This window comes from Microbacterium sp. NPDC058062, assembly GCF_042885375.1.
In the GTDB taxonomy this organism is placed as follows: Bacteria; Actinomycetota; Actinomycetes; order Actinomycetales; family Microbacteriaceae; genus Microbacterium; species Microbacterium trichothecenolyticum_C.
In genome coordinates this window covers 454990-685675 of sequence record NZ_JBHVSC010000001.1, presented here as the reverse complement: position 1 = coordinate 685675, position 230686 = coordinate 454990, and the positions used below count along the sequence as shown (strand labels likewise).

178 protein-coding genes, 7 tRNA genes and 1 other RNA gene (2 of these 186 running past the window's edge) are annotated in these 230686 nt (G+C 70.2%); 68 read left to right on the top strand and 118 right to left on the bottom strand.

What is annotated here, in order from left to right:
* From metK to ACFVSU_RS02910, 17 genes are all read right to left on the bottom strand, one after another.
* Positions 1-503, bottom strand: partial view of a methionine adenosyltransferase gene (gene metK, locus ACFVSU_RS02990; protein ID WP_387137797.1) — the 5' portion only. Its footprint begins 691 nt before the window's first position; the window shows 503 of its 1194 coding nt (coding positions 1-503); the start codon lies at positions 501-503; its stop codon lies beyond the left edge, outside the window.
* Positions 504-621: 118 nt separating this feature from the next.
* Positions 622-876, bottom strand: a complete 255-nt coding sequence (gene rpoZ, locus ACFVSU_RS02985; RefSeq protein WP_018170775.1) for a DNA-directed RNA polymerase subunit omega — start codon at positions 874-876, stop codon at positions 622-624.
* 91 nt (positions 877-967) lie between these two features.
* Positions 968-1966: a guanylate kinase gene (gene gmk, locus ACFVSU_RS02980; protein ID WP_387137793.1), complete on the bottom strand. Its 999-nt coding sequence runs from the start codon at positions 1964-1966 to the stop codon at positions 968-970.
* Position 1967: 1 nt separating this feature from the next.
* Positions 1968-2801: an orotidine-5'-phosphate decarboxylase gene (gene pyrF, locus ACFVSU_RS02975; RefSeq protein WP_387137790.1), complete on the bottom strand. Its 834-nt coding sequence runs from the start codon at positions 2799-2801 to the stop codon at positions 1968-1970.
* Positions 2798-6082, bottom strand: a complete 3285-nt coding sequence (gene carB / locus ACFVSU_RS02970) for a carbamoyl-phosphate synthase large subunit (protein ID WP_387137787.1) — start codon at positions 6080-6082, stop codon at positions 2798-2800. The genes pyrF and carB overlap by 4 nt, the downstream gene beginning before the upstream one ends.
* Positions 6082-7263 carry a glutamine-hydrolyzing carbamoyl-phosphate synthase small subunit gene (gene carA / locus ACFVSU_RS02965; protein ID WP_387137784.1) on the bottom strand — a complete coding sequence of 394 codons (1182 nt, stop codon included), beginning with the start codon at positions 7261-7263 and terminating at the stop codon, positions 6082-6084. Before carA ends, carB begins: the two co-directional genes overlap by 1 nt.
* The gene (locus tag ACFVSU_RS02960) at positions 7260-7769 is read right to left on the bottom strand and encodes a hypothetical protein (RefSeq protein WP_387137782.1); all 510 of its coding nucleotides are present in this window, start codon (positions 7767-7769) and stop codon (positions 7260-7262) included. The genes carA and ACFVSU_RS02960 overlap by 4 nt, the downstream gene beginning before the upstream one ends.
* Positions 7766-9076 (bottom strand): dihydroorotase, encoded by a 1311-nt coding sequence (locus ACFVSU_RS02955; protein ID WP_387137779.1) that lies wholly within the window; start codon positions 9074-9076, stop codon positions 7766-7768. The genes ACFVSU_RS02960 and ACFVSU_RS02955 overlap by 4 nt, the downstream gene beginning before the upstream one ends.
* Positions 9073-10086, bottom strand: coding sequence for an aspartate carbamoyltransferase catalytic subunit (locus tag ACFVSU_RS02950; RefSeq protein ID WP_387137776.1), 1014 nt, complete (start codon positions 10084-10086; stop codon positions 9073-9075). Before ACFVSU_RS02950 ends, ACFVSU_RS02955 begins: the two co-directional genes overlap by 4 nt.
* Positions 10083-10613, bottom strand: a complete 531-nt coding sequence (gene pyrR / locus ACFVSU_RS02945) for a bifunctional pyr operon transcriptional regulator/uracil phosphoribosyltransferase PyrR (protein ID WP_056367273.1) — start codon at positions 10611-10613, stop codon at positions 10083-10085. Before pyrR ends, ACFVSU_RS02950 begins: the two co-directional genes overlap by 4 nt.
* Before the next feature lie 123 nt (positions 10614-10736).
* Entirely contained in the window at positions 10737-11270 is a 534-nt protein-coding gene (locus ACFVSU_RS02940; RefSeq protein WP_387137773.1) for a DoxX family protein, read from the bottom strand.
* Positions 11271-11444: 174 nt separating this feature from the next.
* Positions 11445-13022, bottom strand: coding sequence for a Rieske 2Fe-2S domain-containing protein (locus ACFVSU_RS02935; RefSeq protein ID WP_387137771.1), 1578 nt, complete (start codon positions 13020-13022; stop codon positions 11445-11447).
* A 104-nt stretch (positions 13023-13126) separates the two neighbouring features.
* Positions 13127-16399, bottom strand: a complete 3273-nt coding sequence (locus ACFVSU_RS02930) for an SNF2-related protein (RefSeq protein ID WP_387137768.1) — start codon at positions 16397-16399, stop codon at positions 13127-13129.
* A 52-nt stretch (positions 16400-16451) separates the two neighbouring features.
* A complete protein-coding gene (nusB, locus tag ACFVSU_RS02925; RefSeq protein WP_378901536.1) occupies positions 16452-16862 on the bottom strand; it encodes a transcription antitermination factor NusB in 411 nt (136 codons plus the stop codon).
* A 19-nt stretch (positions 16863-16881) separates the two neighbouring features.
* Positions 16882-17442 (bottom strand): elongation factor P, encoded by a 561-nt coding sequence (gene efp / locus ACFVSU_RS02920; protein ID WP_045302503.1) that lies wholly within the window; start codon positions 17440-17442, stop codon positions 16882-16884.
* Positions 17443-17560: 118 nt separating this feature from the next.
* Positions 17561-18019 (bottom strand): type II 3-dehydroquinate dehydratase, encoded by a 459-nt coding sequence (gene aroQ / locus ACFVSU_RS02915; RefSeq protein WP_387137763.1) that lies wholly within the window; start codon positions 18017-18019, stop codon positions 17561-17563.
* Positions 18016-19851, bottom strand: coding sequence for a bifunctional sugar phosphate isomerase/epimerase/4-hydroxyphenylpyruvate dioxygenase family protein (locus ACFVSU_RS02910; RefSeq protein ID WP_387137759.1), 1836 nt, complete (start codon positions 19849-19851; stop codon positions 18016-18018). Before ACFVSU_RS02910 ends, aroQ begins: the two co-directional genes overlap by 4 nt.
* Before the next feature lie 84 nt (positions 19852-19935).
* On the opposite strand from ACFVSU_RS02910, the gene ACFVSU_RS02905 reads away from it, so the two are divergent.
* From ACFVSU_RS02905 to ACFVSU_RS02895, 3 genes are all read left to right on the top strand, one after another.
* A complete protein-coding gene (locus tag ACFVSU_RS02905; RefSeq protein WP_387137755.1) occupies positions 19936-20568 on the top strand; it encodes a TetR/AcrR family transcriptional regulator in 633 nt (210 codons plus the stop codon).
* A gap of 157 nt (positions 20569-20725) precedes the next feature.
* Entirely contained in the window at positions 20726-21601 is an 876-nt protein-coding gene (locus ACFVSU_RS02900; protein ID WP_387137752.1) for a shikimate dehydrogenase, read from the top strand.
* Positions 21602-21624: 23 nt separating this feature from the next.
* Positions 21625-22950: an MFS transporter gene (locus tag ACFVSU_RS02895; RefSeq protein WP_387137749.1), complete on the top strand. Its 1326-nt coding sequence runs from the start codon at positions 21625-21627 to the stop codon at positions 22948-22950.
* A gap of 53 nt (positions 22951-23003) precedes the next feature.
* On the opposite strand, the gene ACFVSU_RS02890 is transcribed toward ACFVSU_RS02895, so the two are convergent.
* From ACFVSU_RS02890 to ACFVSU_RS02830, 13 genes are all read right to left on the bottom strand, one after another.
* The gene (locus ACFVSU_RS02890) at positions 23004-23537 is read right to left on the bottom strand and encodes a GNAT family N-acetyltransferase (RefSeq protein ID WP_387137746.1); all 534 of its coding nucleotides are present in this window, start codon (positions 23535-23537) and stop codon (positions 23004-23006) included.
* Positions 23534-24610, bottom strand: a complete 1077-nt coding sequence (aroB, locus tag ACFVSU_RS02885) for a 3-dehydroquinate synthase (protein WP_387137742.1) — start codon at positions 24608-24610, stop codon at positions 23534-23536. Before aroB ends, ACFVSU_RS02890 begins: the two co-directional genes overlap by 4 nt.
* Positions 24607-25167, bottom strand: a complete 561-nt coding sequence (locus ACFVSU_RS02880) for a shikimate kinase (protein WP_387137739.1) — start codon at positions 25165-25167, stop codon at positions 24607-24609. The genes aroB and ACFVSU_RS02880 overlap by 4 nt, the downstream gene beginning before the upstream one ends.
* The gene (gene aroC, locus ACFVSU_RS02875) at positions 25151-26380 is read right to left on the bottom strand and encodes a chorismate synthase (RefSeq protein ID WP_387137736.1); all 1230 of its coding nucleotides are present in this window, start codon (positions 26378-26380) and stop codon (positions 25151-25153) included. Before aroC ends, ACFVSU_RS02880 begins: the two co-directional genes overlap by 17 nt.
* 30 nt (positions 26381-26410) lie before the next feature.
* On the bottom strand, positions 26411-27289 hold the full coding sequence (locus ACFVSU_RS02870) for a shikimate dehydrogenase (RefSeq protein ID WP_387137733.1): 879 nt from the start codon (positions 27287-27289) through the stop codon (positions 26411-26413).
* Positions 27256-28953, bottom strand: a complete 1698-nt coding sequence (mltG, locus tag ACFVSU_RS02865) for an endolytic transglycosylase MltG (RefSeq protein ID WP_387137730.1) — start codon at positions 28951-28953, stop codon at positions 27256-27258. The genes ACFVSU_RS02870 and mltG overlap by 34 nt, the downstream gene beginning before the upstream one ends.
* Positions 28953-29420: a Holliday junction resolvase RuvX gene (gene ruvX / locus ACFVSU_RS02860; RefSeq protein ID WP_310290797.1), complete on the bottom strand. Its 468-nt coding sequence runs from the start codon at positions 29418-29420 to the stop codon at positions 28953-28955. The genes mltG and ruvX overlap by 1 nt, the downstream gene beginning before the upstream one ends.
* On the bottom strand, positions 29417-32074 hold the full coding sequence (gene alaS / locus ACFVSU_RS02855; protein WP_387137727.1) for an alanine--tRNA ligase: 2658 nt from the start codon (positions 32072-32074) through the stop codon (positions 29417-29419). The genes ruvX and alaS overlap by 4 nt, the downstream gene beginning before the upstream one ends.
* A gap of 88 nt (positions 32075-32162) precedes the next feature.
* On the bottom strand, positions 32163-32459 hold the full coding sequence (locus tag ACFVSU_RS02850; protein WP_310290802.1) for an ATPase: 297 nt from the start codon (positions 32457-32459) through the stop codon (positions 32163-32165).
* A gap of 161 nt (positions 32460-32620) precedes the next feature.
* Positions 32621-33250, bottom strand: a complete 630-nt coding sequence (gene rpsD / locus ACFVSU_RS02845) for a 30S ribosomal protein S4 (RefSeq protein ID WP_018170803.1) — start codon at positions 33248-33250, stop codon at positions 32621-32623.
* A gap of 176 nt (positions 33251-33426) precedes the next feature.
* On the bottom strand, positions 33427-33810 hold the full coding sequence (locus ACFVSU_RS02840; protein WP_387137722.1) for a hypothetical protein: 384 nt from the start codon (positions 33808-33810) through the stop codon (positions 33427-33429).
* A 13-nt stretch (positions 33811-33823) separates the two neighbouring features.
* Positions 33824-34360: a PadR family transcriptional regulator gene (locus ACFVSU_RS02835; protein ID WP_387137719.1), complete on the bottom strand. Its 537-nt coding sequence runs from the start codon at positions 34358-34360 to the stop codon at positions 33824-33826.
* Positions 34361-34447: 87 nt separating this feature from the next.
* Complete coding sequence (locus ACFVSU_RS02830; RefSeq protein WP_387138699.1) at positions 34448-35740, bottom strand: replication-associated recombination protein A; 1293 nt, start codon at positions 35738-35740, stop codon at positions 34448-34450.
* Positions 35741-35930: 190 nt separating this feature from the next.
* Between ACFVSU_RS02830 and ACFVSU_RS02825 the strand changes: the two genes are divergently transcribed.
* The 3 genes from ACFVSU_RS02825 to ACFVSU_RS02815 all read left to right on the top strand — a co-directional run bounded on the left by ACFVSU_RS02825 (position 35931) and on the right by ACFVSU_RS02815 (position 38646).
* Entirely contained in the window at positions 35931-36239 is a 309-nt protein-coding gene (locus tag ACFVSU_RS02825) for a dioxygenase (protein ID WP_387137716.1), read from the top strand.
* Positions 36240-36693: 454 nt separating this feature from the next.
* Complete coding sequence (locus ACFVSU_RS02820; RefSeq protein WP_387138696.1) at positions 36694-37965, top strand: DUF349 domain-containing protein; 1272 nt, start codon at positions 36694-36696, stop codon at positions 37963-37965.
* 114 nt (positions 37966-38079) lie between these two features.
* A complete protein-coding gene (locus ACFVSU_RS02815) occupies positions 38080-38646 on the top strand; it encodes a hypothetical protein (protein WP_387137713.1) in 567 nt (188 codons plus the stop codon).
* On the opposite strand, the gene ACFVSU_RS02810 is transcribed toward ACFVSU_RS02815, so the two are convergent.
* From ACFVSU_RS02810 to pdxS, 11 genes are all read right to left on the bottom strand, one after another.
* Positions 38616-40865 (bottom strand): RelA/SpoT family protein, encoded by a 2250-nt coding sequence (locus ACFVSU_RS02810; protein ID WP_387137711.1) that lies wholly within the window; start codon positions 40863-40865, stop codon positions 38616-38618. The two genes, ACFVSU_RS02815 and ACFVSU_RS02810, sit on opposite strands and share 31 nt — an antisense overlap.
* Positions 40866-40919: 54 nt before the next feature.
* Complete coding sequence (gene secF, locus ACFVSU_RS02805; RefSeq protein WP_387137708.1) at positions 40920-41912, bottom strand: protein translocase subunit SecF; 993 nt, start codon at positions 41910-41912, stop codon at positions 40920-40922.
* Positions 41912-43636, bottom strand: a complete 1725-nt coding sequence (gene secD, locus ACFVSU_RS02800) for a protein translocase subunit SecD (protein ID WP_387137705.1) — start codon at positions 43634-43636, stop codon at positions 41912-41914. The genes secF and secD overlap by 1 nt, the downstream gene beginning before the upstream one ends.
* A 43-nt stretch (positions 43637-43679) precedes the next feature.
* Positions 43680-44141, bottom strand: coding sequence for a preprotein translocase subunit YajC (gene yajC / locus ACFVSU_RS02795; RefSeq protein ID WP_387137702.1), 462 nt, complete (start codon positions 44139-44141; stop codon positions 43680-43682).
* An 83-nt stretch (positions 44142-44224) separates the two neighbouring features.
* Complete coding sequence (gene ruvB, locus ACFVSU_RS02790; protein ID WP_310290829.1) at positions 44225-45250, bottom strand: Holliday junction branch migration DNA helicase RuvB; 1026 nt, start codon at positions 45248-45250, stop codon at positions 44225-44227.
* Positions 45243-45869, bottom strand: coding sequence for a Holliday junction branch migration protein RuvA (gene ruvA / locus ACFVSU_RS02785; protein WP_387137699.1), 627 nt, complete (start codon positions 45867-45869; stop codon positions 45243-45245). Before ruvA ends, ruvB begins: the two co-directional genes overlap by 8 nt.
* 62 nt (positions 45870-45931) lie before the next feature.
* Positions 45932-46504: a crossover junction endodeoxyribonuclease RuvC gene (gene ruvC, locus ACFVSU_RS02780; protein WP_387137695.1), complete on the bottom strand. Its 573-nt coding sequence runs from the start codon at positions 46502-46504 to the stop codon at positions 45932-45934.
* Positions 46505-46579: 75 nt separating this feature from the next.
* A complete protein-coding gene (locus ACFVSU_RS02775; protein WP_045302545.1) occupies positions 46580-47341 on the bottom strand; it encodes a YebC/PmpR family DNA-binding transcriptional regulator in 762 nt (253 codons plus the stop codon).
* A gap of 73 nt (positions 47342-47414) precedes the next feature.
* Complete coding sequence (locus ACFVSU_RS02770; protein ID WP_375872140.1) at positions 47415-47936, bottom strand: hypothetical protein; 522 nt, start codon at positions 47934-47936, stop codon at positions 47415-47417.
* A gap of 37 nt (positions 47937-47973) precedes the next feature.
* A complete protein-coding gene (pdxT, locus tag ACFVSU_RS02765) occupies positions 47974-48573 on the bottom strand; it encodes a pyridoxal 5'-phosphate synthase glutaminase subunit PdxT (RefSeq protein WP_387138693.1) in 600 nt (199 codons plus the stop codon).
* A complete protein-coding gene (pdxS, locus tag ACFVSU_RS02760) occupies positions 48567-49457 on the bottom strand; it encodes a pyridoxal 5'-phosphate synthase lyase subunit PdxS (protein ID WP_387137690.1) in 891 nt (296 codons plus the stop codon). Before pdxS ends, pdxT begins: the two co-directional genes overlap by 7 nt.
* A gap of 129 nt (positions 49458-49586) precedes the next feature.
* Between pdxS and ACFVSU_RS02755 the strand changes: the two genes are divergently transcribed.
* Together ACFVSU_RS02755 and pdxY are read left to right on the top strand one after the other, a co-directional pair.
* Positions 49587-50930, top strand: a complete 1344-nt coding sequence (locus ACFVSU_RS02755; protein WP_387137687.1) for an aminotransferase class I/II-fold pyridoxal phosphate-dependent enzyme — start codon at positions 49587-49589, stop codon at positions 50928-50930.
* A 7-nt stretch (positions 50931-50937) separates the two neighbouring features.
* Positions 50938-51789, top strand: coding sequence for a pyridoxal kinase PdxY (gene pdxY, locus ACFVSU_RS02750; protein ID WP_387137684.1), 852 nt, complete (start codon positions 50938-50940; stop codon positions 51787-51789).
* 15 nt (positions 51790-51804) lie between these two features.
* Here pdxY and ACFVSU_RS02745 read toward each other — a convergent pair whose 3' ends face one another.
* Both ACFVSU_RS02745 and thrS read right to left on the bottom strand, forming a co-directional pair.
* On the bottom strand, positions 51805-52386 hold the full coding sequence (locus ACFVSU_RS02745) for an HIT family protein (protein WP_387137681.1): 582 nt from the start codon (positions 52384-52386) through the stop codon (positions 51805-51807).
* Positions 52383-54377: a threonine--tRNA ligase gene (thrS, locus tag ACFVSU_RS02740; RefSeq protein WP_387137678.1), complete on the bottom strand. Its 1995-nt coding sequence runs from the start codon at positions 54375-54377 to the stop codon at positions 52383-52385. Before thrS ends, ACFVSU_RS02745 begins: the two co-directional genes overlap by 4 nt.
* 307 nt (positions 54378-54684) lie before the next feature.
* Between thrS and ACFVSU_RS02735 the strand changes: the two genes are divergently transcribed.
* Positions 54685-55767, top strand: coding sequence for an alpha/beta fold hydrolase (locus ACFVSU_RS02735; RefSeq protein WP_387137675.1), 1083 nt, complete (start codon positions 54685-54687; stop codon positions 55765-55767).
* Positions 55768-55788: 21 nt separating this feature from the next.
* Entirely contained in the window at positions 55789-57246 is a 1458-nt protein-coding gene (locus ACFVSU_RS02730; protein WP_387137672.1) for a hypothetical protein, read from the top strand.
* Between the two features lie 48 nt (positions 57247-57294).
* Here ACFVSU_RS02730 and ACFVSU_RS02725 read toward each other — a convergent pair whose 3' ends face one another.
* Genes ACFVSU_RS02725 through ACFVSU_RS02710 form a run of 4 tightly spaced genes read right to left on the bottom strand, consistent with a single transcriptional unit; the run spans position 57295 to position 61843 of the window.
* The gene (locus ACFVSU_RS02725) at positions 57295-58188 is read right to left on the bottom strand and encodes an alpha/beta hydrolase (RefSeq protein WP_387137669.1); all 894 of its coding nucleotides are present in this window, start codon (positions 58186-58188) and stop codon (positions 57295-57297) included.
* A 1-nt stretch (position 58189) separates the two neighbouring features.
* On the bottom strand, positions 58190-59533 hold the full coding sequence (locus ACFVSU_RS02720) for a cytochrome P450 (protein WP_387137666.1): 1344 nt from the start codon (positions 59531-59533) through the stop codon (positions 58190-58192).
* A 2-nt stretch (positions 59534-59535) separates the two neighbouring features.
* Positions 59536-60003 carry a nuclear transport factor 2 family protein gene (locus ACFVSU_RS02715; RefSeq protein ID WP_310290855.1) on the bottom strand — a complete coding sequence of 156 codons (468 nt, stop codon included), beginning with the start codon at positions 60001-60003 and terminating at the stop codon, positions 59536-59538.
* A gap of 10 nt (positions 60004-60013) precedes the next feature.
* Positions 60014-61843, bottom strand: coding sequence for a peroxidase family protein (locus ACFVSU_RS02710; protein WP_387137663.1), 1830 nt, complete (start codon positions 61841-61843; stop codon positions 60014-60016).
* Between the two features lie 367 nt (positions 61844-62210).
* Between ACFVSU_RS02710 and ACFVSU_RS02705 the strand changes: the two genes are divergently transcribed.
* A complete protein-coding gene (locus tag ACFVSU_RS02705) occupies positions 62211-64631 on the top strand; it encodes a GMC oxidoreductase (RefSeq protein WP_387137660.1) in 2421 nt (806 codons plus the stop codon).
* The gene (locus tag ACFVSU_RS02700) at positions 64628-65668 is read left to right on the top strand and encodes an alpha/beta fold hydrolase (protein WP_387137657.1); all 1041 of its coding nucleotides are present in this window, start codon (positions 64628-64630) and stop codon (positions 65666-65668) included. Before ACFVSU_RS02705 ends, ACFVSU_RS02700 begins: the two co-directional genes overlap by 4 nt.
* Positions 65669-65677: 9 nt before the next feature.
* On the opposite strand, the gene ACFVSU_RS02695 is transcribed toward ACFVSU_RS02700, so the two are convergent.
* Together ACFVSU_RS02695 and ACFVSU_RS02690 are read right to left on the bottom strand one after the other, a co-directional pair.
* Positions 65678-65932, bottom strand: coding sequence for a DNA alkylation repair protein (locus ACFVSU_RS02695; RefSeq protein ID WP_387137654.1), 255 nt, complete (start codon positions 65930-65932; stop codon positions 65678-65680).
* A complete protein-coding gene (locus tag ACFVSU_RS02690; RefSeq protein ID WP_387137651.1) occupies positions 65868-66095 on the bottom strand; it encodes a DNA alkylation repair protein in 228 nt (75 codons plus the stop codon). Before ACFVSU_RS02690 ends, ACFVSU_RS02695 begins: the two co-directional genes overlap by 65 nt.
* A 41-nt stretch (positions 66096-66136) precedes the next feature.
* Here ACFVSU_RS02690 and ACFVSU_RS02685 point away from each other — a divergent pair, with 41 nt between their 5' ends.
* The 18 genes from ACFVSU_RS02685 (at position 66137) to ACFVSU_RS02600 (ending at position 78104) form a co-directional block, all read left to right on the top strand.
* Positions 66137-66349, top strand: coding sequence for a KTSC domain-containing protein (locus ACFVSU_RS02685; RefSeq protein ID WP_387137648.1), 213 nt, complete (start codon positions 66137-66139; stop codon positions 66347-66349).
* A gap of 238 nt (positions 66350-66587) precedes the next feature.
* Positions 66588-67745: a tyrosine-type recombinase/integrase gene (locus ACFVSU_RS02680; RefSeq protein WP_387137645.1), complete on the top strand. Its 1158-nt coding sequence runs from the start codon at positions 66588-66590 to the stop codon at positions 67743-67745.
* Between the two features lie 406 nt (positions 67746-68151).
* Complete coding sequence (locus ACFVSU_RS02675) at positions 68152-68358, top strand: helix-turn-helix domain-containing protein (RefSeq protein WP_387137642.1); 207 nt, start codon at positions 68152-68154, stop codon at positions 68356-68358.
* A gap of 678 nt (positions 68359-69036) precedes the next feature.
* Positions 69037-70419 (top strand): hypothetical protein, encoded by a 1383-nt coding sequence (locus tag ACFVSU_RS02670; protein ID WP_387137639.1) that lies wholly within the window; start codon positions 69037-69039, stop codon positions 70417-70419.
* Complete coding sequence (locus ACFVSU_RS02665; protein WP_387137636.1) at positions 70416-70658, top strand: hypothetical protein; 243 nt, start codon at positions 70416-70418, stop codon at positions 70656-70658. Before ACFVSU_RS02670 ends, ACFVSU_RS02665 begins: the two co-directional genes overlap by 4 nt.
* Entirely contained in the window at positions 70652-70828 is a 177-nt protein-coding gene (locus ACFVSU_RS02660; protein WP_387137633.1) for a hypothetical protein, read from the top strand. Before ACFVSU_RS02665 ends, ACFVSU_RS02660 begins: the two co-directional genes overlap by 7 nt.
* Positions 70825-71097, top strand: a complete 273-nt coding sequence (locus ACFVSU_RS02655; RefSeq protein ID WP_387137631.1) for a hypothetical protein — start codon at positions 70825-70827, stop codon at positions 71095-71097. The genes ACFVSU_RS02660 and ACFVSU_RS02655 overlap by 4 nt, the downstream gene beginning before the upstream one ends.
* Positions 71094-71279 (top strand): hypothetical protein, encoded by a 186-nt coding sequence (locus ACFVSU_RS02650; RefSeq protein ID WP_387137628.1) that lies wholly within the window; start codon positions 71094-71096, stop codon positions 71277-71279. The genes ACFVSU_RS02655 and ACFVSU_RS02650 overlap by 4 nt, the downstream gene beginning before the upstream one ends.
* A 3-nt stretch (positions 71280-71282) precedes the next feature.
* Complete coding sequence (locus ACFVSU_RS02645; protein ID WP_387137625.1) at positions 71283-72323, top strand: hypothetical protein; 1041 nt, start codon at positions 71283-71285, stop codon at positions 72321-72323.
* A gap of 180 nt (positions 72324-72503) precedes the next feature.
* Positions 72504-72887, top strand: a complete 384-nt coding sequence (locus tag ACFVSU_RS02640; protein ID WP_387137622.1) for a P27 family phage terminase small subunit — start codon at positions 72504-72506, stop codon at positions 72885-72887.
* A gap of 313 nt (positions 72888-73200) precedes the next feature.
* Entirely contained in the window at positions 73201-73803 is a 603-nt protein-coding gene (locus ACFVSU_RS02635; RefSeq protein ID WP_387137619.1) for a hypothetical protein, read from the top strand.
* 308 nt (positions 73804-74111) lie between these two features.
* Positions 74112-74354, top strand: a complete 243-nt coding sequence (locus tag ACFVSU_RS02630) for a hypothetical protein (protein ID WP_387137616.1) — start codon at positions 74112-74114, stop codon at positions 74352-74354.
* Positions 74355-74506: 152 nt separating this feature from the next.
* Positions 74507-76072 carry a sialate O-acetylesterase gene (locus ACFVSU_RS02625; protein ID WP_387137613.1) on the top strand — a complete coding sequence of 522 codons (1566 nt, stop codon included), beginning with the start codon at positions 74507-74509 and terminating at the stop codon, positions 76070-76072.
* Complete coding sequence (locus ACFVSU_RS02620) at positions 76072-76752, top strand: hypothetical protein (protein WP_387137610.1); 681 nt, start codon at positions 76072-76074, stop codon at positions 76750-76752. The genes ACFVSU_RS02625 and ACFVSU_RS02620 overlap by 1 nt, the downstream gene beginning before the upstream one ends.
* Before the next feature lie 102 nt (positions 76753-76854).
* The gene (locus ACFVSU_RS02615) at positions 76855-77190 is read left to right on the top strand and encodes a DUF6953 family protein (RefSeq protein ID WP_387137607.1); all 336 of its coding nucleotides are present in this window, start codon (positions 76855-76857) and stop codon (positions 77188-77190) included.
* A 53-nt stretch (positions 77191-77243) separates the two neighbouring features.
* Positions 77244-77507 (top strand): hypothetical protein, encoded by a 264-nt coding sequence (locus tag ACFVSU_RS02610; RefSeq protein ID WP_387137604.1) that lies wholly within the window; start codon positions 77244-77246, stop codon positions 77505-77507.
* 12 nt (positions 77508-77519) lie between these two features.
* Positions 77520-77696, top strand: coding sequence for a hypothetical protein (locus tag ACFVSU_RS02605; protein ID WP_387137601.1), 177 nt, complete (start codon positions 77520-77522; stop codon positions 77694-77696).
* Positions 77697-77825: 129 nt separating this feature from the next.
* A complete protein-coding gene (locus ACFVSU_RS02600; RefSeq protein WP_387137598.1) occupies positions 77826-78104 on the top strand; it encodes a helix-turn-helix domain-containing protein in 279 nt (92 codons plus the stop codon).
* Positions 78105-78456: 352 nt separating this feature from the next.
* Here the strand turns inward: ACFVSU_RS02600 and ACFVSU_RS02595 are convergent, their stop codons facing one another.
* From ACFVSU_RS02595 to ACFVSU_RS02575, 5 genes are all read right to left on the bottom strand, one after another.
* Entirely contained in the window at positions 78457-78741 is a 285-nt protein-coding gene (locus ACFVSU_RS02595) for a helix-turn-helix domain-containing protein (RefSeq protein ID WP_387137595.1), read from the bottom strand.
* Between the two features lie 86 nt (positions 78742-78827).
* On the bottom strand, positions 78828-79109 hold the full coding sequence (locus ACFVSU_RS02590; RefSeq protein WP_387137592.1) for a hypothetical protein: 282 nt from the start codon (positions 79107-79109) through the stop codon (positions 78828-78830).
* Positions 79110-79193: 84 nt separating this feature from the next.
* Positions 79194-79268: transfer RNA gene (locus ACFVSU_RS02585), tRNA-Val, on the bottom strand.
* 24 nt (positions 79269-79292) lie between these two features.
* Positions 79293-79366 (bottom strand) — tRNA-Cys (locus tag ACFVSU_RS02580).
* A gap of 56 nt (positions 79367-79422) precedes the next feature.
* Positions 79423-79495, bottom strand: a tRNA-Gly gene (locus ACFVSU_RS02575).
* A 155-nt stretch (positions 79496-79650) separates the two neighbouring features.
* Here ACFVSU_RS02575 and ACFVSU_RS02570 point away from each other — a divergent pair.
* A tRNA-Val gene (locus tag ACFVSU_RS02570) sits at positions 79651-79726 on the top strand.
* Positions 79727-79768: 42 nt separating this feature from the next.
* Here ACFVSU_RS02570 and ACFVSU_RS02565 read toward each other — a convergent pair.
* The 3 genes from ACFVSU_RS02565 to zapE all read right to left on the bottom strand — a co-directional run bounded on the left by ACFVSU_RS02565 (position 79769) and on the right by zapE (position 82849).
* Positions 79769-80290, bottom strand: coding sequence for a type II toxin-antitoxin system PemK/MazF family toxin (locus ACFVSU_RS02565; protein ID WP_387137589.1), 522 nt, complete (start codon positions 80288-80290; stop codon positions 79769-79771).
* An 84-nt stretch (positions 80291-80374) separates the two neighbouring features.
* Positions 80375-81616, bottom strand: coding sequence for an ammonium transporter (locus ACFVSU_RS02560; RefSeq protein ID WP_387137586.1), 1242 nt, complete (start codon positions 81614-81616; stop codon positions 80375-80377).
* A gap of 204 nt (positions 81617-81820) precedes the next feature.
* Complete coding sequence (gene zapE / locus ACFVSU_RS02555; protein ID WP_387137583.1) at positions 81821-82849, bottom strand: cell division protein ZapE; 1029 nt, start codon at positions 82847-82849, stop codon at positions 81821-81823.
* A gap of 186 nt (positions 82850-83035) precedes the next feature.
* Here zapE and ACFVSU_RS02550 point away from each other — a divergent pair, with 186 nt between their 5' ends.
* Both ACFVSU_RS02550 and ACFVSU_RS02545 read left to right on the top strand, forming a co-directional pair.
* On the top strand, positions 83036-83941 hold the full coding sequence (locus ACFVSU_RS02550) for a sulfurtransferase (RefSeq protein ID WP_387137581.1): 906 nt from the start codon (positions 83036-83038) through the stop codon (positions 83939-83941).
* A gap of 33 nt (positions 83942-83974) precedes the next feature.
* Positions 83975-84415 carry a SufE family protein gene (locus ACFVSU_RS02545; protein ID WP_387137578.1) on the top strand — a complete coding sequence of 147 codons (441 nt, stop codon included), beginning with the start codon at positions 83975-83977 and terminating at the stop codon, positions 84413-84415.
* Between the two features lie 16 nt (positions 84416-84431).
* Here ACFVSU_RS02545 and ACFVSU_RS02540 read toward each other — a convergent pair whose 3' ends face one another.
* A complete protein-coding gene (locus tag ACFVSU_RS02540) occupies positions 84432-85685 on the bottom strand; it encodes an alpha/beta hydrolase family protein (protein ID WP_387137575.1) in 1254 nt (417 codons plus the stop codon).
* Between the two features lie 25 nt (positions 85686-85710).
* Here ACFVSU_RS02540 and ACFVSU_RS02535 point away from each other — a divergent pair, with 25 nt between their 5' ends.
* The 4 genes from ACFVSU_RS02535 (at position 85711) to ACFVSU_RS02520 (ending at position 90922) form a co-directional block, all read left to right on the top strand.
* On the top strand, positions 85711-86301 hold the full coding sequence (locus ACFVSU_RS02535; RefSeq protein WP_387137572.1) for a DUF3000 domain-containing protein: 591 nt from the start codon (positions 85711-85713) through the stop codon (positions 86299-86301).
* Positions 86294-87493, top strand: a complete 1200-nt coding sequence (locus tag ACFVSU_RS02530) for a ribonuclease D (protein WP_387137569.1) — start codon at positions 86294-86296, stop codon at positions 87491-87493. The genes ACFVSU_RS02535 and ACFVSU_RS02530 overlap by 8 nt, the downstream gene beginning before the upstream one ends.
* Before the next feature lie 72 nt (positions 87494-87565).
* On the top strand, positions 87566-88771 hold the full coding sequence (locus tag ACFVSU_RS02525; RefSeq protein WP_387137567.1) for a thiolase family protein: 1206 nt from the start codon (positions 87566-87568) through the stop codon (positions 88769-88771).
* Between the two features lie 6 nt (positions 88772-88777).
* Positions 88778-90922: a 3-hydroxyacyl-CoA dehydrogenase NAD-binding domain-containing protein gene (locus ACFVSU_RS02520; RefSeq protein ID WP_387137564.1), complete on the top strand. Its 2145-nt coding sequence runs from the start codon at positions 88778-88780 to the stop codon at positions 90920-90922.
* Positions 90923-90989: 67 nt separating this feature from the next.
* On the opposite strand, the gene pepN is transcribed toward ACFVSU_RS02520, so the two are convergent.
* From pepN to dut, 6 genes are all read right to left on the bottom strand, one after another.
* Positions 90990-93497 (bottom strand): aminopeptidase N, encoded by a 2508-nt coding sequence (pepN, locus tag ACFVSU_RS02515; RefSeq protein ID WP_387137561.1) that lies wholly within the window; start codon positions 93495-93497, stop codon positions 90990-90992.
* Between the two features lie 79 nt (positions 93498-93576).
* Positions 93577-95535, bottom strand: coding sequence for a 1-deoxy-D-xylulose-5-phosphate synthase (dxs, locus tag ACFVSU_RS02510; protein ID WP_387137558.1), 1959 nt, complete (start codon positions 95533-95535; stop codon positions 93577-93579).
* Positions 95536-95633: 98 nt separating this feature from the next.
* Entirely contained in the window at positions 95634-98468 is a 2835-nt protein-coding gene (acnA, locus tag ACFVSU_RS02505) for an aconitate hydratase AcnA (RefSeq protein WP_387137555.1), read from the bottom strand.
* A gap of 133 nt (positions 98469-98601) precedes the next feature.
* Complete coding sequence (locus tag ACFVSU_RS02500) at positions 98602-99387, bottom strand: DUF3159 domain-containing protein (protein WP_387137552.1); 786 nt, start codon at positions 99385-99387, stop codon at positions 98602-98604.
* Positions 99384-99983, bottom strand: coding sequence for a DUF3710 domain-containing protein (locus tag ACFVSU_RS02495; RefSeq protein WP_387137549.1), 600 nt, complete (start codon positions 99981-99983; stop codon positions 99384-99386). The genes ACFVSU_RS02500 and ACFVSU_RS02495 overlap by 4 nt, the downstream gene beginning before the upstream one ends.
* Complete coding sequence (dut, locus tag ACFVSU_RS02490; RefSeq protein ID WP_211255976.1) at positions 99980-100432, bottom strand: dUTP diphosphatase; 453 nt, start codon at positions 100430-100432, stop codon at positions 99980-99982. Before dut ends, ACFVSU_RS02495 begins: the two co-directional genes overlap by 4 nt.
* Before the next feature lie 24 nt (positions 100433-100456).
* On the opposite strand from dut, the gene ACFVSU_RS02485 reads away from it, so the two are divergent.
* Positions 100457-100948, top strand: coding sequence for a DUF3093 domain-containing protein (locus ACFVSU_RS02485; protein ID WP_387137544.1), 492 nt, complete (start codon positions 100457-100459; stop codon positions 100946-100948).
* Here the strand turns inward: ACFVSU_RS02485 and ACFVSU_RS02480 are convergent.
* Positions 100923-101216 carry a DUF4193 domain-containing protein gene (locus tag ACFVSU_RS02480; RefSeq protein WP_045302586.1) on the bottom strand — a complete coding sequence of 98 codons (294 nt, stop codon included), beginning with the start codon at positions 101214-101216 and terminating at the stop codon, positions 100923-100925. The genes ACFVSU_RS02485 and ACFVSU_RS02480 overlap by 26 nt on opposite strands.
* A 262-nt stretch (positions 101217-101478) precedes the next feature.
* Here ACFVSU_RS02480 and sepH point away from each other — a divergent pair, with 262 nt between their 5' ends.
* Positions 101479-102522: a septation protein SepH gene (gene sepH, locus ACFVSU_RS02475; protein ID WP_387137540.1), complete on the top strand. Its 1044-nt coding sequence runs from the start codon at positions 101479-101481 to the stop codon at positions 102520-102522.
* Between the two features lie 9 nt (positions 102523-102531).
* Here the strand turns inward: sepH and ACFVSU_RS02470 are convergent, their stop codons facing one another.
* Complete coding sequence (locus tag ACFVSU_RS02470; protein WP_387137537.1) at positions 102532-103653, bottom strand: alkaline phosphatase family protein; 1122 nt, start codon at positions 103651-103653, stop codon at positions 102532-102534.
* A 68-nt stretch (positions 103654-103721) separates the two neighbouring features.
* On the opposite strand from ACFVSU_RS02470, the gene ACFVSU_RS02465 reads away from it, so the two are divergent.
* A complete protein-coding gene (locus tag ACFVSU_RS02465) occupies positions 103722-106181 on the top strand; it encodes a DNA topoisomerase (ATP-hydrolyzing) subunit A (RefSeq protein ID WP_387137534.1) in 2460 nt (819 codons plus the stop codon).
* Positions 106182-106253: 72 nt separating this feature from the next.
* On the opposite strand, the gene ACFVSU_RS02460 is transcribed toward ACFVSU_RS02465, so the two are convergent.
* Positions 106254-108335: a type IIA DNA topoisomerase subunit B gene (locus tag ACFVSU_RS02460; protein WP_387137531.1), complete on the bottom strand. Its 2082-nt coding sequence runs from the start codon at positions 108333-108335 to the stop codon at positions 106254-106256.
* A 168-nt stretch (positions 108336-108503) separates the two neighbouring features.
* Between ACFVSU_RS02460 and ACFVSU_RS02455 the strand changes: the two genes are divergently transcribed.
* Positions 108504-108722, top strand: a complete 219-nt coding sequence (locus ACFVSU_RS02455) for a hypothetical protein (protein ID WP_387137527.1) — start codon at positions 108504-108506, stop codon at positions 108720-108722.
* A gap of 31 nt (positions 108723-108753) precedes the next feature.
* Here ACFVSU_RS02455 and ACFVSU_RS02450 read toward each other — a convergent pair whose 3' ends face one another.
* A complete protein-coding gene (locus ACFVSU_RS02450) occupies positions 108754-109803 on the bottom strand; it encodes an alanine racemase (RefSeq protein WP_387137524.1) in 1050 nt (349 codons plus the stop codon).
* Entirely contained in the window at positions 109800-110525 is a 726-nt protein-coding gene (locus ACFVSU_RS02445; protein ID WP_387137521.1) for an alanine racemase C-terminal domain-containing protein, read from the bottom strand. The genes ACFVSU_RS02450 and ACFVSU_RS02445 overlap by 4 nt, the downstream gene beginning before the upstream one ends.
* A 43-nt stretch (positions 110526-110568) precedes the next feature.
* Between ACFVSU_RS02445 and ACFVSU_RS02440 the strand changes: the two genes are divergently transcribed.
* Positions 110569-111591, top strand: coding sequence for a sugar-transfer associated ATP-grasp domain-containing protein (locus ACFVSU_RS02440; protein WP_387137518.1), 1023 nt, complete (start codon positions 110569-110571; stop codon positions 111589-111591).
* A 67-nt stretch (positions 111592-111658) separates the two neighbouring features.
* Here the strand turns inward: ACFVSU_RS02440 and ACFVSU_RS02435 are convergent, their stop codons facing one another.
* The 3 genes from ACFVSU_RS02435 to ACFVSU_RS02425 all read right to left on the bottom strand — a co-directional run bounded on the left by ACFVSU_RS02435 (position 111659) and on the right by ACFVSU_RS02425 (position 114861).
* Positions 111659-112354: a coenzyme F420-0:L-glutamate ligase gene (locus tag ACFVSU_RS02435; RefSeq protein WP_387137514.1), complete on the bottom strand. Its 696-nt coding sequence runs from the start codon at positions 112352-112354 to the stop codon at positions 111659-111661.
* The gene (locus tag ACFVSU_RS02430) at positions 112351-113691 is read right to left on the bottom strand and encodes an RNA polymerase sigma factor (RefSeq protein WP_310290920.1); all 1341 of its coding nucleotides are present in this window, start codon (positions 113689-113691) and stop codon (positions 112351-112353) included. The genes ACFVSU_RS02435 and ACFVSU_RS02430 overlap by 4 nt, the downstream gene beginning before the upstream one ends.
* A gap of 249 nt (positions 113692-113940) precedes the next feature.
* On the bottom strand, positions 113941-114861 hold the full coding sequence (locus tag ACFVSU_RS02425) for a PAC2 family protein (protein WP_310290922.1): 921 nt from the start codon (positions 114859-114861) through the stop codon (positions 113941-113943).
* An 85-nt stretch (positions 114862-114946) separates the two neighbouring features.
* Between ACFVSU_RS02425 and ACFVSU_RS02420 the strand changes: the two genes are divergently transcribed.
* The 3 genes from ACFVSU_RS02420 (at position 114947) to sucB (ending at position 119612) form a co-directional block, all read left to right on the top strand.
* On the top strand, positions 114947-116434 hold the full coding sequence (locus tag ACFVSU_RS02420; protein WP_387137510.1) for a leucyl aminopeptidase: 1488 nt from the start codon (positions 114947-114949) through the stop codon (positions 116432-116434).
* The gene (gene lpdA / locus ACFVSU_RS02415) at positions 116431-117804 is read left to right on the top strand and encodes a dihydrolipoyl dehydrogenase (RefSeq protein WP_387137507.1); all 1374 of its coding nucleotides are present in this window, start codon (positions 116431-116433) and stop codon (positions 117802-117804) included. The genes ACFVSU_RS02420 and lpdA overlap by 4 nt, the downstream gene beginning before the upstream one ends.
* A gap of 62 nt (positions 117805-117866) precedes the next feature.
* Positions 117867-119612, top strand: a complete 1746-nt coding sequence (gene sucB, locus ACFVSU_RS02410; RefSeq protein ID WP_387137504.1) for a 2-oxoglutarate dehydrogenase, E2 component, dihydrolipoamide succinyltransferase — start codon at positions 117867-117869, stop codon at positions 119610-119612.
* A gap of 19 nt (positions 119613-119631) precedes the next feature.
* Here sucB and ACFVSU_RS02405 read toward each other — a convergent pair whose 3' ends face one another.
* A complete protein-coding gene (locus ACFVSU_RS02405; RefSeq protein ID WP_387137501.1) occupies positions 119632-120948 on the bottom strand; it encodes a hypothetical protein in 1317 nt (438 codons plus the stop codon).
* A 124-nt stretch (positions 120949-121072) separates the two neighbouring features.
* On the opposite strand from ACFVSU_RS02405, the gene ACFVSU_RS02400 reads away from it, so the two are divergent.
* A complete protein-coding gene (locus tag ACFVSU_RS02400; protein WP_056367342.1) occupies positions 121073-121783 on the top strand; it encodes a DUF4191 family protein in 711 nt (236 codons plus the stop codon).
* A 54-nt stretch (positions 121784-121837) separates the two neighbouring features.
* On the opposite strand, the gene ACFVSU_RS02395 is transcribed toward ACFVSU_RS02400, so the two are convergent.
* Entirely contained in the window at positions 121838-122230 is a 393-nt protein-coding gene (locus ACFVSU_RS02395; protein WP_387137496.1) for an RDD family protein, read from the bottom strand.
* A gap of 132 nt (positions 122231-122362) precedes the next feature.
* Between ACFVSU_RS02395 and glnA (ACFVSU_RS02390) the strand changes: the two genes are divergently transcribed.
* Together glnA (ACFVSU_RS02390) and ACFVSU_RS02385 are read left to right on the top strand one after the other, a co-directional pair.
* Positions 122363-123787: a type I glutamate--ammonia ligase gene (gene glnA, locus ACFVSU_RS02390; protein WP_310290931.1), complete on the top strand. Its 1425-nt coding sequence runs from the start codon at positions 122363-122365 to the stop codon at positions 123785-123787.
* A 147-nt stretch (positions 123788-123934) separates the two neighbouring features.
* A complete protein-coding gene (locus ACFVSU_RS02385) occupies positions 123935-124672 on the top strand; it encodes a peptidase M23 (RefSeq protein ID WP_387137492.1) in 738 nt (245 codons plus the stop codon).
* Positions 124673-124697: 25 nt separating this feature from the next.
* Here ACFVSU_RS02385 and ACFVSU_RS02380 read toward each other — a convergent pair whose 3' ends face one another.
* The 3 genes from ACFVSU_RS02380 to ACFVSU_RS02370 are packed head-to-tail and all read right to left on the bottom strand — an operon-like array spanning position 124698 to position 129338.
* The gene (locus tag ACFVSU_RS02380) at positions 124698-127700 is read right to left on the bottom strand and encodes a bifunctional [glutamine synthetase] adenylyltransferase/[glutamine synthetase]-adenylyl-L-tyrosine phosphorylase (RefSeq protein ID WP_387137489.1); all 3003 of its coding nucleotides are present in this window, start codon (positions 127698-127700) and stop codon (positions 124698-124700) included.
* Between the two features lie 13 nt (positions 127701-127713).
* On the bottom strand, positions 127714-129051 hold the full coding sequence (gene glnA / locus ACFVSU_RS02375; protein ID WP_387137486.1) for a type I glutamate--ammonia ligase: 1338 nt from the start codon (positions 129049-129051) through the stop codon (positions 127714-127716).
* A 59-nt stretch (positions 129052-129110) separates the two neighbouring features.
* A complete protein-coding gene (locus tag ACFVSU_RS02370) occupies positions 129111-129338 on the bottom strand; it encodes an SPOR domain-containing protein (protein WP_387137483.1) in 228 nt (75 codons plus the stop codon).
* Positions 129339-129435: 97 nt separating this feature from the next.
* Between ACFVSU_RS02370 and ppgK the strand changes: the two genes are divergently transcribed.
* On the top strand, positions 129436-130200 hold the full coding sequence (gene ppgK / locus ACFVSU_RS02365; RefSeq protein WP_387137480.1) for a polyphosphate--glucose phosphotransferase: 765 nt from the start codon (positions 129436-129438) through the stop codon (positions 130198-130200).
* Positions 130201-130232: 32 nt separating this feature from the next.
* Here ppgK and rnpB read toward each other — a convergent pair.
* The 3 genes from rnpB to ACFVSU_RS02350 all read right to left on the bottom strand — a co-directional run bounded on the left by rnpB (position 130233) and on the right by ACFVSU_RS02350 (position 133128).
* An RNA gene (gene rnpB, locus ACFVSU_RS02360) (RNase P RNA component class A) lies at positions 130233-130598 on the bottom strand.
* Between the two features lie 46 nt (positions 130599-130644).
* Positions 130645-132369, bottom strand: a complete 1725-nt coding sequence (locus ACFVSU_RS02355; protein ID WP_387137477.1) for a bifunctional 3'-5' exonuclease/DNA polymerase — start codon at positions 132367-132369, stop codon at positions 130645-130647.
* Between the two features lie 27 nt (positions 132370-132396).
* Complete coding sequence (locus ACFVSU_RS02350; protein WP_387137474.1) at positions 132397-133128, bottom strand: zinc ribbon domain-containing protein; 732 nt, start codon at positions 133126-133128, stop codon at positions 132397-132399.
* Positions 133129-133217: 89 nt separating this feature from the next.
* Here ACFVSU_RS02350 and ACFVSU_RS02345 point away from each other — a divergent pair, with 89 nt between their 5' ends.
* Positions 133218-134762, top strand: a complete 1545-nt coding sequence (locus ACFVSU_RS02345; RefSeq protein ID WP_387137471.1) for an amino acid permease — start codon at positions 133218-133220, stop codon at positions 134760-134762.
* Positions 134763-134772: 10 nt separating this feature from the next.
* Here the strand turns inward: ACFVSU_RS02345 and ACFVSU_RS02340 are convergent.
* Positions 134773-134845, bottom strand: a tRNA-Val gene (locus tag ACFVSU_RS02340).
* Positions 134846-134987: 142 nt separating this feature from the next.
* Here ACFVSU_RS02340 and aceE point away from each other — a divergent pair.
* From aceE to ACFVSU_RS02310, 6 genes are all read left to right on the top strand, one after another.
* Positions 134988-137717, top strand: coding sequence for a pyruvate dehydrogenase (acetyl-transferring), homodimeric type (gene aceE, locus ACFVSU_RS02335; RefSeq protein ID WP_387137468.1), 2730 nt, complete (start codon positions 134988-134990; stop codon positions 137715-137717).
* 7 nt (positions 137718-137724) lie between these two features.
* Positions 137725-138942: a PucR family transcriptional regulator gene (locus tag ACFVSU_RS02330; RefSeq protein WP_387137465.1), complete on the top strand. Its 1218-nt coding sequence runs from the start codon at positions 137725-137727 to the stop codon at positions 138940-138942.
* Between the two features lie 94 nt (positions 138943-139036).
* Positions 139037-139948, top strand: a complete 912-nt coding sequence (locus ACFVSU_RS02325; RefSeq protein ID WP_387137462.1) for an ACP S-malonyltransferase — start codon at positions 139037-139039, stop codon at positions 139946-139948.
* Positions 139949-139963: 15 nt separating this feature from the next.
* Complete coding sequence (locus ACFVSU_RS02320; RefSeq protein WP_387137459.1) at positions 139964-140965, top strand: beta-ketoacyl-ACP synthase III; 1002 nt, start codon at positions 139964-139966, stop codon at positions 140963-140965.
* A 74-nt stretch (positions 140966-141039) separates the two neighbouring features.
* Entirely contained in the window at positions 141040-141288 is a 249-nt protein-coding gene (locus ACFVSU_RS02315; RefSeq protein WP_013586517.1) for an acyl carrier protein, read from the top strand.
* Positions 141289-141347: 59 nt separating this feature from the next.
* Positions 141348-142586 (top strand): beta-ketoacyl-[acyl-carrier-protein] synthase family protein, encoded by a 1239-nt coding sequence (locus tag ACFVSU_RS02310; protein WP_387137456.1) that lies wholly within the window; start codon positions 141348-141350, stop codon positions 142584-142586.
* A 146-nt stretch (positions 142587-142732) separates the two neighbouring features.
* Here ACFVSU_RS02310 and ACFVSU_RS02305 read toward each other — a convergent pair whose 3' ends face one another.
* Positions 142733-143236 (bottom strand): DUF3145 domain-containing protein, encoded by a 504-nt coding sequence (locus tag ACFVSU_RS02305; protein ID WP_387137453.1) that lies wholly within the window; start codon positions 143234-143236, stop codon positions 142733-142735.
* A 150-nt stretch (positions 143237-143386) separates the two neighbouring features.
* Positions 143387-144160, bottom strand: a complete 774-nt coding sequence (locus ACFVSU_RS02300) for a hypothetical protein (protein ID WP_310290948.1) — start codon at positions 144158-144160, stop codon at positions 143387-143389.
* A gap of 164 nt (positions 144161-144324) precedes the next feature.
* Here ACFVSU_RS02300 and ACFVSU_RS02295 point away from each other — a divergent pair, with 164 nt between their 5' ends.
* Positions 144325-146331, top strand: a complete 2007-nt coding sequence (locus ACFVSU_RS02295; protein WP_387137450.1) for a DUF262 domain-containing protein — start codon at positions 144325-144327, stop codon at positions 146329-146331.
* Positions 146332-146387: 56 nt separating this feature from the next.
* On the opposite strand, the gene nagE is transcribed toward ACFVSU_RS02295, so the two are convergent.
* The 3 genes from nagE to ACFVSU_RS02280 all read right to left on the bottom strand — a co-directional run bounded on the left by nagE (position 146388) and on the right by ACFVSU_RS02280 (position 149709).
* The gene (gene nagE, locus ACFVSU_RS02290; RefSeq protein ID WP_387137447.1) at positions 146388-148322 is read right to left on the bottom strand and encodes an N-acetylglucosamine-specific PTS transporter subunit IIBC; all 1935 of its coding nucleotides are present in this window, start codon (positions 148320-148322) and stop codon (positions 146388-146390) included.
* A 188-nt stretch (positions 148323-148510) separates the two neighbouring features.
* Positions 148511-148584 (bottom strand) — tRNA-Ile (locus tag ACFVSU_RS02285).
* Between the two features lie 27 nt (positions 148585-148611).
* Positions 148612-149709 (bottom strand): DMT family transporter, encoded by a 1098-nt coding sequence (locus ACFVSU_RS02280; RefSeq protein ID WP_387137444.1) that lies wholly within the window; start codon positions 149707-149709, stop codon positions 148612-148614.
* Positions 149710-149751: 42 nt separating this feature from the next.
* Between ACFVSU_RS02280 and def the strand changes: the two genes are divergently transcribed.
* On the top strand, positions 149752-150318 hold the full coding sequence (def, locus tag ACFVSU_RS02275) for a peptide deformylase (RefSeq protein WP_387137441.1): 567 nt from the start codon (positions 149752-149754) through the stop codon (positions 150316-150318).
* A 21-nt stretch (positions 150319-150339) separates the two neighbouring features.
* Here def and ACFVSU_RS02270 read toward each other — a convergent pair whose 3' ends face one another.
* From ACFVSU_RS02270 to dusB, 7 genes are all read right to left on the bottom strand, one after another.
* Complete coding sequence (locus ACFVSU_RS02270; protein ID WP_387137438.1) at positions 150340-150978, bottom strand: DUF1345 domain-containing protein; 639 nt, start codon at positions 150976-150978, stop codon at positions 150340-150342.
* A 34-nt stretch (positions 150979-151012) separates the two neighbouring features.
* Complete coding sequence (locus tag ACFVSU_RS02265; protein WP_387137435.1) at positions 151013-151681, bottom strand: hypothetical protein; 669 nt, start codon at positions 151679-151681, stop codon at positions 151013-151015.
* 65 nt (positions 151682-151746) lie between these two features.
* A tRNA-Asn gene (locus ACFVSU_RS02260) sits at positions 151747-151819 on the bottom strand.
* Between the two features lie 76 nt (positions 151820-151895).
* Positions 151896-152684 (bottom strand): ATP-binding cassette domain-containing protein, encoded by a 789-nt coding sequence (locus tag ACFVSU_RS02255; RefSeq protein WP_387137432.1) that lies wholly within the window; start codon positions 152682-152684, stop codon positions 151896-151898.
* A gap of 50 nt (positions 152685-152734) precedes the next feature.
* Positions 152735-154600 (bottom strand): DNA primase, encoded by a 1866-nt coding sequence (gene dnaG / locus ACFVSU_RS02250; RefSeq protein ID WP_387137429.1) that lies wholly within the window; start codon positions 154598-154600, stop codon positions 152735-152737.
* Complete coding sequence (locus ACFVSU_RS02245) at positions 154600-155958, bottom strand: deoxyguanosinetriphosphate triphosphohydrolase (protein WP_387137426.1); 1359 nt, start codon at positions 155956-155958, stop codon at positions 154600-154602. The genes dnaG and ACFVSU_RS02245 overlap by 1 nt, the downstream gene beginning before the upstream one ends.
* Positions 155948-157123 (bottom strand): tRNA dihydrouridine synthase DusB, encoded by a 1176-nt coding sequence (gene dusB / locus ACFVSU_RS02240; protein ID WP_387137423.1) that lies wholly within the window; start codon positions 157121-157123, stop codon positions 155948-155950. The genes ACFVSU_RS02245 and dusB overlap by 11 nt, the downstream gene beginning before the upstream one ends.
* A 67-nt stretch (positions 157124-157190) precedes the next feature.
* Between dusB and ACFVSU_RS02235 the strand changes: the two genes are divergently transcribed.
* Entirely contained in the window at positions 157191-157694 is a 504-nt protein-coding gene (locus ACFVSU_RS02235; RefSeq protein ID WP_056367368.1) for a glutathione peroxidase, read from the top strand.
* Between the two features lie 63 nt (positions 157695-157757).
* On the opposite strand, the gene ACFVSU_RS02230 is transcribed toward ACFVSU_RS02235, so the two are convergent.
* The 5 genes from ACFVSU_RS02230 to recO form a co-directional block, all read right to left on the bottom strand.
* On the bottom strand, positions 157758-158438 hold the full coding sequence (locus tag ACFVSU_RS02230) for a DsbA family protein (RefSeq protein ID WP_387137421.1): 681 nt from the start codon (positions 158436-158438) through the stop codon (positions 157758-157760).
* A 64-nt stretch (positions 158439-158502) separates the two neighbouring features.
* Positions 158503-159519, bottom strand: coding sequence for a hypothetical protein (locus tag ACFVSU_RS02225; protein ID WP_387137418.1), 1017 nt, complete (start codon positions 159517-159519; stop codon positions 158503-158505).
* Entirely contained in the window at positions 159519-160271 is a 753-nt protein-coding gene (locus tag ACFVSU_RS02220) for a hypothetical protein (protein WP_387137415.1), read from the bottom strand. The genes ACFVSU_RS02225 and ACFVSU_RS02220 overlap by 1 nt, the downstream gene beginning before the upstream one ends.
* Before the next feature lie 91 nt (positions 160272-160362).
* Positions 160363-161175 carry an isoprenyl transferase gene (locus tag ACFVSU_RS02215; protein WP_387137412.1) on the bottom strand — a complete coding sequence of 271 codons (813 nt, stop codon included), beginning with the start codon at positions 161173-161175 and terminating at the stop codon, positions 160363-160365.
* The gene (gene recO, locus ACFVSU_RS02210; protein ID WP_045302667.1) at positions 161172-161915 is read right to left on the bottom strand and encodes a DNA repair protein RecO; all 744 of its coding nucleotides are present in this window, start codon (positions 161913-161915) and stop codon (positions 161172-161174) included. The genes ACFVSU_RS02215 and recO overlap by 4 nt, the downstream gene beginning before the upstream one ends.
* A gap of 96 nt (positions 161916-162011) precedes the next feature.
* Between recO and ACFVSU_RS02205 the strand changes: the two genes are divergently transcribed.
* The 5 genes from ACFVSU_RS02205 (at position 162012) to ACFVSU_RS02185 (ending at position 202826) form a co-directional block, all read left to right on the top strand.
* Positions 162012-163298, top strand: coding sequence for a right-handed parallel beta-helix repeat-containing protein (locus ACFVSU_RS02205; RefSeq protein WP_387138690.1), 1287 nt, complete (start codon positions 162012-162014; stop codon positions 163296-163298).
* Between the two features lie 177 nt (positions 163299-163475).
* A complete protein-coding gene (locus ACFVSU_RS02200) occupies positions 163476-200921 on the top strand; it encodes a hypothetical protein (protein WP_387137409.1) in 37446 nt (12481 codons plus the stop codon).
* Positions 200922-200977: 56 nt separating this feature from the next.
* The gene (locus ACFVSU_RS02195) at positions 200978-201442 is read left to right on the top strand and encodes a MarR family winged helix-turn-helix transcriptional regulator (RefSeq protein WP_387137406.1); all 465 of its coding nucleotides are present in this window, start codon (positions 200978-200980) and stop codon (positions 201440-201442) included.
* Positions 201439-202119: a hypothetical protein gene (locus ACFVSU_RS02190; protein ID WP_387137404.1), complete on the top strand. Its 681-nt coding sequence runs from the start codon at positions 201439-201441 to the stop codon at positions 202117-202119. The genes ACFVSU_RS02195 and ACFVSU_RS02190 overlap by 4 nt, the downstream gene beginning before the upstream one ends.
* Before the next feature lie 20 nt (positions 202120-202139).
* On the top strand, positions 202140-202826 hold the full coding sequence (locus tag ACFVSU_RS02185; RefSeq protein ID WP_387137401.1) for a trimeric intracellular cation channel family protein: 687 nt from the start codon (positions 202140-202142) through the stop codon (positions 202824-202826).
* A gap of 103 nt (positions 202827-202929) precedes the next feature.
* Here ACFVSU_RS02185 and leuA read toward each other — a convergent pair whose 3' ends face one another.
* Entirely contained in the window at positions 202930-204690 is a 1761-nt protein-coding gene (gene leuA, locus ACFVSU_RS02180; protein ID WP_310290982.1) for a 2-isopropylmalate synthase, read from the bottom strand.
* Between the two features lie 261 nt (positions 204691-204951).
* On the opposite strand from leuA, the gene ACFVSU_RS02175 reads away from it, so the two are divergent.
* Positions 204952-205578: a hypothetical protein gene (locus tag ACFVSU_RS02175; protein WP_387137397.1), complete on the top strand. Its 627-nt coding sequence runs from the start codon at positions 204952-204954 to the stop codon at positions 205576-205578.
* Positions 205579-205590: 12 nt separating this feature from the next.
* Here the strand turns inward: ACFVSU_RS02175 and era are convergent, their stop codons facing one another.
* From era to ACFVSU_RS02115, 12 genes are all read right to left on the bottom strand, one after another.
* Positions 205591-206523, bottom strand: coding sequence for a GTPase Era (gene era, locus ACFVSU_RS02170; RefSeq protein ID WP_387137394.1), 933 nt, complete (start codon positions 206521-206523; stop codon positions 205591-205593).
* Positions 206520-207872 carry a hemolysin family protein gene (locus tag ACFVSU_RS02165; RefSeq protein ID WP_387137391.1) on the bottom strand — a complete coding sequence of 451 codons (1353 nt, stop codon included), beginning with the start codon at positions 207870-207872 and terminating at the stop codon, positions 206520-206522. The genes era and ACFVSU_RS02165 overlap by 4 nt, the downstream gene beginning before the upstream one ends.
* Positions 207869-208339 carry an rRNA maturation RNase YbeY gene (ybeY, locus tag ACFVSU_RS02160; RefSeq protein ID WP_387137388.1) on the bottom strand — a complete coding sequence of 157 codons (471 nt, stop codon included), beginning with the start codon at positions 208337-208339 and terminating at the stop codon, positions 207869-207871. The genes ACFVSU_RS02165 and ybeY overlap by 4 nt, the downstream gene beginning before the upstream one ends.
* On the bottom strand, positions 208336-209367 hold the full coding sequence (locus ACFVSU_RS02155) for a PhoH family protein (protein WP_387138687.1): 1032 nt from the start codon (positions 209365-209367) through the stop codon (positions 208336-208338). The genes ybeY and ACFVSU_RS02155 overlap by 4 nt, the downstream gene beginning before the upstream one ends.
* A 52-nt stretch (positions 209368-209419) precedes the next feature.
* The gene (locus tag ACFVSU_RS02150; protein WP_387137385.1) at positions 209420-209767 is read right to left on the bottom strand and encodes an HIT domain-containing protein; all 348 of its coding nucleotides are present in this window, start codon (positions 209765-209767) and stop codon (positions 209420-209422) included.
* Between the two features lie 99 nt (positions 209768-209866).
* Complete coding sequence (locus tag ACFVSU_RS02145) at positions 209867-210604, bottom strand: 16S rRNA (uracil(1498)-N(3))-methyltransferase (protein WP_387137382.1); 738 nt, start codon at positions 210602-210604, stop codon at positions 209867-209869.
* Positions 210605-210607: 3 nt separating this feature from the next.
* Positions 210608-211723 carry a molecular chaperone DnaJ gene (dnaJ, locus tag ACFVSU_RS02140; protein ID WP_056367385.1) on the bottom strand — a complete coding sequence of 372 codons (1116 nt, stop codon included), beginning with the start codon at positions 211721-211723 and terminating at the stop codon, positions 210608-210610.
* A 51-nt stretch (positions 211724-211774) separates the two neighbouring features.
* Positions 211775-212815 (bottom strand): heat-inducible transcriptional repressor HrcA, encoded by a 1041-nt coding sequence (hrcA, locus tag ACFVSU_RS02135; protein ID WP_387137379.1) that lies wholly within the window; start codon positions 212813-212815, stop codon positions 211775-211777.
* A gap of 129 nt (positions 212816-212944) precedes the next feature.
* The gene (gene hemW, locus ACFVSU_RS02130) at positions 212945-214162 is read right to left on the bottom strand and encodes a radical SAM family heme chaperone HemW (RefSeq protein ID WP_387137376.1); all 1218 of its coding nucleotides are present in this window, start codon (positions 214160-214162) and stop codon (positions 212945-212947) included.
* Between the two features lie 7 nt (positions 214163-214169).
* Positions 214170-214820 carry a DUF1990 family protein gene (locus tag ACFVSU_RS02125; RefSeq protein WP_310291004.1) on the bottom strand — a complete coding sequence of 217 codons (651 nt, stop codon included), beginning with the start codon at positions 214818-214820 and terminating at the stop codon, positions 214170-214172.
* A 27-nt stretch (positions 214821-214847) separates the two neighbouring features.
* On the bottom strand, positions 214848-216713 hold the full coding sequence (lepA, locus tag ACFVSU_RS02120) for a translation elongation factor 4 (protein ID WP_387137373.1): 1866 nt from the start codon (positions 216711-216713) through the stop codon (positions 214848-214850).
* Between the two features lie 57 nt (positions 216714-216770).
* Complete coding sequence (locus ACFVSU_RS02115; protein WP_387137371.1) at positions 216771-217913, bottom strand: pyridoxal phosphate-dependent aminotransferase; 1143 nt, start codon at positions 217911-217913, stop codon at positions 216771-216773.
* 40 nt (positions 217914-217953) lie between these two features.
* On the opposite strand from ACFVSU_RS02115, the gene ACFVSU_RS02110 reads away from it, so the two are divergent.
* Entirely contained in the window at positions 217954-218679 is a 726-nt protein-coding gene (locus ACFVSU_RS02110; RefSeq protein WP_387137368.1) for an alpha/beta fold hydrolase, read from the top strand.
* Here ACFVSU_RS02110 and ACFVSU_RS02105 read toward each other — a convergent pair.
* Together ACFVSU_RS02105 and ACFVSU_RS02100 are read right to left on the bottom strand one after the other, a co-directional pair.
* Positions 218668-219918 (bottom strand): MFS transporter, encoded by a 1251-nt coding sequence (locus tag ACFVSU_RS02105; RefSeq protein ID WP_387137365.1) that lies wholly within the window; start codon positions 219916-219918, stop codon positions 218668-218670. The two genes, ACFVSU_RS02110 and ACFVSU_RS02105, sit on opposite strands and share 12 nt — an antisense overlap.
* Positions 219915-221291 (bottom strand): GH1 family beta-glucosidase, encoded by a 1377-nt coding sequence (locus tag ACFVSU_RS02100; RefSeq protein ID WP_387137362.1) that lies wholly within the window; start codon positions 221289-221291, stop codon positions 219915-219917. The genes ACFVSU_RS02105 and ACFVSU_RS02100 overlap by 4 nt, the downstream gene beginning before the upstream one ends.
* Positions 221292-221511: 220 nt before the next feature.
* Here ACFVSU_RS02100 and rpsT point away from each other — a divergent pair, with 220 nt between their 5' ends.
* A complete protein-coding gene (rpsT, locus tag ACFVSU_RS02095) occupies positions 221512-221772 on the top strand; it encodes a 30S ribosomal protein S20 (RefSeq protein WP_310291020.1) in 261 nt (86 codons plus the stop codon).
* Between the two features lie 87 nt (positions 221773-221859).
* On the opposite strand, the gene holA is transcribed toward rpsT, so the two are convergent.
* The 5 genes from holA to ACFVSU_RS02070 all read right to left on the bottom strand — a co-directional run bounded on the left by holA (position 221860) and on the right by ACFVSU_RS02070 (position 230026).
* Positions 221860-222897: a DNA polymerase III subunit delta gene (gene holA, locus ACFVSU_RS02090; protein ID WP_387137358.1), complete on the bottom strand. Its 1038-nt coding sequence runs from the start codon at positions 222895-222897 to the stop codon at positions 221860-221862.
* A gap of 43 nt (positions 222898-222940) precedes the next feature.
* On the bottom strand, positions 222941-225331 hold the full coding sequence (locus ACFVSU_RS02085) for a ComEC/Rec2 family competence protein (protein WP_387137355.1): 2391 nt from the start codon (positions 225329-225331) through the stop codon (positions 222941-222943).
* A gap of 1 nt (position 225332) precedes the next feature.
* The gene (locus ACFVSU_RS02080; protein WP_387138684.1) at positions 225333-225890 is read right to left on the bottom strand and encodes a helix-hairpin-helix domain-containing protein; all 558 of its coding nucleotides are present in this window, start codon (positions 225888-225890) and stop codon (positions 225333-225335) included.
* 157 nt (positions 225891-226047) lie between these two features.
* Positions 226048-228648, bottom strand: coding sequence for a leucine--tRNA ligase (gene leuS, locus ACFVSU_RS02075; protein ID WP_387137352.1), 2601 nt, complete (start codon positions 228646-228648; stop codon positions 226048-226050).
* Between the two features lie 61 nt (positions 228649-228709).
* Complete coding sequence (locus ACFVSU_RS02070; RefSeq protein WP_387137349.1) at positions 228710-230026, bottom strand: anthranilate synthase component I family protein; 1317 nt, start codon at positions 230024-230026, stop codon at positions 228710-228712.
* A gap of 42 nt (positions 230027-230068) precedes the next feature.
* Between ACFVSU_RS02070 and ACFVSU_RS02065 the strand changes: the two genes are divergently transcribed.
* Positions 230069-230686, top strand: partial view of a DedA family protein gene (locus tag ACFVSU_RS02065; RefSeq protein WP_387137346.1) — the 5' portion only. 60 nt of this gene lie beyond the right edge of the window; 618 of the gene's 678 nt are visible here — the first part of the coding sequence; it begins with the start codon at positions 230069-230071; the stop codon falls past the right edge of the window.

Here is a 230686-nt window from a genome sequence, read left to right as displayed (position 1 = left end):
TCGCCCGACCGGCGCACCTCGGCGAGGCGCTCGGCCATGCGGTGCGCCGTCCATGCGGCCATCGGCATGAGCTGCGGCGTCTCGGTCGTCGCGTAGCCGAACATGATCCCCTGGTCGCCTGCACCCTGCAGGTCGTGCGGGTCCTCCGAGCCGTCCTCGCGGCGCTCGAACGCCTTGTCGACGCCGGCGGCGATATCGGAGGACTGGGCCCCGATCGACACGCTCACGCCGCACGAGTCGCCGTCGAAGCCGGTGTCGCTCGAGGTGTAGCCGATGCGGTTGACGACGCCGCGCACGATGGCCGGGATCTCGACGTACGCGGAGGTCGACACCTCACCGGCGACGTGGACGAGGCCGGTGGTGACGAGCGTCTCGACGGCGACGCGCCCGTTCGGGTCGGCGTCCAGGATCGCGTCGAGGATCGAGTCCGAGATCTGGTCGCAGATCTTGTCGGGGTGGCCCTCGGTGACGGATTCGGACGTGAACAGACGCAGGTCGGTCATCGGTACTCCAGTTGTCGTGGCTCCGGTCGTCGTGGCATCCGGGCGCCGAGGGGGCGGACACCAGTATGCCCCCGACGACGGACAGGGCCGTCGTCGGGGGCATCGAGGATGTGACGGATTACTCCGCGCGGCGCAGGCGCAGCTTGTCCTCGTGGATCTCGTGCATCGCGATGGTGAGCGGCTTGTCCTCGACGGTCGAGTCGACGAGCGGGCCCACGTTGTCGAACAGGTTGCCCTCGTGGAGGTCGGAGTAGTAGTCGTTGATCTGGCGCGCGCGCTTAGACGCGAAGATCACGAGCTGGTACTTCGAGTCGACCTTCTCGAGCAGGCTGTCGATGGGGGGCTCGATGATGCCCTGGTTCGTTCCGGCCATGGCGAAACCTCCTGGATCGGATGAAAGGAATGGGAGTCTGCGGAGCCTCGGGGTGCCGAGGCATCCCACCATTCTACGTGACGGGATGCGCTCAGCGCGCGAGGCGGGCAACCTCGTCGGCCGCGTGGGCGACGTCGTCGTTCACGACGCGGTAGTCGAACTCGCCCTGCGAGGCCAGTTCGGTCTTCGCGGTGCGCAGGCGCCGGGCACGTTCCGCGGCATCCTCGGTGCCGCGACCGACGAGGCGCTGCACGAGCTCGTCCCAGCTCGGCGGCAGCAGGAACACCAGCGTGGCCGACGGATCGGCCTCGCGCACCTGACGTGCGCCCTGCAGGTCGATCTCGAGGAGCACGGTGCGTCCCTCGGCGAGGGCCTTCTCGATGGGACCGCGCGGCGTGCCGTAACGGTACGCGTTGTGCACGGTCGCGTGCTCGAGCAGCTCGCCGTCGGCGACCATGCGGTCGAACTCGGCGTCGTCGACGAAGAAGTAGTGCTCGCCGTCGACCTCGCCCGGGCGCGGCGCTCGCGTCGTCGCTGACACCGACAGGAGGATCTCGGGGTGGTGGTCCTTGATGTGGGCGGCCACGGTGCCCTTGCCCACCGCGGTCGGTCCGGCCAGGACGACCAGGCGGCTGCGGCCGGCACGGGGCTCGGACTCGGGCCACCGGCTGTCGAGGAACTGGCGCAGGTCCGCGCGCTGGCGCGAGCCGAGGCCGCCCAGACGCTTGACCGGCGAGATCTCGAGGTCCTGCAGGATGCGGTCCCGCTTGCCCTCGCCGATCGCCGGGATCGCGGTCAGGAACTCGGGCACGCGCATCGCGCCCGCGGGTGACGTCGGCTCGGCGAGAGCACGCCGCAGGAGCTCCTGCGGCGTGATCACGCGCATCGCGACGTCCTTCTTGAGGGCGGCGCGTTCGCGGCGGGCGGCGACGGCGCGGCGCGAGGCGGCGACGCGGTCGACCTCGGGGGGCCTCCCCTGTGCGCCGGGGACGTGGGGCGGGGCCTCATCAGGGGTTTCCTGATCGGGTCGCGCTTGCGCGCCGGGGGTCTGGGGCGTAGCCCCAGTGGGTAGGGTGCGCGAATCGGACATTTCAATCACCACGGTAGAGAAGGGCGCGCTCGGATATGCGCGCGGCGAGCCGGTCGGGTCCGGCAGCCAGGATGCTGCGGCTCTCAGACGCTACCACCGCTTCCTGCAGGACGCCGAAGCGCTCACCGAGATGACGCGGTTCCGCGCCCTGGTGACCGAAGCCCGGGCCCAGGATCGGCGCCACCGGCGTGAAAGTCCGGAGTCCGGCATCCGTCCAGTCCACGGTGCCGCCGATGACGAATCCGAGGCTCCCCCACTCGCCGTCGGGCGTGGTGCGGGCGTTGCGCGCGGAGACCTCGCGGACGATCCCCGCCGAGACGGTGTCGCCGTCCGCGTGGCGTGCGCGCTGCAGGCCGAGCGCCTCGGGGTTGCTCGTCGCGGCGAGGACGAACACGCCCTTGCCGTGGCGCAGGGCGAGGTCGAACGTTCCGTCCAGTGCGCCCACGCCGAGGTACGGGCTCACGGTGAGCGCGTCGGCCTCGAGCGGCGAGCCGGGCGTGAGCCAGGCCTGCGCGTACGCGTCCATCGTGGTGCCGATGTCGCCGCGCTTGGCGTCCGCGATCACGAGGAGTCCGGCGCCACGCGCCGCCGCGAGCACGTCCTCCAGGGCGGCGAAGCCCGCCGAGCCGTGCACCTCGAAGAACGAGACCTGCGGCTTGACGACGGCGACCCGGCCCGCAGCGGCCTCGACCACGCGCAGGCCGAACTCGCGCACACCTGCGGCGGAGGCATCCAATCCCCACTCCGCAAGGAGGTGGGCATGCGGATCGATGCCGACGCACAGCTGGCCGTGCGTCGCCATCCCCGCGCGGATGCGCTCGCCGAATGAGGTCATGCGCCCGCCCGATCCGCCGCGTACTCCTGCAGGCTCTTGACCTTGAAACCTTCGCGCAGCACCGGCAGGGCGCTGACGGCGGCGCCGAGCACGGCCATCGTGGTGAACAGCGCCTTGTCGCCCGCGACGGCGGCCGCGCGGATCTCGTAGCCGTCGGCGCGAGTCGCGCCGCCGGACGGGGTGTTCACGACGATGTCGATCTCGCCCGCGTTGATCAGGTCGACGATGTTGGTCTCGCCCGAGTCCTGCGTCTCGGAGTACTTGCCCACCACGCGCACGTCGATGCCGTTGCGCGAGAGGATCTCGGCCGTGCCCTCGGTCGCGACGAGATCGAAGCCGAGCTCCTGCAGGCGGTGCGCCGGCAGGATGACGGCGCGCTTGTCGGCGTCTGCGACCGAGATGAACACGGTGCCCGACTGCGGCATGCCGCCGTACGCGGCCTCCTGCGACTTCGCGAACGCGGTCGGGAAGTCGCGGTCGATGCCCATGACCTCGCCTGTCGAGCGCATCTCGGGGCCGAGCACCGAGTCGACGGTCTGGCCGTCGCGCGTGCGGAACCGCTTGAAGGGCAGCACGGCCTCCTTGACCGCGACGGGAGCGTCCAGCGGCACGCGCGAGCCGTCCTGCTCGGGCAGCAGCCCCTCCGCCTTCAGCTCAGCGATGGTGGCACCGGCCATGATGCGCGACGCCGCCTTCGCGAGCGGGATGCCGAGGGCCTTCGAGACGAACGGCACCGTGCGGCTCGCGCGGGGGTTGGCCTCGATCACGTAGAGCACGCCGGCCGAGATCGCGAATTGCACGTTCAGGAGCCCTCGCACGCCCACGCCCTCGGCGATGGCGCGCGTCGCCTCGCGGACGCGGTCGATGTCGGTGCGGCCGAGGCTCACCGGCGGCAGCGTGCACGACGAGTCGCCGGAGTGGATGCCGGCCTCCTCGAGGTGCTCCATGACGCCGCCGATGTAGAGCTCGTCGCCGTCGTACAGCGCATCGACGTCGAGCTCGATCGCGTCGTCGAGGAAGCGGTCCACGAGCAGCGGCAGGCCGGGGCCGATGATCGCCTCGCCGGCGACGCGCACGAAGTAGTCGCGCAGCGCCTCGGTCGAGTAGACGATCTCCATGCCGCGGCCGCCGAGCACGAAGCTCGGGCGCACCAGGACCGGGTACCCGATCTCCTCGGCGACCACGACGGCGCCCTCGACGTCGATCGCGGTGCCGTTGCGCGGCGCGACGAGTCCGGCGTCGTCGAGCAGGCGCGAGAAGAGCTCGCGCTCCTCGGCCAGGTCGATCGCGGCGGGCTTGGTGCCGAGGATCGTGTAGCCGGCTTCCTCGATGCCCTTCGCGAGCCCGAGCGGCGTCTGGCCGCCGAGCTGGCAGATGACGCCGAGGATCTTCCCCGACTGCGCTTCGGCGTGCAGCACCTCAAGGACGTCCTCGAGGGTCAGCGGCTCGAAGTACAGGCGGTCGGAGGTGTCGTAGTCGGTCGACACCGTCTCGGGATTGCAGTTGACCATGACGGTCTCGTAGCCGGCGTCCGACAGGGCGAACGACGCGTGCACGCACGAGTAGTCGAACTCGACGCCCTGGCCGATGCGGTTCGGGCCCGAGCCGATGATGACGACCTTCGTGCGCTCCGACGGCGTGACCTCGGTCTCGAAGTCGTAGCTCGAGTAGTGGTACGGCGTCAGGGCCGGGAACTCCCCTGCGCACGTGTCGACGGTCTTGTAGACGGGACGGATGCCGAGACCGTGACGGATGCCGCGCACCTGGGTCTCGCTGTCACCGCGCAGCTGCGCGACCTGGGCGTCGCTGAAGCCGTGCTCCTTCGCGATGCGGAGGGTGGCGGCATCCAGCTCGCCCGCCTTCGCGACGAAGTCGGCGACCTCGTTGATGAGGACGATCTGGTCGAGGAACCACGGGTCGATCTTGGTGGCCTCGAAGGCCTGCTCCACCGTGGCGCCCTTGCGGAGCGCCTGCTGCAGCACCACGATGCGGCCATCGGTGGGGGTCTTCGCGATCTCGAGGAGCTCGTCCACCGAACGGGGCTCGTCGCCCCAATGGAAGCTCGAGCCGCGCTTCTCGAGGGAGCGCAGCGCCTTCTGCAGCGCGGTCGCGTAGTTGCGGCCGATCGCCATCGCCTCGCCGACCGACTTCATGGTGGTGGTGAGGGTCGTGTCGGCGGCCGGGAACTTCTCGAAGTTGAAGCGCGGCACCTTGACGACGATGTAGTCGAGCGTGGGCTCGAAGCTCGCCGGCGTCACCTTGGTGATGTCGTTCGGGATCTCGTCGAGGCGGTAGCCGATCGCGAGCTTCGCGGCGATCTTCGCGATCGGGAAGCCGGTGGCCTTCGACGCCAGGGCCGACGAGCGCGAGACGCGCGGGTTCATCTCGATGACGATGATGCGGCCGGTCTTCGGGTCCACGGCGAACTGGATGTTGCAGCCGCCGGTGTCGACGCCGACCGCGCGGATGATGTCGATGCCGATGTCGCGGAGCTTCTGGTACTCGCGGTCGGTCAGCGTGAGCGCGGGGGCGACGGTGATCGAGTCGCCGGTGTGGACGCCGACGGGGTCGACGTTCTCGATCGAGCAGACGACGACCGTGTTGTCGGCGGTGTCGCGCATGAGCTCGAGCTCGTACTCCTTCCAGCCGAGGATCGACTCCTCGAGCAGCACCTCGTTCGTCGGCGAGTCGTGCAGGCCCGCGCCGCCGATGCGGCGGAGGTCCTCCTCGTCGTACGCGAAGCCGGAGCCGAGGCCGCCCATGGTGAACGACGGGCGCACGACGAGCGGGTATCCGAGCTTCTCGGCGCCGGCCAGCAGCTCGTCCATCGTGTGGCAGATCACCGAGTCGGCGACGTCGGCGCCGGCGTCGAGCACCAGCTGCTTGAAGATCTGGCGGTCCTCGCCCTTGTTGATCGCCTCGAAGTCGGCACCGATGAGCTCGACGTCATACTTCTCGAGGATGCCGTGCTTGTGCAGGTCGATCGCCGCGTTGAGCGCCGTCTGACCGCCGAGCGTCGGCAGGATCGCGTCGGGCTTCTCCTTCGCGATGATCGTCTCGATCACGCGCCAGTTGATCGGCTCGATGTAGGTCGCGTCGGCGAAGTCCGGGTCGGTCATGATCGTCGCCGGGTTGGAGTTGACGAGGATGACGCGGACGCCCTCGTCACGGAGCACGCGGCAGGCCTGCGTGCCGGAGTAGTCGAACTCGCACGCCTGGCCGATGACGATCGGGCCGGAGCCGATGACGAGGACGGAGTTGATGTCGTCGCGCTTGGGCATTACTTGCCGGCCTCCTGAGTCGGGTCCTGAGCGTGTCGAAGGGCGAGGTTGGCGACGACGAGGTCGCGGAAGCGGTCGAACAGGTAGTTGGCGTCGTGGGGTCCGGCGGCGGCCTCGGGGTGGTACTGCACCGAGAAGGCCGGGATGTCGAGCGCCCGCAGGCCCTCGACCACCTGGTCGTTGAGGCCGACGTGGCTGACCTCGACCTTGCCGTAGCCGTTCGGGCTGTCGAACGAGCCCTCGACGGGTGCGTCGACGGCGAAGCCGTGGTTGTGCGCGGTGATCTCGACGCGGCCGGTGGCCTTGTCGAGGACCGGCTGGTTGATGCCGCGGTGGCCGAACGGCAGCTTGTACGTGCCGAGGCCGAGGGCGCGGCCGAGCAGCTGGTTGCCGAAGCAGATGCCGAAGAACGGCAGGCCGTCGTCGAGCACGCCGCGCAGCAGGTCGACATGGTCGCCCGATGCCGCCGGGTCGCCGGGGCCGTTCGAGTAGAACACCGCGACCGGGTCGATCGCGCGGATGCCGTCGATCGTGACGTCCTGCGGGAGCACGTGCACCTCGAAGCCGCGGGCGGCGAGGTTGTCGACCGTCGCCTGCTTGACGCCCAGATCGAGCACGGCGAGGTTGCCGATGCGCTCGCCCTTCGCGGGTGTGACCTCGGCGGCGGCCACCGAGACCTGTGCCGAGAGGTTCTGGCCGGCCATCTCGGGCGCCTCGCGCACCAGGCGCAGCTGCTCGTCCGGGTCGATCGCCGCGGCCTCGCCGGAGAAGATCGCGCCGCGCATGCTGCCCGCCGAGCGGATGTGACGAGTGATCGCGCGCGTGTCGATGCCGCTGATGCCGATCACGCCGTCGTTCACGAGCGCGTCGTCGAGCGACTCGTCGGCACGCCAGTTCGACACCACGCGGGAGGGGTCGCGGACGATGTAGCCCGACACCCAGATGCGGCGCGACTCGGGGTCTTCGTCGTTCATGCCGGTGTTGCCGATGTGGGGTGCGGTCTGGAGCACGATCTGGCCCGCGTACGAGGGATCGGTCAGCGTCTCCTGGTAGCCGGTCATGCCGGTGGCGAAGACCACTTCGCCGATGGTCGTGCCGAGGGCGCCGTAGGCGCGTCCGACGTGGCGGGTCCCGTCCTCGAGCACGAGGACGGCCGGGTCGGTCTGGAACAGGGAGGTCATGCGTCGGTTCCCGTCTGGGTCGGGGGAAGGATGCCGGCCACGGCGTCCGCGAGGGCGCGGGCCGAGGCATCCTGAGGTCGGAGATAGGAGTCGACGACGGTGCCGTCGTCGAGGCGCCACGCGAGGCGCACGAGGCCGTCGGGCTCGACCACGCGGTCGATCGCCACCGTCGCCTGTGCGACGTCCTCGATGCGGTCGGCCGCGAGGAACACGCGGGGTTTGCCGGTGAGATCGAGGGCGACGCCGGCGTCGGTGACCGTCACGTCGGAGCGCGAGCGGAAGGCGAGGCCGCCGATGGCGAGGCGCTCGAGCGGCTCGCCGTGACGCGTGGTCGCGACGTAGAGCGTCGGGAACGCCGAGAGGGTCGCGGCGCCCGCGGGGATCTCGCCGACGGGCGCGACCAGCGCGGCGTCGCGCCGCGTTCGTCGCCACCACGCCCACACCAGCACGCCCAGCAGCGCGATGGTGACCGCGACCATGACGCCGAGGGCGGCCTCACGGGTCATGCGCGCACCCCCGGGGCGTCGAGCAGAGCGCCGTCGGCGACCGTGACGGTGCCCTGGTGCAGGGTCCAGCGGACGTCGCCCGGGAGCTCACGGCCGATGTACGGCGAGTTCACGCTCCGGCCGCGCAGGTCGTCGGTCGTGAAGGTGCGGCGCGGCGACGGGTCGTAGAAGGCGAGCGACGCCGGCTGCCCCTCGGTGAGCGGAGTGCCGTGACCGGTGAGGCGGCCGATGCGGGCGGGCTCGCGCGACATGACACGCGCGACGTCGCCCCACGTGATGAGGCCGGTGTCGACCATCGACTGCTGCACGACGCGCAGCGCGCTCTCGAGGCCGACCATGCCGTTCGCGGCCGCGTGCCACTCGCACGCCTTGGCCTCGGCGGGGTGCGGCGCGTGGTCGGTCGCCACGATGTCGATCGTGCCGTCGGCGAGGCCCTCGCGCACGGCGAGCACGTCCTCCTCACGGCGCAGCGGCGGATTGACCTTGAAGCGGGCGTCGTAGTCGCGCACCAGCTCGTCGGTGAGGAGCAGGTGATGGGGGGTGACCTCTGCCGTGACATTCACGCCGCGGCGCTTGGCCCAGCGGATGATCTCGACCGACCCGGCGGTCGAGAGGTGGCACACGTGCAGGCGCGAGCCGACGTGCTCGGCCAGGAGCACGTCGCGCGCGATGATCGACTCCTCCGCGACCGCGGGCCAGCCCGCGAGGCCGAGCTCGGCCGACACGGCGCCCTCGTTCATCTGAGCGCCCTCGGTGAGGCGAGGGTCCTGGGCGTGCTGCGCGATGACGCCGTCGAACGCCTTCACGTACTCCAGCGCTCGCCGCATGATCAGCGGGTCCCAGACGCAGAAGCCGTCATCGCTGAAGACGCGGACCCTCGCGCGCGAGTCGGCCATGGCGCCGAGCTCGGCGAGCCGCTCGCCCTTCTGACCCACCGTGACCGCGCCGATCGGCTGCACCGTCACGAATCCGGCGGCCTCGCCCAGGGCGAGCTCCTGCTCGACGACACCCGCGGTGTCGGCCACCGGCGAGGTGTTGGGCATCGCGAACACGGCGGTGTACCCGCCGGCCGCGGCGGCGCGCGAGCCGGTGAGGATCGTCTCGGATGCCTCGTACCCGGGCTCGCGCAGGTGCGTGTGGAGGTCGACCAGACCCGGCAGCAGCACCAGGCCGTCGACGTCGATCTCGGTCGCGCCGGCGCGGCTGATGTCGCCGCCGATGGCGGCGATGACGCCGTCCTCGACGAGGACGTCGGCGGCGGTCGATCCTTCGACCAGCGCTCCGCGGAAGAGAAGGGTCTCGCTCATCGGGTGTTCTCCTTCTCTGTGCCGTCCACGGCGGGGGCATCCGCCGTGGACGTGGTCTCGGCCGGGGTGCGCTCCGCGCCCGCCAGCAGCAGGTAGAGCGCGGCCATGCGCACCGAGACGCCGTTGGCGACCTGCTCGAGCACGGTCGAGCGCGGCGAGTCAGCGGCTTCTGCGGAGATCTCCAGGCCCCGGTTCATGGGTCCGGGGTGCATGACAATGCTATCCGCTCCCAGTTCCTGAAGTCGGCGCGCGTCGAGGCCCCAGCGGCGTGAATACTCCCGTTCAGTGGGGAAATACGCCGCGTTCATGCGCTCCAGCTGGATGCGCAGCATCATGAGCGCGTCGGGGCCGGCGGCGATCGCCTCGTCGAGGTCGTAGAGCACCTCGACCGGCCAGCGCGACATGTCCTGGGGCACGAGCGTGGGCGGTGACACCAGGGTGACGCTCGCGCCGAGCGTGTTGAGCAGCCACACGTTCGAGCGCGCGACCCGCGAGTGCAGCACGTCGCCGACGATCGTGACCTTGACCCCGGCGAGGTCGCGCCCGCGGCTGTCATCGCGGAAACGGCGCTTGCGGATGGTGAACGCGTCGAGCAGGGCCTGCGTCGGGTGCTCGTGCGTCCCGTCGCCGGCGTTGACGACGCCCGCGCTGATCCAGCCGCTGGTGGCGAGGGTGCGCGGCGCGCCGGACGCGCCGTGGCGGATGACGACGGCATCCGCGCCCATCGCCTGCAGCGTCTGGGCGGTGTCCTGGAGGGACTCGCCCTTCGAGACGCTCGAGCCCTTCGCGGAGAAGTTGATGACGTCGGCCGACAGCCGCTTCGCGGCCGCCTCGAACGAGATGCGCGTGCGCGTGGAGTCCTCGAAGAACAGGTTGACGACAGTCTTGCCGCGCAGCGTCGGGAGCTTCTTGACCTCGCGCTGCTGCGTGTCGGCCATGTCCTCCGCGACGTCGAGGATGCGCAGCGCGTCCTCGCGGGAGAGGGTCTGGGTGTCGAGCAGGTGCCTCATGACTCGATCGTCACCTCCTCGACGCCGTCGGTCTCCGCCAGGCGCACGTTCACGCGCTCGTCGCGCGAGCTGGGCAGGTTCTTGCCGACGAAGTCGGGTCGGATGGGCAGCTCGCGGTGCCCGCGGTCGACCAGCGTCGCCAACCGGACCGCGGCGGGGCGGCCGATGTCCTGCAGGGCATCGAGGGCGGCACGGATGCTGCGACCCGAGAAGAGCACGTCGTCCACGAGCACGACGACCTTGCCGTCGATGCCGCCGGCAGGGATCTGCGTCGGCTGCGGCGCGCGGGTCGGATTGCGATGCAGGTCGTCGCGGTACATCGTGACGTCGAGCGATCCGACCGGGATGGGGGCGCCGCCGAACTCGGCGACGAGCGCGCCGACGCGGTGGGCGAGGGTGACGCCGCGAGTGGGGATGCCGAGGAGGACCAGTCCCTCCGGGCCTTTGTTGGACTCGAGGATCTCATGGGAGATCCGAGTCAGGGCCCGGGCGATGTCGGCCTCGTGCAGCACGGTGCGCGTGCTCATCCGCCGCTCCCTTCTCCGCCTCACGGGACGGTGTTAAAGGTTGCTGTGATCGTCGTCCAGTCTACGACACGGCGAAGGCCGGACCCGAACCGGGTCCGGCCTTCGCCGAGTCGTGCGCGCGGGTCAGCGGCGCGCGGGTCCGCGCAGCACGCGGGAGGCCACGACGAGCGCTGCCGCGATCAGCACGACGTTCTTGAAGATGTACTGGCCCGTGAGCGTCGGGCCGACCGGACCGAAGACCTCCGCGGGCAGCAGCACGATCGGCGACAGGATGCCCACGAATGCGAGGGCGAGCACCACGAGGCCGACGCGGGCGAAAGCGCCGCCGGCGATGAGGAGCGCACCTGCGGCGACCTCGATGACCGCGGTGGCGATGAGCGCGGCCTGCCCGCTCACCAGGCCGAACGTGAGCTTCTCCCACGTGCGGCTGACGAGGGCCTCGACCGGGCTCAGGCCCGGGAAGAACTTGAGAGCGCCGAAGACGAGGAACACCGCGCCGAGGGCGACGCGCAGTGCCGGGATGCTCCAGCGCTGCAGCGAGGCCTTCACCGCGGCCTCGGCGCGGGCCTCCCACGCGAGGACGGCGCTGAGCCGGTTCGGGCGAACGGTGGACGCGGGGACGACGCCGCCGGCGCCGTGGATGGGAACGGTGGTCATGGCGTGATTCCTTCGGGTTCTGATCGCCCGCGATCGCGGGCACGGTGATCAGGACCCGCCGGGGACACGGGGTGATACGAACGGGCGCAGATCAGCGCCCACCCCACACAAGAACCGACGGGAGAACCCTGGCGTGTTGTGGAGGATCTACAACACGCCGGCGTTCCGGGTTCGTCAGGCCGCGGGGCTCGTCGCCGCTCGGTACAGGTCGTCCTCGACCTGGGACGCCCGGATCGGGTGCCCCTGGCTCGTCAGGCACTTCCCGCTCGCGAGGTCCCACTTCCAGTCGTGGAGGGAGCACGTGAGCACGCCGTCCTCGATCTTCCCCGTCTTCGTGAGATCGGCCCGCAGGTGCGGGCAGCGGCGCTGCACGATCCAGTCGCCGAGCTGAGCGTCCTCGGTCTGGTCCGTCTGCTCGGCGTACCAGTTCTCGACGTACTCGATGCGGTCCCGCGAGAGGCACTTGAGGAAGGTGGTGAGGAACTCGTTGAACTTGCCGCTGCGGCCGACCGAGAACTGCATCGACAGGAAGATCGAGTTGGACCAGTCGATCTCGTGGTCGGCGATGTTGGTCGAGACCAGATCCGCGGGGATCGTGTACCAGTAGATGCACTCGTCGCCGTCGGCGTACTCGCGCACCTTCGCCTTCGGGAAGTCCACGACCATGTCGAGCTCGCCGATGCGGAAGCGCACCACACCGCCGACGCCGTTGCGGATCGTGCGGGCGCGCCGCAGCAGCGGCTCCCACCACTCCTTGATCGCCGCGAGCATCTCGTCCGGCGGAAGCACGGCGGCGCGCGTGGCCTCCTCCGCGCGCACCTCGTCCTGGCGCGCGTCGCGCTGCTCGGCGAGATAGGCCCACTTGTCGTCGAAGATGCGGTCGATCTCGGACTGCGTGTAGAGCGTCTGCGTGACCGAGATCTCGCCGCCGTTCAGCTCCACGACCGTGCCGGGCACGAACTCGTACCCCTTCTGCTCGGGACGCAGCTCCGCCATGTGCGCGAGGAACTGCCGCTGGTCGGTGAAGATCGAGTCGTCGTCGATGCCGTAGCCGTTGTACGTGAACAGCTCCTCGCGGAGGAACATCGGCGGCCCCGCCATCGGGAAGACGTGCTCGGCGTCGACCTTCTCGATGTAGTACATGGCGCGCTTGTTCTGCGCGTCGCGCTTGAGCTTCGCGAAGTTCTGCTTGGCGTCCTGGGGAAGGTCGTAGACCATCGGCCACCAGATCGCACCCGACACCTGCGTGAAGTACGCCTCGGGCTTGGAGAACGACATCAGCTTCTCGAGGTCGAGCGGGTGCGAGTCGTTCTGGTTCAGGATGCTGGCGGTGCCGTCGTCGACCGAGAGCGACGAGTCGCCGATCGGGCCGTCGCTCGGCGCCCGCAGCGGAGTGACCATGACCTTCAGGTCGCCGAACTCCAGCGGCACGCCGGCCTGCGTGTAGACGATGTTGTCGTAGCCGAGCTTGCGGAGATCCTGCTCGAGGTCGTCCGTCGGGTAGTCCGGCAGCAGCACCTTGATGGTCTTCGGCACGTGCTTCTGCATGAGCGCGGGGTCGAAGTGGTCGCGGTGGCGGTGGGAGATGTAGAGGAAGTCGGCCTTGCCGTAGGTCGACCAGTCGAGCGCCCGGTTGTCGGGGAACGGGAACCATGACCCGAAGAAGGTCGGCCCGATCACCGGGTCGCAGAGGATGCTTCCTCCCGCCGTCTCGATGAACATTCCGGCGTGGCCGAGGCCCGTGATGCGCATGGGGTTGCCCTCCTGTCGAACCAGACGAGTCTAGGTGAGGCTCGCGGGCCGCACCGGACCGCCCGCCGTGCAAAACCGGATCCGGTCGCCGGTGACGTCGGGGATCAGTCGTCGAAGAGCCCGCGGATGTCGTCGGCGGTGAGCGCCTGCCCGAACAGCGCGTCGTCGTCCATCACCGAGCGGAACAGCCGCGCCTTGCGCTGCTGCAGCGCCATGACCTTCTCCTCGATCGTGCCGTTCGCGATGAGCCGGTACACCATCACGCTGCGGTGCTGGCCGATGCGGTGCGCACGGTCGACAGCCTGCGCCTCGGCGGCGGGGTTCCACCACGGGTCGAGCAGGAACACGTAGTCCGCCTCGGTCAGCGTCAGACCGAACCCGCCGGCCTTGAGGCTGATGAGGAACACCGGCGCCTCTCCCCCGCGGAACGCGGCGACGGCGGCGTCGCGGTCGCGCGTCGATCCGTCGAGGTACGCGTATGGGATGCCGCGTGCCTCGAGCTCCTTCGCGACCAGGCCCAGGAACGAGGTGAACTGGCTGAAGACGAGGGCGCGGTGCCCCTCGGCCAGCGCCTCGTCGAGCTGTTCGAAGAGCGCGGCGAGCTTGCTCGGGGCGATGCTCGCGTGCGCCGGGTCGACGAGCTCGGGGGCCAGGCTCAGCATGCGCAGGAGCGTCAGCGATCGGAAGACGATGAACCGGTTGCGGTCGAGGTCGTCGAGGAGGCCCAGCACCTTCTGGCGTTCGCGCTGCAGCACGGTGTCGTACAGGGCGCGATGGGCGGCGCCCAGCTCGATGCGCACCTCCTGCTCCTGCTTGGCGGGGAGGTCGGCGGCGACGAGCTCCTTCGTGCGACGCAGCACAAGCGGACGGATGCGGCGTCGCAGCCGCGCGAGGCGGCCGGCGCGGTACGCGCCGCCCTCCTGGTTCTCGGGGACCTTGCCCTTCTCGATCGGCCCCACGTACTCCTCGCGGAAGCGCCGGCTCGAGGCGAACAGCCCCGGTGCCGTCAGCGAGAGCAGCGCCCACAGCTCGGTGAGGCTGTTCTCGAGGGGTGTGCCCGTGACGGCGAAGACGACGTCGGCCGGCAGATCGCGCGCAGCGCGATACGCCTTGGTCTGGCTGTTCTTCACGAACTGCGCCTCGTCGAGGATGAGGCCCGCCCACGGCACCGCGCCGAACTCGCGCTCGTCGAGCCGGAGCAGGGTGTACGACGTGACGACGATGTCGGCCGAGGCCGCGGCATCCGTCACCGTCGTTCCGCGCTTCGCGCGCGTCGCGTCGACGACGGCGACCCGCAGATCGGGCGTGAAGCGCGCAGCCTCGCTGCGCCAGGTCGAGAGCACGGACGTCGGCGCCACGACGAGGAACGGCCGCGCCTCGCCGGACTCCCGGGCATGGGCGACGAGGGCGAGCAGCTGGAGCGTCTTGCCGAGGCCCATGTCGTCGGCGAGGATGCCGCCGAGGCGGTGCTCCCACAGGAAGGCGAGCCAGTCGTATCCCACGCGCTGGTAGGGGCGCAGATCGGCGCGGAGGCCCGCGGGCATCGGGGCGGCGGGCACGCCGTCGGCATCGCGCAGCGCCGCCACGGTCGTGCGCCACGACACGGCGGGCTGCGCCTCGTCGGCCAGGTCCTCGAAATCGGCCCACAGCGCCGTCTGGTACCGGCTGATGCGGGGTCCGGTCTCCCACTCCTCGAGCTCTCCGGCCTCGTCGATGAGGTCGCGCAGGCGCTGCAGCGACGGATGCGAGAGCGAGAAGTACGCGCCGTCGCTCAGCAGGATCTTCTTGCGCCCGCGCGACAGCGCCGTGAACAGCGTGCCGAACGGGATGCGGCGGCCGTCGATCGTCACCACGACACCCAGGTCGAACCAGTCGGGATCGTTCGTCTCGACCGTCGTGACGTCGATGCGCGGATCGCCGGCGAGCTCCCGGTACTGCGGCCTCTCCCCCGAGATCTCGACGCTGACGTCGGCGTCGGCTTCGAGAAGCGGCAGCAGACGCGACGCGAACTCCGCCGCGTCGAGGCCCGTGAGCGTGTCGGCGGAGACGAAGTCGACGGGCGCGTGGTCGCGCCACAGCGCCTCGACGCGGCCGCGGATCGCCGTCTCGGCCGCGGCGTCACGATCCTCTCCGGTCGAGTCGAGCCCCAGGAGGTCGCCGTCGCCGTACCGCCACGAGAGCGTGTACACGAGCCGGTGGTTCGGCTCGAAATGCACACGCGCGACGAGCCGCGGCCGCGGCGGCGGGGCGATGTCGAGGCCCGGCGCCTCGATCTCGACCCGACGCGCGATCCGCGGCAGGTGGTCGCGGACGAACTCCTCGGCCTCCGGACCCGGCACGACGACGGCATCACGCGCGGCGAGGAGCGCGGGAACCGGGTCCGGCAGGTCCACTGCGGCGAGGACGAGGGCGATGCGCTCGCGCTCGACGGCGAACCGGTACACGCCGGTGCGTCCGACCGGGCGCAGGGCGGCGGCATCCGCGCGCTCGCCGTCGATCGTGACGACGGGCGCGATCTCGAGCCCGCGGCCGGTGCGGTGCGCCTGGACGGTCACCGTCGCCGAGGTCGCGAGGGCGACCGCCGTGGTGCGCTTGGTGGCGACGAGCGGGATGCCGCGGTCCGCCGCGGTCGACAGATGCGGCCAGAGCAGGCTCGACTCGATGTCGTCGAGGGTGAGCCACTCCGACACGTCGGAGAACGCCCCGAACGAGCGGACGTCGCGGCCGATGCTGTGCAGCTCCGCGAACCACCGCGCCTGCGCGGGGTCGTACGCCGTGGTCGGCCGGCGCAGCGCGTCCCACGAGACCCCGCCCTTGATCCACGTGTCGGAGCGGGCCGAGCGCTCGAGCGGGCGCAGGCCGACGAGCACGTCCGCCCCGTGCTGGTGCAGGCTGCGCGGGGTCGCCGACTCGACGCGCGCAGGTGCCCAGGTCGACGCGCCGCGCCGGATGCGCTGCCGGAGCTCGACGCCGAGGGCGAGCGCGGTGCGGGCCCGCTCCGCCGCCGCGGCAGGGGTGAACACGTCGCGCCACGACGAGCCGCGGTCGGCTGCGGGCGCGGCGGAGGCGAGCCGGTTGCTCGCGAGAAGCGTCGCGACCGTGTGCTTGCAGTCGAACTGCACCGGGCACGTGCAGGACGTCGCCGCGATGGGATGATCGACGCGCTGCGGATCGAGCCGCACGCGGCACCGGTACGTCCGGCCGCCGCTGCCGGCCACCACCGCTTCGATGACCGAGGTGAGCGGGTCCCACTCGAGGCGCTCGACGGCGCCGTCGGCGAAGTAGCCGACGCCGCGCTCGTACGTGCCGCTGTCGACGAACCGGCGGATGTGCCCGGGGTCGACGAACGGAGGGGGTCCGGCCGACGACGGGGTCACGGCATCCATCCTGCCCGCTCCCGCCGACACCCGGACGGGCGCCTGCTCGTCGTCAGCTCGCGCGCGCGATGCGGGCGAGGACGCCGTGCACGAAGGGGCCTGACTCGTCGGACGAGAACTCCTTGACCAGCTCGACCGCCTCGTCGATCGCGACCGCGGTGGGCACCTCGTCGTTGTAGAGGATCTCCCACGCGCCGATGCGCAGCACGGCACGGTCGACCGCGGGCATGCGGGCGAGCGTCCAGTCCTTCGCGAACGTCGTGATCTGCTCGTCGATGGCGTCCTGGTTGTCGATCACGCCGTCGACGATCTCTCGCGCGTAGAGCCACGAAGCCTGACGCGCCGGCTCGTTGGCCGCGCGCTTCGCCTCGGCCGCGAGCACCGTCGCAGGCTCGTCGCCGCGCACGTCTGCCTGGAACAGGATGTCGAGAGCGCGCTTGCGCGCCTTCGTACGGGCACTCATCTGTCAGCGACCGCCGACGTCAGTTGACGCGGCCGAGGTAGTCGCCCGTGCGGGTGTCGACCTTGACCTTGGTGCCGGTCTCGACGAACAGCGGAACCTGGATCTCGTAGCCGGTCTCGACGGTGGCGGCCTTGGTGCCGGCCGACGAGCGGTCGCCCTGCAGGCCCGGCTCGGTGTACGTGATCTCGAGGACGACGGATGCCGGGAGCTCGACGTACAGCGGGTTGCCGTTGTTGAGGGCGATCTGCACCTGCTGGTTCTCGAGCAGGAAATGGGCCGCGTCGCCGACGGTCGCCGCGCCGACGTTGATCTGGTCGTAGTCCTCGACGTCCATGAACACGAAGTTGTCGCCGTCGTTGTAGAGGTAGGTGAAGTCGCGGCGGTCGACGTTCTCGATGTCGATCTTCGCGCCCGCGTTGTAGGTGCGGTCGACGACCTTGCCCGAGACGACGTTCTTGAGCTTCGTGCGGACGAAGGCGCCGCCCTTGCCCGGCTTGACGTGCTGGAACTCGATGACGTTCCAGAGCTGTCCGTCGATCGACAGGACGACGCCGTTCTTGATGTCTGCGGTGGAAGCCATGAGGGTACGAATCCGTTTCGTTGAAGTGCGTGGAGGCGATCGCTGCCCCGTGAACGAGCTCAGGGGTCGGATATGCCGACGTTCGATTCTACGGGATGCCTGGTCCCCGGCCGATTCGTCAGCCCTCGGCCTGCCCGGTGAGGATGTCGATGAGGCGCGCGACCGCCGTCGCGTAGCCGGGCACACCCTCCCCGATCACGTGGACCACGGCGATATCGGCGACGTACGAGTGGTGGCGGAACTCCTCGCGCGCCATCACGTCCGAGATGTGCACCTCGGCCACCGGCAGGGCGACGCCCGAGAGGGCGTCGCGCAGCACGACGGAGGTGTGGGTCAGACCGCCGGGGTTGATGACGATGCCGGCGCAGTCCTGTCGCGCGTCGTGGATCGCGTCGAGGAGGACCCCCTCGTGGTTGCTCTGGACGGCCCGCACCTCGAAGCCGCGCCGGGCGGCAGCATCCGTCGCCACCTGCACGACGTCGGCCAGCGTCTCGGTGCCGTAGATCCCGGGCTCCCTGGTGCCCAGCAGGTTCAGGTTGGGGCCGTTGACGAGCAGGAGGCGACGAGGGGCGGTCATGCTCGCACGATATCAGCGCGCGCGGCACCGGCTCGCTGTGCGGAGAGCCGGACGGGAGCGTTGCCGGCGCCGTACCCGTCGTACCTGCCGCGGCGCTCGACGAACTCGCAGAACAGGTCGCCGACGGTCGCGGTGTAGAAGTGCAGGTACTCGCCCTGTGCGTCGCGGTCGAAGACGAGGTCGAGCCCGCGGAGCGTCTCGAGGAACCCGTCGTCGAGATCGAACCGTGCCGCGAGATCCTCGTAGTAGTTGCGCGGGATCGGCAGCGGGTGCAGTCCTCTCGCCTTGGCGGCACGCGCGAGCGCCACGATGTCGTCGCACGCGAAGGCGACGTGCTGCGGCATGGCGGCCGGCCGCCCCGACAGGATCGGCGGCGACACGTTGAGCGGGATGCGGATGGCGCCGTCCGGGGACTGGATGACGCGGCTCTGCACGAGGCCCTGGGGGCTCGCCACCTCGGTCGAGCTCGCCGTCGGGAGTTCCAACACTGAGGAGAAGAACAGGATCGCCTCATCGACGACCTGCCAGGGCTGACCGAGACTCACGTGGTCGACGGCGATGATGGGACTGGAACGCAGGGGTTCGCCGTGCTCGAACTCGGCGGCCCACGTCGGTTCGGTCTCGGTGCCGCGCGACGACCAGAAGATCTCGGTGCCGTCCGGCGCCGTGCCGCCGTCGAGCAGCTGCTCCCCCGCGTACGTGCGGCGGTAGGCGAAGGGCGTGCCGAGCTCGGCGGCCCGCTCGGTGAGCGCGGCGGCGTCCGGGACGTCGAACCCGACCGCCGCGATGTGCGGGTCGAGGTCGCGGGCGTGCTGCTCGTTGAGCACGACGCGGGCGTCTCCGGCCGTCCACAGCGTGACGGGCTTCGTGCGGTGCTTGCCGCGCGGCGTGAACCCGACCGTCTCCAGGAGCGCCTCGATGCTCGAGGTGTCCTCGGCCTTGATCTCGACGAAGTCGAAGCCCACGGGCGTACCGCCGTCGGCGAGCGTCTCGAAGTCGGCGGGCGCGGCGCTTCCGAGCTCCCGCGCGACGGCGTCTTCGAGCCAGCGCAGGGACCGGCGCGCGTGGACGGCGGTCCCGCTCACGTCGACCTGCCGGAAGGTGTCGTTGAAGACCTCGAGGGACACCGGGCCCTCGTAGCCGGCGCGCAGGACGTGGGTGAGGAAGCGTGTCAGATCGAAGCTCCCCTCGCCGGGGAAGAGGCGATGGTGGCGGCTCCAGGAGAGGACGTCCATCGAGAGCGCGGGCGCATCGGCGAGCTGCAGGAAGAAGATGCGGTCGCCGGGGATGTCTTCGATCGCCGCGGGGTCGTGGCCGCGCGACAGGATGTGGAAGGAGTCGAGGCAGACGCCGACCGCCGGGTGGTCGGCGAGCTGCACGATCCGCCATGCGCGGCGGTAGTCGTCGACGTACTTGCCCCACGCCAGCGCCTCGAAGGCGATCCGGATGCCGTGCTCCTGGGCGAGATCCCCCAGCCGGCGAAGCTGGGAGGCCGACACCGCATCGTCGTCGACCGTCGCGGTCGCCACGTTGCTGCAGCAGAGCACGACCTCGATCCCCATCCGCCGCATGAGGGAGAACTTCGCCGCCGCGCGCCGCAGGACGTCCTCGAACGCATCGTCGTCGACGCCCTCGACGTCGCGCATCGGCTGGTACAGGTCCAGCGTCAGCCCGAGGCGCTCCGCGAGAGCACGCACCTCCTCGGGGCTCTCCGGCGCCGACACCAGGTCGGGCTCGAAGATCTCGACGCCGTCGAAGCCCGCTGCGGCCGCCGCATGCAGCTTCTCGACCAGCGTCCCGCTCATGCACACCGTCGCGATGGAGGTCCTCATGGCGTCATAATGTACCAGTCGGTACATTGTGACGCACCCCCTTCCTCACAAGCGCCGCGTGCGCCGCCCACTATCCTGGCGATCGTGCCCCCCGTTACACGCGATGCCGAGAGGACGCGAGCCGAGCTTCTCGCGATCGCGACCGAGGTCTTCGCCGAGGAGGGCTACTCCGGAGCCCGCGTCGACGACATCGCTGAGCGCACACGCACGACGAAGCGGATGATCTACTACTACTTCGGCGGCAAGGAGCAGCTCTACCTCGCGGTGCTCGAGAACGCCTATCAGGGCATCCGAGAGGCCGAGCAGGCGATCGACGTGGACCACACGGATCCCGTCGCGGCGATCCGTCAGCTCGCCGAGCTCACGTTCGACCACCACGTCACGCACGACGCCTTCATCCGGCTCGTGGCCATCGAGAACATCCATCGCGGCGAGTTCATCCGGCGGATCGAGTCGCTCCGCACGCTCGCGCAGCCCGCGAAGACCCTTCTCGACGAGATCCTCGAACTCGGCCGCGCGGCGGGTGTCTTCCGCGAGGATGTCGATGCGATCGACGTCCACCTCGTCATCAGCGCCTACTGCGTGTTCCAGATCGCGAACCAGTACACGTTCGGCTACCTCTTCGACGTGTCGTTCACCGATCCCGAACGCCGCAGCCACCTGCGATCCCTCATCGGCGACGTCGTCGTCGGCTGGCTCACGAACGCTCCGCGCTAGCCGGCGCCCCCGCCGCCGCCCCACTCGAGCCCGCTCTCGCGCCGCGGTATCCGCCGAGCTCCAGAAACCCGCTCGCTCTTGACATCGACGATCTGCCGTGGTTTTCTCTGAACGTACCAGTTAGTACATAGACGTACCGGTCGGACGAAGGAGTGCCATGAGCCAGTCACCGCCGTATCTCGTCGGGCTCGTCGGAACGGGCGTGACCCCTTCCCTGACGCCGGCGATGCACATGGCCGAAGCCCGTGCCCTCGGCCTCGACTACGTGTACCGGACCATCGACCTCACGACCCTCGGTCTTGCGCCCGACCAGCTGCCCGACATCCTCGTGTGGGCGCGGCGCCTCGGCTTCGACGCCCTCAACGTCACCCACCCGTGCAAGCGCCTCGTGCTCGAGTACCTCGACCGTGTCGACCCGCTCGCCCTGGCGCTCGGCTCGGTCAACACCGTGCTCTTCACCGACCAGGGGCTCGTCGGTCACAACACCGACACCACCGGGTTCGAGACGGCGTTCCGCACGGGGCTTCCGCGCGCGGCGGTCGATGACGTGACGCTGCTGGGGGCGGGCGGTGCCGGCTCCGCCGTCGCAGACGCCCTGCTCCGCGTCGGGACCCGCCGGCTGACGGTCGTCGACATCGACGCCGAACGGGCGGAGGAGCTCGCGACCGACCTGGCGCGTCGTCATGCGGTCGAGGTGGGCCACGCCACGACGGACGCGCTCCCCAGCCTCCTCGCGTCGGCATCGGGGCTGGTGCACTGCACGCCGACCGGCATGAAGGAGCACCCGGGAATGCCGTTCTCCCCCGACCTGCTGCGGCCCGAGCTGTGGGTCGCCGACATCGTCTACCGGCCCCTCGACACCGCGCTTCTGCGCGCTGCCTGCGACGCCGGCTGCGCCACGCTCGACGGCGGAAGGATGGCGGTCCACCAGGCCGTCGACGCCTTCCGCCTGATCACGGGCCACCAGCCCGACCCCGACCGCATGATCCGCCACTTCCACGACCTCGTTGCGCCGCACCCCGTGCCGGCGTGACACTCACTAGAGAAGGACGACCGATGACCACCACCGCAACGACGCGGAAGACTCCCGTGAAGGCGGCTGTCGCCAGCTTCATGGGCAGCGCCGTGGAGTACTACGACTTCTTCCTGTTCGGCTCCGCCGCAGCGCTCATCTTCCCCACCGTCTTCTTCCCGTCCGACAACCAGGCAGCCCTCGTCATGTCGTTCGCGACGTTCGGCTTCGCCTACATCGCGCGGCCGGTCGGCGCCGTCATCCTCGGCCACTTCGGCGACCGCATCGGCCGGCAGAAGGTCCTCATGTTCACCCTGCTGCTCATGGGCATCTCGACCTTCACGATCGGCTGCCTACCGGGCTACGAGCAGATCGGCTGGGCCGCCCCGGCGCTGCTGGTGCTGTGCCGGCTCATGCAGGGCCTCTCGGCCGCCGGCGAGCAGGCGGGCGCGTCGTCGCTCACGCTGGAGCACGCGCCCGACGACCGCCGGTCGTTCTTCACGTCGTGGACCCTCACGGGCACCCAGGGCGGCCAGATCCTCGCCGCCCTGATCTTCATCCCGGTCGTCGCGCTCCCCGACGAGATCAAGTACACGTGGGGCTGGCGCGTGCCGTTCTGGCTGAGCGCGGTCGTGGTGCTCGTCGCCTTCTTCATCCGGCGGACCCTGCACGAGACGCCGGAGTTCGAGCAGGCGAAGGCGGAAGGACGGATCGCACGGATGCCGCTCATCCCGCTCCTGCGCGACCACTGGCGCGACGTGCTCCGCGTCATCTGCTGCGCGTTCATCGCCGCCGTCTCGACGGTGTTCGGCAACCTCGCCATCGCGTACGGCGTGGAGGTCGGACTGAACGCCGCCATCACGCTCTGGCTCGTCGTCGTCGCCAACCTCGTCGCGATCGGCACGCAGCCGCTGTTCGGTGCTCTGGCCGACCGCATCGGCCGCAAGCCGGTGTTCATCTACGGCGCGCTCTCGTCGGCGGTGTTCATGCCCTTCTACATGCTGTCGATGGGGGCGGGGAACGAGTTCGTGACGTTCCTGCTGGCGGTGCTCACCTTCTCGTTCGGGTACGCCGCCGCGAACGCCGTGTGGCCGTCGTTCTACGGCGAGATGTTCAGCACGCGCGTGCGGTTCTCGGGCATGGCGATCGGCACGCAGCTCGGCTTCCTCATGGCGGGCTTCGCCCCGTCCATCGTCACGGCGCTGGGCGGCGTGCAGCAGGGCGGCTGGGTCGTCATCAGCGTCTTCACCGCGGTGATCTCGCTCATCGCGACCGTCAGCGCCCTCACGGCACGCGAGTCGAAGAGCATCCCCACGGCCGAGCTCGGTCTGCGCTCCGAGAGGCACGAGGAGCTCGTGCCGGCCGTCTGAGCACAGCGGCCGTCACAGGCCCCGTCCCGCTGAGCGGGGCGGGGCCTTCGTGGTCACGGCAGGGGGCGCGCCATCACGATTTCGGGACCGATGACGCTGGTGAACGTCTCGCCCGTCGGCACGAATCCGGCTCGGCGATACGCGCCCTGGGCGCGGGGGTTGTCGCGGTGCACGTCGAGGCTGAGCCGGGTGAGCCCGAGCGAGGTCACCCATTCCGCGGCGGCGGCGAGCAGGAGGTCGATCGCTCCCGTGCCGCGATGAGCCGGGTTGACGTAGACGCCGACGACATCCGCCCGACGGTCGTCGACGAAGCGGCCCAGGTGATCGGTCTGCCCGGTCGCGCGGATGAGCACCGAGAGGCTGCCCACCCATACGTCGTCCACCACCGCCACGAACTGCGCGGCGGTCTCGCTCCCGGCGGCCAGTTCGGCGCGCTCGCGCCAGAACTGCTCCGAGCGGGCCGCGACCTGCGCCGGGGTCTCGAGGAAGGCGATGTTCGCGTCGGGATCGCTCGTGGATTCGAGCCGCAGCTCGCGCACCGCGTGCCACTCGTCGGAGCGGATGCGGCGCACGACCACGGTGCTCACCCCGCGACCTCCTGGTACGCGGCGAAGAGCAGCGACTCGTCCGGCGCCTGCAAGACGGTGGGCTTGGCGATGTCGTCGAGCACGATGAAGCGCAGCATTCCGCCGCGGCTCTTCTTGTCGCGCTGCATCGTCGACAGCAGCTGGGGCCACGCGCCGGGGCGGTAGCTCGTCGGCAGTCCGAGCGACTCGAGGATGTCGCGGTGGCGCTGGGCGGCGGCATCCGGAAGCCGGCCTGCGAGGCGCGACAGCTCGGCGGCGAACACCATGCCCACGGAGATCGCGGCGCCGTGACGCCAGCGATAGCGCTCGGCGTGCTCGATGGCGTGGCCCAGGGTGTGGCCGTAGTTGAGGATCTCGCGCAGACCCGCCTCGCGGAGGTCCTCCCCCACGACGCGCGCCTTCATCTCGATGGCGAGCTCGATGGTGCGACGGAACGCGTCGCTCTGCGGGTCCACGGCGTTCTCGGGATCGGCCTCGATCAGCTCGAGGATCTCGGGCGCCCAGATGAAGCCGGCCTTGACGACCTCGGCGTAGCCGGCGACGCGCTCGTTGCGCGACAGGCCGTCGAGCAGGTCGAGGTCGCAGATCACGGTGCGTGGCGCCCAGAACGCACCCACGAGGTTCTTGCCCTCGGCGGTGTTGACTCCGGTCTTGCCGCCGACGGCGGCGTCGACCATGCCCAGGACGGTGGTCGGCACCTGCACGACCTCGACGCCCCGCAGCCAGGTCGCAGCCACGAACCCGGCGAGGTCGGTCACCGATCCCCCGCCGAACCCGACGACGGCGTCCGTGCGGGTGAAGTCCGCCTTGCCCATGACCTGCCAGCAGAAAGCGGCGACTTCGATGCGCTTGCCCGCCTCGGCGTCGGGGATCTCGGCGAGCAGCACCTCGCGGTCGGCCATGAGCTGTGCGCGCAGGCGCTCCGCCTCGGCGGCGAGGGTCGGCGGGTGGATCACGAGCACCTTGCGCGCGGCGGGCGGCAGCGCCTCGCCGACGGACGACAGGATGCCGTGTCCCACGGTGATGTCGTAGCTCGCGTCTCCGCTCACGGTGATGGTCGTGGCATCCGTCATGCGGTCTGCTCCTTGTGCTCGTCGCCGGTGGGGGCCGACGGGTCGGCGGCGCCGCGCACCCACGCGACGAGGGCGTCGACGACGTCCTGCAGCGGACCGGTGGACGTGTCGAAGGTGATGTCGGCGAGTTCCTCGTAGACGGGCCGGCGCTCTTCGAAGATCGTGGTCCAGCGCTCGATCGCATCGTCGCCGCCCTGCAGGAGCGGCCGGTTCGAGTCGCGGACGCGGCCCGCGACGACCCGCGGCGAGACGGTGAGCAGCACGACGCGGTGTCCGGCGAGGTCGGCGCGCGTCTCGGGGTTCAGCACGGCTCCGCCGCCCAGCGAGACGACGCCGCCCGTTGCGAGCCCCTCGACCACGGCGGCGCGCTCGGCGGCGCGGAACTGCGCCTCGCCGTGCTCGACGAAGAGCTGGTCGATCGGCCCGTGGTCGCGCACGACCGCGGCGTCGGTGTCGAAGAACGGAAGGCTCAGCGCGCGCGCGACCTTCTTGCCGATGCTCGTCTTGCCGGCCCCCATGGGACCGATGAGCACGACGGCGTCAGAGGGCGAGGTCATGGTCGGCGAGGCCGGCGTCGCTGGCCGCCGCACTGCGCAGCGCGTCGGGGATCGCCGCGAGGTAGCCCTCGATGTTGCGGCGCGTCTCGGCGACGCTGTCGCCCCCGAACTTCTCGAGCACGACGTCGGCCAGCACGACCGCGACCATCGCCTCCGCGACGACGCCCGCGGCGGGCACGGCGCACACGTCCGAGCGCTGGTGGTGAGCCGAGGCGGCGTCGCCGGTGGCGACGTCGACCGTGCGGAGCGCCTTCGGCACCGTGGCGATCGGCTTCATGCCGGCGCGCACGCGCAGCACGGTACCGGTCGACATGCCGCCCTCGGTGCCGCCCGCCTTGTCGCTCGAGCGGGTGATGCCGTCGCCGGCGACGAACAGCTCGTCGTGCGCGGCGGAGCCGCGACGGCGCGTGGTCTCGAACCCGTCGCCGACCTCCACTCCCTTGATCGCCTGGATGCTCATGAGCGCCTGCGCGAGCTTCGCGTCGAGGCGGCGGTCCCAGTGCACGTGCGAGCCGAGCCCCGGGGGCAGCCCGTAGGCGAGCACCTCGACGATGCCGCCCAGCGTGTCGCCGTCCTTGCGGGCGTCGTCGACCTCGGCGACCATGGCCGCGCTCGTCGCGGCGTCGAAGCAGCGCAGCGGGTCGGCGTCAAGCGTGTCGACGTCCTCGGGAGTCGGCAGCGCCGAGCCCTCGGGGACCTGCACCGGCCCGATCGAGAGGGTGTGGCTGACGAGACGGATGCCGAGCTCGGACAGGAACGCTCGTGCGAGGGCACCGAGGGCGACGCGGGCGGCCGTCTCGCGGGCGCTCGCGCGCTCGAGGATCGGGCGGGCCTCGTCGAAGCCGTACTTCTGCATGCCGACGAGGTCGGCGTGGCCGGGGCGGGGGCGCGTGAGCGCGGCACCGCGTCCGCGCGACTTCTCCGTGAGGTCCACGGGCTCGGCGCTCATGACCTCGACCCACTTCGGCCATTCGGTGTTGCCGATGCGCAGGGCGATGGGGCTGCCCAGGGTCGTGCCGTGCACGACGCCGGACGAGATCGTGAGCTCGTCCTCCTCGAACTTCATGCGCGAACCGCGGCCGTAGCCGAGCTTGCGGCGCGCGAGATCCGCCTGGATCGCGGCGCGGGAGATGGGGACGCCCGCAGGCAGGCCCTCCATGACGGCGACGAGTTCGGGGCCGTGCGATTCGCCGGCCGTGAGCACGCGGAGCATTGGTCCAGTCTCCCACGCCCCGGGAGGCCGTTACGCCGCGGCCGGCTCCCCGAGCGCCTGGCGCATCGCCTCCAGCGCGTCGCCCTCGTGATCGAGGGGCGTGTCGGCGTCGCCGTCCCGGAAGATCCGGATCTGCAGCAGGGCCTGGTGCAGCAGCATCCCGAGTCCCGATCGTGCCGTGCCGCCCGCGCGCTCCCACGCGGCCGAGAGCGCGGTCGGCCAGTGCCCGTACACGACATCGAGCAGGTGGCCGCCGGAGCGGGCGAGGGCGTCGGCCGTGGCATCCGGAACGGGTGCGTCGCCCGGCAGCGTCGCGATGGTGAGCGGCACGTCGGCATGAACGGATGCGGCGAACGGCGTCGTCGTCACCGCGATGCCGATGCGGCGGCCGAGCTCGGCGAGCGGCGCGACGGCTTCGGAGCGGCGTGCGATCACGTCGACCTCGCGCGCGCCGAGCTCACCGAGAGCGACCAGGGCGGAGGTCGCGGTCGCGCCGGCGCCGACGATGCGCGCCTGCGGCACTGTCATGATGCCGTCGTCGGCGAGGGTGCGGACGATGCCGCCCACGTCGGTGTTGAAGCCGCGGGCGCCGTCGGCGTCGAGCAGCAGCGTGTTGACCGCCCCGGTAAGTTCGGCGCGGCGGTCGAGCACCGCCGCAGCCGCGAACGCGACCCCCTTGAGCGGCATCGTGAGCGAGAGGCCCCGCCACGCGTCGTCGAGCCCGGCGAGCTCGCTGGCGAAGGACGCTTCGTTCACCCGACGGCGTCCGTAGGTCCAGTCGAGCCCGAGGACGTCGTACGCCGCGGCGTGCAGCTGCGGCGAGCGGCTGTGCGCGATCGGGTCGCCCCAGACCTCCAGACGCGACGCGTGGGCGCTCAGCACCCCGAGTCCGGGTGCTCGGAACACCACTGCTGCATCTGCTGGACGTACTTCAGGTGCTCGTTGTAGGTCGCCGAGAAGATCGTCTCGCCCGTCTCCATGTTGACCGTCACGAAGTACATCCACGGGCCGTCGGCCGGGTGCATGGCCGCGTCGATCGCGACGTCGCCGGGATTGGCGATCGGTCCGATCGGCAGGCCCGCGTGCACGTAGGTGTTCCAGGGGTTCGGGTCGTACTGCGCCTCTTCCGAGGTGCTCGCGGAACCCTCATGGAGCTCGCCGTAGCCGAACTGCGCCGTCGAGTCCATCTGCAGCAGCCCGAACGTCTCCTGATTGTTCGGGTCCATGCGGTTCAGGATCACGCGCGACACCTTCTGCATGTCGACCTCGGAGCGGGCCTCGCGCTGGATGATCGACGCGGTGGTCAGGATCTCCTGACGCCTCTCCGCCGGCACGCCGGCGGCGTCGAGCGACTGGATCGTGCGGTTCACCAGGGTCTGGATGGCCGACTGCGCGGTGACGCCGGGGTCGAAGGTGTAGGTCGCCGGGAACAGCCAGCCTTCGAGCGGTTGCCCGCCCGCCGCGACGATGGCCGGATCCACGGGAACCCCGTACACGGACGGATCGGCGATGGCCGCGGTGAGCTCTTCCATCGGGATGCCGGTGCCCTCCGAGATGCGCTCGAGCGTACCCTCGACCGTGTAGCCCTCGGGGATCTGCGCGGTGAACTCCTGTCTGTTCGCGGGGTCCAGGAGGGCCGCGAGGGCCGCCTCGCTCGTCATCTTCTTCTGCAGCTTGTAGACGCCCGGCTGGAAGGTCGGGTTCTGGCCGCTCGTGATGAGGTAGTCGTAGAAGGCGTCGGGCGTCTTGATCACGCCGGCGTCGTACAGCGACTGCGAGATCGGTGATCCGGTGTCACCCTGGGAGATCGTGACGAACGTCTCGCCGGTGGCGAGTCCGGCTTCGTAGTCCTTGGGCTCTTCCCAGCCCATGACCTCGCGGATCTTGTCCTCGTAGGTGTTCCACACGTACAGGCCGCCGGCGGCGATGCCCCCGAGGATCAGCAGCACGACGCCCAGGGCGATCCAGCCGCCGATGCGCCGGCGCTTCTTGTTCGGCGGCGGTGGGGCGTGCCCGATGTCGTGGGTCGACGCCGACCCGCTGAACAGGTCCTCGAGGGAGCCGGACGGGGCGGACGGCTCGTCGTTCTCGTCGCGCGCGGGCGGGGTGGCGCGCGCGGCCGACGGCGCAGCCGCCGCGGTCGCGGGAGCCGCAGCGGGGGCAGTGCCTCCGCGGCTGTACGGCATCGCGGGGCTCACACCGGCCGACGCGAAGATCCAGGGGTCGTCCTCGACGGGCGCCTCGACGTCGATCGGCTGCGTCGTGGGGCGGGGGGTGCGCAGCGGAACCGGCTGGAAGCCGCTGCCGGGCACCGGCTCGTCGACAGGGCGGGCGGGCGCAGACGCCGCCGTGGGAGCGGGCGCTCCGGGAGCGGTCCCGACGACAGGTGTGGAGCCGGTGATGAGCGATTCCCACAAGGCCGCGTGGGCGGCGGGGGCTTCCTCCGGCGCCGAGGGCGCGGGAGCAGCCGGCGTCGTCGGCGTCTCCCCCGTCGCCGCCTGTCGCGCGGCGGCCTCGCGGGCGGCGCGGCGCGACTGGGGGACGGCTTCGCCGTCGGGCGATGAGTCGGACATCAGGCGGGCTCCTGGGGGACGGGGGTTCCGGGAGGTCGTCCGGTGCTCTTCTCGACGTCGAGCGCTTGCTGGAGCAGGACGACCGCGGCGACCTGGTCCACGATGTTACGCGACGAACGCTGGGTTCTGCCCGAACTGCGCAGTGCCGCGTGTGCAGAGACGGTGGAGAGCCGTTCGTCGACGAGGCGCACGGGGAGCCCGGATGCTGCCGCCAGCGCCGCAGCGAAGTCCCGGGCATCCTGCGTCGACGCCGTGTCCTCGCCCCGCATGTTCAGCGGCAGGCCGACGTAGAGCTCGACCGCCGAATACTCGTCGGACAGCGCCACGATGCGGGTCACCGATGCCTCGTCACGCGGCACCGTCTCGACCGGAGTCGCGAGCAGACCGTCGGGGTCGCACTTCGCGACCCCGACCCGGGCCTTGCCCACATCGATGCCGAGCCGGGTGCCGCGCCGGAAGCCGCTCACGCGCCGAGCGCGTCCTTCACCGAGGTCAGCGCCGCCGGCAGGGCCGCCGCATCCGTTCCACCGCCCTGGGCGACGTCGTCGCGGCCACCGCCACCGCCGCCGAGCACGCCGGCGGCGCCCTTGGCGAGGACGCCCGCCTTGGCGCCCGCTGCGCGGGCCGCGTCGTTGGTGGCGACAATGACGACGGGGCGCTCGTTCACCACCGCGCCGAGGGCGACGACCGCGGCCTCGGAGCCGAGGCGCTCGCGCACCTGCAGTGCCAGCGAGCGGACGTCGTCGGCGGATGCGGCGTTGCCGAGCGACTCGGCGACCACGACGGTGTCGCCGACCCGCGTCGCCGTGGCGGCGAGGGCCGGGAGCCGGTCGCCGAGGGCCTTGGCCTCGAACGCCGCGATCTTCTTCTCGGCGGCCTTGAGACTCGCCTGCAGTTCGGCGATGCGCGCGGGCAGCTGCTCGCGCGGTGCCTTGAGCGAGGTCGTGAGCTGCGACACGAGGGCGCGCTCGGCCGCGAGCGACCGGAACGCGTCAAGACCGACCAGTGCCTCGACGCGGCGGTTCGACGCGCCCACCGACGACTCGCCGACGAGGTTGATCAGCCCGATCTCGGCGCTCGTCGACACGTGCGTGCCTGCGCAGAGCTCGCGCGACCACGGGCCGCCGATGTCGACCATGCGCACGGTGTCGCCGTACTTCTCACCGAACAGCGCCATCGCGCCGAGCGAGCGCGCCTCGTCCAGCGGCAGGACGCGCGTGGTCACCTCGAGGTTGTCGCGCACCGCGTTGTTCGCGATCTCCTCGATCTCGGTCTTGGTCTCGTCCGACAGCGACTGGCCCCACGAGAAGTCGAAGCGCATGTAGCCGGCGCGATTGAGCGATCCGGCCTGCGTCGCGGTCTTTCCGAGCGTGTCGCGCAGCGCGGCGTGCACCAGGTGCGTCGCGGAGTGCGCCTGACGAGCGGCGCGGCGGTTCGCAGCATCCACCACCGTCGTCGCGGCCTGACCGACGCCGACCTCTCCCGTCGACACTTCGACGGTGTGGCTGATGAGACCCGGCACCGGCTTCTGCACGTCGAGCACCTCGAGCTCGTAGCCCGGTCCGACGATGACGCCCTTGTCGGCGACCTGGCCGCCCGACTCGGCGTACAGCGCGGTCTCGGCGAGGATCACCTCGGCGATCTGGCCGACGCTCGCGCGGTCGACCGACACGCCGTCGACGAGGATGCCGAGCACCTGCGACTCCGCCTCGAGGTCGGTGTAGCCGGTGAAGACGGTCTCGCCCTGTGCGCGCAGGTCGCGGTAGACACTCGTGTCGGCGAGCTGGCGCTTGCGTGCCCGCGCGTCGGCCTTGGCACGTGCGCGCTGCTCCTGCATGAGGCCGTCGAACGCCGCGCGGTCGACACTGAGGCCGGCCTCTTCGGCGATCTCGAGCGTCAGGTCGATCGGGAAGCCGTACGTGTCGTGCAGCAGGAACGCCTCGGCGCCGGTGAGGGTCGTGCCGCCGGAGGCCTTCGTCTCGGAGAGCGACTCGTCGAGGATCGACTCCCCCGCCGCGAGGGTGCGCAGGAACGTCGCCTCTTCCGCCAGGGCGTACTGCGAGATGCGGGCCCAGTCGGTCTCGACGACCGGGTAGGCGGCCTTCATGGCGTCGCGCGATGCCGTGAACAGCACCTCGAACGTCGGCCCGTCGACGCCGAGCAGGCGCATCGAGCGGATCACACGGCGCATGAGACGGCGCAGGATGTAGCCGCGGCCGTCATTCGAGGGCGTGACGCCGTCCGACATGAGCATGAGCGACGAACGCACGTGGTCGGCGACCACGCGGAAGCGCACGTCGTCGTCGTGGTTCGCGCCGTACGTGCGGCCCGACAGTTCGACCGCCTTGTCGAGCACCGGACGAACCTGGTCGGTCTCGTACATGTTGTCGACGCCCTGCTTGATGAACGCGATGCGCTCCAGGCCCATGCCGGTGTCGATGTTCTTGTTCGGCAGCTCGCCGACGATGTCGAAGTCGTACTTCGAGCGCACGTTCGTGATCTCGTACTGCATGAACACGAGGTTCCAGATCTCGACGTAGCGGTCGTCGTCGGTCGCGGGGCCCCCGTCGATGCCGTACTCGGGGCCGCGGTCGAAGAAGATCTCCGAGCAGGGGCCGGCGGGACCCGGCAGACCGGTGCTCCAGTAGTTCGTGTCCTTGCCGAGGCGCTGGATGCGCTCCTCGGGCAGGTCGGTGAGCTTCAGCCAGAGGTCGTGGGCCTCGTCGTCCTCTTCGTAGACGGTGACCCACAGGTCCTTCTGGTCGAAGCCGAGCCCGCCGTCGGCCTCGGGCGAGGTCAGCAGATCCCACGCGTAGCGGATCGCGCCTTCTTTGAAGTAGTCGCCGAACGACCAGTTGCCCAGCATCTGGAAGAACGTGCCGTGACGCGGGGTCTTGCCGACCTCTTCGATGTCGTTGGTGCGGATGCACTTCTGGTTGTCGGCCGCGCGCGGATACGGCGCGGGCACGTCGCCCGACAGATACGGGATGAAGGGCACCATGCCGGCCACCGTGAACAGCAGCGCCGGTTCGTCGGTCACCAGCGATGCCGAGGGGACGATGGTGTGGCCGTTCTTCTCGAAGTAATCGAGGAAGCGCTGTGCGATCTCGGCGGTCTTCATGCGGGTCCTTGCGTGTACGTGCGGATGCGTGCGTGTTCGGGGAGTCTGGCGGGGTTCGAGCGTGCCGGCGGCGCGCCGCCGGGGCGTCTCAGTCGGCGATCTTGCGGGCCGCGTCGTCGACGGCGTCGGCGACGTTCCCGACGGCGTCGGATGCTGCGGCCCGCGCGCTCGAGGCGGCGTCGGCGGCGGCATCCCTCACGTCGTCGACGAGGCCGGCGAAGCGGGCCTCCTGTTCGCGGTACGCGTCGCCCATGCGGTCGGTGAACTCCGTGATGCGGGCGTCGACGTCGGCGAGGATCTCGTGGCCGCGCGGGTCCTTGTTGACCAGGTGGGCGAGAACGAAACCGCCGGCGATGCCGAGCAGGAACCACAGGAGGTTCTTCATGTCACCACTTCCTCGCGGGCCGCCGGGGCGCGGCATCCCCCCATCGTATGCGGAAACGACGAAGGGCGTCGGGTCTCCCCGACGCCCTCCATGCGTTGCCGCTGCTTAGCGCGCTGTACCCATTGCGGACGCGGTGCTTCGCACCGCTTCCGCCCGCGGCGCTAGCGCGCCGCGTAGTACTCGACGACGAGCTGCACGTCGCAGACCACGGGAACCTCGGCGCGCTTGGGGCGACGCACGAGACGGGCCTGGAGCTTGTCGAGCTCGACCTCGAGGTAGCCCGGAACGGGCGGCAGGACCTCGGCGTGACCGCCGAGCGCTGCGACCTGGAAGGGCTCGATGCCCTCGCTCTTGGCCTTGACGTGGATGAGCTGACCCGGCTTCACGCGGAACGACGGGCGGTCGACGAGCTGGCCGTCCACGAGGATGTGGCGGTGCACGACGAGCTGGCGCGCCTGCGCGGTGGTGCGGGCGAAGCCGGCACGCAGCACGAGGGCGTCGAGACGCATCTCGAGCTGCTCGACGAGGTTCTCACCCGTCAGGCCCTGGGTGCGGCGGGCCTCGTTGAACTGGATGCGCAGCTGCTTCTCGCGGATGCCGTACTGCTCGCGCAGACGCTGCTTCTCGCGGAGGCGGACGGCGTAGTCGCTGTCCTGCTTGCGCTTGGTGCGGCCGTGCTCACCCGGCGCGTAGGGGCGCTTCTCGAGGTACTTGGCTGCCTTGGGGGTCAGCGCGACGCCGAGGGCGCGGGAGAGACGGACCTTGCGGCGGTCCTGGGACTTCGTTGCCACGAAGTGTTCCTTTCGATGACGCGGCCGTGTCTTTCACGGCCCGCGGACGTATCGCCCTGTCTTCGCCCTGTCCGGACTGCACGCCGGGGCATGCCGGAAGGTAGGTCAGGAAGAGAGGGGATGCCCGAAAACTGCGTTTCGAGCCGCTCAAGCCTACCAGACGCGCGGTCGGGCCTTCATGAGAGGGCGATGACCAGCGTCGAGGCGGCGAGCATCAGGCAGACAGGCGTCATCGTGAGGCGCTCGGCGCGACTCCGGGAGACGGCGTTCATGACCACCCCGACGGCGAAGTAGGCGAAGAGCACCCACGTCAGGATGCGTACGGCGACGCTGTCGCCGCCCGGCAGTATTCCGGCCCGACTGAGGAGCACCGCGGCGAAGCCGGCGTAGAGGAGGACGGATGCCGCGCTGGCGATGCGCAGACCGCGCGGCAGGACGCGGTGCGCCCCGCCCCAGACCAGCCGTCCCCACGGCGCCCCCGCGGCGACGCAGATCTGCAGGACGGCGAGACCGCCCAGCACGAGGCATGCGATGACGGCGGCGACGATCGGCGGGGTCATGGGCGTCGTCCGTTCATGCCTGCTCCCCCACGTCGTCGATCCACTCGCGCGTCAGGGCGTGCGAACGCAGCCCGTACTCGAGCGTCGCTCGCTGGAACGCGAAGATCCTGCGCGACGCGTCATCGAGCCCGGCAGCCTTCGCGTCCGCCTCGGTCGCCAGGGCTTCCAGCGCCGCGCGGGATGCGTCGACATGCTCACGGATGCCGCGCACGACGTCCGCCCGATCCCCCGGCGCCTCGAGCAGGCCGAGCAGGTAGACCTTCGCCAGGACCGTGGTCTCGGCATCGGTTCCTCCCGGGAGAGGCGCCCGCATCCACGCGCGCCACCGCTCGCGCCCCTCGTCGGTGATCCGGTGGACCTTGCGGCCGCGCCGGCTGCCGTCGGCCTCGGCGACGGTGACGGACCCGTCGTCCACGAGGTGCTGCAGAGCGCGCTGGATGCTGCCGGAGCTCGCGCTGTAGAACAGCGAGATGCCCGCGGCGAACCGCTTCTGCACGTCGTAGAGCGAGAGCGGTCCGCTGAGCAGCAGGCCCAGGATCACGAACTGCATTCGGCGCCTCCCGGCATGACACGGACAATATCCCTCTGAGGGATATCAATCTACCTCTGAGGGATATCGTGCGTCAACGCGGGGCGGTCAGCCGCCGTCGAGGATGCGACGGATCTTCTCGAGACGCGCCTGGACGTCGCGCTCGGCGCCGAGCGCCTTCGGCTCGTAGTAGCGCCGGCCGCGCAGTTCATCGGGCAGGTACTGCTGCGGCGCGATGCCGATCTCGGCGTCGTGCGGATACACGTAGCCCTTGCCGTGGCCGAGGCGCTTCGCGCCCGGGTAATGCGCGTCGCGCAGGTGGATCGGCACCCGGCCGAAGCCACCCGAGCGCACGTCGGCGATCGCCGCGTCGATGGCGAGGTAGGCGGCGTTCGACTTCGCTGTCGTCGCGAGGTACGCCGTCGCCTCGGCGAGCGGGATGCGGCCTTCGGGCATGCCGATGAACTGCACCGCGTCGGCGGCGGCCACGGCGATCGGCAGCGCCTGGGGGTCGGCGAGTCCGATGTCCTCTGCGGCCGAGATGACGAGGCGCCGGGCGATGAACCGCGGGTCCTCCCCCGCCTCGATCATGCGGGCGAGGTAGTGGATCGCGGCATCCACATCCGATCCGCGGATGGACTTGATGAACGCGCTGATGACGTCGTAGTGCTCGTCGCCCTGACGGTCGTAGCGCAGGAGCGCGCGGTCGACCGCCTGCGCGACGTTGTCGGCCGAGATCTCGGGCGTGGTGGCCTCGGCCTCGTCGTCGTCCTCATCGGGAAGGGCGAGGGATGCTGCGGCCTCGAGGGCCGTGAGCGCCCGCCGCGCGTCGCCGGAGGCGAGGCGGACGAGCGCGGCGCGCGCCTCGTCGCCCAGCACGACCGCGCCGGACAGTCCGCGGGCATCGGCCACCGCGCGGTCGAGGAGCATGCCGAGGTCTTCGTCGGTGAGCGGCTTGAGCGTCAGCAGCAGCGACCGTGACAGGAGGGGCGAGATCACGGAGAACGACGGGTTCTCGGTGGTCGCCGCGATGAGCACCACCCAGCCGTTCTCGACGCCGGGCAGGAGCGCGTCCTGCTGCGCCTTGGTGAAGCGGTGGATCTCGTCGAGGAACAGGATCGTGGACTGGCCGTACAGATCGCGCTGCGTCAAGGCCTCCTGCATGACCTCGCGCACGTCGCGCACGCCGGCGGTCACCGCCGAGAGCTCGACGAACCGGCGCCCGGAGGAACGGGCGATCGCCTGAGCGAGCGTGGTCTTCCCCGTGCCCGGCGGGCCCCACAGGATGACCGACGTCGCTGCGCGGGCCGCGGCATCCGGATTCGCGAGGATCACCAGCGGAGACCCCGCCCGCAGCAGATGCGACTGCCCCGCGACCTCTTCCAGCGAGGTCGGGCGCATGCGCACCGCGAGAGGCGTCAGCCCCTGGAAGAGCGCAGTCGGACCTGTCACCTCACCAGGCTATCCCGCGCTCACGACACGGGATCCGCCGCGGTTTGGCCGCCGCGGTGCGGGCCCGTAGGATCAACCCGCCCGGGCGCTGCCTGGCACGAGGCGCATGCGCCCGACACGAACGCAACGAGGAGGTCACGTGGCGACCGGTGGCAAGGACCGTGACGCACGGGCTGCGCGGGAGCGCACGCGGCTGTACGAGGCGCGACGTCAGTTCCACGACGACCAGGCGCGCCGTCGCACGCGCGACAACCTGATCGCGGGCATCGTCGGCGGCGTTCTCGTCCTGGGCCTGATCGGCGCGCAGACGCTGTACTTCGTAGCCGGACCCGGCGCCCCCGAACCATCGCCCTCGTCGACGCCCACGCCGACCGCGACGACCCCGGAGCCGACCCCGTCGGCGACGACGACGCCGGAACCGAGCGCGACGCCGACGCCCACGCCCTGACATCTCGGGTCTCGCGCCGCAACCGCACCTCGGGCGGGGCATCCGCCGTACTAGGCTGTGAGCCGTCCTACTCCCTACAGACGGCGCGAGCCGCGATGAGGTGCAACCCGTGACTGCCGCAGCAGACTTCCAGCCCGAGACCGACGCCCCCGAGACCACTGGGGCCGACGAGAATCAGACCCCGGCCGTCGATGACGACGCCGCCACCGCGACGGATGTCACGGCGGACGCGGATGTCGCGACCTCTGAGGACGCCGAACCCGGCGCCGACGCTCCTGCCGACGACGCCGCCGAGACCGAGCAGCCGTCGGACGAGACCCCGGCTGAAGAGTCCGCTCCGGCGGACGTCGACGTCGAGGTCGTCGAGGTCGACGTGGTGGAGGTCGTCGAAGACTCCGAGGTCGTCGCCGTCGAGGTGATCGAGGTCGCCGAAGTCGTCGAAGACGGCGAAGTCGTGGCCGTCGAGGTCGTGGACGTCGTCGTCGAGGCCGCGCCCTCCGCCGACGAGCCGTGGGGCCGCGTCGACGAGGACGGCACCGTCTCGGTCCGCGAGGCCGACGGCTGGCGCGTCGTCGGGCAGTATCCCGACGGGTCGGCCGAAGAGGCCCTCGCCTACTTCGAGCGCAAGTACACCGACCTCGCAAGCGAGGTGACGCTCCTGGAGGTGCGCCACCGCCGCGGCGGCGCCTCGGCCTCAGACCTGCGTTCGACCGCGCGCACGATCAACGGCAAGCTCGACGGAGCCGCCGCCGTCGGCGACCTCGCGAGCCTCGTCGCCCGCGTCGCCGCACTCACCGAGACCCTCGCGGCCGAATCCGCGACCGAGGCCGTCGCTGCGCGCGAAGCCGTCGACGACGCGGTCAAGGCGCGCACCGAGCTGGTCGAGAAGGCCGAGGCCCTGGCCGCCCGCGACCCCCGCACCGTGCAGTGGAAGCAGGCGACGGCCGACCTCAACTCCCTGTTCGACCAGTGGCAGTCGCAGCAGCAGAACGGTCCCCGCCTGCCGAAGTCGACCGCGCAGCAGCTCTGGAAGCGATTCCGCGACGCACGCGCTACGGTCGACAAGCACCGCCGCGCGTTCTATGCCGAGCTGGACGAGGCGCACAAGGGCGTCCGCGACCGCAAGACGCGCCTCGTCGAGAAGGCGGAGGCCCTCGCCCCCAAGGGCGAGGACGGCATCGCCGCCTACCGTGAGCTGCTCGACCAGTGGAAGACCGCCGGTCGCGCCGGCAAGAAGGTCGACGACGCGCTGTGGGCCCGCTTCAAGGCCGCCGGCGACGCGCTGTACGGCGCGCGGATCGAGCGCGAGGCGGCCGACGCCGAAGCCTCTCGCGAGAAGATCGACCTCAAGCGCGCCCTCCTCGAAGAGGCGAAGGCGGTCGGCGACGAGCGCGACATCGCGAAGGCCCGCTCGATCCTCACCGGGATCCAGCGCCGCTGGGACGAGATCGGCCGGATCTTCCCGCGCGACACCGAGCGTTCGCTCGATGACGAGCTGCGTCGCGTCGAGAACGCGCTGCGCACCCGCGAGGACGCCGACTGGAAGCGCAACGACCCGGAGCAGAAGGCCCGCGCCAACGACATGACGCGCCAGCTCACCGACGCGATCCAGAAGCTCGAGGACGAGCTCGAGGCCGCGAAGAAGTCGGGCGACAAGAAGGCGATCGCGAACGCGACCGATGCGCTCGAGGCCCGCCGCACGTGGCTGAAGGCGCTCGGCGGCTGATCAGCCCCGTCTGAGCCGAGGAGAACCCGGTCGTCGCGTGCGCGGCGGCCGGGTTCTCCACAATCGGCCGGCTGCGGCATCCACGGATCATGCGCGGTGCGGCAGACTGCCTCCGTGCGATCGCCCTTCCTGTACTTCGCCGATGAGCGGCTCTCGCGCGCCGAGCTGACGGCGGCGTGCGTCGACGGCGACCTCGTGGCGCTCGGCGACGCGTACATCCCCGCCGACGCCGTCGAGACGGCGGCGCTCCGCGCGGGCTCGCTCGCCGAGACCCTCGGCGACACGCTCGCGGCCACCCACCTGTCGGCGGCGTGGGTGCACGGCGGACTGCCGCTGCCTCCGTCGCGCCACACCGTGCAGCGCGGGGTGCCGCGCCGCCTCCACGTGCGGCCGGACCGCCGGGTGGTCTACCGCGATCTCCAGGTCCCGGGTGAGGATCTCCAGCTGGTCGGCGGCGTCCTCGTCACGACGCCGGAGCGCACCCTCGCCGACCTCGCCCGCGTGGGCGACGACGTGCACACCGAGGCGGCGCGTCTTCTCGCGGAGATCGACACGGATGCCGCGTACCGGGCGATCGCGCGGCTGGAGGCGGGTGCGCTCCCCCATAAGCGTGCGGCGCTCGCGCGCCTCCGGGCGCTCGTCGACGAGCGTCAGGACGACGTGACGCGGTACACGTCGTAGACGGCGTCGATGCGCCGCACGGCGTTGAGCACGCGGTCGAGGTGGACGATGTCGCCCATCTCGAACACGAAGCGGCTGAGCGCCAGCCGGTCGTTCGAGGTCGAGACCGTCGCCGAGAGGATGTTGACGTGGTGCTCGCTGAGCACGCGCGTGACGTCGCTCAGAAGTCCCGAGCGGTCGAGCGCCTCGACCTGGATCTGCACCAGGAAGACGCTCTTGGTCGTGGGTGCCCACTCGACTTCGATGAGGCGCTCGGGGTCCTCCATCAGCGACTTGACGTTGGTGCAGTCGGCGCGGTGCACCGAGACGCCGCTGCCGCGCGTGACGAAGCCGACGATCTGATCGCCGGGCACCGGCGTGCAGCACTTCGCGAGCTTGACGAGGATGTCGGGCGCGCCGCGCACCAGGATGCCGGAATCTCCGTTGCGGGGGGCGCGGGCTCTGCCGACGACCGGCAGGTCGATCGGACCGGTGGTGGTGTCGTTCGCCGCGACGAGCGCGGTGACCTTCTCGAGGACCGACTGGGTCGAGACGTGCCCCTCGCCGACCGCGGCGTACAGCGCCGAGACGTCCTCGTAGCGCAGCTGATGCGCGACCTCGGTGAACGAGTCCTGGCTCATCAGCCGCTGCAGGGGCAGGTTCTGCCGGCGCATCGCGCGCGCGATCGACTCCTTGCCCTGCTCGATCGCCTCCTCGCGGCGCTCCTTCGTGAACCAGCCGCGGATCTTGTTGCGGGCGCGGGTGCTGCGCACGAATCCGAGCCAGTCCTGGCTGGGCCCGGCGTCGGGGTTCTTCGACGTGAACACCTCGACGACGTCGCCGCTCTTGAGCTCGGACTCGAGCGGCACCAGGCGCCCGTTGACCTTCGCGCCCATCGTGCGGTGGCCGACCTCGGTGTGCACCGCGTACGCGAAGTCCACGGGCGTCGCGCCGGACGGCAGGCCGATGACCCGCCCCTTCGGCGTGAAGACGTAGACCTCCTTGGCGCCGATCTCGAACCGCAGCGAGTCGAGGAACTCGCCGGGATCCGCGGTCTCGGCCTGCCAGTCGGAGATGTGGGCGAGCCAGGCCATGTCGGTGTCGACGGACTTGGAATCCGCCTTGCCGCCGTTCATCTGCTCTTTGTACTTCCAGTGCGCGGCGACGCCGTACTCCGCCTGCTGGTGCATCTCGTGCGTGCGGATCTGGATCTCGACGGTGCGGCCTCCGGGGCCGATCACGGTCGTGTGCAGCGACTGGTAGAGGTTGAACTTCGGGGTCGCGATGTAGTCCTTGAATCGCCCGGGAAGCGGGGTCCATCGTGCGTGGATGGCGCCGAGGACGGCGTAGCAGTCGCGGACGCTCCCGACCAGCACACGGATGCCGATGAGGTCGTAGATGTCATCGAACTCGCGGCCGCGCACGACCATCTTCTGGTACACGGAGTACAGTTGCTTGGGACGCCCCATGACGCGGCCGCGGATGCGCAGCTCCCGCAGGTCGCTGTCGACCGCGTCGATGACGTTCTGCACGTACTGCTCGCGCTGGGGGGTGCGCTGCTTCACGAGGCTGTCGATTTCGGCGTACAGCTTCGGGTGCAGCACGGCGAACGACAGGTCCTCGAGTTCGGACTTGATCGCCTGGATGCCGAGCCGGTGCGCGAGCGGCGCGTAGATCTCGAGCGTCTCGGTCGCCTTCTTGCGCGACTTCTCGGGCGGCACGAATCCCCACGTGCGCGCGTTGTGCAGGCGGTCGGCGAGCTTGATCAGCAGAACCCGGATGTCGCGCGACATCGCGACGATCATCTTGCGGACCGTCTCGGCCTGCGCGCTCTCGCCGTACTTGACCTTGTCGAGCTTGGTCACGCCGTCGACGAGCATGGCGACCTCGTCGCCGAACTCGCTCGTGAGCATCTCGAGCGAGTACTCGGTGTCCTCCACGGTGTCGTGGAGGAGCGCCGCCGCGATCGCGCGGGGTCCGAGACCCAGATCCGCGAGGATCTGCGCCACCGCGAGCGGGTGCGTGATGTAGGGCTCGCCGCTCTGGCGCAGCTGACCGGTGTGAGCGGTCTCGGCCACAGAGTAGGCGCGCTCGACGATCGAGAGGTCGCCCTTGGGGTGGTGCGTGCGCACCGTTCGCAGGAGCTGCTCGACGTCGTCGCGGCGAGCCGACCTCGAGAAGATCCGAGGGACGAGACGCCGCAGGGACGAGGATTGGGCGGGGGGGACGGTCTCGGTCATTCGATCCCCTCCCCTCCGCCGGACCTCACAATCCTACGCCCGCGTTGCGGACCCTCAGGCCGGGACGCCCGCCAGCTCGCGGGCCGCGACGACGCGTGCGTCGCGCGTCTTGATGGCCGGCTCGTTCTCGCGGAAGAGCGAGTACAGCGGCGCCGCGACGAAGATCGTCGAGTAGGCGGCCACGATCGTTCCCACGAAGATCGACAGCGACAGGTCGGTGAGCGTCTGCGCGCCGGCCCAGATGACGCCGATGAACAGGATCGCGCCGGTCGGGAGGATCGCCACGACGGTCGTGTTGATCGAGCGCACGAGGGTCTGGTTCACCGCGAGGTTGACCGACTCGCCGAACGTGCGCCCGGACACCTCGCCGTCCTCGCTCGTGTTCTCCCTGATCTTGTCGAAGACGACCGTGGTGTCGTACAGCGCGTACGAGAGGATCGTCAGGAAGCCGATCACGGCGGCGGGCGAGATCTCGAAGCCGAACAGTGCGTAGACGCCGATCGTGATGATGAGCACGTCCACGAGGCCGATGATCGCCGAGAGCGACATCTTCCACGTCCGGAAGTACAGCGCCAGGATGATCGCTGTCAGTGCCAGGAAGATCGCGAGACCCCAGAGTGACTGGCGCGTCACGTCGGCTCCCCAGCTGGGCCCGATGAAGGCGTAGCTGACTTCGCTCTCGGGGACGTTGTACGTCTCGGCGAGGGCCGCAGAGATCTCGCGGCTCTCGGCATCCGTCACCTGGTCGGTCTGGACGCGCACCGCGTCGTCGCCGATCGTGACGACCTTGGTGGTCGCGTCCGGGACGACCGAGTGGACGGCGTCGGTGGCGAGCGACTGGTCGATCGGCGCGGCGACGCCGCTCACCGTGAACTGCGACCCGCCCGTGAACTCGATCGAGAACTGGATGGGGCGCAGCAGCGGCACGAGGGCCGAGCCGAGGACGAGGATCGCCGCGATGAGGAACCACAGGCGGCGGCGGCCGACGAAGGGGAACGACGTCTTGCCGGTGTAGAGGTCGTTGCCGAACTGGCTCATGGAGCGCATCAGTCGTCTCCCTCCTTGACGTTCGTGCCGGGTTTCGCGCTGTCGGCGGCGGCCAGCTCGGCCTGCTTCCGCTCGGCGATGGTCTGGCGACGTGCGGCTTCACCGCGGGACTTGGCGTTGCGGCGGCCGGCGGCGCCGGTGGCCAGCACCGGCTCGCGGAACTGCGCGCGACCGCGATAGACGGCGCCGAGCGCGGTCGGGTCGAGCCCTGACAGCGGATGCCCCGACCCGAAGAACCGCGTGCGCGCCAGCAGCTGCAGCACGGGGTGCGTGAACAGGATGAAGATCAGGACGTCGATCGCGGTCGTGAGGCCGAGCGTGAAGGCGAAGCCCTTCACCGTGGAGTCCGCGAGGATGTACAGCACCACGGCGGCCAGGATGTTGATCGACTTCGAGATGTAGATCGTGCGCTTGGCGCGGCCCCAGCCGTCCTCGACGGCACCCGTGATCGACTTGCCGTCGCGCAGCTCGTCTCGGATGCGTTCGAAGTAGACGATGAACGAGTCGGCCGTGAAGCCGATCGTCACGATCAGACCCGCGACACCGGCGAGCGAGAGGCGGAAGCCCATGCGCCACGCGAGGATGCACAGCGTGACATACGTCAGCACCGCCATCACCGCGAGCGAGGCGATGATGATGAAGCCCAGCGCGCGATAGACGATGAGCGAGTAGATCGCCACGAGCAGCAGACCGATCAGACCTGCGATGAGGCCGATCTGCAGCTGCTGCGAGCCGAGCGTCGCGGAGATCGAGTTCGAGCTCTCGACCGTGAAGCTGAGCGGGAGCGCGCCGTACTTCAGCTGGTCGGCGAGGACCTTCGCGGTCTCCTGCGTGAAGCTGCCCGTGATGCTCGGCTTGCCGTCGAGGATCACGCCGTTCATCGACGGAGCCGACAGGACGTAGCCGTCGAGCACGAAGGCGAACTGGTTCAGCGGGGCCTGTGCACCGTAGAGGCGCTGGCTGATCTCGCCGAACGTCTGAGTGCCCTCGGCGTCGAACGAGAGGTTGACCGCCCACAGGCCGTTGTTCTGCTGCAGGCCGAAGGTCGCGTCGTCGATCGACGAGCCGTCGAGCTCGACCGGGCCGAGGATGTACTTGACCGTGCCGTCGGCGTCACACGTGATGAGCGGCTCGTCGGTCGGCGCATTCGCGGGATCGTTCGCGGGATCGGCGCAGTCGTACGCCTGGAACTCCGCCTGGAGGGCGGGCGTGATCCATGCCAGGTCGCTGCCGTTCGTCGGCGACGTGGTCGGCGTCGCCTGCAGCGACGGGTCGGGCGTCGGGTACGGCGTCGCCTGCCCGTCGTCCCCGACGAAGGTGTTCGCCGGCGCCCCCGCGTACAGCACGGCTCGCAGCTGCAGCTGCGCAGATGCCTCGATGCGGTTGCGGGTCTCCTCGTCGGCCTGACCGGGGATCTGCACCACGATCTGGTTGCCGCCCTGGGTGGTCACGTCGGCCTCGCCGACGCCGGAGGCGTCGACGCGCTGGCGGATGATCGTGACCGCCTGCTGCATCTGCTCCTCGGACGGAGCGGCGCCGTCCTCGGTCTGCGCCTCGAGGACGATCTGTGTGCCGCCCTGGAGGTCGAGCGCGAGCGCGGGGGTCCACGAGCTCTGTCCGAACACGTACACGCCGAGCGCGTTGATGCCGAACAGGAGCGCCGTGATCGCGAGGAGTCCGGTCAGCGCGCGCCATGCATGCCGGACGGGGGTGGATGTCGCCACGTCTTTGCTTTCTTGAGAGCCCGAACGGGCGAACGGAGGGGCGTCAGCCCTGCGACTTGGTGCCGGTCTCGGCGTCGGGGTCGGTCTTCTCCTTGCCCGCGGCCGAGCTCTGGTCGTCGCTGATCGAGGTGATGTCGCCGTTGGCGACGCCCTCGGCGTACTCGGCGTGGCTCTCCTCGGCGGCGAGGTACTCGTCCTCGGTGACCGCGTGCTCGCCGGGGTTCACGACGCGGAGGATCGCCTGGCTGTGCACCTTGATCTCGACGCCGGGCGCGAGCTCGACGATCGCGGGCTGGTCGAGGTTCTCGGCGTCGTACGACACGATCGTGCCGTAGAGGCCGCCCTGCAGCAGGACTTCGGAGCCGGGCACCGTCTGGCGGGCCTTCTGCTCCTGCTCCGCCTTCTGCTTCTGCATACGACGGCGGGAGCTCCAGAACATGAAGACGAGGAGCACGACCAGCAGGATGATGAGGCCGTAATTGCTCAGGAAGGAAGCGAAGTCCATGGAGCTGGAAGCACCTTTCGAGTCAGGCAGGCGCCAGGGCGGCGCTGCCTTGCAGGGAGGGGTTGGGTGTGAACCTCCAGCGATTATAGGACATCGAATCCGAGCACCGAGTCGGCCATGGGCACCCCCAGGTGGGCGTAGGCCTCTGGCATCGCGATGCGTCCGCGCGGAGTGCGCCCCATGAAGCCGATCCGCACGAGGTACGGCTCGACCACCGACTCGATGGTGTCGGGCTCCTCACCGACCGCGACCGCGAGCGTGCTGAGGCCGACCGGTCCGCCCCGGAATCGCCTCACGAGCATGTCGAGAACCGCGCGGTCGAGCCGGTCGAGCCCGATCCGGTCGACGTCGTAGAGGTCGAGTGCGGCGTCGACGGCCGCGATGTCGGCGCCGGTGCGACCGTGGACGACGAGGTAGTCGCGCACGCGCCGCAGCAGGCGGTTCGCGATGCGCGGTGTGCCGCGCGAGCGTCGTGCGATCTCGGCGCGGGCGGCGGGAGGCAGCGAGACCCCGAGCATGACCGCGGAGCGCTCGATGACCCGCTCGAGCTCTTCGGGCTCGTAGTACTCGAGGTGGGCCGTGAACCCGAAGCGGTCGCGCAGTGGGTTGGGCAGCAGGCCCGACCTCGTCGTCGCGCCGACGAGGGTGAACGGCGACAGGTCGAGCGGGATGCTCGTCGCGCCGGCGCCCTTGCCGACCATGATGTCGATGCGGAAGTCCTCCATCGCGAGGTACAGCATCTCTTCGGCCGAGCGCGCCATGCGGTGCACCTCGTCGATGAAGAGGACCTCGCCGGGCGTGAGGCTCGACAGCAGCGCGGCGAGGTCGCCCGCGTGCTGGATCGCCGGCCCGCTGGACAGCCGCAACGGGCGCCCGCTCTCGTACGCGACGATCATCGCGAGCGTGGTCTTGCCGAGCCCGGGGGGCCCGGACAGCAGGATGTGATCGGCGGGCCGCTGCTGGATGCGGGCCGCATCGAGCAGCAGCTGCATCTGACCGCGCACCTTCTGCTGCCCGACGAACTCGGCCAGCGACGTCGGGCGCAGCGCGCCCTCGATCGCGAGCTCGGACTCGTCGACGGGCTCTTCGGCTTCGCGCACGTCAGCCACTCACCGTCTCCTTCCGGGCGGGGCCGAGCGCCGCGAGCGTGCGCCGCAGCAGTGCCGGCACGGACGACCGGTCGGACTCGGGTGCGTCGGCGGCGACGTTCTCGACGGCTTCGACGGCCACGCGCTCGGACCAGCCGAGGCTGACCAGGGCCTGCACGACCTGTGCCGGGATCGCGGCGGAGCCCGCGGCATCCGTCCCCCCGGAACCGGCGGGACGCGTCACCGCGATCTTGCCGGCCAGCTGCACCACGATGAGCTTCGCCGTCTTCGGGCCGATGCCCGAGACGCGGCGGAACGGGGCGTCGTCGTCGGCGGAGACCGCGTCGGCGATCTGCGGGACCGTGAGCGTCGCGAGCACCCCCAGTGCAGACTTGGGGCCCACCCCGGTGACGCCGAGCAGCTGACCGAACACGACGAGCTCCTCGCGGGTCTCGAAGCCGAACAGCGACAGCGCGTCTTCGCGGACGATGAGCGACGTGTGGAGGGTGACGGTGTCGCCCAGGTGCGTGGTGCGCGCGACCTGGGGTGTCACGGCGACGTGGAGGCCGACTCCTCCGACCTCGACGACGACCGCATCCGCATCGACGTGCACGGCGGTGCCGCGGACTGAGGAGATCATGCGTCGAGCCTACGGGGCGGTTCGGACGTTTGTTCGAGCGACACGCACGGCGACGTGCGGGATCACCGTCGGGCGAGTCGCTCCGCGTCCGCCCAGGCGCGCTGCGCGGGGGTGAGCGGACCGGACGCCGCCGCCTGCGCGGGAGCGCCGCGCCAGGCGTGGCAGAGGGCGAGTGCGAGGGCGTCCGCGGCGTCGGCGGGCTTCGGCAGCTCCTCCAGCCGCAGGACGCGCGCCACCATGGTCTGCACCTGGCGCTTGTCGGCGTTGCCGTACCCCGTGATCGCGGCCTTCACCTCGGACGGGGTGTGCGTGGCCGCGGCGAGGCCCCGCTCTCCCGCGATCAGCAGCGCGATGCCGCTGGCCTGGGCCGTCCCCATCACCGTCGCGCGGTTGTGCTGGGCGAAGACCCGCTCCACGGCGACGACATCGGGCTCGTGCGCGTCCACGACGGCGCGCAGGCCTCGCGCGATGACCGCGAGCCGCTCCTCGATCGGGGCGCCCGGATCGGACCGCACGACGCCCACGTGGACCAGCACGGCGGATCGGTCGGGGGCGACGTCGACGACGCCGACACCGCAGCGCGTCAGGCCCGGATCGATTCCGAGCACGCGCAGTCGACCGCGGGAGGTTGCCACTCCTCCACGCTAGGCGAGGAAGACGGATGCTGCGGCCAGGCGCGCCTGGCCGCAGCATCCCTTCGTCGTACGAGGTCAGTCCTCGTCGTTCTCGAGCTCCGCCTGCACCTCGGCGGTGAGGTCGAAGTTGCTGTAGACGTTCTGGACGTCGTCGCTGTCTTCGAGGGCGTCGATGAGGCGGAAGACCTTGCGCGCGGTGTCGGCGTCGACCTCGACCTTGAGGTTCGGCACGAACTCGACGTCGGCCGACTCGTACTCGATGCCGGCGTCCTGCAGGGCGGAGCGGACGGTCACGAGGTCGGTCGCCTCGGTGATGACCTCGAAGCCCTGCGCGTGCGGCTCGACCTCTTCAGCACCGGCCTCGAGCACGGCGAGCATGACGTCGTCCTCGCTGGTGCCCTCGCCGCCCACGACGATGACGCCCTTGCGGGTGAAGTTGTACGCGACGCTGCCGGGGTCGGCCAGCGTGCCGCCGTTGCGGGTGAGCGCGGTGCGCACCTCGGCCGCGGCGCGGTTCTTGTTGTCGGTCAGACACTCGATCATCAGGGCGACGCCGTTGGGGCCGTAGCCCTCGTACATGATCGACGAGTACTCGACGGACTCGCCGCCGATGCCGGCGCCGCGCTTGATCGCGCGGTCGATGTTGTCCTTCGGGACCGACGTCTTCTTCGCCTTGAGCACGGCGTCGAACAGGGTCGGGTTGCCCTGCAGGTCGGGTCCGCCGAGCTTGGCGGCGACCTCGATGTTCTTGATGAGCTTCGCCCACGACTTGGCACGGCGGCTGTCGATGACCGCCTTCTTGTGCTTGGTCGTGGCCCACTTGGAATGCCCGGACATGGTCCTCCTGAATTCACGCTCGTCGGGTTCGGGCGTGTAAACGCCTCGCCCGACGGACTAGTTTATCCCCGCTCTACAGCGCGAACTCGAAGCCGAACCGCGACGACAGCAGCGCGACGAGGTCGCGCGGGACCTTCGTGAGGTACGCGGGGGCGGGGGCGAGCGTCTCGGCCGAGCCGATGAAGGGGAAGTAGACGGGGCCTTCGGTGAGCCCCTCCACCCGGTCGCGCACCGTGACGATCTCGCTGCCGACGCGGCGGAGGCTCGGGAGGGTGATCGGCGAGGCGAGACGCAGGGTGTCGCTGATGGGCATGCGCCAGTGGGGCAGGTCGTCGCCGCGACGGTCGCGGGTCTCCTCCCCCAGCGGGCCGAGCACGCGGCCCCATGCGGCGATGCCGGGCACCGGCAGGGTGCGGTCCCAGACGAAGAGGGTGTCGCCGGGCTCCGTGAAGCCGACGAGCTCGTGCGACCACTCGAACCGGCGTTCGTCCTGTGCCTTCGGTGCCGAAAGGGCGTCGCCGACGATGCCGCGCGACGGGGCGATCATCCAGTAGCGCTCCTCTGGGTGCTCGCGCCACCAGTCGTTGATCGTCATGATTCCGAATCTACCCCGACGTGCCGTTTCTGCCCCGTCACCGGTCGCGCTCGCGGACCATGTCGAGGAACAGCGCGTGGAAGCGGTGCTCCCCCGTTACCTCGGGGTGGAACGAGGTCCCGAGGAGCGAGCCCTGGCGCACCGCGACGACGCGGCCGTCGTCGAGGGTGGCGAGACGCTCCACGCCCGCGCCCGCCTGCTCGACGAGGGGCGCGCGGATGAACACCGCGTGGACCGCCGGCTCGCCCAGCGCCGGGATGTCCAAGTCCACCTCGAAGGAGTCGACCTGGCTGCCGAAGGCGTTGCGGCGCACCGTCACGTCGAGGCCGCCGAACGTCTGCTGGCCCTCGATGCCGTCGGTGATGCGGTCGGCGAGGAGGATGAGTCCGGCACACGTCCCGTACACCGGCATCCCCGCGGCGATCGCCTCGCGTAGGGGCTCGCGCATGCCGAAGGCGCGGGAGAGCTTGTCGATGACACTCGACTCGCCGCCCGGGAGCACGAGCCCGTCCACCTCGGCGAGCTCCTCGGGGCGGCGGACCTTCGTCACATCGGCGCCGAGGTCCGTGAGCACGCGCACGTGCTCACGGACGTCGCCTTGGAGTGCGAGGACGCCGACGCGGGGCGTCGTCACCAGCCGCGCTCGGCGAGCCGGTGCGGCGCGGGAAGGTCGGCGACGTTGATGCCGACCATGGCCTCGCCGAGCCCGCGCGACACGTCCGCGATCACCTTGGGGTCGTCGTAGAACGTGGTGGCCTTCACGATGGCCGCGGCACGCTGCGCGGGGTTGCCCGACTTGAAGATGCCCGAGCCGACGAACACGCCGTCGGCGCCCATCTGCATCATCATCGCGGCGTCGGCGGGAGTGGCGACGCCCCCCGCGACGAAGAGCACGACCGGGAGCTGTCCGGTCTCGGCGATCTCGGCGACGAGGTCGTACGGCGCCTGCAGCTCCTTCGCCGCGACGTACAGCTCGTCCTTGGTCATCGAGCGCAGCATGTTGATCTCGCTCGTGATCTTGCGGATGTGCTTGGTGGCCTCCGACACGTCGCCGGTGCCCGCCTCGCCCTTCGAGCGGATCATGGCGGCGCCCTCGTTGATGCGGCGGAGCGCCTCACCGAGGTTGGTGGCGCCGCAGACGAACGGCACGGTGAAGTTCCACTTGTCGATGTGGTTCACGTAGTCGGCGGGCGAGAGCACCTCGGACTCGTCGATGTAGTCGACGCCGAGCTCCTGCAGCACCTGGGCCTCGACGAAGTGGCCGATGCGCGCCTTCGCCATGACCGGGATCGAGACGGCCTCGATGATGCCGTCGATCATGTCGGGGTCGCTCATGCGCGAGACGCCGCCCTGCGCGCGGATGTCGGCGGGCACGCGCTCGAGGGCCATGACGGCGACGGCGCCGGCGTCCTCGGCGATCTTCGCCTGGTCGGCGGTGACGACGTCCATGATGACGCCGCCCTTGAGCATCTCGGCGAGGCCGCGCTTGACGCGGTCGGTTCCCGTGTCGGCAGTGGTCACGAGGTTTCCCTTCGATCGGAGCGCGGGGCGCGCAACGGGTGAGGACAATGCGGGTATTGGCCTAGGCCAAAAGATAGCATGGGCTGGGCCGTACACTCGGCGGGGCAGGACGTCATCGGAAGGGCGGGCATGGATCTCGACATCAGCGGGCGATCCGCCTCCGAGATCGCCGACAGCCTGCGGGCGCGCATCGAGCGCGGCGATCTGCATCCGGGCGACATCCTGCCGCCCGTGCGCTCCCTCGCCGACGAACTCGGGGTGAACCGCAACACGGTGGTCGCCGCGTATCGCCAGCTCACCCAGGCGGGCGTGATCGTCACGCGAGGCCGCGGCGGCACGCGGGTGGCCGACCTCTCCCCCGTCGCCCAGGAGGGCTTCGCTGCGGGGAGCGTGCTGCGCGACGTCGGCACCGGCAACCCCGACCCCGAGCTGATCCCCGACCTCTCCGGCGCACTCGCGGCGATGGCGGGGCGGCCGGTCCTCTACGGCGAGCCGGTCATCGATCCCGGTCTGGAGCGCTGGGCGCTCGACTGGATGCGCGACGGTCTCGCACCCGCCGCCGACCTGCGCCTGACAATCACGAGCGGCGCCGCGGATGCCGTCGAGCGGCTGCTCGCACAGGCGCTCACGCGGGACGACGCCGTCGCGCTCGAGGATCCGTGCTTCCTCACCAGCATCCACACCGTGCGGATCGGCGGCTACCGCCCCGTCCCCGTGCCCGTCGACGACGAGGGGATGACGGTCGCGGGGCTGCGTGCGGCGCTCGAGCAGGGTGTGCGTGCGGTGGTCCACACGCCGCGCGCCCAGAATCCGACGGGCGCCAGTCTGTCCGAGCGGCGCGCCGAAGAGCTGCGCACCGTGCTCCGCGACCACCCGTACGTGCTCGTGATCGAGGACGACCACTTCTCTCTCCTCTCGCGGCAGCCTTTCCACTCGCTCATCGCGCCCGGTCATCGCCGGTGGGCGCTCGTGCGATCGGTGTCGAAGTTCCTCGGACCCGACATGTGCCTGGCGGTGACGGCATCCGATCCCGAGACCGCGGAACGGCTCGCGATGCGCCTCACCCCCGGCACGACGTGGGTGAGCCACCTGCTGCAGCGGCTCACGCTCGCATTGGTGACGGATGCCGCGGCCATGGCCGCGATCGAGCGCGCGGGTGCGCACTACGCCGCGCGCAACGCCGCCTTCGTCGAGCGGCTCACGGCCGAGGGCGTGCCGGCGGACGCGGGCGACGGGCTGAACCTGTGGATCCCCCTGCCGGTGCCCGCGCGGGCGGTGTCGGAACAGCTCATGCGGCGCGGCTGGCTGGCGCGTGCCGGCGACGACTTCGTCCTCGGGGAGAGCGGGCCGTCCCGCCGTCTCCGGCTCACCGTGCACGACCTCGACGACGCCGACGCCGAACGGCTCGCCTCCGATGTGGCCGCGGCTGTACGGGCAGCCGGTGGACGGCTCGTCACGCGCGAAGTGGCATGATCGAGCGGTGAAGATCCTCTCGATCCAGTCCGCGGTCGCCTACGGCCACGTCGGCAACTCCGCCGCCGTCTTCCCGCTGCAGCGCATCGGCGTCGAGGTCATGCCGGTGTACACGGTCAACTTCTCGAACCACACCGGGTACGGCGCGTGGCGCGGGCCGATGATCAGCCCCGACGACGTGCGCGATCTCGTCCTCGGCATCGAGGACCGGGGCGTCTTCCCGCAGATCGACGTGGTGCTGTCCGGCTACCAGGGCGGCGAGGGCATCGCCGACGTCATCCTGGACACCGTCGCGCGGGTCAAGCAGGCCAATCCCGCGGCGATCTACGCATGCGACCCGGTGATGGGCAACGCGAAGTCGGGCTGCTTCGTGGCCCCCGCGATCCCGGTGCTGCTGCGGGACCGCGTCGTGCCCGCCGCCGACATCATCACCCCCAATCAGTTCGAACTCGGCTTCCTCACCGAGACCGACCCGTCCGACCTCGATTCCACGCTCGCCTCGGCCGATGCCGTGCGTGCGATGGGGCCGAGCACGGTGCTGGTCACGAGCGTCGAGCGTCCGGACCGCCCCGAGGGCACGATCGAGATGCTCGCCGTGACCGACGACGGCGCATGGATCGTGCAGACACCGCACATCCCGATGAAGGCCAACGGCTCGGGAGACGTCACGGCGGCTCTGTTCACCGCGCACTACCGCCGCACCGGCGACGCGGCCGACGCGCTCGCCCGCACGACGTCGAGCGTCTACGACCTGCTCGAGCGCACCCACGCCTCGGGTGAGCGCGAGCTGCAGCTCGTGGAATCGCAGGACGCCTACGCGAACCCGCGCCTCCAGTTCGAGGTCACGCAGGTCCGCTAGGGCGTCGCCCGCGCCTCACGCGTTCCACGCGTCGGAGACCGCGCGGCGCACGTCGCCGAGCAGCTGCGGCAGCGCCTTCGTCTTCGCGATGATCGGGAAGAAGTTCGCGTCCGAGCCCCACCGCGGCACGATGTGCTGGTGGAGGTGCTCGTCGACCCCCGCACCCGCGACGTGGCCCTGGTTCATGCCGATGTTGAAGCCGTCGCAGCGCGAGACCTGACGGAGCACCCGCATGCCCTGCTGCGTCAGCAGGCCGATCTCGGCGACCTCTTCCTCGGTCGCCTCGTCGTACGTCGCGATGTGACGGTAGGGGCACACGAGGAGGTGTCCGGAGTTGTACGGGAAGAGGTTCAGCAGCGCGTACGCCGTGCGCCCGCGGAACACGATGAGACCGTCCTCGTCGGACTTGCGCGGCGCCGCGCAGAACGGGCACTCCTTGCGCAGCACCTCGGGTCCGGCCTGGATGTAGGCCATCCGGTGCGGTGTCCAGAGGCGCTGGAACTCATCAGGGACCCCGGGAAGCGTCGCGGCGTCGACGAGCGCCGGGTCCGCGGCATCCGTTCCCGGCACCGCCGACCCGACCTCGTCGTCACTCACGCGAAGTCCTCGGCCGTGTTGACCAGCGCGTGCGAGCCGATCGCGTCGCGGACACGGCGGACGGCGTCGGCGATCGGCACGCCGTTCTCCTGCGAACCGTCGCGGAAGCGGAACGACACGGTGCCGCCGGCCTGGTCCTGCGCTCCGGCGATGAGCTGGAGCGGCACCTTCTGCGTGGTGTGCGTGCGGATCTTCTTCTGCATGCGGTCGTCGGAGTGGTCGAGCTCGGCGCGGACGCCCTCCGCCTTCAGCTGGTCGATGACCTCGCCGAGGTAGTCCGCGAAGTCCTCCGCCACGGGGATGCCGACGACCTGGACGGGCGACAGCCACACCGGGAACGCACCGGCGTAGTGCTCGAGCAGGATCGCGAAGAACCGCTCGATCGAGCCGAAGAGCGCACGGTGGATCATGATCGGCCGCTTCTTCTGGCCGTCGCGGTCCGTGTACTCGAGCTCGAAGCGCTCGGGCAGGTTCGGGTCGACCTGCACGGTCGACAGCTGCCAGACGCGTCCGATGGCGTCGCGGGTCTTCAGGTCGATCTTGGGCCCGTAGAAGGCGGCCTCGCCGGGCACCTCGGTGAGCTTCAGACCGCTCGCCATCGCGACGTTGCGCAGTGCGTTGGTGGAGTAATCCCAGAACTCGTCCGAGCCGATCCACTTGTCCTTCTCGTCGTCGCGCATCGACAGCTCGAGCTCGAAGTCGTCCAGGCCGAAGTCGCGCAGCATCGAGATGACGAACTCGAGGACGCGGGTCGCCTCCTCCTCCAGCTGCTCGGGGGTGACGAACAGGTGCGAGTCGTCCTGCGTGAAGCCGCGCACGCGGGTGAGGCCGTGCAGGGCGCCCGACAGCTCGTTGCGGTACACCGTGCCGTTCTCGGCGAGGCGCATCGGCAGGTCGCGGTAGCTGCGCGCACGCTCCTTGTAGATCAGGATGTGCATCGGGCAGTTCATCGGCTTCAGGTAGTAGTCCTGGCCGTGCTTCGTGATCTCGCCGTGCTCGTCGCGCTCCTCGTCCATCACGATGGGCGGGAACATGCCCTCCTTGTACGTGACGAGGTGGTTCGAGGTGAGGAACAGGTCCTCCTTCGAGATGTGCGGGGTGTACACGTAGGTGTAGCCGCCCGCGATGTGGCGACGGCGCGCGTGCTGCTCCATCTCGCCGCGCACGACGCCGCCGCGCGGGTGCCACACCGACAGGCCGGAGCCGATCTCGTCGGGGAACGAGAACAGGTCGAGGTCCTTGCCGAGCTTGCGGTGGTCGCGCTTGGCGGCCTCCTCGAGGCGGCTCTGGTAGGCGCGCAGCTCGTCCTTGGTCGGCCACGCGGTGCCGTAGATGCGCTGGAGCTGGGGGTTCTTCTCGCTCCCGCGCCAGTACGCGCCGGCGATGCGCTGCAGCGCCCAGCCGTTGCCGATCATGCGGGTGTTCGGCAGGTGCGGCCCGCGGCACAGGTCCTTCCAGACCGTCTGGCCGTCGCGGTCGACGTTGTCGTAGATCGTGAGCTCGCCGGCGCCGACCTCGACGGAGGCGCCCTCGGTCTTCTCGGCTCCCCCGCCCTTCAGGCCGATCAGCTCGAGCTTGAACGGCTCGTCCACGAGCTCGACACGCGCCTCCTCGTCGCTGACGACGCGACGGACGAAGCGCTGGCCCTCGCGGATGATGCGCGCCATCTCCTTGTCGATGGCCTTCAGGTCTTCGGGGGTGAAGGGGTGCTCCACGCCGAAGTCGTAGTAGAAGCCGTCGGTGATGGGCGGGCCGATGCCGAGGTTGGCCTGCGGGTTGATGCGCTGGACCGCCTGAGCGAGGACGTGCGCCGTGGAGTGGCGCAGGATCGCGAGGCCGTCGGGGCTGTCGATGGTGACGGGCTCGACAGCATCCGTCTCCTCCACCACCGTTGCGAGGTCTTTCAGCTCGCCGTTCACGCGAAGCGCGACCACGGAGCGGTCGGGGAACAGGGCGAAGCCGTCGGCGGGATAGGGCACAGCGTCAGTCACGGAAACTCTCCTGGGAATGGCTCGGATTCAAGGCTACTCAGCTTCGGGCGCACGACGCGCCCTGCCCGCTCAGGCGCCGAGCGTTCGCGTGTCGGTCGTGCATGCCCTTGCGGCGGTCGACCAGACGAGTTCCACGCGACGAGTCTAGCCAGTGGTTCTCACGGGCCGGGTATCAGGGGTGCCCGACGCCGCTCCTGAACTTCGTGACGAGAGCGCGTGCCGGGCAATATGCTGACTCCGTCGTCGCCCGTGGGCCGGTCCCGCCTCGCCGCGACGATCTCCGTACGGCTGATGCTGGGGGGTCGAGATGAGCGAGCACGAAGCCGCATCGACGGCGACGGATGCCTCGGAGGAACGCGTTCGACGGCAGCTGCGCTGCGGCGAGCCGACGATCTACGAGTTCGACACCGAAGACGCTGTGATGCTGAGGCTCACGCGCTTCGAGGGCGGTCGCAAGGGGCCGGTCATCCTGTCCCCCGGGTTCGGCACGTCGGCGTTCGCGTACACGATCGACACGACCGACACGAACTTCCCGGAGTACCTGTACGAGCGCGGCTACGACGTGTGGGTGCTCGACTACCGCGCGAGCCCCGCGCTGTCGTCCGGGGGCACCCAGTTCACACTCGACGACATCGCCGCCTACGACTACCCCGCCGCGGTCGCGAAGGTGCGTGACGTGTCGGGGGCGGACTCGGTGCAGATCGTGGCGCACTGCGTCGGATCGCTCACGATGCTGATGGCACTCGGGCTGGGGCTCGAGGGGGTGCGCTCCGCGGTGGCGTCGCAGGTCACCCTGCACCCGCGGGGAGGCACGCTCAACGAGCTGCGCGCGGGGATCTACGCCGGGAACATCCTGCAGGCGCTGGGCTTCGACACGCTCACCACCGAGTTCGACGACGACCCGTCGTGGGGCGAGACGCTGTACGACAAGGCGCTCGCCGTCTACCCCTCCGGCGACGAGCCGTGCGAGCGCCCGTTCTGCCGGCGCGTGATGTTCATGTACGGCGAGGTGTACGACCACGCGCAGCTGAACGACGCGACGCACGACCACCTCGAGGAGGCGTTCGGCGTGGCGAACATGACCACGCTGCGCCACATCACCAAGATCCTTCGCGAGGACCACGCCGTGAGCGCCGACGGCGACCACGACTACCTCGACGACGTGTCGGGCCTCCGCGTGCCGATCGCGTTCCTGCATGGCGCCGACAACCGCCTTTTCCTTCCCGAGGGCAGCGAGATCACCTACGACGTGCTGCGCGAGCGCAACGGCGACGAGCTCTACACGCGGGACGTGATCCCCGGGTACGCCCACATGGACTGCTTCATCGGGAAGGATGCCGCGCGCGACGTCTATCCCGTGATCACCGGCCGGCTCGACCGGCACAACTGATACGAGAACGAGGAGAGCGCCATGACATCGATCGACCCGTCCCCGGCCGAGGCCACGGCTGCCGCGACCCACCCGGCGCTCGCCGACCTCGCCGCGTATCCGTTCCTGTCCGCGCTCACCGAACGGCGCACGAGGCGCATCCCGCGGGGCTTCTCGGTGAACGCCGGCCCGCTCAGCCACGAGAGCCACAACTCTCCGGCACCGCTGAGCAAGCTCGAGGAGGCGATCCTCATCACGTGCGTGACGGGGATCACCGGCATCACGACCCACGACGGACCGCTCGTCGAGAACAACGGGCTGGACGAGCTGGGTACGCCCTTCCTCAACATCATGGCCCGCACGGGCAGCAGCGCCGACAACGCGCAGGCCACCCACTTCTTCATGATCAACGACGACGGCATCTTCCTGCTCCGCGCGCCCCGCGGCGAGCGCGCACTCGAGCTCCTCAAGGATCTGCCGCCGAAGTGGGGCGACTGGAGAGAAGCCGACTGGATCGGCACGGCCGATGAGTGCCTGGTGCGCGTGTCGGACCGCCGGCTCGACTTCCCTCGGGAGTGGCCCTACTACCTCGGCTGGAACAACCAGGCGTCCAACGCCCCGGGGACGACGATCTTCTTCCCGGTCGTCGACTGCACGTGGCAGTACATCAACGCGATCATCATCCTGCTCACCGAGCCCGGAGGCATGCGGCCGCTGTTCCTCGACGACTGGCGCAGCTTCCACCCGAAGAACGCGGTCGAGTGGATCGCCAAGATCGGCAGCGGGCTCGGGATCGGTCCGAAGATCCCCTACCACCCGATCGGCGGGCTCGACCGCGTGCGCAGTGGCTACCTCAACAAGGAGAGCCAGGCACCGCTCGGCTTCGGCGGCGCGCTGCGCACCGACTACGAGTCGTTCTTCTACTTCCAGAACCTCATGCTCCTCGGCCAGTCGATGGGGCTCGGCGGCTGGATCCACGGCTCTGTGTTCCCGCCGTACATCTGGCAGCAGGACGAGGCCAAGGGCTGGCACGGCCTGGGGTTCCGCCTCGAGGAGCCGAAGAAGCACCGCAAGTGGCCGCCGGTGCCGGCGTCGCAGGCGAACCCGGTCGGGATCGACGGCATCCTCGAGGGCCTCACTCCCCCCTACGTGTCGTCGATGGACGAGGCCGTCGACCGGGTGGTCGAGTCGAAGTACAGCGCCACCGGGCCCGCGTACGGCAACGAGAAGGTGTTCTCGAGCCCGTACCGCAACTCCGACGACGCGCGCGCCTTCCTCGAGAAGGGCACCCGGTTCGGTCCGGAGGAGATCGCGTACACGAAGGAGATCTGCAACTACATCTGGGACACCTACGGCCGGTTCCCCGCGCACGTGGATGCGTTCTACACGCCCGGCATGTGGCTGCAGTTCTCGCATCTCGAGATGGAGTACTACGACCGCTTCTTCGACCCGCGACAGTACACGCGTCAGGCGGCCCACGACTCGCTCTGGCACCCCTGATCGGGTGGGGTGGCCGCGAACGGATGCTGCGGCCGCCCGATCCCGAGCTCAGAGGTGCGCCGTGAAGAAGGCGGCGACGTCGTCGGCCTCCTTGCTCACGTACTGATAGCCCTCGTAGCGACCCGTCGACGGATACCGCAGGACGCCGAGCGAGTGCGGCGTGACCGAGGAGAACCCCTCCACGATGCCCATCTCGCCCCACGGGTCACCCGTGCCCTGGACGTACTGCACGACGGTGTCGCCCAGCTCCCGTGCCGGAATCGCCGGGTCGTGGCGGCTGGGCAGCGGCGCGCGCAGGAACACGTAGACGAGGTCGGTGCTCGCCGCCGCGGCCGGTCCGAGCGGACCCAGCACGTCGCGCGCGAAGTTGCGGTTGAAGACCGGCAGCCGGGTGGGCTGCACCGCGAGCAGCGCCTTGACCGGCGGGCCGCCGGGGATCGCATACATCACGGTGTTCGCGCCGGCGGAGGTGCCGAGCGCGCCGATGCGGGCGGCGTCGACGTCGTGGCGGCCGCGCAGATAGTGGACGGCTCCGTTGAAGTCGCGCGCCTCCCAGCGCCCCATGGTGAGTGGCGGGCGCTTGCCGCTCTCACCGTGGTTCGACAGGTCGAAGAGCAGCACATGGATGCCCGCGTCGTGCAGCGCCTTCGTCGCGGGGAGGAAGTCGACGTCCCGGTCGACGAAGGGCACACGGCCCGCCGCGTTCCCGGTGCGATTCCAGAGCCAGCCGTGGACGAAGACGACGGCAGGCCCCGCCGGAGCGCCGGAGGGGACGAACCAGCCCTTCAGGTCGATGCCGTCGGTCGCGGTGAACGAGACGTCTTCGGCGTCGAGGCCGACGTCGGCGGGCGTGCGCGTGATCGGCTGGCGGTCCCCCCACACCATGAGCTGTGTGAGGTGCATGAGCTTGCGCAGCCCGCGCTCGCGCGTCACGTCCGCCATGTCAGCCCGCGACGGGGACGTGCTGGCGGAAGTTCACCCGCAGTCCGCTTGCGGGCAGCGGGAACAGCTCGTTGGTGAGCGTGAGGTCCTGCTCCGGGATCGACCATTCCGCTGTGCGGAGCAGGAGCGTCAGGTACATCTTGACCGCGACCGTCACGATGTTCTCGCCCGGGCAGCGGTGGTGCGTGCTCTGGCCGTCGCCGTGCGGGACGTAGCTTCCCGGGGGCAGCGCGGCCTCGGCCTTCGCCTCGAAGCGGTCGGGGTCGAAGCGGCCGGGGTCGGGGAAGACGTCGGGGTTGCGCATGTTGATGTGGATGCCGCCCATCGCGCCCCACCCCTTCGGGATGCGGAAGCCTCCGACCACCATGTCGGCCTGCACCCGGCCGAAGAAGGTCGCCGAGTTCATGGCGAAGTACCGGCGCACCTCCTTGGAGATCTGCTCGAGGTACTCCATGCGCTCGATCTGCTCCATGGTGATCGGTCCGTCCGGAGAGACCGCGAGAACCTCCGCGCGGGCGCGCTCCATGACGTCGGGGTGCTGCCCGACGATCATCGTGGTGAGCGTGAGCGGCACGAAATAGCCGCCCTGGCCCGCGAAGATCAGGTGACGGATGTCGCCGCGGAGCGCCTCGACCGGCACGTCGGCGTCGTTCGCGGCGACGATCATGCGAGAGACGATGTCGTCGTAGCCGCCCTGCTGGTGCTTCGCGAGGGCGTCGCCGATGATCTCGTCCATGCGCCGCCGACCTGCGATCGCCTTGCCGTACTTCGTGCCGGGGATCGGCACCGGCAGCGTCATGAACGCATCGCGCATGTTGGCGAGGTGGTGGTCGAGTTCTGCCGCGTGCTCCTCGCTGCGGTCGCCGGTGTACAGCGCTCCGGTGAGCCGTGCCGCGAACCGCTGCAGGTCCGCCCGCAGGTCGTGGCCGGTGCCGCTCTTCAGCCACGGATCGATGCTGCGCTCGAGGAGTTCCTGCATCGTGGGCAGGTACGACGCGATCGCGGACCGATAGCCGACCGCGCGCAGCATGACGGCCTTGCGCGTGTGGTGCTCGACGCCGTCGATCAGCGCGAGCGAGTTCATGAAGATCTGCTCGGCCGAGATCGGGTCCGCGTCACCGCGCACGATCCGCTCGTCCATCGCGAAGGTGTGGAACGCCTCGTGCCCCGAGAAGATCACGAAGCTGTTGCCGAACAGCCGCGTTCTGAAGATCGGTCCGTACTTCTCGATGCGGTCCTGGTAGAACCGGTGGTTGTTGCGCAGGATCGACAGGGTCTCGCCCAGCCAGGGCAGCCCGAACCGTCCGGGGGGCAGGGGCTTCTGCGCAGCCTTCGGCTTCGCCATCGTCACGTCGCCTTCTTCTTCGGCAGGAGCTTCATCGTCCATCCGAACCAGCGCGAGGAGCGGAACACCCAGTTGATCATCTGCTGGTTCCACTCGTGGAGCCAGTACTCCTTGATCAGGTGGTTCTCATCGAGGATGAAGATGCCGGTGGCGCGCCCGTGGAGGGTCTTGACCGGCATCCGGATCTCGTACTTCAGGATGACGGTGGTGAACGTCTCGCCCGCGGTGATGTCGAGCACCTCGCCGACGAACATGCCGTCCTTGATGAACTGCGTGAGCCGCGTGTACAGCCCCACGATGTCGTCGGTCGTCCGGTAGTCGCCCGACATGTGGTTCTGACCCGGATAGTGGATGACGGCGTCGGGTGCGAGCAGCCGCCGGAACGCCGGCATGTCGGCGGCCATCAGCACGTCCCAGTAGGTGCGGATCAGGGTGAACCGCGCCTCGCGGTCCGCCTCGGTGACGGTCATGACACTCCCCTCATCCCGCGGCGCTCGCCGCGGCTGGTGCCGTGCTGGTGGCGCGTGCGGCTGTGGAGCCGACGACGTTCCACGGGGCGAATGCGTTCTTGACGCCGTCGAGCGACGGCGCGAGCTGCGGGTAGTGGCGGAGCAGCACCGAGGCCATCGTGTTGTCGGCGATCCACTGCATCCCCGTCTTCGTGTAGTACTCCTCGGTGTAGCAGTCGGTGATGAACCGGTCGCTCTTGAGCCGGCGGCTGGCCATGAGGATGAACACGCGGAACGCGGTGTCGCTGAACCCGAATCCCGGCGGAGGCGTCTCGGCGTGCATGCCCACCTGCAGATCGACCTTCTCGACGTCGCCGTACATGGCCTCGAGCTCCCGAGCCCACGTCGGGTTGTCGGTGAGCTCATCGAACGTCGCCGCGGGCTTCAGGTGCAGCTGACGGCGGAACTCGTTGTACCTCGGGACGCCGCGTTCGCGATCACGCATGACGTCGAGGGCGGCGAGGTCGAGGCGCAGCCCGTCGGGCAGCGTGATGTCCTGCATCCAGCGCGGGAAGTTGTGGAGCTGGACCGCCCCCGGATGCTGCACCCCGAACGAGTACCAGAGGTCCTGGACCTTCGCGCCCGAGGTGAGCACGCGGTGGGCGTTGAGCAGGATGATCTCCTGAAACTCCATGCTGTCGACCAGCGAGCCGTCGTCGAGCGAGTGGACCTCGAGGGTGTCGGGCAGAAGCGGGTGGAGGCGGTACACCGCCGCGAACTCCTCGGTCAGCTGATACGGCGAGCCGTGGTGGTCGAACGCGGATCCCGGAATGCCGCTGATGACGTCGCTCTTGCTCAGGCGGCCGAACATGCGGTGGAGCTTCTCCTCCGCGAGCCCCCACCAGTTCGCCCGCATGGCGACCTTGAGCACGGGGTGCGCGATGATCGCGGGCGTCCACTCCACCGTGTGGATCTTGGCGAGGAGCGCCGAGACCACCAGCTGCGCGGTGCCGAAGAGCTCGTCCTCGGTCATGCCCGGGTAGTCCTTCTTCAGCCGATCGCAGATCGCGTTGTGCTCGAGGGTGAACAGCGTGTGCAGGAGGCCGAGGCCCACCCACCAGTTCTCGCTGAACCCGGTCAGCGCAACCCCGGTGGCGGGGTCGAGCGGCAGGTTCCCGTCCTTGAGGACGAGCTTTCCGTCCACGTGGCTGCGCACCTGCTCGCGCCGCTCGGGAGTGCTGCCGTAGATCGACGACGCGTCCCACCAGTGGGAGTTGTTGTTGATGAATGTCGGAGGCAGGTCCCGGTCGGCGTCCGTGCGGGTGTCGTCCGCCTTCGTGCGCGGGATCCGCATCGGCTGCTCGAACCAGTCGTCGCCGTCGGCGACGTCGATCTCGATGACGTCGGCGGGCTCCCTGCCGTGCGCGAACCAGTCGTGCGTCTGGAACTGGATCCAGGCAGCGGCGAGGAGGTTGATCGAGGTCGCCGGGGTGAACGTCTCGCGGCGCATCAGCTTCCGGCTCACCTCCCGTGGGTTCGGTGTCATGAGGTCGTCGCCCTCGGCGGGCCAGGCGTGCGCCAGCGGCACGTTGCGCGCGAACCGCGTGCCCGCCTTGCCCATGTCGGGATCGGCCAGATCGTTGAACGAGCCGTCGGCGGTGCGGAACCGCCGACGCTCCTCGCCGGCCGTGGCCGGGGTGACGCCGGGTGCACGGCCGGCTCCGCCCGGCGTGCGGGTGTCGACGAGGTTGTCCTCCCGCAGCTCGTCGCGCAGCGCGATCAGGTTGAGCAGGCCCAGAAGGAAGGGAAGCCGATACCACGGCCTCGTGCGATTGATCCGTGCGTAGAAGCGTCTGAGCACCTTGGGTCTCCTCGTAGCCGGCGGTTAACGCGGGAGGGCAGGTCCGTGGATCTGCCCGAATCATAGTGAAGAGAGCACGCACGGGCCATCCTTCGTACATGCGCTGCGCAGATCTTTCGGAAGTCCTGCTCCGCAGCATGACTCGGGGCGTGAGGCATCCGTTGCGGCGCCGTCGTCGGGATCACTAGTTTGAGTGCCGAGGGGGTGGTTCCGGGGCGACGTATCTTCTGCGGCGCGCGGGACTCCTCCGGTGTACGACCGTCTCCACCGAGTGTGTCGCCGAGCCCCGCAGAGAGGGAGTCGATGATCCGTACGCAACACGAGAACGACCAGAGGCACGCCGAGCTCCGTACGGAGGTGGCTTGACATGCCCGCGGCCGAACACGTCGACGCGGTGGTGGTGGGCTCCGGATTCGGGGCATCGGTCAGCGCCTACCGACTGGCCGAAGCGGGCCGCTCCGTCGTGCTGCTCGAGCGGGGACGCGCCTATCCGCCGGGGAGCTTCGCGCGCAATCCGTACGAGATGAGCCGGGCGTTCTGGGAGCCGAAGGACGAACTGCTGGGCCTCTTCGATGTGCGCTCGTTCCGCAAGCTCGAGGGCATCGTGTCGGCCGGCCTCGGCGGCGGATCGCTCATCTACGCCAACGTGCTCCTGCGCAAGGACGAGCGCTGGTTCGTCCACGATTCGCCGCTTCCCGGCGGCGGGTACGAGCACTGGCCGATCGGCCGCACCGACCTCGACCGGCACTATGACGCCGTCGAGGCGATGATGACGCCGGTGCCCAACCCGTATCCCGATCTCCCCAAGGCGCGGGCGCTGCGCGACGCCGCCGAGACCTTGGGACTGCACGCCTTCTCTCCCCCGCTCGCGGTGTCGTTCTCGTCGAGGCCCGGAGCCGAGGCGATCCCGAAGCAGGTGATCGATGTCCCCTCGTACGGCAACCTGCACAACGCGACGCGATTGACGTGCCGGCTGTGCGGCGAGTGCGACATCGGCTGCAACGAGGGGTCGAAGAACACTCTCGACCACAACTACCTCTCCGCCGCGGCCGCGCACGGCGCCGAGCTGCGCACCCTGTGCGAGGTGTACGGCGTCACGCCGCTGGACGGCGGCGGGTACGAAGTGCGCTACGTGCGGTACGGCGAGCCTGACGCGAGCGGCCGTCACGAGCGCACGCATCTGCGCATCACCTGCGACCAGCTGTTCCTCGGCGCGGGCACGTTCGGCACCACCGCGCTGCTGCTGCGCAACAGGGTGGCGCTGCCTGCCCTCGGGCGCGCGCTCGGAACGCGCTTCAGCGGCAACGGCGACCTGCTCACCTTCTGCTTCGGCGCGCAGTCCAGGACCGAGGCCGGGCATACGAGGATGATCGACCCGGCGTACGGGCCGGTGATCACGACCGCGATCCGCAAGCCGGATGGGCTGGACGAGGAGGGGCAAGGTCGCGGGTACTACGTCCAGGAGGCCGGCTTCCCCGAGTTCACCAGCTGGCTGGTCGAGACGGCCCAGGTCACGGCGTCGATGCGCCGCGCTGCCGGCGTCGTCTCGCAGATGGTCGCGCATCGGCTGACGAACAAGAACGAGTCCACCATCTCGGCCGAGGTCGCCAAGCTCGTCGGCCAGGGGCGGCTGACCTCCAGCTCTCTGCCCTTGCTCGGCATGGGCCGCGACACGCCCGACGGACGCATCACGCTCGTCGACGGCGAGATCGACGTGGAGTGGACCACCGCGACCAGCAAGGCGTACTTCGATGCCATGCGGGAGACCATGCAGGGCATCACCGAGTCGCTCGGCGGCAAGTTCCGCGACAACCCGCTCTGGTGGACGAAACGCGTCGTGACCGTCCACCCGCTGGGCGGCACGCCGATGGGCCGCGCTCCCCAGGAGGGCGTCGTCGACAGCTGGGGCGAGTCGTTCGGCCACGCCGGGCTGTTCGTCGTGGACGGCTCCGCCGTGCCCGGCCCCGTCGGGCCCAACCCCTCGCTCACGATCGCCGCGATGGCCGACCGCGCCCTCGAGCACGCCCTCGAGAAGCCGAAGCCCCGACGTCGGCGCGCTGCGGCGGACTCGGCTCCCGCGCCGGTCGTCGAGGCGCCCGCGGACCCGGTCGCCGGCCGTGGCATGGAGTTCACCGAGAAGATGAAGGGCCACCTGGCTTTGGGCGAGACCGATCCGCTCGCCGGCTGGGAGCTCGGACGCCAGCTCGCGCAGCGATTCATGTTCCAGCTCACGATCACCGCGCCGGATGTCGAGCGCTTCGCGGCCGGTGAGGATCACACCGCGATCGCCGAAGGGTACGTCGACTGCGACCTGCTCGGCGGACGGCTGCCCGTGCAGCGCGGATGGGCCAACCTGTTCGTGACGGCGGAGGCCGCCCTCACCCGCGAGATGCGCTACCGGCTCTGGTTCAGCGACCTGTCCGGCCAGCCGCTCACGATGTACGGCTTCAAGACCGTCCGCAACGACCGCGGGTTCGACATGTGGACCGACACCTCCACGCTGTACATCACCCTCATGCGCGGGCACGTCCCGCCGGGCGAGAACGGCGCGCAGGATGCTCCGGCCGACGTGATCGGCGCCGGCATCCTGCGCATCCTGCCGCTCGATTTCGCGCGTCAGCTGACGACCTTCCGCGGGTCGGGATCGGGTCCGCTCGGCTCGATCGCACGCTTCGGGGCGTTCTTCGCCGGTTCGATGAAGGACGTGTACCTGCGTCCAGGACCGCCCGCACCCGGGACTGTTCCGGCCGCGGTCTCGTCGGCGTCGTCGCCGGAGGACGGATCGTGAGGGCGACAGCGCGTTTCCGGCATCACGACGAGGTGCACTTCATCGACGCGGGCGACGGCGTGGCGATCACCCTCATCAGGGTGCGCACCGACACCGGGCCCACGAAGGGGCCGGTGCTGCTGCTGCACGGCGTCGCGATGCGCGCCGAGTCGTTCCGCCCTCCGGTCGCCCGCACGCTCGTCGACGCGCTTCTCGATGACGGCTGGGACGTGTGGATGCTCAACTGGCGCGGCTCGACCGATCTCGACCCGCGGCCGTGGACGCTCGACGACGTCGCGCTGCACGACGTCCCCTCCGCGGTCCGCCACGTGCTCGCGGAGACGGGCGCCTCGTCGCTGCGGGCGGTGGCCCACTGCCAGGGATCGACCGCGCTCAGCATGGCGGCGGTCAGCGGACTCGTGCCCGAGGTCGACGTGATCGTGTCGAACGGCGTCTCGCTGCATCCGGTGATGCCGACCTTCGCGCGGGTGAAGCTGCATGCGCTCCGCCCCCTGGTCCAGCGCACGCAGTCGTACGTGGACGTCCCCTGGCGCGACGGACCCGAGGGTGCGCTTCCTCGAGTGACCCGCAACGCCGTGCGCATGTGGCACGCCGAGTGCGGCAACGCGAGCTGCAACATGGCGAGCTTCGCGCTCGGATCAGGACACCCCGCGCTGTGGCGGCATGCGAATCTGGATGCCGCGACCCACGACTGGGTGGCGACCGAGTTCGGCCGCATTCCCATGAGCTTCTACGCGCAGCTCGCGGCGTCCGACCGCGCCGGGCAGGTCGTGCCGATCCGCGCCAAGGGCGGACTCCCCGTCAGGTTCACTGCCACGGCTCCCCGGACAGAGGCCCGTTTCGCGCTGTTCACGGGAGCGGAGAATCGCGCGTTCCTTCCCGAGAGCCAGCGGAAGACCCACGCCTACCTCGAGCGGCACCAGCCGGGCCGGCACTCGCTCACCGTGCTCCGCGGATACGGCCACGCCGACGTCTTCCTGGGCGCGCGTGCTCACATCGACGTGTACCCGCGGGTCCTCGCCGAGCTGAACGCGTGAGCGGCGCGGTCAGAGGTGCTTGAGCGCCTCACGGCGTGACAGCGGGCTCAGCGCGTGCCCGTCGACGTACTGCCGGACCCATTCCGGCGCGACGCGGGCGTATTCGCGCAGCGCCCATCCGATCGCCTTGCGGAGGAAGAACTCGGGGTCGGCGAGGTTCGGCTCGATCGTGTCGGCCAGCAGATCCGGATCGACGCGGTCACCTCGGCCCGTAGCCGGCGGCGTCCCACAGCTCGAGTGCCGTCGCGCGCAGGGTCGCAGCATCCATCCCCTTCGCCGCCCGCTTCGCGACGAGCCGCGCGTCGGGGACGCGGACGCCGAGGAACGGCATGGCCGACTTCATGTACGCCTGCTGTCCCGGCGCGCGCTCCGGGTCGGCGACGGTCCGCAGCTCGGCGCGGATGCGGGCGGCGAGATCGTCGGTCACGCCGACCACGGTAGCGCGGCCCGTCCGCGTAGCCTCAAGCCGTGCGACGACACCGTCTGGATTCCGCGGCGATCGCGTCGGTCGGTTACGACGCCGACACGGCCGTGCTCGAGCTCGAATTCACGTCGGGCGACGTGTACCGCTACTTCGCGGTGCCGCCGTCGGTGCACCGGGCGCTGCGCGACGCCGACAGCGCCGGCAGGTTCTTCCGGGAGCGGATCAGGGACGTCTACCCGTCGGAGCTCATCCGCTGAACCGCCGTGAACGGCAAAACCCCCGCCGAAGCGGGGGTTTCAGGTGGTGCGCGATACTGGGATCGAAACTGTATCAGCGTCACTGTCCAAGACCCGCCGAGACTGGCGTATCTGAGCGGTTTTGCCGCGATTTTACGCGATGCAATGACCGTATGTGCTAGCGTCACTGTTTGTCAAGACTGGGCAGGAGTCAGCACGAGATATTGCCCGGTATTGCCCAAATGGGGAGGTTTCTGGGATGGCAACACGAAAGCGTCGGGAATCGTTCGGAGCGATCCGCAAGCGCTCCTCGGGCCGGTATCAGGCCTCATACGTCGGGCACGATGGCAAGCGGTACAACGCCCCGCACACGTTCGACACGATGACGGACGCCCGCGCCTGGCTCGCCGTCCAGAAGGTCGCCCTCGACTCGGGGGAATGGCAGCCTCACGTGGCATCTGCGGAAGCTGCGGCGAAGAAGGGAAGAGCCGGCACGTTCGCTGAGTACGCGGAACAGTGGATCTCGACGCGCACGAATCGTCACGGCGATCATCTGCGCCCGCGGACCGCCGCAGAGTACCGCCGACTCGTCGCCGGCCCCCTCGCTGAGTTCGGCGACGGCCGTATGACCGCGGTTTCGCCCGACGCAGTCCGCAGCTGGTACTCCGGACTCGTCAAATCTGGCACGAAGACTCAGGCAGCCCGTGCCTACGAGTTGCTCAAAGCGATCATGACCACGGCTGTGCAGGACGGTCGCATCAAGACGAATCCGTGCCAGATCAAGGGCGCGGCTTCCGCAGCGACCGGCAAGACCGTGATTCCACCGACTGCCGCAGAACTGCAGAAGATCGTGGAGGCGATTACGCCTCGATACCGGGCCGCCGTGATCCTCGCTGCATGGGCGGGCGTCCGATACGGGGAGCTCACAGAACTCCGGCGCAAGGACATCGAGCTAGTCCGGGAGCGTGACCGACTCGAGGTGATCGTCGTCAACGTAGCCCGCGCGGTTACCCACGTTTCGGGGGAAGGGTTCATCGTCGGCGCGACGAAGTCTGAAGCAGGTGTGCGGGCGATCGTACTTCCTCCACACGTCAACTCGATCATCGAGGCGCACCTACGGGAGCATGTCGACCGCTTCCCTAACTCGCTTCTCTTCCCGGCAGCGGATGGCTCAACGCACCTGGCCGAGTCATCCTTCTATAAGCACTGGAACCCTGCGAGGATCGCCGCGAATCGCCCCGACATGCCGTGGCATGCGCTTCGTCACTACGGTGCTACGCGCGCCGCGCTGGCAGGCGCGACACTGAAAGAACTACAGGCGAGGCTGGGGCATTCGACGGTTGCGGCTGCGATGAGGTATCAGCACACGGCAGGGCGTGACGAGGAGCTGGCGCGTCGAATGTCCGATCTCGCGTAGTTCGACGTCGTCATCAACGACGTCGCGAGCCACATCGGTCGCGTGCTCGGCAAGATCGACATCAAGATGCGCGAGGTCATCGACTACATGGAGTACATCGCCGACTACATCAAGATCCTTCCCCGCATCAACAAGCGCGCAGGGGTTCAAGATCGGCGACATTACGGGGGGATCAGGCCCCTCACTCCCCCTCGATCTCGCTACGGAGCGTTGCTTGCGAGTGGTGGCAGGCCTCGGTTAATCTTGACGAGCAGGGGTGGTCAGAGCCCCTCAGGGCCGAGAAATCTCGGACCCCGCTGGAATCATCAACTTCGGAGGCAATCGAGCAGACCTAGAAGCTTGGGACACCCGTCCCAGCTCTCGCGTAAGCGAGTAGGTCCGCTCTTGACTACGGAGGATCCCAGTTATGCCCGACGGCTCTATCACCGAGCACAACCCCACCGAGTGGGGATCAATCGCCGATTACGGCGCAAAGTACGGCCTGTCTGATTCAACCGTGCGCCGCATGATCTCGGCGGGTGAACTCGCGGCCCGTCGCTTCGGCCGTCAGATTCGCATTGACCTGAACCAGAACGGCCGTCCCGTTACGTTCCTGGGCGGTGGTGCCCATTGAGTGGCACGGTCGCATTGACTGGTAGTACTTCAGTCGAGCAACTGATCCGCTACGCGGCCTACCGATTCGAGTCTGCCGGCGTCGAGTTCCGTCCGCCACGCATGACAAGGCTCATCCGCCGCGTAGGCGTTTCGGTCGCCCGAGATGCGATCGACGCATATCTAGTCCGTTCCATCGACGCAGAACACGAACGCCGCGAGCGGGACCGCACGTGGGACGGATTCGAGACCTACGCTGCACGCGCATGGGGGCAGTACAAAGACCCGACACCAGCGATCGCCCACCGGAACCTGCACGTTGAGGGTTGGTACGCCCGAAGCGCTGGTAGGAGCAGAGCCTGACCGGGCCCGCTGAGCCGCGCGATCAAAGCCGTCCGAATGGGCGGCTTTCGTCGTATCCAGGGCCGGACCGAGAACAGCTACTCGAGGCGTTCGACCGGGGGTGGCAAGCCGGCATCGAGTACGCGACCAACCCGATGTTCGGGCCCGTTGCGATGGCCGCTATCGACCGCCACATCGTCGAAGTCCGCCAGGCCCGTTTGGAGGCCAACGAACGGCTCCGGCGACTCGACGCGGCCCAGGCGCACGGCATCGAGGCCTACGACGCCGAACGTGCGAGACAGGGACTCATCCCCTATCAGCGCAATCTTCCAACTTCACAATCAGGACGGAGCGTCGCTTGACGAACCCCGATACCTTCTGGTCGGAACGACCGATCCTCACACACATCTATCAGTACGCCCAAGCTCGACGCGTCTCGCCGTGGGCCACCTTCGGTGGCGTTCTCACGCGCGTCATCGCAGCCACCGAGCCACGCATTCAACTCCCTGCGATCGTCGGGGGGCCGGGAAGTCTAAACCTGTTTGTCGGCATCGTGGGACGCAGCGGACAGGGCAAGGGAGCATCGCAGGCGGCAGCGGCTTCGTGCATCACGATCTCGGGCGGCGCGATCTTCGACACCATTACGGTCGGCTCAGGTGAGGGACTCGCAGCGTCCTACGTCCAGCGGGTCAAGGACGATGACGGGAACCTGACGGTCGAGCAGCATTCGGAATCGGCGCTGTTCGACGTCGCAGAGGTCGACACGCTGTCAGCTCTAGCCGGACGCCAGGGATCAACACTGCTGTCAGAGCTTCGCAAGGTTTGGTCGGGTGAGCGGCTCGGCTTTCAGAACCGGGACCAGGCCCGCAGTCTCCCCGTGGAGAGCCACACATACCGTGCAGCTCTCGTCGTCGGGGTTCAGCCGACCCGATCCGGTGCACTCCTGGACGACGCGGACGGCGGCACCCCGCAGCGCTTCATCTGGCTGCCGGCCACAGATGACCATGCCCCCGATCGGGCACCGCTCGCACCGCCCCCGCTCATGTGGCACGCGCCTGGCGAGAGCATCATCCCGACCATCGACGGCCGGCGCACCATCACCGTGTGCGACTCGGCGTGGAACATCATCGACCGGGCACGCGTCGCGCGACTGCGTGGCGACGGGGACGCGCTGGATGGACACGCACTGTTCTCGCGACTGAAGCTCGCCGCGGCCCTTGCGATCCTCGACGGCCGCGGTGACGTCACGGATGATGACTGGCGGATGGGCGGCGCTGTCATGGATGTTTCAGACAGGACACGTGCATGGTGTCGGGAAGCGATCAGACAGCAATCGATCGACACCAACCGTGCTCGCGCTGAGGCACGCGCGGAGTCGAACGTGACCGCAGCCGACCATGCCGAGATCGTCGCCATCAACCGCGCCAAGGATCGGATCGTTAGCAAGCTCGGCACTGACTGGGTAGGCGGCGCATCGCTCCGGAAGAGCCTCACGCAGTCCCTTCGCGCGCACTTTGAAGCGGCCCTCGACGAGCTAGCCGAGGAACAGGTCATCGAGATCTCTCGCGATCAATCTGGCACACGAGCACGCCTCACCGGCTCGCGAGTGGCAAATTCGTCACCCCCACTCATCACCCCCGATAATCCGCGTGATTCCGCGGCTCGGAAGGGTGACACCCAAGGGGTGGCGTCTCCGTCACCCCGCCACACGCTTGTCACCCCCGAGGAGGTGCCCGCATGATCCGCCACGTGGAGAAGCAGCGCCACGGCGCATACGTCCGCATCGTGATCGACCGTATCGACGGTATCGAAGCCACACCGAAGCAACTCGAGGCGTTCGAGCAACTAGTCAACACCGCTGGCGGGCTGGGCAACGGATTCATGAACTCTGCCACCGCACAGGTCGCATGGTTCCCGCGCCAGAACCTCAGCGCGGTCCTCGCAGAACTAGACCGGATCGACGAGGAGATTGCATGGTGACCCGCTCCCCCGCACCGAAGCCAACCGAGTACGCGGCCATGGTCTCCGCGTGGGACCAGCCCGAGGAGTTCGCACGGCTCTGCGCCGAGTACTACCGCGAGGTCGCCGCTGAACGCGCGGCCGAAGCTCGCGACATCACCGAACCCATCCACACGAAGGAGAACGAATGACCACCACCACTCTTGACCGGACTGACCCGAACGGCCCCATCGGCGCACTCGACAGCGCCCACCTGAGGCGACCGATGTGGGCACAGAGCGAAAGCCCGCGCGTACGTGACGGCGAACGCACCTGGGTATACGTCACCAAGTTCGTGGGCCCCGCCGAGAACCTCGCGATCGCAACCCTGATCGCCGATGGTTGGCAGGTCTCCATCCACCCCAAGGGAGACGGCGTTCGTCTCGGCTTCCGCCGCGCAGGAGAGGGGGCGCGCCGATGACCACGGACGACACCACACCCGGCGCGGCCGGAATCGCAGAAGCCGAGAAACGCTTCGGTGCTGGACGAAACCAGCCCGGCATCGTCCCGACCAACCTCGAGCCCGGCGACCCCGGATACGACGGCGTAGCAGCCGCACAACGCATCCTCGCCAGCCGCACCCTCCCCACCTGGAGCAACTGACCCATGACAGCGACCACCACCATCCCCGAAGCCGCAGACATCCACAAGCTGGCACTCGCCGCGATTCCCGGACACGCCACCCGGAAGGAACGGCTCGCCCGGATCGACCGCTTCAACACTGACCGCATGAGGGAACTCAACCAGCAGATCCCTCTACGCATGGCAGCACTGCAAGACGCGATCCTCGCGGTCGCTGACGGAGACGACGTCGACGTCCACGCAATCGCCGCCGACATCAGCGACATGGAGGCAGAGAAGACCATCGAAGCCATGGTGATCGCCGCCGCGGACACCGCACGCTCCCGCCTCCGACAGGAGACCCGAGACATCGACGAGAGAGGGAAGGACGCCGCTCTCGCATGGCTTGACGCAGTGATCCGGGCAGTAGCGGCCGAGGTCCGCGAGCTCGATGCCAAGCTCGGTTCCATCGGGTCCTGGGCATCCGCCTCACGCGGCACCCCGACGCAGCTCCTCGCATGGCAGCGGCTCGACCGACTTGTCGAGACTATCGACGCCATCCGTCACGCACAGATCGCGGTCGTCACCGGTACGGACGCCGGCGGCCCCGCGACGGTCGGCAAGATCCATCAGGTGGGATTCCTCGCCGACCAGGTCGACCACGATCGGTTCTGGATTCGCCGACGCATCACCGTCGCCAACACCGCCCCGGTCGGTAAGCACGGCGCCTATGTCGCATGGCTGAACCCGTGGCAGTCCCCTGATGAGGTGAACGCACAGGCACCCCTCGAGCCGCTCACCGAGAGCTGGTGGCCCGATGACGACAAGCACGCCTACCTGCGATGGGCGGCAACCAACGCCACACTCTGGGTCCCGTCGATCAGCCAGGCGAACGATGCGCTCGATGCGGCGATGAAAGCCATGCAGCCGACCGGCCTCGCAGCAGCGCACGAGTACTTCCGGGTCACGGGAACCAAGCCAGTCAGGCCGCTCCCCGACCTTCCGCCTCAGTCGCAGAGCGTGACGGGTATGTCGTGGAAGACCCTGCAGCGATCTGACCGACTCCCCGAGCGACAGTTCGGCTAGGTAACCGACACACGGGTGAGGGAGCAGCGTGCACTGACCACGCCTCCCTCACCCCTCGTCACCACCCCAGGGGGATCACCCCTAGACCCCCTCTCCGCTCGGCCCGCTGGTGAGGTCTCTCCGGGGTGCGTGCTTCTCCGAACTCGCTGGTTGCAGCGGCTTCAACCCGAAAGGAAACCCATGACGAACGATGCCAACGACAAAGATGACGAGATCCCCGACCCACCCGAAGGGCTCCGCGATCGCGGTCGCGCGTTCTGGAACGAGATGCAGGAACTGGGCACTTGGGACGAGGCCGAGACTCTCGCGATCGAGGAAGCCTGCCGATGCTTGGATGCGATTGCCGAGCTGTCGGTTGCCGTAGACCGTGACGGACACACCGTTTCCGGTAGTCGCGGCCAGATCGTTGTCCATCCAGGCGTGCAGGAAATTCGACTCCAGCAGACGACGATGGCGCGACTTCTGGGATTGGTGCGCATGCCGCTCAGCGATGAAGAGCAAGCCGAGTTTGAGGCGTGGAAGACCAAACGCGCGAAGGCTGGCGCTGCAGCGAGGCACCGCTAATGGGTGTTCGACGCAAGCGCTCCCGAGACGGCTCTCCAATCCCCGCAGCCGCTCAGCCCCGACCTCGACGGCGCTCCGAGGTGTTCAACGAACAGAACCTTCTGCGGGCAGTGCCACCTGAACAACACGGAGAGCGCCTTCGCGAGTTCTACCGCGACAACCCCGACTACCCATCCCCGCCAGACCGGTGCGGATGCGACCGGTGCATGGGTGCCGCTCAACCGGCCGCTGACCGATGACGAGTGGGCTTCATCGAGAGCGCAGAGCGGCGCGCGCTGGCGTGGGCCCGAACAACCCTAGAGAGGAATTGCACGTGAGCATTGAACAGTTTCGTCCGGGTAAGGCGGAAACGGATGCGCTTCTCGAATGGACCGAGGCGTCGGGGCTGAGCGAGATTATGGGATCTCTGCTGACCACCGTGGGATCGTCGATGACGCCCAAGGAACGTATGGCGTGGTCAATTGTGGAGGCGATCGCCAATCACAGTCTGCAGGCCCCGCAGGATCGGGAACTGGATATCCCTGAGTTGCTGCGCGGGGTCGGATTCTTCCGAGCCAACGACGAGCTCGGGATTCTGAACGGCGTGGATACGGTGCTTCGGGTGATCAGCTTTGCTGACACGCGACCGCGGGAACCTGTCACGCTGTTCCGTGCAGCAGCCCCGGGCCGCGAGCGGCGTATGCATTGGTCGTCGCAGTTGACCGTCGTGATTGATTACGCACAGAACAAGCTTCCGCTGAGCGCAGGGACCCCGAATCTGTACAGTTGCCAGGTTCCGGGTGACAGTGTCCTCGCGATCCTCCCCCACGATGAGTGGATCGTGGACACCGATGGCCTCGAGATCGTCGACCACGGCCCCGTGCAGGGGACGTGGCGATCCGTGCAACCGGAGCACGTCACCGTGTTCGGGAGATGACCCGGGTGGCCGAAGAGCGCGCTGAAGAGCGTGCGGGCGAGTTGATCCAGGAGTGGCTTGCCCCGAACGATGGCCTATCCCCGGCCGAACGGCTCGGAGAAGGATGGTGGCGAACGGAGTTCCAGACAGTCGGATACATCGAAGCCATCGTCCGACAACTCCCCAATCCTGCCGCACCTCCCGAGATCACCGTCACGCTCGGATCCACGACCCCCGACTACTCGGGAACCATCTATCGGGTGCAGGATCCGCGTATCGAACCTCGCTGGTCGTGGTGGGACAGTCTCGACTGGGCTGAGCAGCATCTGATGCTGCGCCCGGACCTCGAGTGCAGCATCGTGCAGGCGCTCAGCCTCGAACGCGTCCATGCCACGATCCGCCACGAGAAGATCTCCCTCCGAGGAATCGTGGAGGCCGGGCCGGTCGAGGTCGTGGCTGAGGCGAACGACTGGGAGGAGGCGTTCGCGGGCACGCTAGCGCGGCAGCAGCGATACGCGATCTGGAGTCAGCTCGAGGGCGGCGGATACGTCCTTCCCGGATACACGCCCTAAAGCCCCCGCGCGGTGGGTCGGATCCTCCCCGGCCCGCGAGCACCCCGGCTACCCCACGTGAACAGCGCGCACCCGCTCGGCCAGTCGCCGCCCGCGGGTGCGCGCTGGCGTCATACGCACGACTCACAAGAACGAACAAGAAAAGGAACTACATGGCAATCAACGAGAACGTCAACCCGGGGCAGGGTGGTCACTCCCAGCACCACCGAGACCTCGCCTCCAAGAGCAACGAGCACGATGAGATCATTACCAACGGGCGTCTGTCTGAACCCGAGCTAAACGCCACGATAGATGGAGCAGTCGAGGTCGCGGTTCCCCCGCTGGTGGAGGATGCGCTGGCGTCGTCCAGTACGGTGCAGGACGCGGTCGATGCCGCAGCTGCTGGGCTGGATTTCGTGGTCAAGACGGACCCGGCGATCCCGGAGGTTCGCGCGGAGTTCAACACGAGCGACTGGGTCGGGATGGACCGCGACGCGACGGGCCGGGTGTTCCAGGCGCTCGGCGCGGATGGTCGGCGCATCATTCCTGGTGGCATCGAGCTTGGAACCAGCGGCATCCGTGTGCAGGAGATCACCTCCGACGAGTTCGGTTGGGCGGCGACCTTCGACCCGGCCACCCGTCGCGCCGGCCAGCTCGTGCAGGATCGCAACGGGCTGGTCCCGCAGGCCGTGCTCAATGAGTGGGCCGGACGGATGGCCGCCACCCCGGCCGCCTACCCCATCGACATCGTGGTGGTCGCCGGTCAGTCCAACGCCACCGAGCGATCAAGCCTCCCCGAGACCGTCTCGGACGTCGACTCTCGCGTGTTGCAGTGGGACGCAACCCTTGGCGCCTACAGCACCGTCGCCGCAGCCGCGGTCCCGTGGATCGGCAACGAGTTCGCGCGTGAGTATGTCCAGCGTGTACCCGGTCGGCGGGTGCTGATCGTTCCGACCGCGATGGGCTCCACTGGCTTCACCGAGACCAGCAATGAGGGTCAGACGTGGTCCTGGTCGCGCACCAACACGACCGCGAACGTGAACCTCTACAACCGGATGATCTCGCGCACCCAGGCCGCTCTCGCGGCGGCGGGTGTCGGCGCACGGATCGTGGCGGTGCTGTGGTCCCAGGGCGAATCGGACCGCGGCGCGATGACGCAGTCGCAGTACGCGACTGCGCTTGACGACCTGATCGCTCAGGCGCGTATCGATCTGGGCGACTCCAAGCTGCCGTTCATCATCGGCTCGATGACCCCGGAGACCATCTGGGACGGCGGCGCGGGCACCATCGCGATCAACGCCGCGCTACTGGATACCCCGCGCCGTGTGCAGCGCACGTCCTACGTGTGGGGGCCACCCAACATGCAGGAGTACCTCAACTCTCGCATCCACTGGTCACCACAGGGGCAGGCCCAGCGAGCCCGCGTCATGGCCGCCAGCGGCCTCCTGCGCGCCCGCCTCAACGTCGCCACCTCTACGCCCGTGCCGCCCCAGAACGTGCGCGTGAGCCGCTCGGGCACCGCCGTCAGCATCGAGTGGGACGCGCCGCCCTGCCGGGTGACCGCGTACGCGGTCGAGGTGTCCACCAACTCGGGATCGTCGTGGACATCGCTGACGCTCGACGGCCCGATCATCACTCTGGCCGCGACCACCGCGACCGCCACCGACCCGGTGTGGGTCCGTGCCCGTACTACCAACGAAGTCGGCACGTCCGACTGGACTCGAGAGGTTCGCGTCTGATGCTCATCACCACTTCACCCTTCACGCTCAACAACGCAGCGCTGCCGATCGTTCACCACTCGGCAGGCGTCGTCGGCTACACGCACCGCTGGACGCCGTACGAGATCCTGCCCGCGGTCGACGCGGCCTGCCTCAGTTGGACCGACTACGTCGGCGGTCTCGCTCTCTCTGCCACCAACGGACCCACGGTCAAAGCCCTCGCAGACGGGCGGAAGTACCTCCAGCACGACGGCGGCAACGACACGATCCGGTCGACGTCGGTGCCGTCAGGTGACGTGGCGACCGTCATCATGGTCGCGCGCGGACGGGCGACCGACACGGGAACGACGATCTACGCATCCGGCACCGGAGTGTCGATCAACCGAAACGGGACCACCGGCACGGTCATCAACCCGGGAGCGGCCGTCAACAACCCGACGAAGCTCGACAACACGTGGCGACTGGTCGCGGCGGTCGCGACTGCCAGCGACGCCCGCCTCATCATCGACGGCGTCAAGGCCACGGCGACCGCGGCCGGCATCTGGGGCACTGCCCTCCGCTTGGGCGCGAACGGAACCCCGGCGAACTTCTCCATGCTCGACGTGGCTGAGGTCATCACCTACCCGACCGCCCTCAGCGACGCCGACATCGCCCTGGTGCGAACGGCCATGATCGCGGCATATCCCGCACTGCTGACCTAACTATCGAACGCAGCTTGCATCGAACGCCCCGCGTCTCACCTTCGGGTGGGACGCGGGGCGTCTCTGCGTTTCGCCCTCCGACCTGCCGATATGCTCACGCCCATGGGGAATGAGCAACTGATCACACCACTGGACATCGCGCAGTCGATCATCGCTGAGATCCAGACCAATGGTCAGCGGCGGACGTATCAGAGTCGAGTCGTCCGGCGCATCCGCGAAGAGTTCGGCGAGGAATGGTCGTACAAGAATCACAACGGCAACTGGGCGATCGACCGCAAAGTCCTGACCGCGCTCGGGCCACTGAAGAGCGAGCACGTGATCTGGGACAGGTCTGATCAAAGCTGGAGGATCGTCACAGACGAACAGCTCACGATGCTCCGTGAGCGAGAAGAGCGCCGGCGGAAGCTCCGCGAAGAGCGCGCAGCCCGCAAGGCGTAACGATGTCGGTGGCGTCGGCGTAGCCTGTAATCCTCGGCCGGAGGAAGGATCCGATGGCCGACTGGAACCCGATCCAAGCTGCCGTTGAAGGTCCGACTGGTACCTGGCGGATGATCGACCCGATGGGGCACGAGTACGGGCGCATCGAACTGCGACGGGTACGAAACGGAGCCGAGGTTCGCTACAAGGCGCTGTGCGGCGATGAACTGCTCGGATGGTCCACGACGCTCCGCCACGCTTGCTATCGCGTCCACATGGCGTTCCTGAGCGCGCACGGCCCGTCAGGCGGTCCCCTAGCGAGCTGGGGTGAGGAGTAGCGTCGAGCCATCATGAAGACGTACGACGTGGTGGTCACTCGCGATCAAGACTGGTGGGCGGTGGCGGTCCCCGAACTTGACGGAATCACTCAGGCGAGGTCGCTCGAGGGAACAACTGCCGCCGCGCGCGAGTACATCGCAGTCACTCTCGACGTCGCCCCTGACTCATTCGACGTCCGGGTGACCTAAACACCCGTAACAATCGGCGTCTGGCGGTGTCTCAACGGACACCGGACACGCCGCGCGCGGGTGTCCAGAGCGACACCACCACACGACTCATCACCATTCCATTGAGCAATACTGGACTACGTTCCGACCATGCCCACACCATCGGAGCACGTCGAGCGACCAGCATCCAACCGCCCAGCTAAGCGCGGCTACTCAGTAAAGGAAGCCGCCCAATACCTTGGCCTCTCCGAGTGGGTGCTGCGCGACGAGATGCGCAACAACCGCATCGCCGCGAAGAAGCGCGGCACCACCGTCCTGTTCGACATCGCCGAGCTCGATCGTTATTTCGACGACCTCCCCGAGCGCATCGGGGAAGGATCCAGTTGGATCGAACAGCAGGAGCGGTGGAGGCAACAGCGGGGTCGCTGAGCCGGGTGCAATCCAGCACTTCAGGCTCGCCTGGTAGAACCGGGCACATGGTTGACGGAACCCCGCTTCGTATTGAGTTCGCGCCGGCCCTCATGACACGCGGTTACGCAACATGTCAAGCTCTCGCGTGGACACTGACAAGTAGAACGCAGCGACTTCCCTTCGGTTCGCGCTTCCCGAGGTGATGGCGGCACTTCGACCGGATCCGGTGGATATCTGGGAACAGCCAGCTCGCGCGCACGTCAAGCGCAGCAGGGCATCCGACTGGGACGGGCGAAGCTGAGCCGCCCCCGCGACCCTTGGCAGCAGTCCAACCGGTCGCGGGGGCGAAAGCGGGTTCCCTGAGCGTAGGTCAGGCCTTGACGACGCGCGGAAGGTCGACAAACAAGCGCGGCCGGTCCTGCTCGTCGAACGCGCGGTACACAGCATGGAAGTCTGCCGCAGACCACGACTCGATAACCCCTCGCAACTTCTTGCTGAGGGTGCTCAAAGGCATCCCTGTGCTGTTCGCGAGGCTGCGCTGGGTGATCCCCCGGTCGACCATGACCGCGCGGATGTTCCGACGAACTGCCGCATAAAACGGGTCCGGCGTGTATCCAGCGGCCGGGTTCGTGCTCGTAACATCTTGATTGGACATTGCTACCTCCATAGCGGTGTTCAAAGCCCCTCATCCGAGTTGCCTCTCGGGTGGGGGGCGCTTTCCTGTTGTGGTCAGGTCCGATGCTAGATGACGGTGACGACGTCGACCGGCTTCATGTACTCCCGCGGCGAGATAGGGAAGTCTCGACGCTTGTCGCACGTCGGGCACCGGAACAGGTCGCCCGTCGACCCGTCCGGGTGTGCGTAGCCGTCGGCGTAGGGTGCCATGCTCCACCCGTCCGGCAGATCAGCCAGGCAGGCGCTCGCCAGAGACCGGCTCAGCTTCCCGCAGACCTGGCAGACGAGCCTCACCCGGCCCGTGCTCGTGGTGATGAAGTTGACGGCTTCCGTCGCGGTGGCGGCCATGGATGGGCACCCTCTCCGGTATTGCCCAGATGTTGCCCGCGGGTTCCTGAAACCAAGAAGACCCGCGGAATTCCGCGGGTCTTGTGGTGCGCGATACTGGGATCGAACCAGTGACCTCTTCCGTGTCAGGGAAGCGCGCTACCGCTGCGCCAATCGCGCCCGTGAAGGGCTATTCAATTCGAGTGGAGGTGGCGACGGGATTCGAACCCGTGTAAACGGCTTTGCAGGCCGGTGCCTAGCCGCTCGGCCACGCCACCGCGTGTGGTTTGACCCCACGTGCCGTGACCTCTTCGTAAAGAGGTCCCTGCACTCGAGCGGATGACGAGACTCGAACTCGCGACCCTCACCTTGGCAAGGTGATGCGCTACCAACTGCGCTACATCCGCATTTTGTTTCCGGCTTGTTCACCCGGGCACTTGAAAGACTCTAACCGATCCTGAGCGTCCTGCAAAACCGCGTGCACCCCGCGCGTGTCTCGCCGATGTGGTTCGAGGCACGCTCCGGCATCCGGTAAGGTTGTTACTCGTCCCCCTCGGGGAACGGGCGATTGGCGCAGTTGGTAGCGCGCTTCCTTCACACGGAAGAGGTCATCAGTTCGAGTCTGGTATCGCCCACCACCACAGAAGACCCGGTCACGAAAGTGATCGGGTCTTCTTGCGTCAGTTGCCGACGTCCCAGCCGTAGCGGCGGTGGAGCGCGTCGGCCACGCGCACGAACCGGTTCAGGTCGAGAGCGGATGCCTCGCGCCGCATGCCCTCGCGATGCACGCTGTAGAGCTGCTCGATGTCGATCCACGACGGCCGGCCCTGCGCGTCCCACTCCCCGGTGCCCAGTGCGAGGAAGTCCCGGTCGCCGTCGTGCGGCTTGCTGGTGAGCCGGACCGCGTAGACGCGGTCGGCGCTCTGGCGCGCGATCACGAGGAGCGGGCGGTCCTTTCCGCGGCCGTCGTTCTCGGCGTACGGCACCCAGGTCCAGATGATCTCGCCGGCATCCGGGTCGCCGTCGTGATCGGGTGCGTAGGTGATCCGCAGCGCTCCCCTGCCGGGGGGTGCGACCTCCACGGTCGCCGTCGGCCCGCTCCGGCCCTCCTCGGGTCCTGGTGCGATCCTGGAGGGCACCGCCGTCCGGCGGGGCCGGAAGATGCCGCTCAGGATGCCTCGCAGCCCGGTTCGCTGTGTCACATCGTCACCCTAGCCAACGCCCGGACACGGCGAAGGCGCCGTGGCATTGCCACGGCGCCTTCGGATCCGGGGGATCCGTCAGGATCAGACGCGCTCGTCCAGGAGGTAGCCCTCCTCGCCGTGCACGACGGTGTCGACGCCGGCCAGCTCGTCCTCGTTCTTGACGCGGAAGCCGATCGTCTTCTCGATCACGAAGCCGATGACGAAGGCGACGATGAACGAGTAGAGCAGGACGCCGACGGCGGCGATCACCTGGACGATCAGCTGGTCGGGACCGCCGCCGAGGAAGAGGCCGGTCTCGGTCGCGAAGAAGCCGAGGTAGATCGTTCCGAAGAGGCCGCCGACGAGGTGGATGCCGACCACGTCGAGCGAGTCGTCGAAGCCGAGCTTGAACTTGAGCTCGATGGCCAGGGCGCAGATCGCGCCGACGAGCACGCCGAGCAGGAGCGCCCAGCCCGGGGTCAGGTTGGCACACGCGGGGGTGATCGCGACGAGACCGGCGACCGCACCCGAGGCGGCACCCACCGACGTGGGCTTGCCGTCCTTGAACTTCTCGACGACGATCCAGCCGATGACGGCCGCGGCGGTCGCACCCAGCGTGTTGATCGTGATGAGGCCGACGTTGCCCATGTCCTCCGACAGCCACTCCGCGCCGCCGTTGAAGCCGAACCAGCCGAACCACAGCAGCGCGGCGCCGAGGAGCGTCAGCGGCACGTTGTGGGGCTTGAGGATGCCCTTCTGGAAGCCGATGCGCTTGCCGAGCACCAGAGCGAGCGCGAGGGCCGCGGCACCCGCGTTGATGTGCACCGCGGTGCCGCCGGCGTAGTCGATCACGGCCACGCCGCTCTCCTCGCCGAACATCGTCGTGCCGAGGTTGTAGATCCAGCCGCCGCCCCACACCCAGGCCGCGACCGGGAAGTAGACGAGGGTGGCGAACAGGCCCGCGAAGATCATCCACGCGCCGAACTTCGCGCGGTCGGCGATCGCGCCCGAGATCAGGGCGACCGTGATGATCGCGAACGTCGCGCCGTACGCGGTGCCCAGGAGGCCCACGTTCGCGCCCTCGCCGGTCGACAGGCCCGAGAGGCCGAAGTCGCTGAACGGGTTGCCGGCGAAGCTCCAGGTGCCGTCGACGACGCTCATGTTGGCGCCGTAGAGGATCCAGAGCACGCCGACCAGTCCCAGCGCGCCGAAGCTCATCATCATCATGCTGACGACGGACTTGGCCTTGACGAGACCGCCGTAGAAGAACGCCACACCGGGCGTCATGAGAAGGACTAGGGCGGTTGCGGTGACCGCCCAGGCGATGTTGCCGGGTGCGTCCATGGGGTGATACCTCGCATCGGGTCAGTGACATGTCCACGAGGCGTCACGGGTGTCCGCCTTGTGCTGACCACAGTTTTGCGAGGGCCGGTTTCACCCGCCGTGCGTACCGTGTTTCGCGATGGTTACGTCGACCCCTGTGATGTAAACATCAGATTTCGGCGGGGCGAGAGCCTGCCGCGAAGAGGCGCCGGTCGACCGGGTGCATCACGCGAGGGTGGACGCCACCAGGCGCGAGACGGCGCGCAGGTACTTCTTGCGGTACCCGCCGGCCAGCATCTCCTCGGGGAAGACGAGGTCGAGCGACGAGCCCGTCGCGCGGATGGGCAGCTGGGCGTCGTAGACGCGGTCGATGAAGGCGACGAACCGCAGGGCCGCCGACTGGTCGGTGAACGGCGCCACATCTCGCAGTCCCACGAGCGACAGATCCTCGATGAGGCGGATGTACCGGGACGGGTGCACGTGCGCGAGGTGGGCGACGAGCGCGTCGAACGTGTCGTCCGACGCGAGGCCGGTCGCCGCGGCATCCGCGATCGCCGCCTCGTACTGCGGCTTCCCGAGCACGACGGCGTGCCCGTCGACCGCGCGGTGGCGGAAGTCGGTGCCGTCGATGCGGATCGTCTGGAAGCTCGAGGCCATCGCGTGGATCTCGCGGAGGAAGTCCTGCGCGGCGAACCGCCCCTCGCCGAGTGCATTGGGAGGGGTGTTGGATGTCGCGGCCAGCCGCGTCCCCGAGCCCACGAGCTCGGCGAGCAGGCGTGTCATGACCATCGTGTCGCCCGGGTCGTCCAGCTCGAACTCGTCGATGCAGAGCAGGTCGGCGCCCCGGAAGAGCTCGACGGTGTTCTGGTAGCCGAGCGCGCCGACGAGTGCGGTGTACTCGATGAAGGATCCGAAGTACTTCCTGCGGGCGGGCATCGCGTGATACACGGACGCGAGGAGGTGGGTCTTGCCGACGCCGAAGCCGCCGTCGAGATAGACGCCGGGCTTGAGCTCCGGGCGCTTGGCGCGCCGGAACAGGCCGCCCTTGACCGGCGCGGCGGCGCCCGAGAAGGCCTGGAGCAGATCCTTCGCGCCCTGCTGCGAGGGATAGGCGGGGTCGGCGCGGTACGTGTCGAACGTCGCGTCGGCGAACTGGGGCGGCGGAACGAGTGCGGCGACCATCTCGGCGCCGGCGAGCTGCGGAGTGCGCTCCGCGAGGTGGACGACGCCGGTGCGGGTGGTGGAGACGGTCATGCGGATCCTGCTTCGGAATCGTACAGAGGGCCTGTGACGGAGTCTTACAGAAGTGGTGTGTCGCCCCGCCCGGGAATCTAGGGTCGGAGGCGACGGTTCAACCCTAACCGTCAGCCGTGCACGCCCGTCCTCGCTTGACGCGGGATGACAGCAGCCGGAGCCCTCGCACCCGATCCAGGAGTTCCCATGACCGTCGAGACCGACACCTCGTCCGAGAAGTTCGCCGAGTACTCCGAGCCGGGGCGGCTCGTGACGGGCGACTGGCTCCAGGCGCGCCTCGGCGAGCCGGGCCTCGTCGTGGTCGAATCCGATGAGGACGTGCTGCTGTACGAGACCGGCCACATCCCCGGCGCCGTCAAGGTGGACTGGCACACCGAGCTCAACGACCCCGTCGTGCGCGACTACGTCGACGGCGAGGGCTTCGCCGAGCTCCTCAGCCGCAAGGGCATCTCGCGCGACGACACCGTCGTCATCTACGGCGACAAGAACAACTGGTGGGCCGCCTACGCGCTGTGGGTGTTCTCCCTGTTCGGACATGAGGATGTGCGCCTCCTGGACGGCGGACGAGACAAGTGGATCGCCGAGGGGCGGCCGATCACGACGGATGCCTCGACCCCCGCGCCGACCGACTACCCGGTCGTCGAGCGCGACGACTCCGCGCTGCGGGCCTACAAGGACGACGTGCTCGCGCACCTCGGCAACGGACCGCTCATCGACGTGCGCTCCCCGGAGGAGTACGACGGCTCCCGCACGTCGGCACCGGCGTACCCCGAGGAGGGTGCCCTGCGCGGCGGGCACATCCCGTCGGCGCAGAGCGTGCCGTGGGCGCGCGCGGTCGCCGAGGACGACGGCTTCAAGCCCCGCGCCGAGCTGGACGCCATCTACCGCGGCGAGGTCGGGCTCGCGGACGGCGACGCGATCGTCGCCTACTGCCGCATCGGCGAGCGGTCGAGCCACACGTGGTTCGTGCTGAAGCACCTCCTCGGTTTCGAGGACGTCCGCAACTACGACGGCTCGTGGACCGAGTGGGGCAGCGCCGTGCGCGTGCCGATCGTGGCGGGTGCGGAGCCGGGCGAAGCGCCCGCTCGCTGAGCCGCAGCATCCACGCATGAGAAAATGGCGGGGATGACCGACACCGCACTGCCCGACCGTCTCGCCGAGATCCGCGACGAGTTCCTCGAGCTGCCCGAGCCCGATCGGCTGCAGCTGCTGCTCGAGTACTCCTACGAGCTGCCTCCGGTGCCCGCGGAGTACGAGGGTCACCCCGAGCTGTACGAGCGGGTGGTCGAGTGCCAGTCCCCGGTCTTCATCGTCATCGACGTCGACGCCGACGGGACTGTCGCGATGCACGCGACGGCTCCGCCGGAGGCGCCGACGACCCGCGGCTTCGCGAGCATCCTGGCGCAGGGTCTCACCGGCCTCACGGCCGCCGAGGTGCTCGCGGTGCCCGGCGACTTCCCGCAGACGCTGGGGCTGACCCGGGTCGTGTCGCCGCTGCGCATCTCCGGCATGACGGGGATGCTGCTTCGCGCCCAGCGTCAGGTGCGCGCCAAGACCGCGGTCTGACGCCGAACCGGGCTCGTCAGTCCGCGACGATCCCGTGGGCGGCGAGCCACGTGCCGATGCTGGCGCTCCAGCGCTCCTGGTCGTAGTTCCAGAGCTTCGTGTGCCGCGCCACCTCGAACACCTGCATCTCGACCAGATCCGGACGGGCGGCGACGAGCGCGTGCGACGCATCCGACGGCACGAATCCGTCGTCGTCGCTGTGGAGGATGAGGATCGGATGCCGGAGCTCGGCGGCCCGCGCGACGACGTCGAGCTGATCGAGGCGGATGGCCGCGCCGGTGCGGGTCAGCGGCGACGCCCACTCGGCCTGCAGCGCCTCGATCGCGAGTCGGCTGACCGCGCCCGGGACCCGCTCCGCCTTGGCCTGGTAGTCGAGCACGATCCGCCAGTCGACGACCGGCGACTCGAGGATGAGGCCCGCGATGGCGTCGCCGTGCGCCGAGTTGAGGGCGAGCTGCAGCGCGATCGCGCCGCCCATCGACCAGCCCATGACGATGATCCTGCGTGCACCGCGGCGCCGTGCGAATCCGACCGCCGCGTCGACGTCGCGCCACTCCGTGGCACCCAGCGCATACGTGCCGTTGCGGCTGCGGGGCGCCTCGCCGTCGTTGCGGTACGACACGACCAGCGAGGTGATGCCGAGGCCGTGGAACACCGGCACCGCCCGCAGGCACTCGGCGCGCGTGGTGCCGCGGCCGTGCACCTGGATGACCCAGGTGTTGCCCTCGCCCGCCGGGAACAGCCACGCCGGGCACGGCCCGACCGTCGAGCCGATGAGCTCGGGGGTGAAGGGCAGGTGCAGCTGCTCGGGGTGGTCGTAGTACCAGCCGCTGAACGCAGCCTCGGGAGCGAGGCTCGCGTCGGCGGCGACGTGCGTGAGCAGCTTGCGCTTGACGCTGGAGGCGTCCTCCGAGAGCACCGAACCGAGCTTGATGTAGTCGGACGTGCCGCTCGTGAAGAGGCCGTAGCGACCGGGCAGCTCGGTGTCGGCCGTGCGCGACAGCGTGATCGTCTGCGCGGCCGTGTCGAGCGCCAGGATGCGCGTGTCGGCCTGCCGGCGCGCCGGCGTCACGACCTTCCGCGCCATCACGACGGAGCCCGCCGCGAGCGCTCCGAGCACGGCGGCCAGGGCCACGCTCAGCACCGTGAGCGCGGCCTTCACACCGGCGACGAGGGCGGGCGTCCTGCGCCTACGGCGAGGAGTGAGAGCCTTCGGCCCTCCCGGGTAACTGCGTGCGCCGTCCCATGCGGCGCGCCTGGAGGCGACCATCGAGGCATCACTCTAGTCTGTCCGCGTGAGTGAGCAGCGTCCCCCGGCGGCACCGGGCTCTTTCGAGCAGGCCGCCGAGGCGGTGCGGGCGATCTCCTTCCGCGACGACCTCACCGTCCGTGAGATCGCCGCGCCGCAGGGTCTCGCTCCGAACGCGTTCGCCATCGCGGGCGACGTCCGCCCCGAACCCGACGCCACGGACTCGCCGTACGGCACGGGCCGGCTGGTCCTCCTGCACGACCCGGAGGAGCCGGCGCCGTGGAACGGGCCGTGGCGCATCGTGTGCTTCGCCCAGGCTCCGCTCGAGCCCGAGATCGGCGTCGACCCGCTGCTCGCAGACGTCGCGTGGACCTGGCTCACCGACGCGCTCGAATCACGACGCGCCGCTTTCCATTCAGCCTCCGGCACAGCGACGAAGACCCTCTCCAAGGGGTTCGGCGCACTGGCCGCGGAGGGCGACGGCGCGCAGATAGAACTGCGCGCATCCTGGTCCCCGGAAGGCGCGATCGCTCCGCACGTGGAAGCATGGGCGGAGTTGGTATGCATGCTGGCCGGGCTCCCGCCCGGCTCGGAAGGGATCGCGATGCTCGGTTCGCACAGGTCGCCACGTGGCTGAATACGACGTGATCGACGAGGTCGCGCGCGTCGGAGAGGTCGCGCGGCGCCTGGCAGACGGGGAGGGTCCCGTCGCCGTCGACGTCGAGCGCGCCTCGGGGTTCCGCTACTCGCAGCGGGCGTACCTGGTGCAGGTGTACCGGCGCGGTGCGGGCGTGTTCCTCTTCGACCCTCCGCCGATCGGCGACTTCCGCGCCCTCGAGGACGCCATTGGCGCCGAGGAGTGGGTGCTGCACGCGGCGAGCCAGGACCTGCCGTCGCTGCGGGAGATCGGGCTCGAACCGGCGTCCATCTTCGACACCGAGCTCGCCGCCCGCCTCCTCGGTCATGAGCGGGTGGGCCTCGGCGCCGTCGTCGAGGACACGCTGGGCATCACGCTCGCGAAGGCCCACTCCGCATCGGACTGGTCCACGCGACCGCTCCCCCAGTCGTGGCTCGAGTACGCGGCGCTCGACGTCGAGCACCTCGTCGATGTGCGCGACAAGCTGGTCGCAGAGCTCGTGGAGCAGGGCAAGACCGAGTTCGCCGCGGAGGAGTTCCGCGCCGTGCTCGAGCGCGAGCCCAAGCCGCCGCGGGAGGAGCCGTGGCGCCGCCTCTCGGGCCTGCACACGGTGCGAGGCCGCAAGGCCCTGGCGGTGGCCCGCGAACTGTGGACCGCCCGCGAGGAGTACGCGAGGGAGGAGGATGTCGCGCCCGGCCGCCTCGTCCCGGACCGCGCCCTGGTCGCGGCCGTCCTCGCGGATCCCGCGTCGAAGAGCGCCCTCGCGGCCGTCAAGGACTTCACCGGCCGTGCGAGCCGGTCGCAGCTGGATCGGTGGTGGGCGGCGATCGAAGCCGGACGCGCCGTCACGCAGCTCCCGCTGGAACGCGCCACCGGCGGCGACACGCTGCCGCCGCCGCGGGCGTGGGCCGATCGCAACCCCGAGGCCGATGCCCGTCTCAAGGCGGCTCGTCCCGTCGTGGAGCAGCGGGCGGAGGAGCTCCACATGCCGACCGAGAACCTCCTCACGCCGGAGCTGCTGCGGCGTGTCGCCTGGACTCCCCCGCACCCGCTGACCGCGGCATCCATCGGCGAAGCCCTGGCCGCGTTGGGCGCACGATCCTGGCAGATTGCGCAGACCTCACAGGTGATCGCCGATGCCTTTGTGGATTCCGTGCAAGCCGTGTCGGAGGCGTCGGAAACGGCTTCGTAGGTTTCCCCCACCCGATTCCGACCGCTCCACGCGCCCTCCTAGGCTGGCGACATCCCTACTTTTGGAGGCAGAGTGGCCGAGATTTCGGACGTCTTCTTCGTCGATGGCATGCGCACCCCGTTCGGGCGCGCCGGCGAGAAAGGCATGTACTGGAACACCCGCGCGGACGACCTCGCCGTCAAGGCGACGATCGGGCTCATGGAGCGCAACCCGGGCGTTCCCCGGGACCGCATCGACGATGTCGCCATCGCCGCGACCAGCCAGACCGGTGACCAGGGGCTGACCCTCGGCCGCAGCGTCGCGATCCTCGCCGGGCTCCCGCAGACCGTTCCGGGCTTCGCGATCGACCGCATGTGCGCGGGCGCCATGACGAGCGTCACCACGATGGCGGGCTCCATCGGCATCGGGATGTACGACGTCGCCCTCGCCGGCGGCGTCGAGCACATGGGACACCACCCGATCGGCGGCAACGCCGATCCGAACCCTCGCTTCGTCGCCGAGAAGATGGTGGACCCGGGTGCGCTCAACATGGGCGTCACCGCCGAGCGCATCTTCGACCGGTTCCCGCACTTCACCAAGGAGCGCTCGGACCGCTACGGCATGCTCAGCCAGCAGAAGGCGCAGGCGGCGTACGACGCCGGCAAGATCCAGCCCGACCTCGTGTCGGTCGCCGCGAAGGACGCCGACGGCTCCTGGGGTCTCGCCACCGAGGACGAGGGCCGCCGCCCGCAGACCACGATGGAGGACCTCGCAGGTCTGAAGACGCCGTTCCGCCCGCACGGCCGTGTGACGGCGGGCACGTCGTCGCCGCTCACCGACGGTGCGACGATGTCGCTGCTCGCCGGCGGCGGGGCGGTCAAGGAGCTGGGCCTGAAGCCCAAGATGAAGCTCGTGTCGTTCGCCTTCGCCGGCGTGCAGCCCGAGATCATGGGCATCGGCCCGATCCCGTCGACCGAGAAGGCCCTCAAGAAGGCCGGCCTGACCATCGGCGACATCGGCCTGTTCGAGCTGAACGAGGCGTTCGCCATCCAGGTGATCTCGCTGCTCGACCACTTCGGCATCGCCGACGACGACCCCCGCGTCAACCAGTGGGGTGGCGCCATCGCGCTCGGCCACCCGCTCGCGGCCTCCGGCGTGCGCCTGATGATCCAGCTCGCGGCCCAGTTCGCCGAGCGCCCCGACGTGCGCTACGGCCTGACCGCGATGTGCGTCGGCCTCGGCCAGGGCGGCTCGGTCATCTGGGAGAACCCGTACTTCGACGGCAAGAAGCGGAAGTAAGCACGAATGACGAACTACGACGACATCGACTTCTCCCCCATCCTCGCCATGACGGAGGGCGAGGTGATGACGCACTCGCGGGTGCGCGACATCCGCCTGCGCTCGGGCAAGGTGCTGGCCCTCGTCACCCTCGACAACGGACGAGACCACACGCGCCCGAACACGCTCGGCCCGGCCACGATGTTCCAGCTCGGCGAGACGCTGGACGCGCTGAAGGCGCGCGCGGCCGCCGGCGAGATCCACGCGGTCGGCATCACCGGCAAGCAGTACATCCTCGCGGCCGGCGCCGACCTCAGCGACATCAGCAAGGTCGGCTCGAAGGACAACGCCCGCATGGTGGCGCAGCTCGGCCACAAGGTGTTCGGCCAGCTCTCCGAGCTGGGGGTGCCCACGTTCGCCTTCGTCAACGGGCTCGCGCTCGGCGGCGGTCTCGAGATCGCGCTCAACAGCACCTACCGGACGGTGGATGCCTCGGCCGCCGCGATCGCGCTTCCCGAGGTGTTCCTCGGCATCATCCCCGGCTGGGGCGGCGCCTACCTGCTGCCGAACCTCATCGGCATCGAGAACGCGCTCGAGGTCGTGATCTCGAACCCGCTGAAGCAGAACCGCATGCTGAAGCCGCAGCAGGCGTTCGACTACGGCATCGTCGACGCGATCTTCCCGGCCGCGAACTACCTCGAGGACTCGCTGGCATGGGCCGACGGCGTCCTCGGCGGGAAGATCAAGGTCGACCGCAAGAACGAGCCGGGCAAGATCGAGCGTCTCACCAAGTGGCCGATCGCCGTCAAGATGGCTCGCGGCATGCTCGAGTCGAAGATCGGCACCGTGCCGAAGTCCCCGTACGTGGCACTGGACCTCCTCGACAAGGCGCGGAACGGTTCGAAGGCCGAGGGCTTCGCACGCGAGGACGAGGCTCTCGCCGAGCTCGTCACGGGCGACCAGTTCGCGGCATCCATGTATGCCTTCGATCTGGTGCAGAAGCGCGCCAAGCGTCCGGTCGGCGCCCCCGACAAGGAGCTCGCGAAGAAGGTCACCAAGGTCGGCATCATCGGCGCCGGTCTCATGGCGAGCCAGTTCGCGCTGCTGTTCGTGCGCAAGCTGCAGGTGCCGGTGCTGATCACCGACCTCGACCAGGCGCGCGTCGACAAGGGCGTGGCGTACATCCACGACGAGATCGGCAAGCTCGAGGCGAAGGGGCGCCTCGACGGCGACTCCGCCAACAAGCTGCGCGCCCTGGTCACCGGCACGACCGACAAGAGCCTCTACGCGGACTGCGACTTCGTCATCGAGGCGGTCTTCGAAGAGGTCGACGTGAAGCAGCAGGTGTTCGGCGAGATCGAGCAGATCATCGCCGAGGACGCGATCCTCGCGACCAACACCTCGTCGCTGTCGGTCGAGGAGATCGGCGCGAAGCTCACCCACCCGGAGCGTCTCGTCGGCTTCCACTTCTTCAACCCGGTCGCGGTCATGCCGCTCATCGAGATCGTGAAGACGCCGCAGACCTCGGATGCCGCGCTCTCGACGGCGTTCGTCGTCGCGAAGAACCTCGGCAAGAACGCGGTGCTCACCGCCGACGCGCCGGGCTTCGTGGTCAACCGCCTGCTGGCCAAGGTCATGGGCGAGGCCGCGCGCGCCGTCTACGAGGGCACACCGGTCACCGACGTCGAGAAGGCGTTCGCTCCCCTCGGGCTGCCGATGGGTCCGTTCCAGCTCATCGACCTCGTCGGCTGGAAGGTCGCCGCGCACGTGCAGGACACGATGGTGCACGCCTTCCCCGACCGCTTCTACGCGAACGAGAACTTCCACGCGCTCGCGGAGCTCGGCGAGGTCGTCGAGAAGGACAAGGGCGGCGGCGTGACCGGCTGGACCAAGGCCGCCGAGAAGGTCCTCAAGCCCGCGGTGGGCTCGTCGCCGGCCCCCGCCGCCGAGATCCTCCGCCGCGTGCAGGACGGCCTCGCGCAGGAGATCAAGCTCATGCTCGACGAGGGCGTGGTCCCCGAGGTCGAGGACATCGACCTGTGCCTCATCCTCGGCGCGGGCTGGCCGTTCATCGACGGCGGTGCGTCGCCGTACCTCGACCGCGAGGGCGCGTCCGACCGCGCCTTCGGCGACACCTTCCACCACCCGGTGATCAAGGGCATCGCGAGCTGACGTCCACCGACAAGGCGACCCCGGGCGTGTGCCCGGGGTCGCCTGCGTTGCAGGAGGGTTCCGCTCCTCAGTGAGCCGCCGGCTGCGCGGCGCGCACGCGGAGATCGCGCGCGAGGCCGTCCCGCTGCTCGATCACCAGGCGGCGGAGCGCGGCCGGAGCATCCTGATTCTGCGTCAGCCACGCATCGACCTGGTCGAGGGACTCGGCGGCGGGGAAGAGCCCGACCACGAGCCGTCGTGCGATCTCGATGCTGCGGGCGGCCCACGTCGGTCGGATCCGGGCGAAGTACTCGTCGTCGAAGTCGGCGATGAGGTCACGGCGGTCGCCCGCGCGCACGCCGGCGATGGTCGCCGCGAGGTGGTCGTTGGTCAGGCTCTCGTCGTCCCAGGCCGCGTACCAGGCCGCCTCACGCACGGCGGCGTCCGGCCGCGCGGCCAGCACGGTCCGGTGCGCGATGTGTCCCTGTGCCGACGGATCGCTCGCGAGTTCGGCGTCCGCGTCCTCAGCCGACGCGTGCCCCGTGGCTGCCAGCGCGACGAGCCACGCCCAGCGCAGATCCGGGTCGAGGGCGAGCCCCGCAGGTGCTGCCGCGGTGCCTGCCAGCATGGCCCGGATCTCCGTTGCGAGGTTCGCGGACCGCGCCGCGGCGCCGCCGAGGGCGCGGGCCCAGGCCAGCTGGGCGTCCGAGCCGGGGTCGGCGGCCCACACCGCTGCCCAGCACGTGTCGAGCCAGGCCTCCGCGAGCGGAGTGCGCGCGTCGGGCGCCGCGTAGCGCCCGATCGCGACGGCGGCGTGGGTGATCGCGTCCGTGGTCAGCGCGATGTTCGTCTCGCGGGTGCCGTGATCGCCCGCGATCTCGACGAATCGTGTGACAGGCAGGTTCCCGTCCCGCGTGGAGTTCCACAGGGCCGCCCAGATCACCGCACGGGCGACGGGATCCTCGATCGACGACAGGTGCGCCGCGACCGCGTCGGTCGACGCTGCGTCGAGGCTCACCTTCGCGTAGGTGCGATCGTCGACGTTGGCGAGCACGAGATCGATCCCCGCGGCCGTCGCGCCCTCCAGGGGTGTGCGAGGGTCGACGGCGTCGACCTGCAGCGTGCCCCGCCGCACGAGACGTCTGTCGCTGACGGTGAAGAGCCCGCAGGTCAGCCGGTGCGGGCGCGGATCGGTCTGCGTCAGCACCAGGTCCCCGGCGTCGCCGCGTTCGATCGCGATCTCCGACACGCCGCTGGTCTGCAGCCACGCGCGGCTCCACGTCGTCAGGTCGCGTCCCGATTCCGCCTCGAGCGCCGACAGCAGGTCGGGCAGCGTGGTGTTGCCGAAGGCGTGGTCGGCGAAGTAGCGCTGCGCGCCGCGGAAGAACGCGTCCTCCCCCACGAAGGCCACGAGCTGCTTGAGCACCGACGCGCCCTTGGCGTACGTGATGCCGTCGAAGTTGAGCTTGGCGGCCTCGAGGTCGGGGATGTCGGCGACGATCGGATGCGTGGTCGGCAGCTGGTCCTGCACGTACGCCCAGCCCTTGCGGCGGCTGGCGAAGGTCACCCAGGCGTCAGGGAAGCCACCGGCGGCCACGGCGGCGTGGGCGCCCATGAAGTCCGCGAAGGACTCCTTCAGCCACAGGTCGTCCCACCAGCGCATGGTCACCAGGTCGCCGAACCACATGTGCGCCATCTCGTGCAGGATCGTGTTCGCACGGCCCTCGTGCTGCGCCGCCGTCGAGGCACCACGGAAGACGTAGGCCTCGGTGAAAGTCACCAGGCCCGGGTTCTCCATGGCGCCGAGGTTGTACTCGGGCACGAAGATCTGGTCGTACTTGCCCCACGGGTACGGGTAGGCGAACGCGGGCTCGAAGAACTCCAGGCCGCGCCGGGTGATGTCCAGGATCTCGTCGGCGTCGAGGTGCGGTGCCAGCGAGGCCCGGCAGAGGACGCCGAGCGGCACGGCGCGGTCGTCGCTGCGCCACTCGCCATCGACCCGGTGATAGGGCCCCGCGGCGACGGCCGTGATGTAGCTCGACAGCGGCAGGGTCTCGGCGAATTCGACGCGCACACCGCCGGCGAGGTCCTCGCGCGCGGTCTCCGCTCCGTTCGAGAGGATCTGCCAGCCGGACGGCGCGTTCACCGTGAACCGCCACCGCGCCTTCATGTCGGGCTGCTCGAAGACGGGGTACACGCGCCGCGCGTCGGCGGGCTCGTACTGCGTGTACAGGTAGACCTCGCCGTCGACCGGGTCGCGGAAGCGGTGAAGTCCTTCGCCCGACGTGCTGTACCGGCCGCGTCCCCGTACGGTCACGACATTGTGCGCAGCGAGGCCGTCGATGCGGACGCGGGCGCCGTCCCACTGCACCTCCCGCGCGACGCCGTTGACCGTCACGCTGTCGACGGACTCGCCGAGGAAGTCCAGCCACGTCGCGTCGGCGGCGGCCGCGAAGGTCAGTGTGGCGGTGGTCGGGAAGGTCTGCGTCGCCGGATCCCGCGCGTCACGCACGTCGAGGTCGACCTCGACGGTGTCCAGACGGATGGTGCTCGATCGGGCCGCGGTCTCGTCACGGGTGAGGTTCGCGGAGGTCATGCCCCCATGCTTTCACGCCCGCGCGGTCCCCCTCGGCCGGTCCGGTCCGGGGCGGTGCGTCGGCAGACGACGCCTCGCTCTAGCCGCGCTCCTCGCGGCTGCGGGCGAGGTCCGGCAGCGTCGGGATCTCGGAGGTCTGTGCCCCCCGCGCGACCGGGATGCGGGTGCCCAGCACCTGTGCGACGACATCCTGGGCGATCTTCGCCGGGGTGAGGCCGGCGTCCTCGAGGATCTGCTCGCGACTCGCGTGGTCGATGAACTCGTCGGGCACGCCCAGCTCGTCGACCGCGGTGTCGACCCCCGCCTCGCGCAGCACCTGGCGCACACGCGTGCCGATGCCGCCCACCCGGATGCCGTCCTCGATCGTGATGACGAGGCGGTGGGATGCTGCGAGCTCGATGATCGACGGCTGCACGGGGACCACCCAGCGCGGGTCGACGACGGTGGCGCCGATGCCCTGCGCGCGCAGACGCTCGGCGACATCGACCGCGATGTGCGCCATCGGGCCGATGCCGACGAGCAGCACGTCCTGTGCGTCGGAGCGCACCAGCACGTCCACGCCGTCCTCCAGGCGCTCGAGGGCAGGGAGCTCGGGGCTCACGCCGCCCTTCGGGAAGCGGATGACGGTGGGGGCGTCCTCGACGGCGACCGCCTCGTGCAGCTCCTCGCGCAGTCGCGCCTCGTCGCGGGGCACGGCGATGCGGATGTGCGGCACGATCTGCAGCATCGCGAGGTCCCAGATGCCGTGGTGGCTCGGGCCGTCGGGGCCGGTGACGCCGGCGCGGTCCAGCACGAAGGTGACACCCGCGCGGTGGAGCGCGACATCCATCAGCACCTGGTCGAATGCGCGGTTCATGAACGTCGCGTACATGGCGACGACCGGGTGCAGGCCACCGAACGCGAGGCCTGCGGCCGATGCGACGGCGTGCTGCTCGGCGATCCCGACGTCGTAGACGCGGTCCGGGAAGCGCTGCGCGAACGGCAGGAGGCCGGTCGGCCGCAGCATGGCCGCGGTCATCGCGATGACGTCGTCGCGCTCGTCGCCCACATGCACCAGCTCGTCGGCGAACACATCGGTCCAGGCGGTGCCGCCCGCGGCGCCGAGCGCCTCGCCCGTGATGGGGTCGATCTTTCCGACGGCGTGGAACTGGTCGGCCTCGTCCTCGAGCGCCGGCGCGTAGCCGCGGCCCTTCTCGGTGATCGCGTGGACGATGACGGGGGCGCCGTACTCCTTGGCGAGCTCGAGGGTCTCGATGAGGGTCGGCAGGTCGTGCCCGTCCACCGGGCCGAGGTACTTGATGTCGAGGTTCGAATAGAGCGCGGCGTTGTTCGTGAACCGTGACAGGAATCCGTGCGTGCCGCCGCGGACGCCCCGGTAGACGGCGCGGGCCGCGGGGCCCAGCTTGCGGAACACGGTGTCGGAGCCGCGGTGGAGGTTGCGGTACGCGTCGGCCGTGCGAACGCGGTTGAGGTAGCGCGCCATGCCGCCGATGGTCGGGGCGTAGGAACGTCCGTTGTCGTTGACGACGATGACGAGGTTGCGGTCGTTGTCGTCGGAGATGTTGTTGAGCGCCTCCCACGTCATGCCGCCGGTGAGCGCGCCGTCGCCGACGACGGCGACCACGTGCCGGTCCTTGCGCCCGGTGCGCGTCAGCGCGCGGGAGACGCCGTCCGCCCAGCTCAGCGAACTGGAGGCGTGGGACGACTCGACGACGTCGTGCGGGCTCTCGGAGCGCTGCGGGTAGCCGGCGAGGCCTTCGCGCGCGCGGAGCTTCGTGAAGTCCTGGCGCCCGGTGAGCAGCTTGTGCACGTAGGACTGGTGGCCCGTGTCGAAGATCATGGGATCGTTCGGCGAGTCGAACACGCGGTGCAGCGCGATCGTGAGCTCGACGACCCCGAGGTTGGGGCCGAGGTGACCGCCCGTGCGTGCGACGTTCTCGACGAGGAAGCCGCGGATCTCGTCCGCGAGCTGCTCGAGCTGATCGAGGCTCAGCGCGTCGAGGTCGCGGGGTCCGGTGATGGACGACAACAGCGACATCCCCGCTCCTTTCCGGCCCCGGAAGGGCCCTGCAAGTCTACCCGGGGCGTGAAGGGGGGACCGGATGCCGCGGCATCCGGTCCCCCGTGAATCACCTGTCAGACCAGCGAACGCAGCACGTACTGCAGGATGCCGCCGTTGCGGTAGTAGTCGGCCTCACCGGGCGTGTCGATGCGGACGACCGCGTCGAACTCGACCGTCTGCTTGCCCTCGGGCGAGAACTCGCTGGGCTCGGCCGTGACCTTGACGGTCTTCGGCGTGACGCCCTCGTTGAGCTGCTCGAGACCCGAGATCGAGACGATCTCGGTGCCGTCCAGGCCCAGCGACTTCCAGCTCTCGCCGGCGGGGAACTGCAGCGGCACGACGCCCATGCCGATGAGGTTCGAGCGGTGGATGCGCTCGAAGCTCTCGGTGATGACCGCCTTCACACCCAGCAGGCTCGTGCCCTTGGCCGCCCAGTCGCGCGACGAGCCGGAGCCGTACTCCTTGCCGCCGAACACGACGAGCGGGGTGCCCTGCTCCTGGTAGTTCTGGCTCGCGTCGTAGATGTACGACTGCGGACCGCCCTCCTGCGTGAAGTCGCGCGTGTACCCGCCCTCGACGATCTGGCCGTCGTTGACGGCGGAGACCAGCTCGTTCTTGAGGCGGATGTTGGCGAAGGTGCCGCGGATCATGACCTCGTGGTTTCCACGGCGCGAGCCGTAGGAGTTGAAGTCCTTCTGCGCGACGCCGTGCTCGGTGAGGTACTGAGCGGCGGGAGTGCCGGCCTTGATGTTGCCGGCGGGCGAGATGTGGTCGGTCGTGACCGAGTCGCCCAGGGTCGCCATCACTCGGGCGCCCGAGATGTCGGCGACGGGGGTCAGATCCATCGACATGCCGTCGAAGTACGGGGCCTTGCGGACGTACGTCGAGTCGGCGTCCCACTCGAACACGGGGCCCTCGGGCGTCGGCAGGTTCTTCCAGCGCTCGTCGCCCTCGAAGACCGTCGCGTACTGCGTGATGAACTGCTCGCGCGAGATCGACGTGTCGATGATCTGCTGGACCTCTTCCGGCGACGGCCAGATGTCCTTGAGGAAGACGTCGTTGCCGTCGGTGTCCTTGCCGAGCGGGTCGGTCTCGAAGTCGAAGTTCATCGAGCCGGCCAGCGCGTAGGCGACCACCAGCGGCGGCGAGGCGAGGTAGTTCATCTTCACGTCGGGGCTGATGCGGCCCTCGAAGTTGCGGTTGCCCGACAGCACGGCGGTGACGGCGAGGTCGTTCTCGTTGATGGCCTCGGAGACCTCTTCGATGAGTGGGCCCGAGTTGCCGATGCAGATCGTGCAGCCGTAGCCGACCGTGAAGAAGTCGAGGCCCTCGAGCGCCTTGTCGAGGCCCGACTTCTCGTAGTAGTCGGTGACGACCTTCGAGCCCGGGCCCAGCGTCGTCTTGACCCACGGCTTGCGCTTGAGGCCCTTGTCGACCGCCTTCTTGGCGAGCAGGCCCGCGGCGATCATGACCGACGGGTTGGACGTGTTCGTGCACGACGTGATGGCGGCGAGCGTCACCGCGCCGTTGTCGAGGATGTACGCCTCGCCATCGGGCGTGGTGACCTTCACCGGCTTCGAGGCCGTCGCGGGCGCACCGCTGTTGATGTGCACCGGGCGCGTCGTGGGCGCCTCCTCGCCGGGCACGGCGCCCGGGTCGGATGCCGGGAACGAGTGCTTCGACTCGAGGTCGACGATGTCGTCGCTCGTCGAGGCCGTCGCGTAGTTCACGATGTCCTTCTCGAACTGCGACTTCGCCTCCGACAGCAGGATGCGGTCCTGCGGGCGCTTGGGTCCGGCGATCGACGGCACGACCGTGCCGAGGTCCAGCTCCATGTACTCGCTGAAGACGAGCTCGCGGGCCGGGTCGTGCCAGAGCGACTGCTCCTTCGCGTACGCCTCGACGAGCGCGACGGCGTCTTCGTCGCGGCCGGTGAGGCGCAGGTAGTCGAGGGTCACGTCGTCGATGGGGAACATCGCGGCGGTCGAGCCGAACTCGGGGCTCATGTTGCCGATGGTGGCGCGATTCGCGAGCGGCACCGAGGCGACGCCCTCGCCGTAGAACTCGACGAACTTGCCGACGACGCCGTGCTTGCGCAGCATGTCGGTGATCGTGAGCACGACGTCCGTCGCGGTGACGCCGGCCGGGATCGAGCCGGTGAGCTTGAAGCCGACGACGCGCGGGATGAGCATCGACACCGGCTGGCCGAGCATCGCGGCCTCGGCCTCGATGCCGCCGACGCCCCAGCCGAGCACGCCGAGGCCGTTGACCATCGTGGTGTGCGAGTCGGTGCCGACGCAGGTGTCGGGGTAGGCGCGGAGCACGCCGTTCACCTGACGGTCGTAGATGACCTTCGCGAGGTGCTCGATGTTCACCTGGTGCACGATGCCCGTGCCCGGCGGGACGACCTTGAAGTCGTCGAACGCCGTCTGGCCCCACCGCAGGAACTGGTACCGCTCGCCGTTGCGCTCGTACTCGATCTCGACGTTGCGCTCGAGGGCGTCCTCGCGGCCGAAGAGGTCGGCGATGACCGAGTGGTCGATGACCATCTCGGCGGGCGAGAGCGGGTTGATCCTGCTGGGGTCGCCGCCGAGCGCGGTGACGGCCTCACGCATCGTGGCGAGGTCGACGATGCACGGGACACCCGTGAAGTCCTGCATCACGACGCGTGCGGGCGTGAACTGGATCTCGGTGTCGGGCTCCGCGTCGGGGTTCCACGAGCCGAGCGCCTGGATCTGCTCCTTGGTGACGTTGGCGCCGTCCTCGGTGCGCAGCAGGTTCTCGAGCAGCACCTTGAGGCTGAACGGGAGCTTCTCGTAGCCCGCGACCGTGTCGACGCGGAAGATCTCGTAGTCGGTGCTGCCGACCGTCAGGGTGCTCTTCGCACCGAAGCTGTCAACCGTGGACACGTCTGTCTCCTTCGTCGGCGGCGGGATCGTGCCGGAGTCCGGCATCCCCATCTTCCCCCGCTCCGAAGCCCTCGGCTAGTGAGGTCGACCTAACGGTTCGGGAGAAATTTATCTTGATGTCGAGATAAATGTATCACTTCGGGGCGCGCGGGTAGAGCGCGCGCACGGCGAGCCATGTGACCGCGACCAAGGGCGCGAACAGTGGCAGGCCCATGATCAGCTTGATCGTGCCGAGCGCGGCGACGTCGCCCGCGAAGTACAGCGGGAGCTGCACGATCAGGCGGAGCGCGAAGAGGCCCGCCCACGCGATCGAGAGCCAGAAGAAGACGCGTCGCTTGCGCTTGTCGGCGCGCCAGGCGGTGCCCTCCCCCATCAGGAAGCCGACGGCCAGGCCGATGAGCGGCCACCCGATGAGAGCCGACACGAGGAAGGCGGTGCCGTACAGCGTGTTGGTGAGGAAGCCCGGGATGAAGCTGTCCTCTCCCCTGCCGGTCCACAGCGACAGGCCTGCCGCCGCGGCCGCGGCGATCAGGCCGCCGATCGCGGCGCTCGCGGACTGCCGCTGGATCAGGCGCACGATCGTGAAGACAGCGGCGAGACCGACCGACAGCGCGAGGCTGAGGGGCAGGTTCCCCGACTTCGCCTCGGCGTCGTAGGTGGCCGTCCAGGCGACGAGGAACACGACGCCCGGGAGGACGGACTCGAGGATGCCGCGCCAGCCGCCCATCGCGGCCCACACGACGTGCCCGGTGGTCTTGCCCTCGGCCGGGTCGAGGCCGGCGCGACGCGCGGCACCTCCCAGGGCGGCGCCGAGCATCTCGGACGCGGAGGGTGCGGCATCCGGTGTCCCCCCGGAGGGGCCGGCCGCACCGTTCGCGGGGGAATCCGACGCGTCGTCGGGGCGCGAGGGGTCGCTCACGCCGAGCCCGGCGTCGCCGGCATCTTCAGCGGGATGAGGTCGCGGGGCGGCATCGGCGAGCCGCCGCGGACCACGACGATCGACCGGAACAGGTCCTCGACGGCGGCCGCGGCCTCGACGTCGGCCGTCGCCGCCCCGCCGATCACGCCGCGCAGGAACCAGCGCGGCCCGTCGACGCCGACGAAGCGTGCGAGGCGCTTGCCCGCGGTGCCGTCGGGGCCCGCGATCACCGGCACCTCGGCGAGGAGCTCCGGACCCAGCGGCCCCTCGCGCTCCTCGACGCGGCCGCCCTGCTGGCGGATCTGCTGGCGGATCTGCTCGCGCGTCTCCTCCCACAGGCCCGCCGAGCGCGGTGCCGCGAACGGCTGCACCTGGAGGGTCGAGTCGGCGTAGTCGAGGCCGACCGCGACGATGCGCTTGGTCTGCTCCTCGACTTCGAGGCGCAGGTTCAGGCCCTCACGAGGGAGGATCTTGATCCCGCCGAGATCGATGTAGGGGCGGACCGGGTTGGCCTCGGACTCGTCGAACGGGCCGGTCGTGGCGCGGTCGTCGGGTGCGACCTTGCGCGGGCCGTCGACGGATGAGGGGTCGGTCATGCGAGGACTCCGTCCTTCTGGTAGCCCGTGGAGCCGAAGCCGCCCTCGCCGCGCACGCTGTCGGGCAGGGTTTCCACGGGGATGAATACGGCGCGCGGCACCGGCATCACGATGATCTGCGCGATGCGGTCGCCCACGGCGATGTCGTGTGCCTGCGCCCGATCGGTGTTCAGCAGGATCACCTTGATCTCGCCGCGGTAGCCGGCGTCGATCGTGCCGGGCGCGTTGACGACGGTGATCCCGTGCTTGGCCGCCAGGCCGCTGCGCGGGACCACGAAGGCGACATACCCCTCGGGCAGTGCGATCCGCACGCCGGTGCCGACGAGGGCACGCTCACCGGGCTCGAGGCGCACCGCCTCGGCGGCGACGAGGTCGGCTCCGGCGTCCCCAGGGTGCGCGTACACCGGGACGTCGGGGGCGATAATGGGGACGTCCACCGTTTCAGTCACCCAACGAGGGTAATGCAGAACTCAATGCCTCACGCCGGTGCCCGAACCGGCCGTGCCGACGCTTACCGCGAGCGGCTCGGCCCATCGCTGTGGATCCTGGTCGCCGCGGGAATGGCGGCGCCGATGGCGGCGCTCGTCGTCACGCCGATCGACACGACGATCGCCCTGATCGTGGGCGCCGTCGTCGGCGTTTTGCTGATCGCGCTGCTGATCCTGGCGGCACCCGTCGTGGAGGTCCGCGACGGAGAGCTGAGGGCCGGGCGTGCGCACATCGGTGTGGAGTTCCTCGGCGACGGCGAGGTGCATGTCGGGGAGGACGCGCGCCATGCGCGCGGTGCGGGTCTCGACCCGCGGTCGTGGCATCTCATCCGGGGCGGGATCGACGGGGTCGTCGTGCTCCCGGTGACGGATGCCGATGATCCGACGACCGCGTGGGTCATCTCCTCGCGGACGCCGGACCGGCTGGCCGCCGCGGTGCGGCGGGCTCAGATCACGCGGCGCACTCAGTACAGATAGGGCCGTCTGCGGTCTCGTGATCGAGCTGCGAGCGGTGCTTCACGAGGAAGCAGTTCGAACAGGTGAACTCGTCCTCCTGTGCGGGGAGAACGACGACATCGAGCTCGAGGTCCGACAGGTCGGCACCGGGCAGCTCGAAGCCCGACGGGTTGTCGGCGTCCTCCACGTCGACCGAGCCCGAGAGCTTGTCAGGAACGCGCTCCTTGAGCGCCTCGATCGACTCGCTGTCGTCCTCGGTCTTGCGGGGGGCGTCGTAATCGGTGGCCATGCGTGAAGATCTCAACTTCCGGGTATTCGCGGTTGCGCTCGCCCTTGCGGGCGGCGATAGTTTGCACGACCATTCCCCTTTTCGCAAATGCGATCCGGCGCCATCCTGACCGTGCGTTCGCGTGAAACTCGCGGCACGCGCGGGATATTCCCGGTCGTCGTGGTGCGCTGTGACACGATGGGGCGGACAGGCGGGCTCTGAAGCCGTGAGTCCGCCGGGAAAGCGCAGCCAAGAGCCGGCACGAGAAGCAGGGAGCGTCCGCATGGAACAGCTCAAAGTCATCGGAACCGAGGACGACAAGCTCATCCTGGCGACGGAGTCCGGCGAGAGATTCACGCTCGAGGTCGACGACGTCCTCCGCGGTGAGCTGCGCAAGGCGCGCCGCGAGCGCGAGTCAGACGTGCAGACGCCGCGCCCCAGTCCCCGCGAGATCCAGGCCCACATCCGGTCGGGGCTGTCCGCGCGGGAGGTCGCCGAACTCCTCGGTGCCCGCGTCGAGGACATCGTGCGCTTCGAGGGCCCCGTGCTCGCCGAGCGGGAGCACATCGTCGGTCAGGCGCTGGCGGTTCCGGTGCTGCTCGGCGGCGATTTCGAAGGTGACGGGCAGACGACGTTCGGCTCCGCGGTGCGCGCCAAGCTCGCCGAGGCCGGAGCGATCGGCGAACGGTGGACCAGCTGGAAGGAGCCGACCGGCTGGACCGTCAAGCTGGAGTTCACCTCGAACGACATCGGCCACGACGCCCGCTGGGGCTTCGATCCTCGCCGCAGCACGCTGTCGCCGCTGAACGCCGACGCCATCCAGCTGTCCCGCCAGGGGTCGCTCCCCGAGGGGCTCATCCCCCGGCTCCGCGCCCTCGACGCGGTGCCCCCGAAGGACGACTCCCGCTTCGACAGCGGAGCGTTCGGCCCGCGCCGCCTCCCCGACGCCGACATCGAGTCGCCCGATATCCCGTCCCCCGCGGCGCCGGCCGTGCAGGAGGCCGCCATCAAGCGCGCCACCGAGCCCGCCGTCGTGACCTCGGCCGAGACCGCCGACCTGCTCGAGGCGCTGCGTCGCCGCCGCGGTCAGCGCGAGCCGCTTCCGGGGGCCGAAGAGGTCGCATCGGCGCCCCGCTCGCCCGCCCCGGTCGCGCTGTTCGACGCGCTCGAGCCGGGCTACGACGAGTCGGCGTCCGAAGAGGAGCCGACGGCGTCCGAATTCCAGGCACCCACCCCGGCCGCCGTCGCCGAGGCCGGCCGCCGCAAGGGCCGCACGTCGATGCCGTCGTGGGACGAGATCGTCTTCGGCGCCCGCTCCGACGACTGACGCCGGGGCTCAGGCCGAGGCGAACGCGCCGAGCCGGATGAGCGGGACCACCCGCTCTTCGTCCGTGAGGGAGCCGTGCTGCCCGATCATCTTCTGCGGTGCCTTGTCGGCGAGGCGGTCGTCGTAGTACGCGATTCCTGCGCGCGCCGCGACGATCACGTCGCCGATGCGGGCATGCACCTCCGGGTCGATCCGGCCCACGAGACCTGACGCCTCGAGCTCGGCGCGCGAGAACACCCACGAACGGGATGCCTCGGCCTCGCGCCATCGCGCGAGCACGGCATCGGCGGCACCCGGCTCCGTGTAGAGGTGGAGCATGCGGGGCTCGCCGCCGAGGAGGCGGACGCCGTCGAGCAGGTCGTCCCCTTCTCCGAGGAGGAGATGCCGATGGCGTGGCACGTCGATCATGCCGTGGTCGGACGTCACGACCACCCCGGTGCCGCGGTCGAGGGATTTCGAGAGCGTGCGGGCCGCGGCATCCACCCGCTCCAGCACCGCGACCCATTCGTCGGACTCCCAGCCGCGCTTGTGACCGATGGCGTCGAGATCGGGGGCATAGAGATAGATGAGCGACCCCGGATGCTGCGCCGCGAGGTCCGCGGCGAGGCTCACGCGCTCATCGAGGTCGTCGGCGCCGTGGAACTCGGCATCCCCGAGCGTCGCCGCGGTGAAGCCGGTGCCGGCGTACTCGTTGCGCGAGACGGCGAAGAACGGCCGGCCGAGCGTCGCGGATAGTGGGGCGGCGCGCTGGAACTCGAGCGGGAGCCCGTCGGTGTCCCAGCCGCGGAGCAGATTCACCACGTCGTCGGTGCCGGGCACCCGCGCGCGGTACCCGACGATGCCGTGCTCCCCCGGCAGCGCCCCGGTGAGCAGACTGGTCAGCGCGGCGGCGGTGGTCGAGGGGAAGACCGAGCGCGCGACGTCCTTCTTCGCGCGAGCCTCACTGAGGAAGCGGGCGTGGCCGGCCCGGGCCGAGAGGTTGTGGGCACCGAGCCCGTCGAGCACCCACACGATCGCGCTCCGCGCCGGGGCGAACCACTCCGAGCTGCCGTCCAGCGCCGCCGACATCTCGGTCACGACACGGGTGAGGCTCCGGGCACGCGGCGGGTCCACGGGTAGGCTGAGGGTCATCGGGGCCAGTCTCGCACACGCGGCCGCGCCCCCTCGCTCTCCGCCGTCACCCGAGGCTTCTTCGACACATGCCCGCTTCCCGCACCGATTCCTCCCCCGCCGACCACGGACGCATCGAGGACGTCGACGTCTCTTCGGAGATGCAGACGTCGTTCCTCGAGTACGCGTACTCGGTCATCTATTCGCGTGCCCTGCCCGACGCGCGCGACGGGCTCAAGCCGGTGCAGCGACGCATCCTGTTCCAGATGGCCGACATGGGGCTGCGTCCCGACCGCGGCCATGTGAAGAGCGCGCGCGTCGTCGGCGAGGTGATGGGAAAGCTCCACCCGCACGGCGACGCCCCCATCTACGACGCGCTCGTCCGTCTGGCCCAGCCCTTCTCCCTGCGCGTGCCCCTCGTCGACGGGCACGGCAACTTCGGCTCGCTCGATGACGGCCCCGCCGCGCCCCGCTACACCGAGGCCCGCCTCGCCCCGCCGGCGCTCGCGCTCACCGAGAACCTCGATGAAGACGTCGTCGACTTCATCCCGAACTACGACGGCCAGTTCCAGCAGCCCGAGGTGCTGCCGGCCGCCTTCCCCAATCTGCTCGTCAACGGCACCACCGGCATCGCGGTCGGCATGGCGACCAACATGGCGCCGCACAACCTCATCGAGGTCGTGGGCGCCGCGACCCATCTGCTCGAGAACCCCGAGGCGACGGTCGAAGAGCTCATGGAGTTCGTGCCCGGCCCCGACCTCCCCGGCGGCGGCATCATCGTCGGCCTCGACGGCATCAAGGACGCCTACACGAACGGCCGCGGCAGCTTCCGCACGCGGGCGAAGGTCTCGATCGAGTCGCTCGGCCCTCGCCGCACCGGCCTCATCGTCACCGAGCTCCCCTACCTCGTCGGCCCCGAGCGCGTCATCGAGAAGATCAAGGACGCCGTCAACGCGAAGAAGCTGCAGGGCATCGCCGACGTCACCGATCTGACCGACCGCCACCACGGCCTGCGTCTGGTCATCGGCATCAAGACCGGCTTCGACCCCCAGGCGGTGCTCGACCACCTCTACCGGCTGACGCCGCTCGAGGACTCCTTCAGCATCAACAACGTCGCCCTGGTCGAGGGGCAGCCGCAGACCCTCGGTCTGCGCGAGCTCCTGCGCGTCTACCTCGATCACCGCATCAGCGTCGTCACGCGCCGGAGCCGCTACCGCCTCGAGCGGCGCAAGGAGCGCCTGCACCTGGTCGAGGGCCTCCTCATCGCGATCCTGGACATCGACGAGGTCATCCAGGTCATCCGCACGTCCGACGACAGCGAGCAGGCGCGCACGCGCCTCATGAGCGTCTTCGACCTGTCCGAGCCGCAGTCCGAGTACATCCTCGAGCTGCGACTGCGTCGCCTCACGAAGTTCTCGCGCATCGAGCTCGAGACCGAGCGCGACAACCTGAAGAAGGAGATCGCGCAGCTCGAGGAGCTGCTCGGCAGCGACGTGCTGCTGCGCGCGCAGGTGGCGCACGAATTGGATGCCGCCTCCGAGGCGTTCGGCACGCCGCGGCGCACACTTCTCCTCAACGGCGGTCCGGTGCAGCCGCGCTCGCGCGCCGCGGCGGCGGTCGCCGACCTGCAGATCGCGGACGCGCCGTGCCGCGTCTTCCTCTCCGCCACCGGCCGCATGGTGCGTGCCGAGCTCGCGGCCGACGCCCCGGGCGGCGGCATCGTCGCGCCGGCACGGCGCTCGAAGCACGACGCCATCCGGTCGTCGGTGGACACCACCACCCGCGGCGACATCGGGGCCGTGACCAACCTCGGCCGCCTGGTGCGGTTCTCCCCCGTCGACCTGCCGTCGGTGCCCGGCAACTCGGTGCAGCTCGCCGCCGGCACCCGCGGCGACCAGTACCTGGGTCTCAGCGGCGGCGAGCACATCGTCGCGCTCGTGCCGCTCGTCGAGGGCCCGCCGATCGCGATCGGCACGGCGCAGGGCATCGTGAAGCGCGTCGCCGCGAGCGAGATCGCGAACAAGCACGACATCGAGGTCATCGCCCTCAAGGACGGCGACCGCGTCATCGGCGCCGCGCCCGCGTCCGACGGTGCCGAGCTCGTGTTCGTGGCGAGCGACGCCCAGCTGCTCCGCTTCGACGCGTCCTCGGTGCGCCCGCAGGGCCGCTCGGCCGGCGGCATGGCCGGCATCCGTCTCACCGACGGCGCGCAGGTCATCTCGTTCGATGTCGTCGGGCCCTCCGAGTTCGACGCCGTCGTGGTCACGATCGCCGGCTCGACCACGGCGCTCGCGGGCACCGACGCCGGCAGCGCCAAGGTGTCGCTGTTCAGCGAGTTCCCCGCCAAGGGGCGCGCGACCGGCGGCGTGCGCGCCCAGCGCTTCCTGAAGGGCGAGGACGCGTTGACGATCGCCTGGGTCGGCACGGATCCCCGTGCCATCGGCTCGGACGGCGCGACTCGCACTCTTCCGGAGTCCGGCGCGAAGCGCGACGCATCGGGCACCGCTCTCGACGGCGTCATCGGCGCCGTCGGCACCGGCATCCGCTGAGACCCGATACACAGGAGAGGCGCACCGGCTCAGCCGGTGCGCCTCTCGCTGTTGCGGGGAACGGCGATCAGATCACGCGTCGATGCGCTCGCGCACCAGCCGGTCGCTGGAGTCGATGATGAACTCCTTGCGCGGCGCCACGTCGTTGCCCATGAGCAGTTCGAAGACGGATGCCGCAGCCTCGGCATCCTGCATCCGCACGCGTCGCAGCGTGCGGCCGTTGCGATCCATGGTCGTGGTCGCGAGCTGGTCGGCGTCCATCTCGCCGAGGCCCTTGTAGCGCTGGACGGGCTCCTGCCAGCGCTTGCCGGCCTTCGTGAGCTTCGTGAGCAGTCCGTGCAGCTCGGCCTCGGAGTACGTGTAGATCGTCTCGTTGGGCTTGGAGCCGGGGTTCATCACGACCACGCGATGCAGCGGCGGGACGGCGGCGTAGACCCGGCCCTCGTCGATGAGCGGTCGCATGTACCGGAAGAACAGGGTCAGCAGCAGCGTGCGGATGTGGGCGCCGTCGACGTCGGCGTCGCTCATCAGGATGATCTTGCCGTAGCGGGCGGTGTCGAGGTCGAACGAGCGGCCCGAGCCGGCGCCGATCACCTGGATGATCGCGGCGCACTCGGCGTTGGACAGCATGTCGCTGATCGACGCCTTCTGGACGTTGAGGATCTTGCCGCGGATCGGCAGCAGCGCCTGGAACTCGCTGTTGCGTGCGAGCTTGGCGGTGCCGAGGGCCGAGTCGCCCTCGACGATGAACAGCTCCGACTCGGCGACGTCGTTCGACCGGCAGTCCGCGAGCTTCGCCGGCAGCGACGAGGACTCGAGCGCGTTCTTGCGGCGCTGCGTCTCTTTGTGGGTGCGCGCGGAGATGCGCGCCTTCATCTCGGAGACGACCTTGTCGAGCAGGAGCGAGGTCTGCGCCTTGTCGTCGCGCTTCGGCGACGTGAAGCGCGCGGCGAGTTCGCGCGTGACGACGTTCGAGACGATCTGGCGGACCGCCGGCGTGCCGAGCACCTCCTTCGTCTGGCCCTCGAACTGCGGCTCGGCGACACGCACGGTCAGCACGGCGGTGAGCCCGGCGAGGATGTCGTCCTTCTCGAGCTTGTCGTTGCCGACCTTGAGGCGACGCGCGTTCTGTGCCACCTGATCGCGCAGCACCTTCATGAGGCCCTGCTCGAACCCCTGCTGGTGCGTGCCGCCCTTGGGCGTGGCGATGATGTTGACGAACGAGCGCGACACCGTCTCGTAGCCGGTGCCCCACCTGACGGCGATGTCGACGTGGCACTCGCGCTCGACCTCGGTCGGCACCATCGCGCCCGAGGGCTGCAGCACCGGGACGGTCTCGGTGAACCTGCCCTCACCGGTGAGTCGCCACGTGTCGGTGACGCCGGAGTCGGGCGCGAGGAAGTCGGCGAACTCGGAGATGCCGCCGTCGAACCGGTAACTCGTCTCGACGGGCTCGCCGGCCTCGGTGCCGGGTCGCTCGTCGCGGATGACGATTTCGAGGCCCGGGACCAGGAAGGCGGTCTGGCGCGCGCGCTGCTCGAGCTCCTGCAGGTTGAACGCGGCGTCCTTCGTGAAGATCTGGCGATCCGCCCAGTAGCGGATGCGCGTGCCGGTCACGCCCTTCGCGGCGCGGCCAGCGACCCGCAGCTCGCTGCGCTCCTCGAACGGGGTGAAGCCCGAATCGGGGCTGCCGTTCGAGAAGACACCGGGCTCGCCGCGGTGGAACGACATCGCCCACGTCTTGCCGCCGCGGTCGACCTCGACGTCCAGGCGCTCCGAGAGCGCGTTGACGACCGATGCCCCGACGCCGTGCAGACCGCCCGATGCGGCGTACGAGCCGCCCCCGAACTTGCCACCCGCGTGGAGCTTGGTGAAGACGACCTCGACGCCGGTCAGCCCCGTGCGCGGCTCGATGTCGACGGGGATGCCACGGGCGCGGTCGCGCACTTCGACGCTGCCGTCGGCGTGGAGCACGATGTCGATGCGCGAGCCGTGGCCGGCGAGCGCCTCGTCGACGGAGTTGTCGATGATCTCCCACAGGCAGTGCATGAGGCCGCGCGAGTCGGTCGAGCCGATGTACATGCCGGGGCGCTTGCGGACCGCTTCGAGCCCTTCGAGCACCTGGAGATGATGGGCGGAGTACTCGGCGGTCACAATCTCCCATCGTAATCGGGGCGCCCGACAGCCCCGCACAGACACGCTTCAGGGCCGGTACGCGTACGCGCTCAGCGAAATGTCATCACTTCGCGGCATTCTCGAAACGTCGGCGTGGTTGTATTTCATGACCGCTAGAGAGTTCTACAAGTACGAGGAGGCACCGAGATGAACACGCTATCGACACCGACCGAGACCGGCGCCGTCCTCGAATACCGCCTCACGGCGATGGACCGCTGCGATTCGTGTGGCGCACAGGCCTACATCGCAGCCGAGGTCAACGGCAGCGAGCTGCTCTTCTGCGCCCACCACGGCCGCAAGTACGAAGAGAAGCTCCGCGCCATCGCGACCTCGTGGCACGACGAGACCGCTCGCCTGGCCGAGTAGGCGCCCGTTCGGCAGACTCGCACCCGTCGCTTCAGCGGCGGGTGTATCTGCGTTCTACAAGGGGCGAGACGCGCAGGGCGATCTCTTCACCGATCGTGCCGATGATCTCCGCGAGATCCGTCGCCGTGCTCTCCCCGGCGACGCCCGATCCGTAGAGCGTGACGACGTCGCCGACGACCGCGTCCGGCCACGCGGCGACCAGGGACTCCGTGCCGCCGATGGCAACGAGTGCGCGCCCGCCCGCCGGTGTGCCGACGGACGCGCGCCGCTGAAGCGATGACGGGAGCCCCTCCAACGCACCGAGACCGATCCGGACGAACTCCTCGCCGACCTCGACGACGTCCGCGTCGAGCCGGCCGATCGGGCGGAGGCCCAGGTGATCGGCAGACGGTCCCCCGGCGGAGCGGATGCCGTAGCAGAACGCCCCCACGCGGACCATGTCGTAGCGGAACTCGGGCCGAGCGAAGGATGCGGCGCTGGCGGCGAGGTGGCGCATGGCCGGGCGCAGGCCCGCAGCCGTGGCCTGGTCCAGGGCCCACTCGTACACGGCTCGGGCGTCGTCGTCCTCGGAATCGGAAGCCTCGGCGATGTGGCTCCAGACACCCGCGACCTCGATCACGCCGTCCGCCTCGAGGACTGCAGCGCGCGACACGAAGGCCGGCCACTGCTCCGGCCGCACGCCGTTGCGGTGCAGTCCGGTGTCGATCTTGAGGTGCACGCGCACCGGGGCACCGGCATCGCGGGCGGCCTCTGCGAGCTCCTCCAGCAGGTCGGCGTCGCCGATGCCGAGGTCGATCCGCCGGGCGACGGCGGCCTCGAGGTCATCGCGCGAGGCGGCGATCCACGCGAAGATGCGGGCGTCGTCGCCGACGGCGTCTCGCACGGCGCACCCCGTCCGCACATCGAAGGCGCCGAACCAGCTCACGCCTGCGGCGGCCGCCGTCTGCACGACAGGCTCCAGGCCGTGGCCGTAGGCGTCGTCCTTGACCACGAGCATCAGCTCCGCGGGAGACACCGTCGCGCGCACCTGCGCGATGTTCGCGACCAGGGCGTCGAGGTCGACATGGAGGCGGGCGGTCATGGGGTCTCCTCACGACCGGCACGCAGCCCGACCATGGTGACGAGCTCACCGGCGGTGAGTCCCGTTTCACGGACCCAGTCGGCGAGCGAGGGCTCGCCTTCCGCCGGGTCGCCGAGGAACAGGACCTCGTCGCCGCGGCGGACCGCGGCATCCGCGATGTCCACCACGCACACGTCCATGGCGACGCGTCCGACGACGGGATGCCTCTCCCCCGCGATCGCGACGTCCACCGCTCCGCCGAGGGCGCGCACGATGCCCTGCGCGTAGCCGCCCGTGATGAGCGCGACGCGCGTGTCCGCGGGCGCGCGGTACGCGTAGCCGTACGACACGCCTTCGCCCTCGCGGAGATCCTTCACGGAGAGCACGGTCCCCGTGAGTCGCAGCGCGGGCACGGCGGGGCGTTCGGTGCCGGGGAGCCCGAGGAGTGCCGCCGCCGAGAGCGAGTCGCTCCGCGCCGCGATCGGCGCCGAGTCGGCTGCGGTGGGCCCGCCGTGGGGCGTGCGGGCCTCGAGGCCCACGGTCGCCAGCACGTCGCGCACGAGCTCCACGCCGTGGCCCCAGGCATCCGCTTCGAGGATCGACGCGTCGTAGGAACGGATGCCGCGATCCCACGCGGTGCGCGCGTTCGCGGTCAGCACGGCCCGCGAGATCCGCGCGACGGGGGCGCTGCGGGGACCTGATCCCGGCACGGCATGGTCGTGCCCAGGGATCGCGGAACTCACGCCTCTAGACTATCGGGGTCCCCGAACCGAACCCGGAGCACGCATGTCTTCTCAGGGCCTCGCCCTCTCGAACCGTCTTCGCTACCTCGCCTGGCGTGTCCGTCGCATAGACGTCGGATCCGTGCTGGAGCGCGCGAAGGAGACCGCCCACGAGCACGGCAAGTGGACCCCCGCGGTCCTCGTCGACATGCTGTGGTCGGCCGGGTTCCAGCAGGTCGGCTTCCAGGACTACGTCGACTACGACTTCGCGATCCTGAACCGCGCCGAGCGGGCGACCTATATGACGCACCCGGTGTCGAACGAGATCTCGCAGAAGTACGACCACCCCGACTACCGCGGCCAGTTCCAGGACAAGGTCGAGTTCGACCGCGTCTTCAGCGACTTCCTCCGCCGCGACTGGATGGTGGTCGAGGAGGGCAACACCGACGCGGTGCGCGCCTTCGCCGAGAAGCACGGCACGATCGTCACGAAGGAGCCGGTGGGCCAGGCGGGCACGGGCGTGCACCGCTACCACGCGGCCGACGTCTCGGACTGGGACGAGTTCCACCGCGGTCTGCTCTCCCGCGGCGAGCTGCTCATCGAGGAGGTCATCCGCCAGCACGCCGACCTCGCGGCGGTGTGCCCCGGAACCGTGAACACGACCCGTGTCACGGCATTCTTCGACGGGGAGAAGACCCACATCCTGGCGATGGCGCAGAAGTTCGGACGCGGCGCCGTGAGCGACCAGATGACGTTCGGCGGCTTCTACACGATGCTCGACGAGAACGGTCATGCGGTCGGACCGGGCTACGACTCGCACAGCCATGTGCACGAGAAGCACCCCGACAGCGGCTTCGTCATCGCCGACTTCCAGCTGCCGATGATCGATCAGGTCAAAGAGTTCGTCGACCAGGTCGCCCGGGTCGTGCCCCAGATCCAGTACGTCGGCTGGGACATCGTCGTCACGCCCGACGGTCCGGTGCTCGTCGAGGGCAACTGGGGCGCCGGGGTGTACGAGAACAAGCCGAGCGTCACCGGCATCCGCACCGGTCACAAGCCGCGGTATCGCGCGGCGATCGGGTTCTGAGCCGGCTTCACCGCGCACGCGGAAGGCGCGGCATCCGCAAGGATGCCGCGCCTTCGTGCTGAAACCGTCAGATCGTCCGGACGATGCCGAGCGGGGTCGACTGGTGGCCCTGACCCAGCGGGTTGTCCTTGAGGATCGCGACGAGCCGCTTCTCCTCGCCCTTGTCGAGCGTGGAGCCGAGGATGTTGCCGCCGAGGTCGTTGATGTCCACCACTGCCACCTCGGGCACGCCGCCCAGCAGCGCCTTGAGGTGCGTCGCGACCTCACGCGGGCGCTCGGGTCCGAGCACGACCGCCTTGTTGTACGGCGGGATCGTGCCCGACGTCGGTCCGTCGATCGCCCGGGCCTTGTCGCCCGCGATGCGGTAGAAGTCGCCCTTGCGCCCGAACAGCTTGGTGACGGCGGAGACGGCGGCCGCGAACAGGATGCGGATCGTGCCGCACTCGCGGAGGGCCATCTCCATCGTCTCGGGCATTCCCAGGCCGATGCCGTAGGGCGTGCGCGTGACGTACTTCGAGAGGAAGAGCGCCAGCTTGCGCGGCTTGATGTCCTCCACGAGGTACGAGCGGCCCTGCGTGATCGCGACGATCTTCTCGGTCACGAACAGCAGGTCGCCCTCGCGCACGACATCGGCCGCGTACTCGCGGACGAACTCGTCGAGGTCGTCGCCCGGCATCACGACCCGCGTGCGGATCGGGATGCGGGCGAACGACGAGCCCTCGACCTGGACGGTGAGCGCCTTGCCGGCGTTCGCCTCACTCACTCGAGATAGTCCCGCAGCGACTGCGAACGCGACGGGTGCCGCAGCTTCGCCATCGTCTTCGACTCGATCTGGCGGATGCGCTCGCGGGTGACCCCGAACGTGTCGCCGATCTGGTCGAGCGTCTTCGGCTGGCCGTCGCCGAGGCCGAAGCGCATGCGGATCACGCCGGCCTCGCGCTCCGAGAGCGAGTCGAGGAGCGACTCGAGCTGACGCTGCAGCATCGTGAAGCCCACCGCGTCGGCGGGGACCACGGCCTCGGTGTCCTCGATGAGGTCACCGAACTCGCTGTCGCCGTCCTCGCCGAGGGGCGTGTGCAGCGAGATCGGCTCACGGCCGTACTTCTGCACCTCGATGACCTTCTCGGGGGTCATGTCGAGCTCGCGGCTGAGCTCCTCGGGCGTGGGTTCGCGACCGAGGTCCTGCAGCATCTGACGCTGGACGCGCGCGAGCTTGTTGATGACCTCGACCATGTGCACCGGGATGCGGATGGTGCGGGCCTGGTCGGCCATGGCGCGGGTGATGGCCTGGCGGATCCACCACGTCGCGTACGTCGAGAACTTGAAGCCCTTGGTGTAGTCGAACTTCTCGACCGCGCGGATGAGGCCGAGGTTGCCCTCCTGGATCAGATCCAGGAACTGCATGCCGCGGCCGGTGTAGCGCTTGGCGAGCGACACCACGAGGCGCAGGTTCGCGCCAAGCAGGTGGCTCTTCGCGCGCTGACCGTCGCGGGCGACCCACTGCAGGTCGAGTCCGAGCTGCGAGGTCTTCTCGGCCGCCGACATGTGCGACAGCTTCTCTTCGGCGAACAGACCCGCCTCGATCCGCATCGCGAGCTCGACTTCTTCGGCCGCGTTCAGGAGCGGCACCTTGCCGATCTGCTTGAGGTAGTCCTTGACCGGGTCGGCCGTCGCGCCCGTGATCTGGGTCGAGTAGACGGGGACGTCGTCTTCGTCGCTCGACGAGATGACGATTGCGCCGGTCGGGAGAGGCTCGGTGAACGCCGGCTTGGTGCTCTCCTCCTCTTCCTCCTCGTCGTCGGTCGCGTTGGCGTCGTCGCCGGACGCCTTCGCGCCCTTCGCCGACTCGCCGGCCTCGGCCGTGTCGCCCTCGGTGTCGTCGCCGTCCTCCTCGAGTTCGACGTCGTCGTCGAGCTCCTCGACGTCGTCCTCGAACTCGTCATCCGACTTCTTCGCGCGCTTGGACGCGGTCTTCGGAGCGGCCTTGGTCTTCGCGGCGCCCTTGGCTGCCGGAGCCTTCTTGGCGGCCGCCGTCTTCGTCTCGTCCGTCTCGGTGTCCTTCGCGGCCGAGCGAGCCTTGGTGTTCGTGCCTGGAGTCACGTTTCGCCTTTCACCGGTCGAGGCGCCCTGCGCCTCTCCGGTCGGTTTCGGACACTAGTAAGACCCTTGTCAAGTCCACATCTTCGAAGGGATACCCCACGAAGACGGTTGACAACGGGTCAGAGCGTCTAGTATCTCATACTTGCCGTGCGCCGCCAGCATCGCCCTGCCGAGACCGGCGCACCTCCATCCCTGGTGTCAACGCACCGGTCCGGCGTCGAATTCCGCCGACGCGCGGCGAGAGCGCGATCACGAGCCGCGCTTGTCGTCCTCTCCGGGGCGGGTCGCCAGGAACCGCTCGAGTTCTGCCGCCAGCTCATCGGCGCTGGGCAGATCGCCCGTGTGGATCATCGGAGTCGCCAGCGTGGATCCCGCCATGTAGGCGTCGTAGCGCTCTTCCAGGCCCTGCACCATGCGCGCGAGCTCGTCGCTGCCCTGGATCTGCTCGGTGACCTTCTCGAGGTACTCGCGGTTCTCCTCGCGCAGCTCGTCGCCCGCGAACACGAGTCCCGTCGCGACGGTGAGGCTGTCGAGGGCGGCCAGAGCCGCTGCCGGGTACTCGGTGTCGCCGAGATAGTGCGGGATCAGCAGCACGAAGCCTGCGACGCGCACGCCCGCGGCGGCGAGGCGGTACTCCAGCAGGTGGCCCGCCGTCGCCGGCACCTGGGTGTGGGGCTGCCACACCGAGTGCGCTTCGGTGAGCTCCGACCGCGTTCCGCTCACCGTCGTGCCGATCGGCCGCGTGTGCGGCACGGGCATCGGGATCGCGTGCACCCACGTCACCGTGGAGACGCCGTACACCTCGGTGAACTCGAGCACCGCCTCGGTGAAGGCATCCCACGCGAAATCGGGCTCGTAGCCGGCGAGCAGCAGGAACGGCTGCCCGAGGGCGTCGTGGGCGAACGACAGCTCCAGGCGCGACGGGCGGTAGTCGGTGAGGTGGTCCTTCTCGAACGACACGATCGGGCGGCGCGCGCGGTAGTCCAGCAGCGTGTCGTTGGAGAACACGGCGAGGGGCGACGGCGAGAGCTCGTCGCGGAAGTAGTCGATCAGGCGGCTCACGGCGCTGCCGGCATCGGTGAACCCGGTCAGGGCGATCACGAGCGGCAACCCGCGCGGGACGGGCGGCGCTGAAGCCGCACGCTCGAACAGCGGGCCGGGAAAAGGCATGCACCCATGCTACGAGCCGTCCGCCGAGGTCGGGTCGCGATGGTCGCGCTCAGAGCGAACAGTCGTCGTCCCTAGGATGGAGACCATGTCGTTCCCCGACCTCGAGTACCGCACTGCACCTGTCCGAGAGTCCGACGCCGACCTTCTTCTCCTCGCGCTCCCCCCGCTCGACGCCGAGGGGTCCCCGGATCTCTCGGACTGGCCGGGCCTGCGCGAGGCGCTGTCGGGGGTGGGCTTCACCGGCGCCGCGGGCGCCTGGGTGCGCGCGTATGCGCCGGACGCGACGACGCTGCCGCTGGCCGTCGTCGGGACCGGTTCGGCTCCGGATGCCGCGGCCCTGCGCGATGCGGTGGGCGCGGCGATCCGCGCCATCACCGGCTTCGCGACCGTCGCCGTGGCCGCTCCGTACGCCGATCCTTCGCTGTGGACCGCCGCCGCGGAGGGCGCCGCCCTCGGCGGATACCGCTTCGAGGGCTACAAGACCGAGGCGCCGAAGCCGCGCGCGCAGCGCGTGGTCGTCCACGGCAGCGCCGAGCCGGACGACGCGGCGCTGAAGCTGATCGTCGAGACCGCGGCATCCATCGCCCTCGTCAAGGACCTCGTCAACACCCCGGCCGAATGGCTCGGACCCGCCGATGTCGCGCAGCGCGCCACCGAGTCCGTCGCCGAGCTGCCGGTCACCGTCGAGGTGCTCGACGAAGAGGCGCTGCGCGAGCAGGGCTTCGGCGGCATCCTGGGCGTGGGGCAGGGATCCGACCGTCCGCCGCGTCTCGTCCGCCTCGAGTACGCGCCGGAGGGCGCGGGCAGGCACGTCGCGCTGGTGGGCAAGGGCATCACCTTCGACACCGGAGGCCTGTCGCTCAAGCCCGCCGCCTCGATGGTCGGCATGAAGTACGACATGGCGGGCGCCGCAACCGTTCTGGGTGTGCTGCGGGCCGTGGCGTCCGTCGGCGCTCCCGTCAAGGTGACGGCGTGGCTGTGCGTGGCGGACAACATGCCGTCCGGCCGCGCCACGCGCCCCGGCGACGTGCTGCGCCTCCTCGACGGCACGACCGTGGAGGTGCTCAACACGGATGCCGAGGGCCGTCTCGTGCTCGCCGACGGACTCGTCGCCGCCAGCCGCGAGAACCCCGACGTGATCGTCGACGTCGCCACGCTCACCGGGGCGATCCTCATCGCCCTCGGCACGCGCCACACGGGTGTGATGGGCGACGACGACGCCGTGGCCGCCTACCTCGCGGCAGCCGCCGAGACCGGCGAGCCCGCGTGGCAGCTGCCCCTTCCCGCTCACATGGTGGAGGAGCTCGACTCCCCCATCGCCGACCTGCAGAACGCCAAGATCGGCGACCCTGCGGGCGGCTCGCTCTTCGCAGGACTGTTCCTGCGTCACTTCGTCGGCCGCACCGCCGACGAGACGGATGCGCCCCGAATCCCCTGGGTGCATCTCGACATCGCCGGCAGCGGGACCCACAAGGGCGCGCCGTACGGCTTCACCGACAAGGGACCGACTGCCGCCACCGTGCGCAGCCTGATCCGCTTCGTCCTGGCAGACCTCGATGAGGAGGCACGATGACCGACCACTCCTTCGATCTCGTCATTCTCGGCGGTGGAAGCGGCGGCTATGCAGCCGCGCTCCGCGCCGCGGAACTCGGCAAGACCGTAGCCCTCGTGGAGAAGGACAAGGTGGGCGGGACGTGCCTGCACCGCGGCTGCATCCCGACGAAGGCCCTGCTGCACGCGGCCGAGGTGGCCGAGTCGGCACGGGATGCCTCGGCCATCGGCATCCGCGCGACCTTCGAGGGCGTCGACCCTGCGGGTGTGCGCGCCTACCGTGAGGGCATCGTCGCGAAGAAGTACAAGGGGCTCGAGGGCCTGGTCAAGGCGCGCGGCATCACCGTGGTGAACGGCGAGGGACGCCTCGAGGCAGGCCCGGCCGTCCGTGTCGGCGACGACCTCTATCGCGGCACCGACGTCGTGCTGGCCACCGGCTCGTACAGCAGGACCCTTCCCGGCCTCGAGATCGGCGGCCGCATCCTCACCAGCGAGCACGCGCTCGAGCTGGATGAGATCCCGGGCAGCGTAATGATCCTCGGCGGCGGCGTCATCGGCGTCGAGTTCGCGAGCGTCTGGCGCTCGTTCGGCGCCGACGTCACGATCGTCGAGGCGCTCGATCACCTCGCGCCCAACGAGGATCTGTCGCTCAGCAAGGGCCTCGAGCGCGCGTTCCGGCGCCGCGGCATCCAGTACTCGCTCGGCGTGCGTTTCCAGACCGCGACGCAGACCGCCGACGCCGTGACCGTCACGCTCGAGGACGGCAAGACCTTCACCGCCGACTACCTGCTCGTCGCCGTCGGGCGCGGACCCGCGACCGCGGGCCTCGGCTACGAGGAGGCGGGTGTGACGATCGACCGCGGCTTCGTCATCGCCGACGAGCGGCTGCGCACCGGCGTCGACCACGTCTGGGCCGTCGGCGACATCGTCCCGGGCCCGCAGCTCGCGCACCGCGGCTTCCAGCAGGGCATCTTCGTCGCCGAGGAGATCGCCGGGCTCTCCCCCGTCCTCATTCCCGACGCCCACATCCCGAAGGTCACGTACAGCCACCCCGAAGTGGCGTCCGTCGGCCTCACGGAGGCGCAGGCGGCCGACGCGCACGGCGCGGACGGCATCGTCGCCTACGAGTACAACCTCGCGGGCAACGGCAAGAGCGAGATCCTCGGCACGAGCGGCATCGTCAAGGTCGTCCGCGTGAAGGAAGGGCCGGTCCTCGGCGTCCACCTGATCGGCGACCGCGTCGGCGAACTCATCACCGAGGGTCAGCTCGTCGTGGGCTGGGAGGCCCACCCCGAAGACATCGCACCGTTCATCCACGCGCACCCGACCCAGTCCGAAGCGCTCGGCGAGGCGTTCCTCGCTCTCGCAGGCAAGCCCCTGCACGCGCTGTGACCCGTCGGGCCGCGCCCCATCACTAAGCTAGATCCGATATTTCTTCAGAAGGAGACATCCTCATGAGCACATCCGTGGTCCTCCCCGCTCTCGGCGAGAGCGTGACCGAGGGAACGGTCACCCGCTGGCTCAAGAACGTCGGCGACACGGTCCAGGCGGACGAGGGCCTGCTCGAGATCTCCACGGACAAGGTGGACACCGAGATCCCCTCGCCGGTCAGCGGCGTGATCGAGGAGATCCTCGTGCAGGAGGACGAGACCGTCGAGGTCGGCGCCGTGCTGGCGAAGATCGGCGACGGCTCCGGGTCCTCCGAGGCCGCCCCGGCGCCCGAGGCCGCTGCCGCAGAGCCCGCTCCCGCGGTCCCCGCCGAGGCTCCGGCCGCCGAAGCTGCCGCCGCGCCCGCTGAGGCCGCGCCGGCAGCCGAGCAGCCCGCCGCCCCCGCCGCGCCCGCAGGCGGCGGCAAGGACGTCGTCCTCCCCGAGCTCGGGGAGAGCGTGACCGAGGGCACCGTGACCCGCTGGCTCAAGCAGATCGGCGACGAGGTCGCCGTGGACGAGCCGCTCCTCGAGATCTCGACCGACAAGGTCGACACCGAGATCCCGTCGCCGTTCGCCGGCGTGCTCACCGAGATCCTGGTCCCCGAGGACGAGACGGTGGCCGTCGGCTCCCCGCTCGCCCGCATCGGCGAGGCCGGTGCGGCGCCCACCGCGGCCGCGCCCGCTGAGGCGCCGGCGGCTGCGCCGGCTCCCGCCGCCGAGGCACCCGCTCCCGCGGCTCCCGCCGCCGCGCCCGCTCCCGCCGAGGCTCCGGCCCCGGCTGCCGCGCCTGCCCCCGCTGCCGCGCCGGTCCCGGCCGCCGCACCGGCGCCCGCTGCGCCGGCGGTGGTCGCCGAGGAGGACGGGATCACGTACGTCACCCCGCTCGTGCGCCGCCTGGCTCAGCAGCAGGGTGTCGACCTCGGCTCGGTGAAGGGCACCGGAGTCGGTGGCCGCATCCGCAAGGAGGACGTGCTCAAGGCCGCCGAGGCCGCAGCCGCTCCCGCCGCTCCTGCTACCGCAGCGGCGGCCGCACCCGCGCCGCTCGAGGTCTCGCCGCTGCGCGGCACGACGCAGCCGATGTCGCGCCTGCGCAAGGTGCTGGCCTCGCGTGCGGTGGAGTCGATGCAGTCGACGGCGCAGCTCACGACGGTGGTCGAGGTCGACGTCACGAAGCTCGCGACGTTCCGCGACAAGGTGAAGAACGACTTCCTGGCCAAGACGGGCGACAAGCTGTCGTTCCTGCCGTTCTTCGCGCTGGCCGCCGCCGAGGCGCTCCAGGCGTACCCCGTCGTCAACTCGACGGTGGACGGCGACCAGATCGTCTACCCGGCGACCGAGAACCTGTCGATCGCCGTCGACACCGAGCGCGGCCTGCTCACCCCTGTGCTGCGTGACGCGGCGAGCAAGAACCTCGCTCAGATCGCGCACGAGATCGCCGACCTCGCCGCGCGCACCCGCGACAACAAGCTGAAGCCCGACGAGCTCGCGGGCGGCACGTTCACGCTGACCAACACCGGTTCGCGCGGCGCGCTGTTCGACACCCCCGTCGTGTTCCTGCCCCAGACCGCGATCCTCGGCACCGGCGTGGTCGTCAAGCGCCCCGGCGTCGTGACGGTCGACGGCAAGGACGCGATCTCGGTGCGCTCGTACGTCTACCTGGCGCTGTCGTACGACCACCGCGTGGTCGACGGTGCGGACGCCGCTCGCTTCCTCGGCGCCGTGAAGACGCGCCTGGAGGCCGCCGCGTTCGAGGGCCAGCTCGGCATCTGATCCGGAGCGGTCCCCGCTTCTAGGGCTGCTGCGCGACGTCGGAGACGTCGCGCAGCAGCCATTTCTCGTCTCTGCGCAGGATCACGACCATCTGCGAAGGGGTGGACCCGTCGTTCGCGTCGACCCGCAGGACCGCGATGTCGCCGAAGTCGTCGAGGAGCGTGACCGTCCGCTCTGCCGCGGGGCGATCGACGGCACCGCCGGATAGGGGCGCCCCGTCGACCGTCACCGTCGTGAGGCAGGAGGCGTCGCCGGTGCACGCGATCCGTGCGTCGAGCAGTTCGGCCGTGAAAAGGGCGAGGTCGGCCGGCTCACCGGGTGGAGAGTCGCTGCGGGGTGTCGCGGAGGGGTCGGCATCGGCCGGGACGGATGCCGCGGACCCAGGCGTCGCCGCGGGCGAATCGCTCGGTCGCGCATCGGTCGCGACGCCGCTCGCGGTCGGCCACAGCGCACCGCCGGCCAGCACGGCGACCGCGACGGCCCCTCCGACCAGCCACGGCGCGCGTCTCGCGCCGGTTCTCGGCGCCTCGCCGGAGCGCGGCCGCAACCGCCGCCACACCGCGGTCGTCGCCCGCGACACGGTGTCGGAGAGCTCGTCGTCCACGCCGGCGACGAGCGTCTGCCACATCGACCGCGGCGCGGATTCGTGCGGCCCGTCCGCCGCGCGGTGCGTGCCCTCGTGCGCACGGGCGACGCCATCGCTCGCACTGCGAGGACTGAGGCTGACGATGCTGAGGGGCTCCGCCTCGGCCAGGGCGAACAGCGCCTCCTCGGCGGCCTCCAGTTCATGGATCGAGATGCGCTCCGCGGTGACGGCTCGCAGCGCCGTCTGCCACGTGCGCTGCGCGGGCGGGTCGACGCCCACCCCCTCGAGGACGGCGGCGGATGCCTCGAACACGCGCCGGGCCGAGGCATCCGTCGCCATCACCGGCCTGCCGGCATCGTCGAGCCACCAGTCGCCCTCGATATCGGGTGTGCCGGCGACCTCGGTGCAGCCGCGCAGCACGCTGACGCCGAGCGTGACGGCCTCGCCCAGGCTGAGGGGCATGCGTGCGGCTCTCCGCCGGACGAAGTCCTCGAGGCGTTCGGAGCAGACCGGCAGGACCGCGTCGTGGCCGTCGACGCGTCGGACGATGTCGGCCGGGGCCAGCACGTGACCATCGGGGTCGGCATCCCATCCCCGCCAGTGCGGGCCGAGGACGTCGGCGTCGACCAGCACGCAGGCGTCGCCGCCGGCGGTGCGGACGAGGGTTCCGGGCCACGGGCCGTCCTCCCGCGCCCGCACCGCCCGGATGGCGCGGTAGGTGCTCCCGAACGAGCCGTCGACGGTCGTCATGACGCCAGTGTGCGGCGGTGCGTGACGCGACAGCCTCGGTCGGCGGTCGTCTGTGGAAGAACGGCGCCCATGCCCGACTGTGGAGGAGCCGAGCACGAGCCCGCGAAAAGGTAGGCTGGAAGTTATGGCCGCGCGCAGTTCCGCCCCCGAGAAGGGCCCGGGATTCTTCTCCCAGATCCGCACCCTCTACACCTTCACCCAGAAGGAGTTCCGCTGGCTGCCGTTCCTCCTGGTCGGCATCCTCCTCCTCGGCATCGCCGTGGGTGTGGGCATCGGGTTCCTCATCCCGCCGGTCGCCGTCTGGAGCGTCATCCTGTGGGGCGTCACCGGCCTCATGCTCGGCGTCCTCGCGTCGATGATGACGATGACCCGGCTGTCGACCCAGGCGATGTACAAGAAGATCGATGGGATGCCGGGAGCCACCGGCCACGTCATGTCGACGTCGCTCGGCCGCAAGTGGCAGGCCAGCGAGATGCCGGTCGGCATCAACCCCAAGACGCAGGAAGCCGTCTACCGCGCCGTCGGGCGCGGCGGCGTCGTGATCGTGGGCGAAGGCGCCCGCGGCCGGCTCACGCGCCTCGTGAACGACGAGCGGTCGAAGGTCCAGCGCGTCGCGTCGGGCGTTCCCGTGACGGTGCTCTACGTCGGTCACGGCGAGGGAGAGACCCCGATCTCGAAACTCGCGCCCACCATCAAGTCGCTGCCCACCAAGATCGACCGGGCCACGATGGCCGCGGTCATCAAGCGCATCGAATCGGTCTCGCAGTCGCTGACGTCGCTGCCGATCCCGAAGGGCATCGACCCCACGAAGGTGCGGGCGCCGCGTCCGCGCTGAGCCGCTCGCGCGTGAACCCGGTCCGGCGGATACGCCGGGCCGGGTTCTTCCGTCTCACGAGCGGATGAGCACCGTGCCCGCGGCCTTGTCGTGGAGACCCCGCTGGTCGGCGTCCCAGATGACCGCCGGGATCGCGAGGATCAGGAGCGCCGTGCGGATGACGGGACGCCACAGGCCCACCCATGCGCCGTCGAGGCGCACCAGGCGCAGGCCGAAGATGCGGTGGCCGGGGCTCCCCTGGAGCGTCGGCAGGAACACGATCTGGATGGCGGCGAAGATCGCGAGGATCGCGAGCGGGTCCCATCCGAAGAAGCCCGAGATGAGGTACGCGGCGCCGTAATCGAGGCAGAGAGCGCCGACGCGGCGACCCAGACGGCCGATGGATCCGGTGCCCTCGCGGGGCAGCCCGAGGCGTTCGCCGGGATAGTCCTGGATGCTCTGCGTCACTTCCCCAGCGTACCCAGGTCGTCGTAACATCCCTGAAACACAAGTGATACTGGAGGGCAATGCCCTGCGGGTACCTTGCCAGAGTGCCCGGCCCGTACGGGCGGATCCGAATGCCCTACCTCTGGAGTCTTCATGTTCAAAGATTCATCCGAGGTGCTGAAGTTCATCAAGGACGAGGACGTCAAGTTCCTCGACATCCGTTTCACGGATCTTCCTGGCGTGCAGCAGCACTTCAACATCCCGGCCTCCACCGTCGACGAAGAGTTCTTCACGGTCGGCCAGCTGTTCGACGGCTCCTCCATCCGAGGCTTCGCGAACATCCACGAATCGGACATGCAGCTGATCCCGGACGTGTCGACGGCGTACCTCGACCCGTTCCGCGAGGCGAAGACCCTCATCATGGTCTTCGACATCTACAACCCGCGCAACGGCGAGATCTACTCGAAGGACCCGCGCCAGGTCGCCAAGAAGGCTGAGAAGTACCTCGCCTCGACCGGCATCGCCGACACCGCGTTCTTCGCGCCCGAGGCGGAGTTCTACATCTTCGACGACGTCCGCTACGAGGTGAAGCAGAACTCGAGCTTCTACTCGGTGGACTCCGAAGAGGGCGCCTGGAACACCGGCCGTGCCGAAGAGGGCGGCAACCTCGCGAACAAGACCCCCTTCAAGGGCGGCTACTTCCCGGTCTCCCCCGTCGACAAGACGGCCGACCTCCGCGACGACATCAGCCTCCGCCTCATCGAGTCGGGCCTGCTCCTGGAGCGCTCGCACCACGAGGTCGGCACCGGCGGCCAGCAGGAGATCAACTACCGCTTCGACACCATGGTGCACGCGGCCGACGACATCCTGAAGTTCAAGTACATCGTCAAGAACGTGGCGAACGAGTGGGGCAAGGTCGCGACCTTCATGCCCAAGCCGCTCTTCGGCGACAACGGCTCGGGCATGCACACGCACCAGTCGCTGTGGCTCGAGGGCAAGCCCCTCTTCTACGACGAGAAGGGCTACGCGCAGCTCTCCGACCTCGCGCGCTGGTACATCGGCGGCATCCTGGCGCACGCGCCGGCGCTGCTCGCGTTCACCAACCCGACGCTCAACTCGTACAAGCGCCTCGTCAAGGGCTACGAGGCTCCGGTCAACCTGGTGTACTCGGCCGGCAACCGCTCGGCGGCCATCCGCATCCCGATCACGGGCTCCAACCCCAAGGCCAAGCGCATCGAGTTCCGCGCACCGGACGCCTCGGGCAACCCGTACCTCGCGTTCGCCGCGCAGCTCATGGCCGGCCTCGACGGCATCCAGAACCGCATCGAGCCGCACGAGCCCGTCGACAAGGACCTGTACGAGCTTCCCCCCGAGGAGGCGAAGAACATCCCGCAGGTGCCGAACTCGCTGCTCGACTCGCTCGACGCGCTCCGCGCCGACCACGAGTTCCTGCTCAAGGGCGGCGTCTTCACGCCCGAGCTGATCGAGACGTGGATCGAGTACAAGATCGAGAACGAGATCCAGCCGCTCAACGCGCGTCCGCACCCGTTCGAGTACGAGCTGTACTTCGGCGTCTGACGTTCCAGCACCGCAGGCGGGCCCCGGGAGACCGGGGCCCGCTTCTGTGTTCGCTGGGAGATGGATGCCGCGGCCCGGCGTGCGGCCTAGGCTGAACGAGCGCTCCGCACCCGGACCGACAGCTCGCACCGACAGAAGGCGAAGACGATGCCCAGCCGCACCACCGCGACGACACGACGGCGCAGTGCGCGTCGCTCGCCGGCGGCGCGCAGGCGCAGGCCGCAGCGACACGCCCGTCGGCGCGGTCGGCGCACCGGCGTCGCGCTGGCGATCGCCGTGCCGGTGATCCTGTTCGCCGCGTTCCTGGGCGGAGCGGCGTTCCTCGCCGGGAGCTTCCGGATGTCATGGGCGGACGAGATCGCACTCGCCCCCGACGACCGTGCGCCCGCGCCGCCGCCGATGATCGAGCCCGCGGTCGCCGGGTACCGGTTCGAGCAGCTCACGAACGCCTGCACGATCCTGGCGGCCGGCAGGGACCTCGGATTCGACGCGCGGGACCAGACCATCGCCGTCATGACCGCGATGGGTGAGTCGTCGCTGCGCAACATCGACTACGGCGACTGGGAGACGAGCGGTGTGACCAACCCCGACGGCTCCCGCACCACGTCGATCGGCCTCTTCCAGCAGCAGGACTCCTGGGGCACGCGCGAAGCGCGCCTGGATCCCTACACGGCCGCGACCGTGTTCTACCGGGCCATGGCCGAGCGCGTGCCCGACCGTGCGGTGGTGGAGCCGACCCTCGTCGCGCACCGCACCCAGATCAACGCCGACCCGAATCACTACGCCCGCTACTGGGATCGCGCGGTCCGCGTGGTGGGCGCCGTCACCGGGAACCCGCTGGAGGGCGACCGCATCGACGGCATCCCGCACTGCCCGGGCGCGTGATCGGCCGCGGGCCGCAGCATCCGGATCAGCCGTAGAAGAGCTTCTCGAAGACGCGACGTGCCCGGCGGGTGGTCCCCAGGTAGTCCTCCTCGACCTGCGTGGCGGACCGGGGCGGGTACTCCAGCAGTCGCCCGATCCCGTCGAGCTTCTTGCGGTCGACGGGGAGCACGTCGCTCGTCTGACCCGACAGGAGCGTGTTCGCCGAGCGGAGGCGGCTTGCGAGACGCCAGGCCTCCGCCAGGCGGTCCGCAGCGCTGGCGGGGATGAGCCCCGCGCCCTCGGCGGCGCGGAGCGCACCGAGGGTCGACGTCGTGCGCATCTCGGGCACGGCGTGGGCGTGCTGCAGCTGCAGGAGCTGTACGAGCCACTCGACGTCGCTGAGCGAGCCCGGGCCGAGCTTGAGATGACGTGAGGGGTCGACGCCCTGCGGCAGGCGTTCGCTCTCGACGCGCGCCTTGATGCGCTTGATCTCGCGGGTGGCGGCGAGGTCGACGCGCTCGGGATAGCGCACGCGGTCGGCGAGCTTCATGAAGTCGCCGATGAGCTTGACGCTGCCGGCCACGCCGCGTGCCCGCAGCAGCGCCTGCGCCTCCCACGAGAGCGCCCATCGCCGGTAGTACTCCTCGTACGCCTCGAGGGAGCGCGCGAGCGGGCCGTTGCGGCCCTCCGGGCGCAGATCGGCGTCGAGATCGAGCGGGACGCGGTGGTCCTCGGAATGCGTGCGCAAGGCGGCGACGAGCTTGAGGGCGAGCTCGTGTGCCCGCTGCGGATCGACGCCGTTCGGGCGGTAGACGTACATCACGTCGGCGTCCGAGCCGAAGCCGAGCTCCGCTCCGCCGAATCGCCCCATCGCGATGACGGAGAAATCGAGCGCCTGGTCCTCCGGAGGCACGACCTCGCGGCGCACCGCCCGCAGCGTCGCCTGGATCGTGACTTCGGTGATCGTCGTGAGCGCGTCCGCGACCTCTTCGATCGTGACGCTGCCGAGGATCGCGCCCATCGCAATGCGCAGCTGCTCGCGCCGCCGTAGCGCCCGCACCGCGCGCATCGCCTCGATGACCGTCTTGTGGCGAGTCTGGATGGCCCGCGCCTCCTGCTGCAGCGCCGTGCCGGAGCGCGGACGCAGCAGCTCGGGGTCGTCGAGCCATGCGGCGGACTCGGGGATCCATTCGATCAGCTCGCCGACGTAGCGGGAGCCCGACAGCACGCGGGAGAGGCTCTCGGCGGCCCCCGAGGAGTCCCGCAGCATGCGCAGGAACCAGTGCGTGTCGCCGAGCCGCTCGCTGAGGCGGCGGAAGGCCAGGAGGCCGTAGTCCGGATCGACCCCGTCGGCGAACCAGCGGATCATGACAGGCATGAGGTGGCGCTGGATCGTCGCCTTGCGGCTCAGGCCGGTGGTGAGGGCGGCGATGTGCCGCAGCGCCCCCGCCGGGTCGGCGAAGCCGATGGCCGCGAGACGGTCGTGCGCCTGCTCGGTCGACAGCACCCGCTCATCGGCGGGGAGCGCGGCGACCGCGGAGAGCAGCGGCCGGTAGAAGAGCCGGACATGGATGTCGCGCACCTCGCGCTTGACCGACTCCCACAGCTCCCAGATCCCCTCGCCGGTGTCGGCGAGGCCCGTCGCGCGCGCGAGGACGCGCAGGTCCTCCGGGCGCGACGGCATGAGATGCGTGCGACGCAGCTGGCGCAGCTGCACGCGGTGCTCGAGGAGACGCAGGACGCGGTAGTCGCGCGAGAAGGCGGATGCCTCGGCACGGCCGATGTACCCCTCGGCGACCAGCGCATCCAGCGCCTCGAGCGTGCCGCGCTGGCGGATGCGGTCGTCTGAGAGGCCGTGCACCAGCTGGAGGAGCTGGACGGTGAACTCGATGTCGCGGATGCCGCCCGGTCCGAGCTTGAGCTGGTACGGCACGTCGGCGGGCGGGATGTGCTCCGTGACGCGCTCGCGCATGCGCTGCACGCTGTCGACGAAGTTCTCGCGCGCCGCGCTCGTCCACACCTTCGGCTGCACCGCTTCGATGTAGGCCTGGGCGAGGTCCTCGTCGCCCGCGATGGGCCGCGCCTTCAGCAGCGCCTGGAACTCCCAGCTCTTCGCCCATCGGTCGTAGTACGCCAGATGGGAGTCGAGAGTGCGCACCAGCGCGCCCTGCTTGCCCTCGGGGCGCAGGTTGGCGTCGACCTCCCACAGCGGAGGCTCGATCTCGACGCCGGAGATGCCGCGCATCGTCTGGACGGCCAGCCGCGTCGCGATGTCCACGATGCGGCTTTCGCCGAACTGCTCGACGGCGTCGTCGTCGCCGCCTCCCACGAAGATGACGTCCACGTCGCTGACGTAGTTGAGCTCGCGAGCGCCGGTCTTGCCCATGCCGATGATCGCGAGCTTCGTGCGCGCCACCTGCTCGCGGGGGAACAGTCCTGCTCCGACCGCACCGCCCGAGACACGGGTGCGGGCGACCGCGAGTGACGCTTCGAGCGCCGCGCCCGCGGCATCCGCGAGCCGTGCCGACACGGCGGCGACCTCGTCGACCGGTGCCGGGCTCAGGAGGTCGTACGCGGCGATGCGCGCGAGCATGCGGCGGTACCGCACGCGCAGCGCGACCCACGCGCTCTCGCCGCCGTCGGCGGCGAACCCGTCCACGGCGCCGATGGACGCCAGCAGCTCCGAGCGCAGCTCGTCGGGGGTGGGAAGGCGCTCCCCCGCGTCCGCGAGCTGATCGACTTCGGCGGGGTGACGGAAGAAGAACTCGCCGAAGCCGGTCGACGCCCCCAGGAGCGCCCACAGGGCGCGCCACGCCGTCGGTCGTTCCTGCGCCCGGCGGACGGGCGCGGAGTCCCGGCGGGCGAGGCGCGCGAGAGCGTGCAGCGCCTCGTCGGGATCCGCCGCATCGACGGCGCCGTCGAGTAGCGCGTCGCGCGGCGCGTCGATGAGGTCGGAGAGCTCGTCGAGGAGTGCCTCGGCGTCGGTGAGGCGGCTGAAGCCGAGGCGGGCGAGCGGGGTCAGCGAACTCGGCCGGTCGCTCGCAGACATGCGTCAGCCGGTCTCAGAGCAGCTCGAGGTTGCTCTTGAGCTCGAACGGCGTGACCTGGGAGCGGTACTCCTGCCACTCGCGGCGCTTGTTGAGCAGCACGTGGTTGAAGACCTGCTCCCCCAGCGTCTCGGCGACGAGCTCGGACTCCTCCATGAACTCCAGCGCGTGGTCGAGGCTCGCGGGCAGCGGGGCGTACCCGAGAGCCCGGCGCTCAGCATCCGTCAGCGACCAGACGTTGTCCTCCGCCTCGGGCGGCAGCTCGTACTCGTTCTCGATGCCCTTGAGGCCTGCGGCGAGCATGAGCGCGTACGCCAGGTACGGGTTCGCGGCCGAGTCGAGTGCGCGGTACTCGACTCGCGACGACTGACCCTTGCTGGGCTTGTACAGCGGAACACGTACGAGCGCCGAGCGGTTGTTGTGGCCCCAGCAGATGAAGCTGGGCGCCTCGTCGCCGCCCCAGAGCCGCTTGTACGAGTTGACGAACTGGTTCGTCACGGCCGAGATCTCGTTCGCGTGGCGCAGCAGGCCGGCGATGAACTGACGGCCGACCTTCGAGAGCTGGTACTGCGCGCCCTCCTCGTAGAACGCGTTGACGTCGCCCTCGAACAGCGACATGTGCGTGTGCATGCCGCTTCCCGGCTTGCCCGTCATGGGCTTCGGCATGAACGTCGCGTAGACGCCCTGCTCGATCGCCACCTCTTTGATGACGGTGCGGAACGTCATGATGTTGTCGGCCGTGGTGAGCGCGTCCGCGTAGCGGAGGTCGATCTCGTTCTGACCGGGGCCGCCCTCGTGGTGGCTGAACTCCACCGAGATGCCGAGGTCCTCGAGCATGCGGACCGAACGGCGGCGGAAGTCGTGCGCGGTGCCGCCCGGGACGTTGTCGAAGTAGCCGGCCGAGTCGACCGGCTCGGGGCCTTCGGTTCCGAAGGACGACGACTTCAGCAGGTAGAACTCGATCTCGGGGTGCGTGTAGAACGTGAACCCCGCGTCGGCGGCCTTCGCGAGCGTCCGCTTGAGGACGTGGCGCGGGTCGGCCACGGCCGGCTGCCCGTCGGGCGTGGTGATGTCGCAGAACATGCGCGCGGTCGGGTCGATCTCGCCGCGCCAGGGCAGGGTCTGGAACGTGGTCGGGTCGGGGTGCGCCAGCAGATCCGACTCGTAGGAGCGCGTCAGGCCCTCGATCGCGGAGCCGTCGAATCCGAGGCCTTCGCTGAACGCGCCCTCGACCTCGGCGGGTGCGATGGCGACGGACTTCAGCGTGCCGATCACGTCTGTGAACCACAGCCGTACGAACTTCACGCCTCGTTCTTCGATGGTCCTCAGAACGAAGTCACGCTGCTTGTCCATCGCGTCCTCTCCGGTGCCGGATCGCCCGAGGTGTCTCTATGACCGCGGTGAAAGCCAGACTACTGGTCGTCGCCGCCCTCGCCCGACACGGTGTCGGAGCCCCAGGAGTCCTCGCGGGCCTCCTCCGAGGCCCAGGCGCGGGAGCGCTCCTTGATGACCTCGGGAGCGTTCGCGGCCTCCTCGGGAGTGTCGAAGGGGCCTGCGCGATCCGGGGCGGGCGATTCGAAGCCCTTCTCGACCTCGCCGGTCTTGAGGTTGTACCAGTACTTGTCGCTGCCGCTCGTCATCGTGCACGCTCCTCGCATCGCGGGCTGGTCGCCCTCAGCACGATCCTACTGACGCCCGCCTCGTCGGCGACGGCGTCGGCGTCGATAGGCTGTCGACATGGCATCTGACGCGGCACGCGCCGTCGGCGTGGACATCGGCGGCACCGGAATCAAGGCGGGGATCGTCGATCTCGACAAGGGCGAACTCGTCAGCGATCGCGTGAAGGTCGCGACGCCGGCCGGGGCGCACCCGCCGGACGTGCTGGCCGCGGTGCGGGAGGTGCTGTCGACCCTGGGTGTCGCCGACGACCAGTCGGTTCCGCTCGGAGTGGCGTTCCCCGCGATCGTCAAGAACGGCCGCACGCTGTCGGCCGCGAACGTGTCGGACGAGTGGATCGACTTCGCCGCCGAGAAGTTCTTCGAGGACGGCCTGGGTCGCGACATCCACTTCGCGAACGACGCGGATGTCGCGGGGGTCGCGGAGGTCCGCTACGGCGCCGCCAAGGACCGGCCCGGGCTCACGATCCTGACCACGCTCGGCACCGGGATCGGCTCGGCGCTGCTGTACAACGGCGTGCTCGTGCCGAACTCGGAGCTCGGTCACGTGCAGCGTGCCCGTCACGGGAAGGACGCCGAGGCCTACGCCGCGTACTCCGCGATGGAGCGTCACCACCTTTCGTGGGAGCAGTGGGCCAAGCGGCTGCAGTGGTACTACAGCCACATCGAGTTCCTCTTCAGCCCCGACCTGTTCGTCGTGGGCGGCGGGGTCTCGAAGCATGCCGACCACTTCCTCCCGCTGCTCGACATCAAGACGCCGATCGTGCCGGCGGTGCACCGCAACAACGCGGGGATCATCGGCGCCGCGGCGCTCGCGCGCGGCTGACACGCCGCCGCCACCGAGCGCGGCGGAGAGGGCGAATGGGCCGGCCTGTACGCCGGGTTCTGTCCGGGGGCGTGAGCCCCGTGGACGGTCATCTCTCTCGGCGACACGTTGCCGTGCCGCTCCAGCGGCCTACCCGGGGACTCGGCGGGCCGCGTCGTCATCCCCTGTATGGCCTTGCTCCGGGCGAGGTTTACCGTGCGGGTCGTGTCACCACGACCCCGGTGGTCTCTTACACCACCCTTTCACCCTTACCCGGCCGAAGCCGGGCGGTCTGCTTTCTGTGGCACTGTCTCGCGGATCGCTCCGGGTGGGTGTTACCCACCGCCCTGCCCTGTGGAGCCCGGACGTTCCTCGGCGCGACGGCGAACCGTCCGCGACGCGACCGTCCAGCCGACCCATTCGCGTCCGCAAGTTTATCGCCGCCCGGCGGGGGTCTGTGCCGCGTCAGTCCTTGAGCGCGGTCTCGGCGATCCGCACGTCGAGCCGGAAGTCGAGCGGGAAGCCGCCGAAGAGCAGGTGCCCCGCGGTGGTCGCGGCCTCCGTCACCGCCTGAGCCGCCGCATCCGCGTGCTCCTCGGGTGTGTGCACGATCACCTCGTCGTGGAGGAAGAACGCGAGATGCGGCTGTCGCGCGAACGCAGGGCCGGAGCGCGGCGCGCCGCGCTCCGCAGGCACCGGCGGGAGGGCGGCCAGACGCCCGCGGAGGTCGGCCAGCCACGCGAGCGCCCATTCGGCGGCAGTGCCCTGCACGACGAAGTTGCGGGTGAAGCGGCCCCGATCGCGCGCCCAGCGCCGAGCGCGGGTCTCGTCGGCTCCGGATGCCTCGGCCTCTGTCGCGCGCGACTGCGCGGCCGACCACTCCGGTGACGGCGCGGGCGACGTGCGGCCGAGCCAGGTGGAGACGATGCCGCCGTCCTCGCCGGTGCGCGCGGCGTCGTCGACCAGGCCCATCGCGCGGGGATAGGCGCGCCGCAGGCGCGGGACCAGCCGGCCGGACTCCCCCGTCGTGGCGCCGTACATCGCGCCGAGGATCGCGATCTTCGCCTCCTGCCGGGTCGCCACCGCGCCGCTGTCGACGATCCCGGCGTAGAGATCGCGTCCGCGTGCGGCAGCCGCGAGCGCGGTGTCGCCCGACATCGCGGCGAGCACGCGCGGCTCGAGCTGTGCGACGTCGGCGACGACGAGCCGCCAGCCTGGGTCGGCGCGCACGGCCTCGCGCAGCTGGCGCGGCAGCTGCAGGGCTCCCCCGCCCGATGACGCCCAGCGCCCGGTGACGACGCCGCCCGGCACGAAGACCGGGCGGAACCGGCCGTCGGCGACCCACTCGGCCAGCCACGTCCATCCGTTCGCCGACAGCAGGCGCGAGAGCTTCTTGTACTCGAGGAGCGGTTCGATGACGGGATGCCGCTGCTCGGCGAGCTCCCAACGGCTCGTGGAATCGACGAGCACGCCGGCGCGGTGCAGCGACCGCAGCAGCTTCGGCTGCGAGTCGAGGCTCGCCGCGGGGTCGCCGAGCGCCGCGCGGACGCGCTCCGCCGATGCGGCGAGCTTGGCGGGCTGCGCGCCGCCGGGGCGGCGCTCCCCGAGCGTCTCGACGAGGATGCGGTCGTGCGCTTCGGCGTCCCACGGGAGGCCAGCGGCGCGCATCTCCGCGGCCACGAGCGCGCCCGCAGACTCGGCCGCCGTCAGCAGCCGCAGGCGGCCGGGCGCGGTGCTGCCGGCGATCGCGTCGCGCTGCCGTACGAACTCGGCCAGCGCCGTATCGGCGTCCGCGGGCGGACCCGTGGGACGCCCGACGGCGTCCAGCTCGAACAGGGTCGGCGCGGCCTCCTCGGCGTCGACATGCGGGGCGGCATCCCACTCCTCCGACCGCCTGACCGGCGCCGCCTCGGAGACCAGCGCGGAGTCGCGCAGGATCGCATGGCACAGGCGCAGGTCGTGGCACCGGGCCACGCGGACGCCGTCAGCGAGCAATGCGGCGTACCACTGCGGGGTGTCGTGCCAGACCCATCGGGGTGCCCAGCGGATCTCGGCGTCCGAGATCCACGACGTCAGAGCGCCGCTGTCGACCTCCTCACGCCCGGACTCGTCGGCGTTCGCGTCGAGCAGGATGACGGCGGCACCGCGTTCAGTCCGCCCGAGGACGATCCAGCCGGGGGCGTCAGACACGCCCACCGCAGAAGACGTCTGGTGCGGTCACAGCCCGGATTCGTCGTCGCGCACGAGGATGCAGCCGCACTCCGGGCACATCACGACGTCGTTCTCGCCCGCCTGGCGCAGCACCTGCAGGTCGGTGCCGGCGAGCACCATGTGGCAGCCCTCGCACGTGCGGCGTCGCAGGAACGCGGCACCGGCACTGCGGGCGGCGAGGCGGTCGTACAGGGCGAGCAGGTCGGCCGGGACACCGCCGGCGACGGCGGCGCGGTCGCGGGTGGCGGCGTCGAAGGCCGCGGTCGCCTCAGCGACGGCGCGCTTGCCTTCGGCGCTCAGCTCGGCACCCTCGGCGTTGGTCGCCGCGATGAGGGACTCCTGCTCGGCGACGGCGGCGTCGGCGATCTCGAGCCGCTCCATCACCGCGAGCTCCGCGTCTTCGAGGTCGTTCTTGCGGCGGGCGAGGGCGGCCAGCTCGCTCTCGAGCCCCTGCGCCTCCTTCGAGTTCGTCGAGGCGGCGAGACGGTCCGCGTCGCGAGCCGCGCGGGCGTCGACGACGGCGACATCGGACTCGATGCGCGACAGCTCCGTGCGCAGATCGTCACGGGCGCCGAGACGCGTGCCGAGCTCCTGCGAGAGCTCCTGACGCCGGCCCAGCAGCTCTTGGACCCGACCGGCCTGAGGCGGGTTCTTGCGTGCGTTGTCGGCCTGGCGGATGCGGGCGTCGAGCTGGGCGACCTCGACGAGGCGGCGCTGGTCTGCGGGGCTGGCGTTCACGTCACCAACCTACCGTGGGGCATCGACGGCGCGAGCGGTGGAGACTAGCATTCGACGACCGGCCCTTCCGAAGACGAAAGGCGCGAACCATGGGCGTTCTCCGCACCAAGTCCGTCGAGCAGTCGATCGCCGACACCGACGAACCGGAATTCCGACTCAAGAAGTCCCTGACGGCCCTCGACCTCACCGTGTTCGGCATCGGCGTCGTGATCGGCGCCGGCATCTTCACCCTCACCGGCCGTGCCGCGCACGAGGTCGCAGGCCCCGCGATCGTGCTCAGCTTCGTGGTGGCCGCGATCGCCTGCACGCTCGCGGCGCTCTGCTACGCCGAGTTCGCGTCGACCGTGCCCGTGTCGGGCTCCGCCTACACGTTCTCCTACTCCTCGCTCGGCGAGCTGTTCGCCTGGATCATCGGGTGGGACCTCATCCTCGAGATGTTCCTGGGCGCGAGCGTTGTCGCGCAGGGATGGAGCGCGTATCTCGGCACGCTCTTCGATCAGCTCGGGATGCCGATCCCCGCCGAGATCGGTTACGGCGGCACCGTCGACCTCATGGCAATCCTGCTGGTGCTCGTGCTCGGCGGCCTGATGACCTTCGGGATCAAGGAGTCGCTGCGCGTCAACATGGTGCTCGTCGCCGTGAAGCTCTTCATCGTGCTGTTCGTGATCGTCGCGGGCCTCCTGTTCGTGAACCCGGCGAACTGGTCGCCGTTCGTGCCGGCGCCCGCGCCGAGGGAGGCCGCGACAGGACTGAGCCAGCCGCTGCTGCAGTTCTTCTCCGGCATCGAGCCCACCGCGTTCGGCGTCGGAGGCATCTTCGCCGGCGCGGCGCTCGTGTTCTTCGCCTACATCGGGTTCGATGTCGTCGCGACCACCGCCGAGGAGACGAAGCGCCCGCAGCGCGACCTGCCGATCGGCATCATCGCGTCGCTGGTGATCTGCACGCTGCTGTACTGCGCCGTCGCGCTCGTGGTGACGGGGATGGTCCCCTACCAGGACCTCGACCCGGCGGCCGCTCTCGCCAACGCCTTCGCGTTCCACGGCGCGACGTGGATGGCGACGTTGATCTCGGCGGGCGCCGTGGCCGGTCTCACGACCGTCGTGCTCACGCTGCTGATCGGGGCGACGCGCATCATCTTCGCGATGTCGCGCGACGCGCTCCTGCCCGTCCGGCTCGCGAAGGTGCACCCGCGGTTCCGCACGCCGTGGGTCATCTCGATCCTCGTCACGATCATCGTCGCCGTCGTCGCGGGCTTCACCCCGATCGGCCTGCTCGAGGAGATGGTCAACATCGGCACCCTGTCGGCGTTCGTGCTCGTGTCGATCGGCGTCATCGTCCTGCGGCGCAAGCGCCCCGACCTGCACCGCAGCTTCCGCGTGCCGCTCAACCCGTGGCTTCCGGGGCTGTCGGCGGCGATCTGCGTCTACCTGATGCTGAACCTCACCGTCGAGACGTGGCTGCGATTCCTGGTGTGGCTCGTCATCGGCTTCGTCATCTACTTCGCCTACTCCCACCGGCACTCCAGGATCGGCCAGCCCGGGTATGAGGAGTTCGCGCTGCCGCACGTGGTCTCGCACCAGCGCGACGACGGCGGTCCGGACGGAGACGCCGATCCGCGAGGGGACCGGCGCTGAAGGACTTCGGTGGGCCCTGCCGGGATCGAACCGACGACATCCACGGTGTAAACGTGGCGCTCTACCAGCTGAGCTAAAGGCCCTCGCGCCCAGTCTACGAGGTGCGTCCGGACCGTCTCGAACTCGCTAGGCTGGCAGTTGGTGCGTTTGTGCAGGGCAGACAACGCCCGCGCCGCTCCGGTAGCGATTACCTGGCACGATCTGCCAGACGACGAAAGGTCTTCTGTGACTGTCAACGATCAGGATCCGTACTCGCAGGAACCCCTCGACAGCGATCCCGATGAGACCTCCGAGTGGCAGGAATCCCTCCAGCAGCTCGTGCAGGCGAAGGGCCACGGACGTGGCCGCGAGATCATGCTGAGCCTGCTGCAGACCTCCCACGAGCTGCAGCTGAACGTTCCGCAGGTTCCCACGACGGACTACATCAACACGATCGCCCCTGAGAACGAGCCCGAGTTCCCGGGCGACGAGGAGCTCGAGCGCCGGTACCGCCGGTGGATCCGCTGGAACGCCGCGGTCACGGTGCACCGCGCCCAGCGTCCCGGGATCGGCGTGGGCGGCCACATCTCGACGTACGCGTCCTCCGCGTCGCTGTACGAGGTCGGTTTCAACCACTTCTTCCGTGGTCTCGACGACCCGACCGGCGGCGACCAGATCTTCATCCAGGGTCACGCCTCTCCCGGCATCTACGCCCGCTCCTTCCTCGAAGGCCGCCTGAGCTCCGAGCAGCTCGACGGCTTCCGCCAGGAGAAGTCGAAGGCACCGCACGCGCTTCCGTCCTACCCGCACCCGCGCCTCATGCCGGAGTACTGGCAGTTCCCGACGGTCTCGATGGGTCTCGGACCGATCAACGCCATCTACCAGGCGATGTCGAACAAGTACCTCACCAACCGCGGCATCAAGGACCTGTCGAACTCGCACGTCTGGGCATTCCTCGGCGACGGCGAGATGGACGAGGTCGAGAGCCGCGGACAGCTGCAGGTCGCGGCGAACGAGGGCCTGGACAACCTCACGTTCGTCGTCAACTGCAACCTGCAGCGCCTCGACGGCCCGGTGCGCGGCAACGGCAAGATCATCCAGGAGCTCGAGAGCTTCTTCCGCGGCGCCGGCTGGAACGTCATCAAGGTGGTCTGGGGCAGCGGATGGGACGAGCTCCTCGCCAAGGACACCGACGGTGCACTCGTGCACCTCATGAACACCACGCCGGACGGCGATTTCCAGACGTATCGCGCGGAGGACGGCGCGTTCATCCGTGAGCACTTCTTCGGGCGCGACGAGCGCACGGCCGCTCTCGTGAAGGACTGGTCGGACGACGACATCTGGGGCAAGCTCCGCCGCGGCGGCCTGGACTACCGCAAGGTCTACGGCGCGTACAAGGCCGCGACCGAGCACAAGGGCCAGCCCACCGTGATCCTCGCCAAGACGATCAAGGGCTACGGTCTCGGGCATCACTTCGAGGGCCGCAACGCGACCCACCAGATGAAGAAGATGACCCTGCAGGACCTGAAGTACTTCCGCGACTCGATGCGGATCCCGGTCTCGGACGCGCAGCTCGAAGAGAACCCCTACCTGCCGCCGTACTACAACCCCGGATCGAACGACGAGACGATCCAGTACATGCTGGAGCGCCGTCGCGCGCTGGGCGGCTTCCTGCCGGAGCGCCGTTCGCACCACGTCGGGCTGCAGCTGCCGGGCGACGACGCGTACGCGCTGCCCAAGAAGGGCTCGGGCACGCAGGAGATCGCCACGACGATGGCCTTCGTCCGTCTGCTCAAGGACCTTCTCCGCGCAAAGGACTTCGGCCACCGGATCGTGCCGATCATCCCCGACGAGGCGCGCACCTTCGGCATGGACGCGTTCTTCCCCTCGGCGAAGATCTACAACCCGCACGGCCAGAACTACACGTCGGTCGACCGCGAGCTGCTCCTGGCCTACAAGGAGAGCCCGCAGGGCCAGATCGTCCACGTCGGCATCAACGAGGCGGGCGCGGTCGCGGCGTTCACCGCGGCGGGCACCTCGTACGCCACACACGGCGAGCCGCTCATCCCGGTGTACGTCTTCTACTCGATGTTCGGGTTCCAGCGCACCGGCGACGCGCAGTGGGCGGCGGGCGACCAGATGGCGCGCGGCTTCATCATCGGCGCCACCGCCGGACGCACGACGCTGACCGGTGAGGGCCTCCAGCACGCCGACGGCCACTCGCTCCTGCTCGCCTCGACCAACCCGGCGACCGTGTCGTACGACCCGGCCTACGGGTACGAGATCGCGCACATCGTCCGCTCGGGCATCGAGCGCATGTACGGCGGCAACCACCCCGACCCCAACGTCATGTACTACCTCACGGTGTACAACGAGCCGCTCGTGCAGCCGGCCGAGCCCGAGGGCGTGGACGTCGACGGCATCGTGCGCGGCATCCACCGCGTCTCGACCGCCGAGGGCGAGGGCCCCAAGGCTCAGCTCCTGGCGTCGGGCGTGGGAGTGCCGTGGGCGCTCGAGGCGCAGCAACTGCTGCGCGACGACTGGGGTGTGCAGGCCGACGTCTGGTCGGTCACCTCGTGGAGCGAGCTGCGCCGCGACGGCCTGGCCGCCGACGAGCACAACTTCCTCCACCCGGAGGAGGACCCGCACACCGCCTACCTGACCGAGAAGCTGAAGGACGCCGCCGGCCCCGTGGTCGCGGTCAGCGACTTCATGCACGCCGTCCAGGACCAGATCCGTCCGTGGGTGCCGAACCGCTTCGCGACCCTCGGTGCCGACGGCTTCGGCTTCTCCGACACGCGCGCCGCGGCCCGTCGCTTCTTCAAGATCGACGGCCCCTCGGTCGTGGTCCGGACGCTTCAGGCTCTTGCCGAAGAGGGTGCGGTCGACCGCAGCCTCGCCGCGCAGGCCATCCAGAAGTACCGTCTGCACGACGTGACCGCCGGTACGAGCGGGAACGCGGGCGGCGAGAGCTGACCTGCGGATGGGCAAGTCCACCGAGGTGATGGACAAGGTCGAGACGCTCGCCTGGCTGCGACGCATCTCCGGCGACCTCGCGACCGTCACCATCAAGCGCCTCGAGGAGACGCTGCCCTGGTATGCCGAGATGCCACCGGCCCGACGGTCCGCCGTCGGGCTGGTGGCCCAGGCCGGCATCACGTCGTTCATCTCGTGGTACGACGAGCCCGGCTCCACGCCGTGGATCGCATCCGACATCTTCGCGGCAGCCCCGCGCGAGCTGCTGCGCAGCGTCAGCCTGCAGCAGACCCTGCAGCTCATCCGCGTCACCGTCGAGGTGACCGAGGAGCGGGTCGCGGGCAAGGGCGAGCACCTGCGCGAGGCGATCCTGCTGTACTCGCGCGAGGTGGCTTTCGCCGCGGCCGACGTCTACGCCCGCGCCGCCGAGGCGCGCGGCCTCTGGGATGCGCGCCTCGAGGCTCTCGTGGTCGACTCGATCCTCACGGGCGAGGCCGACGAGGAGCTGCCGAGCCGCATCGCCGCTCTGGGCTGGCACGGCCACGGCGAGGTCGCAGTCCTCGTCGGCACGACTCCCCCGCAGTTCGACGTCGACCAGCTCCGTCGCACGGCGCGCAAGCTCGGCGTCGACGTCCTGATCGGCGTGCAGGGGTCGCGTCTCGTGCTCGTCGTCGGGCGCGCCGAGCCGTCGGCCGTCGCCGACGACGCCGTGACCGACCTCCCGTTCGGCGAGATCGCACGCCGCCTCGAGCCCGGCTTCGGAACCGGATACCTCGTGCTCGGCCCGACGGTGCCGGCGCTCGTCGACGCGAGCCAGAGCGCTCGGGCCGCCCTCGCCGGATTCGCGGTCGCGCGCGCCTGGCGTCACGCTCCTCGCCCTGTCGAGGCCGACGACCTCCTCCCCGAGCGAGCCCTCGCCGGGGATCCCCTGGCCAAGATCACCCTCGTCGAGCGCATCTACCGCCCGCTCCAGTCGCACAGCGCCGACCTCGTGTCGACGCTGTGGGCGTACCTCGACAACGGCCGTTCGCTCGAGGCCACTGCGCGTGAGCTGTTCGTCCACCCGAACACGGTGCGCTACCGCCTCAAGCGCGTGTCCGAGGTCATCGGCTGGGACGCCACCGGACCTCGCGAGGCGCTGATCCTGCAGACGGCGCTGATCCTCGGATCGATCGGGACGGATGCCTCCCGCCGCCGTCCGCCGGCCCGCCGCAACCCTGCGTGATCTCTGCGTCAGTGTGGGCCACGCACAAAGCAGCGCGTGATTCTTGTGACGGTGTCGCCAGAACGACCTTTCTGATCCTTGACAGGATGGAACGGTGAGAATCGCGGTCTTCCCCGGACAAGGCTCCCAGTCCCCCGGCTTCCTGACTCCCTGGCTCGAATCGGACGGCGCGGCGGACCGCCTCGCTCAGTACTCCGAGTGGTCCGGCGTCGACCTCGTCGCCGCCGGCACCGAGTGGGACGCCGACCAGATCCGCGACACCCAGGTGGCGCAGCCGCTCATCGTCGCGGCCAGCCTGCTGTCCTGGAACGCGCTGCCCGACCGTGAGCGCATCGGCGGCGTGGCCGGGCACTCCGTCGGCGAGTTCGCCGCCGCCGCGGCGGCGGGAGTCCTCAGCGAAGAGTCCGCACTCACCCTCGTCGGCATCCGGGGCCGCGCGATGGCGGAGGCGGCAGCGGCCGCCGAGACCGGGATGAGCGCCGTGATCGGCGGAGACGAGGCATCGGTCCTCGCGCGCCTCGAAGAGCTCGGCCTCTCCCCCGCGAACTACAACGGTGGCGGCCAGCTCGTCGTCGCCGGCGCACTCGACGCCCTCCAGGCCCTCGCCGCCGAGCCGGTCGCCGGAACGCGTGTGATCCCGCTGCAGGTCGCGGGCGCCTTCCACACCCACTACATGGCGCCGGCGGTCGAGGCTCTGCGTGATGCCGCGACCGACCACGACGTCTCCGATCCCGGTGTCACGCTGTGGACCAACCGCGACGGCTCCGCCGTATCGTCGGGCCGTGCGTTCGTCGACCTTCTCGTGGACCAGGTCGCCTCGCCGGTGCGCTGGGACCTCTGCATGGCGTCTTTCGCCGATGCCGGGGTATCGGGCATCGTGGAGCTGTCCCCCGCGGGCACGCTCGTCGGGCTCGCGAAGCGCGCGCTCCGCGGAGTCCCCGCCGTCGCCGTCAAGACGCCCGCTGACCTGGAGGCCGCCGCCGCGCTGGTGGCCGCCGACGCCTGACCGGAGTACCCCCGCATGACCCGCAGCCTCATCCAGCCCACCGGTGCCGCCCACACGCGCATCTACTCATACGGCGCCGCCCGTGGCGAGATCGCGGTGCCGAACGACGACCTCATCGGCCCGATCGACTCGAGCGACGAGTGGATCCGTCAGCGCACCGGCATCGTCACGCGCACTCGTGCGCTGGCCGAGACCGACGCGATCGACCTCGCGACCGATGCCGCCCGCGAGGCGATCGAGCGGTCCGGCGTCGACGCGTCGCAGGTCGACGCCGTCATCGTCGCGACCATCAGCAACCCGAAGCAGAGCCCGTCGGTGTCGGCGATCGTCGCCGATCGCGTCGGCGCCAACCCCGCCGCGGCGTACGACGTGAACGCCGCGTGCGCCGGCTTCGCCTACGGCGTGGCCCAGGCCGACGCGCTCATCCGCGCCGGCGCCGCGAACTACGCCGTCGTGATCGGCACCGAGAAGCTCAGCGACATCGTCGACCCCGCCGACCGCAGCATCTCTTTCCTGCTCGGCGACGGTGCGGGCGCGGTCGTGGTCGGTCCGAGCGAGACGCCCGGCATCGGCCCCACCGTGTGGGGCTCCGACGGCTCGAAGTCCGAGGCCGTGGGCATGAACCACACGCTGACCGAGTTCCGCGACGGGATCGCGCCGTGGCCCACCCTGCGCCAGGAGGGCCCCACCGTCTTCCGCTGGGCGGTCTGGGAGATGGTGAAGGTCGCACGCCAGGCGCTCGAGGCTGCGGGGGTCGAGGCATCCGATCTCGCCGCCTTCGTGCCCCACCAGGCGAACATGCGCATCATCGACGAGTTCGCCAAGCAGCTGGGCCTGCCCGACACCGTGCTGGTCGGCCGCGACATCGAGACCACCGGGAACACCTCGGCGGCCTCCATCCCGCTGGCCACGCACCGGCTGCTCGAGGAGCACCCGGAGCTCAGCGGCGGCCTCGCGCTCCAGATCGGCTTCGGCGCCGGGCTGGTTTTCGGCGCGCAGGTGATCGTCCTTCCCTGACGCGGCGAACCGCGACCCTAGACTGATTCCCGGCCCGCTCGGGCACGCCTACCCCTAACAAACAGGAGAATCCCATGGCATTCACCAACGACGAGGTCCTCGCGGGACTCGCGGAGCTCATCACCGACGAGACCGGTATCTCGGCCGACGAGGTCGCGCTCGAGAAGTCGTTCACCGACGACCTCGACATCGACTCGATCTCGATGATGACGATCGTCGTCAACGCCGAGGAGAAGTTCGGCGTCACCATCCCGGACGACGAGGTCAAGAACCTCAAGACCGTCGGCGACGCCGTCACCTTCATCACGTCGAACCAGGCGTAGGACCATCCCGGTGGGGGCCGCGGCCCCCACCGGCCATCATCACGAGGACTCTGATCTCCATGAGCACACCCCGTATCGTCGTCACCGGCATCGGTGCCTCGACCCCCATCGGCGGCACCGCCCCCGAGAGCTGGTCGGCGCTGATGAACGGAGCATCCGGCACGCACACGATCGAGCAGGACTGGGTCGAGGAGTACCAGCTCCCCGTCACCTTCGCCGCACAGGCGCTCGTCCGGCCCGACTCCGTGCTGGAGCGCCCCGTGGCCAACCGCCTCGACCCTTCGGCGCAGTTCGCGCTCGTCGCGGCGTTCGAGGCATGGGAGGACGCGGGCAAGCCGGAGGTCGAGCCCGAGCGGTTCGCCGTGGACTTCGCGACCGGCATCGGGGGCCTGCAGACCACGCTCGCGGGCTGGGACACGCTCAAGACCAAGGGACCTCGCCGCGTCATGCCGATGAGCGTCCCGATGCTCATGCCGAATGCACCGGCCGCGGCCGTCTCGATGCACCTGAACGCCCGCGCCTACGCGCGCACCGTGGCTTCGGCGTGCGCATCGAGCACCGAGTCGCTCGTCAACGCGTTCGAGAGCCTTCGCGCGGGTCGCGCCGACGTCATCATCGCGGGGGGCGCCGAGGCGGTCATCCACCCGCTCACCATCGCCGCGTTCGCCGCGATGCAGGCGCTGTCCAAGCGCAACGACTCCCCCGAGACCGCGTCGCGCCCGTACAGCGTCGACCGGGACGGTTTCGTCATGGGCGAGGGCGCGGCAGCGCTGGTCCTCGAGACCGAGGAGCACGCCAAGGCCCGCGGCGCGAAGATCTACGGCGAGGTCGTCGGCGGCGGCGTGACGGCCGATTCGTACCACATCACGGCTCCGGAGCCCGAGGGGCTGGGTGCCTCGCGCGCCGTGCGCCTCGCGCTCGAGCAGGCGGGTGCCACGCCCGACGAGGTCACGCACATCAACGCGCACGCGACGTCCACTCCCACCGGCGACATCGCCGAGTACAAGGCGCTCCTGAGCGTCTTCGGCGACCGCGTCCACGAGATCCCCGTCTCGGCGACGAAGGGCGCGACCGGTCACCTGCTGGGCGGCACGGGCGCGCTCGAGGCGATCTTCACGCTCCTCGCGCTGCGCGAGCGCCAGGCGCCGCCGACCATCAACGTCAGCACGCAGGACCCCGACATCCCGCTGCGCATCTCGGACGCCCCGATCGCCCTCGGTGCGGGCGATCAGCTCGCGATCAGCAACTCGTTCGGCTTCGGCGGTCACAACGCCGTCGTCGCCTTCCGCTCGGTCTGACGACCCGCGACGCGAAGACGCCCCCGGCGATGCCGGGGGCGTCTGTCGTGTCAGGCGGCGGTTCGCGGTCCCGCGACCCGGGATTCATGGCCTCCGAGCCTCGGTAGTGGCGCCTCACGCCGCCTGCGTCTGTGGGGTTGTGGGCGTCAGCCGACCTTGTGCAGCCAGACGACGGGCGCAGCGTCGCTCGCGTGGCGGAACGGCTCGAGCTCCTCGTCCCAGGCTGCGCCGAGCGCGACATCGAGTTCGCGCTGCAGCTCGAACGCGTCGCCGCCGGCGATCTCCATCGCGTAGCGGATGCGGTCCTCGCCGATGACGACGTTGCCCGCGGTGTCGGTCTGCGCGTAGTGGATGCCGAGGCCCGGCGTGTGCAGCCAACGGCCGCCGTCGCTGCGGGGCGTGGGATCCTCGGTGACCTCGAAGCGCAGGTGCTCCCAGCCGCGGATGGCGGTGGCCAGGGCCGAGCCGGTCCCGGCGGCGCCTTCCCAGTAGAACTCTGATCGCCGGCTGCCGGTCAGCACCGGCTGATCCGCCCAGTCGAAGCTGACGGCGCGGCCGAGGGCTCGCCCGACAGCCCACTCGAGGTGGGGGCACAACGCCCGTGGCGCGGAGTGGATGAAGATCACCCCACGCGCTTTATGTGTCGTCATGATCTCTCCGTTCGTCAGGTGCGTCTTCCCCTACGACCTGTGACGGTGTCATGACGTGCTGTTCGGTTGTGCTGCCGCCATTATCGCGGAGAGGGCCCGGGAATCACAAGACTGTGATTCCCGGGCCCTCTCCGATCAGGCGGGTGGTGCTCAGGCCTCGCTCATGGCCTGGACCTCGGCCTTGCCCTTGGCGGCGTAGTACGCGGCGCGCGCGGCGTCACGGCGGGTCTGCTCGGCCTGACCGGCGTCGAGCACCTCCTGCGCGACCTCGAACTGCGGCGCGGTCGGCACCGCGTGGTACTTCTCCATGTAGGCGTCGAGCTCGGGGCCCGACTCCCAGGAGGTGATGAGGCAGTAGCGCGGCTCGGTGCCGTCGTGGTGCACGGCGTGCCACAGGCGCTGCGTGTCGACGATGAGCTGGGCACCGGCGGGAAGCGCCACGCGGTACTCGATGCTCGGGTCGGTGCGGTTCTCACGCAGCACGAAGTAGGTGTTCTTGTCGTCGGTGAGGTTGAAGAAGCCGCGCACGACCCAGCCGGTGCCGTCGGGGTTGAGGCGGTTGTTGTCGTCCTGGTGGAGGTTGTACAGCGCGTCGGCGTAGGTGTTGGGCTGCAGCTCGATGATGCGGCAGCGGCCGACGTTCGAGCCGGGCTCCTGCGCGCGGCGCGTCAGGGTCGGCGCCTTCTCGGTCTGCTCGGGGATCCAGACGCCGTCCTTGTCGGTGCGCGGCGGCGTGTGGTTCCAGAACCCGTTGCACTCGATCTCACCCTTGGCGGACGCGAGCGGCGCGAAGCGGGTGTCGCCCGACGACTTCCAGTCGACGTACTCGATCGACAGCCACTCCTGCGGGTCGATCTCCTCACCGTAGGAGTCGAGCACCACGAAGCCGGTCTCGTCGAGAGCGGCGGACTTGATGTAACCCATGACGAATCATGCCTTTCGGTCAGTGAGCCAGCACGTTTTAACAGGCTCAACTTAGGTAAGCCTACCTCGGGGGTCTGGACGCCCCCGAAGCCCGCGCCGTGAATAACAGGCGGCCGTCGTGCGCCCGCTTCGTGGCGGGGAGCCCGGCCTAGACTGGACGGGCCATGGTCACTGCCACGAACGTCGATGCCACTGCTGTCAACACCATCGGCTGGCTCTCCGCCGCGGACTGGACGATCGTCGTCCCGGTGTATCAGCGGCAGTACCGGTGGGACATCGGGGGGTGCGAACAGCTCCTCGCCGACATCCGCGCGGTGGCGGATCTCGACGATCGGCAGATGCATTTCATCGGGTCGATCCTCTCTTCCGCGAGCGGCGAGGGATCCGACGCCGAACTCGTGCTCATCGACGGGCAGCAGCGGACGACGACGCTCATGCTGCTCGTCGCCGCCCTGCATCACACCGTGCGCGAGGCGGATCCCGACCTCGCCGATCAGCTGCAGCGGGTGCTCGTGCACTCGCACGACGCGACGCGTACGAAGCTGCGCCCGCACCGCGCGTGGGCCTCGGTGTTCGAGCGCGTCGTACTCGACCTCCCCCTCGCGGCGGGCGAGCACCGAGATTCGCGGTTCGACGACAACTACGCGTTCTTCCGCAGTCAGATCAGCCTCGAGGAGGCGCCCCACATCTGGCGAGGGCTCCAGAAGCTCGAGCACGTGGCGATCACCCTCGGCGCCGGCGCCAACGCCCAGCAGATCTTCGAGAGCCTCAACTCCACCGGGGAGCCGCTGCGCGACCACGAGCTCATCCACAACTACGTGCTGATGGGTCTCAACCACTCCGAGCAGCGGGAGATCGAAGCCGACTACTGGCAGGCGATCGAGCAGAACACCGGCGATTCGATCGCGGAGTTCTGGAGGCAGTACCTCGTCATGCGGACCGGTCGGGAGGTCACCGTCGTCGGCGGCCGCGGCGTGTACGACGCGTTCCGTCACGAGTTCCCGCGGCTCGACTTCGAAGGGCTCCTGCGCCACGCCGACGAGTGGCGGGAGCTCTCCCGCGTGTACCGCATCCTGCTGCGGCCGACGGAGGCGCCGGATGCCGAGATCACGCGTCACCTCGCCTACCTCGGCACTTTCGGCACGGGCATGTACCCGCTCGTGATGCGGGCGTACCGCGACTTCGAGCTCGGCTCGCTCGGGCGCGAAGAGCTGATCGACACGCTCGAGATGGTGCAGTCGCTGCTCGTGCGCCGCGCGGTGGTCGGCACCGGCGTGGATCGCCTGGTCGCGCGTCTCTGCCGTGCGCGCGAAGAGGGCGCCGGCGCGCTCGTGTCGGCGATCTCGCGCATCACGCCGTCGGACGAGCGGATCGCGGTGGCACTGAAGTACTCGGAGCTCCCCCATGCGGCCTACGTCCTCGGCCGGATCGCCGGTGTCGACGGCGCGGGCGGCCTCGACGTCGAGCACATCTTCCCGCTCGCCCCCGGCGACGGCTGGTCGGGCGACGGGGTGCGCGAGTGGGCGTCGTACACCGACGACGAGCAGAACAGCCATCGCGCCCTCGCGAACACGATCGGCAACCTCACGGTCCTCGAGGAGGATCTCGCCCTCCGCGCCTTCGATCGCTCGTTCCCCGAGAAGCAGGCGCTGTACGCGCGCAGCGCCGTCGCCACCACCGCCGAGCTCGCCGCGCTCCCGTCTTGGGGCACGGCGGCGATCGGCGACCGCTCGGCGCAGCTCACCGGCCGGTTCGTCGAGGTCTGGAAGCGTCCGGGGGGTCCGGCGATCGACGACGACGGCCTCACCCCGATCCTCGACGCGGTGCGCCGCCGCGGATGGCCTCCGGGGTGGCACCGGGAGTGGTCGTACGTCGAGTACTGCGGCGAGCACTGGGAGGTGCCCGACGTCAAGTACCTCTTCAACCGCGTCTTCAAGCGGCTGTGGGCGGATTCCCGCGACTCGGTCGTCGCGTACAGCGCGCGACGGGGTGGTCCGGTCTACACGGCGCAGTCCTGGAACGGCCAGTGGGACCGTCTCGACGACGAGCACTCGCTCTACATGGGCTGGGACTCCAGCTACATGCTCAGCGCCGTGCAGGGCGTGCTCGATGAGGCAGGACTCGCCCCCGAGGTCTTCGTGAAGTACTCCTACATCGGCAACGCGATGTGAGAACGGGACGGATGCCTCGGCGCGAGGCATCCGTCCCGTTCATCGTGGCCGGGGCGTCACTCGAAGGTGACGGCGGCGTCCTCGTTGTTGAGCACGATCACCGGGGTGATCGAGGGGTGTCCGGCGGCCTGGATCTTCGCGAGGTCGAAGCGCAGGAGCGGCGTGCCCGCCGTGACCTTCTGGCCCTTCTCGACGAGGGTCTGGAATCCGTCGCCCTTCATGCCGACCGTGTCGATGCCGACGTGGATCAGCAGCTCGGTGCCGTCGTCGAGGACGAGCGCCACCGCGTGGCTGCTGTCGAACGTGGCACCGATCGTGCCGTCAGCGGGTGCGACCACGGTGTCGCCGGTCGGCTCGATCGCGACACCCGGGCCCATGATCCCCTGCGCGAACGTGGGGTCCGGAACGGCCGAGAGCGGCACGACCTTGCCCTCGAGCGGCTGGCGCAGCTTGACGACGGTGGTCGTCGGCGCGTCCGTCAGCACCGCGGTGCCTCCGGCGGCCGGGGGTGCAGCGGGCTCGGCCGCGACCACGGGGGCCTCGGCTTGACCCGTGATGATCTGCTCCATGGCGTCCTTCACGAACTGGACGTTCGTGCCGTAGATCACCTGCACCGACTTGCCGCCCGGCTTCATCGTGCCGGCGGCGCCGGCGCGCTTCAGTGCGGCCTCGTCGACCTTGTCGACGTCGTTGATCTCCATCCTCAGGCGGGTGGCGCAGTTGTCCAGGTCGAGGATGTTCTCCTTGCCGCCCAGCGCGTCGATGAAGCGGCTGCCGGTGACGAGGTACTTCTGGTCGACGTTGTGGGGGTCGAACTCGGTGCCCTCCTCGAGGATGTTGTCGTCCTCGCGGCCCGGCGTCTTGAGGTTGAACCGCTTGATGAAGAAGTAGAACACCCCGAAGTAGATGAAGAACCAGAAGACGCCCATGACCGGGATCAGCCACGGGTTCTGCGCCATCGGGTTCGTCCAGTTGAGCACGAGGTCGACGAATCCGGCGGAGAAACCGAAGCCCATCCGGACCGGGAGGATCGCGCTGATCGCCATCGAGATGCCGGTGAAGACCGCGTGCACCACGTACAGCACCGGAGCCAGGAACATGAACGAGAACTCGAGCGGTTCCGTGACGCCGACGAAGAACGAGGCGATCGCGGCGGACAGCAGGATGCCGTACGTGATCTTCTTGCGCGTGCTCTTGGCGGTGAGGTACATCGCCAGGGCGGCGCCGGGCAGCCCGAACATCATGATCGGGAAGAAGCCCGTCATGTACTGACCGGTGACGCCGTACGTGCCCGTCCCCGCCAGGAAGTTGTTCAGGTCGTTGATCCCCGCGACGTCGAACCAGAACACCGAGTTCAAGGCATGATGCAGGCCGATCGGGATGAGGAGCCGGTTGAGGAATCCGTAGATGCCGGCGCCGAGCGGCCCGAGGAAGGAGATCCACTCGCCGAACGTGACCAGTCCGCCGTAGACCCACGGCCAGACGAAGAACAGGATGGCGGCCAGGACCAGCGAGAAGCCCGCCGTGACGATGGCCACCGAGCGCTTGCCGGAGAAGAACGACAGTGCGTCGGGCAGCTTGGTGTCTTTGAACCTGTCGTAGCAGAACGCGCCGATCAGGCCGCAGAGGATGCCGACGAAGACGTTCTCGACGTTGGCGAACGCGGCGGGGACCTCGTTCACGTCGTTCACGCCCATGAACAGCATCACGGATTCAGGCTTCAGCAGGGTGGTCACGACCAGCCAGGACACCACGCCCGCGAGCGCGGACGTGCCGTCGCTCTTCTTCGCCATGCCGATCGAGATGCCGACGGCGAACAGCAGCGCCAGATTCGCCAGCAGGGAGATTCCGGCGGTGTAGAGGAAGTCGACGACGACTCCGCCGCCGATGGTGCCTTTGATCCAGTTGCTGATGCCGACCAGGATCGCGGCCACCGGCAGCACGGCCACCGGGAGCATGATCGATCGGCCGAGCCTCTGCAGGAACTTCATTGTTCGCCTCCATCAGGAGCCAAGGGACAGTTGATGTCGCTGACGCTACAGCCAAACCCATTCGCGCGTCACTGGGTCCCCCTCCGAAAGTTAGGGGTATGAACGAATTTCTCATCGACCCGTGATCCGGGGCCTGAGAAAGGCTGAGGTCCGTCGCAACCCGGTGGGTTGCGACGGACCTCGATGTGTAGGGCGGGTGGGACTTGAACCCACGATCGTCGGGTTATGAGCCCGCTGCCTTGACCAGCTTGGCCACCGCCCCGTGCGCGCCAGGCGTGCGGAGACGAGCCTACCTGCCTGCCTTGCCCCCGGGCTCGTCTGCGCGGTCCTTGACGGGCGGCTCGGGCCACACCTTGGCGACGGCCTCGGTCACCTTGATGGATCCGGTGCGCGGGTGCGCAGCATCCGCCGCGCCTCCGTCGCTCCCCCGCTGGATCGGGAGCTCCTGGCTTTCGCTCAGCACCTGCGGATGATGGCGGGCGAGCTGGAACACGCCCCATACGGCGACCGCGCCGACCAGCGCGAACGAGATGTAGACCCAGAGCGGTGCGCCGGCCGCCTCTTGCAGCACCGTGAGGCCGATGAAGATCGCGACGATCGGGTCGATGACGGTGAGGCCGGCGACGACGAGGTCGGGCGGCCCGGAGGCGTACGCGTTCTGCACGAAGTAGGCGCCGACGATGGCGCCCGCGATGAGCGCGGCGAGGCACGTGAAGGTGAGCCAGTTGAAGTCCTGCGACTGGATGCGCACGATCACGACCTTGGCGAGCGTCGCGACGAAGCCGTAGATGACGCCGGCGGCGATGATGTAGAAGAGCGCGCCCATGCGCGACCGCAGCCAGATCCACAGACCCGCGAAGACGACGGTGACGATCCCGAGCATCACCAGGATCGTGATGAGCTGGCCGTTCGACACCGGCTTCTCCGTCGCGAACAGCGCCGCGATGGTGACGAAGATGAAGATGCCGCCCACGCAGGCGCCGATCGCGGTCAGCGAGCGTCTGGTCGGCTTGTGCCCGCTGATCTGGGCGTTCAGCAGCGTCGTGATCACGAGGGCGATCGCCCCCAGGGGCTGCACCACGATGAGCGGCGCGAACGCGAGCGCCGAGAGCTGGCACGCGATCGCGAGCCCCAGCATGACGGTCCCGATCACCCAGGACGGTCGCGAGAGGAGCTTCAGCAGGTGGTTCGCGCCCAGCCCTCCGCTCCCCTGCGAGCCGTAGAGACGCTCGACCTTCGTCACTCCGCGGTGCTGGTACTGCGCGCCGAACGACATGAAGATCGCGCCGAGCAGGGCCAGCGGGATGCCGATGAGGATTCCGGGATTCTGGAACGCGCCGACGAGCTGATCGCCTACGTCCTCGAGCTCAACCGCCGTCCACACCACACATCGACACTAGCCGCAGGCGCCGGTCGATAGGCTCAAGGCGTGGCTGTTCTCCCGATTCGCATCATGGGCGATCCCGTCCTGCACTCCCCCGCGTCCGCCGTCGAAGAGATCACGGACGAGATCCGCACCCTGGTCGCCGACATGTTCGAGACGATGGATGCCGCACCCGGCGTGGGCCTCGCGGCCCCGCAGGTCGGGGTGCCGCTGCGCATCTACACGTACAACTACGCCGACGAAGACGGTGCGCCGTGGCGCGGTGTGATCATCAACCCCGAGCTCTGGATGAGGCCGCTCGAGCCGGGTGCGCCCGACCCCGACGAGGAGTCCGAGGGATGCCTCTCGTTCCCCGGCGAGCGGTTCCCGCTGCGCCGGTCGGACGAAGTGCTGGTGACCGGCACGGACCTCGAGGGCGACCCCGTCCGCATCCAGGTCGACGGGTGGCGGGCGCGCATCATGCAGCACGAGTTCGACCATCTCGACGGCATCCTCTACGTCGATCGCCTCGACGACGGCGACTGGAAGACCGTGCAGAAGCTCGCGCGCAAGCGCGGCTGGGGGCGTCCCGGAAGCGCGTGGACCCCGGGCGTCGACCACATCGACGCCTGAGGCGCCGGCCCCGGCGCCTCGTCAGCCGCCGAGGCCGGCGACGAGGTTGATCACCGTCGCGAGGATCACCGCACCGAAGAGGTACGCCAGCAGCGTCTGCGCGATCACGGTGCGGCGGATCACGTTCTGCGACACGTTGGTGTCCGCGACCTGATACGTCATGCCGAGCCCCACCGAGAAGTAGGCGAAGTCGGTGTACATCGGGTCCTCGCGCTGATTGAAGGCGATGCCGCCGATCGGCTCCGAGTAGTACAGGTGCGCGTACCGGAGCATGTAGTCCATCTGGATGAGGCCCCACGACGCGGCGACCGCCACCACGGCGATTCCCGCGAGCAGGAACGACGTCAGCTCGTCGGCGTGCCGCGCCTGGACGATCACGACGGCGACCGCAGCGAGGCTCGCGACGCTGCCGGTGAGCGAGATCAGGCGTGCGAGGCGGCGCCCCGGGTCCTCCGCGGTGGCATGCGCGCGCGTCTGCGCGGCATCCATCCTCCAGATGTTCGGGACGATGAGGAGCAGGGTCGTGAGCGACAGCGCCGCCCAGCCCGCGAGGAGGCCGGCCGCGAGGCCCAGGAACGGCGTGACCGCGAAACCGGCGACGACACCGACCGCGAGCGAGATCAGACCGCGGGTGAGGATCGCCGGGCGGGTGTGCGCCATCGTCGAATGATCGCACACGGCCCCACGGCTCGGGTCACGTCGCGGATGTGTCGTCGCGGCGGTTCTGGCGCTCGACCCATCGGCGCAGCTCCGCATCTGCTCCGGGAGGCGCCTGGGCGATGACGTTCATGCCCTGCCGCACCAGCGTCGTGCCGATGCGCATCGGGCCCCACACGCGAGCGGTGGAGAGTTCTCCGGTGTCGACGTCGCGCACCTGCACCTGCGTGGTGTCGGTGCGCTTGCGCGCACCCGGCTTGCCCGCGACATGCTGCACGACGAGCACCGGGAGGTCGTGCGCGGCAGCCGTGGCGATCACGGAGTCGAGATCGTGGGCGGCCCACTGCCGGCGGATGCCTCGCACGGACCAGAGGGCGACCAGGACGACGGCGAGCGTGGCGATGCCCGTGGGAACGAGCCAGAGGCTCGCCACGGCGGACAGCAGCGACCACAGCGCGATTCCCCGGACCGCCAGCAGGATCGCGATGATCGACGGCACGAGCGCGAGGAAGAGCCAGGGCGCGGGTGCCGAGACCGGGAACATCCAGGGATCCCCGCCGAACAGCACCACGAGCCCGACCCACAGCACGGCGACGCCGAACACGGCGAGCGCGATCAGAAGGGGGACGGAGCGATAGACGGGCGCCGGTGCAGGAACCCCGCCCTCGATGGCCAGACGCGGCGAAGGCTTGGCGCGAGCCGCCATGTGCACTCCTCGATGTGATCCCCGGAGACGAAGAAAGCCTCGGGGGTGGAGCCCCGAGGCTTTCGCTCCCCCACTTGGACTCGAACCAAGAACCTATCGGTTAACAGCCGATTGCTCTGCCAATTGAGCTATGGAGGAATGTGCCGCACTCTCGTGCGGGCAACCAGTTCATACTAGCAAAGCTCAGGGCGTGCTCATGACCACATGCACCCGATCAAGAGTTGACGACGCGTCGATCGGCCTGTCCGTCCGGCGTCCACAGCAGATCCTCGGTGCCGTGCCCGAAGGCGACGGCGTGGCCCGCGCGCAGCACGAGGACGTCCGCGTCCAGCTCGCTCACGACCTCCGGCTCGTTGGTCACGACGAGGGCGGCCATGTCGAGCTCGCGTCGACGTCGGAGCACCGCCTCGCGTGCAGCCTTGCGCACCTCGACGTCCATGTTGGCGAAGGGCTCGTCCGCGATCAGCACGCGAGGCTGGAGCACGAGGGCCCGGGCGAGCGCCACACGCTGGCGCATGCCCGCGCTGAGCTCGTACGGGTACTTGGGCGCCGCGCCGAGGGGCAGCATGAGCTCGTCGAGCAGTGACGCCACCCGCACAGCGAGTGCCCGTGCGCTGACGTGCCGGTCGCGACTGGTGATCGGCTCGCCGATCACCTCGGCGACCGTGAGGCGGGCCGGAAGATGTGCGCCCGCGGCCTGCGGGACGTAGCCGGCGTAGTACGTGAGGTAGCGGTGGTCGCGGCCGGGACGCCGTACCGCCACGCCTTCGACGATGCCGCGTCCGCCCACGACGGCGAGACCGGGCTCGTCGGCGCCTGCCAGCACCGCGGCGAGCGACGACTTACCGGAGCCCGTCGGGCCCATCAGTGCCAGGATGCCGCCGTGCGGCAGTCTGAACGACACGCCGTCCACGACGCGCTGCGCCGGAGCACCACGACCCGAACGGGCGATCGACAGATCCGAGCAGTCGATCGCGACATCCGCATCTCGCCGGTGAGCCATATCCTCATCCTGCCCGCTGACCGGCGTCGACGCCAGCCGACGGAACCGGATCAGGAGGCCTCGTCAGCGAGGGCCTGACGCTGGGCGTCGAGCTCACGCAGGCGCAGCCGGATGGTGCGGCCCTCCTCCGACTCCGCGGGCACGCGCTGGATCGCTCCGAGCAGCTCCGCCTTCTCGCGGTCGAACCCGCGCATCACCAGCCGGCGCGCGAGGTCGCTCGCCGAAGAGACCGCCTCGTCGTCGCTCAGCGCCGGGAAATCGGCGGCGAGCAGCTCGGCTGCGAGCGACCGGTAGGGCTCGCGCACGGTGGCGACGGCATCCACGGCCCAGCCGGGCCGCTGCATTCCGGTGGCGTCGCGCACGGCGATGCGCACGGCATCGAGGGCCGGGTGCCGGAACGGCAGGTCGAGGGCGCGCGCGACGAGCGACGGGTCCATGCGATGGCCGAACTGCAGCACGCCCATCACGGCGCCCTGCTCCAGCCCGACCTCCGGCGTGCGCGGCAGAGTCGCGAGCGTGACGCGCAGAGCGCCGTCGTCGACCGGCGGCTCCGCGGGCTCTGCCGCGCCGGGCGCGGCGTCGCGCCGGCCGCCCGCGCCGCTGCGGCCCGCACGCTCGACTTCCCGGCGGACGTCCTCGGTGTCCATGCCGAGCCGTCTCGCCAGCACCCGCACGTACTCCGGCTGCAGCAGCGGATCGCGCAGCTCCGCGACGACCGGTGCGGCGGTGCGAAGGGCGCCGACGCGCCCCTCGACGCTGCGCAGGTCGTAGCCCGAGATGCGCTGGTCGAGCACGAACTCGACCATCGGCACCTTCGTCTCGAGGAGCGCCCGCACGGCGCCGTCGCCGCGCGCGAGGCGCAGGTCGCACGGGTCGAGTCCTTCCGGACCCGTGGCGACGTAGGTCTGCGCGTTGAACCGCTTGGCGTCGGCGAAGGCGCGCAGCGCCGCCTTCTGTCCGGCGGCATCCGGGTCGAAGGTGAACACGACCTCGCCGGCCGTGGAGTCGTCGCCCATCACGCGCCGGAGCACCGTGATGTGGTCGGAGCCGAACGCCGTGCCGCACGTCGCGATCGCGGTCGTGATGCCCGCGAGGTGGCACGCCATCACGTCGGTGTAGCCCTCGACCACGACGACCTGGTGCTGGCGCGACACCTCGCGCTTGGCGAGGTCGAGCCCGTAGAGCACCTGCGCCTTCTTGTAGATCGTCGTCTCGGGCGTGTTCAGGTACTTCGGGCCGTTGTCGTCGTCGAAGAGCTTCCGCGCACCGAATCCGATCACTTGACCGGTCACATCGCGGATGGGCCAGACCACGCGCCCGCGGAAGCGGTCGTACACGCCGCGCTGTCCCTGCGACACGAGGCCCGCGGACGAGAGCTCCTCGTCGGTGAAGCCCTGGGTGCGCAGCGCCTTGGTCATGCCCTCCCACCCCTTCGGGGCGAATCCGACGCCGAAGTGGGCGGCAGCGCCGGCGTCGAAGCCGCGCTGACCGAGGAAGCGTCGGGCGATGTCGGCCTCGGGTGTCATGAGCTGGGCGCGGAAGAACTCCGCGGCCGCAGCGTTGGCCGCGTACAGGCGGGCGCGACCCGTGTGCTCGGGGGCGGCACCGCCGTCCTCGTAGTGGAGGGAGTAGCCGATGCGGCCTGCCAGGCGCTCGACGGCCTCGGTGAACGTCACGTGGTCCATCGCACGCAGGAACGAGTACACGTCCCCGGACTCGCCGCAGCCGAAGCAGTGGTAGAAGCCGGCCTGGGGCCGCACGTTGAAGCTCGGACTGCGCTCGTCGTGGAACGGGCAGAGCCCCTTCATCGAACCCACGCCGGCGGACTTGAGCGCGACCCGCTCTCCGATGATGTCGGCGATGTTCGTGCGCGCCTTGACCTCGTCGACGTCCGCCTGGCGGATCCGCCCCGCCATCAGCGGGCCTCGGACGCGCGGAAGGCGCGGGAGGCCGTGTCCATGGGCCGTGCGCCCGGAGCCCAGACGCCGACGGATGCTGCGTCCACAGGTCCGACGAGCGACCCGTGCCACGCGATCGCGAGCTGATCGGTGAGGCTGGCGACCTGGTCGACGACCACACGGCGGCGCGCAGCATCCGTGTCGGCCGCCCCGAAGTCCTCGGCGTGCAGCGCGTCGAGCGCGTCGGGGTGCTCCCACAGCGCCGTCGCGAGGCGCTTGAGGACGCGTCGCTGCTCCTTGTAGAGGTCCTTGCGCCCTTCGATCGACACGACCGCCGCGCCGATGATGCCCTTGAGCACCGCCATCTCGGCCTCGACGATGCGGGGCACGATGAGGTGGCCGCGGTACCGGGTGAGCACGGACGTCGCGTACGACTCGCGTGTCGCCGTCGTCGCGGCGCGCGCGAAGCGGCCGATGAGGTCGGAGGTGAGGTTCTTGAGCCGCGCAAGCGCCGCACGCGTGCCGTCGAAGGAATCGATCCACTCCGGCATGCGGGTGAGTCGGAACAGCGCGTCCTCGAGCTCGTCTCGGGCGAAGTCGAAGCCGACCCAGGACTGGATCGCGGTGAGGAGCCACTCGTGCTCGCGCGGGTCGACCAGGCGCGCCGGGTCGAGGTAGCCGTTGACGACCGCGTCCTCGAAGTCGTGGACCGAGTAGGCGATGTCGTCGGAGAGGTCCATGACCTCGGCCTCGATGCAGCGGAGCCGGCCGGGTGCGCCCTCGCGCACCCAGCGGAACACCTCTTCGTCTTCGGGGTAGACGCCGAACTTGAGCCGACCGCCGGGATCGGGCAGCGGGTGGTCGACCGTCCACGGGTACTTGCAGGCGGCGTCGAGGCTCGCCCGCGTGAGGTTGAGGCCGAAGCTGCGCCCGTCGGCGTCGACCACCTTCGGCTCGAGCCGCGTGAGGATGCGCAGGGTCTGCGCGTTGCCCTCGAAGCCGCCGAAGTCCTCGGCCCACTCGTTCATGGCCCGTTCGCCGTTGTGGCCGAACGGAGGGTGCCCGAGATCGTGGCTGAGGCAGGCGGTGTCGACGACGTCCGCGGCGAGGTCGAGGGCCGTCGCCAGCTCGCGACCGACCTGGGCGACCTCGAGCGAGTGGGTGAGGCGATTCCGTGCGAAGTCCGCGGGGCTCGCAGGACTCAGCACCTGGGTCTTCGCGGCCAGACGGCGCAGCGCGGCCGAGTGCAGCACACGCGCACGGTCGCGCGCGAAGTCGTCGCGCTGGGAGCGGTGGCGCTCGGCATGGAAGCGGGCGGCATCGGCGTCGTCATAGCCCATCGGGCGCTCGGACGCGCCGGCCAGGTCACCCGCCACTGTGGTCGAGTTCCGCTTCGGCGATGGCGGTGGTGGCCTCGGCGCTGAGCTCGCGCGACTCGAGCCAGCGGTCGGGCAGCGCGGGACGCTTCGGGGTGCCGGCGCGCCCTCGCTGACCTTCGGCCGCCGCACCCGGGTACGGGGCGTCGGCATCGAGGGTGGCGAGCAGGTCGTCGATCTCGGCGAGGCTCGATGCGGTGGCGAGGCTCGCGCGGAGCTCGCCGCCCACCGGGTAGCCCTTGAAGTACCACGCGACGTGCTTGCGGATGTCGCGGCAGCCGCGGTCCTCGTCCTCGAAGAACTCGACGAGCAGCTCGGCGTGGCGGCGGAACGCGCGCGAGACGAAACCGAGGGTCGCGTCGACCGGCTCAGCCGGTGCGGCGCCGGGGCCGCCGAGCGCGCGGGCGAGATCGCCGAACAGCCACGGACGCCCGAGGCAGCCGCGACCGACGACGACGCCGTCGCACCCGGTCTCGTCCATCATGCGCACGGCGTCGTCGGCCGACCAGATGTCGCCGTTGCCGAGCACCGGGACGCTGGTGACGGTCTCTTTGAGCCGCGCGATCGCTGACCAGTCCGCCTGGCCGGAGTAGAACTCCGACGCGGTGCGGGCGTGCAGGGCGACGGCGGCCACGCCGGCGTCCTCGGCGATGCGTCCGGCGTCGAGATAGGTGAGGTGGTCGGCGTCGATGCCTTTGCGCATCTTCACCGTGAGGGGGATGTCACCGGCGGCGCGGGCGGCGCGGGTGACGATGTCGCGGAACAAGCCGAGCTTCCACGGGAGGGCCGCTCCCCCGCCCTTGCGGGTGACCTTGGGGACGGGGCACCCGAAGTTCAGGTCGATGTGATCGGCGCGATCCTCTTCGACGAGGAGGCGCACGGCGGCCTCGGTCGTCGCGGGATCGACGCCGTAGAGCTGGATCGAGCGAGGGGTCTCGGACTCGTGGTGCGTGATCAGGCGCATCGTCGTCGCATTGCGCTCGACGAGGGCGCGCGTCGTGATCATCTCGCTGACGTAGAGGCCGGCCCCGTACTCGCGGCAGAGGCGCCGGAATGCGGTGTTGGTGATGCCCGCCATCGGCGCGAGCACCACGGGGGCGTCGAGTTCGATGGGCCCGATGCGCAGCGTCGGCGCAGGGGCGAGGGCAGTAGTCACGCGTTCCATTCTCTTACAGGAATCCGTCCCTTGGCTGAACGGCCGCACCCCTGTGCACAGGGCTTAGCCTGGGGGGATGACCGAGGCCACGATCACCGACCTGCGCGAGATCCCCTTCACGACCGCCGACGGCGGCACCGCGACCCTCTCCGAGTACGGCGACCAGGTGCTCCTCGTCGTCAACGTCGCGTCGAAATGCGGCCTGACTCCGCAGTACGAGCAGCTCGAGCAGCTGCAGCGGGCGTACGCCGACCGCGGCTTCACGGTGCTGGGCTTCCCCTGCAACCAGTTCATGGGGCAGGAGCCGGGGTCGATGGACGAGATCCTCGAGTACTGCTCGGTCACGTGGGGTGTGACGTTCCCCGTCTTCGACAAGGTCCGGGTCAACGGCCCCGGCGCCGCTCCGGTCTACAAGGCGCTGAAGAAGTCGCGCGATGCCGAGGGCAAGAAAGGCCCGATCGTCTGGAACTTCGAGAAGTTCGTCCTGACGCCGGAGGGCGGCATCCACCGCTTCCGTCCGAACGTCAAGCCCGACGACCCGGCGATCGTCGAGGTCATCGAGGCGAACCTGCCTCGCTGACCCCGCAGACATCAGACGGGCCCGCCGCGACGAATCGCGGCGGGCCCGTTCTCGTTGAAGGGTTCAGACGTCGACGTCGGCGGGCTCGCGGTTCTCGGACCACACCTGCCGCACGATCTGCGCGAACGCCTCAGCGGGCTGGGCACCCGACACGCCGTACTTGCCGTCGATCACGAAGAACGGCACCCCGTTGATGCCGTAGGCCGCGGCCTGCGCCTGGTCGGCGCGCACCGCGTCGAGGTAGCGGCCGCTCTCGAGGGCCTCGCGGGCGGCGTCGGCGTCGAGCCCGGCATCGGTGGCGAGGTCGACCAGTTCGTCCTGTCGCCCGAGGTGGCGTCCTTCGGTGAAGTACGCGGCCATGAGGCGCTCGGTGAGCTCGTGCTGGCGGCCCTGCTCCTTCGCGAAGTGCAGGAGCTCGTGGGCCTTCACGGTGTTGGTGTGCTTGAGGAGGTCGAACCGGTACTCGAGGCCCGCGTCGGCGGCGACGCCGGTCACGCGCTCGAGCATCTGCTGCACTTGGGCGCGCGGCATGCCCTTGTGCTTCGCGAGGAAGTCGAGCTCGTCGCCCTCGAAATCGACGGGCGTATCGGGCGACAGCTCGAACGAGTGGTACGTCACCTCCACGGCGGGGGCGTCGTCGTCCGCGGATGCCGCGGCCAGTCCGTTCTCGAGGTTGCGCTTGCCGATGTAGCACCAGGGGCAGGCGATGTCGCTCCACACGTCGATCTTGATGGCGTCCGTCATGCTGAGGACAACCGCGCGCGTCCGCGCATCTATTCCGCCGAATGCGTCGGTCCGGTGCGGATGCTCAGGGAACGGGCGGATCGGCGTCGGGCACGAACCGGAACCGCACCCGCACGTCGTCGTACGGCACCACCAGGGTCGAGGCATCCGGCGACCACGTGTCGGGCACGAGGTAGAGGCGCCCGCCGCCCTGCGCGAGCAGCCTCAGCCCGAAGTATCGGTACGCGAACGTCTGCGGCGCGGCTGCGGGATCTTCGACGGATGCCTCGTCCCCGAGCTGCTGGAAGGTGATGGCGTCGTTGCCCGGATAGAGCCGCTCGGGGGTGTCGAGCACGACGGCGGGGAGCGTCGTGAGGTCGGCGGCGAGGGAGCGGGCCTGACCGAGGCCCCACCATTGCGCGATGGTCGCCGTCGACCAGAACGTGCCGGCGATCATCACGAGGACGAGGAGCACGACGACGCCGCGCCCGCCGCTCGAGCGGTCGAGGGCGCGCACGGTGGCCGAGGCGTAGGCCGCGAGCCCCGCGCCGATCGCGAGGAACAACGGGGTCAGGAGCTGGCCGTACGTCCATCCCGGCAGGAACGGCACGAGGAAGGCCAGGACGAGGCCCGCGAGGATGAAGCCGATCCCGGTCCAGGCGAGGATGGCGATCACACGCCGTTGCGCCGGGCGCTCCTTTGTCAGCAGCCACTTCCGCAGGGCGCGATGGCCGAGGATCGCGGCGGCGGCGAGCAGGGTGAGGACCATCACCGGGATGAACAGCGCACCGGGGCTGCGCATCACGAACTCCTGCGAGCTCAGCCCGATGATGTCGACGTCGACGCCGAAGTACCGGAAGAACTCGCGCGTCGACACATAGCCGAAGTAGAAGAGCAGCGCGGTGACCAGGGTGAGCGGAGCCACGAAGGAGGAGAGGAAGCCCATCCACTTCTCGAAGCCGAGCCCGGGGTCGACCCGGAGCGGCTCGTCGGCGGTCGATGCGGAGGACCCGGCGGATGCGGGGGTGCCGCGACCTGCGGCATCCGCGGCTGTCGAGGCCGCAGGTTCGGGCGGGGACGCGGCAGGCGGGTGAGCTGCCATCAGCCGTCCACCTCAGTGGTGGGCGTGTCGGAGGGCTCCGGCTCCTGCTGCTGATCCGGGTCCTCGACCTGCTCCTGGTCCTGCTCGGCGGACGGCTCCGGGTCGTTGACGATGATCGGGGGTCCGGGGTCGACCTCGCGCGCCGCGACCTCGTCGCAGATCTGGGCGGTCGGGCACTCGAGCGTGCCGCGGAAGGTGATGGCGGTGCCGTCCTGGAAGTCGCCGCCGGGGCGGAGGACGAGGCTGCAGAAGATGCCGGACTCGTTCGCCGCGACGAGCATGCCGAGGCAGGAGCGGTCCGCGCCGCGGGTTCCGCAGACCCCGCCGTCGACCCGCAGGCCGGGCTTATCGGTCACCGCGTTCTCGAACGTGAAGCTGACGCCGTCCGGCACCGCGTCGCCGCCCCAGAACACCGCGATGGTCTTGCACCAGACCCCCGACTCGAGCACCTCGGCGGTGCCCTGATCGCCGTAGGCGGGTCCGCCGTACTGGGCGACGGGGCCGGTGCGGACGCGATCCTGGGTGGGATCCTCTCCGCCGTCGGAATCCGCCTGCCCCTGGTCCTCGCCGCCGGTGTCGGTCTCCCCTTCGGCAGTGACCTCGTCGGTGGGCTCCGCGGACGCGGAAGGGCTCGCCGACGTGGTGGGTCCCGCGTCCTCGGTGGTCACCGGCGTCCCGCATCCCGTCAGGGCGAAGGCCGCGACGAGGCTCAGGATCGCGGCGAGGCCCACCCGAGGCCCTGACAGCGCCATGACGCGCCTCCTGACCGGCCGCATGCGCGGCCCACGTCAATGATGAGGGCGCGAGGGCTCGCTGGATACCCCGTCGGACGCAGGCGTGAGATCAGGATGTGGCGGCGTCGGGGGCGTCCACGGCGCCGCCGAATCGGCGATCGCGGCCGAGGTACGCGTCGATGCCGTGCCACAGGTCCTCTCGCGTGAAGTCGGGCCACAGCGTGTCGAGGAACACGAACTCCGCGTACGCCGATTCCCACAGCAGGAAGTTCGACGTGCGCTGCTCGCCGCTCGACCGCAGGAACAGGTCGACATCCGGCATGTCCGGGCGGTAGAGGCGTCGCTGGATCAGCTTCTCCGACACCGCCGAGGGCTTCAGCCGGCCCGCCGCGACGTCGTCGGCGATAGAGCGCATCGCATCGACGAGCTCGATGCGGCCGCCGTAGTTCACGCACATCGTGAGGGTCAGCACGTCGTTGCCGGTCGTCAGCTGCTCCGCGAACTGCAGCTCCTTGATGACGCTCCCCCAGAGGCGCGGCTTGCGGCCGGCCCACTGGATGCGCACGCCCCACTCGTTGAGCTGATCGCGCCGACGGTGGAGCACGTCGCGGTTGTAGCCCATGAGGAAGCGCACCTCGTCGGGCGAGCGCGACCAGTTCTCGGTCGAGAACGCGTAGACCGACAGATGCTTCACGCCCGCCTGGATCGCGCCGGCCACGACGTCCAGCAGTGCGGCCTCGCCCGCCTTGTGCCCCTCGATGCGGGTGAGACCCCGGCGATTGGCCCAGCGGCCGTTGCCGTCCATCACGATGGCCACATGGTTCGGCACGGCACCGCGGGGGTACTCCGGCGGGTAGACGCCGGTCCAGTCGAGCGGGCGGTACGGCACCGCGTCGCGGTGCGTGTAGGGCTTCGGGGTCACCTGGTGCCTTCCTGCGGGGCTGCCGAGACATGGGAGAGCGAACGGATGCCGCGTTCGAGGTGCCACTGCGCGTATGCCGCGATGAGACCCGAGGCGGCGGCGGTCGACCCCGGGGACGCGGCATCCACCACGTCCCACTCCCCCGCCATCAGCGACTGCAGGAGCGACACCGTGGCGGCGTCGACGCGGGCGGCGCCGGTGGGAGCGCAGTCGCGGCAGACGATGCCGCCCTGCTGGGCGACGAACGTGTCATGGGGGCCGCGGCGTCCGCAGAGCGCGCACTCGCCGAGGCCGGGCGCCCAGCCCGACAGCGCCATCGCACGGAGCAGATACGAGTCCAGGACGCTCCGCGAGGCATGCTCGCCGCGTGAGAGGGCGCGAAGTCCTCCGACGAGGAGCAGGTACTGCTGGGGCGTCGCCTCGGCCTCGTTGAGGCGATCGGCCGCCTCGACCATGGCGTGAGCGGAGGTGTACCGGTCGTAGTGGGCGACGATCTCGGCGCCGTAGGAGCCGAGCGATTCGGCCTGCTGGACGATGTCGAGCGAGCGCCCCTGGTACAGCTGCACATCGGCGACCATGAAGGGCTCGAGGCGTGCGCCGAACCGCGACGACGTGCGCCGCACCCCCTTGGCGACGGCGCGCAGCTTGCCGTGACGGCGGCTGAGCATCGTCACGATCCTGTCGGCCTCCCCCAGCTTGTGGGTGCGCAGGACCACGACTTCATCGCGGTAGGTGGGCACGGGTCAATTATCCCTGCGCACCCGTCGGATCGCGCGGCACGGAGCCGCGGGTGGCGCGGGTCGCGCGTCGGGCATGCCGCTAGGCTCCGCAATGTGATGCTGCCGCGTGCCGCCGCCGTCCTGGGCCTGGTCGTGCTGCTCTCCGGGTGCACCGCCGCGGAGACGCCCGGTCCGTCGCCGACCGAAGACACCCGTCTGGCGGAATGCGACGCGGCGGCCGCCGCCGTCTCCGACGCGGTCGCAGACGTCGTGGCCGGCTACGAAGGGCCGCTCGGCCCCGACGGATCGATGACGGCCTCGCCGGAGCCGCTGCCGAGCGCAACCCCCGACACCGACGGGTCCGGAGACCCGCTCTCCGCGGCGGTCGCCGCGGCGCGCGAGACACGCGAACGCCTCGGCTGCGACGCCGACCGGTTCGACGACGAACTGCAGACAGGGCTTGACGAGGTGCGTCCTGAAGGCGCGATCGCGACCGCCGTCTGGCGCCGGGTCTCGGCGACGCTGCTCGGGCGGATCCCCGCCGACACGACGGAGCGCACGCTGGAGGCGGGCGAGGATCTCGCCGAGGTCGTCGCGCAGATCCCCGAGGGCGGAACCCTCGTATTGCCGGCCGGGACGGTCGAGGCGGACGACACCATCGTCCTCCTCGACGGCGTGACGCTGCGCGGCGCCGGCCGGGACGCCACCGTCCTGCGCTCCTCGGCGTCCGACGCCGCCGTCCTGATCGCCGCGACCGGTCTGGTGAAGGTCGTCGACATGACGGTCGAGGTCGCGGGTCCCGATCCCGCATCGGCCGTCGTCGCCGGTCCGTGGGCGTCGCTCGTGCTGAGCGGCGCGCGGGTGGCGGGCGCCACCATCGCGGAGGGCATCGGCGGTGCCGGCGTGTACCTGTCCGCCGGCGCCGAGGACGTCACCGGCGAGCAGACCACGCTCGAGGTCACCGACACCCTGTTCGAGCGGAATGCGTGGGCGGGCCTCGCGGTGACCGGCCGTCACCGCGTGAGCATCGAAGCCTCCCGATTCTCCGGCAACGGCGAGGTGGGCCTGCTGTTCATGGACGCGACCAGCGGCTCGGTGCGCTCGAGCACGTTCGCCGACAACACGGTCGGGGTCGCGATCGCCGGCACCGCCTCGCCGACGCTGTTGTCGAGCACCGCGAGCGGCGGCTCCGTGGCGCTCCAGACGGACGATTCGGCGGCTCCTACGGTGGACGGGATGGACATCGGCGGCGCGACCACCGCGGCCGTCATCCTCGGCGGCGAATCGGGTGGATGGATCGGGGGCGTGGCGTGCCACGACGTGCCGTTCGGCATCGTGGTCTCCAGCGGGGCCGCGCCGACGATGGGCTCGAACTCCTGCGCTCTGAGCCGGGGCGGCTCCTGAGAGCGAGCGCTCTCACGACACGCCGTGGATGACTTCGCGACACGCCGAAGAAGTTTCGCGACACGCCGCAGAAGTCCAGATGTTTGAGGAAATCTGCTTGTAACCGATCCGGCGTCGGTGCCATACTCGGCCACGTCGACCCCGCCTTCGGGTGGTGGGGTCAGGCGTGGGGGAATCATGCCGTCGGGGGCAGCTGAATCGGGTGCGCGCAAGAGCGCTGCTCGTCGGCGCGCGCACGGTGCCGGCTCCGCCGCCGTCGCCGCCCTCGTGAGCGTCGCCCTCGTCGTCGCCGGCGTCGTGCCGGCGCATGCCGCCACCCCGGAACCGACCGCGGTCGAGCGAACGCCGGCGGCGCCGGCAGCTCCCGCGACGACTCCTGGTGAGACCCCGCCCGAGATCGTCCACCTCCGCGACGCCGAAGTCGTCGTCGTCCAGGTGCTTCCCCGCGACGAGGCCCGTGCCGCGCTCGATTCCGTCTTCGCGGCCCAGGAGGAACGGCGCACGGAGGCGGCTCGTCGCGAGCGCGTGGTGCGTGCGGAGCAGAGCGCGTACGTCACGGAGCTGGCCGTGGCCCAGCAGGCCGCGCAGGCACAGGCGGAAGCGGATGCGAAGCTGCAGGAGGCGCTCGCGGCGCTCGCCAAGGCGCTTTCCACGAGCCAGTGCACCACGGTCGGCGGGACCAACGGGCAGCCCGCTTCGATCTCGTGCCCGATGGAGAACGGCGATGCGACGATCTCGGGCGACGACGGCGCGGGAGTGACGACGCCCCCGCCGACGCCGACGCCGACTCCGACCCCGCCGCCTGCGGCCGAGGACGACGACGCCGTGCAGCCCATGAGCGCGTCCAGCACGCCCGGCGATCCCGTCGGCCCCGACCAGTTCCTCGGCGCGGGCGCGCTCGCGGGCGCCCTGGCGCAGGTCCTGGGTGAGTGGGCCGGCGCGGGAGCGGACGTCTCGGGCATCACCGCGTCCGTCGCCTCGCTGCCTGACGCACGCCTCGGCGAGGCATCCGGTCGCGCGATCGTGATCGACGACGACGCCGCCGGGTGGGGCTGGTCGCGCATGGACCTCCTCACGGTCGTGCGACACGAGGTCGGTCACGCACTCGGCGCCGGTCACGGCGGCGGGCTCATGGCCGAGACGCTGTCGCCCGGTGAGAGCCGCGGAGTGGACGCGTCGATCCTCCCCGCGCCCGAGCCCCCCGCACCGGCTGAGCCGGCGCCGGCGGAGCCCGCCCCGACGGAGCCCGCCCCGACGGAGCCCGCCCCGGCGGAGGTGCCCGCTCCGGTGGCCGAGCCGACGGCCGAGACGCCGGCCGCGCCCGCCACCGTGGAGCAGCCCGCCGATGCGACGACCGATGCGACGACGCCGAAAGCCGCGGCGGCGCCCACGTCGGCTCCCCTCGCCTGGAACGTGGCCGACGGCACTGCCACCCTCGCCCTGACCGCGGCCGAGGCCGCGGCCGGCGGCATCGCCCTCGTCGGAGGGCGCATCGTCTTCACCTCCGGCTCCGGCGCGACCGTCGCCGTCGAGGCGCAGGGGCTGACCCACGTCATCGTGCGCGGCGTCGACGGCGCCGCGTCGTTCACCGTCGACCTCACCGGCATCGCCGGACTCGCACTCGCGATCGACGGCGCGCTCGACGCGCTGCTCGTGAAGGGCCTCCCGGCTGCCGTCGTGCTGTCGGGCACGCCCGCCCGGCTGCGGCTGGACGCCTTGGTCGCGAGCCTGACCTTCCTCGCCCCGCGTGTGGCGGCGCTGATCACCGGCCAGAGCGCCGTGGCGGTCGAGGGCACGGTCGTCCTTCCGGGCGCCGACCTCACGATCCAGGCGCGATCGATCACGGTGCGCTCCGGCGCGTTCGTCGACACCACAGGCACCGACCGCGACGGGGCGATCACATTCGTCGCGAGCGACGCGAGCACGCACGGCGAGGATGCCGCGGCCTCCGTCACCGTCACGGGTGCGCGGCTCTCCGGCGGGGAGGTGACTCTGCGCGCCGACTCGACGGATGCGACGGGCCCGTGGTCGTCGTCGTCCGCCGGAGTCGCGGTGGTGGACTCCGCCATCGCGGCGACCGGCGACGTGCTGCTCAGCAGCTCCTCGACCACGGCCTCCTCCGCGAACGGCCTCGCCGCCCTGGTGAAGAACCAGTCGTCGGCCGTGACGCGCGTCGGCGGCAGCACCACGATCACCACTCCCGGCAGCGTCCGCATCGAAGCGCGCAACGCGGCGTCCGCGAGCGCGATCGCCGCAGGCGGCGCCGGACTCGGACTCGCCGAGGCGGACCTCGTGCGCGTCACGCACGCCGTCGTCGAAGGCGATCAGTCGATCACCGCGGCGCGGCTCCTCCTGCTCGCGACCGCCGCGGGATCCCTGCGCGTCGTCGCGGCGGGCACGGGCGGCTCGGCCCCGGCGCAGTCCGAGCTCAGCGAGGCGGCGCTCGCGGCGAACCCGCACGCGGGAGCGGTCGCCGTCGGCCGCGCGTTCCTCGAGACCATCGCGCGCTTCGCCCCGTCGGCGAAGGTCGATCTCGACGACACGAAGGCGACGGTCCAGGCGGACTCGTCCATCGACGCGACGGCGGAGGCAGCCGACGGCATCACGGCTCTCGTCGTGCGCGAGGTGTCGGGCGCCGCAGTGGGCGAAGGAGCCGCGCTGAGCGGCGTCTCAGATCTCACCCTCCGCGCCACCGCGCGCCACGCCGTCGCCGCAGACGGCGGCGCGGGCTGGGCGCTCGTCTCGTCGACGGCGCTCACCTCGGCCTCGATCGACGGCGGCTCGCCGCTCGCGGTCGCCGGGGACCTCTCGCTCCGCGCCGAGCAGACGGCGACCGTCCGCGCCGCCGGCGCGGGTGCCGCACTCGCCCTGGGCGTCCACGACGCCGCGGTGCGGCTGGCGCGCGGCGCCGATGTCGCGGGTGCGGTGGAGCTCGCGGCAGTCGGGCAGTCGGACGCCACGGCTCTCGTCACGAAAGGCCGTGCGGTCGCCCCATCGGCCGCGGTGTCGGTGCTCGCGGGCCTCGGCGGGGCGACGACGTCGATGCCCGCGCTCGCCCCGACCGCTCTTCCGCTCCGGGCCTTCGGCGGCGTCGCGATCGCCGCGACGGTCACCACCTCGCTCGGCTCGCTGGGTGCCGCTTCGGCGCCGCTGCGCTCCGGTGGCGGCGTCAGCCTCGCCGCCGTGAGCGGCGGCTCGACCACGTCCGGCGGCGCGGGCGCCCTCGGCGGCGAGACCTTCCTGCTCCCGTCCCTGTTGCGTGCCGCAACGGTGCGCGTGAACAGCCACATCCTGTCGGGCGGCGACGTGGTGCTCCACGCCGGGCGCGGCCCCCCGGCGTCCGACGGACCCGTCTCCCTCCGCGTCGACGTCGACGCCGCCATCACCCTCCTCGACCCCACCGCCTCCCTCGAGATCTCGCCCTCCGCGCAGACGCCGGCGATCACGCCGCCTGCAGGGGCCATCCTCGTCTCCGCCGCCGCGGGCGGCACCGTCACCCTCGGTCGCGCCACCCTCTCGTTCGCCGCAGGCGCACTGCCCGCCGACGCCTGGGTCACGATCACCGCACGGGATGCTGCGGTCCCCGGCATCCTCACCCGCTCCGCCGTCTTCGACCTCCGGGCATACGACGCCCGGACCGGCACCCTGATCTCGACCTTCCTGATCGATCCGGTGCTGACCATCGCCGTCGCGAGCACGATCGGCCAGCCGCGCATCTGGTACGTCGCACCGGACGGCTCGGTCCAGGCGATCGCGACCACCGCGGATGCCGCAGCCGGCACTCTGACCGCCGCGCTCCCCCACTTCTCGGACTACGTCGCAGGCTCCCCGCTGGCCGGCATCGTCGGCATCATCGTGCAGCAGCTCGAGGCGTACGTCGCGAGCCACCCGTACGACCAGGACCTCGACGACATCGTGCTCGGCGACGCACTTTCGCTGACCGGCATCCACCTGTCCATCTCGCTGAGCGGGCTCACCTCGCCGTACACGGGGACCGCGAGCTTCACCGCGACGCTCCGGCTCGACCTCGCCGTCGGCGCTCTGCGCATCCAGGCGAGCGCCGCGGTCAGCGCGACGTACACGCTCGCGGCCGCGACGACGCTCGACGCCGGAAGCCTGCTGATCACCCTGGGTCCGGCCACACCGGACACGTCGTTCGGCATCTCGGTGTCGGCGGGCGGCACCGACATCGCGGAGCTGGCCGTGACGTCGGCCACGCTCAGCCAGGACGGCTCCGACCTCACGATCACGGCCACCGGGGTCTCCGCCGCCTTCGGCGACGCGGTCGAGATCACCGGCGGGACGCTGCGCCTGGTCTCCCGCGACGACACCGGCGACGTCGACTTCACGCTCACCGGCGGCACCGTGAGCTTCAGCGCCGGCGGCTCGGGCCTGACCGTGTCGAACGCGACGTTGAGCTACAGCGGCGCCGACGGCCTCGCGCTGGCGGGCGACGTCGAGCTGGACATCGCCGACACCACGCTCACCGGCAGGGTGCGCATCACGCACGCGGCGGGCGTCACGACGCTCATCGTCAGCGAGCTCCGGGCGACGCTCGCCTCGGGCAGCGCGCAGACCCTCGACCTCGCCGACGGCGGCGGCACCCTCGTGCTCGCGCCCGCAGGCGTCAGCGGCGTGCTCACCGCGACGGTCGTCGCGACGGGCTTCGTGACCGCCACACTCGCGGGCCGCGTCGAGATCGACACGGCCGCCGGCACCACGGCGGTCGCGATCGCGGCCCGGAACCTCGGCATCGACCTCGGCGGCGGGCTCGCGCTGTCGGGCGCGGTCGTCGGGCTGTACGTCGAGTCATCGGCCACCGGAACCACGATGGCGCTCGACGCGAGCGGCACGGTGTCCCTCACCGGCTGGACGGACGTCGCGGTCAGCGGCCTCTTCCGCGCGCGGGTGAACGGGTTCACCGGCGCGGTCGACGAGGTCGTCGCGCTCGGCGACGGCACCGGTGAGGTCGCGATCGTGTTCGCCGCGGCCGAAGGCGACTCCTACAGCGGGGCCGGCCTCACGATCACGGTGCTGGGGCAGGCGATGACGGGCGACCTGCAGTTCGCCACCACGGCCGATGGATTCACCGTGACTGTCGCGAATCTGTCGCTCGCCTTCGGCGCCGGCGCGGCTTCCGCCCGCTTCGAGAACGGCGCCGGCACCCTCACCCTCGACGGAGGCGAGGCCGCCGCCACGCTGACCGGCGACCTGCGGATCGCGGTGCCCGGTCTCGCCCTCGACACGTCGCTCGACCTCGACCTCAGCACGGCCGCCGCGGATGGCCACGTGCGTGTGAGCGGAACGGGCGTCATCCTGACGCTGGCCGGACAGCAGATCACCTTCGACGAGTTCACGGTGGAGCGCGCTGTCGTCGACGGCGCGACCCAGACGCGGATCACCGTCGCGGGCGGCGCCTTCGCGATCACGTCGGGCACGACCGACCTCCTCGCCCTCTCGGACATCACCGGATCCCTGACGATCGCGCCGACGGGCGTCGCCGGGCGGCTGAGCGCGGGCATCACGTCCGAGGTCACCGGCTTCTCGTTCGCATCGCTGGTGGGCGTCGCGGTGAACACCGGATCCGCCGCCGTCGGCGATCTGCCCGCCGGACCGTATCTGCGCATCGAGGCCACGGGCACGGTGGTCACGGTCGCGGGTCAGGAGCTCACCGCCGACCTCACGTTCGAACGCGGCGTCGACGCCGCCGGCACCGTGATCATGCGCGCCGGGGTGGCGAACGGCCGACTGGTGTTCTCCGCGGGCGGCGCGCCCGTCGTCACGCTGACGAAGGGCGCAGGGGCGCTCGTGATCTCGGCTGCCGGCGTCGCCGCCTCGTTCACCGGAGTCGTCGCGGTCGCCCTGCCGGGCGTCTCGTTCACGGGCGCCCTGGCCGTGCGGCTGAACACGACCGGTGCGGACGTCGACACCACCGTCACCGTGGGCGCGACGGACGTCGCGCTGGTCCTCCCGGCCGGAGGCGCGAGCTACCTCCAGCTGGCGGGCACCGACGTCGTGCTCACCATCGCCGGGCAGCGCCTCACCGGCTCCGTCTCGGTGGAGCGCACCGGTGGCGTGACGACGATCGGCATCACCGACGGCAGCCTCGCCTTCGGCGACGGGATCCTGACGGTCACCGGTGTGACGGCGACGCTCGGCGTCGGCGCCGGCGGCGTCTGGGGCTCTTTCACCGGTACACCGGCCCTCGTCCTTCCCGGCGTGGGCATCAGCGCCGGCTCGCTCACCGTGGAGTTCAACACGGACACCGCGGCACACAGCGCGATCGCGCCCGGTGCGTTCCGAGTCGGAGCCTCCTCCCTCGTGGTCACCGTCGCGGGGGTGTCGATCACCGGCACCGTCTGGTTCGAGCGGACCGTCACGTCGGGGTCGGCCTCTTACCGGGTCGCGGTGACCGGCGGCACGGCGAGCCTCGGTTCGTTCGTCTCGGTCTCGGCCATCACGGGGGCGTTCGTGATCACCCCCGCCGGCGTCGCCGGCAGCATCTCGGCGACCGCGAACCTGAGCGTGCCCGAGTTCCTCTCCGTGACGGGAACGACGGTGAGCGTCGCGGTGAACACGACGCCGGGGCCGCTCGACGCGGGAAGCGGCGTCCTGCCGGCAGGACCGTATCTTCGCGTCGAGGTGTCGGGGCTCACCGCGGAGATCCTGGGGGCGGGCACGATCGAGGGCTCGTTCGCCTTCACCCGATCGACCGCGCCGGGTGGGGTCCCGGAGACGATCGTCGCGATGACGGGAGTCGCCGTGACGCTCGACGGCGACTCCGACCCTTCGCTCTTCGACGGGTCGGGTGCGCTGATCCTCCGCGCCGACGGTGTCGCGGGCTTCCTGTCGGGGTCGGCGTCGCTCGGCGGCGGCGGGGTGTCGGTGGACGGCACCGTGCTGCTGCAGATCAACACCACGGCGGTCGCCATCGACACGGTTCTGCGCGTCGGCGGCTCGGACCTGGTCTTCAAGCTCCCGGCGCCGGCGAGCGGCGACATCATCTTCAGCCTGACCGCGTCGGACCTCACCCTGACGATCGGCGATTTCGTCACCATCGAGGGCAACCTCACCTTCAGCGACACGGTCATCGGCGGCGTGCCGGTGCGCGTGGTCGCAGCATCCGGTCTCACGATCTTCCTCGGGCGAGGCCCGGCGTTCCTCGAATCCGGGGCGCTCAACCCTCTCGCAATGGGAGTGCTCCTCACCGACGCCACGATCGGCCTCGTCGAAATGGGCGGAGGCCACGCGTTCGTCGCGACGGGCACGGTCAGCATCATCGGCGTGCCCGGCGTCACCATCACGGGCACGACCAGCGTGCGCGTCAACGACACCGGCCTGGCGGTCACCCAGACCATCGAGATCCCCGGCAGCACCGCGCCGGGAGTGCTGGTCGATTTCGCCACGGATGCTGCGATCACCGAGTTCGTCGTCAGCGGAGCGACGCTCGCCTTCGGCGGGCAATCGCTGAGCGGCACGTTCTCGTTCGGCCGTGACGGCACCGATCTCACCCTCTCGGTCAGCGACGGGGCGATCGCCCTCGGGGATGCCGTCGCCGTCACCGGTATCCAGGGCGATCTCGTCGTGCGCTCCGGCGGCGTGGCGGGCACCCTGAGCGCCACGATCACGATCGCCGCGCTCGGCGTGAACGCCGTGCTCGCCGAGCTCGCGATCAACACGTCGGCGGCCGCCGTGACCGTGGGCGCCGCGGCGCTCCCCGCCGGTCCGTACCTGAGGGTCGCGCTCACCGGCCTCGACCTCGCCGTGCTCGGTCAGACGATCCGCGCCGACATCGCCGTCGAAAGGGTGACGGCCGGCGGCGTCGCCACCACGGTCGTCGGGCTCACGAACGTCGCGCTCTTCCTCGGCGACGACGGCGGTACCCCTGGTGACACCGGCACCGCTCTCGACGACGACCTGGGCGTGCGGCTGAGCGTGGGATCCGGCATCCTCGTGCTCACGGCGGCAGGCTTCGCCGGACGCATCGACGGCACGATCTCGGTGCGCCTCGGCGCCGACGCGAGCCTCGAGGGCGAGCTCTCCCTCGTGCTCAACACCACCGGAGCGCGCGTGCAGGCGTTGGTGGTCGTCGGAACCACGGCCCACGCGCTCGACGTCGCCGCCGGTCCGTACCTCCGCTTCGAGGGAGCAGGCCTCACGCTCGAGGTGCTCGGCCAGTCGCTCACCGCGAACATCGCGATCGAGCGGGTCACGCCGCTCGGCGTGGGGGGTGCGCCGGACACCACGAAGGCTCTCTTGCGGGTCGCCGCCACGGACGTCGAGCTGCGACTCGCCGGCGGCGCCCTCGTGCTGTCGCGCGGAGCCGCGCTGATCCTGCTGTCGTCCGCGGGCGCCTCCTCGACCTTCGCCGGCCGCATCACCGGTGACCTGGCCCTCGACGTCCCCGGCGTCGCCTTCTCGGCCGGACTGGCCGTCGAGTTCAACACCGGAACGGATGCCGTCGACCAGACGTTCCTCGTCCGCGGTCAGACCCTGACGCTCGCCCTCCCGGCGGGCGGCGCGACCGGCTACGTGCGGGGCGCCGGCACGGCGGTCGCGGTCACGATCGCCGGGCAGACGCTGACCACCGACATCGAGGTCGTCGACGACGGCGGCACACTGACCCTCACCCTTCGCAACACGCGGATCGTGCTCGGCGGGGCGGCCCCGCTGCTCACGGTGAGCCAGCCGGCATCCGGCACCGGCTCCACGGCGACCATCGTGCTGGCACCCGAGGGGGCATACGGCGCGATCACCGTCGCCGTCGCGTTCGGGGTCTCCGACATCGCGGTGACGGGCACCATCACCGTCGCCTTCAACACGACCGGCACGGCGCAGACCGTCGCCGGGTGGTCGGAAGCCCTCCCCGGCGGCCTGATTCGCGTCGGCGGCGAGAACCTCACCATCATCGTTCTCGGCCAGTCGCTCAGCGCCGACGTGACCTTCGAGCAGGTGGCCGGCGCGACCGGCACGGTGGTGCGGGTCGGCGTCGCGAACGTCGCCCTCGCCCTCGGCCCGCTCACGGTGAGCGACGGCTCGGGGCTCTTCGTCGTCACCCCGAACGGTGTGGCCGGCTCGCTCTCGCTCACGGTCGGCGTGTCGGGCTCGGCCTTCTCCCTCGATGGCTCCTTCGAGCTGCAGGTGAACACGACCTCGCTCGCGGTGAACGACACGCTCCAGGTCGGCGCCGGCACCGTGACCATCGACGTCCCCGCGGGGCCGTACCTGCGCATCGCCGGTACGGGGGTCGTCCTGACGGTGCGGGATCAGCGGATCCGCGCGGATGCCGCGTTCGAACGCGCGACCTCCTACGGCGCCGACGGCGTCGCGGGCGGCACCGACGACTCTGTGGTCACCCGCATCGCGCTCACGAACGTCTCGGTCTCGATCGGGGCGGGTTCCGCGGCGCTGTCGCTCACGGGTGGCGAGGCGCTCTTCGTGCTGCCGTCGACCGGCGGACTCGCGGGCCGCGTCACGGGCGCGGCCGCGCTGACCGGTGTGCCCGGCGTCAGCATCGCCGCGACGCTGACGATCGAGATCAACACCACCTCCGGGGAGGTCGACGAGACCGTCCGGGTGGGTACGGGCACCGTGTCGGTGAACCTCCCCGCGGGCGGATCGGGCGGGTATCTGCGGGTCGTGGGCGACGACGTCGCGATCGTCATCGCGGGCCAGACCCTCGCCGGGGACATCGAGGTCGTCACACAAGGCACCGCGCTCACGCTGACGGTGTCGAGCGGCGTCATCGTGTTCGGCACCCCGACATCGCCCCTCGTGCGCGTCACGGGCATCCAGGGGTCCTTCCGGATCACGGCCGCCGGCATGGCGGGCTCGCTGGCGGCCACGCTGGAAGTCACGGTGCCCGGGCTGGCGGTGAGCGGCGACGTCGCGGTGCAGGTCAACTCCGGCCTCGCCGCGGTGACGCTCGACCCGGGTGGACCCGCGGAGGTCGTCGTGCAGCCGGGCCTCAAGATCGAGGTGACCGGCGCGAGCATCACGGTCGCGGGCCAGTCGCTCGGCGCCGCCCGCGTGCTCATCAGCCGCACCCCGACCGGCGAGGTCGCCTTCGCGGTGACCGACCTCACGCTGCAGCTCGGGACGTTCGTGAACGTCACCGCGGCGCACCACTGGTCGGGGGCCCTGATCGTGACGCCCGGCGGTGTCGCTGCCGGCTTCTCCGGCAGCGTGACCGGGATCTTCTCGCTCCCCGCGGGTCTCACGCTCGGCGGCGACATCGCGTTCGCGATCAACACGTCGACCGCGGCGGTGCGCCGCACCGACCTGGGCATCGACGTCCCCGCCGGCCCCTTCCTGCACTTCTCCGTCACCGGCGGCGTGCTGGGCGTCGCGGGCGGCCCGTCGTTCTCGGGGAACTTCCTCCTCAGCCGTACCGCGACCGGTATCACGACGATCGCGTTCAGCGACGTCTCGGTCGCCCTGACGCCCGAAGGCGGCGACGGGCTCGAGATCGTCGACGGTCGCGGCGCGTTCCTGTTGACCACCGGCGGCATCGTCGGCACGTTCTCCGGCGCCATTGCAGCCGCAGCGGGCGGGCTCGAAGCCGAGGCCACCGTCGCTGTCCGGTACAACGGCACCACGCAGCCGCTCAACCAGACGATCACGGTCGGTGGAGTGGACGTGCCGCTGGTCTTCGCGGCCGACGAGATCGCCGACGCCGGAGGCGCCTTCATCGCCCTGGCGGTGTCGGGCTCGATCAAGCTCGGCGACTTCGTCGAGATCATCGGCAGCGTCGACTTCAGCGGCGCCGAGCTCGCGGTGTCCGACCTCACGGTCTTCGTCGGGCAAGGTCCCGGATTCGTCGAGGACGACGCACGCAACCCCTTCGCCGTCGGCCTCTACCTGACCGGCGTCAACGGCTTCGTCAAGGGCACCACCGGCAGCCGCGTCGTCGCGATCTCGGGAACGGTCGAGCTCGTGGGCATCCCGGGCGTCACGCTCGCGGGCACGGCGTGGATCTCCTACAACGAGACCACCACCGAGCAGGTGCTCGGCACGGGAGACGATGCCGTCACCGTGGCGGAGGGCGCAGCGGGAGCACCGCATCTGCTCGTGGTCGGCGACCTCACTCTCGCGGTCGCCGGGCAGGAGCTCACCGGCACGTTCGCCTTCGAGACGCTCGCCGGGGGCGGGCTGCGCGTGCGTTTCGGGGCCGACGCCCGCGACGGCGGGTCGCCCCTCACCCTCAGTCTCGGAGACGGCGTCGCCATCGCCACCGTCGCCGCCGGGACGCTCGAACTCACACCGCAGGGCCTCGCGACGGTCCTGGTCGCGAATCTGACGCTCAACGCGGGCGACGAGGTCGAACTGACGGGCGACATCGGCCTGCAGCTCAACACCTCGACGGCGGCCCGCACCGTCGGCGGAGTGGTGCTGCCCGCGAGTTCGCTGCGGGTTCAGGTGGGCACCCTCGCCGCGCCGGCGGCCCTCACCATCGCCGGACAGACCCTGTCCGGAGTCTTCGTCTTCTCGCAGGTGCGCGGACCGGTGCTGCCGAGCGCTCCCCCGGGCACTCCGGCACCCAGCACGACCGTGATCATCGCGTCGGCGCTGACGCTGTCGCTCGGCACCACGACTGCGGGCGTTCGGCTCACCGACGGCTCCGCCGTATTCCTCATGCGGGACTCGGGGCTCGCCGGACGCATCACCGGCACGCTCCGATTCCTGGTCCCCGGCGACGCCGTGCGGTTCAGCGGCACGTTCACCGTCGCGGTCAACTCCGGCCCTGCGGTGGACGAGAGCTTCCAGGTCGACGGAACCACCGTCGCGCTCGACCTGCTCGCCGGCCCCTTCCTCCGCGTCGAGGGCACCGATGTGGCGATCGTCGTCGCGGGGCAGCGGCTCTCCGGCGACTTCACGTTCACCCAGTCCGGAAGCGGCCCGTCGGCCACCACGGTGATCAGCATCGCGGATGCGAGCGCCGGCTTCGGCGACGGCACCACGGACTTCGTGTCGCTCACCGGAGGCGAGGGTGAGTTCGTCCTCAGCGCCACCGGCGTCGCCGGCACCGTGAGCGGAACCCTCGCGGTGACGCTGCCGGGGATCCTCGTGAGCGGCGACTTCGCGGTGGTGCTCGACACGACCGATCCGGCGGCGAGTTCGATCTCCGTGGCCGGCGAGAACATCACCATCGACATCGGCGGATTCCTGCTCACCGAGGGTGAGGTCGGCTTCTCGCAGCGCACCGTCGGCGGCGTCAGGATCGTCGACATCTCGATCGCCGCGGTCGCCGACTTCGGAGCGCCGATCGGAGAGCTCTCGCTGACGGGAGCGCTGCAGATCGGCGCGACCGGGCTCGCCGGCATCCTGACCATCGAAGGTGCGAGCATCTCTCTCGGCGGCGGTGTCACGGTCGCGGCGTCCGCGCTGCGGTTCGAGATCAACCGGTCGACCCAGGCGATCGTGCTCGCCGATCCCTCGCACACGCGACTGGAGGCCGGGCCGTACCTGCGGATCGCCGGCGAAGGCATCGCGGTCGTGATCGGCGACGTGACCCTCACCGCGAACCTGCTGTTCCAGCAGGCGACGTCGAGCGGCGGGTCGGCGCGCACCGTCATCGCCGTGGCCGGAGGCGAAGTGCGGCTGGGATCCGATGCGCCGATCCTCACCGGCGTCGAGGGGATCATCGTCCTGACGCCCGCCGGCATGGCGATGCGTCTGGGCGGGACGCTCGACCTCGGCGCACTGCTGCCGTCCGGGGTGACGATCGCCGGCTCGTTCGCGCTGGCGATGAATCAGTCGGCCACCCCGGTCACCGAGTCCGTGACCGTCGGCGGACGCACGGTCGCGCTCGATCTGCCCGGCAACCTCGCCGTCCGCGTGGGCGGCACGGGCGTCGTCCTCGCGATCGCCGGCCAGTCGCTCACCGGCGACTTCGCGTTCGAGCGCTCCGGGACCACGACCACGATCGTGCTCACGAACGTCGGCCTGCGGATCGGCGACGGCGGGACGGACATCCTGACGCTTGCGGCTGGCGCGGGCACGCTCGAGCTCGGCGCGACAGGGATGTTCGGCTCCGTGTCGGGCACCGTCGCGCTCACCGTGCCCGGCGTGACCGCCTCCTCCGCGATGACCCTCTCGATCGACACGCGACCGGCAACCAAGGCCTTCGCCCTCTCGGTGAACGACCTCGCCCTCGATCTCGCCGGCCAGACGCTCACGGGCGACTTCACCTTCGAGCAGGCGGGCGTCGGCGCCTCCCGCGTCGTCAAGGTCACCGCATCCGACGTCCGGCTCTTCCTGGGCGACCCGAAGGGCGCCGGTGACGCCGATGACGTCGGGCTGCGCCTGACCGGCGGGACCGGCGCGTTCCTGCTGACCTCCGCCGGCATGGCGGTCGACGTCTCGGCGAACATCGCCCTCGTCGGGCTCGACGCCATCCCGTTCTCGCTCGGCACCGGACTCGCGATCCGGCTGCAGATCAACACCGCGCCCACCGCCGTCAAGACGACGCTCGGCGCACTGAGCCTCGACCTTCCGGCCGGCCGATTCGTACGCGTCGAGGTGACCGGCGGGGTCACGGTGTTCGGCCAGTCACTGTCGGGCACCTTCCTGTTCGAGCAGGTTCGCGGCGGCGGAGCCGACGGGCGCGCGGGCACGTCCGACGACGTGAACATCCTGCGCATCGCGGCGACGAATGTGGCGTTGTTCGTGGGCGACGACGGCGGAACCCCCGGCGACTCCCCTGCCGACGTCGCAGACGACATCGGCATGCGGCTCACGGGCGGCACGGCTCTCGTGCTCGTGACGAGCGCCGGCATCGGCGCGTCGATCTCCGCGACGGCGTCGATCCGCCTCGGCCCCGGCATCCAGGCCACCGCGACGGTGGGCGTGCAGATCAGCGACATGCGCCGGACCGTCGGCACCAAGATCGTCCCCGTCGCGGTCGACGAGGAGTTCGTCGTGGGCGGTCAGACGCTCACGCTCGAGCTTCCGGCCGGTCCGTACTTCAGGGTCGGGGTGACCGCGCTCACGCTGACGATCGCCGGTCAGCAGCTCACGGCCGACATCTCGTTCGAGAAGTCCACGGCGATCGGTCCGGACGGCAGCGTGGGCACGCCCGACGACGTGACCACTCAGAAGATCCGCTTCGCCCACGTGTCGCTGCGCCTCGGGACGCCCGATCGCGACGTCGTCGTCGTGCGCGACGGCTCCGGCGCCTTCGACATCGTCGGCAAGAGCGGGACGGTCGCCGGCGGCATCGCGGGGCGCATCCAGGCGACGGTGGAGCTGTTCATCCCCGGCGTGTCGTTCTCCGGAACGCTCGAGGTCCAGATCAACACGCTCCTCAACCCGTACCCGGTCGACGGCGCGACGATCGCCTCGGGGCTCAAGGTCGCGGGGCTCGACATCTCCCTCGAGGTGATGGGGCAGCGCCTCACGGGCGACTTCGCGTTCGCGAAGGAGACCCCGAGCGGCCGGATCACTCTGGCGCTTTCCGACGTGGTGCTGGAGCTCGGCGACGGCACCCGCACCTACGTGACAGCCACCATCTCGTCGGGGATCATCGAGGTGACTCGCAGCGGCATCGCCGGAGCGCTGATCGCCGGGATCACGCTGAACTCCGCCGTGCTGCCCGGCGTCACCGTGGACGCCGACGTCATCGTCCAGGTCAACAACACGACCGTCGACGCGAACCCGTCGCTCGAAGTCGGCGGATCGACGGTCGCGTTCTCCATCCCCAAGAACACGCTCCGCGTACAGGTGGGCCTCGTCGGCGACCCGGCCGCGATCGGGATCCTCGGCCAGACGCTCAAGGGTGTCGCCGTCTTCGAGCAGACCAAGACCGCCGCCGGCGCCAAGATCGTGCGGATGGCCTTCACCGACGTCGAGCTCTTCCTCGGCGACCCGGGGGCCGACCTCGCGTCGACCGCCGACGACGTCGGGGTTCGGCTGACGAACGGGCGCGGCGCGTTCATCATCACGCCCACCGGCATGGCGGGCGAGATCGCCGGCAGTGTCACCACCCCGGGACTGCCCCTCACGATCACCGCCGACCTCACGCTGCAGCTGAACACGCTCGTCACGAACGGCCAGGGCGTCGTCGTGAACGAGGTGTTCCAGTTCGCCGGAGTCTCGGTGACGACGGTGGCCGACGGCAAGGCGGGCTCGGCCGAGGTCCAGCGCATCACCGTCTCGGCGCCGACGGGCACCTTCACGCTCGCGATCGACGCCGACAAGGACGGCGTGCTCGAGGCGAGCGAGATCAGCGGTCCGATCGACGTCGGGGCCGCAGCATCCGTCGTCGATGCCGCGATCGAGGCGCTCCTCGACTCGGATGCCGCCACGGACCGCGTGACGGTCGCTCTCGCCGGCAGCCAGTACACCGTCACCTGGAACGCGAACGGCAACCAGGCCGCCCTGCAGGCCAATGTCCGCGTGCTGCGGCTCCCCAAGGGTCCGTTCCTGCGCGTCGCGGCCGAGAACATCGAGATCGGCATCCAGAACGGCACCGAGACCCTCACGATCACCGCGGACTTCGCCTTCGAGCGGATCGGCTCGGGCGTCAACCAGGTCAGCAAGATCGCGCTCGCGAACGTGACGCTCGACGCCGGCGAGGACACCGGCGGCGACAACCCCGGCATCGTGGAGGGCTCCGGCTTCTTCGTCGTCTTCTCCCCCGGCGCCACGACGTCGACCAGCCCGGTCAGGACGACGGCCACCGGAGGCATCGCGGGCATCATCACGGGCAAGGCCGCAGTCACGGTGCCGGGCTTCTCGGCGTCGGCCTCGCTGGGCTTCACCGTGAACACCACGGGCGCGGAGGTGACGCAGTCGATCGTCGTGGGCGGCGAGACCCTCACGCTCGACGTGCCCGCGGCGCCCGTCTTCCAGTTCATCGTGCAGGACCTCGACTTCAGCTTCGGGGACGTGCTCGAGATCCGCGCGGGTCAGTTCGCGATCAGCGGCGATGCGTTCTCGGGGTCTGGACTCGAGATCTTCATCGGATCGGGGCCGTCGAAGCTCGCGGGCGGCGGGCTCAATCCCGCAGCCGTCGGCGTGCTGATCCGCAACGCCTCCGTCGACTTCAAGCGCGACGTCACCGGATGGGCGCTGCGCGCGACCGGCGAGCTCGCCCTGCTCGGGCTCGACGGGCTCAACATCGTCGGCACGGTGCAGTTCCAGGTGAACACCTCCGACGCCACGACCTTCACCTTCTCGAGCGCCACCGGATCGGGTGCGAACGCCATCGCCTCCGGCTCCGTCGCGGCGGGCGCTTTCAGCTTCGCCGCGACCGGCATGGAGATCCGGGCGGGCGACACGGTGAGCCTGCGCGGTTCGCTCCGCATCAACCGTCAGATCGACGGAACGCTGGCGCTCGCACTGTCCAACGCCTCGATCTTCGTGGGCTTCAGCGCCACGAGCGTCGCGAGCATGAGCGGCTTGGCGAGCTTCACGATCTCGCCGGTCAACGGCTTCCAGCTGGTGAACTTCAAGCTCGCCGCGTTCTCCATGCTCTCGGCGATGCCGGTCGCGCAGACCGCCTGCGTCGCGGCGGATCCGCGGCCCATCTGCTCCCAGCCCGCCCCGGTGGTGACGGCGGATCTCGTCAACCCGGTCCGCGGCTCGGTGTTCAACGGATCGAGCATCACGACGCTGCGGGTGCGCTTCACGCCCTCGAGCGGCACGATCCTCGCGACCTCGGTGACCGACGTCGACCCCGAGTTCTCCATCAGCGTCGCCGGCGCGTCCGGCACCTGGACGCCCGGCACGGCGGTGGCGGTCGCCGGGATGGCGAATACCTGGGACTACGCGATCACCGGCCCCGCCCTGCCCGGCGCCGCGATCGTCACGATCACCTTCATCGACGGCAGCGTGACCGCGGGAAGCGCGTCGCTGGTCGGCGAACAGGAGCAGTTCTTCCGGCTGGCACCCGTCGCGCCGGGCGGAGTATCCGCCCCGGTCGCGTCGATCGCCACGCCGGCGATCAGCCTCGCCCAGCTGAACGCGCAGGGCTACATCGACATCACGTTCACGAACCTGCCGAAACCCGATGGGGCGGGCGGCACGCTCCCCGCCGACCCGATCGACAAGGGACCGATCGAGAACGCGACGGTCGCGCCGTTCACGATCAGCGGCCTCGTCGGGGACCTCGAGATGACGGGGTCGCGCCCCACGATCGTCGGAGCGCCGCTCCTGATCGCCGGCGCCGCCGCGAGCTCGACCAGCGTCACCTACCGGTACTTCCTCAAGGACAAGAACCCGAACAACACGCTGGGCCTGTTCACCGGCACCGGCACGATCTCGATCGTGCTCGACCGCGATGCGATCGTGCAGTCCGGCGGGCCGACGCAGGGGACGCAGAGCCTGTCGGTCACCGTGTCGCCCGCGGCGGCCGGAGAGATCACGACCGGCGGTCCCCTTGCACTCGGTCCGCTGACGCTGCAGGGCCCGACGATCGGCCTCGGCGGCTTCGGGTTCGCCGACGGAAAGGTGCTCGTCTCGGTGATCGTCGGCGTCCAGCGGGCTTCGCTCGCCTTCGGCGGCAACCCGACCACGGGGCAGCAGTCGGCGGCGCAGACGAACTCGGGTGTGACGGTCGACCTCATCGGCATCCAGGGCTCGTTCGAGCTCGCCGTCGACGTGTTCGGGCTCCTCGGCGGCAACGTCGACATCCGCCTCACCGGAAAGTGGGGGCTGCAGGTCGCCGCGCTCGACGCGCAGATCCCCGGGGTCGCCCGCCTCCAGGCGACAGGCATCAAGATCGCGTACGACCCGAAGGGGGCGATCGACCAGGAGATCGTCAAGATCAACACCGCCACGATCACGCTCCCGTCCTTCGGGATCACCGGGTCGCTGCGGCCCTACAACCCAGCCGCGTCCTCCAACATCACCGCCAACAACGACGTGGCACTCGGGGCGGGACTCATCCCCGGACTGACCGTCTACGGCAACGGCTTCCGGCTCGGCACGGCCGAGCTGGCCTACGGCATCGCCCCGGCGGCCGGCGGCACGCCGGATCCGGGCAACGCGCTGGCGCCGACGGCGGCGGACCGGAAGATCACACTCGGCGGGATCCTCGAGCTCGACGACATCCGTGTCGGCGTCTCCGGCCTCGAGGTCCGCTTCCCGCCGGCCGGCGCGCCGAGCTCCGAGACCGCCGGGTTCACGGGCCAGATCTACATCGCGACCGGCGGCGCCAAACTCTTCCCCGGTCGCGCCTACGGCGCCACCCTGACCGACCGTCTGACGGCAGACGACCGTCGGCCGGACGGCTCGCCCGACGACGAGGCGTTCCGCATCGCGCTCACCTTCAGCGGGGGCAAGGTCGACGCGTTCCAGCTCACCGTCGACACCCTCGAGATCCGCCTCGGCACGTACGTGACCCTCACGGCCCGCGACTTCCGCCTCGACACCGGTGCCGAGGGCGCCGAATACATGGTCCAGCTGCAGGCCGTCGGCGCGAAGGTCACGATCGGCTCGCTCGTGATCGCGGGCGAGGGCCGCAACTTCGCGATCACCGGCGACGGCTCCTTCAAGGCGCTCCCGGGCTTCGGAGTGTTCCTCTCGGTCGGCTCCGCCACCGGGGACAGCTTCAAGTGGCCGGCGTTCCTCCCGGTACGCATCGACGCGATCGGCATCCAATGGGACGACATCGAGAACCGCCCTGGCGACTTCGTCTTGATCCTGTCGGCCAGCGTGACCGGCATTCAGGGGCTGCAGGGCCTGCAGATCACCGGCGCCATCCAGGGCATCCGCATCCAGCCGTCGCTGCTGCTCGAAGGCAAGTTCCCGATCATCGGCATCGACTCGATCGGCGTCACCGTCAAGGGCAAGATGTTCGGCGGCGAGGTGTCCGCCGGGCTGGTCGGCGGCATCCTGAAACTCGATTCGAACTACTCGATCATCGGCGTCTTCGACACGACGACGGCGGTGCATCAGCGTGTGTTCTACCTCGGCCTCGAGGGGACGATCTCGATCGCCGGCCTCGCCGGGTTCGGCCTGCGACTGGGCCTTTCCGAGCTCGGTCCGCTGCAGGTCTACATCACGGCGAACATCCCGGGCGGCATCATGCTGGTGCCGCAGATCGGCCTGGTGCTCAACGACTTCGCCGCCGGCGTCGAGTTCTTCAAGACGCTGCCGTCGATCGAGGATCCGTTCGCCCTGCGCTCGTCGGCCTTCCAGCTGCCGACCGTGCTCTCGGCCGCCGAGTGGCTGCTGTCGCTGCAGAACCAGGTCGCCCTGCAGGCCCGGACGATCTCGACGAACCCGGGCCAGAGCGGCTTCGCCGCCGCGTTCACGTCGCCCATGGTGATCACCGGGTCCGCCCGCATCTATTCGATCTTCACGTCGCAAGCGGTGTTCAACGGTCAGGTGATCGTCAAGATTTCGACCGACGGCAAGATCCTGATCATCGGCAAGCTGAACTTCGCACAGGACAACATCTCCATCAGCGGCCGCCTGTACGCGGATCTGTCGAAGGTCGCCAACGGCGACGCCACGGTGCTCTTCCTCGCGGACTTCCCCGACCAGGTGCGACTGCTGACCATCTACGGGAAGCTCAAGATGGGCTTCCGCGACTCGTCCGGCAACGAGGTGGCCTTCGACGTGGTCGAGGGTGCGGACCCGATCGCCACCGGCACCCCGCCCGTGATCGACCTCGGAGGTCCGACGACCAACGGCGGCACGATCGACGTCGGCGTCGTCAACGGGGCAGCCGGTTCGACGAAGTACCTCGACATCTCCTACACGCCGGCGGCCGGTGCGAGCCTCGACCTCGCGAGCGTCCTGACCGACCAGGTGAAGTTCACCCTCACCCGCGGGTCCGACCCGCCGCGGGTGTTCACCTTCACACGCCCGGTGCCGATCCTGGCGGTGACCACCGCGGGTGGGATGACGCTCGCCGAACTGCAGGTCGACAGCACGGGTGCCTTCTACATGGCCGACGGCGCACGCGTCGACGTCCTGACGCGCGCCTCGCTCGCCGAGACCCAGGGAGTCGAGGCCGACGCCATCACCGACTCCGAGCTGCTCACCGCGGCAGTGCGGATCAGCGGCACGACCCGTTTCCGCTACGCGATCGGCACGGACGACCTCGGCATGGGGCGCTGGGTGATCGACTTCGCGCAGGGCGCGGTCAAGAATGCCGACCTCACGACGGCCGCGGGCACGACGGCCGGCGCCCCGAGTGCCGCCACCCAGCTGTCCTTCACCGTGACCGGTGCGACCGCGGTCATCACGAACCCGACCCCGGGCGCCTCCGTCGACATCAACGTCGTGAACGGCCGGGCGTGGATCACGGTCACGTTCACCAAGCCGACGCTCTTCACCATCGACCAGGCGTCGATCACCGATCTCGCCGCCGAGTTCCAGCTGTCGGGCCCGGGCCTCGGCACGATCCAGCTCGACGGCACGCAGGCGCCGCAGCTCGTCGACACGACCGCGACCACCCTGACGTACCGCTACTGGCTCACCGGCCGCTTCGCGACCACCGGCACGGTCAACCTCACGTTCCTGTCGGGCAGCTGGTCGTACCTGTTCACGCTCAGCGGTGCGCTCACCGTCACGGATGAACCCACCGAGACGGGCGCGGGCAGCGTCGGCATCCTCTTCCCGACCGGTGGACAGCTCGGGCTTCCCGTCGGCTTCACCGTCGACCCCGATTCCGTCATCAGCCGCCTCGCCGGCCTGACGCTCGGCGGCACCGGCTGGGCGCTGACGCGCGACGCCTCCGCGCCGATCACGGCGACGGGAACGCCCGGCGAGTTCCGCATCCCGGTCATCGTCACCACCGTCGGCAGCGGCGCGCTGACCGCCACGCTGGCCGCGAGCCCGCTCGGTTACCGGGGCACCGTCTCGGCGGGCGCCCAGTCGGGACAGACCCTCACCGTCACGCCCACGGCGTACGTCGACGTCGATTTCGATGCCGCGGTGAACGGCCGGAACCTCGACATCGCGTCGATCCTCGACCTCGCACCCGAGTTCGAGCTCTTCGGCGAGGGCCTGGGCACGATCGTGCTCGACGGCGCTCGAGCGCCGGCGCAGATCAACGGCGCGCCGGCCGGCAAGCTCCGCTTCCGCTTCTGGGTCACGGGACAGTACGAAGCAGGCCTCTCGGTGCAGCTGACCCGGCTCGCGGGCGGCTGGTCGTACCTCGCGGCGGTCGCCCCGACGGCTTCCTCCCTCACGGCACCCGCACCGGCACCGCAGCCGCCCCTCGCGTGGAGTGCGGAGATCACCGTGACGTTCCCGGATGCTGCGGGCGCGGGGCTTCCGTCCGGCTACGCGGTCGATGCAGCATCCGTGATCAGCCGTCTCAGCGCGCTCGTGTTCACCGCATCGGCCGCCGGGTGGACCGTAGTGCGCGACACGTCGCGCGCCATCCGTGCGGGCGCAGGCGCCTTCGAGTTCATCGTGCCGGTCGTGGTCGAGCGCGAGACGGCGGCCACCGCGACGTCCTCCGTCACGATCGCCGCGGTGCAGGTCGCATACTCGGACACCACGACGCCGGTTCCGGATGCCGCGTACACGGCGCCCGCGCGCGACTACATCGACGTGCCGTTCGCGGTTCCGACGGGACTGCTCATCGACACCGCCACGCTGATCGCGGGCCTCCCCGAGATCACGCTGCAGGTGAACGGGGCGACCGTGACCCTCGGAGCGCGCACCCTGCTGTCCGTCGAGGACGGGGTCGTCTGGGTGCGCTACCAACTGGCCGTGGCGCTGGCGGCAGGCGACGACGTGGAGGTCACCTTCCTGGCCGGCGGCTGGTCGTACACGCTCCCTGACGGCACCACCGCCTACACGGGCGCGCAGCCGTCCGCGGGCACGCAGGCGGGGGTCCCCCAGGCGGTCACGGTCAACGCGGCGGACCGTCAGGTCACCTACCTCGACGTGACGTTCATCCCGCCCGTGTCGGTCGGCGGCATCACGTACGCGATCGTCCCGGGCTCGGTCGACGGCGACGAGTTCGTGCTCAGCGGCCCCGGGGCGAACGGCGTGCAGATCACGGGCGTGGTCCCCCTCGGCGGCAACACCTGGCGGTTCCTCCTGCGCGGCGCCTTCCTCCCGGGCCGCGTGGACGTGGTGTTCGACCTTACGGCGTTCACCGTGAACCCGGACCGTGGGCCTCCAGCCGGCACGACCCTCACCCAGTCCTTCCAGGTCGTGGGCGCCACCGGCGACGTCGTGCAGACGGTGCCCGACAACCCGTCCACGCCGAACACGAACGAGGCGACGGTCCGCCAGATCGCCGGTGCCACCATCGGCCGAGACCTCGTCAACGGCCTCAAGTACTTCGAGATCCGCTTCCGCGGCGCCTCCGGCTCCGGCATCGACCACTCGACCATCAACGGCGATGAGCTCGAGTTCCGCGACGCCGCCGGCAACCTCATCACCCTCTCCGCGCCGGTCCGCGTGGGAACGAGCGACACCTACCGCTACTCCTTCACGGCGAACCTCGCCGTCGGCTCCTACACGATGACGTTCCGCGCCGGCAGCTTCGCCGACATCGGCGGGGTGCTCAACTCGGCGGAGACCGAGGCCTTCACGGTCACCGCCCCGACCGCAGCGCTCATCGACCCTACCCCGGGGTCCGTGCTCGACGTCAGCAAGCTGGCGCAGCGCGGCTGGGTCGACATCACGTTCCACGCCCTGGGCGGCCTCCAGGTCGACGCCGCGACCATCACCGACGCCGACTCCGAGATCGTCGTCAAGGTCGGCACGACCGAGCTGGATGTGATCGGGGCCGCGCTCCTCGTGACCGGCACGACGTACCGCTACTTCTTCTCGGGTCACGTCTCCGGTGACATCACCGTGTCGTTCGTCGACGGATCGTGGAAGAACACGCAGGGCGTCATCTACTCGGCCGCAAGCCACCCGGCGGCAGCGTCCGCCGAGGCGAACCTCACCGACGCCGTGATCCGCCCGCGCACGTGGATCGGAGTGCGTCTCACCCCCGTCGCGGGCGCGGCCGTCGACACCACGAGCCTGGGCGCCGACGATCTGACGCTCACCGGCGGCGGGACGCAGGCGATGACGTACGCCGGGGTGCAGTTCGGCGACGGCATCGCCCGCTACTCGTACACGCTGGCGTCCGACCTGACCGCGGGCACCGTCACCGTGACCTTCGCGCCGGGGGCATGGCGCGACACGGCCGGAAACCTCGCCGACGGGGGCGCGCAGAGCTTCAGGCTGATCGTGCAGGGCACATCGTTCTTCATCGAGCTGTCCGGCGGGATCATGCTGCAGGCGGGCGACTTCATCGATGAGCCGCTCCTGCACATCCACGCCGAGGTCGTCCTCGAGATCGACACGACGCGCAACCTGTTCATGCTGACGTTCGTCGGTCAGATCGAGGTCTACAAGCTCGGCACCCTCGGTGCGACCGCCGGGCGCTTCGTGCTGCTCGTCGGCGACGAGTCGACCAACCCGATGCACCCGATCCCGCAGTTCTGGGGCGTCGCGTCGGTCGAGATGAACTTCGAGTTCCTCGAGCAGTTCGGCATCCACCTCGACGGCTCCGCGCAGCTGCGCATCAACCTCACGAACGAGGTCAAGACCGAGGTCATCACGCTCCCCGGCGTCGGTCCCGGCGGCTCCGACCTGACCGAGACGTTCGTTCTGCAGCCGTTCAGCTTCGGGTTCCAGATCCTCGGCCAGCTCATCGTCGCCCCCGGCGGGACGGAGCTCATGCGGGTGCAGGGCGGGGTGTACCTGAACATCTCGCTGGATCCCCCGACGCCGAAGATGGACATGTTCCTGACCGGGCACCTCTCGTTCGGCTACGGCTCGGCCAGGCTCGAGTACGGCTCCGTCACCGGTCTGCTGATGATCCGCACGGACGGCCCGCTGCCCGGCGTCGCCGGCAGCATCCGCGTCGCCACCGGAGTCGGCATCGGACTGCCTGACGTCGGCTCGCTCTTCTCGGCCACCGGTTCGGTGAACGTCATCTTCAACACGACGCTCGCCGATCAGACCTTCGTCGTTCCCAACGCCTTCCTGCCGCTGCTGTTGCCGGGGCAGGCGCCGGTGTTCTACATCCCGGCCGCTCCCCCGGGCATCGACGGCCAGCCCGATCCGTCGGCGACCGGGCCGAGCATCTACGTCGTGGCCGCGATCCAGGCCGAGCTGACCATCGGCGGAGCGTTCACCCTCACCGGATTCATCGGCATCACTGCGGCGATCGACCCGACGGGCACCGCCTATCTCAAGGTCGACGGGATGGTCGGCACGACGATCCCCTACCTCGGATCCCTCACCGGTGCGCTGAACCTCGCTGTCTACGTCGGCGCGCAGACCGGCGTGGTGGGCCGCGTGCAGCTCACCCTCGGGGTCAACGCGATCCCCGGTCTGTCGCTCAACGGCCAGTTCCTCCTCGAGATCAACACCTTCTCGAACGCGCGTCAGATCCGCACCTTCGTGGTCGAGACCGAGACCGTCAACGGCAGCCCGGTGTTCGGCGGGTTCGCCCGCGATGCGCAGGACCGGCTCATCGTCGAGAACCAGACGATCAACGTGATCGCCGGCTTCCGCCTGGAGATGTACGGGTCGCTCAAGGTGCTGAACGTGCTCGAGATCACGGGGCACGTCGTGCTCACGATCAGCGCGTCCGAGCTCTCCCTCCTGGTCAACGGCCGCGCTGCGCTGGATCCGTTCGGGGAGCTCACGATCGTCGACTCCGGCTTCTCCATCACGAGCCAGGGGGTCGTCGCCCGGTTCGCGATCGCCCTCGACGTGGGCTTCGGCGAGGACATCGGCATCGGCTTCTCGGCGAGCGCGGTCATCCAGCTCAACACGACCGGGTCCGCGAAGATGATCGGCTCGACGAGCGTCGCGCCCGGATTCCTGCTCCGGCTCGACGGGGCGATCGACTTCCTCGGCTTCGCCAGGGGTTCCGGCTTCGCCGAGATCCGGATCGCGGCCGGCGCCTTCGAGATGTCGTTCGGCGTCGACTTCAACCTCGCCGGGCTCACGTTCCGGGCCACCGGCCGGGCGGGGGTGTACGACGACGGCTTCGTGATGGCCGTGGCCGTCAGCGCCTCGGCCGATGCGTTCATCTTCAGCCTGAGCGCGAGCGGCGAGCTGCGCATCAACACCGTCGGCGAGCGCCGCAACGGTGTCGATCCTGGATTCAAGCTCCAGCTCACCGGCTCGGTCACGCTCCTGCGGCTGTTCAGCTTCGACGCCGGCTTCACGATCGAGGTCGGAAAGACGGGTGCGACCGACACGACGTACTCCTCCGGCGACTGGTACCTCGATGCCTACGCGACGCTCAACTTCTTCATCGCCGACCTGTCCGGATCGATCTTCCTGAACTCGGACGGCAACTTCAGCCTCAAGCTGTCGGGGCGCATGCAGCTCGGGGGCTCGTTCATGGGCATCCGCGGCGAGTTCCACCTCGAGGTGTCGTTCCTGAAGCACGAAGACGACGGCATCGTCTGGTACACGCTGTTCATCGGCGGCGGCGCCAGCGTCGAGGTGTACTTCGATTTCAAGATCTTCGAGATCAGCCTCGGCGTCGGGCTCGACCTCTCCGTCTCCGCAGATTCCCGCGACGGCGTCGACAGCGACGGGGACGGCTTCGGCGAAGTGCCCCTGCGCTTCAAGATCACGGTGCGGTTCAAGATCCTGGGCACCTGGTATTCGCGCAGCGACACCTTCACCATCGGGACCGTGTCGTTCCCGGTCGTGCCCTACCTCGCCAGCAACGGCACCACGGGCAACCCGGACCCGTACCACGACCTGCGCGCATGGCGTTCGACCGATCGCGACCTCTACGTCAACGTCGGCGGCAGTCCGCAGCGCACCGCGCGCAACGTCGCCACCTCGGTGACGAACGAGACCGTCTTCATCGAGCAGATCGGCAGCCTCGACAACGGGCTCGCGACCATCCGGATTACGGCGTTCGGGTACTCCCGCACGTACGCGAACGTGCAGCGCATCCACGCGAACTTCGGCGACGGCGTCGACAACCTCGTCATCGACCCCAGCGTGGAGATCCCGGTCACCATCGACGGCGGGTCCGGCGACGACACGATCCTGCTGCAGGGCTCGAGCTCCGGCAGCGTGCTCAGCGGCGGTTCCGAGAACGACACGATCACGGTCACCGGCACGGCGAGCGCGACCGTCAACGGCGGCACGGGCAACGACATCCTGCGTCACACCGGATCCGGCACGGTCACGCTCAACGGCGACGACGGCAACGACCAGCTGTTCGGCAGCAGCATCACCGACATCCTCAACGGCGGCGGCGACAACGACACGCTCTCGGGTCTGGCCCGCCGCTACGACGGCGGGTCCGGCGACGACTCCATCACGGCGACCGTCGCGGTGTTCACCTCCGGCGACGCGCAGGTCGTGATCGGCGGGTCCGGCACCGACACGCTCACGCTCTCGCTGAGCGGCGGAGCGGACCTGCTGACGGTCGCCAACCCGGCCTCGAGCACGCTGAGCCTCGACCTCGGAGGCGTCGTCAAGACCACCTCGGCGATCGAGCGCCTCATCGTCGACGCCGGCGCGGGAGCCGACCAGATCACCCTCGACGACATCACCGGCAACTCGTCAGGGCTGACGCGGGTCGACGTCGCGCTCGGCACCGGCAGCACCGATCTCGTGACGGTGCGTGGCTCGAACACGGCGGGTGACACCTTCGCCGTCACCACCGACAGCGGCCAGACCAGGGTGACGCGCACCTCGGGCGCCGCATACGCGGTCTGGATCTCGGGCGGCGTGCGCGGCCAGGGCGACGCGCTCGTCGTCGAGGGTCGCGGCGGCGCCGACTCGATCTCCGCCGCCGGAGTCACCGCGAACCAGCTCGCACTGACCCTCCGGGGCGGCACCGAGAACGACACACTCGTCGGCTCCATGTTCGATGACGTGCTGGACTCCGGACTCGGCGACGACACCGTGACCGGTGGGCCGGGTCACGATCAGTTCTTCGACGACGGCGGCAGCGACACGCTCGTCGAATCCTTCACCACCGGCGACTTCGGTCTCTACGGCAACCTGTTCGTCGTGGGGCTGGCCGTCGGCACCGACTTCGGCGTGGGCTCGATCGCCGAGGACCTCAAGGGCATCTTCGAGACCGCGCGCCTGACGTCCACCGGGGCCGGGGCGACGACGATCCTCGTCGGCGACGCCGACGGCACCGTGACGGTCGCCGGGGTGACGCGCACGGCCACCCCGTGGACAGGGACCGCATACCTCGACGCCGGGCCGGGGGCCGACCTCGTGCGCGTCGAGCTCACCCGCTCGACCGGCCTGGCGGTGCACGTGGTCGACACATCCGGGGCCGACCGGCTCGAGGTCTGGGGTTCCACCGCTCCAGACGACCTCATCGTCGACGTGGTGGCCGCGCCGCCGCCGGGAACGCAGGCGAACCGCATCCGCCGCGTCGCGTTCGACGACGCCGGCGTGATGACGACGCTCGGAACGATCACGCACTCCGGCGTGGAGCTCGTCGAGATCCGCACGCTCGCCGGCGGCGACCGCGTGGCCGTGCAGGCCATCCAGGTCGAACACCGCATCTTCACGGGTGAGCACACCGACCGCGTCGCGGTCGGCTCGCGGGCCGCCGGAGCCGGCACCACGAACACCACCTGGACCAACACCGGCGGAAACGTCAACGCGATCGCCGCGCTCCTGGTCGTCTCGGGCGGCTCCGGCCCGGGCGCGATCCTCGGTGCGGATCTCCTCGCCGTGGATGACACCGGCGACACCGCGCCCAACACCGGCGAGCTGACCTCCGATCGCATCACCGGTCTCGGCATGACCGCCGGCATCACCTACTCGGGCTTCGAGGCGCTGACGATCGACCTCGGCTCCGGCGGCGACACGTTCACGATCCACTCCACCCACACCGGGACGACGGCCCTCACCACATGGAACGGCGCCGACACCGTCATCGTGCGCAGCGTCGCGGGATCCACCGCCGTCAGCACCGGCGACGGCAGCGACACCGTACGCGTCAGCTCGACCCTCACCGGCATCGGAGGCGTCCTGACCGGCATCACGGCGCCCCTCACCATCTCGGGCGGCTCGGGCACCGACACGCTGTTCCTCGACGACGCCGCGACCGTGCTCGATCGCATCGGAGTCGTCACCAGCACGTCGGTGGCGGGACTGGGGATGACCGGAGGGATGCCGCGGCCCAGCCTCGTGCAGGTGGTCACCGTCGCGGGTGCCGTCGACGGGCGTTTCGCCCTGACCGTCGCGGGCCTCGGCACGACCGGGCAGCTCGCCTTCGACGCGACCGCGGCGCAGGTGCAGGCGGCGATCGCCGCTCTGGTCGGCGCGGGCAACGTCGTCGTCACGAAGGCCGGCACCCGCTGGACCGTTGCCTGGACCGGAGCGCTCGCAGGCGCCGCGGGATGGGCGCGTCTGCTCACGATCGCGGCGGTCGCCGGGCATCCCCTCGTGCCGGCGGGCGCCTCCGTCACCACCGGCACCCTCGCCATGACCGACGGCCGCGTCGACTATGCCGCGTTCGAGACGCTCGATCTCACGCTCGGTTCGGGCTCGGACGTGCTCAACGTCGACTCGACCCACGCGGCCGCGACGACGGTCCGGGCGGCGGACGGCGACGACCGGGTGTTCGTGGAGGGGCTCTCGGGTTCGACGACGGTCCTCGGCCAGAACGGGGCCGACTGGCTGGTGGTCAATGCTGCGCCCGGGCCCGTCGGCATGAACCCGATGGACGGACAGGTCCTCGACCTCGACGGGGGCGCGCACTCCGACTACTTCGTCATCGACCTGTTCGGCATCGGCAACAGCCGGATCAACACCCTCGACGTGGCCGACGGCGGCACCAACGTCCTCATCGTCAACGGCTCGTCGCTCGACGACACGTTCCTGTTCCGCCGGAACGCGACCCGCGCCCTCGTCGCGGCGCTCTCGCAGCCCGGTGCGACCTCCGGGCAGTTCGGCTCAGCCGAGAAGGTGACCTACGGCACCGAGATGACGGGCGGCGTCCTCGTCAACGGGCTGACGGGCGACGACACGTTCGCGTTCGACGACACCGCTTCGGTGCCCACGGTCAACGGCGGGTCCGGCAACGACCGCTTCCGCTTCGGCCAGCTCTACACCGCGTACGCGCCCGACACCGAGTTCCCGGCATCCGCCTTCTTCTCCTCCACACGCGGCCAGCTCACGCGCGGTGTTTCGTTCACCGCGAACGTCTACGGCGGCACCGGCGACGACACCTTCGAGGTGTTCCGCAATGTCGCGACGCTCAATCTGTATGGCGACGCCGGCGATGACACGTTCGTGATCCGCTCGTTCGTGGGCGAGTCGGAACTGACGTCTCTCAACGCCGGCGAGGGGCGCAACTTCATCCAGTACGCGTCGAACGCGCCCGTCAACATCGACGGCGGCGCAGGCTACGACCTCGTGGTGATCATCGGCACCGAGTTCGGCGACACCTTCGTGATCACGTCGGGCGGCGTCTACGGCGCGGGTCGCGTCATCCGGTTCGTCAACGTCGAGCGGGTCTCGATCTACGGCATGGAGGGCGATGACGTCTTCCATGTGCTGTCGACCAACCCGGCCGTCGAGCTGTCGATCTTCGGCGGGCTGGGCTCCGACCGCATCGAGGTCGGCAGCGCCGCTCCGGCCGTGCAGGCGAACGACCTGCTGGGCCACACCGGCCTCATCCGCCATGAGGTCGAGAGCACGGTGGCCAACAGCGCCTGGGCGCTGCTGCCCGTGGACGGCATCTCCACCGAGATCATGGACAACGATGAGCCGACCGTCGTGGTGGCGCCCGTCGGCGGGTCGCTGGTCCTCGCCGAGGGGGCGGCGGCAGGCGCGGTGACCGTGCGTCTCACGCGCACCCCGAGCGTCGCGGTCTCGGTGACCCTCTCCGGCCCGGCCGTCGACCCGAGCTCGATGAGCCGTTCGCGGGCCATCGAGCTGTCGCTCGACGGCGTGTCGTGGAGCACGTCGGTCACCCTCACGATCGGCGACACCGCTCAGCGCACCGTGTTCGTGCGGGCGACGGGCGACCTGGCCGCCGAGGGTGAGAGGTTCGCTCCCATCGACGCGATCGTGGTGGGCGGCGAGTACAGCGGAGCGCTCGTCGCGACGACCTTCGTCCGCGTCATCGACGACGACGCACCCGAGGTTCCCGTCGTACTGCCCGACGGCGGTATCCGTGTCGTCGAGCCGGTCGATGCCGCGGGCACGGGGGGCACGACGGCCACGTACGAGGTCCGTCTCACCTCTGTGCCTCAGGGCTCGGTGACCGTGCGCGTCTCGGCAGCCGTCGGCCTCCTGCTCTCGACGAACGGCACCACCTGGTTCTCGACGCTCGACCTCGTGTTCGTCGCCGCGGGCGCGCGCACCCTGTACGTGCGGGCGATCGACGACAGCGCGGTGGAGGGCCAGCACGTGCAGGCCCTCACCGCCGCGATCCTGTCGAGCGACCGCCGCACCGGCACCGTGGCGGGAGCTGGCGGGCTGGCGAACGAGTTCGCCTTCTCGGGTCTCGTCGTGGCCGCCGGCTCGCTGAAGGGCCACCTCATCACGATCACGAGCGGTCCCGCCGCGGGCCAGGTGCGCCGCATCTGGAACAACACCGCAACCACCATCGAGATCGAAGGCGAATGGGATGCCGCTCCCGGCGCGGGCGCTGCGTTCACGATCGTCGGGTACGCGGCACCGCTCACCGACGGCGAGCTCGTCGGAACGGTCGTCGCGATCTCGGCCGATCGCCGCACCGTGACGCTCTCGGGCGTCATACTGCCCACCGCCGCAGGCGGTCTGAGCGGCTCGCTGCTGCGTCTCGTCGACGCCAACGGAACGGCGGCCTACCGCACGATCGCGGGCAACACCGCGACGACGATCACCGTCCTCGACCCGTGGGGCACGAGTCTGGTGGCGGGCGGACGCGTCTACGTGGCGGAGCTCGCGGGCACCGTCGTCGATCGCGTGAGCGTGCTCGTGCACGACGGCGACTCGGCGGGCGTCGTGATCACGCCTACGGGCGGCGACCTCCGCCTCGTCGAGGGCGCGACGGCCGGGCAGTTCGGCGCGACCGCGTCATACACCGTGCGACTCACGAGGGCCCCCGCGGCCGGCGAGACCGTGCGGGTGACGCTCAACGCGATCGCCTCGTTCACGCTCGACATCGGCGGCGCCGACTGCGGGCTGCCGAACGGCTGCCACGAGCGCCAGCTCGAGATCTGGAACGGCAGCGCCTGGGTCTCCTCGCTCACCCTCGCCTTCACGGCCGCGAACTGGGCATCGGCCGTCATCGTCACGGTGCGCGCACTCGACGATGCGCGGGTCGACGGCGACGACGTGCAGGAGTTCGCCGACGCCGCCCGCCGCGTGCACCTCATCCAGGGTCCGCTGTACCTGTCCGGCGGCGACGACCCGAACCCGCCGGTGTCGCTCGAACTCGACGACTACCTGCCGATCGTGCTGCCCGGCGAGAGCTCGGGCCACCCGACTCCGATCACCGCGAGCACCGGGGAAGCGACCGAGTCGGCGCAGGTGGACGTCCTGGTCGTCCACAACGAGGACAGCCCGGCGAGCGACACCGGCACTCTCACCCGCGACCGCATCACCGGCCTGGGCATGGCGGGCGACTACTCCCTCGCCGGCCGCCCCGTGCTCGGCGGCATCCGCTACGCCGATTTCGAGGACCTCACCATCCGCCTCGGATACGGCGACGACCGGTTCACCGTCGAGTCGACGCACGCCGGCACGACGACGATCGACGCGGGTCCCGGCGACGACCTCCTCACGATCCGCACGATCGACGGCCACACCCGCGTGATCGGAGGTCCGTCGAGTGCGGCCGCGCCGCTGTACGGCAACACCGACGATGACACGTTCGCGGTGGGCACAGCATCCGGTGTCCTGGATCTTCTGGCGGCTCTGCTGGTGCTCGACGGCGGCGTGGGGACGGATGTCGCGAACGTGAGTGACGCCGGCGATACGAACGCCAACCTCGGCTGGCTCACGCAGGACACCCTCACCGGGCTCGACATGACGCCGCGCACCGCCGTCGACGCGCTCGGTCGTCCGCTCGACCGCCTCTACTCGGTCACGCCGCGCGGCGGCGCGTTCACCGTCATGCTGTCGCAGGTGCAGGCAGGCGTGGCCACCGGCATCGGCGCGATCACCTTCGCGGCCGGCACGTCGGCCGAAGCCATCCGCTCGGCTCTGCAGTCCCTCCTGTACCCGCACACCGTCGGAGCCGATCCGGGCGTCTCGATGAGCTGCGGCCAGCAGGATCGCACCCGCTGCGCCGGGAGCGTGTACGTGTGGCTCGTGGGCGGCACGTACCTCATCGGCTTCCGCGGCGAGGTCAACGAGGACCCGGCCGACCCGATCGCGATCGAGCTGGCGGCCCTCGGTGCAGCCGTGGCTGCGCCGGCGACGAATGCCTCGGCGCAGGCGGGCATCCGCTACGTCGGGCTCGAGACGCTCAACCTCGCACTCGGCTCGGGCAGCGACGTGCTCAACATCCGCGGCACGCTGCCGATCACCAACGTCTCGTTCGGCCTCGGCGACGACCGCGTGTACATCTCCTCGCGGGCCGACGTGGGCCTCGCCCAGAAGCCGCAGTTCCTCGCCGGCGACCTCGACCTCATCCAGGGCACGCTCAACCTCGACCTCGGCGCCGGCCGCCACACCCTGCTCCTCAGCGACGAGGGCGCGGGCGCCGGTGACACCAACGTGCTCATCACGGATGCCGCCGCCGCCGCGATCGCGCGGGACGCGGCGCTCGCCCCGAACGGCGAGATCTTCGTCACCGGGCTGGCGCCGGCCGGGATCTCGTGGCGCGCTGCGGCCGCCGGCACGTTCGCCGACGGCATCCGCATCTGGTCGGGCGGCTTCGCCGACACGATCCTGATCGACGGCACCCACGTGCGCGCCGGCGTGCGGACGACGACGTGGCTGAACACCGGGCTCGGCAACGACACCGTCACCGTGAACCTGTCCGCGGCAGAGGACGACTTCTTCGTCCTGAACACGCAGGGCCCGAACGACAACGTGATCGGGCTCGGCACCGACCTCGACGACGGCGACGAGCCGCTGCGTGCCGACATCGTCGCCGGCATCGCCGTCACCCGCGCGGGCGTCACGACCACGATCGACCCGACGCAGTACGTGGTGTCGTCCCGCCTTGACACCGCCGGACTGTTCGACTCCTTGCTGCCGGGCGACGTGGTGACCGTGCTGCTGCACCTGACGACGTGGGCGGTCCAGTCGACCGGCACCTACGCGCTCGGCGCCGCGGGCGACCTCGTCGGGTACCGCGTGTGGGTGAACGGCCGCCCGCTCACGGCATCCGAGCTCTCCGTGAGCGGCGGGATCCTGTCGTTCGCCACGACGCCGCAGCGCGACGGATCGGCGGCGCATGTGGTGGTCGAGGTCACCCGGACCGCGTCCGTCACCGCGGCGATGCCCGCGTCCGGCGCGATCCTTCCCGGTGGCACGACCGACGACGACATCGTCAACGGACACACGTCGACACTGCCGCTCGTCATCTTCGGCGGCATCGGCGCCGACACGCTCCATGGCGGTACGGGCGGCGACATCGTGTTCGGCGACCGCGGGGTGGTGCGGTGGGTCGACGCGGCCGGCAACGTGGTGGCGGAATCCGGCCACGGCGGGGTCGGCGACGTCACCGACGGCGCGGTGCGCCCGCTCGGCTCGCTCGCCACGGTCGACCCGACGATCGGCGGTGCCGACGTCATCACGACCGGCCTCGGCGCCGACATCGTCCTCGGCGGCGCGGGCGGCGACACGATCACCACGAACCGCGGCGAGACTCCCACCGCCTCCGACGGCACCGGCATCGTCATCGGCGATCACGCGTCGATCGACTGGGCGATCGACGGCGCGCCGGCCGACATCGACCGCGTGTGGTCGATCGCCCCCACCCTCGGCGGCAACGACACGATCACCACCGGTCGAGGCGACGACCTCGTCATCGGCGGCACCGGCGGCGACACGATCGCGGTATCGGACGGGCGCAACATCGTCATCGGCGACAACGGACGCTTCACCGCCGACAGCGGACCTGCCACCTCTCTCTGGAGCGGTGTGCCGCTCCCGGCGGGCCGCATCGAGACCACCGACCCGGCGGCCGGCGGGGCCGACACCGTCACCTCGGGCTCCGGCATCGACCTGGTGCTCGGCGGCGCCGCCGGCGACGTCATCGCCGCCGGAGCGAGCGCCGACATCGTGCTCGGCGACCACGGCTTCGTGCAGCTGGCCGTCCGCGCGAGCGCGCTCCAGGTGATCACCCTCGGCATCACCGACAACGCGATCGGCGGGAACGACACGATCCGCGGCGAGGCGGGCGACGACATCCTCATCGGCGGCACCGGAGCCGATCGCATCGACGGCGGCACCGATCGCGACCTGATCTTCGGCGACAACGTGTCGCTCGAACGCTCGCTGACGTTCGGCAACCACACGAGCCCGCGCTTCCGGGTGCTGAGCAACGGCCAGATCTACAGCACGGATGCCTCCACCGCCGGCACCGCGAACGTGACGACGAGCTGGCAGAACGACCCGGCGGGTCCGACGGCCTGGAGCGACTTCCGCATCACCCTGCTCGATCACGACCTCGCCACCGCGGCGGACCGGTTCGGTGCGGACGACATCGCCGGCGGCGCGCACGACGACACCATCTTCGGACAGCTCGGCAACGACACCATCCAGGGCGACGGATCCATCGACGAGGCCGTGGGCGCCTCGCGCAACGCCGCCGGTGATCTCGTCCTCGACCCCTCGGTCGAGGCGGCGAGCGACGGCGACGACTACATCGAGGGCGGCGGCGGCTCCGACGTGATCTTCGGAAACCTGGGCCGTGACGACATCATCGGCGGCAGCTCCGACCTGTTCTCGCTCGCCGCGCCCGACCGGCGGCCGGACACGGGCGACCTGATCTTCGGCGGCGCGGGCACCGACGTCGGCCGCAACGACGACACTGCTCTGCACGGCCGCGATTCCGACAACATCGTGGGCGACAACGGCCGCATCCTCCGCCTCGTCGCGGCCGGCGCCGGCGGCGCGACCCAGTACCGCACCTTCACCTACGACAACTACACCGGCGTCGGTGAGATGCGTCTGCTTCCCCGTGCCGTCGTGATGCTCGACTACACGCCGGGCGGACCGGACTTCGCCGCCGGGGCGCTCGCGAACGACATCGGCGGCGCCGACGAGATCCACGGCGAGTCGGGCGACGACACCGTCTACGGCGGCCGCGACGGCGACGTCATCTTCGGCGATGCGGGCGACGACGACCTCATCGGCGGATGGGGACACGACTGGATCTCGGGCGGCACCGGCATCGACGGCATCCTCGGCGACGACGGTCGCATCTTCACGAGCCGCAACGGCACCACCGAGCTCCTCAACGGCGTGACCACCGCGAGCGTCCAGGTGGAGATCACCACACCCGGCCGCGTCCAGGTGGCGACCCTGTTCCCGACGGGACAGCTCACCAAGCGCGTGGACCTCACCCCCTTCGCGGCCAACGGCGACGTGTTCGACGTGGACTTCACGCCGCTGTACGCCAACGACGTCATCTTCGGCGGCTGGGACGCCGACTTCATCCACGGCGGCTCGGGCGACGACGCGATCTCCGGCGCGGAGGCGCTCACGCTCGGCTACGGCGTGGGCGGCAAGCGCAGCGACTTCGCCCGGCCTTTCAACGACGGCACACTCCTCGGCTTCGACCCCGTCACAGGCGAGTTCGACCGGTACGACGAGTACTTCCCGATGCGGAAGGTCCTCATCAACGGCGGAGAGTGGTTCCTCAACTTCGTCCACACCGAGGGTCGCCTGGTCACCGGCTGCTCCGCGTCGAACAACCAGGGCACGTGCACCGCGACCAGCACGGTGGCCTCCGACGGCGACGACATGCTGTTCGGCGACAACGGCAACGACTGGATGGTCGGCGGCACCGGCCGCGACACGCTGTGGGGCGGCTGGGGCAACGACCTGCTCAACGTCGATGACGTCCTGACGACCGCCGCCGGCGAGAACACCCAGCCCGACACGCACAGCACCTACGAGGATCGCGCCGTCGGCGGTGCGGGCCTGGACGTGCTCATCGCCAACACGGGCGGCGACCGGCTGATCGACTGGGTCGGCGAGTTCAACAGCTACCTCGTGCCGTTCGCGCCCTTCGGCCTCGGAACCGTGAGCCGCCAGGTGCCGCCCGCCTTGTTCGAGTTCCTGTACGCGCTGTCCGCCGCACAGGGCGCGGACTTCACGGTCGCGCAGCTCTCGGGCGCGACCTACGTCCCGCGCAACGGCGAGCCGTACGGCGAGATCGGCCTCGTCACGCAGAAGGACCCGCAGTGGCAGGACCAGACCGGCGGTCCGCGCGACCCGCAGCCCGGAAACGTGCCGGGGGGCAAGCGCGACGTGCTGCGGTCGGCCGGGTTCACCGATGGCGCCGAGGACTTCTTCGCCGATTCCGGTGTCTTCCAGGCACAGGGCGGTGCCCTCACCGTCACCGCGGCCTCGACCACCGGCGACGCTGTGGCGGTGTACTACATCGACCAGTACCTGCCGATCTACTTCGAGATCCACGCGCAGGTCTACCTCACCAAGCCGACGGGCGGGTGGAAGGCGAACGCCTACGTCATCTTCGATTACTTCTCCCCCACCGACTTCAAGTTCGCCGGCGTCGACCAGTCCACGAACAAGCTGGTCATGGGCCGTCGCACGTCGGCGGGATGGATCGTGGACGTCCAATCGGTCGTCACCGGGGGGGTCAAGTCGAACAAGTGGTACACGATGATGGTGGCGGTCAACGGCACCACGGTGAGCGTCGTGCTGGACGGCACCACGGCGTTCACGTACACGTTCGCCCCGCGGATCATCGACGGGGAGGCGGTCGGCCTCAACAAGGGCTTCGTCGGCGTCGGCTCCAACCAGGCGCGCGGGCAGTTCGACAGCATCTCGGTCCAGGTGCTGCCACCCACCATCACCTACGACGTGACCGAGGACTTCACGACAGGCCCCGGAATCGTCGGCCAGATGCCGAGCGGCGCGCTGGTGCCCGGGACCGGAACCGTGAACGGCACCGTGGCAGGCGGCAGGCCCGTCATCGGACTCGCCGGCATCGGCGGCACGGTGTCGCCCAACGCCTACCTCGAGATCACCCAGGCCGTCACCCTGACGGCGGGATCGCGCGCAGGACTCGTCTACGACTACTACAGCACCTCGGACTACAAGTTCATCGTGCTGGACCTCGCGGCGCAGGCGGTCGTCTTCGGACACGTCGCCGGCGGACGCATCGTCGTCGATCAGACGGTCAGCCGGGCCCTCGTCGCCGGCACGAAGTACACCCTGTTCGTCACGATCAAGGGCGCCTCGGTGTCGCTGACGCTCAACGGGGTCTTCATCGCGTCGCGCGCGTACAACGCCGCCCTCGCCGACGGGCGCTTCGGCCTGCTCGTCACCGTGGGCTCTGCGCAGTTCGATTCGCTGCGAATACGCTCCGACGGCTATGCGCCCGGCGCTGCCCTCACCGCGGCCGCGGCGCCGGTCACCGCCACAGCCCCGATCCCGGAGTCATCGTCGCCGCCCGCGCAGCAGACGGTCGTCCCCACTCCGGCACCGGCACCGGAGCCCGCCCCCGCACCCGAGCCGACCCCCACCTCACCCGGCAAGGGCAAGAAGAAGTAGAGCTCGCACCAGTCGCGCAAGACGGCCGTGATCGTCAATCGTGTACCATGTTCACTATGTCCGGCACTCAGATTCTCGACACGCTGCTCGCGCTGTCCAGCGTTCTGGGCGCCGACCAGGAGCGCGAGCTCGATCGCCGAGGCCTCACGCCCGCGCGCACCCACATCCTCTGGCTCGTCTTCCACGAAGGCCCGCGCACCCAGGCGGAGCTGGCCACGGCGCTCGGCGTGACGCCCCGCAACATCACGACCCTCGTCGACGGGCTCGAGGCGACCGGTTTCGCACGCCGCGAGCCGCACCCCCACGACCGCCGGGCCGTGCTCGTCACCTTGACGCCGCGTGGCGAAGAGGCGATGCGCGCCATGGACGCCGAGCACACCGAGCTCGGGGCACGGCTCATCGACGGCCTCGATGACGCGACGGCCGAAGCGACGCTGCGGGGGCTGACGCATGTCCTCGACCGCCTGAACCGGCTGATCGCGGAGCACGAGGCACGGACCACCGAGGACGGCCTATCGTGAGCGCCGTCGACACCCCACGCGACAGCCCGGCTCGACCGGAGCGATCGTCCGCCACCCCGGCTCCGCCCGGATGGCGGACGAAGCTGGGAGCCTTCGCGCGGCGCGCATGGATCATGGAGCTCGGGGTCTATCAGAGCATCTTCCGGTTCGTGTTCCGCAGACCCCGCGTTCCCGTGGGCGCCAGCGCGTTCCGCTACCACTCCCCCGTGCTGACGCTCCTCGTCGTCTTCATCGTGCTGTCGGCGGTCGAGATCCCGATCGTCGATCTCATCGTCCACCGCTGGGCCTGGGTGCGCATCCCGCTGCTCGTGCTCGGCATCTGGGGCGTGACGTGGATGCTCGGCCTCCTGTTCGGCTACCTCACCCGACCGCATGCGGTCGGTCCTGCCGGGATCCGCGTGCGACAGGGTGCCGAGCTCGATCTCGACCTGCCGTGGGAGGTCGTGCGGTCCGTCGAGCGCTCAGCGCATCGGGTCGACAAGGCGCCTGCCGTCGTGGACGAGCCGGAGGGCCGCACGTTCGCCGCGCGCATCGCCAACGAGACCAACGTGCTGATCCTTCTCGAGCACCCGCTCGACGTGCGACTTCCGCAGGGCCGCGACCGCGTCGAGGCGGTGCGGCTGTGGACGGACGATCTCGACGGATTCCTGTCGGCGGTGCGCACCCATATCCCCTGATCCCCGTCGACAATGGAGGGGTGGACGAGCCGGTCTTCGTGATCCCCCTGTGGGCCGACCTCATCGCCGTGGGCCTCGGCGGCATCCAGGGCGCGCTGTTCGCCTCAGGCTTCCGCGGTGAACGCCGGCTCGACATGCTCGGCGTCGCGATCATCGGGATCGTGATGGGCATGGGCGGCGGTCTCATCCGCGACCTGCTGCTCAACGTCACGCCCACCACGCTGCAGAGCAACTGGTACCTGCTCACCGCGGTCGGCGCGGCACTGTTCGGGATGCTGCTCGCCGGCCTCTTCCAGCGACTCAACGCCGTCATCGTCGGCCTCGACGCCCTGGTCATCGGCCTGTTCGGCGCGTTCGGCACCAGCAAGGCCCTCGTCCTCGGACTGCCGCTCGTGCCCGCCGTCTTCGTCGGCGTCTGCGCGGCGGTCGGCGGCGGCATCCTCCGCGATGTGATCATGGGCCTGCCGGTCGCGATCATGCACGTCGGCTCGCTCTACGCGGTCGCCGCGGGAGTCGGATGCCTCGTCCTCGCGACTGCGGAAGAACTCGGCGTGAGCGTGGTCATCGCCGCCGTGATCGGCATCGTCGTGACGACGGTGATCCGTCTGCTCGCGGTGATCTTCGACATCTCGCTTCCCGAGCAGCGCGCGCTCTACCGCCGCAAAGTCGCCGTGGAGACCTCGACGATCCCGATCGTCAAGCCCTGAGGCATCCGCGTTTCGACTCGCAAGCTCGCTCAACGACCGAGGGCTGCGAACACCGACGGGCGCGCGCGGGGATCACCCGCGCACACCCGTCGACGGTTCGCGCTCAGACGCCCGCGAGGGCCCCAGAGCGCTGCCGCGTGCGGATGGCGCGGTTCACGCCCGACACGATCGCCTTGAGCGATGCGGTCGAGATGTCCGAGTCGATGCCGACGCCCCAGAGGCGCTCACCATCGACCTGGAGTTCGATGTAGGCGGCCGCCTGCGCGTCGCCGCCTGCGCTCAGGGCGTGCTCGACGTAGTCGTAGAGCGTCACGTCGAATCCCTGTGCGCGGATGATCTCGAGGAATGCGGCGACCGGGCCGTTGCCGCGACCGGATGCCTCGAACCGGTCGTCACCGTCGCGCAGCGTGATGTCGAGCGCGACGTCGCCCGACAGGTCGCTGCGGGTGCTGGTCGCCAGGAGCTCGAAGCGTCCCCAGCGCTCGTCGGCGACCTCCGACGGCAGGTACTCGTCGGTGAAGATCTTCCAGATCTGGTCGCTCGTGACCTCGCCGCCCTCGGCGTCGGTCTTGGCCTGCACCACACCCGAGAAGTCGATCTGCAGCTTGCGGGGAAGATCCAGCGAGTGGTCGGTCTTCAGCAGATACGCGACGCCGCCCTTGCCCGACTGCGAGTTGACGCGGATGACCGCCTCGTACGAGCGGCCGAGGTCCTTCGGGTCGATGGGCAGGTACGGCACGGCCCACTCGATCTCGTCGACGGTGACGCCGGACGCCGCGGCGCGGGCGTCCATCGCCTCGAAGCCCTTCTTGATCGCGTCCTGGTGCGAGCCGCTGAAGGCCGTGAACACCAGGTCGCCGGCCCACGGGCTGCGCTCGTGCACCGGCAGCTGGTTGCAGTACTCGACCGTGCGCTTGACCTGGTCGATGTCACTGAAGTCGATCTGCGGGTCGATGCCCTGCGTGAACAGGTTGATGCCGAGCGCCACCAGGTCGACGTTGCCCGTCCGCTCGCCGTTGCCGAACAGGCAGCCTTCGATGCGGTCGGCGCCGGCCATGTAGCCGAGCTCGGCGGCGGCGATCGCGGTGCCGCGGTCGTTGTGCGGGTGCAGCGACAGGATGACGTTCTCGCGGTGCGCGAGGCGCCGGCTCATCCACTCGATCGAGTCGGCGTAGATGTTCGGCGTCGCCATCTCGACGGTCGCGGGCAGGTTGATGATGACCTTGCGCTCGGGCGTCGGCTCGAAGATCTCGATGACCTGGTTGCACACGCTCAGCGCGAACTCGAGCTCGGTGCCGGTGTAGCTCTCGGGCGAGTACTCGTAGAAGACCTTGGTCTCGGGGATGCGCTTCTCGAACTCGCGGCACAGGCGTGCGCCCTCGAGGGCGATGTCGATGATGCCCTGCTCGTCGGTGCGGAACACCACCTCGCGCTGCAGGACGCTGGTCGAGTTGTACAGGTGCACGATCGCCTGCTTCGCACCGGCGATGGACTCGTAGGTGCGCTCGATCAGGTGCTCGCGCGCCTGCGTCAGGACCTGGATCGTGACGTCGTCCGGGATGAGGTCCTCTTCGATGAGCTGGCGCACGAAGTCGAAATCGGTCTGGCTCGCCGAGGGGAAGCCGACCTCGATCTCCTTGTAGCCCATCTGCACGAGCAGGTCGAACATGATCCGCTTGCGCTCGGGGCTCATCGGGTCGATGAGCGCCTGGTTGCCGTCGCGAAGATCGACGGCGCACCAGCGGGGTGCGGTCGTGATGCGCTGGTCGGGCCAGGTGCGGTCGGGCAGATTCACGGTGATCTGCTCGTGGAACGGCCGATACTTGTGGGTCGGCAGGCCCGAGGGCTTCTGGGTGTTCTCCATGATGTCGTCGCTTCTCTCGTCTGTTCCGAGCTGCAGCCCGATCGGGGCGGCTCGATGCCTGATGATGCGGGCCAACGAAAAGCTCCGCGACGAGGAAGGCCCTAGAACGAGGTCTCGTCGCGGCGGCTAAGAAGGAGAAGCCGGCCGAAGCGCATGGATTCAGGCTACACCCCGTTGCGAGCGGAGAGCGAACAGATGACGGACGGATGCCGCGGCATCCCGTTTCTGAGACGATCGGCGTCGATGCGACACCATCGAGACATGAGAGGTCTGAGTCGCTCCCTCGGCATCGCCGCCACTGCCGCCGTCGTCATGCTCGCCGTCGCGTGCGCGAGCGCAGGTCCCGGCGGGACGCCCGCACCGGCATCGCTCGGGGCCGTGACCCCGATCCCTCCCGAGGGCGAGGTCGCCGCCACCGGCACCGTGCTCGACACCGGCGGGTCCCCGCAGCTCTGCGTGGGTGCGGTCGCGGAGTCGTATCCTCCGCAGTGCACCGGGATCCCGCTGGAGGGCTGGACGTGGCAGGGCGTCGACGGCGCGGAGTCGTCGGGTGACGTCACGTGGGGCGCCTACGCGGTGCGCGGCACCTACGACGGCGAGACGTTCACCTCGACGCAGCCGCCGATCCTGCTCGCCCTGTACGACCCGATCCGGCCGGAGGACCCGACGGGCGGGAAGCCCGGCGCAGGCGACGAGGCGACCCTCGCCGCCATCCAGGACGAGCTCCCCGGCAAGCTCGGCGACGGGTATCTCGCCTCTTATCCGCAGGACGGCTGGCTCTGGGTCGACGTGGTGTGGGACGACGGGAGCTGGCAGGAGGCGGCGGACGCGGAGTACGGTGCGGACACCGTCATCGTCCGCTCGGCGATCACCGAGACCGGAGGGTGAGCCGGGCGGGAGTCAGAAGCCGAGACGCCCCAGCTGCTTCGGGTCGCGCTGCCACTCCTTGGCGATCCGCACGTGCAGCTTGAGGAACACCTTGGTGCCCACGAGAGGCTCGATCTGCGCGCGGGCGCGGGCGCCGACGTCGCGCAGGCGCGAGCCCTTGTGCCCGATGATGATGCCCTTCTGGCTGTCGCGCTCCACGACGATGTCGGCGTAGATGTCGGTGAGGTCGGAGTCCTCGCGGGGCTCCATCTCCTGCACGACGACCGCGATCGAGTGCGGCAGTTCGTCGCGCACGCCGTCGAGCGCGGCCTCGCGGATGATCTCGGCGATGCGGTCCTCGGTGGACTCGTCGGTGACGACGCCTTCGGGATACAGCGCGGGCCCCTCGGGCATGAGGGAGAGCAGCTCGTCGCTCAGCACGTCGAGCTGGTCGCGGGTGAGCGCCGACAGCGGGATGACGGCCGCCCAGTCCTCGCGGAGGCTGTCGACCTCCATGAGCCGCTCGGTGATCTGGTCCCGGGAGGCGGCGTCCGTCTTGGTCACGATGGCGACCTTCTTCGCGCGGCCGTACCCGCTGAGCGACTCCGCGATGCGGCGGTCGCCCGGGCCCACCTTCTCGGTCGCGGGAACGCAGAAGCCGATGACGTCGACGTCGCCGAGCACCTGTTCGACGAGGTCGTTGAGGCGCTGACCGAGGAGTGTCCGGGGCTTGTGGAGGCCCGGGGTGTCGACGATGACGAGCTGTCCGGCGGGCCGGTTCAGGATGCCGCGGATCGCGCGGCGCGTCGTCTGAGGCTTGTCGCTCGTGATGGCGACCTTCTCTCCCACGAGGGCGTTCGTGAGGGTCGACTTGCCGACGTTGGGGCGCCCGACGAACGTGACGAAGCCGGAGCGGCCCTCAACGGATTCGGGGGCGGCGTCCGGGGTGGGCTCGTTCTCGGTCATGACGTCTCTTCCTTCCGAGGCAGCCGGATCTCGCCGGTGCGGGGGCTCACGATGCGGATCTCGCCCGTGCGCGGTGAGCGGCCGATGTCGAGAGCGGGATCGCCGCGCTCGACGAACACCGTCGAGATGCCGCGCCCGCGTCCGCGCGACGCACCCCCGGTGAGCACGAGGCCGGCGTACTCGGCGGTGGCGCCCGGCTGCGGCACGCGGCCCAGGGCCTTGCCCAGAAGCCCGCCGATGGAGTCGACGTCCTCGTCCTCGAGCTCGAGGCCGAACAGGTCGCCGACCTCGTCGAGCCCGAGGCGCGCGCTCACGCGATAGTGACCGGGCTCCAGCTCGGTCACCTCCTCGGCGCGCGGGTCGTACTCGTCCGAGATGTCGCCGACGAGCTCCTCGATGAGGTCCTCGAGCGTGACGAGTCCGGACACGCCGCCGTACTCGTCGACGACGAGACACACGTGCACGGCGTCGCGCTTCATCTGCTGCAGCAGCGTCTCGGCCTTCATCGACTCGGGGACGAACACCGCCGGCCGCGCGATCCGGCTGATCGGGGCATCCCGCCACCCGGCCTCGTCGCGGAAGCCGAACTGCACCAGGTCCTTGAGGTACAGCACGCCGACGACGTCGTCCGCATCGTCGTCGACGATCGGCATGCGCGAGACGCCCTTCTCGAGGAACAGCGTCATCGCTTCGCGTGTCGAGGTCGAGGCATCCACCGTCACCATGTCGGTGCGCGGCACCATCACGGCCCGCACGAACGTGTCGGTGAAGTCGAACACCGAGTGGATCAGCTCGCGGTCGTCCTGTTCGATGAGCTCGTTCTCGGCCGCTTCGTCGATGATGCTGAGCAGCTGCTCCTCCGACGCGAAGGACGAGCCGCGCGACGCGCCCGGCGTGATGCGCGTGCCGAGCGCGACGAGTCCGTGCGCGAGCGGCCCCAGGATGATGCGCACCCCGCGGACCACCGGAGCCGCCCCGCGCAGCAGTCCGCGGGCGTGCAGCCGGCCCACCGACCGCGGACTGGCGCCGACGACGACGTACGAGACGCCGGTCATGAGCAGGGCCGCAGCCAGCATCGCCCACCAGATGTTGTCGAAGAGGTCGACGAAGGCGACCGTGACGAGCACCGCGGCCGTCGTCTCGGCCAGCACGCGGATGAAGATCACGGCATTGGCGTGCGCATCGGGGTCGTCCCCGATCTTCCGCAGCGACGCCGCGTTGCGGCCGCCTGCTCCGAGCTCGGCGAGGTCCGCGCGGGAGGTGACGCTGAGCGCCGCGTCGATCGCGACCATGAGGGCGCCGAACGCGAGCAGGAGCGCTGCGGCGACGAGAAGGAGAGCGGCGGTCATGCGTGAGGTCGTCGGCGTTCGGATGCCTGGAACGAGGTGATGAGCTCGCGCTGCAGTCCGAACATCTCCCGCTCCTCCTCGGGCTCGGCGTGGTCGAAGCCGAGGAGGTGGAGCAGGCCGTGCGTGGTCAGGAGGATGAGCTCGTCGAGCGTGGAGTGCTTCGCGGCCACCGCCTGGGTCTCGGCGACCTGCGGGCACAGCACGATGTCGCCCAGCAGGCCCGGAGGCGTCGGGGCGTCTTCGGTGCCCGGACGCAGCTCGTCCATCGGGAAGCTCAGCACGTCGGTCGGGCCCGGCTCGTCCATCCACTGGACGTGCAGCGCCTCCATCGCGCCCTCGTCGACGAGGAGGATCGCGACGTCGGCGTCGGGGCTGACGTGCAGTTCGGCGAGGTTGTGCTCCATGAGGCGCAGCAGGACCGTCTCATCGACGGCGATCCCCGATTCGTTGCCGATCTCGATGGTCATGGGCGTCCTCGCTTCGGAAGGTGGTCACGGGGTCCGCCGCCGCGGACGGTGCCGGCGCGGCGCTCGGCTCTGTTGGCGAACTCGGATGCCTCGTCCCGCTCGCGACGCGCGGCGATGCGGCGCTCGTCGTACTCGCTGTAGGCGTCGACGATGCGGCCCACGAGCGTGTGGCGCACGACGTCGTCACTGGTCAGGTACGAGAAGTGGATGTCGTCGATATCGCCGAGCACCCGGGTCACCAGCCGCAGACCCGACGCGCCCTGCGGGAGGTCGATCTGCGTGATGTCGCCGGTCACCACCATGCGCGTGCCGAAGCCGAGGCGCGTGAGGAACATCTTCATCTGCTCGGGGGTGGTGTTCTGCGCCTCGTCGAGCACGACGAACGAGTCGTTGAGCGTACGGCCGCGCATGTAGGCCAGCGGCGCGACCTCGATGGTGCCCGTCGCCATGAGCTTGGGCACGAGCTCCGGGTCCATCATCTCGTTGAGCGCGTCGTAAAGCGGGCGCAGGTACGGGTCGATCTTGTCGGTGAGCGTGCCGGGGAGGAAGCCGAGCCGCTCCCCCGCCTCGACGGCCGGCCGCGTCAGGATGATGCGGCTGACCTCCTTACGCTGCAGCGCCTGGACGGCCTTCGCCATCGCGAGGTACGTCTTGCCGGTACCGGCGGGGCCGATGCCGAAGACGATGGTGTTCTCCTCCATCGCGTCGACATAGGCCTTCTGACCGAGTGTCTTCGGCCGGATGACCTTGCCTCGCGACGACAGGATCGCTTCACCGAGAACCTCCGAGGGGCGTGGCCCGCCTTCGCTGCGGAGGATGCGGTTCGACGACGCGACGTCGTCCTCGCCGAGCGACTGACCGGCTCGGGTCATCGCGACGAGCTCGTCGACCAGCGTCCGTGCCGCCGCGACGGCCGGCGCCTCGCCGGTCAGCGTGATCTCGTTTCCGCGCACATGCACGTCGACACCCGGGTGCTCCTTCTCGACGACCCGCAGCAGCCGGTCCTGCGGACCGAGAAGCTGCACCATCGCGACGCCGTCGACCTCGACGTGGTCGCTCACCGTCTCATGACCCGGTTGATCAGGCACCGATACTCTTCTCTTCGAGGCCTCCCGCGAGCACATGGGCGTGCACGTGGAAGATGGTCTGGCCCGCGTTCGGGCCGGTGTTGAAGACCAGGCGGAAGTCCCCGTCCGAATGCTCGGCGGCGACCGTGTTCGCGAGTCCCACAAGCTCCGCCATGAGGTCCGGGTCGCCGGCGGCGAGCTCGACGACGTTGTGGTACTCCTCGGTCTTGGGGATCACCAGCAGGTGCACAGGCGCCTTCGGGGCGATGTCACGGATGGCGAATGCGTTCTCGGTCTCTGCGATGATCTCGGACGGGATCTCCCCGTCCAGGATGCGCGTGAAGATCGAAGGTTCACTCATGTCGCAAGTCTACCGACGGGGCCTTGCGACCGGCTCCGGGAGCGGTCGGTGAGCCTCCCCCGTCGGTGAGCCTCCCCGGTCGGTGAGCCTGTCGAACCGTCACCACCGCCCGAGCGCGGTGCTGACGACGGCCAGCGCCGCGGGACCTGCGGTCGAAGTGCGCAGCACCGTGTCGCCGAGGCGCACGAGTCGCGCGCCCGCGGCCGCGAGCGCGTCGAGCTCTTCGGGGGCGATGCCGCCTTCGGGTCCGACGACGAGCACGATGTCGCGCTCCTCGCCCGGGTCCACCGCGAGTGCGCCGAGCCGCTCGGTCGCCGTCGGCTCGAGGATCAGGACGAGGGATGCTGCCGCCCGGCGCGCGAGCGCCGCGGTCGTGGTCAGCTCCGCCACCTCCGGCACCCACGCGCGGTGGGCCTGCTTCGCGGCCTCCCGCACGATGGTCGCCCAGCGGGCACGGCCCTTCGCGGCCTTCGCCGCGTCCCAGCGGGACACGCTGCGGGCGGCCTGCCACGGCACGATCTCGTCGACGCCGAGCTCGGTCGCCGCCTGCACGGCGAGCTCGTCCCGATCCCCCTTGGCCAGGGCCTGCACGAGCACGATGCGCGGGCTCGGGGGCGCAGCATCCGTCCGTCCGTCGATGCGCACGATCACCTCGCGGGGCGCCACCGACTCGACCGTGCCGGTGAGCCACGCACCGCGGCCGTCGCCGACGGTGACCTCCTCGCCGACGCGCACCCTGCGCACCGTCGAGGCGTGGTGAGCCTCCGCGCCGGTGAGCGTCACGGCGTCGCCTTCAGCGGCGTCGACGGGCTCGTCGAGCAGGAAGTGCAGTGCCACGGGTCAGCTGTTCCGGAAGCGATCGCGGAGCTTCGCGAACAGGCCCTGGTGGAACTCGGCGAGCTTGGGGGCCGGTGCCTTGGTGCGCTTCGCGAAGTCCTCGATGAGGGCGCGCTCCTTGTGGTCGAGGCGCGTGGGCGTGACGACGTGCACGCCGACCTTGAGGTCGCCGCGCTGCGAGCCGCGCAGCGGCGTGATGCCGCGGCCCTTGATCGTAAGGATGTCTCCGGCCTGCACGCCTGCCCGCACCTCGAGGTCGACCGGGCCGTCGAGCGACTGGATGGTCGTCGTCGTGCCGAGGATCGCGTCGGGCATCGACACCTCGAGCGTCGCCAGCAGGTCGTCGCCGTCACGGCTGAACACCTCGTGCGGCTGCACCGTGACCTCGATGTACAGGTCGCCGTTGGGGCCGCCGGCCGGGCCGACCTCGCCCGAACCCGGCAGCTGCAGGCGGAGTCCGGTCTCGACGCCGGCCGGGATGTCGAGCGACACCGTGCGGCGGGCGCGCACGCGGCCCTGCCCCTGGCAGGTCGCGCACGGGTACGGGATCGTCGTGCCGTAGCCCTGGCAGACGTTGCACGGCTGGGTCGTGACGACGTTGCCGAGGAGGCTCCGCACTTGGCGCTGCACGTTGCCGGTGCCGTGGCAGATGTCGCAGGTGACGGGGCTCGTCCCGGGCTGGCAGCAGGAGCCCTGACAGGTCTCGCACACGACGGCCGTGTCGACCTCGATGTCGCGGTGCGTGCCGAACACGACATCGCCGAGCTCGAGGGTGACGCGGACCAGCGCGTCCTGGCCGCGCTCGCGGCGCGATCGTGGCCGCCCGCCGCGCGATCCGCCCGCCGCACCGAAGAAGGTCTCGAAGATGTCGTTGAACCCGCCGAAGCCACCGGCCCCGCCGCCGAACGGCGAGTCGCCGCCGCCCATGTCGTAGCGGGCGCGCTGCTCGGGGTCGCTGAGGACGTCGTACGCGTGCGTCACGAGCTTGAAGCGCTCGGATGCCTCCTCGCCCGGGTTCACATCCGGGTGCAGCTGTCGGGCCAGCCGCCGGTACGCCTTCTTGATCTCGTCGGTGGAGGCGTCGCGTGAGACGCCGAGGACCTCGTAGTGGTCAGCCACTTTCGCCTTCCTGCCGCGGCCGCGCCGCGGGATCGTGTGTGCGCGCGTGCGTCAGCGGGAGCTGTCGTCCTGCTCGAGCATGCGCGTGAGATAGCGCGCGACGGCGCGGACCGTCGCGAGGTTCGTGGGGTAATCCATGCGCGTCGGGCCGAGCACGCCGACGCGGGCGAGAGAGCCCGTCGCGTCGTAGTCGCTGGCGACGACGGATGCCTCGGCCAGGCCGAACGCCTCGTTCTCGCGGCCGATGCTCGCCGAGAGGCCGTGCTCGTCGGCGACCATCTCGCCCATGAGCCGCAGCAGGGTCACCTGCTCCTCGATCGCCTCGAGGAGCGGATAGATGCTGCCGCGGAAGTCGGACTCGCGGCGTGCGAGGTTCGCGCTTCCGGCCATCACGAGCTTGTCCTGGCGGAACTCCTCGAGCTCCTCCGCGACGGCGCGGACGATCTCGTCGGTCGCGCGCTCATGCGCCGGCGCCTGCGCATCGGGATCTTCGAGCCGTTCCGCGATGCGCTGCAGCCCCTCGCGGACGGGCCGGCCGACCAGCAGGGTGCCGAGTCCGGCGCGGATGTGCGCGAGGTCGACGTCGTCGAAGTCCTCGCCGACGAACGTCAGGCGCTGCGACACGCGTCCCGTGTCGGTGACCACGATCACCAGCATCCGTCCGCCGCCGAGCTGGACCAGCTCGACGTGGGTGACGGTCGCGCGCGCGAACGACGGGTACTGCACGATCGCGACCTGGCCGGTCAGCTGCGTGAGGGCGCGCACGGTGCGCACGAGGACGTCGTCGAGGTCGCCGGAGCCGTCGAGGAACGAGGCGATGGCCGCCCGCTGGGCCGGCGAGAGCGGCCGGAGCTCTGCGAGATGGTCGACGAAGACGCGGTAGCCCTTGTCAGTGGGCACGCGGCCCGACGAGGTGTGCGGCGCGACGATGAGCTCTTCGTCTTCGAGCAGCGCCATGTCGTTGCGGATCGTCGCGGCGGACACGCCGAAGGCGTGCCGTTCGACGATCGCCTTGCTGCCGACCGGCTCGCGCGTGTCGACGTAGTCCTGGACGATCGCCCGCAGCACCTGCAGACCTCGTTCGCTGACCATCCCGCCTCCTCACGCCGCAGCTGGCACTCGCACGACTGGAGTGCCAATTCTATCCGATGCCCCTGCCCGGATCGTCGAGCGACGCCGGGATGGATCGCGATCGTCGTCCGACCCGCGATCGTGCCGGGGCTAATCGGTGAGCGCCCGCACCACCGCGTCGGCGAGCAGGCGGCCGCGCCGCGTGAGCACGACCCTCCCGCGCAGCGCGGCGGGGCCCTCGATCAGCCCGTCCGCGATCAGCGCGGCGACCGCGTGACGGCCTTCGCCGAGGAGCTCCTCGACGGGGAGGCCCTCGCGGATGCGGGTGCGCAGCAGCACGCTCTCGAGGTTCCTGGCCGCGGCATCCGGGATCTCGCGCCCCGCGGCCGGCGACTCCCCCGCGGCCAGTCGCTGCGCGTAGGCGGCGGGGTGCTTGACGTTCCAAAACCGCACGCCGGCGACGTGGCTGTGCGCGCCGGGACCGAAGCCCCACCAGTCCGCGCCGACCCAGTACGCGAGGTTGTGGCGGGAGCGGTGCGCGTCACCGCGCGCCCAGTTCGATACCTCGTACCACTCGAACCCCGCGTCCGCGAGCAGGTCGTCTGCGAGCTCGTACATGTCGGCCTGCAGGTCGTCGTCGGGTGCGACGACCTCGCCGCGGCGGATCTGGCGAGCGAGCTTCGTGCCGTCCTCGATGATGAGCGCGTACGCCGAGATGTGGTCGGGCTCGAGGGACACCGCCGCCTCGAGCGAAGTGCGCCAGTCGTCGAGCGATTCACCCGGTGCGCCGTAGATGAGGTCGACGCTGACGTCGAGCCCGGCCCCGCGCGCGGCGGCCACCGCCGTGCGGACGTTGTCGGGATCGTGCGTGCGATCGAGGGCCGCGAGAACGTGCGGGACGGCCGACTGCATGCCGATGGAGAGGCGCGTGACCCCGGATGCCGCGAGCTCGGCCGCGACCGCGGGCGTGACCGTGTCGGGGTTGGCCTCGACCGTGATCTCGGCCCCGTCGGCGACACCGAACGTGTCGCGGACGCCGGCCAGCATGCGTGCGAGGTCGCCGGGCGGGAGCAGCGTCGGGGTGCCGCCGCCGAAGAACACCGTCGACGCGGGACGGTTCCCTCCGGCGCGCTCGAGCACGGGCGCCGCCAGCTCGATCTCACGAAGCAGCGTGTCGGCGTACTCGTCCTGGCGGGCGCCCCGCAGCTCGGACGACGTGTACGTGTTGAAGTCGCAGTACCCGCAGCGGACGCGGCAGAAGGGGACGTGCAGATACACGCTGAACTCTGCGGCCGGATCGATACGCGTGCCGGCCGGCAGCGAGCCGTCCGAGGGAACGGGCTCGCCGAGCGGAAGAGCGGAGCCCATCAGCGCTTCACGCGGGAGTCGTGTACAGCGGCGAGATCGCGCGCAGGTAACGCGTGAACAGCTCGCGACGTCGGCGCTTCGTGAGTCCCGGAAGCATCCGGTACAGCACGGCACGGGGCGCGTCGAACGCGCGGACGGTGAACCAGACCTCGTCGTTGTCGTACCAGTCGAGCATGAACGACTCCTCGCCGCTCACGACGGAGTCGCTCACGGTCCCGAGCGCGAAGCCCACCCGCCGAGGCTCCTCGACGGCGAAGATCACGCGCAGCTCCGCGTCGGCGCGGAGCCCCTTGACGCGGCCGTCGACACGGATCGTCGTGCCCGCGCCGACGAACGGGGTGCCGTCCGCGTCGAAGCGCTGCTCGGCCTCGGAGCGACTGGGCTTGACGGGGTTGCCCTCGGCGTCGAAGCTCACCCCCGAGTACATGGGGCCGGAGGCGGGGCGCACGTCGGTGACGTCGAGCCCGGCACCGCGCTGGGCGGTCCACGACATCAGCGCCTCGCTCGCGGCGCGGAAGCGCGCTTCGCCGCTGCCGATCCGCCACGACTGCTCTGCAGGGATGCTGCGCTCCGGCGGATACTGCATCAGATCCGGCGCTTGGGTCGCCCCGACAGCGGCGTAGTCGACGGTGTCGTCACGGAAGGTTCCTCGACGCATGGATTCCAGCCTACTTCGCGAGTCGCATCACTTCTTGGCAGGACCCTCGACGTCGCCTGAGAGCGCGGCGATGAACGCCTCCTGAGGGACCTCGACGCGACCGACCATCTTCATGCGCTTCTTGCCCTCCTTCTGCTTCTCGAGGAGCTTGCGCTTGCGGGAGATGTCACCGCCGTAGCACTTGGCGAGGACGTCCTTGCGCATCGCGCGGATGTTCTCGCGAGCGATGATGCGGGCGCCGATGGCGGCCTGGATCGGCACCTCGAACTGCTGACGAGGGATGAGCTTGCGCAGGCGCTCGGTCATCATCGTGCCGTAGGCGTACGCCTTGTCGCGGTGCACGATCGAGCTGAACGCGTCGACCTTGTCGCCCTGCAGCAGGATGTCGACCTTCACGAGGTCGGCCGTCTGCGAACCGGCGGGCTCGTAGTCGAGGCTCGCGTAACCCTGCGTCTTGGACTTGAGGTGGTCGAAGAAGTCGAACACGATCTCGCCGAGGGGCATGTGGTAGCGGAGCTCCACCCGGTCCTCGCTGAGGTACTCCATGCCCAGGAGCGACCCGCGGCGGGACTGGCACAGCTCCATGACGGTGCCGACGTAGTCCTTGGGGAGCAGGATGCCGACCTTGACGACCGGCTCGGACACCTCGGCGACGCGCCCGTCCGGGTACTCGCTCGGGTTGGTGACGACGACGGTCTCGCCGGTGTCGGTCGTGACCTCGTACGTCACCGAGGGTGCGGTCGTGATGAGGTCGAGGTCGAACTCGCGTGAGAGGCGCTCGGTGATGATCTCGAGGTGCAGCAGGCCCAGGAAGCCGCAGCGGAAGCCGAAGCCGAGCGCCACCGACGTCTCGGGCTCGTACTGGAGGGACGCGTCCGACAGCTTGAGCTTGTCGAGCGCCTCACGCAGGTCGGCGTAGTCGCTCTGGTCGATCGGGTAGATCCCCGAGAAGACCATGGGCTTCGGGTCGGTGTAGCCGGACAGCGGCTCGGTCGCGGGCTTACGCTGGTTGGTGATCGTGTCGCCGACCTTGGACTGGCGGACGTCCTTCACACCGGTGATCAGGTAGCCGACCTCGCCGACGCCGAGCCCCTTGGTGGGGACCGGCTCGGGGCTCGAGACGCCGATCTCGAGGAGGTCGTGCGTCGCCTTGGTCGACATCATCTGGATGCGCTCGCGCGGCTCCAGCTTGCCGTCGACCATGCGGACGTAGGTCACCACACCGCGGTACGAGTCGTACACCGAATCGAAGATCATGGCGCGGGCGGGGGCATCCGGGTTCCCCTTCGGAGCGGGGATCTGCTCGACGATGCGGTCGAGCAGTGTCTCGACGCCCATGCCGGTCTTGCCGCTCACGCGCAGCACGTCATCGGGCGAGCCGCCGATGAGGCCGGCCAGCTCTGCGGCGTACTTCTCGGGGTCGGCGGCCGGCAGGTCGATCTTGTTGAGGACCGGGATGATGTGGAGGTCGTTCTCGAGCGCGAGGTAGAGGTTCGCGAGGGTCTGCGCCTCGATGCCCTGCGCAGCGTCGACGAGCAGGATCGCACCCTCGCAGGCGGCGAGCGAACGCGAGACCTCGTACGTGAAGTCCACGTGACCGGGGGTGTCGATCATGTTCAGCGCGAAGACCTCGTCCGGTCCCTGAGCCTGTCGAAGGGCCCACGGCATGCGCACGGCCTGCGACTTGATCGTGATGCCGCGCTCGCGCTCGATGTCCATGCGGTCGAGGTACTGCGCGCGCATGTCGCGGTCGGAGACGACGCCGGTGATCTGCAGCATGCGGTCGGCCAACGTCGACTTGCCGTGGTCGATGTGGGCGATGATGCAGAAGTTGCGGATCAGCTCGGGCGGCGTGGCAGAGGGCTCGAGGGGCTTCAGGGCGCGCGGTGACATGTCCAGACGATTGTACGGGTGCGCGCCGCTCGACGAACCCCGGCGACGGCGTGCGGGTCAGGCCGGGGCGGGGATGCGGCTCAGCCCGTCGAGCAGCTCGTCGCGGTCGCTGGCCACGCACACGCGGATCCAGCCCTCGCCCGAGGCGCCGAATGCACTTCCCGGAGCGACGGCGACGCCCTGCTCATCGAGGAACCGCTCGCACCAGGCGACGACGTCGCCGCCGGAGACGTGCGCGACGTCGATCCAGAGATAGAAGGCCCCTGTGGGGTCGAGGTAGCGGAGCCCCCGGGCGTCGAGGAGCGCCGTCGCGGCGGCGAGGTTGTCGCGGTAGTGCGCGCCGCTGCGGCCGACCGCCGCCTGATCGCCGATGAGCGCCGCTGCCGCCGCCCGCTGCGACGGCTCGTCGACGCAGCTGACCACGGACTCCTGCACCCGCAGCATGGTCTGCCGCCATCCCGGGGGCGTGACCAGCCACCCGACCCGCGCTCCGGTCATCGCGTAGGTCTTGGACATCGAGAACACCGACAGCACGCGGCCGTCGTCGTCGAGCGTCGCGGGGCTCACGTGCGGCTCGCCCCACGTGAAGCGCTCGTACACCTCGTCGCTGATGAGCCACAGGTCGTGGCGGCGCGCCAGGCCGATCAGCGCCTCCAGCGTCGGGCGGTCGAACGTCGACCCGAGGGGGTTGGAGGGCGTGTTCACGATGATCGCGCGCGTCCGCGGGGTGACCAGCGACTCGAGCTCGGCGAGATCGGGCTGGAACGCGCGCTCGGGACGCAGCGGATACGGCACCGGCGCGGCCTGCAGGAGATGGGCGTTCATCGTGAAGGTCGTGTATCCGGGATCGGGCACCAGCACCTCGTCGCCCTGCGACAGGGTGAGCGCCATCGCCAGATGCAGCGCCTGGGTGGCGCCGACCGTGACCCAGATCTGCTCGAGGTCCACGTCGAGGGCGTTCTCACGAGCGAGCTTGTCGCGGATCGCTTCGCGAAGCGCCGGGATGCCGCCGTTGGGGGTGTAGCGGATCGCACCCTCGCGCCACGCCTGGGACGCGGCATCCCTGACACGCTCCCCCGCGACCTCGCCCGGCTCCCCCACCGCGAGGATGATCGTGCCGGGGCGGCGCAGGGCGCGCTCGAGGATGTGACGCACACCGGAACCCGGCATGCGCGCGATGTGCGGGGCGATCTCGGGCATGCCGCCATGCTAAGCGGGCGCGCACGGCTACCCTGGCGTCATGGTCGTCCAGGTCGTGCTCGTGCACGGCATCCGGACGTCCGCGACGATGTGGCGCGCGCAGGTGGAGTACCTGACGGAGCGGGGCAACCCGGTGACGGCGGTCGACCTCCCCGGTCACGGTTCCCGCATGGGTGAGGAGTTCACCCTCGAGTCCGCGTTCGCCACGATCGATTCCGCGGTGCGCGCCGCCGCGGAGCGCGGCCCGGTGCTGCTGTCGGGTCACTCGATGGGCGGCCTGCTGTGCATCGAGTACGTGGGTGCGGAGGATCCCCCACCGGTCGCGGGGTTCATCGCGGCGTCGTGCACTGCGATCCCGCGCGGCGTGGGTCTCGCGACGTACCGCGTGCTGGCCCGCGGCTTCGATTCCCTTCCCGACCGAGGGATGTGGCTGACCGACCGCATGCTTGACCGCATCCTTCCCGACGAGACCCGCGCCGACTTCGGCGCCGGCGGCTACGCACTCGATGCGCAGGACATCGCGCTGCGCAGCCTCTCGGTGCTCGATCTGCTCGCGGCCCTCCATCGCATCGACGTGCCGCTGTGGTTCGTCAACGGACAGTGGGACCAGCTCCGCCTGAACGAGAAGCTGTTCATGAGGGTCGCGCAGCACGCTGAGCTGATCGTCGTGCCGCGGACGACCCATCACGTGACGGTGATGCGCCCGCGCGTGTTCGACGCCCTGCTCGAAGTCGCCCTCCGCACGCTGGAGGCGTCACACGCGTGACGGCTGGCGCTCGCGGCTGCGGATCGCGTACGTCATGAAGCCGCCCGCGATCGACAGGATGCCTCCCACGAGGAACAGCAGCCAGAAACCGCCCACGAGGGCGACGAGACCCGCGCCGAGGAGCGGGCCGATGAGCTGGCCGAGGCTCGCCGAGACGTTCACGAAGCCGAGGTCGCGGGCGTGGTCCTCGGGATACGGGAGCAGGTCCGTGCCGAGGGCGAGTCCCACAGACATGTACGCTCCGTAGCCGACGCCGAGGAGAGCCGCCGCGATCATCGCGGTGGTGAGCGATGGCGCCACCACCAGGATGATCGACGCGAGCCCCTGCACGACGGCCGACCACACGACGAACGGGATCCGTCGCCCGGTGCGGTCCGAGACCCACCCCGACGCGATCGAGGAGCCCACCACGAACACGGTGTAGACGAGGATCAGGAGCAGCAGCTCGTCCTCGGCCGTCGCGGGGTCGCGGTGCAGGCCGTAGAGCAGGAAGAAGAGCAGCAGGCCGGTTCCGAGCGCGTTGCCGATGTTCACGGTGAGGCGCCCGGCGAGCAGCCACGCGAAGTCGCGATCGCGCAGCGCCGCGAGCCGTTCGCCGAGCGTGCGCACCTGGCGGGCGGCGGCGACCTCCGAGCGCGCGGGCGGATCGGGCAGCAGAAGCGCCGCCGCGGTGCCCACCACCGCGAGGAAGCCGCCGAGGACGAGGTACCCGACCACGACGCCGAGCTCGAGCAGCACGATGACGCCGACGCCCACGACGATGCCGAGGGCCTGAGACGAGGAGACGGCGGCGGATGCTGCGCCCCGCTGCGTCGTGAGCTGATCAGCGATGAGGGCGGTGAAGGCCGCGGAGGCGACGGCGACGCCGACCGAGACGCCGACCCAGGCGAGTCCCACGCCCCACGGACCCGATGCGAAGGCGATCGCGGCGAGCGACGCGGTGCCGAGCCACACTCCGCCGAGCGCCCAGGGGCGCCGGCGCCCCATCCTGCCGCGGGTGCGATCGGACAGGCCGCCGGCGACCGGGGCGGCGATCACGCCGGCGATACCGCCCATCGCCAGCACGAGGCCGGAGGACACCACGCCCGACACCCACCCGTCGGCATCGTCGGGCGTGTCGAGCTGCAGCGGGATGAGCAGCTGCAGCGGCGTGAGCTGCACCGTCCACAGCGCGAGCCACGCGAGCGTGAAGAGCGTGAACCAGCCGACGCCGACCTTGGCGCCCTGCCGGGCGCTCACGCGTGTGCCTCCGCGATGAGGGCGCGGTACCAGTCGAACGACGCCTTCGGCGTGCGTGCCGAGGTGTCGAAGTCGACGTGGACGAGACCGAACCTCTGGGACCAGCCGTCCGCCCACTCGAAGTTGTCCAGGAGCGACCACACCGTGTACTCCCGCACGTCGACGCCCGCAGCGGCGGCCGCGCCGACGGCGTCGATGTGTCCCGCGAGGTAGGAGATGCGGTCGGCGTCGGGGACTGGTCCGTCGACGTGGTCAGGTTCGGGGAAGGACGCCCCGTTCTCGCCGATCACGAGCGGCGGCAGGCGGTCGCCGTAGCGTTCGCGGAAATCCAGCAGGAGGCCGGTGAGGGCCGCGGGCACGATCGGCCACTCGGATCCGAAACCTGTGACCGGCGCGCCGGGTGTGGGCACGATCTCGAACGGGACGGGGCTGCCCTCGGGAGCGGCGGCGATCGTCGTCGGGTTGTAGAAGTTGATCCCGTAGAAGTCGCCCGGCGCGGAGATCAGCTCCAGATCGCCGTCCTCGACGGGCATGGGCGGGATGCCGTATGCCTCGAGGTCGGGGTAGGCGCCGGTCAGCACGGGGTCCGCGAAGACGCGGTTGTGGAGCAGGTCGTACACGGCCGCGGCTGCGAGGTCGGCATCCGTCTCGCCCGCTGGGAGCGCCAGGGTGTGATTGTTGACGATCCCGACCTCCTCGGCGCCCGACGCGCGCAGCGTGCGGAGGGCGAGGCCGTGCGCGAGCAGCTGGTGGTGCACGGTCGGCAGCGCGCCGAACAGCAGCTGCTTGCCCGGCGCGAGCGTGCCGACGGCATAGCCCTGCAGCGACGTCGAGACCGGCTCGTTGAGCGTGTACCAGTGGCGGATGCTGCCGCCCAGCGCCTCCGCGACGATCTCGGCGTACTCGCCGAAGCGCAGCGCCGTGTCGCGGTCGAGCCATCCGCCGCGCTCTTCCAGGACGCTCGGCAGATCCCAGTGGTACAGCGTCGCGAAGGGCGTCACCCCCGCCTCGAGCAGGTCGTCGGCGAGGCGTCGGTAGTAGTCGAGTCCAGCCTGGCTGACAGGGCCGTCGGGCTCGGGCTGCACGCGCACCCACGAGATCGAGAAGCGGTAGCGGTCGACGCCCAGCCCGGCGAGCAGGGCCACGTCTTCGTGGTGACGTCGATAACTGTCGGGACCGGGATCCGCCGTCGCGCCGTCGCGCACCGCGCCGGGCGTCGCGACGAAGTCGTCCCAGATCGACCGGCCCCGCCCGTCGGCGGCGCGCGAGCCCTCGACCTGGAACGCGGCGGTCGCCGCGGACCACCGGAAGCCCGGCGGGAACGGCGAGAGATCGACAGACGGATGCTGCGGCACGGCGGACTCCTTCGTCACGGAGCGCGCATCCCCAGTGGCGCGCGCACCCACGCGTAGATCATGCATCATCGAAGGGCTCTGCCGTGCACGCCTGTGGACGTCAATGAGTCACCGGTTCACCTGGTAGAATCCTTGTTTGGCTTGCGTGTGGGTTCGCCCTCACGACCGCCGCGAAGCGCCCCTCTCTCGCTGACCGGCACACAAATCCGATTCACCTTCGAACGAAAGACGTCGACACGTGGCGAACATCAAGTCGCAGATCAAGCGCAACAAGACCAACGAGAAGGCGCGCGAGCGCAACAAGGCCGTCAAGAGCGAGCTGAAGACGCACGTCCGTCGCACCCGCGAGGCGATCGCGGCCGGCGACAAGGCCGCGGCCGAGAAGGCGCTGGGCACGGCGACCAAGAAGCTCGACAAGGCCGTCAGCAAGGGCGTCATCCACCAGAACCAGGCGGCGAACCGCAAGTCGGCCATCGCCAAGCAGGTCGCCGCTCTCTGAGCCTCTGACACGCTCCGCGACCCCGCGTCGCGTGAAGGCCCGTCCCGCAAGGGGCGGGCCTTTCGCTTGCCTTCGCGGGCGCCCGAGTCAGGCGCCGTACGGTGCGCGGGTGGCGATCACCGTGATCATGCGCTCGAGGGCGAACACCGCGTCGCGCGAGCCGCCCTTGACCTCGGCATCCGCCCGTGCCGTCGCCTGGATCGCGCGGCCGAGACTCTCTTCGTTCCAGCCGACCAGGTCGCGGCGCGCGCGATCGATCTGCCAGTCCTTCATGCCGAGCCGCGAGGCGAGGGCCTTCGCCGGCTCGCGGTTGCCCGCGACCCGCGCCATCGTGCGCAGCTTCATGGCAACGGCCGCGACGAGCGGCACCGGGTCGGCGCCCGAGGCCAGGGCGTGCCGGAGCGCGATGAGCGCCTCACCGTAGCGCCCCGCGATCGCCGTGTCGGCGACCGTGAAGGCCGACGTCTCGACGCGGCCCCCGTAGTAGCGCTCGACGACCTGGTCGGTGATGTCGCCGGGGACGTCCGCGATGAGCTGCTGGCACGCCGCAGCGAGCTCGGTGAGGTCGTCGGCGAACGCGGAGACGAGCGCGCGCAGCGCGGTCGGCGCGATGCGCTTCTTCGCGGCCTGGAACTCGCCCGCGGCGAAGTCGAAGCGGTCCGAGTCCCGCTTGACGGCCGGGCATGCGATCTCGACGCCCGAGCCCTCACCCGCACGGATCGCGTCGAGCAGCTTCTTGCCGCGCACGCTCGCACCGGTATGCCTGAGCACGACCGTCGCGCCGTCCTGCGGCGCGGCGAGGTAGGCGACGGCCTCGGCGAGGAACGTGTCGGAGCACTTCTCGACGCCGCTCACCCGGACCAGCCGCGGCTCGCCGAACAGCGACGGCGACGTGACGCCGAGGAGTGTGCCGGCGGCATAGTCGTCGGCACGGATGTCGGACACCTCGAGCGTCGGGTCTTCGGCGCGCAGATAGTCGCGCACGCCGGCGATCGCCCGTTCGGCGCAGACCTCTTCGGGCCCGGAGACGAGCACGATCGGCGCTGGCTGCGGAGCCCGCCAGGACAGCTGGGGAATGGCGCTGCGCGCGGCCTTCGCGGGTGCTCGGCGTGCGGGGGAAGCCATTCCCCCAGCCTACCGACGCCCACCGACGGAGGCCGCCTTCCCCTCACCCGCCGCGGTCGCGCCACAGGGACACCGCACCGGTCTCGGCGCTCCACAGCGCGATCGCACCGTCGCGGTCGGTGCGCAGGATCCTCGCGTCGACGTCGGCGAGGATCTTCAGCGCCTCGTCGCGCGGATGCCCGTAGTCGTTGTCGGCGCCCACCGTGACGAGCGCGATCGACGGCCGTGCGGCGGCGTAGAGTCCCGCGTCCTGATCGGCGCTGCCGTGATGAGCGGTCTTGACGATCGCGTAGGGCGGATCCAGCGCACCCGATGCCGTCAGCAGCCGCTGCGGCGAGGCAGAGAGGTCGCCGAGCAGGAGGGTCGGCGGGATGCCGCCGCCGCGGACGTCGAGCACGACGCTCGCATCGTTCCCGGACGGGAAGGCCCGGCTGCCCGCCTTCGGCCAGAGCACCCGCCACCGTGCACCTCCCAGCGACCCGCTGAGTCCGGCTGACGCTTCGGTCGCCTGGGCTCCCCGCGCCGTCAGCGAGGCGATCGCGGCCTGCCCCGTCGCGTCGCCCGGTCCGTGGAGCACCGTGCCGACGCGACCTCGCACCGCGTCGAGCCCGCCGATGTGGTCGAGGTCGTAGTGGGTGAGGACGAGCAGGTCGATGCGATCGATGCCGGCACGCGAGAGGCAGGCGGCGAGCGGTTCGGGGTCGGGCCCGGTGTCGATCAGCGCGACGGCGTCCTCCGACCGGAGCAGGACGGCATCTCCTTGGCCGACGTCGCACGCGAGCACCGCCCAGCTGCCGGGCAGGGTCCATCGGCCGGCCACCGTGGTCAGGGCTCCAGCGCCGAGGCCGCCACCGGTCAGCACGGCGACGAGAACGATCGCGGTCCCGCGTGTGGCCCGTCGAGCCCGCGAGCCGCCGCGGTCGAGCGCGATCGCGAGCCCGATCACCAGGCCGACCCCGGCGAGGGCCACCGCGCCGGGGATCCCCTCCAGCCAGGGCAGCGCGTCGACGGGGAGCGCCGACGCTGTCGTCGCCGTCGCGGCGATCCACGACGCCGGCAGCCAGGCGAGTGCAGCGAGACCCGACTGCAGCCACGGCAGCGGTGCGCTGAGACACGCCCCGAGCCCGAGCACGGTCGCCGCCGGTGCCGCGGGGCCGGCGAGGAGATTCGCGAGCACGCCGTACACGGGCACCGTCGGCTCGATGAGTATCAGCAGCGGGCCGCACGCGAGCTGGGCGGCGAGCGGCACCGCCAGGGCGAGTGCCAGCGGCCGCGGGACTGCTCTGGCCAGGCCGCTGGCGAGCGGGCGCGCCCAGAGCAGCAGCGACCCCGTCGCGACGACCGAGAGCGCGAATCCGAGCGAGGCGGCGAGCCACGGATCCAGCACGAGGAGCAGGGCGACGGCGACCGAAAGCAGGGCCATTCCCGCACCTGCGCGGCCGAGCAGCACGGCGAGCATCGCGATCGCGGCCATCGCGGCCGCGCGCACGACGCTCGGCTCGGGCGTGACCAGGAGCACGAAGCCGGCGAGGACCGCGACTCCGCAGGCGACGCGAAGCGTCCTCGAGGCACCGAGTGCCGCGGCGAGGGCGAACGCGATGCCGACGACGAGCGCGCAGTTGGCGCCCGACACGGCGGTGAGGTGCGACAGCGAGGACTCCTTCATCGCGGCGTCCAGGGACGGCGACACGATCGATGTGTCGCCCACCGCGAGTCCCGGTACGAGCCCCGCGCCCTCCCCGGGCAGACCGTGTACGGCCGCGACGAGCCCTCGGCGCAGGCCACCGGCGACGGCTGCGGCGCCGCTCGGGGGCTTCACCACCTCCACCCCGCGCGACGCCCACACCTCGAGCACAGCCCGCTCCCCCGGACGCCCGGGCATCGCGGTGCCGTGGGCGTCGACGGTGGAGCCGACGTCGAGCTGCCAGGGGCGGTTGACGTCGTCCGGCGAGACCCGCACGGCGATCTCGACCCCTGCGCCGTAGATCTCATCGCCGATCGTCACGCGCGACGCCCGGGCATCGAATCCGAGCGAGCCGTCGGCGCGTCGCTCGATCTTGCCGATGACGTCCGCGCGGATGGCGACGGCCCGCCCGCCGGTGAGGGCGAGATCCTCGACGGCGGTCCGGGCCGGTTGCGCGAGGGCGACGTGCGACGCGGCGACCGCGGAAGCCGCCCCCGCGAGCACGACGACCACGAGCGCACGGCGCACGGCGGCCCGAGGCATCCGGAATCGCGCCCGTGCGCCGCCCTGGCGAGACGGATGGCCGTCGCGTGTGCTCAGGCTAACGACAGCCGTGGTCAGGCCGAGGACGAGCGCCCAGAGGGTGAGAGCGATCCACGGCGATGCCGCAGGAGCGAGGATCGCGGCGGCGGCGACGGCCCAGCATGCTGCCGCGACCGGGACCAGCCGCAGTCCGAGTCGGCGACGCACGTCACACCGTCACGAGGTCGCGCAGCGACTCGAGCATCTTGTCGCCGATGCCGGGGACGGCGAGCAGATCCTCGATGCTCGTGAACCCGCCGTTGTCGTCGCGCCACGCGATGATGCGCTCGGCGAGCGCCGGACCGATGCGTGGCAGCGTCTCGAGGAGAGTCGCGTCGGCCGTGTTGAGATCGACGCGCGTGTCGGCCGGCGGCGCGGGTCCGGGTGCTCCCGCGGTCGGCGGCGCCTCCCCTTCGCGCGGCACCGGCAGCTGTTCGCCGTCGTCGAGCGTGCGCGCCAGGTTGACCGCGTCGCGGTCCGCATCATCGGCGAACCCGCCGGCGGCCGCGATCGCATCGACGACGCGGGAGCCCGCCGGGAGCACGTACAGGCCAGGGGTGCGCACCGCACCCGAGACGTGCACGTAGAGCCTTGATGCGGGTGTCGCCGCGGCCGCGGGCGTCTGGTCGATGACCACCTCGTCGACAGGTGCCATCGCGCCGCGAAGGATGCCGATCCCGACGGTGATCGCCAGCGCGGCGATCACGAGCACGACGACGGCGCCGATCCCGAGACGGCGACGCGCGGCGAGGTGCGGGGGCGACGCGCCCTCGGAGCGGTCGCCGGCTGTCACGGACCCACGCTAGGAGGCGGGAGGGGCCGGAGACGCAGCGGGTCCCGGGGATGTGCATACCCCCGGGACCCGATCCTCCTGTGGAGGAGGCTCAGTGCGTGCTGAAGCTGACGACCTTCGGCGGACGGACGACCACCCGCGTGATCTCGCGTCCTGCGAGCGAGCGCACGACCTTCTCATCGGCGCGGGCGAGTCGCTCGAGCTCGGCGGCGTCGATGCGGGCGGGTACCCGGAGGGTGCCGCGCACCTTGCCGTCGACCTGCACGACCGCAGTGACGCTCTCCTCGACGAGGAGGGTGGGGTCGGCGGTGCGCCACGGCACGAGGCCGACGAACCGGTCGTACCCGAGGATCTCCCACATCTCCTCCGCCAGGTGCGGAGCGAACAGGTCGAGGATCATCGCCGTGGCCTCGGCGGCCTCGCGGACGGCGGGGTCGGCGGGTCCGGCGCCGGTGTCGATGACCTTGCGCGTCGTGTTGACCAGCTCCATCAGGCGCGCCACGACGACGTTGAACTTGGTCTGCTCGACGAGGCCCGGAGCGTCCGCGAGGAGGCGGTGGGTCACGCGACGCAGCGCGACGTCGCCCTCGGCCCACACCACGTCGGGATCGCTCGTGACGTCCGAGGCGACACGCCAGGCGCGGGCCAGGAACTTCTGGGCGCCCGTGGTCGACACGTCCTCCCAGTTGATGTCGTCCTCGACCGGGCCGGCGAACGCGATCGCCGTGCGCACCGCATCGGCGCCGGGGTCGACCATGCTCGACGCGAACTCGACGAGGTTGCCCTTGGACTTCGACATCTTCGAGCCGTCGAGGAGCACCATGCCCTGGTTGATGAGGCTCGAGAAGGGCTCCGTGAAGTCGATGAGGCCCATGTCGAAGAGGACCTTGGTGATGAACCGCGCGTAGAGCAGGTGCAGGATCGCGTGCTCGACGCCGCCGATGTACGAGTCGACGGGGGCCCAGCGGTCCGCCTCGCGCGACGGGAACGCCTCATTCAGGTCGTTCGGCGCCAGGAAGCGGAGGAAGTACCACGAGCTGTCCACGAACGTGTCCATCGTGTCCGGGTCGCGGAGCGCCGGCTCGCCCGTCTCGGGGTCCGTGGCCTTCATCCACTCCGTCGCGCCGCCGAGCGGCGACGTGCCCTTGGGCGCGAGGTCGAGTCCGTGCGCGTCGGGCAGGCGCAGCGGCAGCTGGTCCTCGGGAACGGGCACGATGCGGCCGTCCTCGGTGTGGATCATCGGGATCGGCGTGCCCCAGAACCGCTGGCGCGAGATGAGCCAGTCGCGGAGGCGATACGACTTCGCGGCGCGCCCGGTACCGGCGGCCTCGAGCTGCTCGATGATGCGCGCGATGGCGTTGCGCTTGGAGAGTCCGTCCAGCGAACCCGAGTTGACGAGGCGTCCCTCGCCGGTCAGCGCGATGCCGGTCGTCGCGGGGTCGAGGTCGGACAGCGTCTCGAGAGGGCCCGGATCGATCGGCACACCCTCCTCGTCGAGCTCGATGACCGGGATCGCGCCCGTGATCGGCGCCGTGGTGTCGACGACGACCTTGACGGGCAGGTCGAACGCCCGCGCGAAGTCGAGGTCGCGCTGGTCGTGTGCGGGCACCGCCATGACGGCGCCGTGGCCGTAGTCGGCCAGCACGTAGTCCGCGGCCCAGATGGGCAGGCGCTCCCCGTTGACGGGGTTGACGGCGAAGCGGTCCAGGAACACGCCGGTCTTCGGGCGATCGGTGCTCTGGCGCTCGATCTCGGTCTCGCGCTGCACGCTCTCGAGGTAGTCCTGGAACCGCATGCGCACGTCGGCCGACGAGCCGGCGGCGAGCTCGGCCGCCAGGTCGCTGTCGGGGGCCACGACCATGAAGGTCGCGCCGTGCAGCGTGTCGGGTCGGGTCGAGAAGACGGTGACCTTCTCGGCGCGGCCCTCGATCTCGAAGTCGATGTCGGCGCCCACCGAGCGGCCGATCCAGTTCCGCTGCATGCGGATGACCTTCTGCGGCCAGAAGCCCTCGAGCTGGTTGAGGTCGTCGAGCAGGCGGTCGGCGTACTCGGTGATCTTGAAGTACCACTGCGTGAGCTTCTTCTTGATCACCTCGGCGCCGCAGCGCTCGCAGTGGCCGTCGACGACCTGCTCGTTGGCGAGCACGGTCTGGTCGTTGGGGCACCAGTTGACCGGGCTCTCCTTGCGGTAGGCCAGGCCGCGCTCGTAGAGGCGCTGGAAGAGCCACTGGTTCCAGTGGTAGTACTCGGGGTCGCTCGTGTGGAGGATGCGGCTCCAGTCGTACGAGGACCCGTACTCGCGGAAGCTCTTCTTGTGCTGCTCGATGTTCGCGTAGGTCCACTCGCGCGGGTCGGCCCCGCGCTGGATCGCCGCGTTCTCGGCGGGGAGGCCGAACGAGTCCCACCCGATCGGGTTCAGGACGTTGTAGCCGCGGTGACGCCAGAACCGCGCGACGATGTCGACGTAGGCGTAGCTCTCGGCGTGGCCCATGTGGAGGTCGCCGGAGGGGTAGGGGAACATGCCGAGCACGTACTTGCGGGGGCGCGTGTCGTCGGCGCCGCCGGCGCGGAACGGGTCGGCCTCGGCCCAGCGCGCCTGCCACTTCTGCTGGATCGAGTAGGCGTCGTAGCCCTCTGTGGGCGCAGAGGTGTCGGGGGTTTCGGTCTGACTCACGTGGAAAGTGCCAATCATGGAAGCCGGAAAGCGCGCGCAGCGCGCGAAGCGCGTCTTCCAGGTTAGCGGAACGGGCGGTTCACCAGCCCGGCGGCAATGCGGCGCCCAGCGCGGCAAGGGGCCCGCGCGCCTTGATCCCGACCTCGGCGACCTCTGCCGCGGCATCCGATCGCCACGTGATGCCGCCGCCGGCACCCACGTACGCGCGCTCGGGCCTGACGACGATCGAGCGGATCACCATCGCGAGATCGAGCGCGCCGTCGTCGCCGATCCAGCCGAAGCAGCCCGAGAACACACCGCGCGGGGCGCCCTCCAGGCCGTGCAGGATGGTCATCGCGGACAGCTTCGGCGCCCCCGTCATCGAGCCCGCCGGGAAGGTCGCCGCGAGCAGGTCGTCGAAGGTCGTGCCGGTCGCGAGCTCGCCCGACACGGTGCTCACCAGCTGGTGCACCGCGGGGTACGACTCGACCTCGAGGAGCGCGTCGACGCCCACGGTGCCTGCCACGCACACGCGCGAGAGGTCGTTGCGCATGAGGTCGACGATCATGACGTTCTCGGCGCGCTCCTTCTCGCTCGCGCGCAGTTCGATGGCCAGCGCGGCGTCCTCTCCCTCGTCCGCGCCGCGCGGGCGGGTGCCCTTGATCGGGCGCGTGCGCACCACCGCTCTGCCGTCGGGTGCCCCCTCGACGTGGAGGTACTGCTCCGGGCTCGCGCTGAGCAGAGCGGTGTCGCCCGAGCGGATGAATCCCCCGTGATGCGCGGGCGTGGCCGCCCGGAGGCGGGCATAGACCGCGACGGGATCGACGGATGCCTCGACCTCGAAGCGCGTCGTCAGGCACAGCTGGTACGCGTCGCCCTCGCGGATCGCGTCGCGACAGCGTTCGATGAGGCCGGCGTACTCATCGGGGCGGTGGCGGGCGTGCGCGACCGTGTCGGGCCGGGCAGGTGAGGGCGGGTCCGGCGTGCCGGTCGCCGCGGTGACCGCGGCGGCGAGCTCATCGACGTCCGTCGCGGAGCCGTACACGCGGACGCTCTGACGCGCGTGGTCGAATGCGACGAGGCGCTCCACCCGCAGCCACAGGTCCTGTGGGACTCCGTCGGCCTCGCGGGACGCAGGCGCTCCCGCGCGCGCCGCGGCGTCGTCGTAGCCGGTCCAGCCCACCCATCCCCCGCGCAACGGGCTCTCGCCATCGGCAGTCGTGACGCCCGTGCAGGTCGTCGCCTTCACGTGCGCCGGGTCGTCCGGAGGCCCCGCGCCCATCCAGCTCCAGCCCTCGCGGGCGTCGGGTCCGGCATCCAGCCAGAAGGAGTGCGGCTCGCCTCTGAAGACGGCGCTGAAGACGGATGCCGGATCCACCCAGTGCGCGACGTCCGCGGCGGCGAGGGGCTCCGTCATGTTCCCAGGTTAGAGGGGTGCGCAGAGCTCTAGGCTCATGGCGTGAACGAGTTCCTGACGTGGCTGCTCGACGCCGTCCAGAGCGTCGACCCGATCATCAGGACGCTCCTCGCCGGATTCGCGATCATGCTCGAGACGAGCGTGCTGATCGGGCTCGTCGTTCCCGGCGACACGATCGTGATCGTCGCCGGCACCGCGGTCTCGTCGGTGCTCGAGGGCGTGATCCTCGGCATCGCGGTGGTCGTCGGCGCCCTCATCGGCGAGAGCATCGGGTTCTGGCTCGGACGCTACCTCGGCCCGCGTATCCAGCACTCGAAGCTCGGGCGCCGTATCGGCGAGGAGAACTGGGCACGCTCGGAGAGATACCTGAGACGTCGCGGCGGCCCCGCGATCTTCATCTCACGGTTCCTGCCCGTGCTGCACTCGCTCGTGCCGCTCACCGTCGGGATGAGCGGCTACCCCTACCGGCGGTTCCTCGCGTGGACGGTCCCGGCGTGCGTGATCTGGACGACGCTGTACATCTCGGTCGCCGCCCTTGCCGCGGGCACGTACCGGGAGCTCGCGGATCAGATCCACTACGCCGGCTACATCTTCGTGGGCGTGATCGTGCTGTTCCTCGTGCTCGTCTACGTGAGCAAGAAGGTCATCGAGCGGGCCGAG

Coding starts and splice junctions, on each gene's coding strand:
- dnaG (WP_387137429.1), bottom strand. CDS start 154,600: ATGGCGGGGCGGATCCGCCAGGCGGACGTCGACGAGGTCAAGGCGCGC.
- ACFVSU_RS02725 (WP_387137669.1), bottom strand. CDS start 58,188: ATGGCGGACGTGACGCGCGAGCGCGGGCTGCGCAAGCTCATGCACCTC.
- secF (WP_387137708.1), bottom strand. CDS start 41,912: ATGCGCTCCATGAGCCAGTTCGGCAACGACCTCTACACCGGCAAGACG.
- leuS (WP_387137352.1), bottom strand. CDS start 228,648: ATGATTGGCACTTTCCACGTGAGTCAGACCGAAACCCCCGACACCTCT.
- ACFVSU_RS02665 (WP_387137636.1), top strand. CDS start 70,416: ATGATCCGCCACGTGGAGAAGCAGCGCCACGGCGCATACGTCCGCATC.
- hrcA (WP_387137379.1), bottom strand. CDS start 212,815: ATGGTCAGCGAACGAGGTCTGCAGGTGCTGCGGGCGATCGTCCAGGAC.
- ACFVSU_RS02625 (WP_387137613.1), top strand. CDS start 74,507: ATGGCAATCAACGAGAACGTCAACCCGGGGCAGGGTGGTCACTCCCAG.
- ACFVSU_RS02650 (WP_387137628.1), top strand. CDS start 71,094: ATGACCACGGACGACACCACACCCGGCGCGGCCGGAATCGCAGAAGCC.
- carA (WP_387137784.1), bottom strand. CDS start 7,263: ATGACCTCCCTGTTCCAGACCGACCCGGCCGTCCTCGTGCTCGAGGAC.
- ACFVSU_RS02150 (WP_387137385.1), bottom strand. CDS start 209,767: ATGAGTGAACCTTCGATCTTCACGCGCATCCTGGACGGGGAGATCCCG.
- leuA (WP_310290982.1), bottom strand. CDS start 204,690: ATGGAGAACACCCAGAAGCCCTCGGGCCTGCCGACCCACAAGTATCGG.
- alaS (WP_387137727.1), bottom strand. CDS start 32,074: ATGAAGACCGCCGAGATCGCACAGCGCTTCCTCGATTACTTCGAGAAG.
- nusB (WP_378901536.1), bottom strand. CDS start 16,862: ATGAGTGCCCGTACGAAGGCGCGCAAGCGCGCTCTCGACATCCTGTTC.
- sucB (WP_387137504.1), top strand. CDS start 117,867: ATGAGCACATCCGTGGTCCTCCCCGCTCTCGGCGAGAGCGTGACCGAG.
- ACFVSU_RS02640 (WP_387137622.1), top strand. CDS start 72,504: ATGACGAACGATGCCAACGACAAAGATGACGAGATCCCCGACCCACCC.
- ACFVSU_RS02935 (WP_387137771.1), bottom strand. CDS start 13,022: ATGCGCATCACGGGCCTCGGCCACGCCGGAATGTTCATCGAGACGGCG.
- ACFVSU_RS02385 (WP_387137492.1), top strand. CDS start 123,935: ATGCCCAGCCGCACCACCGCGACGACACGACGGCGCAGTGCGCGTCGC.
- ACFVSU_RS02940 (WP_387137773.1), bottom strand. CDS start 11,270: ATGACCACCGTTCCCATCCACGGCGCCGGCGGCGTCGTCCCCGCGTCC.
- ACFVSU_RS02225 (WP_387137418.1), bottom strand. CDS start 159,519: ATGGCAGCTCACCCGCCTGCCGCGTCCCCGCCCGAACCTGCGGCCTCG.
- ACFVSU_RS02950 (WP_387137776.1), bottom strand. CDS start 10,086: ATGAGGCACCTGCTCGACACCCAGACCCTCTCCCGCGAGGACGCGCTG.
- ACFVSU_RS02470 (WP_387137537.1), bottom strand. CDS start 103,653: ATGACCCTCAGCCTACCCGTGGACCCGCCGCGTGCCCGGAGCCTCACC.
- ACFVSU_RS02675 (WP_387137642.1), top strand. CDS start 68,152: ATGCCCGACGGCTCTATCACCGAGCACAACCCCACCGAGTGGGGATCA.
- holA (WP_387137358.1), bottom strand. CDS start 222,897: ATGGCTTCCCCCGCACGCCGAGCACCCGCGAAGGCCGCGCGCAGCGCC.
- ACFVSU_RS02620 (WP_387137610.1), top strand. CDS start 76,072: ATGCTCATCACCACTTCACCCTTCACGCTCAACAACGCAGCGCTGCCG.
- ACFVSU_RS02600 (WP_387137598.1), top strand. CDS start 77,826: ATGCCCACACCATCGGAGCACGTCGAGCGACCAGCATCCAACCGCCCA.
- ACFVSU_RS02615 (WP_387137607.1), top strand. CDS start 76,855: ATGGGGAATGAGCAACTGATCACACCACTGGACATCGCGCAGTCGATC.
- ACFVSU_RS02645 (WP_387137625.1), top strand. CDS start 71,283: ATGACAGCGACCACCACCATCCCCGAAGCCGCAGACATCCACAAGCTG.
- ACFVSU_RS02175 (WP_387137397.1), top strand. CDS start 204,952: ATGAGAGGTCTGAGTCGCTCCCTCGGCATCGCCGCCACTGCCGCCGTC.
- ACFVSU_RS02900 (WP_387137752.1), top strand. CDS start 20,726: ATGAGCCAGTCACCGCCGTATCTCGTCGGGCTCGTCGGAACGGGCGTG.
- ACFVSU_RS02345 (WP_387137471.1), top strand. CDS start 133,218: ATGGGCGTTCTCCGCACCAAGTCCGTCGAGCAGTCGATCGCCGACACC.
- ACFVSU_RS02235 (WP_056367368.1), top strand. CDS start 157,191: ATGACCGAGGCCACGATCACCGACCTGCGCGAGATCCCCTTCACGACC.
- ACFVSU_RS02840 (WP_387137722.1), bottom strand. CDS start 33,810: ATGACCCCGCCGATCGTCGCCGCCGTCATCGCATGCCTCGTGCTGGGC.
- ACFVSU_RS02125 (WP_310291004.1), bottom strand. CDS start 214,820: ATGCGTCGAGGAACCTTCCGTGACGACACCGTCGACTACGCCGCTGTC.
- ACFVSU_RS02545 (WP_387137578.1), top strand. CDS start 83,975: ATGACCGACACCGCACTGCCCGACCGTCTCGCCGAGATCCGCGACGAG.
- ACFVSU_RS02440 (WP_387137518.1), top strand. CDS start 110,569: ATGTCTTCTCAGGGCCTCGCCCTCTCGAACCGTCTTCGCTACCTCGCC.
- ACFVSU_RS02405 (WP_387137501.1), bottom strand. CDS start 120,948: ATGACGACCGTCGACGGCTCGTTCGGGAGCACCTACCGCGCCATCCGG.
- ybeY (WP_387137388.1), bottom strand. CDS start 208,339: ATGACCATCGAGATCGGCAACGAATCGGGGATCGCCGTCGATGAGACG.
- ACFVSU_RS02255 (WP_387137432.1), bottom strand. CDS start 152,684: ATGGCTCACCGGCGAGATGCGGATGTCGCGATCGACTGCTCGGATCTG.
- ACFVSU_RS02835 (WP_387137719.1), bottom strand. CDS start 34,360: ATGCAGTTCGTGATCCTGGGCCTGCTGCTCAGCGGACCGCTCTCGCTC.
- ACFVSU_RS02165 (WP_387137391.1), bottom strand. CDS start 207,872: ATGACCGCCGCTCTCCTTCTCGTCGCCGCAGCGCTCCTGCTCGCGTTC.
- ruvA (WP_387137699.1), bottom strand. CDS start 45,869: ATGATCTCCTCAGTCCGCGGCACCGCCGTGCACGTCGATGCGGATGCG.
- ACFVSU_RS02270 (WP_387137438.1), bottom strand. CDS start 150,978: ATGGCGCACACCCGCCCGGCGATCCTCACCCGCGGTCTGATCTCGCTC.
- ACFVSU_RS02300 (WP_310290948.1), bottom strand. CDS start 144,160: ATGGGTTACATCAAGTCCGCCGCTCTCGACGAGACCGGCTTCGTGGTG.
- ACFVSU_RS02735 (WP_387137675.1), top strand. CDS start 54,685: ATGAGCGAGCACGAAGCCGCATCGACGGCGACGGATGCCTCGGAGGAA.
- ACFVSU_RS02380 (WP_387137489.1), bottom strand. CDS start 127,700: ATGTCTGCGAGCGACCGGCCGAGTTCGCTGACCCCGCTCGCCCGCCTC.
- ACFVSU_RS02330 (WP_387137465.1), top strand. CDS start 137,725: ATGGGCAAGTCCACCGAGGTGATGGACAAGGTCGAGACGCTCGCCTGG.
- ACFVSU_RS02425 (WP_310290922.1), bottom strand. CDS start 114,861: ATGCCTTTTCCCGGCCCGCTGTTCGAGCGTGCGGCTTCAGCGCCGCCC.
- ACFVSU_RS02110 (WP_387137368.1), top strand. CDS start 217,954: ATGGTCGTCCAGGTCGTGCTCGTGCACGGCATCCGGACGTCCGCGACG.
- ACFVSU_RS02465 (WP_387137534.1), top strand. CDS start 103,722: ATGCCCGCTTCCCGCACCGATTCCTCCCCCGCCGACCACGGACGCATC.
- rpoZ (WP_018170775.1), bottom strand. CDS start 876: ATGGCCGGAACGAACCAGGGCATCATCGAGCCCCCCATCGACAGCCTG.
- ACFVSU_RS02730 (WP_387137672.1), top strand. CDS start 55,789: ATGACATCGATCGACCCGTCCCCGGCCGAGGCCACGGCTGCCGCGACC.
- ACFVSU_RS02370 (WP_387137483.1), bottom strand. CDS start 129,338: ATGACGAGCGGCAGCGACAAGTACTGGTACAACCTCAAGACCGGCGAG.
- ACFVSU_RS02455 (WP_387137527.1), top strand. CDS start 108,504: ATGAACACGCTATCGACACCGACCGAGACCGGCGCCGTCCTCGAATAC.
- ACFVSU_RS02680 (WP_387137645.1), top strand. CDS start 66,588: ATGGCAACACGAAAGCGTCGGGAATCGTTCGGAGCGATCCGCAAGCGC.
- ACFVSU_RS02195 (WP_387137406.1), top strand. CDS start 200,978: ATGTCCGGCACTCAGATTCTCGACACGCTGCTCGCGCTGTCCAGCGTT.
- ACFVSU_RS02715 (WP_310290855.1), bottom strand. CDS start 60,003: ATGACCGTCACCGAGGCGGACCGCGAGGCGCGGTTCACCCTGATCCGC.
- ACFVSU_RS02320 (WP_387137459.1), top strand. CDS start 139,964: ATGACCCGCAGCCTCATCCAGCCCACCGGTGCCGCCCACACGCGCATC.
- ACFVSU_RS02810 (WP_387137711.1), bottom strand. CDS start 40,865: ATGACCGAGACCGTCCCCCCCGCCCAATCCTCGTCCCTGCGGCGTCTC.
- ACFVSU_RS02550 (WP_387137581.1), top strand. CDS start 83,036: ATGACCGTCGAGACCGACACCTCGTCCGAGAAGTTCGCCGAGTACTCC.
- ACFVSU_RS02880 (WP_387137739.1), bottom strand. CDS start 25,167: ATGACCTCGCCCTCTGACGCCGTCGTGCTCATCGGTCCCATGGGGGCC.
- yajC (WP_387137702.1), bottom strand. CDS start 44,141: ATGGACTTCGCTTCCTTCCTGAGCAATTACGGCCTCATCATCCTGCTG.
- ACFVSU_RS02720 (WP_387137666.1), bottom strand. CDS start 59,533: ATGGCGAAGCCGAAGGCTGCGCAGAAGCCCCTGCCCCCCGGACGGTTC.
- ACFVSU_RS02220 (WP_387137415.1), bottom strand. CDS start 160,271: ATGGCGCTGTCAGGGCCTCGGGTGGGCCTCGCCGCGATCCTGAGCCTC.
- pyrR (WP_056367273.1), bottom strand. CDS start 10,613: ATGAGCACGCGCACCGTGCTGCACGAGGCCGACATCGCCCGGGCCCTG.
- ACFVSU_RS02310 (WP_387137456.1), top strand. CDS start 141,348: ATGAGCACACCCCGTATCGTCGTCACCGGCATCGGTGCCTCGACCCCC.
- dusB (WP_387137423.1), bottom strand. CDS start 157,123: ATGGAACGCGTGACTACTGCCCTCGCCCCTGCGCCGACGCTGCGCATC.
- ACFVSU_RS02480 (WP_045302586.1), bottom strand. CDS start 101,216: ATGGCCACCGATTACGACGCCCCCCGCAAGACCGAGGACGACAGCGAG.
- ACFVSU_RS02315 (WP_013586517.1), top strand. CDS start 141,040: ATGGCATTCACCAACGACGAGGTCCTCGCGGGACTCGCGGAGCTCATC.
- ACFVSU_RS02595 (WP_387137595.1), bottom strand. CDS start 78,741: ATGTCCAATCAAGATGTTACGAGCACGAACCCGGCCGCTGGATACACG.
- ACFVSU_RS02560 (WP_387137586.1), bottom strand. CDS start 81,616: ATGGACGCACCCGGCAACATCGCCTGGGCGGTCACCGCAACCGCCCTA.
- ACFVSU_RS02485 (WP_387137544.1), top strand. CDS start 100,457: ATGCCTCACGCCGGTGCCCGAACCGGCCGTGCCGACGCTTACCGCGAG.
- pyrF (WP_387137790.1), bottom strand. CDS start 2,801: ATGACCTCATTCGGCGAGCGCATCCGCGCGGGGATGGCGACGCACGGC.
- ACFVSU_RS02400 (WP_056367342.1), top strand. CDS start 121,073: ATGGCCGCGCGCAGTTCCGCCCCCGAGAAGGGCCCGGGATTCTTCTCC.
- ACFVSU_RS02775 (WP_045302545.1), bottom strand. CDS start 47,341: ATGTCCGGGCATTCCAAGTGGGCCACGACCAAGCACAAGAAGGCGGTC.
- ACFVSU_RS02605 (WP_387137601.1), top strand. CDS start 77,520: ATGAAGACGTACGACGTGGTGGTCACTCGCGATCAAGACTGGTGGGCG.
- ACFVSU_RS02895 (WP_387137749.1), top strand. CDS start 21,625: ATGACCACCACCGCAACGACGCGGAAGACTCCCGTGAAGGCGGCTGTC.
- ACFVSU_RS02420 (WP_387137510.1), top strand. CDS start 114,947: ATGTCGTTCCCCGACCTCGAGTACCGCACTGCACCTGTCCGAGAGTCC.
- ACFVSU_RS02265 (WP_387137435.1), bottom strand. CDS start 151,681: ATGGCGGCTCGCGCCAAGCCTTCGCCGCGTCTGGCCATCGAGGGCGGG.
- ACFVSU_RS02960 (WP_387137782.1), bottom strand. CDS start 7,769: ATGACCCGTGAGGCCGCCCTCGGCGTCATGGTCGCGGTCACCATCGCG.
- ACFVSU_RS02705 (WP_387137660.1), top strand. CDS start 62,211: ATGCCCGCGGCCGAACACGTCGACGCGGTGGTGGTGGGCTCCGGATTC.
- ACFVSU_RS02630 (WP_387137616.1), top strand. CDS start 74,112: ATGCTGCGCCCGGACCTCGAGTGCAGCATCGTGCAGGCGCTCAGCCTC.
- ACFVSU_RS02770 (WP_375872140.1), bottom strand. CDS start 47,936: ATGACGATCAACGACTGGTGGCGCGAGCACCCAGAGGAGCGCTACTGG.
- glnA (WP_387137486.1), bottom strand. CDS start 129,051: ATGGACAAGCAGCGTGACTTCGTTCTGAGGACCATCGAAGAACGAGGC.
- efp (WP_045302503.1), bottom strand. CDS start 17,442: ATGGCTTCCACCGCAGACATCAAGAACGGCGTCGTCCTGTCGATCGAC.
- zapE (WP_387137583.1), bottom strand. CDS start 82,849: ATGACCGTCTCCACCACCCGCACCGGCGTCGTCCACCTCGCGGAGCGC.
- ACFVSU_RS02830 (WP_387138699.1), bottom strand. CDS start 35,740: ATGCGCCCGACCTCGCTGGAAGAGGTCGCGGGGCAGTCGCATCTGCTG.
- nagE (WP_387137447.1), bottom strand. CDS start 148,322: ATGAAGTTCCTGCAGAGGCTCGGCCGATCGATCATGCTCCCGGTGGCC.
- carB (WP_387137787.1), bottom strand. CDS start 6,082: ATGCCCAAGCGCGACGACATCAACTCCGTCCTCGTCATCGGCTCCGGC.
- ACFVSU_RS02850 (WP_310290802.1), bottom strand. CDS start 32,459: ATGAAGAACCTCCTGTGGTTCCTGCTCGGCATCGCCGGCGGTTTCGTT.
- sepH (WP_387137540.1), top strand. CDS start 101,479: ATGGAACAGCTCAAAGTCATCGGAACCGAGGACGACAAGCTCATCCTG.
- ACFVSU_RS02230 (WP_387137421.1), bottom strand. CDS start 158,438: ATGACGGACGCCATCAAGATCGACGTGTGGAGCGACATCGCCTGCCCC.
- hemW (WP_387137376.1), bottom strand. CDS start 214,162: ATGGGCTCCGCTCTTCCGCTCGGCGAGCCCGTTCCCTCGGACGGCTCG.
- ACFVSU_RS02660 (WP_387137633.1), top strand. CDS start 70,652: ATGGTGACCCGCTCCCCCGCACCGAAGCCAACCGAGTACGCGGCCATG.
- ACFVSU_RS02495 (WP_387137549.1), bottom strand. CDS start 99,983: ATGACCGACCCCTCATCCGTCGACGGCCCGCGCAAGGTCGCACCCGAC.
- ACFVSU_RS02610 (WP_387137604.1), top strand. CDS start 77,244: ATGGCCGACTGGAACCCGATCCAAGCTGCCGTTGAAGGTCCGACTGGT.
- lepA (WP_387137373.1), bottom strand. CDS start 216,713: ATGTCACCGCGCGCCCTGAAGCCCCTCGAGCCCTCTGCCACGCCGCCC.
- ACFVSU_RS02755 (WP_387137687.1), top strand. CDS start 49,587: ATGGATCTCGACATCAGCGGGCGATCCGCCTCCGAGATCGCCGACAGC.
- mltG (WP_387137730.1), bottom strand. CDS start 28,953: ATGTCCGACTCATCGCCCGACGGCGAAGCCGTCCCCCAGTCGCGCCGC.
- aroB (WP_387137742.1), bottom strand. CDS start 24,610: ATGACGGATGCCACGACCATCACCGTGAGCGGAGACGCGAGCTACGAC.
- ACFVSU_RS02305 (WP_387137453.1), bottom strand. CDS start 143,236: ATGACGACACATAAAGCGCGTGGGGTGATCTTCATCCACTCCGCGCCA.
- ACFVSU_RS02070 (WP_387137349.1), bottom strand. CDS start 230,026: ATGACGGAGCCCCTCGCCGCCGCGGACGTCGCGCACTGGGTGGATCCG.
- dxs (WP_387137558.1), bottom strand. CDS start 95,535: ATGTCGCTGTTGTCGTCCATCACCGGACCCCGCGACCTCGACGCGCTG.
- ACFVSU_RS02115 (WP_387137371.1), bottom strand. CDS start 217,913: ATGCCCGAGATCGCCCCGCACATCGCGCGCATGCCGGGTTCCGGTGTG.
- ACFVSU_RS02655 (WP_387137631.1), top strand. CDS start 70,825: ATGACCACCACCACTCTTGACCGGACTGACCCGAACGGCCCCATCGGC.
- ACFVSU_RS02520 (WP_387137564.1), top strand. CDS start 88,778: ATGACGAACTACGACGACATCGACTTCTCCCCCATCCTCGCCATGACG.
- ACFVSU_RS02955 (WP_387137779.1), bottom strand. CDS start 9,076: ATGAGCGAGACCCTTCTCTTCCGCGGAGCGCTGGTCGAAGGATCGACC.
- ACFVSU_RS02295 (WP_387137450.1), top strand. CDS start 144,325: ATGGTCACTGCCACGAACGTCGATGCCACTGCTGTCAACACCATCGGC.
- aroQ (WP_387137763.1), bottom strand. CDS start 18,019: ATGACCGCCCCTCGTCGCCTCCTGCTCGTCAACGGCCCCAACCTGAAC.
- glnA (WP_310290931.1), top strand. CDS start 122,363: ATGTTCAAAGATTCATCCGAGGTGCTGAAGTTCATCAAGGACGAGGAC.
- ACFVSU_RS02695 (WP_387137654.1), bottom strand. CDS start 65,932: ATGCTGCGACCCTGCGCGCGACGGCACTCGAGCTGTGGGACGCCGCCG.
- ACFVSU_RS02590 (WP_387137592.1), bottom strand. CDS start 79,109: ATGGCCGCCACCGCGACGGAAGCCGTCAACTTCATCACCACGAGCACG.
- ACFVSU_RS02450 (WP_387137524.1), bottom strand. CDS start 109,803: ATGACCGCCCGCCTCCATGTCGACCTCGACGCCCTGGTCGCGAACATC.
- ACFVSU_RS02910 (WP_387137759.1), bottom strand. CDS start 19,851: ATGAGGACCTCCATCGCGACGGTGTGCATGAGCGGGACGCTGGTCGAG.
- ACFVSU_RS02205 (WP_387138690.1), top strand. CDS start 162,012: ATGCTGCCGCGTGCCGCCGCCGTCCTGGGCCTGGTCGTGCTGCTCTCC.
- ACFVSU_RS02200 (WP_387137409.1), top strand. CDS start 163,476: ATGCCGTCGGGGGCAGCTGAATCGGGTGCGCGCAAGAGCGCTGCTCGT.
- gmk (WP_387137793.1), bottom strand. CDS start 1,966: ATGTCCGATTCGCGCACCCTACCCACTGGGGCTACGCCCCAGACCCCC.
- pepN (WP_387137561.1), bottom strand. CDS start 93,497: ATGACCTCCGCGAACCTCACCCGTGACGAGACCGCGGCCCGATCGAGC.
- ppgK (WP_387137480.1), top strand. CDS start 129,436: ATGGCATCTGACGCGGCACGCGCCGTCGGCGTGGACATCGGCGGCACC.
- ACFVSU_RS02155 (WP_387138687.1), bottom strand. CDS start 209,367: ATGGTGCAGCTTCTCGGTCCGCAGGACCGGCTGCTGCGGGTCGTCGAG.
- lpdA (WP_387137507.1), top strand. CDS start 116,431: ATGACCGACCACTCCTTCGATCTCGTCATTCTCGGCGGTGGAAGCGGC.
- ACFVSU_RS02540 (WP_387137575.1), bottom strand. CDS start 85,685: ATGGTCGCCTCCAGGCGCGCCGCATGGGACGGCGCACGCAGTTACCCG.
- era (WP_387137394.1), bottom strand. CDS start 206,523: ATGACCGAGAACGAGCCCACCCCGGACGCCGCCCCCGAATCCGTTGAG.
- aroC (WP_387137736.1), bottom strand. CDS start 26,380: ATGCTCCGCGTGCTCACGGCCGGCGAATCGCACGGCCCCGAACTCGTC.